Origin of the sequence: Persephonella marina EX-H1 (genome assembly GCF_000021565.1) — a bacterium.
In the GTDB taxonomy this organism is placed as follows: Bacteria; Aquificota; Aquificia; order Aquificales; family Hydrogenothermaceae; genus Persephonella; species Persephonella marina.
On the sequence record NC_012440.1, the window covers coordinates 341,475 to 572,160 of the forward strand.

Consider the following 230,686-nt stretch of genomic DNA (forward strand, 5'->3'; position numbering starts at 1 on the left):
GAGTGTTGTTCCACCCCACTGGACAAGCTCCTCTATCTTTCTGTATATCTGATCAAAATCAAGTGTGTATGCATCTGGACTTCCTTTCTTTGTCTGGAATGCACAGAACTTACACCCTGCAACACAGACATTTGTGTAGTTAACATTTCTGTCAACAACAAATGTAACAATATTCTCGGGATGTTTTTTCCTTCTTACATAATCAGCCAGTCTCCCTAATGTAAGCAGGTCTGCCTCTTTAAAAAGTTTAAGCCCTTCCTCTTCAGTTATCCTATCTCCTTTTATGATCTTATCTATAACAGTATTCAGATCCAGATCGGTCTTATATATTTCCAATGTAAACTCCAGAAGTATTTTTGAAATAATTATTAAATATATTTCTGATTTTGTAAATGTCCTGTATCATTGGATATCTGAGCATCTATCATCATCAACTTTTGACAGGAAAAATTTACCACTGCACCCGATAGAACCCCACTCACCTGATATTTTGTTTCTGTCTATCTTACCTTCAAGCGTGGACGATATACCAAATGTGGAAGGTATATCTATTGATAGATCTTTGTACGAAAGAATTCCAGATATTGAGCTATCTCCAAGATTGCCTTTTATAAGTCCGTCACTGTAAATAAGAATTTTTATTGATGAGTTATTTACATTACAGAAAGTTTCTAATGTTTTTTCCGTTACGGTGAGATTTCCTTCATAACAGCCTGAGAGTTTGTCCATTATTGATTTGTAGCTATTTTGAAAGTGGGATCCAGCTAAGTTTATATTCTTGGAGATTATATCTTTTATATCTTGAGGACATTCATCCTTAAATATACACTCAGTTAACATTCCGTTAAATGTTACATTTTTAAGTTTATCCTCGTCAACAGTAATAACAAAGTCTGTGACATCTGGATCAAGGTAGAGAAAGAATGAAACCAGATTTAAAATTAAAGGATCGTCAGGACGTATGTCATTTTTATAACCTTTGAAAAGATCGATAGGGGAGATAATAAAATCTCCCGTAACCTCACCTATGAGAATGTTCCCTGCGTAAAACTTTATAATATCTCCTTTTCTGTAAAAGAACTTACCTGAGCTGTCCGTTTTACCTTCAACACCTGATGATGTTTTGTATCTGAGATTTTCAACAGGAGAGTCATAAAAATACCCGACCAAAAGCTCACCCTCTGATGATCCTCCGCCTCCACCACATGAAAAGATAAAAACAGCTGTTAGAAGAAGGATTAATTTTCTCATTTTTTAATTCCTTAATAATTATTTATTAAATATAATTTTTTGTGTTCTCAAATTCAATACAATACTGTATTATTTTTAGAAAAAGGGGGATTTTTATGCTTTCAGTTGTAAAAAGTGGAGGGGTTATAGGTGTTGACGGTTATTCCGTTCATGTTGAGGTAAATATATCACAGGGATTACCACAGTTTATAACTGTTGGTCTTCCTGATGCTGCTGTAAAGGAAAGCAAGGAGAGGGTAAAATCCGCTATAAATAATATTGGGATCTCATTTCCTCTCAGAAAGATCGTTGTCAATCTTGCCCCTGCAGATATACTTAAGCAGGGAACCCTTTATGACCTTCCCATAGCTGTAGGGATACTTACAGCCTCTGGACAGATCTCACAGAAAATTCTTAAAGACTTTGCTTTTGTAGGGGAGCTCGCCCTTGACGGGAGTCTAAGAAAGATAAAAGGAACTCTTCCCATTGTCTTGAAGCTAAAGGAAGATGGGATAAGGAATGTTATACTCCCTGAGGAGAATGGAAAGGAAGGGGCTCTTGTTGAAGGTGTTAATATTTACGGTTTCGGATCCTTAAAGGAGATTGTTGAATTTCTCAATGGAGATATAAAAACTGAGCCTGTAAAGGTTAACAGGGAAGATATATTCAGCTCACACTCTGTTTATCCGGATTTTTCAGAGATAAAAGGACAGTACACAGTAAAAAGGGCCCTTGAGATAGCTGCTGCTGGTTTTCATAACATTCTTATGATAGGATCTCCAGGCTCTGGAAAATCAATGATGGCAAAGGCTTTTCCATCAATAATGCCCCCTTTAACATTTCAGGAGGCTATTGAGACAACAAAGATACACAGTGTTGCAGGTGTTCTTGACGATTTTGTTATCAGAGAGAGGCCTTTTGTTGTTGCACACCACACAACTTCTGATGTGGCTGTTGTTGGAGGTGGAAATATACCAAAGCCCGGTCTTGTAAGTCTCGCTCACAACGGAACATTTTTTATGGATGAGCTTCCTGAGTTTAAAAGAAATGTTCTTGAGTCTTTAAGACAGCCTATTGAGGATAAGGTTGTAACAGTATCAAGAGCATCCGGAAGTTACACATTCCCTGCAAAATTTCAGCTGATAGCTGCTGCAAACCCCTGTCCCTGTGGATACAGAAATGATCCTAACAGGGAGTGTAAATGCTCTCCAAGAGATATTAAGAGATATATGGGGAAGTTATCAGGTCCTGTTGTTGACAGGATAGATATGATCTGCTGGGTAAGTTCTGTTGATCCTGAGGATCTTTCAAAGATGTCAACAGGAGAAAGTTCGTCAGTAATAAGGGAGAGGGTTATGAAAGCTGTTGATATACAGAGGGAGAGATTCAAGGAGACAGGTATTAACTTTAACAGTGAGATGAGCCCATCAATGCTTGAGAAGTTTGTAAAGCTTGATAGCTCAGCTGAAAACGCTCTTTTAACAGCCACAAAGAAGTACAGATTTACAGCGAGAAGCTATCACAGAATACTTAAGCTATCAAGAACTATTGCTGATCTTGAAGGATCTGATATAGTAATGTTAAAACATATAGTAGAGGCTGTAAATTTTAAGCTTTCCGAGGATATTTACAGCTGATAAATAAAAAAGAGGTTATCTGATTGGGTATTATTGAAAGTATTATCTTAGGTATTGTTGAAGGTCTAACAGAGTTTCTCCCTGTCTCTTCAACTGGTCATCTTATCCTTGTTTCAAAGCTTTTAGGACTGGAGCAGACAGATGCCCATAAGGCTTTTGAGGTTGCTATTCAGTCCGGAGCTATTCTTGCTGTTGTTTTTCTTTACAGGGAAAAACTTACACACAGTATCGATCTGTGGAAAAGACTTATTATAGCCTTCATACCTACAGGTATTCTTGGTTTCCTGCTTTATAAGATAATAAAAGGTCTATTCAGCCCATACATTGTAAGTATCATGCTTATAGTCGGTGGTCTGGTGTTTATAGCTGTTGAGTTTTTTTATAAAAAGAGTGAACACCAGATAGATGATATTCTGAAGATACCGTATTATAAAGCTTTTTTTATTGGTGTATTTCAGTCAATAGCCATGATCCCTGGGACATCAAGATCAGGGGCCACGATAATAGGCGGTCTTCTTCTCGGTCTTGATAGAAAGACAGCGGCCGAGTTCTCTTTCCTTCTTGCTGTTCCAACGATGTTTGCCGCAACATCTTATGACATAATGAAGAACTATCATCACTTTCATATTGAAAACTGGATAGCTCTACTGACAGGATTTGTAACAGCTTTTGTGTTTGCTGTCTTGGCTATTAAGCTTTTTATAGGTTTTGTTTCAAGGTATAACTTTGTACCTTTCGGGATATACAGGATAATACTTGGATTTATATTCCTGCTTTTTGTACTCTGATAATTTGAAAATTAGATTAATTAGGATATAATATACTCTGCTCTTTGGAGAGGTGGCCGAGCGGTCGAAGGCGGCTCCCTGCTAAGGAGTTGAAGCGGTATCCCCGCTTCCGAGGGTTCGAATCCCTCCCTCTCCGCTTAAAGATTTGCAGTCTCTTTAACAAATAAAATCTTTACTGATGAGATCTCTGTAGATCCGTATAACTTCGCTATCTCAAGAAAGTTTTTTATAGCCTCTTTCTTTGTTTTTCCTATCCCCTGAAGATTTTTCTCATCAGGAGATGTTGCCCTGTATATACCACCAGACCTGTAAATCTCTATGGTTAATATCTTTTCCATAATATCTGCCTTCTGGAAGGTTTGATTACATTTTCGTTGATTTCTGGGAAAAGTTTACTGTTTTAATGAGAGTTTTTTATTTGATTGTCTTCTTTTTATGGCTTCATCTATAGCGTTTAAAACTTCCATCTTTCTTTTTGAGGTACACCAGTCTGGGGAGATAAGTTCCTCTTCTGTTGCCTCTCCTGTAAGCCTGTGGACGATAATATCGTCAGGAAGTATATCTAAAAGGTGGGCTACTATATCAGCGTACTCCTCAAGTGTTAATGTTTTTATCTGTCCTCTGTAGAACTGTTTTTCCATTATTGTGTGTTTAACTATATGTAATGGGTGTATCTTTATACCTTCTATCCCTAAGGCCGCTATAAGTTTTGCTGTTTCTACATAATCTTCAAATGTATCACCGGGAAGACCGACGATCATATGGGCACAGACCTTAATACCTGCCCTTTTTTTTGTTCTGAGAACAGCATCTACAAACTCAGAAACACCGTGACCTCTGTTTATCTCCCTTAATGTTTTTATATTTGCTGTCTGAAGACCGTACTCAATCCATATCTCAGGTTTGTAGGCTGTGTATGTTGCTATAAGATCAAGGGCCTCATCAGGTGCAACATCAGGTCTTGTTCCTATGGACATTCCTATTATCTCATCATACTCCATAGCCCTGTCATAAATCTCTTTAAGTTTGCTTACAGGTGCGTATGTGTTTGAAAATGCCTGGAAGTAAGCTATAAAGCCCTTTATATTTTTGAATCTTTTTTTGTAAAAATCTATGGATTTTTCTATCTGATCCTCAACTGTCTGTTTTGACATTGCATATGGACTGAATGAGGCGTTATTACAGAATGTACAGCCTCCATGTCCTTTAAAACCATCCCTGTTTGGACATGTAAATCCTGCATCTATAGATATTTTCTGAATTCTTCCACCGTATTTTTCCTTTAAGTACTGATTAAATCTTATGTAATTTCCCAAGTCAGCTACTCCAAGGCTTTTTAGTTATTTAATTATACTGTAATATAGACATTTATGGTAATTTGTCTATAGGCTTACCTATATAGTACCCCTGCACATAATCAACACCGAGATCCTTCACAATCTCATATATGCTGTCATTGTGAACAAACTCCGCTATCGTTTTTATCCCAAGTTTTGACGCAAATGTTATTATTGTTGATACAACTACCTGTGAGTATATGTCCTTGTCTATATTTTTTATAAGGGACGCATCTATCTTTATATAATCAGGTTCAAGATTCAGAACATGTGAGAAGTTTGAGTACCCGCTTCCAAAATCATCAATAGCTATCTGGACGCCACACATTTTTACCTTTTTTACAAACTCATGACTGTCCTCATAATTCCCTGCACTTTCACTCTCAAGTATCTCCAGTGTAAGTCTTTCTGCAAGCTCCCTTTTTGTTATTATCTTCTCGTATATAAAATCCCTTGTGTCAGGGTCCATAATATCTTCAATTGATAGATTTATTGAAAATCTGTAAGGGTACTCCTCTATCAATTTTAAGGTTTTTTCTAGGACGGTCCTTGTTATATATCCGTAATATCCACTTTCCTTTGCAATAGGTATAAATACGTTAGGTTCTATTATGTTACCTTCCCTGTCTTTTATCCTTACAAGGACCTCATACTTGTCAATCTTTTCATCCTTAACAGATTTTATAGGCTGGAACACAAAGAATATTCTTTCACTTTCAATAGCATCCTTTATGATTGAAAGTATTTTCAGGTTGTTTCCGATATCCTTGGCAAGATCAAGTTCCTCGTTGTAAACGAGATATTTTTTCTTCAGCTCTTTTATACGCTTTAATGCCATGTCAGCCTTTTCAAAAAGAGGTCTTTCTGTTGATATACCGGCTGAAACATTTATAAAAAGATCAATATCTGCAAGTTTAAATCTATGTTTTTCTATTCTTGTTAAAAGCTGTTTCGTTATATGTTCAACATTATCCGTATTGTCCTCAACGAGTATCCCAAAATCGTCTGCTCCTATCCTGTAAACTGTCCCTTTTATATTCTTCTCCTTTATAAATCTTGATATTATCTCCCCCACCTTCACAAGAACAAAATCCCCTGTATCTGTTCCGTAAAAATCGTTTATCTGCTTGAAGTTGTCTATATTGATAAGTATAAATGCTGGATTCTTTGATATTTTTTTGTCTATATTAAATGCAAGCCTGTTTGGAAGTCCTGTAAGTTCATCTGTTGTTAACGCCTTTTCCAGGTTCTTCTTCAGTTTTAAAAGTGTTATATTCTTCCTGTCAAGTGAGATCATAAGGTAGGCAACTATAGCAAGACCTACGAGAAATACTATACTGAGTAATGTTGAAAAAACTGTGATAAACTTTGTCTCTTCCTTTGAACTGTTTATGAATGTTTTCTTTGTTTCTGAGAGGAAGTATATATCCTTTTTCTTATTTAGTATGTAATCAAGTATGTACTGGTACTTTGTGAAATTTTCTATAAAAACCCTTATATGTGATAGGTAAACCTCATTGAACTCGTTAAGTTTTGGGTCTTTAAATCTGAAACTTTCAAGTTTTTTTATCTTTTCCTCCAGATCATCAATAAAATCCTCATCAAGACTGTTTTTTGCAAGGTATATAGATGAGGCTATACTTGATATAAGGTAGAAGTATTCGTTGTTCTCATGTTGAGCTATCTCAATGTATCTTAAAACGAGTGAAGGTATAAATGTCTGTGTATTTTTTATGATGGAGTTTATGGTCTCAAAGTCGTGAATATACTCCTCTTTCTCCTTAAAAGCATTTTCAAAGGCGAGAAGATATTTGTATGTCTCACTGTACTGATCCTTTGTCAGATAACCATTTTTAAGCTTTTCTATCTTTTTGTATATATCCTCAATCAGCTCATAGATAATATCATGGTTGTAGTAAAGCATAAAGCTGTTTTTGAGTATCTCGTTGTTTAGCTGGTACTCAAGAGATTCAATATCCTTTATAAGACTCAATGTAAAGGCTGTTTTTTCTACGTATCTTCTTGTGAAGTTATTGAAAAAAACGATACTCAGACTGAATACAATGGCGAACAGTATTGTGATATAGACCTTTCTCATCTTCTGTCCTTGAGATCTTTTTTGAGAATCTCAGGAAGTTCGCCTGTTAGTGTTTTGAGAAATGCTACTATCTTTCTTACCTCCTCTTCCGATAGTTTAAAACCGAGATTATGGTATGCCATTGTTCTGATAGCATCCTCAAGGGTCTGGACACTACCATCATGGAAGTAAGGGTATGTACACTCTATATTTCTCAGTGAAGGAACCTTATACCTGTTTTTATCAAACTCTCTTTTTGTTAGCTGATATCTGTCTGGGTTTTCTGGACTCCACGGGAAAGGTTTTATAGCTCCTATCTTCTGAAAGGAGTTCCCACCAACATTTATACCGTTATGACATGTTATACATCCAAACTTTTTAAAAAGCATGTACCCTTCTTTTTCCTCTTTTGAAAGTTTTACCTCACCTCTGAGATATCTATCAAACTTGCTGTTCGGTGTTATCAAAGCCTTCTCAAACTCAACTATCGCATCAATAACTATATCGTAAGTTATTCTGTCTGCATTATAAATCTTTTTAAACATTTTTCTGTAAAAGGGAATACTGTTCAGTCTTTTCTCTATCTCCCTTTTGCTCATTCCCATCTCAATGGGATTATGTATAGGGCCTTCAACCTGCTCTTTTAGATTCTTTGCCCTTCCGTTCCAGAACTGTCTGAAATTGAAAAATGTGTTGAAAACTGTTGGAGCGTTAACGTTACCAACCTTCCCCCCAACCCCAACAGAGGCTTTTCTATGATCGGTTCCCCATTTTTCGTAAACATCATGGCATGATGCACAGGATACAGACCTGTCCCTTGATAGTATAGGGTCGTGGAACAGTATCTTACCGAGCTCGGCTTTCTCTCTATTGTACTCAATACGTATTGGTATAGGCTGTATAGGTTCAATCCCATACGACAGTTTTATTAAGACCAATACTAACCCTATCCAGAAAATATTCAGCACCCCTCTCCGGTTATATTTTTTAAAAATTTTACCACACATATTATAAAATCATGTTAAATTAACATATATTAATGTTTAAATATGTTCAATTATAGCCTCTGTCATCTCCTTTGTATTTACTTTTTTTGTTCCCGGTGACCATATATCCCCTGTTCTGTAACCTTCATTGAGAACCTTCTCAACAGCATTTTCTATATCCCTTGCTGCCTGTGGAACTTTACATGTTATATCAAGCATCATAGCTGCTGAAAGTATCATGGCTATCGGGTTTGCGATACCCTGACCCGCTATATCAGGTGCTGAACCGTGAACAGGTTCGTAAAGTGCATACCTCTCACCTATACTTGCTGATGGAAGCATTCCGAGACTTCCTGTTAAAGCTCCTGCTTCATCTGAGAGGATATCACCGAAAAGGTTTCCTGTAACGATAACATCAAAATCCTTAGGTCTTCTAACAAGCTGCATAGCACAGTTATCCACATACATATGTTCAAGCTCAACATCCTGATAATCAGAGTGTGTTTCTGTTACTATCTCCCTCCACAGGGCAGAAACCTCTAAAACATTTGCCTTATCAACGCTTGTTACTTTCTTCTTTCTTCCCCTTGCTATCTCAAAGGCAAGTTTTGCTATCCTTTTTACCTCATGTTCATAGTAGATCATCGTATTGAATCCTACTTTCTCACCTTTCCTTTCCTCTATTCCCCTTGGTTCTCCAAAGTATATCCCTCCAGTCAGCTCTCTTATAACAACAAGATCAACACCTTTTATAAGTGTTTCCTTGAGAGGTGAAGAGTCCAGAAGTGCTGTGTAAGCCTTTCCAGGTCTGAGGTTTGCAAAAAGCTCAAGCTCCTTTCTTATCCTGAGCAGTCCCTTCTCAGGTCTTTTATCTGTAGGAAGATTATCCCATTTCTCACCACCTACAGCAGCAAGTAGAACAGCGTCACTCTCTTTCGCTATCTTTAATGTTTCATCAGGCAGTGGATCACCTGTTGCATCAATCGCAGCACCACCTATCAGGCCTTCCTTATACTCAAACTGTAAATCATACTTTTTAGAAACAGCGTTCAGAACCTCAATAGCTGCTTCCATAATCTCAGGTCCAATTCCATCTCCTGGTAAAACCGCGATCTTGAAAGTTCTTTTCATTTAGTTTCCTCCTGTTATGTATTTTATATTTTCATACTCAGATCAAGCCATCTGCTTGAGTGTATTATTGATCCTGATGATATAAAATCCACACCTGTAAGGGCAACATCTCTTACATTTTCAACAGTTATATTTCCGGATGCTTCCAGTAAAACCTTTCCGTTAACAATATTGACGGCCTCTTTAAGCATCTCTAAACTCATATTGTCAAGCATTATGATATCTACATTAAGTGAAAGAGCTTCCTTTAACTGATTCAAATCGGACACCTCAACCTCTATCTTAACCATAGGTGAGACATTTTCCCTTATCCTGTTCACAGCTTTTGTTATCCCCCCACAGACGGCGATATGGTTGTCCTTTATCATAACCATATCGTACAGAGCGAATCTGTGGTTTGAACCTCCACCAACTTTAACAGCATACTTCTCAAAGGCTCTAAATCCTGGGGTTGTCTTCCTTGTGTCAAGTATCCTGGTTTTAAGATCCTTGATCTTCTCTGCGTATCTTGACGCTGTTGTTGCTATGCCTGAAAGTCTCTGAAGAATATTGAGGGCTACCCTTTCACCTTTCAGAACAGAAACGGCAGAACCTTCAACACTCAATACAGTGTCACCTTTTTTTACCTCTGATCCATCCTTTAAAGAAAATGGAAATCTGATATCTCTGTCCAGTATCAGAAAAACCTCTTTTGCGAAATCAATCCCAGCTATTATTCCATCTTCCTTTGCAATAACTGAGGCTTTTATATCTTTACTGATACCAAGATTATCACTGGTTAAATCAGAATAACCGATATCCTCCATTAAAAACTGTTCAATCTTTTTCCTAACGTAAAGTCTGTCTAACATATCCTTCCTTTAGAATGGTTTTACAACTGCAAGTGATACTATAATTATCATCAGTATTGTGGGTATCTCATTGTACATTCTGAAAAACTTTCCGGATCTGTCACACTGATCAGCCTCAAGCTTCCTTCTAAGAACAGCTGTGTATATGTAGTAGCCTATTAAGAGTGAAACGAAAAGTAGTTTTGCGTGAAGCCATCCCCCTGATTTGAAAAGATCAGGGTTCATAACTATAAGTAAACTCCCTGTTATAACCGTTCCCCAGAATGCCGGAATACCTATATATTTGTGAAGTTTGTACTCCATTATCTTTACAACAGATACAAACTCCTTTTTATCCCTGTTCTCAGCGTGGTAAACGAAAAGTCTTGGAAGATAGAAAAGAACAGCAAACCATGATATCACAGACATTATATGTAAAGCTTTTATCCAAAGGTACATTACATTCCTCCGTCCTTTTATATTATTTTATCAGGAAATCTGATCAAATCTGATTTTTGTTATACAAAATCTGGAAAAAAGTATTAATTTAAGATTAAAAAAGATGGTGATGAGATGAGTGTAGCTGATATAGTGATACTTTCCTTACTCGTTGGTGGTTCTGTGTTTTACCTTTATAAGAAATTCAGAAAGGATATACAGAAGGGTAAGTGTGCAAGCTGTCCTGTTTACGGTGAGTGTGAAAGTGAGAAAAAGGTTTAAAGGGGCTTTTAAGCCCCTTTTTATTTAACAGGAAAAAGAGTTTCCACATCCACAGGAGTTTGCTGCGTTTGGATTCTTTATTGTGAATCCACCTCCCATAAAGTCCTGAACGTAATCTAAAACAGCACCACCTATATACGGAGCGCTGAACTCATCAATAGCGATCTTAACGCCATTTTCAAGCTCAACAACCTTATCATTTTCTGTTATCTCCTCATCAAATCCCATAGCATACTGAAAACCTGAACATCCACCAGGAACGACCCTAACCCTTAAGATAGGATTTTCTATTCCCTGTTCGTCAGCTATCTTTTTGATCTCATTGGCAGCGGTTTCAGTTACTGTAAAATTAACTGTTGATTGCATTTTTAAAACCTCCAATTAATGTTTTTTTTATTTTATACAACAGCACCCTTATCAGTTATGATTATTATCAGAATGAGAGCATATAGTAAATCCCCGAAGGTGTTATTATACTGTTCATATCGGAGTTTAAAAGTTTTTCAAGAATATTTTTTCTCTTTCCTAACTTTATGATCACAACATGTCTGTCTTCTAAACCTGCAAGTTTCCTCGCCTCATTTACAGCATCCTGTATATTCCCAAGTTTATCAACAAGCTTTATCTTCTTTGCCTGTCTTCCGCTGAATATTCTTCCATCTGCATAAGGTCTCAGCTGATCCTTTGTGATAGGTCTGTATCTGACAATCGCCTCAAGGAACTGATCGTAAACATCTTTTATTGTATCTTCTATAAGCTTTTTCTGTTCAGGTGAGAGGCTTTTGTTTGGATAGAGAATGTCCTTGTTTTTACCGCTTTTGATATTCTCAACCTTTATACCTAACTTATCCAATACCCTTGATAGATCCATATGCTGTATGATAACACCTATACTTCCTGTTATTGTTCCCGGGTTTGCGTATATCACCGATGCAGGGGCACTTATATAGTATCCTCCCGATGCTGCAACATTACCCATTGACACAACAACAGGTTTCTTTGTTCTCAATCTCTCAATAGCCCTGTATATCTCCTGTGCAGCCCCTACAGTTCCTCCAGGACTGTCAACAGAAATAACAACAGCTTTTATTGAATCATCAGACTCTGCAGACTCAATATTCTGTATATGGGAGTAAAAATCTGAGATAACCCCGTGTATCTCAATAATCGCTATCTTTGGTGTTGCTCTGTAAGAGAAGAAAGATATAAGGTATATTATTATCAGAAATAGAACTACCCCTATGGCTATCTTTTTCTTCAAAATGACCCTCCTGTTTAGACAAGTATAGGTAGATCTTCCGCAAGAATAAACTTAAACTTTGGAACCTTTCTTATCTTTATCCTGTTCCCAACAAGATGTCTTATATAACCGCTTTTCTGGTTCAGCTGTTCAACAACATCCTGTCCATTCTTTAAAGCTGATACATAAACCTTTGCCTCGTTAAGGTCTGATGTTGCCTCAACCCTGAGAACTGTAACTATGTTGTCCTGCTGGACAGGAATCTCCGTTAGAAATATCTCACTTAAAACCCTCTTCAGCTCGTTGTTCACCTTTTCCATTCTGTGTGATCTTTTCATATCAGCTCCTTGTAAACGTTTATATGTATATCCGGGTAGTTGTTCTCAACAAAGTTTATAACATTCTGAACTACCTTTTCAGCCTGTTTTCTGTCAGGTGCTACAGTGACTACAGCCACCTGGGCAGACTGCCATTTATCAAGATCTCCAATCTCTGAGACAGATACGTTAAACTTGGATTTAAGCTTTTCTTTAACCGATCTTACAACCATCCTTTTCTCTTTTAATGATCCAGCATAGGGTATATGAATCTCAAAAACAACACTGCCTATAATCATCTTTCCCCGTGAAAAATTTTTTGTAAGATTTTATATCATTCTAATATTTTATCAACAATTATATTCTCATATTCTTCTATTTTAAAAAGCCTTTTTGCATTCCTGTCAGTTATCTTCTCAAGCTCTTCACTGCTTATTCCAAGAAGTGATGAGACATAATCAAGTGTGTAGTATATATATGAAGGCCTGTTAGGCTTTCCCCTTTTCTTCTGTGGTGATAAAAATGGGCTGTCTGTCTCTAGTAAAAGTCTGTCAAGAGGTGTATTTTTCAGAACCTCTCTAAGACTGTCAGCTTTAGGGTATGTTACATTTCCTGCAAATGATATATAAAAACCCATATCAACCGATGCTCTCATCATATCAATGCTTCCGCCGAAGCAGTGCATAACTCCCGATGCCGGATAAGGGTAATACTTTTCCAATATCTCAACTGTCTCTTTATCAGCTGACCTTGAGTGGACAACTAATGGTAGTTCAAGTTCCTTTGAGATCTGTATCTGCTTTTCAAAAAAGTATATCTGTCTATCTTTAGGTGTTATATCTCTGTAAAAATCAAGTCCTGTCTCTCCTATAGCAACGACCTTTCTTTTTTCAACCGCTAAGCTCCTGAGATTATCAAGATCTTTATCATCTATACCGTTAACGTCGTAAGGATGAAAACCTATAGAAGCATAAACATTCTCAAATTTTTCAGCTAACTCTATAGCCCTGTATATCTCTTCTTTATCACAGCCTATAGTGATTATATAGTCCAGTTTCTCTACACTTTCTAAAAGATCTTCCTCAGATTTCAGCATATCAAGATGAGCGTGTGTGTCTATCATATCAGTCAACCTGTCCTGCTGGAACTTCAGGTGCTGATGAGTCAGATATTACTTCAACCACAGACTTTCTACATCTGTTTACAACAGGAACACCGTACTTCTCAAGTATAGAGAGCATCTCCTCACATGTTATCGTTTCCTTGTCTATAAGAAGCTCAACAACAGCTGTGACAGCGTCTTTATAGTTCTCTATTATCTGTTTTGCCCTTTCGTAAGACTCCCTTAAAAGCCTGCTTACCTGCTCATCTATCTTTCTTGCTGTCTCCTCACTTATCTCAGGACCCTGTGAAGGTGTAAATGGGTTGTTTCTTGAAGTTGATACATGTATAGGTCCAAGCTCATCTGTCATTCCCCAGGATGCAACTATTCTGTATGCAAGCTCCGTTGCCCTCATAAGATCATTTTCAGCTCCTGTTGTTATGCCATCTTTTCCGTAGAAAACCTCCTCAGCAGCTCTTCCACCAAAAAGCTGATGAAGTCTCGCCATAAGATCCTTTTTAGAGTAAAGATGTCTGTCTTCCTCAGGGAGATTTACAGTAACGCCAAGGGCCATTCCCCTTGGTATGATTGAGACTTTATGTAATGGATCAGACTCTTTAAACATCATACCTACAATAGCATGTCCAACCTCATGGTAGGCTATCTTCTCTTTTTCAGCAGGTGTTATTGCCATTCCCTTTCTCTCAAGACCCATCATTATCCTGTCCATAGCGTCCTCAAACTCTCTCATACCAACCTTCTCTTTTCTTCTCCTTGCAGCAAGCAGTGCAGCTTCATTTACAACATTCGCAAGATCAGCCCCTGAAAATCCTGGTGTTCCCCTTGCTATAACCATAAGATCAACATCATCACCTAACGGTATATTTTTCTTTTTAACGTGAACCTTAAGTATCTCGTATCTTCCCTTAACATCAGGTTTTGGAACTGATATCTGTCTGTCAAATCTGCCAGGTCTTAAAAGTGCTGGATCAAGTATGTCAGGTCTGTTTGTTGCTGCTATAACTATAATACCTTCACTTGAATCAAAACCATCAAGCTCAACAAGAAGCTGGTTAAGCGTCTGCTCCCTCTCGTCATGTCCTCCACCAAATCCAACACCACTTCTTGCTCTACCTACGGCGTCAATCTCATCTATGAAAACAAGACATGGTGCATGTTTTTTTGCTGTCTCAAAAAGATCCCTTACCCTTGCTGCACCTACACCAACAAACATCTCAACAAAATCTGATCCTGATATGGATATAAAAGGAACATTTGCCTCACCTGCTATAGCCTTTGCAAGTAATGTTTTACCTACACCAGGATCACCGTAAAGAAGGATACCTTTTGGTGCTCTTCCACCTAACTTCTGGAATCTCTGAGGCTCTTTAAGGTAATCTATAAGCTCTTTGACCTCTTCCTTTACCTCGTCCATGCCGGCAACATCATCAAGTTTCACATTAGGTTTTTCCTCTAAATATACCTTTGCCTTTGATTTTGCGAATGAGAAAGCCCTGTTACTTCCACCTGACATCTGTCTCATCATGAAGATCCACAGACCTATAAACAGGAGAATAGGAAGCCATGATATCAGAAGTGTTGCAAGCCATCCGCTTTTCTCCTGAGGAACAACGGTTATCTGGACGTTATTCTCAGAAAGTATGTCGTATATCTTATCGTAACCTTCAGGTATAACTGTCTCTATCTTTTTCCCATTTTCTGAGATGGCAACGATCTCCTCACCTTTAACTGTGGCCTCTTTAATCTTTCCTTCATTTACCATCTCAACAAACTCAGTAAAGGACACTTTATGTTCAAATGAAGGTTTTGCACTGAACATATTAAAGGCAAATATCATTAAAGCCCCTATTAGAAACCATATTAAAAGGCTTTTTGAAAACTGCATCTATACCTCCTCTAATTCAAAACATATTAACTTTTTACCTTTTTCCGTTACAGGAAAATATGCCGATCTCTTATATCCTGCAATCCACAATATTTTATTTCCATAAACAACAAGCGGTATGTTCTCTCTCATATCTGAGGGTATTTTTAAGTCTATCATAACATCCTTCAGTTTTTTCTCCTTTTTTCTACCAAAAGGTATAAACCTATCACCTTTTCTTCTGTTTCTCACAACAAACTCAGCATCTTCCATACTTTCAATCTGGAAGCATACCTTTTTCCTTTCATCTTTTAATTTATCTAATGTGTAGTCTGTTTCAATATAGGATTTTATATACAGATTAGCCTCTTTTACAAAGATCTTTTCCCCTGGTTTTATCCTGTACTGGTAAGGCTCTGTTTTTTCCTTTACCTTCTCTATATATAATGTGCTGTATCTCCTTATAAGGTTGTACTCTGGACTTAATCTTATACTCTTTGTTCCCTCTTTTTTTTCTATAATCTCCATAATATCCATAATCTGCCTGTATGAAGGGTATACTCCAGTTTTTCTGTAGATCCAGTTCTGAATAGCTCTGTAAACCAGGGCTTTATCGTAAACTAAAAGCTCCTCTAATTCTATCTTACCGTTGAGAAATTTCTGTGAAATCTTTTCAGACTCTTCCTCAAGATACTGATCATCTAATGATAGGAAGTATGAGAGTGTAAGCAGAGATCCTTCAAGTGATGGGTTTATCCCTTTTATATGTGGGATAATATTGTGCCTTATCCTGTTTCTCAGAAAGTCTGTCTCAAAGTTTGTGATATCTATCCTGTACTCAATTCCTTTTTCCCTGGCGTAGTTCTCTATCTGATCCTTGTTTATCAGGTATAAAGGTCTGATTATATCCCTCTCTTTAGGTCTGAACCCTTTTATTCCTTTCCTGTTCCCCTGTATGAACCACATTATCATGGTCTCCACAAGATCGGAAAGATGGTGTCCTGTAGCGAGTCTGTTAATTGATCTTTCTTCCATAACCTTCCTGAAAAAGCTGTACCTTTCCTCCCTTGCCTTCTGCTCTATGGATTTTTTCTCCTTTTCGGCAAGTGATTTTATATCAACCTTTTTTGTGAATATCTCCAGTCCATACTTTTTTGCGAAATCTTCACAGAATCTCTGATCCTCGTCAGACTCTTTTCTTAAGGAGTGGTTTAGATGGGCTAGATAGATATCAGATATTTTAAGATGATCCCTGAATTTTATTAGAAGATATGTGAGAACAGTGGAATCTATACCTCCAGAGAATGCAACGAGTATTCTATCCCCTTCAGAGATGAGACTGTATTTTTTTACAGCTTCTAAGAACTTTTTCTCAACCAAGGCAACAGGCGGGAAACCGCCATCTGATTTTATTAAAATGGCGGTGGCAGGACTCGAACCTGCGACTCCGCGGATATGAGCCGCGTGCTCTAACCAGCTGAGCTACACCGCCATACTTCTTTACTGTGATAAAGATGCTTTAGCAGCGTTAACTTTTCTGTATATTCTTGAGACCCTTCTTGCTGCCTCGTTTTTGTGTATGGCCCCTTTAGCAGCAGCTCTGTATGCCAGCTTCTGAGCGAGAGGTAAAAGTTTTTCAGCTGTTTCTATATCTTTATTTTTAAGAGCTTCTGTTATTCTCTTTATAGCTGTTTTCATTCTTGATATATGGTACCTGTTAAGCAGTCTTCTCTTTTCTGCCTGTCTTATTCTTTTCTTAGCTGAACGTGTATGAGCCATGAAAACCTCCTTTTTTTCTTAAGCGGTTAAATAATTTATCCCAAATACAGTTAAAAATCAAGAATCAAGACTAATATTATAGAACATTCATAACAAGTTGTAAACATTAAAAAAATATATTATTCTAATATCTTCTCTTAAAAATTAATCTGGAGGTTTTAAATTGGCAAAGATCGCTGTTGGAACCCTTGAATTTCCAAAAGTTTCAGATCTGCCTGTTGAGATTGTTGAAAGAAAAGGTATTGGACATCCTGACACTATATGTGATGCTCTTGCTGAGGAGCTTTCCATAGCTTTATCCGAGCTTTACAGAAAAGAGTGCGGTGCTATTATGCACCATAATGTTGATAAAGCACTTTTAATAGGTGGTATAGCGGATCCCAGGTTTGGCGGCGGTCATATGGTTGCTCCTATTGAGGTTTATCTTACAGGAAGGGCTATAAACGAGCTTAACGGGAAGAGGCTTCCTGTTGAGGAGCTTGCTATAGAAACTGCTCACAGATGGTTAAAGGAGAATATACCAAATATAGATATATCAAACCATATAATCATCCATCCCAAGCTAAAACCTGGAAGTAAGGATCTTGTAGAACTTTTTGAGAGATTTCAGATAAAGGGAGAGATACCGCTGGCAAATGATACATCATTCGGTGTTGGTTATGCACCTTTCAATGATATAGAAACTATCGTTTACGAGCTTGAGAAGGCTTTAAACAGCAAGGAGTTTAAAAAGGAACACCCGTATGTTGGTGAGGACATCAAGATTATGGGTGTTAGAAATGACGATTATATAAGGATAACTATAGCTATGGCTTTCGTTGACAGGTATGTTAAGGATGTTAACGATTATATGGAAAAGAAGGAGATAGTTACAAACTATGCTTATTCCCTTGCTAAAAAGCTTACAGACAGAACTGTTGATATATTCATAAACACTGCAGATGATCCGGATAATGAGTCTGTATACATCACAGTTACAGGAACATCAGCTGAGGCTGGTGATGACGGACAGGTCGGAAGAGGTAACAGGGTTAATGGTCTTATAACACCTTACAGACCTATGAGCCTTGAAGCTGCTGCTGGTAAAAATCCGGTTTCCCATATAGGAAAGATATACAACACAGCAGCTATGGATATGGCAGAGAGGATAGTTTCAGAGATAGAGGAGATTGAGGAGGCTTACTGTTATCTTGTTAGCCAGATAGGAAAACCTATTACAGAACCTCAGGTATGTGATGTTAAATTAAGAATAAACAAGGATATAAAAGGTATTGAGGAAGAGGTAAGAAGGATAGCCCAGGAAGAGATAGATAAACTCCCAGAGACATGGAACAAATTCCTTAAAAGACATTTCAGACTCTATTAAAACTCTGAGGGCTTATGCCCTCTTTTTATCTAAAGTTATTTCTCTTCTTAGACGATAATTTATATCAAAATTCCCTTTATATCTGCCACTGTTTTAAGGAGGTCTATATGTATTTTTTCTCTAATCTCTCAATAAAGACAAAACTACTTATACTTTCATTAGTTCCTGTTCTGGTCATACTTTTTTACTCAGGATTAATATTCAATGGAAACTACAATAAATACAGAGAGACCCAATCTTTAGAACATGCTGTTAATCTTTCTGTTAAGCTATCTGCTGTTGTTCACGAAGTCCAGAAAGAGAGAGGAAGAACCGCTGGTTTTCTTGGTAGTGAGGGAAAGGAGTTCAGATCTGAGCTTTCAGCCCAGAGAAAATTAACTGATAAAAAGGTAGATGAGTTAAAAAGTTATATAAGAAAGATAGACCTTTCCCATCTTCCCGAAGGCTTGAAGATGGAGATAAATGTTATCCTTGAGAAGGTAGATACGATCCCGCAGATAAGAAGAGAGGTTGATGATTTTAGCATAACATTGAGAGAAGCTATAAAGTTATACACCGATATAAACACAAAATTACTACATGCCATCGGTTCAATAGCAAAGTACAGCTCTGATGCGAAGATAACAAGGGAACTTGCAGCATACGTGAACTTCTTATTAGCAAAGGAAAGAATGGGTATTGAAAGAGCTGTTCTTTCAGCTGTTTTTGCAAGGGATTCTTTTAATGAACATCTCTACCAGAGGTTTCTTTCTTTACTTTCGGAACAGAGAGCCTTTCTTACAGGCTTTAAGATGCTTGCAACAGACAAATTCCTTAATTTCTACAAAAAAACGATGGTTGGAAAAGCTATAAAAGAAGTAGAAAGGATGGAAAATATAGCCCTTGAAAAGGCGTCTGTAGGCGCGTTTGGAATAGATCCGTCATACTGGTTTGATACGATAACTGAAAAGATAAACCTTATGAAGAAGGTTGAAGATTATATGTCCGACAGCCTGATAAATGATATATCTGCTGCAAAGGAGAGTGTTTTTAGAAGTCTGATTTTAGAGACAGCCTTTTCAGCGGTTATTATATCAGCTATTTTACTCCTTGGATTCGTTATACAGAGATCAATTAACAGGTCTATACAAGTTATAAAGGAAAGTGTTGATTATATAGCCCAGACAAAAGATTTCACGAAAAAGATTTACCTTGACTCAAAGGATGAGATGCATGATATAGCTGATGCTGTAAATAACTTCCTTGAGGCGTCAAAGAAGGCTATAGAGCAGGCTAAGATCTCTGCAGAAGAGAATGCTTCTATAGCATCAGAGCTTTCAGCAACAGCTGTTGAGATAGGAAAAAGGGCGGAAGAAGAATCAAAAATAGTGATGGAAACAACTGAAAAAGCCCTTGGAACACAGGAACCTTTAAGAAATCTCGTAAGTAAACTTGATGAGACAAAAGAAGAGATAAAGAAGGCAAACGGGATACTTAACAGGGCAAGTAACCAGATAAATGAGCTTATAGTTACAGTTAAAAGAAGTGCTGAAGAGGAGATGGATATTGTCAGGGAGCTTGAAACACTTAAAAGAAGCACAGATAAGACACAGGAGGTTCTTAAACTTATAGAGGATATAGCTGACCAGACGAACCTTCTCGCTTTAAATGCTGCGATTGAGGCTGCAAGGGCAGGTGAGGTTGGAAGGGGTTTTGCTGTTGTTGCAGATGAGGTAAGATCACTTGCTGAGAAATCAAGGGAGTATGTTGACAGTATAACCGAGACAATATCCGAACTTATAAATGAGATAAACCTTATAACAGAAAAAATATCCTTTAATGCAGAGAATATAACAAGACTGACGGAATCGTCATCACATGTTGAAAGGGATGTGGATGAGGTCACATCCGTTATGGATCAGACTGTCAGGATGGCTGAGGACGCCTCTGTAAGTGTGAGATCTATAGTTTCTGAGATAGAGGAGATAATAAAAGATATAGAAAGGATTAATGAGATATCTGGAGCTAATGCGAGAAGTGTTGAGGAGATAGCAACAGCCACGGAACATCTGTACAAACTTATAGAGAATCTGAACAAGATACTTGAGGAGTTTAAAACATGATCACTCCTCATAACTGTACTTACCTATCTCTACTTTGAAGAAAAGCTTTTTCTCCTCAAGCTCCTTAAACAGTTTTTCCAACTCTTTTTCATAGTCTGCCTTACCCTGCTCAATCCTGTCCATTAAGCTTTCAAGCTCTTTAGTAAAGCTCTCATTTACAAATCTATAGATATCTTCCCTTCTCTTTATAAGCTCCATAACCTGTCTTCCAAGTTTTGTTGGAAAGAGATATCCTCTTCTCTCAATTATGTAATGTCTGTCCAGAAGTTTCTGAACAGTTATTGCGTATGTTGATGGTCTTCCTATTCCTTTTTCTTTCATCTCCTTAATTATCTCACCAAATGTGTAGTATGAAACCTTAGGCTTGAGATGGTAGCTTTTTTTCTTAATATCTACCTTTCCTTCTGGAAGTTTATCTGTGCGGATTGGGAGGATAAGATCATAACCATGCTGGATTATATCTGTTATAAGATCAGTCTCAACCTCTTCATCAAAAGCTCTCACACTGTATACCACCTTTTCAACAACAGCCTCTCTCATCTGCGAAGCTATAAACTGCCTGAATATAAGATCATAAAGCCTTATATGTTTCCTTGTTATTCCCTGAAGGTTCATTGTGTATACCATTGATCTAAGTTCATCTGCATCAACAGCCCTTGTTGGTCTTATACATTCATGAGCTCCTTCGTATGTTGAGTATGTTCTTATCTTTATATACTCACTGCCAAAATTCTCCTGTATATACTCTTTGGCAACAAAAACACCTGCATCAGAGACCCTTATACTGTCAGTTCTGTGGTATGTTATAAGACCAGCCTCAAACAGATCCTGTGCAAGGCTCATTGTCTCCTGTGGTGAAAAACCAAGCTCCCTTGCTGAAGCTGTGAGCATTGTGTCAGTTGAGAAAGGTCTTACAAATAACTTTTCTTCCTTTTTTTCTTTAACTGAGACGATAACAAACTGTATATTCTGGTAGAACCATTTTGCCCTGTTTCTGTCTTCAAAACTGAACTCAACAGGAATGTTATCTATAAAGACTCTCACAACAGCTATCTTCTGCTTTGCCTGGTCTGTTCTTTCTATTATCCATTCCAGAACAGGTGTCTGTACTCTACCTGCTGATAGATAATGTCTGTGAAGCTTCTCCTGAACATACTGTGATATTGTAAAACCTATCCATCTGTCTGAGATTCTCCTTAAAAGCTGTGCTTTTACAAGGTTTTTGTCAATATCTCTGTAGTTCTCAACAGCCTCTAAAAATGCTTTCTTAGTAACCTCGTGGAACTCTGCTCTTTTTACATTAAAGTTGTAAGGCTTACTTAATAGGTATAGATCGTAGCTTATCTTCTCACCTTCAGTATCAGGGTCTGTTGCTATAAAAACCTCCTGAACCTCAAGATCAAGCTCCCTTATACCTTCTATAATATGTTTTCTGCCTTCATCAATAGGTTCAAATACAGGTATGAAATGACTGTTCTTCCTGACGCCAAAGTACTCCTCTTCTTTGTTAAGATCAAATATATGACCTTTACTGGCTATGATCGTTAAGAATTTATCTCCTATAGCTATCTCGTAGGCGTCTATACCTTTGAGCTTTCTTCTTAATGGCTTACCAAAGAAGTTTGCTATTGTTCTTGCCTTATTAGGTGATTCCACGATAACAACAGTTGTTTTAAAGGACTGCCTCTCCTCAACGATTATCTCACCTGAAAGAACCTTCCTGACATTCTCCCTGTCCTGATCTATCTCTTTCAATATCTTTTCAAGATCAACCTGATCTGCAGGTTTAAACTGGATGTCCTCACTGAACCATCTTACTTTTTTCTGGAGTGAGTAGAAGGCTTTATCATCATCAACAAGAAGATATGCAAGACCTTTTGTTAGACCTCCAGCATAAAGCCTTGATGTTCTCCCTGAAGCCTGTATATAACCTGTTACATCCGCTGTTATAAGTATGAATCCCTCATCAGTTTTTTTAAGTGTTATTTCCGGTGAATCTTTTATCTGGTCAAAAACCTCGGGTTTCTCAACAATACTTTTTACATATACCTGTATCTCCCTCAATCTTTCAGCCTTTTCTCTGTCTAACTTCTCTTCAGGTATGAAGGCGTATACCTTCAAAAAGTTTATATACTCGTAAAGCTGTCTGACTTCCTGTGGATCTATAAGTTTTTTCTTTATAAGAAATGGGGTTAGAGTCAGCATAAAGTAGTAAAGATGTATAAACTCCTCCTCAAATCTTATGTTGAACTGTAGTTTTGGAACACCTACAAATAACGCATATCTTATAACATCAGGAAGATCAAGACCTCTTGCTATCGGGTTTCTGTAGCTTGCAAAACCAACAACTACAGGTATCTCACCTGATCTGAACTTCTCTAAACTGTCCATAAGGTCTTCATACGAGATAGCATTTATACCTTTCTCATTTAAGAACTTAACATACCTTTCTAATGTCTCTCTTGTTTCAGATGATGAGAGGAAAACAAGCCCTCCAGATCCAAGTTTTTTTATCCTCTCAACGGAAGTTTCCCATACATCATCAGGCTTCTCATAAAGATCTTCAATATTTCTGAGTGTCAGGGAAGGTCTTCCAACCTCAAATCCAAGAAGCTCTCTGAAAAGGTTTACCCTTTTTGATCTTGGGTTTGATGTGGCTGAGGATACTATAAGAACACCTTTTCTCTTCTGACTTATCCTGTTTATCTTTTCCTGCCATCTGTTGAATATCTCAAGATCTTTCTCTTCTGGCTGACCCTGTCTGAAAATTTTCTGTTTAAATGTTATGAACTTTAATGTATCCTGTATATCCTCTTCTGAAAAACCAAGTAGCATAAGTATCTTGTCTATATTCTTTGCACTTTTTAACACGCTATCAACATCATCAACAAAGACAAGTGAGAACTCACCTTTTGGAATTATGTCTATATTTTTGTACAGGAACATAGTTGTTGTTATCAGAATATCAAACTGGTTATTTTTTATCTTCTCTTTAAGCTCCTCCTGTTTTTTCTTTGTTTTTGCAAATTTTGTGCTGTAAGCCAGAAGTTTTTCAGGATCCATACCAAATGATACAAGCCTGTCATAAGCCTGATTAACGAGAACCTGCGTTGGGAATATAAGGTATGTTTTTTTACCTTCCTTTTCTGAAAGATATTTTGAAAGAACAAGACCAAATGTTGTTTTCCCTATCCCTGTGGGTGCTAAAAGTGCGTATGATATATTCAGAAAAAACCTTTTGGTCCATGTTTCCTGTATTGACCAAAGATCGTTATTTATTATCCCTTTAAAATAACTTTTAAAATCATTTACCTTATCCCATAGCTCACATATTGAAACAAACCTGCCGTAACCTAATATACCGCATATATCTTCCCTTGGTATCTCCTCAGGCAGACAGCTTTCACATAGAAGACCTTTTTCTAATCTTTCAGCTGTTATCTCCCCTCCGCAGTTTGGACAGATATCCTTATAAACAATAGGAATTGCAGACAATATGATCCCTCCTTTACCTTGATCTCTTAATATTAAGATATACTCAGGCTTTCAGATTTTCACTTTCTGAGGTCTATATATTCTGTTTTCCCTCTTCAAGTTTTATATCTTTAAGCCATTCTCTGTTCTCAATATACCACTGGACAGTTCTTTTTAACCCTTCATCAATACTTATCTCAGGACGCCATCCAAGTATTTTTTCAGCTTTCTCAATATCAGCCCATGTCTCCTTCATATCAGCTTTATGAAAAGGTCTGTACTCTATTACAGCCTTCTTTCCAAGTAGATCTTCTATCTTCTGGATGATACTTTTTAAAGAGATTGGGTTTTTACCCCCACCGAGATTTATGATCTCATACCCGAGATTTTTCATTGCCAGAACTGTCCCCTTGGCTATATCATCAACATATGTAAAATCCCTTGCCTGTGATCCGTCCCCGAAAAGCTTTATAGGTTTTCCCTCGTCTATCCATTTTATAAACCTGAATATACTCATATCAGGTCTTCCTGCGGGACCGTAAACTGTGAAGTATCTTACAACTGTTATATCGAGACCGTAAAGATAATGGTAAGTGTAGGCCATAACTTCGGCAGCCTTTTTTGAAGCAGCGTAAGGTGATATAGGTGTATTTACAGGTAGGTCTTCCTTGAAAGGCATAGGCTGTCCGGCGTAAAGAGATGATGTTGAAGCTAAAACCATCTTTTTTATACCGTGATCTTTCATCATCTCAAGTAGATTTAATGTTCCCTGTGCGTTTGTCTGGAGGTAAACATGTGGATTCTCCATTGAGTATCTAACACCTGCCCTTGCTGCGAGGTTCAAAACAGCATCAAACTGGAAGCTATCAAAAAGAACCCTCAAAGCTCCTAAATTTTCTATATCAATATGGAAAAACCTGAAGTTTTCATACCTTTCAAGATCTTTCTTTCTCCACTCTTTAAGGCGGACATCATAGTAGCTGTTCATATTGTCAATCCCAACAACATTAAAACCGCCTTCAAGGAGTAGTTTTGATGTTTTCCATCCAATAAATCCCGCTGCTCCTGTTACAAGAACTGTCTGACCTTTTGCTTGCATCTGTTAGCTCCTGATATAATTTGAAACAAACAAATTATAGCACCGGGAGAAGATATTTGAAAAAGGATATAAGGATACTTGAGATAATAGACAGCCACGGCTGGTGTGGAACAAAGGAGCAGACATATCTCATAACAAGGGAGCTGTCAGGATATTTCCATGTTGATCTTGCACTTGCTTTTGATCATAAAGAGATGATAGAGAGGCTTGATAAAAAAGTCCCTCTGAAATTTTACGAGATAGACAACGGGAGCAAAAGAAGGTTTAATATAAAAAACTACAGAAGGCTTTACAGAATAATAACCGAAGGAAATTACGATGTTGTAATTCCAAACTCCTCGTGGTCTTTTAACTACCTCAGGATCATTTACCCTTTTCTGAAGAAAAAACCAAAAGTTATAGCAATGAGAAGATCGGGATATATCCCTTCATTTGTCTCGAAGTATCTCAAGTACTCAATAGCTGACAGAATTGTTGTTGTTTCAAAGGATGTTGCAAAGCAGCTTGCTGAAAATGGTTTCTTCCCCGAAAAACTTGTGACTATAGAAAGCGGAATAGACCTTTCAAGGTTTAAACCTTATGATGAGTTCAGAGATGCTGTAAGGGAAGAACTTGGGATATCTGATAGGGAAAAAGTTTTCATAAATGTTGCAAACTGGCAGCCGTGGAGAAAAGGCCAGGACATACTTTTAAAAGCTTTCAAGGATCTTAACTGTGAAAACTGCAGGCTGATACTTGTAGGAAACGATACAGATGGTGAGGAAGCAAAGAGTATGATAGATCAGCTTGGACTTAAAGATAAGGTTATTACACTTGGTTTCAGACCTGATGTTGACAGGCTTCTTCAGGGAGCTGACTTTTTTGTTCTATCATCAAACTCTGAAGGGATAGCAGGTGCTCTCCTTCAGGCTATGGCTTCTGGAAAGGTGGTCTTATCTACACTTGCTGGAGGTATAGCTGAATATCTAAAGGATGGGTACAACGGTTTTTCTGTTCCTGTTGGCGACACAAAAGGTCTTGAGGAAAAGATGAGACAGATGCTCAGCCTATCGGATGATCAGTACAGAGCCATATCAAAAAATGCTGTTGAGACAGCAAAAAGATACTCTATAGAAGAGACAACGAAAAAATGGGTTAAACTGATAGAAGAAGTTGTGAACAGCTGATACTTTTTCTGATATTATTGATTAAAAAATAGAGGTAGAGGATTGGAAGGTAAAGCTGTTCCACTTAAAGACCCACTTTCTTATGAACTTTTTGGTATAAAGTTTAAAAACCCTGTATGGACTGCTTCAGGCTGTTTTTCCTACGGTCTTGAGGTTGCCCAGAACCTTTACGATATATCAGAGCTTGGTGCTGTTGTTGTAAAGGGCCTTTCCTACAGGCCAAGGGAAGGAAATCCACCTCAGAGAATAGTTGAGACACCATGTGGTATGCTTAACTCAATAGGTCTCCAGAATCCCGGGGTTGAGTACTTCATCAAAAATATACTTCCTCAGTTAAGGGAGTACGACACGGTTATAGTTGCAAATGTTTTTGGTGAGGACGAGGATGAGTATCTGAAAGTAGCAGAAGTTTTAAATAAAGCTGATGGGGTTGATCTACTTGAGCTTAACGTCTCATGTCCAAACGTGAAAAAAGGTGGAATAGCCTTTGGTTCTGATCCAGAAACACTTTTCAATCTCGTTTATAGACTGAAGCAGGTAATGGAAAAGCCTCTTCTTGTTAAGCTGAGTCCAAATATCACAGATATTTTAGACACAGCGACAGCCTCAGTTGAGGCAGGTGCTGACGGCCTTGTTCTTATAAACACACTTCTCGGTATGGCTATAGATATTGATAAAGAAGAGCCTATTATCGGTATGAGGACAGGTGGTCTTTCAGGGCCTGCTATACTTCCTGTTGCTGTCAGAATGATATACCAGGTCTATGAAAAGTACGGCTCATCTGTTCCTATTATTGGGGTAGGTGGAATAACTACAGCTCAGGATGCTCTCCAGCATATACTTGCAGGAGCTGTTTCTGTTCAGATAGGAACAGCAAACTTTTATGATCCTTACTCACCATTAAAGGTTATAAAGGGCTTAAAGGAACATCTTGACAAAAAAGGTTATGACCATTTCCTCCAGCTTGTTGGTAAAGCCCATAAAATAAAGATAAAGGAGGTATGAATGTTTCCTGAGTTTACAGTATCGGACGAAAATATAGATCAGCAGAAAGAGGCTGTTTTAAAACAGATAGAGGAAAATAAAAAAGAGATAGAGAAGTTATTGGAGATTAAGGATAAAACCTATAAAAACTTTGTGAGACCATACCAGTTACTTCAGGAGAAGTTAGGCTGGCTTTTCAGCCCTATATCACATCTGAATTACGTAAAGAACTCAGAAAAGACACAGGAAGCTTATACATCTGTACTTCCCGCTCTTACAGAGTACCATACATCTATTTCTCAGGATGAGAGGCTTTACAGAGCTTTTAAACAGATATATGAGAATGAGAAGGACACACTCAATCAGGAACAGAAAAAGGTTCTTCAGGATCTTATAAGGGATTTTGAGCTTTCAGGTGTGGGTCTTCCTGAAGATGAGAGGAAAAAGATAAAAGATATAAATATTAAGCTATCACAGCTCCAGAACAGCTTTGCCCAGAATATACTCAACGCAACCGACAGTTACGAGATGATAATTGAAGATCCTGATGATGTAAAGGAGCTCCCAGAGATAGAAAAGGATAACGCAAAAATAGAAAGAGATGGCAGAGAGGTCTACAGATTTACACTTCACCAGCCAAGTTATATAGCCTATATGACCTATGGATCAAACAGGGAGAAAAGGGAGCAGCTCTACAGAGCCTATGTTACTAGAGCACCTGAAAATGAGAAGATACTTGAGGAGATACTGAGCCTTAGGTATGAAAAGGCAAGAATTTTAGGTTTTAAAAACTATGCTGAGCTTTCACTGGCAACAAAGATGGCAAAATCACCACAGCAGGTTATAGATTTTCTCAGAGAGCTTGCAAGAAAGAGCAGACCCCAAGCAGAAAGAGAGTATGAGGAACTTAATGAGTTTGTAAAAGATCTTGGTCTTAAAGACGATGTTCAGGCTTACGATTTTGCATACTACAGCGAAAAACTGAAGAAAGAAAAGTTTAACGTTGATGATGAAGAGTACAAGCCTTACTTTGAGAAAAACAGTGTGGTTGAAGGACTTTTTAAATTCCTGAACAGATTTTTAAAGCTTGATTTTGAAAAGGTAGATGTTCCTGTTTGGGATGAGACAGTTGATGTTTACCATATTTACAGAAAAGGATCGTTAATAGGAAGGCTCTATCTTGATCTTGAGGCGAGAGAAGGAAAGAGAGATGGTGCATGGATGGATGAGTGGGTATCCCACCATGAAGACGAAAAAGGTAATATAATCCCACCTGTTGCATTTATTGTTGCCAACTTCTCACCATCTACAGACAAAAATCCATCACTTCTCAGACCTTACGATGTTGAGACCTTATTCCATGAGATGGGACACGCTCTACACCATCTTTTGAGTGAAGTAAAGGAACCATTTGTAAGCGGGATAGCAGGTGTTGAGTGGGACGCTGTTGAGTTTCCTTCACAGTTCTTTGAGAAGTTTGCCTATGACAGGGAAGTTTTAAAGCTTTTTGCAAAACATTACAGAACCGGAGAGCCCATGCCTGAAGAGATGATGGACAGGCTGAAAAATGCTAAAAACTTCCAGTCTGCACTTGCTATGGTAAGACAGCTTGAGTTTGCACTTTTTGATATGCTTATACATCTTGACAGGTATACAGCAGAGGATGTTCAGAAGATACTGGATCAGGTCAGGGAAGAGGTTTCTGTTATTAAACCTCCTTCTTACAATAAGTTCCAGTGGTCTTTCAGCCATATATTTGCCGGTGGGTATGCTGCAGGATACTACAGCTACAAATGGGCTGAGGTTCTTTCAGCTGACGCTTACTTTATGTTCATAGATAACGGTATATACAACGATGAGCTATCAGAGAGTTTTTATACAGAAATACTCTCAAAAGGTGGAAGCAGACCTGCAGATCAGCTTTTTAGAAATTTTGCAGGAAGAGAGCCTGATATAGATGCATTACTAAGACTTAGTGGAATAAAAAACGGACAGGAGGTTTCGTAAATGATAGTAATTATGACAAAGTTCTTCGTTAATCCAAAACACAGGGAGGATTTCAAGAAAAGAGCTATAGAAGGCTTTGGAGAAAAAGGGATAAAGGGACAGAAAGGCTTTATAAAGATGAATGTTCTTGAACCTAAAAATTTTGAGGGTATGCCTCCTAATGATGTTTTTATTATAGAAACATACTGGGAAAGTGAGGAGGATTTTATAAGATTTACAGAAAGCGAAGCATTCAAAAAGGCACATGAGGAACCACCACCAAAAGAGTGGTTTACAACATTTCCTGTTGTTGAAGTTTACGAGGTTATAAAAGAGGTTAAGGAGTAAGTAGATTAATTTAAAACAGGACATTAAATTTAATAAATAAAAACTGTGGTGCCTGTTATGAATTTTATTGAGGCGACTTATATTCTCAGATCAAAAAAGGATAAAGGTCCAGATTATATAAACAGATTTCTGGAGAGTATATCAATCTTCAACGGAAAAAATTTAACGGATAAAAAATATCTTCCTCAATTAGTGGAGACAGACATTTTTTATGATGAGAGTAGAAAAATATATGAGTATATATTCAAGATAGGATTTCCGATTGTACTTTTTGAACACAACATCTCTTCCATAATCAGTATTCTTAGAAAGGTTACTGCACATTCAGGTGAGGATGAGATCGTTATAGTAAACATAGATATTCCATCATGCTATACAGATCATTTCTCCGGTCCAAAGTATGGAACTGACAGGATCAAAAGGATTTTAGAGATTGAACATGAACCTGTTATTGCAGGACATATTTTTCCTTTCGTAGGTGTTGGTCCTGAAGTATATGTAGATCTATTTGAAAAGTTAGCTGTAAACGGTGTTGATATTGTTATAGAGGATACATCCTTTATAGATGACAGACTTATTCCATTTGATAAAAGGGTTGAGCTTTGCCTGAAAAAAGCTGAACAGATAGAGAAAGATACAGGGAGAAAGATAATCTATATTCCTGTTCTAACAGGAAGTGTTGGAGAGGTATTTGAAAAAGCAAGATTTGCTGAAAGTATTGGTATACACGGCTTTCATATAGATATAGATCCGTATGGTATGGAATTTTTAAGATCACTTTCAGATGGAACTGAAGGAATACTTGCGGTTTCAGGTAGCGTTTTCAGCAATAGATATCTTGAAGGACAGGTTTTTGTGAAGCTTTTAAGACTGTCAGGTGCTGATATTCTTAATATACCATCACCGTTTAACGAAAATAGATACACACTGAGCAGGGTGTATGAGCTTATAAGAGAGGCTACAGATAGATGGGAAAATATAAAACCAGTGTTTCCCATGCTTTCAGGTTATACAAAACCCTCAGATATCCCGGATATATACAGGGAGTTTGGAAATCAGGTGATAATCAATATAGAGGAAAGTTATTACAATCATCCAGAGGGACTTCAAGCTGGAGTAAGGGCATTTAGGGAGGCTTTAGATTGCGTAATTAAAGGTATATCACTTGATGAGTGCAGAAAAAAGAGTAGAGATCTTGATCTGGCTCTGTCAAAATGGGGGAGTCATTGAAAGATCCCGCTGTATTTTCTGATTTTGATGGAACAATCACGCAGAGAGATGTGATCATCTCTATTATGGAACAGTTTGCCCCTGAAGAATGGAAAAAGATCCACTCAGACCTTATGACAGGTGTGATAGATGTTGATCTAGGAATAAAAAAGATGTTCAATCTTATACCATCTGAGAAAAAGGACGAGATAGTCCAGTGGTGCAAAGAAAATGTAAAGTTAAGAGATGGTTTTGAGGATTTTCTTTTATTTCTGAAGAAAAGGAATATACCTTTCATTATCCTCAGTGGTGGTGTTGATTTTTACATATATCCTATTATGGAACCTTATATGGATCTGATCACGAAGATATACTCCAACAGGGGTATCTTCTCAGGTAATTATATAGATGTTGATTTCATATATAAATGTAACTCACTCTGCAAAAGACACTGCGGCATATGTAAGCCCTATATACTAAAGAATTATAAAGATAAAAACAGCCTGATTTATATAGGAGACGGTATAACGGACTTGGATGGAGCCCTTTATAGTGATATAATTTTTGCAACTGGCTATCTTGTCGATTATTTACAGAAATTGCATATTAAATATAATGAATATTATAATTTTTACGATATAAAGATAAAGCTGCAGAGATTGCTATAACACAAAGGCAGGAATATGGAGAGGGGAAATCATGTTAATTTTCTGTGAAAATCCCGAAAAATTAAAATCTTGCCTTTGGAGTAATCTGTTTATAGAATGATGATTTAAATCATAAATTTTTGACTTAAATCAATTTTAGGAGGTAACCTTATGGGAGAAAACACAGCCGTTAAATGGGTGCTGTTCTTCTTCTTCCCGGCGCTGTTTATCTATGGTCTGTTGCATGTTTACTCCTCAAAGCCAGCACAGGCTAAGAGAACAGCAGAGCTGACGGCAGAAGAAGAAGCAGGGAGAAAGGTTTACAACAAATTCTGTGTGGGATGTCATGGTGTTAATGGAGATGGAAATAGTGAAGCAGCAAAATTCTTCAAAAACAAACCACCAAACTTCCACACAGCTGTATTCAGATGGAAATCTACACCTGAGGGTACACTTCCAACTGATGACGATCTAATGCATGTATTAAACTGGGGTATTCCTCAAACTCCAATGCCATCTTTCAAGCTCGTACCTGAAGTTCAGAAAAGAGCTGTTATAGCTTATATCAAAACTTTTTCTGACAGATGGGAGAAGGAAAAACCTGGAAAATCTGTTTATGGAAGCATTCACAGACCAGACTGGTTCGGTTCTCCAGAATCTATACAGAAAGGTAAAGAACTTTACGCTACAAACTGTACATCATGTCACGGCGAAAAAGGAGAAGGTGATGGTCCTTTAGCATCAACACTGCCAGTTCCTCCTACAGATCTTACATACCCTGTTAGAGCTGCTGGTCCAAAACCTGAGGACACATTCAGAGTTCTTACTGTAGGACTTGAAGGATCTCCAATGCCAGCGTTCAACTATCTCTCAGAAGAAGACAGATGGCATCTTGTTTCTTACATCGCTTACCTGATGAACAAAGGTAAATAATAAGGAGGGTTAAAAATGGCAGAGAACAATACACAACTGCAAAACCTGGTCAACTATGGGTTAGTCAAAGCCCATGTTGCGATGGGTCTTATATTCTTTATCATCGTTGCTTTAATGGGATTCTTATACTCACTCCAGCTTGATGGTATATATCCATTTCCAGGAATTGAGTTCTTATCTCCTGGAAGGGTTAGAATGATACACACAGCCGGGGCTGCTTATGGATTCCTTGTTAACATGTTCACAGGTCTGCTCTACTGGGCTGTTCCAAGATTTACAGGTTACAGAGTTCTCAGTGATGCACTTGGATGGTTTATGTTCATAGCACTTCAGGCTGCTGTTTTAATAACAGTTGTTGCTATCCTCTTCCTCGGAATGGCTGACAACGTTGAATGGGGTGAAACTCCATGGTGGCTTGACCCAATAATCGTGTTCTGGCTTTTACTGCACCTCTTACAGTTCGGTGCTCCACTGTTTAAAGCTTCTCAGAGAGGACCTCTCTACGTTACAGGATGGTACTTAGCTGCTATGTTAATCTGGACTCCACTTGTTGTTTTCATGGGTAACCTCATCCCAAGATTCTGGGCTGTAGGTTCTGGTGCAGGTGCTGTTCAGTCAACATTTATTCATGACCTTATTGGACTTTACGTTACACCTGTTGCATGGGGTCTTATGTACTACTTCGTACCTGTTATAATGAAAAAACCTATGTGGTCTCACGGATTATCACTCCTCGGATTCTGGGGACTTGCGTTCTTCTATCCAATGAACGGTGTTCACCACTTCCTCTGGTCACCAATACCTATGTTCGCTCAGTACTCAGCTGTATTCGCTACGGTTGCTGTTGAGTTCGCTGTTACATCAGTTCTCATCAACTTCATGATGACACTTAGAGGATCTGCAGAACAGCTAAAATACAACGTTCCATTAAGATATATGTACACAGGTGCTATATTCTACTGGATCACATGCTTCCAGTGTGCTTTCCACGTTACTCTTACATTCCAGAAGGTAATCCACTTCACTGACTGGGTAACAGGTCACGCTCACCTTATAATGTTCGGTACTTTCGGTTTATGGGTTCTTGGTATGGCGGAGTACGTCTGGCCAAGACTGTTCGGTAAAGAGACTATGTACTCAAAAGGACTCTCTGAAGGTGTTTACTGGCTCCTCATGATAGGTGTATTCGCAATGTTCGTAGATCTCACAGCTTCAGGTCTTGTTGTAGGTTTTGACTGGATAGGACTCAATCCATGGATTGATTCTGTAAACTTCTCTAAACCATTCTGGTACTTCAGATCTGTAACAGGTATTATGATGCTCACAGGACTGTTCATGTACGCTGTAAACTTCTATAAAACTGCAACCGCTAAATCTGGACTTACTGCAGAGCTCAGAGAAGCATAAGGAGGTAATGAGATATGGGTAAGATGGAACGTTTTTCTTTTATAGCTCTGGTAGCAGGGATAATCTTCTTCCTTTTTGCTGACTTTATTTCATGGGCTCTGCCTATGTTTGTGCTGAAGGATATCCCTAAAAAATCCGTACAGGATCTGGCTGCCGAAGCTATAGCTAAAAATACATCAGCATGGTCAGACTTTAAGAAGATAGCAAGATACTATCCTGAGCAGTTCAAGAAATACTACGGTGAGCCAAATGAGGAGTCTTTCGCAAAGGCTCTGAAAGTTGGACATAGATGGTATGTAGCAGAGGGATGCTGGAACTGTCACTCACAGATGGTAAGACCTGTTTCTAACGAAACACTCAGATTTGGTATACCAGGTGTTTCTAACACAGTTTCTTATCCTTCTGAGTACCAGAACGAACTTCAGGCACCTGTTCTCTGGGGAACTAAGAGAATCGGACAGGATCTTATAAGGGAAGCTGCAGTTCACAACATTGACTGGCATGTTGCTCACCTTTACGATCCTAAGACAACATCACCAGGAACTGTTATGCCTGGATATCCATGGTTCTTTGAGAAGGATGAAAACGGAAATATCGTTCCAAACGAAAGAGGTATAGGAATACTCACATACATCATGTGGCTTGGAAGCTGGGAAGTTAAGCCTCCAAAAGATTTCAGAATAACTGGAACTGCAACTGCTAAAAACAGCTCTGGTGCTGAAGAGTTTGCAAAAGCAACCGAGTAATTTTAAAGGGGGGCTTTGCCCCCTAATAATTTCTCCATAATGGAGGTGTTTGTTAGATGAGAGTTTCTCAAAAAACGGTAGCCCTACTTATACTCTTTATATTCCTTTTCGTGGTAGGGACTATTATCGCTACAAGAACTGTAGCTTACCTTGAAGCTGGAATGTCAGGTTCTGAGCTAAAAGGGTTCCTTGTTGAGGTTATAGCTTATGTTGTTGCTCTAACTGGATGGCTCTTTCTGTTCATCTACTCATTTATGAAAGGGGACTTTAAAGATATTGAAGGGCCAAAATACGAGATTTTAGAGATGGAAGAAAAAATTATAAAAGCAGAAAAAGAAGGAGGTAGATACTGATGGCGTCACATCTTGAAAATACAAAGGCTGTAGATAAGATCACATATATGACAGATGCCGTTCCAACATGGTGGATGTTGTTCTGGATTGGTTACATCCTGTTTATGGTGGCTTATATCGTTTTTGACTGGATTCCTGATTTCCTCGGATGGATGAATGTTGTAGGTCAGGGTCCAACTGCAGCTGATCAGTACATATGGTTAAGAGAACTTATGAGAAATTAATCATCTTTTGGGGCTTTTAGCCCCTCTTCATTAAAACATTAATAACACTTGACAACTTATATTAATTTCGTTATATTAAATGTCCCTCCCCCCWCCCTCCCCCAAATTTCTGGGGCTTCGCAATGAAGCCCCCTTTTTATGTTTTATGTTGTAAATCCTTTTGCATAAGGTTATATTTAAATAATAACTTTTTAAGGACTACAGATGATACCTATAAAAGACAATATTCCAACGAATAAACCGCCTGTTCTTACAGTCTCATTTATTCTGATCAACGTCCTTATATTCTTTTATGAGGTTTCTCTTCCCGAGCTGGAGCTAATAAGGTTTATCCATCAATTTGGTCTTTTACCTGTGGACATCATATACCTGAACTGGGAGAAAATACTTACATCAATGTTTCTTCACGGTAGTTTCGCCCATCTTTTTGGGAATATGCTGTTTTTATGGATATTCGGTAACAATGTTGAGGATGCACTTGGAAGATTTAAGTTTGTGATATTTTATATCCTCTCAGGTGTTGGAGCAGCGGTTACACAGTCATTTATAAGCCTTGCATTTGGGAATATATCTACTCCAATGATAGGTGCTTCAGGGGCTATAAGCGGAATAATGGCTGCATATGTAAAACTTTACCCTGAGGCGAGAATTCTGACCATAATACCACCTTTTTTCTTCTTTGGATTTATACTTCCAGCCTGGTTTTTTGTAGGATACTGGTTCTTGATACAGGTACTCTTTGCTGTTGCAACTCCACCAACCGTTGGAGGTGTTGCATGGTACGCCCATATAGGTGGTTTTATTACAGGATGGATACTTATCAATATTATGTATACGCCTAAGAAGGCTAAAATAGTCCATTACTCTGTTATAAGATAAACAGGTTTACTTCTGTTTCCTGCTTTATCAACAGCGATTATCTCGTATTTATCCCCTTTTTTAAAGGATTTATCGATGAAAAAGTATGTTTTTACAGGGGTTTTTAACAGAGGTTTGCCGTTTTTATAGATCAGATATCCTGCCACATCTTTTGAAGAACTTTCAGTCCATATAATTATGTAGTCCTCCCCTTTTTTTATTATTTCAGGATTTTTCGGTGGATCAGGCGGAAATATATCCCTGTAAAGCATACATACAGTTTCAGAAGGATTGCCCTCTACCTTACCGTTGTAGGCCGTTACGTAATAACAGTACTTCTTTCCATATATAAGCTTTGTATCTGTAAAACTGTTTTTGTTTTTAAGTTCCGCATACTCTACAGGAGGTATTATCTCAGAGTTTGATCTGTAAATCTTAAATCTATTCTCCTCAGAAAACCATGTAAGGGTTAAACTGCCTTCTTTCATCTGAATTTTAAGATCGTATATTCTATCGGGAAATATCTTTTCGGGATATTTACATACATATCTGGAAAACTTACTGTATTTTTTACCATTAAAAACCCTTATCTTAAAACAGTACTCCCTATCGAAACTCTTTATTCTGTAGTATGTCCAGTATATCTTTCCGTATCTTTCAACCTTTCTGTTGATCTTTCCATCCAGTGTAAATACATCAAAATGAAACTTACCCATTTTCCTCCCATCTTCATAGACGCCATCATACCTCCAGTATATGACAAACCTGTCACCCTGTTGTTTTACATTTAATCCATAAACAGGGGTTGGCCTGTCAGAAAGAGGAGGCAGAGGACTGCTTTTCAGTCCACAGGATAAAATCAATGATACCAGGGGTAAGGTAAGATAATTAAATATCCTTCTCAAGTAAAAACTCCCTCAGTGAAATAAGTTTCTCTATAACTTCAGGGAATTCAGAAAGAGGTATCTGGTTTGGTCCGTCAGAAAGGGCTTTATCGGGATCTGGATGTGTCTCAAAGAAAAGCCCATCAACACCAACAGAAACAGCTGCCTTTGCAAGCGGATATATAAACTCCCTCTGTCCACCTGACGATTTTCCTTTTCCACCGGGAAGCTGAACGCTGTGTGTCGCGTCGTATATAACAGGAGCAAACTGTCTCATAACAGGCAGGCTTCTAAAATCAACAACAAGATTGTTGTAACCGAATGTAACACCCCTTTCAGTCAGGTAAAATTTTTTCGCTCCACCGAATTTCAGCTTTTCAACTATATTTTTTGTATCCCATGGGGATAGAAACTGTCCTTTCTTAACATTTATCTCTCTTCCTGTTTTTGCTGCAGACAGCAACAGATCTGTCTGTCTACACAGAAATGCGGGTATCTGTATAATATCTACAACTTCAGATACAGGCTCAGCCTGGTAGCTCTCATGTATATCCGTCAGTACAGGAAGTCCAAACTCTGATTTTACCTCTTCCAGAACTTTAAGCCCGTAGTCCATTCCCCTTCCTCTGAAAGATTCATGACTGCTTCTGTTTGCTTTATCAAATGATGATTTGAAGACAAACCTTATATCAGGATATCTTTTCTGTAGCTCTGAAAGGGTTTCAGCAACCTTAAAGCATACTTCCTCATTTTCAATAACGCAGGGACCTGCTATAACTGTAAATCTATCCATAACTACCTCTTCAGATTTTTTAGGTAATAAATAATAGGTGATATTTATTTTACACACAAGAGATTCTTGATACAGAGTAAAAATTTATCTAAATTTTTATTGATGATAGGATTTGGTGGTTTAGATTCAGCTTTCAAACAGGAAGACCTGAAAAACAGTATAGAAAGATTAAAAAAACAGCAGATAATAAACCAGTTAAAGATAACAGAACAGAAAGTTAAAGCCCACGAAACAGCACACAAGGTTGCTGGGGGAGATCTGACAGGCCCTGTAAGGTATAAATATACAAAAGGTCCAGACGGGAAGCTTTATATAACAGGAGGAGAAGTTCCTATAAGGATAAAGGAGGGAAAAACACCTGAAGAAACAATACAGATAGCAAGAAAGATAAGAAAAGCCGCCCTTGCCCCTTCAGACCCTTCAGCCCAGGACAGGGCTGTAGCATCAAAGGCATCTATTCTTGAGATGAAGGCAAGGATAGAACTCAGTAAGTATCAGGATGAAAGCTCCTATAAAAAAGGGAGCTATCTGAGTATTTTTGTGTAATCCTCAGTTTCCGTATTGAAAATCATACCTTTATGTGTTAATTTTATGTTGAATTAACACAAAAATTTACATCTCTTTAAAGAGAGGGGTTTTATGAGAAAAATTCTGCCTGTTTTTTTTATTATTTTAATGTTCAGTTATGCTTCAGATCTTCATGGATCTTTAAAGGGATTTCCGAAAAAACTTCCTGATTTGAAAGATCTTATCTCGGATGATGGAAATTCTTTTGATTTCAGTCATTTTAAAGGAAAGGTTTTACTGATAACCTATGGATATACCTCCTGTCCCCATGTATGTCCGACCATACTTTCGTATCTTAAGGAGGTGGAGACAGTTTTAAATAATAGGGGATATAAAGGGATGTTCAGTATAATTTTTGTGTCCGTTGATCCTTTAGAGGATGATACAGAAAGACTTAAATCTTATAAGAGATTTTCGGGCCTTGAAGATTTTGTATTTGTTACCGGAGATAGAAAAAGTCTTGAAAGGGTGTGGAGATCTTTAAATGTTTATGTAAATGATAAAGGTTATACAGAGATGAAACATGGAGATCAGACTGTAAAGCACAGGATGATAGACCATACAGCAAAACTGACGATCGTTGACAAGAAAGGTTATATAAGGGAAGAGTTCTTAGGGATGTATATACCTGTTGAAAAGGTTGTTGAAGATGTAATAACTCTTATTGAGGAGTGATATAATTTAAGAAAAAGAGGTAGATATGAACATAACGGAGACCATTTTAAAGATAGCACTTATAGGGGGAGACCCTGTTCTATACATTCTTATTCTTATGAGTGTTATAACCATCGCTGTTGTTATTGAGAGATACCTCAGTATAAAAAAGATTCAGGAAAATATGCTTGATTATGAGCCATTAGAACTGAAGTTAGCCCTTGAAAAAAGGCTTGGTATTCTTGCAACATTTGGGAATAACGCCCCGTTTATAGGACTTTTTGGAACTGTTTTAGGTATCATAAAAGCCTTCCACGATCTTGGGACCTCAACTGAGTTCGGTGTGAGGGTTGTTATGCAGGGTATATCAGAAGCACTTGTTGCGACTGCTATGGGCCTTTTTGTGGCGATCCCTGCTGTTATCGCCTATAACTACTTTGTGAGAAAGGTAAAAACGATACTTCTCACCTATGAACAGAAAAAAAATCTACCTCTGGAGCTTGAAGAGTAATGAGACTTATAGATGAGGATGACAAAGAGATATCAGAAATAAATATGACGCCTTTTGTTGATATTATTCTAGTTGTCCTGATTATATTCATGGCAACAGCAACATTCATAGTAGAAGGAAAGATACCTTTAAACCTTCCAAAAGCTGAGACTGGAGAGCCAAAAGAGATAAAGGTAAAAAGAATTGAGATCACCATTCTTAAAACAGGTGAGCTCTTCATAAACGATAAAAAGATAAACCCTGATCTTTTAGAGGAAAAACTTAAACAGCTTAAAGGAAAAGATACTGTTGTTGTTCTCAGGGCAGATCAGAGTATTGAATTTCAGAAAGTAGTGTCTATTATAGATACCTGTCGTAAGGTAGGACTTGAGAAATATATGATTGAAACAAAAAGAATGGATTAAGGTGATAAAAACGGAAAAGATTAATAAGTATTTTCTCATAGGTTTGGTAGTTTCTGTTCTTCTCCATATGTCCGTTTTTGCGGTTCTCATATCAATTGAGAGAAAAAAGGAAAAAGAAGAGGAAAAACCTATTTACGTTTATCTGTCAGAATTTAAGGAAGAAAAGAAGAAAGCCCCCCAGTCAGAAAAGAAAATACCAAAAAAATCAGAAAAGCCAAAACCTAAACCAAAAGTAAAGAAAAAGGTTGTTAAAAAACCTGTAAAAAAACCTGAGAAAAAGGTAGTAAAAAAGAAGATCAGAAAGGAAGTGATAAAACCTGTAAAAAAGCCTGAAAAGATTGTTGAAAAAGAGCCTGAAAAGATTGAGAAAAAAGCTTTACCTGACATAGTTTACCAGGAAGATGAGCTTTTAGAGGAGATTGACCAGATCGTTTTTGAGGAGGATATTCCTGAGTTTTCCCCTAAGGAAGAGGAAGTTCTTGATCTGTCAAAGCTTGAAGGAAAGGAAGAGATATTCCAGCCCGGAAAAGAGGAAAAGGTTGAGGAAGAAGTATCCGATGAGGATATACTTGCTTACATAAAAGAGCTTGAGATGTATCTTAACAATCTTGCAAGAAAAAGAGATCTTTATCCACCGCTTGCTAAAAGGTTGAGGATAGAAGGAAGTCTTATAATAAGGTTTACCATACTATCAGATGGATCTGTTGATAATGATAGCATCAAAATAATATCCAGTAGCGGGTATAACGTACTTGATAAAGGGGCGAGGAAGCTTATAGAGAAGTATGTACCTGAGTTTGCAAGAAAGTATGGGAAAAAACCGCCGAAAGGAGATTTAACGATAGAACTACCTGTAACTTTTGAGATAATAGGCTGGTGATATGAAAAAGGTTGAGATATTTACGGACGGCTCATCACTTGGTAATCCAGGAGCTGGAGGGTGGTGTGCCATCCTCAGATACAACAAACACGAGAAGATGATAAAGGGTGGGAAAGAGAACACAACAAATAATGAGATGGAGATAAAAGCTGTTCTTGAAGCATTAAAAATACTTAAAGAGCCTTGTGAGATTGATCTTTACTCAGATTCGGAATATGTTGTTAAAGCTATGAAGGAATGGATACACAACTGGGCGAAGAACAACTGGAAAACATCAAAGAAAAAGGATGTTGCCCATAAGGATATGTGGCAGGAGATATACAGACTCATGCAGATACACAGGATAAACCCCATATGGGTTAAAGCCCACGCAGGTCACAGAGAGAATGAGATCTGTGACAGGATAGCAAAGAAAGAGGCAGAAAAATTCAGAAGGTAGCGACATTGGGAAGAAATAAAACCGTTTATGTATGTTCAGAGTGTGGGGCTTCCTTTCCTACATGGTCAGGAAGATGCTCATCCTGCGGAAGCTGGAATACTCTCATTGAGGAAAGTGTAAGCAGAAAGAAAATACAGAAATCAGACAGAAAAGCTTTAACCCACAGACCGAAACCCATTAAACAGGCAAGGGAGGAGGTACATTACAGAAGGATATCAACAGGAATAAAAACGCTTGATGAAGCCCTTGGTGGTGGTATAGTAACAGGTCAGGTCATACTTGTATCAGGTGAGCCCGGAATAGGAAAATCAACACTTCTTCTACAGATCTCTTCAAATATATCTAAGGAAAGAAAGGTTCTTTACATAACTGGTGAGGAGTCTGCACACCAGGTTTATCTCAGAGCGGAGAGAATTGGAGCTTTAAGCGATAATCTCCTTGTACTTGCTGAGACAGATCTTGAGCTTATTATTGATGCTATAAACCAGGAAAAACCAGACTTTATCGTTCTTGACTCTGTCCAGACTGTTTACTCATCACAGCTTGAGTCTGCTGCTGGTTCTGTATCACAGGTTAGAGAGGTCAGTGGCAGGATAACAGAGATAGCTAAATCTTTTAATATATCAACGATAATTGTTGGGCAGGTAACAAAAGAGGGAAGTATAGCAGGTCCAAAGGTTCTTGAGCATATTGTTGATACTGTAGCCCAGTTTGAAGGTGAGAGAGGCCACGCATACAGGGTTTTAAAGATCATAAAAAACAGATTCGGTGCTGCCGGAGAGATGGCTGTTTTCTCAATGGGGGATAGAGGACTTCAGGAGGTTATGAACCCTTCATCACTGTTTCTTTCAGAGAGACCTGTTGGTGAGTCTGGAAGTGTTATCTTCCCATATACGGAAGGATCAAAACCTGTTCTTATTGAGATACAGGCTCTTGTATCAAAGACCGTTTATGCTGTTCCCCAGAGAAAAGCCCAGGGTATTGATATAAATAGACTTTCCATAATCACAGCCATTCTTGAGAAGGAAGCTAACATCTTCCTTAAGGACAGGGATATATTTGTAAATGTTGTAGGTGGTATGTATATTAAAGAGCCTGCCCTTGATCTTCCTCTCGCCCTTGCTGTCGTCTCATCTTACAGGGATATACCTGTTTTTGAAAAGCTTGCAGCATTCGGTGAGGTAGGTCTGACAGGTGAGATAAGATCTGTCCATTACACAGAACACAGAATAAAAGAAGCAAAAAGGTTCGGTTTTGAAAGGATACTTGTCCCGGCATCCTCTGATATTGATGAAGAAGGAGTTATAAAGGTCAGAAATATAAAAGAAGCGATAAAAATGATAGAATAACTCTATGGATCAGTTAAAAAAACATATAAAGATCTTAATGGAGCTTGGTTTTGAAAATATTTTCACAGAAGAAGGATCGGCAGGTATGGATATAAAAGAAAAAGAGAAGCTGATGTCACAGATCAATGAACAGATCCAGAACTGTACAAACTGTGATCTTTATAAAAGCAGAACGCAGGCTGTTTTAGGTGAAGGAAATCTTAATGCAAAACTTATGTTTATAGGTGAAGCACCTGGAGGGGAAGAAGATAAGCAGGGAAGACCTTTTGTTGGAAGAGCAGGAAAACTTCTGACAAAACTTATTGAGGCTGCAGGATACAGAAGGGAGGATTTCTATATAGCAAATATATGTAAATGCAGACCACCAGGGAACAGAACGCCAACACCGTGGGAGATGGAGAGATGTTTCCCATATCTAAAAAAACAGATTGAGATAATAGATCCTAAAGTTCTCTGTCTCCTTGGAGCAACTGCAGGAAGGGCATTTCTGAACAGGAATGTTGCGATAACAAAGGAGAGAGGATCAATAATAAACTGGGAAGGGAGGATCCTTTATCTAACCTTCCATCCAGCGTATGTTCTCAGAAATCCTGATGCAGAGATAACACTTTTTGAGGACATAAAGAAGGCCATACAGATAGCATACCAGGAATAAATTGAAATAATCCTGCCCTTGACTTATATTTCTATTAAATCTAATATAAATTGGCATGAAAATTGATATAAAGGAGAGAGTTTGACAGAAAAAAGAATAGCGGTAGCTCTTGATGTAAGAGATATAAAGGAAGCTGAAAGGATTCTGGAAGATATATCAGGTTACGATCTTATAGTAAAAATAGGTTATGCGCTTTTTATAAAATACGGAAGAGAGATAACAGACCTTGTAAAATCAATGGGTTTTGATATATTCCTTGATCTAAAACTACATGACATACCTAACACAGTTTATAACGGTGTATCATCTGCTGTGGATCTTGGTGTGAATTACCTTACCGTTCATACACTTGGTGGAAGACAGATGTTACAGAAAGCTGTTGAGGCCAGGGAAGGTTCAGATCTTAAAATTTTAGGTGTTACTGTTCTCACAAGCCATTCAGAGGATTATATGGATTATATAGGCTCACATTATACTATAGACCAGCTTGCCCTGAAACTTGCTAAGGAAGCTGTTGATACAGGGGTGGATGGTATCGTCTCCTCTGCTCATGAGGTTGAAAGACTAAAAAAAGAAATAAAAAAAGATTTTATATCCGTTGTTCCTGGAATAAGATTTTCTGAAGACAGCACAGATGACCAGAAAAGATCAGCAACACCTGAAACGGCATTGAGATCAGGTGCTGATATACTTGTTATTGGAAGACCTATAATAAAAGCTCAGAACAGGAAAGAGGCATTAAATAAGTTTTATGAAGTGTTAAACAGATGCTGAAGCAGACATTAAATCTAAAACTTCAGAATAAGCTTGTACTTACATTAAGCCTGAAGCAGCAGCTTTCTCTTTTACTGCTCCCTACAGTTGAGCTTAAAGAGACAATAAAGCAGGAGCTTGAGGAAAACCCTTTCCTTGAAGAGATAATAAATTTAGAGCCTGATTATGAGCCTATAAAGGATCTATCAAAGTACTATGATGAGGAAGAAACGCCTCTTTTAAGCAGGATAGCATACAGACCTACACTGTACGACACACTTGATTTCCAGATAGACCTTGAGTTTGAAGGTATTGAAAAGGATATAGCCCATGAGATCGCCGGAAATCTGGATGAGAAAGGGTTACTCGCAGTTTCTATTGATGAGATAGCATCAAAACTGAATGTAAAACAGGAGATTGTAGAGGAAGTAAGAAAAAGATTCATAAGACTTGAACCTACAGGGATAGGCGCCCTTACACTTGAGGAGGCCTTAATAATCCAGTACGAGGAGAGGTTTGGAAAGGATCCCCTTGTAGAGAGAATACTCAGGGAAGATGTCTGGAATCTTAATGATATGGATTATCTATCTGAAAAGTATGGGGTTGACAGGAAGGAGATTGAGGAGAAGGTATTTTACATAAAGATGCTGAGACCATACCCGACATTTAATTACGATCTTGAGACAACAGAGTATGTTGAGCCTGATGTTTATGTTTACGATAGAGGGGACAGCTTTGAGATAAAGGTGAATGAGTCAGGTATTCCAAAACTGAAGCTTACATCCCAGTACAGAAGACTTATATCTGATAAATCCCTTTCTCCGGAAGTTAGGAAGTTCCTTGAGGATAAACTCCAGAAGGCTATGGGTATAATGAAAGGTATAGAGCTGAGAAGGGAAAACCTTTACAGAATAACAGAGCTTCTTGTGAACTATCAGGCAGACTTTTTGAGAAAAGGGAAGGAGTACCTTAAACCTTTAACACTTAAAGATATAGCATCAAAACTTGATCTTCATGAATCAACTGTGAGCAGGATTGTATCAAGTAAATATATGCAGACAGACAAGGGACTTATACCTTTAAAGGCATTTTTCGCATCAAAACTCCAAACTTCAGGTGGAGATATTTCCACAGAAAAAGTAAAATATATGATCTGTGAGCTTATAGAAAATGAGGACAAGAAAAAGCCGTTAAGTGATCAGGCTATAGCGAATATATTAAAGGATAGATACGGAATAAAGATAGCAAGAAGAACTGTAACAAAATATAGAGAAGAATTAAATATACCGGATTCAAGAACAAGGAGGACGAAGCCATGAAGGTAGAGCATGTTGGAAAGAATATTGACGTGACGGAGTTTATCAAGAGCTATACAGAACACAAACTTGAAAGACTTAAACCTTACATCAAAGATATTGATGTTGCTGATGATTCTGTAGAGGTAAGGGTAACATATGCTTTTGAGAAACACAGACATAGAAACAGGGTTGATATAGACATCTACTTCAAGACACCAGGTGGTGGGGTTATACACGCCTGGGAAGAAAGTAATGATCTTTACTCTGCTATAGACTTTGTTATAGATGAGGTTGAAAGACAGCTTGTAAGACTTAAGGCAAGAAGAAAAGAAGAGAGAAGAAGACTTGCAAAACTCAAGGAGATGGAAAAGAGAACCGTCACTGTTGAGGAAAGCATAGAGAGACCTTTAATCGTTCAGGAACCTATGCCTCTTGAAAAACCTCTCACAGTTGAGGATGCAAGAATGCTTCTTGAGGAGATGGGAGCTTTCTTCCTTCCGTTCAGAAATGCAGAGACAGGAGAGGTTAATGTTATATACAGGAAGAAAGCCGGGAATTACGGACTGATAATTCCGGGAACATAACTTTTCTTGACAGTTAAAAGCCAGTATGTAATAATTATTGTCTTGTTGATAGAATTAATTGTGCGAGGAGGAGTATGAAAACTATAGATGCTCGTAAGCTTGATATTAAAAGAGAATGGTATGTTATTGATGCTACAGGAAAAAATCTTGGAAGACTTGCTACACTTATAGCAAACATTCTCAGAGGAAAACATAAACCTTACTTCCAGCCTGATGTTGATGTTGGAGATTTTGTTATCGTTTTAAACGCTGACAAGATAACTGTTACAGGGAAGAAGCTTACAGATAAAGAGTACAAATGGCACACAAACAGACCTGGTGGTCTTAATGTGAGAACTCTCCAGTGGATGCTTGAACACAAACCTGAAGAGGTTATAAGATTAGCTGTTGAGAGAATGCTTCCAAAGAACAAGCTCCAGAAAAGATTTATGAAAAGGCTTAAGGTTTACACAGGATCAGAGCATAAGCATCAGGCTCAAAATCCAAAAAACCTGGAAGAGCTTAAAGCTCTCTGGAAAAATTTTTAGTGTGGAGGTATTAAGTCTTGGCTGAGATAGTTAAGATAGATCCTAAGGTTGCAAAATACGGAACAGGAAGAAGAAAAGAGGCTGTAGCAAGGGTGTGGATATTCCCAGGTGAAGGGAAGATATATGTTAGAAGCTCATCAGGTAAAGAGTGGGAAGCTCCTGTTTACTTTGAGAGAGAGATACTTATGGAAAGGATAAACAGACCTTTTGCGGTTACAGAGACACTTGGAAAGTTTGATGTTTACGCAACTGTAAAAGGTAGTGGAAAGCCTGCACAGGCAGAAGCTGTTATGTATGGAATTGCAAAGGCGCTTCTTCAGTACAACCCTGACTTCAGACCTGTTTTAAAATCTGCTGGTCTTCTTACAAGGGACGCAAGGGTCAAAGAGCGTAAGAAGTACGCACAGATGGGTGCGAGAGCAAAATACAGATGGTCCAAGCGTTAATATAAACCTTACGGGAGCTTCTGCTCCCTTTATCAGATTGACTTTTTCATCCCACTGTCATAATCTAACTTAAAATCATAAACAGGGAAATTTTTTATGAAAATAGCTATAGCAGGAGCCTCAGGTTATACAGGAATTGAACTTCTGAGAATTCTCTCATCATATGAAGATATAGAGATAAACCAGATCAGCTCAAGAAGATACTCAGGTAAGAGATTAAAGGATGTGTTTCCATTTTTCTCAGGAAGGTTCTCCGATCTCGTATTTCAGGAAGATATAGATATCCAGTCCTCTGACTTTTTCTTTCTCTGTCTTCCACATGAGCCTTCAGTTGAGCTTGTTAAAAGGGTTTATGAGAGCGGAAAAAAGGTTGTAGATCTTTCTGCAGCTTACAGAATAAAGGACACAAAAGCTTACACAGAATTTTACGGTTTTGAACATAAATACCCAGAACTGCTATTTAAGGCTGTTTACGGTCTCCCAGAACTTTTCAGGGATGATATCAAAAATGCCTCTGTTGTGGCAAATCCAGGATGTTACCCAACAGCATCCATCTTAGGTTTATACCCTGCTGTTAAGGAAGGTGTTATTAAGGGAGAGATAGTTATAAATGCACTTTCAGGAATATCAGGGGCTGGAAGGGAACCAAAACAGCAGTTTCATTATCCTGAGGCTTTTGGGGATTCTTACCCATATAAACCTTTAATGCACAGACATATACCTGAGATGGAAAATGTTTTAAAAAATGTATCAGGTTCTGACATAAAGGTGAGATTTACACCCCATATAATACCAGTATCAAGGGGTATGATAGCGACTATAACATTCAGGACGGATCTTTCAAAGGATCAGATTGTTGAGCTTTACAGACTTGAGTACAGGTATGAGCCATTTATAAGATTTTTAACTGAGCCACCACATACAAAGTATGTTTCAGGCTCTAACTTCTGTGACATATTTGTTGATAAAGATGAGAGAACAGGTCTTGCTGTTGTTATAACAGCCATTGATAATCTTGGAAAAGGGGCTTCATCACAGGCGATCCAGAACTTTAATATAATGACAGGAAGAGAAGAGACCTACAATCTTTTAACAGGGATAGTATATCCATGATAGACAGAGATAGAGCATCTGAGATAGTTAAAAGATTTCCTGAGAAAAAGATACTTGTAGTTGGGGATCTTATACTTGATAGATATCTCTGGGGAGAGGTTGAAAGAATTTCACCTGAAGCTCCCGTCCCTGTAGTTGATGTAAAAAGGGAGAGTCTGAATCTTGGAGGGGCCTGTAATGTTGCCTGGAATATATCTGAGCTTGAAGGTGAGGTATACATAGCAGGTGTCGTTGGTGATGATATAAATGGTGAGATACTTGTTAATATGCTTTCAGAAAGCGGGATAAACCCTGTTGTTATCAGGGACAGAAACAGACCTACAACAGAAAAAACAAGGATAATAGCTGTAAGCCAGCAGCTGATGAGAATAGACAGGGAGAAGAAGGACAGACTTTCACAGACTGTTCAGAAAAGGCTTATATCAGCCATACAGGATATTATTGAAAGGATAGATGCTGTTATTGTTTCAGACTACGGTAAAGGTGTGATAACAAGAAGACTGATGGACTTTTTAAGGAAGACTGGAAAACCCATCTTTGTTGATCCTAAACCTTCAAACTTCAGTCTTTACAGGAATATAACAATAATGACACCTAACAGGAAAGAGGCTTACGAGTGTGTTAAGAAGGACAGATCACTTCCTATTGAAAGGATAGGATCTGAGATAAAAAGAAAGTTGGGTATAGATCAGCTTCTTATAACGCTTGGTTCTGAGGGTATGGCACTTTTTGAAGGCGAGAGTATCACTAAAATACCTGCAAAGGCAAAAAAGGTTTTTGATGTAACAGGTGCAGGAGATACTGTGATATCTGTTCTCACACTGTCAAAGGTATCGGGAGCAAGCTGGCTTGAGGCATCATCTCTTGCGAACTACGCAGCCGGTTATGTTGTTGGTGAGATAGGGACGGCAGCTATAGACAGGGATACACTTTTATCAATCCTGCCCTGAGATGTTATAATAATTTCAAAAAGTGAGGAGTGATTTATGCTTGTAAAGTTTTATATAAAACCGAGAAAAGGTGTTCTTGATCCTCAGGGAAGAGCTGTAGCTGAAAATCTCAGATCGCTTGGATTTTCAGATGTAAAGGATGTGAAAGTTGGAAAGTATATTGAGGTTTACATAGAAGAGAATGACAGGGAAAAGGCTATTGAAAAGGCGAAGGAGATGGCGAGAAAAGCCCTTGTAAATGAGATAATAGAAGATTACGAGTTTGAAGTTGTAGAATAGGAGGCTTAGATTGAGATTTGGCGTTGCTGTATATCCAGGATCAAACTGCGATTACGATACATACACCGTAATAAGGGATATCCTTAAGAAGGATGTTGAGTTCATAGATTACAGAAGAACAGATATAGATGGTTTTGACTGTATAGTACTTCCAGGTGGATTTTCATTCGGAGATTACTTAAGGCCTGGAACGTTAGCATCTCACACACCATTAACTTACGCTCTTAAAGAGTTTGCAGATAGGGGAAGGTATGTTATAGGGATCTGTAACGGATTCCAGATACTCACTGAGTCACACCTTCTCCCTGGAGCTTTGATGCCAAATGCACACGGGAAGTTTGTGTGTAAACCACAGTATCTGAGGGTTGAAAACAGCAACACACCTTTTACAAACCAGTGTGAGGAAGGACAGATACTCAAGATACCTATAGCACACCACGACGGTAACTACTTCGTTGATCAGGACACACTTAAAGAGATGGAAGATAACGACCAGATAATACTCAGATACTGTGATGAGTTTGGAAATATAACTGATGAGGCGAACCCTAACGGCTCTTTAAAAAATATAGCAGGTATATGCAATAAGAATAAAAATGTTTTCGGTCTTATGCCTCATCCTGAGAGAGCATCAGAGAGCATACTTGGATCTGAGGACGGCCTTTATATACTTAAATCTATAATAAACTCTTTATAATCCCTTCTATCTTTTCCTCAGACTGTGGGCCTATAAGCCTTCTGAATATTTCTGTATTCCTGTCAAGAACTATGATCATAGGCGTTCCTATAATCTTGTATTTATACATCATATCACCGTTTCCTATAAGGACAGGAATCTCAAAGTTCCACTCTTTTTTAACCTTTTTTATTTTTTGTAAATCCTTTGTCCCGAGAACAACGGCGTAAAAGTTTATATCTCTTCCATACTTTTTATAAAGTCTATCCAGAACAGGCATCTCTTCTCTGCAGCTGTGGCAGAGAACTCCCCAGAATATAAGCAGAGTTGGTTTACCCTTCAGATCATCCCTGTTTACGATTTTTCCGTTCTCATCTTTTACTGAAAAATCAGGTGCTGTTTTTCCAAATGATAGGGTTAATACAACAGAAAATATGATAAGAATACTTACAGCTTTCCCTTTCAATCTGAACCTCCGAAAAATAGATATACATTATAAATATAAACCTGACAGGAAGTAAAATGAATGTTAGAGAGCAGTTAGAGAGTTTTGAGTATAAGTTTTTACATGAGAGAGCCTCAAAAAGCAGAGATGCAAAGAGGAAGAGGGAGGAGAGAGAGTGTGATCTGAGAACTAAGTTCCAGAGAGACAGGGACAGGATACTCCACTCTAAGGCTTTCAGAAGGCTTAAACATAAAACACAGGTATTCCTATCCCCTGAAGGTGATCACTACAGAACAAGAATGACTCATACACTTGAGGTTGCACAGATAGGTAGAACTATAGCAAAGGCTTTAAGACTGAATGAGGATCTTGTTGAGGCTGTATCACTTGGTCACGATCTTGGGCATACGCCTTTTGGTCATGCTGGGGAGTTTATACTGAAGGAAGGAGCTTCTTATCACCACGCAAGGCAGAGCCTCAGGGTTGTTGATCTTCTTGAGAATGAAGGTATGGGTCTTAATCTTACAGATCAGGTAAGGGATGGAATACTTAAACACAGCAAAGGAAAGTCACCTTTAATATCTGAAGGTAATATGCCCTCAACACTTGAAGGAGAGATAGTAAGAATTGCAGATAAGATAGCTTACATAAACCACGATATAGAAGACGCGATAAGGGCAGGACTTATACAGGAAAGAGATATCCCCTCTGAGATAAGGTCTGTTCTCGGAGAGACAAAATCTGAAAGGATAACAACAATAATAAAAAGCATAATAAACTCAACTATTGATAATGATTACAGGCATATAGTTATGGAAGATAAAGTTTATAAGGCTATGTACACATTAAGGGAGTGGCTTTTTGAGAATGTTTACCATGCAAAACCTGTTGTTGAGGAGCTTGAGAAGGGAAAAGGGATAGTAAAGGCTCTTTACGAGTACTATCTTGAGCATTACTACGAGATACCCTACTATGAAAAGTATCTCCAGCTCTGGGGTGAGTACGATCCAAAGCAGGCATCTGTGGATTATGTTGCAGGAATGACAGACAGATTCGCACTTAAAACCTACGAGAAGATATTTATACCAAAAGGCTGGCATATACTCTAATATTCTATCTGAATGATAAGAGCATCCCTGTAATCATTTGCAGCTTTTACATTCTGCATCGGTGGGATAACACCAATAACTGTATGTTTAACCTCCTGAACGCCCCCATGGTGTTTAGGCTGAACAGTTCCGGATATTACGCATGTTCCTCCTGTACCGTCTCCGAAGACACATCCCCCGTTAATAAATATGTTGTAATATAGTTTTTCATCTGTTGATGGAGAGTATAGATATCTCTTTGTTGGGTCTGGACTGTTACCACCTAAGAGTTTTACTGTGTAGGTTACAGGCCTGTGACCTGAGCATCTGACAGTCAGAAGAGCTGGAACTCTCTTTACACTTACCTCAAATGGATCATAATTGCCAAAAGGCAGATCCTCTATATCTGCTGTGCAAGTTGAGTGACCGCCCTTTACAACAGCAAAAGATATATTGAAAGAAAAGATTATGAATAGCACTGTGATTACGTATCTCATCATTCCCTCACCACCCTTATTTTCCCGTTTAGTTTAAATATGTTTTTGAACTTTTCCGCATCCTCTCTGGTTTTGAACTTTCCTATATAGACTCTGTATATCTCTCCATCTTTAACGATCTCAGTCTGGAACTCTTCATACTCTTCAACAGCTTTTTTGATCTCTTTTTCACTGAACTTTCCAACCTCAATGGTATACGTTCTGTTTTTATTATTTTTGTTTTCTGCTTTTTCTGATTTTTTGTCAGGTTTATTGATTTTGTTTTCTGGGGATTTTTTGAATGATACTTTTCTGAATTTCTTGAGTTTTTCTTTCTCTTTTATGTCTTTCTTGAGTTTCGCAGGTTTTACCTTTATCTTTTTCTTTTCTTTTACTATTATCGTTCCTGTCTGTGGAACGCATGTGTATTCTCCGATATATGGAACAACCTTCTCAAGCCATTTCTCTTTTATATTAAGTTCAAAAGAACATATACCATAGCCGTAATCAACGGTTACTATATGTTTTCCTGCTGTTATATTCTCTATGAATGCCTTTCCGTTGTACCCGATAATACCTGCGTTTGTTCTGTCGTCAATATCAAACCTCAGACCTGCCTCAGGAAAACTTCCATCGGGAAACTGTATCTTAAGCCTTACCGAGTTTACCTTTTTAGATCTGAACCTAAGTAGATAACCATGTTTTCTCAGAGGGACAAAAGTGTAAACAGTTTTATCAATATGTGTTTTCATATCAAGTGAGGAAGGATCTATCCTTATTTCGTTTCTGTAGTAGGGAGCAATATTATCTATAAACACTATACCGTTTTTGTCTGTCGTCCCAACATTTCTGTTGTTTGCTAAAACTTTAGCACCTTCAACAGGAGGCTCTATTTTTACAAGGGCAAAACCGTTGTTAGCATATTGTTTGAAAAATACATTTCCATCCATATATATAACGCTACCCTTAAGTCCTAATCTGTACCCTAGAGAGTCTGATCCTTCCGAATTAATATATGAGAGTTCAGAAAATAGGATAGTGTATGGAGATTTGAAATATAGATTTCCTAAAAAGTTAGTATCACCATTTGCCTTTGTTCCTCTGACTGAGTATGTAACACCTGTTGAAGAAGTCATATTTTTGGCTAAGTATAGAGTATAAGACTGATCTTTCTTATTGTCCTGCATTGAAAGAGAGGTTGAGTAGTTAGACCCTAATGGCATATTTAATGACACCCTGTAAACTTCATTATCATTATTCCCGGAAATATTTTTGTTATATGCAGCAGATAGAGAAAGTCTATTAAAGATTATCTTGCTATATGAAATATTAATGTTTGTCATATTATCTCTGTCTATGAATTTCCTGTCCATATATGTTAAAGATAAAGAACCAATATACGGAAACCTAAAAGTTGTAAATGCAGATAACTCTTCCTTAGGCAGTCCTAAAACTGTTCCAGGTTGAACAAAGTCTTTGCTGTTTTTCTTGTATCTAAAGGAAAAGGTTAAATATTTGAATGTTTTGTCGTAGTTTATTCCGTACAGAAATGCGGACTTACCTTCTGAATAGGATGCAGCAAATAAGGGGGTTACTGTTCCAAACTTTGGTATTAGTATAAGAGGTGCTAGTCCTACATTTCCTTCTTTATATCCATTTAAAAAGCCCTCGAATTCTAGTGTTAATCTGTTTGTAAACCCATATCTATATATCCCCATAGTTATTAAATTGTGATATTTAAAGCTTTCATTTATATAGTTTTTTCTTACAAATCCTGTAGAGAAAGAGAATTCACTAAGGCCGGGTTTTAATAGGTTTTTGTGGGTATAATAAGGAATTTCAATAATCCTTGTTCTTCCTAAAATGTCTTTTACAATAACTCTTAGGTTCCCTTCCGGAGAAATAACAGGTATATCTCTTATCTCAAACTCACCTGGTTTTATATCTTTAGAAAAAACTTTTGCGTTCTCGGAAAATATATCTATTGAAGAAGGAAGAACAGTTTCACCAGAAAATTCAGGAAGAGGATATGTAATAATATCAGGTCTGAGAGAAAAATCTGTTGCTATAGATATACCACCTATTCTGACGGCACTGTTCCACTGATTGCTCTGAGTAAAAATATCTCCGATCTTTATTTTCCTTATATTATCAATATCCTGAATAAGAAGGTAACTTTCTAACCTAACTATTTTTGAACTAAGGTCAGAGTAGTTCATCAAGAAAGAGGATGTAAAAACATTTTTTCCAAAAAATAGATTGAAATCTGTTGCTCCTCTGAAATAGTTAAAGTTCGAGCTGTCTGAGTACATAAAATCGTAATCAATATAAAGCCCAAGACTTTCAGCTGGAACTTCTTGCTGTCTTTTGATTACAATTTCTTCCTTTCTGAAAAATTCAGGAGGGAAATTTATATCCGCTGTTAAAAGGGAGTAATTTAAGTTGTAATCTACACCTTCTAAACAAGAAACACAGACATATTCCTGATGTTTTATAGTTTGCACATATCTCTCAGGGAAATTTTCTATTCCTATTTTTTGTAGTAGACTTTTTCTTATAAATAACTTTTTTTTTCCGTGTAAACTATATCTTCACCAGCTTTTATTTTGTTAATATTCAAATCAAGTATTAAAAGACTATACTTCTTCTCTTTACTTATTGAGAAAGTTGTTAGCATCAAGATTATACTAAAGCTCAATAGTAATTTCTTTATCATCTTCAAGCACTATCACCATTTTATCAGGAATATCTTCAAAAGGTTCTGTAGTAATCTTTCCGTTAACACCTACTTTTGTTTTTTTCAGTTCAAATAAGATTTCTTTCTTAGGAAGAACATACTTAACCATATTCTTTGAAAATATCTCCTTCTCACCTTTAAAAAGGCTTACATGAACTATCTTGGCGAAAGCATTTCCATCGTTTTTTATGGTTAAAGATACTTTTTCTTTTGATTTTTCTTTAGGTTCAAAGTTTAGGCTGTAATTTATGTCTGATTTTGAATTAACAAAAACCGGAATGCTTAAATTCAGTAATATCTGAATGTATGGTTTTACTTTTTTGGGATTTTTTTCAGGTTTTATTTTCCGTGGAACCTGTCTTAGCAGTAATCTATAAAACTCCTGAGGCCTACTGAAATTTCCAAGATATGCCAATCTAACCAACTGTTTTTGCCTGCCTTCAAGTTCTATATATGGTGGAACTACCACCACGTCTTCTGTAGGAACTAATATATCGTTACCTTCAGGATCCTGATCCCACTTCCTTACCTCTGCTTCTACAGCTATTTTTTTATCGGTTAAACTCTGTATTTCAAAAACCGCTGTAGTTTTTTGAGGGAAAACATAAATTCTGATAGGTTTCACAACAAAATCTAAGGCATACGTTATAGAATAAGTTAGTAATATTACCGATAGGATGACAAATACTGTTGCTCTGAAAATCAATGTTTTCCCTCCTTCAGATGTAATTAAAAAAGGGGAGATAAAACTCTCCCCTTTTACCATGTAAGAGTTAGGTTTACTGTGTCTTCATAAGTTCCTACAGATACATTCTGCCCTGTTCCTATTCTTACTGTGAGAGTTAGAATTTCTACAAAATCTGATCCGTCTACATCCGTTCCATTGCTGATTTGGGGAATTACCTGTGCGTTAAGATATTCTGTAGGATCACCTACTTTTTCAAGTTTTCCGTCAAAGGATACTGTCCATGTGTATTCAGTTCCTTTTGAACAGTTGAACTCAATTTCTGTTTTTGCTTTTGTTATACCGTCAACATAGCCTGTCTCAAATGGATCGTAATTTAGTGTAACGTCATGAGCACCAGTTACAATATTACATACTTTTATAACATTTGCTTGGATTTTAAAGTCATCATTGGAAATGGGCAAAGGAACTGAATCTGCAAAGACTATGCCAGAAATCCCCAATATCGTAAATCCTGTTATTATTTTTTTCTTTAACATAGCTATTACCTCTGAGATTTAATATAGCAGGGGTGAGGGGATACACCCCCGCTTTATCTTTAGTATACGATGTTTACTGTAACTGTATCTTCATATGTCCCCACATTTACGTTTTGCTGAGCAGGTATTGTAATATCAAAGGATAAAATTTCCTCATTTCCTGAACCTATACCGTTAGAGTCTGTGAAAGCATCACCGCTATTTATTGAAGAGCCATTAAGTGTTGCACTTAAGCTATAGCTGAGAGTATCACTAATAGCGGGATCTGTACTGGAAAGTACACCGGAAGCTGTCCATGAGATAGTTCCGCTTGTTCCTTTAACACAGTTGAAAACTATGTTTGTAGAGTCTGTGTAATCACTTGTGATGAAAGGATCATAGTTAACTGAGATGTCTGCTGCATTCGTGTTGATAACACATTTTTCTGCAACAGTTGCTGTGATTTTAAAGTCATCACTTAAAGCGAAAGCTGCCGTTGATGTAACTGCTCCTGCGAGAGCAAGTGCTACTAACTTCTTCATCTTACTGACCTCCTTTAAAGTAGTGTTATTAATTTATTTTTTTATATTATTAATTTGTCTAATAATTTGATATTTAATCTAATATTCAGTTTTGTATAATTCAATATTTTTTCAAAATTTGATGAACTTAAATCTTTTTTATTCCCTTCAAATCCTTGTATTTCTTAACCCAGTGGTGTATAGTCTGAACTTTTATATTTAACTTTTTTGATATCTCTGTAAGTGTATAGCCTTCCTTATAGAGGTTTACAGCTTCTCTTCTGATCTTGAAAGGATACTTCCTCTTTGATGCATTAATAGTAAATCTGTAATAGCATTCCTTACAGAGATATGTCTGCTTACCGTTTGCCTTGCCGTTCTTAACACACCTCTCTGATTCACAGTGAGGGCAACTTATCTTTTTTCCTCCCATGGCTCCCCCTATTCAGAGCATTTATTAATTATTATTAATTTTTTATTATCTTTTTAGTAATGATTGTAAACAGATTTTACATTAGGATATCAGTAATGGCAACTATTTTTAAGAAATGATGATAGTTATCCTTTACAGTTTGAAGTTTATATATCTGAAGGTTTATAATAGCTTTAAAAATAATTTTCCGGGGTTTTATATTGAGGATAAGAATAGGAACAAGAAAAAGTAAACTTGCCCTCTGGCAGGCAAATTATATTGCAGATCAGCTGAAGAAACATTTTCCTGATCTGGAAGTTGAACTTGTAAAGATAGTTACTAAAGGTGACAAGATCCTTGATGTCCCACTTGCTAAGGTGGGAGGGAAAGGTCTTTTTGTTAAAGAGATAGAGGAAGCTATGCTCAGAAATGAGATAGATATAGCTGTTCATTCTTTAAAGGATGTTCCAACATACTTTCCTGAAGGTCTTGGGCTTGTTGCTATCACCGAGAGGGAAGATCCAAGGGATGCTTTCCTGTCTGTTAAATACAACTCCATTGAGGATATGCCTGAAGGGGCTGTTCTTGGTACGAGCTCTCTTAGAAGAAAAGCCCAGATAATGATGAAAAGAAAAGATATCCGTATAGAAGACCTTAGAGGGAATGTTGATACGAGAATAAGAAAGCTTGAAGAAGGCCAGTATGACGGGATTATCCTCGCCTATGCAGGTCTTAAAAGACTTGGACTTGAGGGTAAGGTCAGACAGATACTCCAGCCTGATTATATGATACCTGCTGTTGCACAGGGATTTCTTGGAATTGAGGCAAGGCTTGATGATGAAAAAACAAGGGAGATAGTATCGGTTCTTAATCATAGAGAAAGTGAGATAAGGGCAAAAGCTGAGAGGGCATTCTTAAAAACACTTGAAGGTGGCTGTCAGGTTCCACTTGCAGGATACTCTGAGATAGTAAATGGAAAGCTGAAGATAACTGGGTTTGTTTCTGATCTTACAGGAGATAGAGTTTTCAGGGATAGTATGGAAGGAAGTCTTGAAGATGCTGAGAGTTTAGGTGTTAAGCTTGCAGAAAAACTGCTTTCAGATGGAGCAAAGGAAGTTCTTGAAGAAATATACTCCGGATCAGAATAAAAACAGATGTTTAAAATTAATCTATTAAGTGATAAGTACATTTTATCGCTTATTATACTGGGTGTCCTTTCTTTATTCCCTAATATAAATGTTTATGAGTTTAGAGGAGAGGAATCTCTTAGGGTGATCGTTTCCTATGAGATGGTTAAATCTGGAAATTTTCTTCAGCCAACATTCCTTGGTGATCTTTACTTTAATAAGCCACCTTTGTTTAACTGGTTCATAGCTATTTCATCCTTTCTTATACCATGGTCAGAACTGACAGCAAGGATTGTTACAATTATTTTCTTATCTTTGACTCTCCTGCTTATTTACAGATTTTCTTACAAAATATTCAGTGATAAAATTACAGCCCTTTTTTCTTCCCTTATATATCTGACCTTTACTGATATTCTGTTCTGGTATGGATATTTAGCCGAGATTGATGTAACACTCGCCTTTTTTATCTTCCTGATGATCTATTTCCAGTATTTTGGATTTATTGAGAACAGAAAGGATTATATATTACTGTCAGGAGTTGTTGCTGGGCTTTCCTTTCTGTTAAAAGGTTTTCCTGCACTGGTGTTTTTCGGTATCACTTATTTCGCACTCATTATTTTTACAAGGAGATTTAAAGAGTTTTTAAATCCTTTTTTATATATATCTGCGGGAATTTCAATCCTTATACCTGCCTTGTGGATACTGAACACTGCTGACCCAGAAAGGTATATTCAAAAACTGTTTCTTGAGAGTATAGTGAGAACAAGGGGTGGGTCGGATATACTGAAATTCTTAACACATCTTGTTGAGTATCCTCTTCTGAATATAAAACAGCTTATTCCAGGTGTTATTTTTGCTTTTATTGTTATATTTCTACATTTCAGGAAGAAGCTTTCCATCGTTCTGCCGGAAAATATAAAACTTCTTCTTTTTATTGTTGCTCTGAACTATATTCCTTATATACTTGCTGTAGAGAGTAGAGGAAGGTATGTTATTCCTCTCTTTCCTGTTCTCGCTGTTGTCTTTGGATACATTTTGGTTAAAGCTCAAAAGGAAAAACTTCTCAGGGCATTTGTTTATACAGCTTTATTTTTTATAACTGTCAGATTCCTTCTGGGGTTTATTGGTTTCCCAATTTTAATGGAAAAGAAAGCATCAAGGAAAAAAGTAGCCTACGATATTATCCAAGAAGTTGATATCTCTAAAAATATTGCCTGTGACTGCTCTCCTGAAAAGTCTGTATGTCTTTATATAGATTTTGAGAAGGGAGAGCCTTTAAAAAAATCTAAATATATGAAGAACTGGGATTATCTGATAGACTGTTCTGGTAATAAAAAGGGAAACCTGCTTAAAGTTTATGATCTGAAAGGTAAAAAGATATATCTGTATGAAAAAAGATGAAGAAAGACATTAGTTTTTTACTTTCACTTTTTAAAAAGTACTGGGTTCTGCTTTTCCTGGCAATCGCTGGAAGTCTCCTTGAGTCAGGAGCTTTAGCCGGACTTGCATATATAGTTAAGAATATTGTTGATGATGTTTTTGTATCAAAAAGCTATGAAAGTCTCGTTTTTGTTACAGCTGTTCTTATTATACTTGCGTCAGCAAAACAGATAGGATTTTTCCTCAAAAACTATGTTTACCCTCTGATAGTTTACAAAGGGATTAAAAATATAAGGGAAAATATATACGGTAAACTTCTTAATACACAGCCTTCATTTCTATTTAAACACTCATACGGTGATATACTGAGCAGACTCACAAATGATCTTGAGAGATTTTCCCAGATTGTTACATCATTTGGAACAAATGTGATAACTGAAACATTTACGGTTATGGCCATAATCGTTCTTCTTATATACAGAGACTGGAAGATGTTTTTAATATTCCTTGTAGCTGTTCCTTTTCTCACAGTTGCTCTCGGATTCTTTGGAGAGAAAAGAAAGAAATACTCAAAAAAACTTCAGGAGAGTTACGGGGATTACACTCAGCATCTAAACCAGCTTTTAACGGGTTTTGAGGTTGTTAAGCTTTTCAGCCAGAAGGTATTTTTCAAGATATTCAGGATTATAAATGAAAATCTTTACCACAGGGAGAAGAAAAACAAGTTTTATGAGACTGTATATCTTTCTTCGGTTGAGATAATAGCCTACACAGCAACAGCAGGAATAATATTTTACGGCGGATACAGAATAATAAATGAAGAGATAACAGCAGGGGATTTTTTCTCATTTTTAGGTGGTGTTCTGATACTTGTAAACTCAATGCAGGTTCTTCAAAGGGGTCTTGTTCAGCTTAAAGCCCTATCTCCCGTTATTGAAAGAATAAAATTCCTTTTAGATATGCCTGAGGAAAAAGATGAAGGAATAGAGTTTGAGGGTTTGAAGGACAGGATCGTTTATAAAAATGTATCCCTTAAGATTGATAACAACCAGATACTTAAAGATGTAAACCTTAAGATAAATAAAGGAGAAAAACTTGGTATTGTCGGACTTACAGGATCTGGAAAATCAACCGTTGTAAAGATACTTCCAGGATTAATAAAAGATTATGAGGGAAATGTTTTTATTGATGATCATGAGCTCAGAGAGTATTCAGTCTCCTCTTTGAGAAAACATATAGGCGTGATATCTCAGGATGTTTTTATCTTTAATGATACTTTGAGAAACAATCTGCTTATAGCAAAACCAGATGCAACAGATGAGGAGTTATATCAGGCCTTAAAAAAGGCAAAGGCGGATTTTGTTTTCAGTATGGAGAATGGCCTTGATACTGTTCTTGGTGAGAAAGGATCAAGACTCTCGGGAGGGGAGAGACAGAGAATATCTATAGCGAGGATATTCCTTAAAGATCCGGACATACTTATTATTGATGAGGGAACATCTGCCCTTGATGTTGAGACTGAAGAGTATGTGATGGAGGAGATTAAGGAACATTTCTCAGACAGAACAGTAATAATGATAACCCACAGACTTAAGATACTTGATATATGCGATAGGATAGCCGTTATGGATAAAGGGACTGTTGTTGAGGAAGGGACAAAAAAAGAGCTTCTTGAGAAAAAAGGTATCTTTTACAGATTTTTCTCACTATCACAAACTGATGATAAAATATAATCTAAAACTGTCCTGAGGGTAAGTTGGTATACTTGGTACTTTTTTTTATAATCATCTTATTTCTGACTTTTTTATTTTATGTAGAGTTCAGACCGATTAAGAAGATAAAAATAGACGAGAAAAGTATATCTTCACTGTCAGAAAGTTTTCCTGAAGAGATATACAGATATAATGTTATATCCCATATACATACTCAGTTTTCATTTGATTCCCTTGGTAAACCTTCAGATATAAGAAGGGCTATGGAAGTTAATGAGATTGATTTTGTCTTTGTTACGGATCATGATAACGATAACTACAGATTTTTTGAGGATGGTAAGGTTTTCGCAGGTATAGAAAAGAACACACCAGATGGAAGACTGCTTCTTCTGGGAAATGAGGTTCCTGTCATATCACATCCTAATAACTTTGAGTTTGAACATTATAGATGGAAGGGAGAGTTCAAGGAAGATCATCTTTATGAGATCATAGACATAAAGGACGGTATTGTATGGAACAAGCTTATTACAGGACTTACACTTATCAAAAATATTCTCCTCTACCCTTTTACCAGGAATATTCTCCATAAATGGAATGCACTTATACCCCTTGATAAATGGGTTGATCTTTATTTTGAGAGAGCAAAGGGGCTAAAACTTATAGGTGGTCTTGATCTTCATATTAAGCTTGTTTATCAGGAACATACACACGGTATTCTGATACCTTCATACCAGGAAGGGTTTAAATGGCTTGTGAACAAAGTTTTTTCAAAAAGTGAGATAAAAGATAAGAAGGATATACTTGAGGCTTTAAGGAAAGGACTGCTTTATATATCTCTTAAAAGGAAGGAAGGTTACTTCTGGGGAAGTAACGGTTTTAATATCTACCTTTTCTGGGAGAAGATGCCCGTTGGGTCATCAATTAACTGTGATTTCAGAGAGTTAAAAACAGTAAAGATACTGAAATGTAATAACAGTCCTGTTCTTGTAACTGAGGAAAACAGATTTTCCTACGTTGCCTACAGGGCAGGCTATTACCATTTTGAGGTTTATGAGTACGATTTTAAGATAGGGAATCTTTATTTTGGCGTGAGACCTGTTGCTGTTACAAATATATTTGAGGTTGTAAATGTCTGAAAAAAGAAGAATACCAAATGACTGGCAGTTAAAGATAAAATGGAATGTGAAACTTTTCTATCTTATAAACTCAAGAAGATCCAGGTTTTTAGATAGATTTTACAGGTACTACTTCAGACTTGGAAAGAGCTACACACTTCCTGTCTTTCTTCCTTTCTTTTACTACTCTGGAGGCCTGGAAAGCCTTATACATCTTGCTATAGCCCTTTTAATAACCGGTATACTGATGCCTTCTATAAAATACACATTCAGACATAAAAGACCCTACGTTCTTCTTGAGAATGTAAACCTCCTTGAGCCTGTAACATTAAAGAGCTTCCCTTCAGCCGATACAGCTTACGCCTTTACCATTTTTGGTGTTATGCTCTTTTATGGTAGTCTCCCCATTATTCTGCTCTTCTTTGTTTATGCGGTTTTAATAGCCTACGGGAGAGTATATATGGGTGCTCATTTTCCCATCGATGTGTTGACAGGCGGAGTTATTGGTTTTCTTTCAGCAGTTTTTGGTTATGCTATACTCGGATATCTTTCCTTCTGACCTCATTTATCAGCTTTTTCATCTTTCTTACAGCCTCATCAAGCCCGAGGAATATAGCATTTGCTATTATTGAGTGCCCTATATTCAGCTCCTCAATCTCTTCTATCTCAGCAACAGGCTGGACATTTGTGTATGTCAGTCCGTGTCCTGCAAAAACTTTCAGGCCGAGACTTCTTCCGTAAACGGCAGCTTTTTTAATTCTGAAGATCTCATTATCCCTTTCTTTATCTGACCTTGCGTTTGCATACTCTCCTGTATGAATCTCAACAGCGTCTGCTCCCACTTCCATAGATGCCTTTATCTGCTCTTCCACAGGATCAACAAATGTTGCAACATTTATCCCGTTATCCTTTAACTCTTTTATAAATTCTCTCAGGTAGTCAGTCATTGATACAACGTCAAGGCCTCCCTCTGTTGTTATCTCTTCCCTTTTTTCAGGAACAATTGTGACCCTGTCGGGTTTTATTCTTATAGCTATCTGTTTCATCTCCTCTGTGGCTGCCATCTCCATATTTAGAGGTATTTCTGTTATAACAGCCCTGAGTTTTTCAACATCAGAGTCCTGTATATGCCTTCTGTCTTCCCTCAGATGGAATGTTATCTGGTCTGCTCCTGCGTCTCTTGCTATGATAGCACCTTTAACAGGATCAGGCTCATATGTTTTCCTTGCCTCTCTTACTGTTGCTATATGATCTATATTTACACCTAATCTCATCGTTCTCTCCTTTAAGAATATTATTTTTAAGCCGATAATAATAAAACATTATAGCATCAGGTTTTTTACGGGGGTTATGCTTTATAATGGTAAGAATTTTTATAGTATTCTTTATGCTATTTAATCTTGCCTACGCTTTTCAGGTAAGGACAGGGGAGCATAAACAGTTTTACAGATTTGTATTTGAAACAGGCAAAAAGGTTCATTTTGAGGAGATACCTTTTCTTGACCAGAAGGTTGTTGTTCTTAGTATAGAGGGTAAACCCGAAAATCTGATCATGCTTAAAGATAAAGATCTAAAAAAGTATATTAAAGCTGTAGATATCATAAAAAGCGGGGATACTACAAAGTTTGTTTTTGAGCTTTCAGATGATGTCTCCGAGTATAAGATATTCACACTAAAAAAGCCATTCAGGATTGTTATAGATTTTATAAAGGGAGCTAAAGTAAAAGGAATACAAAGAATAGAAAAGAGATATGATATAGATATAGTTAAATCTGACAGGATAAAAACAAAAAAAGTAAAACTTATAGATGATCCTATCTTTAGTATTCTGACAAAAAGAGATCTGGAGATTGAAATACCTGAAAGTTTTGTAGGTGATAAAAAGATAGTTGTTATAGATCCGGGACATGGAGGAAGAGATCCGGGAGCTATTCATAACGGTCTTGTTGAGAAAGATGTAAACCTTAAGATAGCAAAGAGATTAAAAAAAATTATTGAAAAGGATCCAAGATTTAAGGTGTATCTCACACGTGAAGATGACAGGTTTGTTTCCCTTTACAAAAGAACAGTCTTTGCTGTTAAAAAAAGAGCAGATATATTCATAAGTATTCACTGCAACTCCTCTCCTACACTTAAAGAGTCCGGAACATACATATACACGCTGAATTTGAGAGGAGCAAGGTCAAAACTGGCAAAGCTTGTTGAGATGAGGGAGAACAAGGCTGTTGTTGATTATGTAAGGGTAAGCACAAATCCTGTAGTTAACAGGATAGTTGCTGATCTTGCGATAAGCAGTACAATGACAGAGGGTCTGAATTTTGCAAAATACCTGAAAAGGTATCTGAAGGATGTTACAGATTTCAGAGATATTGATTCGGCAAACTTTGCTGTTCTGAAAACACCCGGGATACCATCTGTTCTCATAGAGACACTTTATCTTACAGATCCTTTAGATGCATACCTTTTAAAAAATGATCTTTTTATAGAAAACTTCAGCCTGTCCGTTTATAATGCTATTGTTGATTACTTTTTTGAGAAGAAGTAATGATACTCGGGATAGATATAGGAAACACAACATCTGAGTTCGGTTTTATCTACAACGGAAAAAGGATAAACAGTTACAAACTAAGGTCTGATCACACAAAGACTGTTGACGACTGGCTTATTGATATATCTGCCATTTTCAGTATTGAAGGAATGAAAAAGGAATCTGTCAAAGATTGTGTTATCTCATCAGTTGTTCCACCACTTGAAGACAGGATATATTCAGCATGTAAGAAATTTTTAGGGAAGAAGCCTCTCAGAATAGGGAAAGAGCTTAAGGTTCCTATAAAAATTAACTATAAAAATCCTGAAGAGGTGGGAATCGACAGGGTTGTTAATGCTTTTGCAGGTGTGAAAAGATACGGAAAACCTTTAATTCTTGTTGATCTTGGAACTGCCATAACATTTGATGTTGTTAATCAGAAAGGGGAGTATGAAGGCGGGGCTATATTTCCAGGAATAGACAGCAGTATAGAAGCCCTGTTTTCAAAAACAGCAAAACTTCCAAAGGTAAGTATAGAAAATGTTAAAAAGGTTGTCGGTAAAACAACAGTAGAGAGTATCCAGTCAGGTATATTTTTCGGTTATATATCACTTATAGAGGGGATGATAAAAAGGATTATAAGGGAAAAGGGTTTCAGTCCAAAAGTTATTCTTACAGGTGGGAGCGGTGAGATAATAACAAAAGGTCTTGAGATTGACCATATTTTTGATATGTATCTATCACTTGAGGGGATATACGATATATACAGCTATCACGGAAATTAGTTGCTTTTTGAACTATTTGCGTTTAGTATAAATATATCAGAACATAATTATTAAATTAAGGAGGTTAGCGCCATGGAGATGACCTACGGAGGAGTACCAACAGCAGAGGTAATCCTTTTTGTACTTATGCTTGCTATGCTTTTAGTGTTATGGGGAAGAATTATGTACCAGATGGGAACTAAAGACAAATAGGAGTAATTAATGGCAAATGAAGAGACTAAGGCCTACCCGTTTGCGCTGGTAGGTTTTTTTGTTACAGATAAGGATGTAAATGAGGCTTTCAGGCAGAATGTAACACCTGAGGAGCTTGAGAAGCTTCAGGAGCTTCTCAAAAAAACAATATTTGCTGAGGATGTTGATATTGCTATAGCACCTTTTGTTGTTCCACCGGATCAGGTTAATGATGCTTTACAACAGCTTGCAGAAGCTATCTTTTCTCAGGAGGAAGAGCAGGGATAATGGTAAAGGTTGTTATATCTGGTATTATGGGAAGGATGGGAAGAACTATTGCCAGACTTGCCTATGAAGATCCTGAAGTCCAGATAGCAGGTGGTGTTGAAAGTCCTGACTGTGTCCATTTTCATGAGAATGTAAAGGACATACTGAATAAAGAGGATGTTGATGCACCTATAACTGCTGATCTTTCAAAGATAATAGAAAGGGCAGATGTTATTATTGATTTTGCAGGCAGTACAGAGGCTGTTCTGGGACATGTACGTCTTGCTGCCGCAGACCAGAACAGGAAATGTATGGTCATAGGAACAACTGGGTTTTCTGATGAGGAGCTTGAAGAGATAAGACAGCTCTCAAAGGATATCCCAATAGTTCTTGCACCTAATATGAGTATAGGTGTGAATCTTCTTTTCAAGCTTGTGGAGGATGCTGCAAAGGCTTTGAAGGACAAGGGTTTTGATATAGAAGTTGTTGAGATGCACCACAGGTATAAAAAAGACTCACCTTCAGGTACAGCTGTCAAGATCGTTGATATTCTAAAAGAGGCTACAGGGATTCAGAAGGTTATTTACGGCAGAGAAGGTATCTATGAAAACGGAAGACCTTCAGATGAGATAGCCGTTTTTGCTTTACGTGGTGGTGATGTTGTTGGAGAACACACTGTTATATTTGCAGGACTTGGAGAGAGAATAGAGCTCACCCACAGGGCTGGTTCAAGGGATATATTTGCGAAAGGTGCTGTTGAGGCTGCTAAATGGATAAAGGATAAGCCTCCTGGACTTTACGATATGATGGATGTCCTTGGACTTAAATAATTTATGAAAGAAAAGAGAAAAGGTTTTACAGAGTATCTTTCTATAGGTGCTATAGGATTACATCTTGTTTCTGGAATAATAGTAGGTGTCCTTATAGGATACCTACTTGATCAATATTTTGATACATCTCCCTATCTAACGATAATATTCTTTTTCTTTGGCATAGCGGCAGGCTTCTGGAATATGTACAAGGATGTTCAGAGATACATAATCTCTGAAGAAGAAAAAGAGAAGGAGAAAGATTAGGCAACCTTAACAGGTTTTAGAGATTTCTGTATCTCTGTCTTTATAGCATCTACAAGCATTTTTCTGACATTTTCTTCTGAGCCTATAATCCTGCATCCAGCAGCATCCTTATGTCCTCCACCACCAAACATTCTGGCTATATTCTGGACATTCACCTTTCCTTTTCCCCTTAATGATACCCTCCATGTTTTAAGGTCAGGTTTCTGTATCATAATAAATGCAACATCCACATCCTCTATACTTTTTGCAAAGTTCACAAAACCTTCCGTTTCCTCCTCTAAAGCTCCAACCTCATCTATAAATGATCTTCTTACTACGAGTGATGCTATATGTCCTTCGTAATCCATCTTCAGTGTTGATAAAACCCTGTGAAGCAGGTGTATAACATTAGGTCTGTTTCTCTCATAAACCATAGTTGATATGTATGACGGATCTGCTCCTTTCTCAACAAGGAATTCGGCCATCTCAAAAGCTCTTTCATCAACGTTGTTGTACCTGAATGAGCCTGTGTCTGTCATAAGTCCTGTGTAAAGACATTCAGCTATCTCTTTATCTATCTGTTTCTCATCCCATCTTTTGAGTATCAGTCCTACCATATATGTTGTTGATGGTGCTGAAGGATCAACATAGTCGTAATCACTTTCCTTTATTCCGCCAACGTGATGGTCTATCCTTATAACCTCTCTTCCTTTAATATCAACACCTGTTCTGTATAGTCCGGCTGCATCAACAAGGATGATAAGATTGTATGTATTCTCAGGGAGAAGTTTCTCTATCTTGTCAGAATCCGGCAGGAAGTTGTATATGTAGGGTAGATCATCTTTCATTGCCATCCTTACATTTTTGCCCTCTTTTATTAAAAATCTGTAGAGGGCTATCATACTTCCTATACCGTCACCATCAGGGTTTTCATGGGTTACTATAAGTATCTCACCTTCTTCCCTTTTAATTCTCTCAATAACAGCTACTTCCCCTTCCATTTTTCCTTCCTCTTTAAAGATTTTTTTTGTCATAGGGACATATATCTAAAAGGGCACACTCTTTACATTTAGGATTTTTAGCTTTACATATATATCTTCCAAAAAGAACCATCGCTTTTGAAATAAAAATCCAGTTTTCCTTTGAAAAGAACTCTGCAAGATCCTTCTCTATTCTATCAGGGTTGTTGGATTCTGTAATGCCAAGTCTCTGGCTCACCCTTTTTACATGTGTATCAACGACAATAGCAGGTTTATTAAAAGCGTTTACAAGTATGACAGATGCTGTTTTCCTTCCAACACCTGGAAGTTTTGTCAGGTCGTCTATATTATCAGGTATCTTCCCGTTAAACTCTTTTACTATTGCTTCACAGCACTCCTTGAGAAGTTTTGCCTTTCTTCTGTAGAAGTTTATCTGTTTTATATCATTCTCTATCTGTTCCAGTGGAGCTTTTGCTATAGATTCTGGATCAGGATACTTTTTGAAAAAGACAGCTGTAACCTCGTTGACCTTTTTATCTGTAGCCTGAGCGGCGAGGATTGTTGCAACGAGAAGCTGGAATGGATTACTGAATTTAAGATCAATCCAGGGTTCTGGGAAATGTTTTTTCAGCCCCTCTATAACAGCCTGTTCTGTAAGATTTCCTTTTTTATCTTTTTTCATCTCAGAATAAGGTTCTCTGCTCCACCTTTTTTTCTATAACCTTTTTCTTCTCAATATCCTTCAGCAGTGATTTGAAACCAAGCTCCTTAAATATATCTCTAAGCTTTAATAGATCTGCTTTCTCTTTTTTCAGATCCTCAGGCTGTATATCAATATCTATATTTTTCTCAAGTGAAACAAGGAATATATTCTCTTTTAATCTTTCTTCAGCTTCCTCAAAAGCCTCTTTAAGTTTTGGCTTTAACTGATCTTTATGTTCAAGAATATTTTTTAAATTTCCGTACTGATTTAAAAGCTTCTCAGCTGTTTTAGGTCCCACTCCTCTCACACCGATAATGTTGTCAACTGTATCTCCTATCATTGATAGATAGTCCACAAACTGCTCAGGGTATATACCGTATTTCTCTTTTACCTTTTCCCTGTTAAATATCTCTCCTGTTACAGGATTAAGTATAAATACTTTTTCATCAATGAGCTGCATCATATCCTTGTCCGGCGTTACTATAATAACCTCAAACCCTTTATCTACAGCCTTTTTAGCTATGGTTGCTATTATATCATCAGCCTCGTAACCAGGTATCTCAAGTATCTTTATTCCCCATAGTTTTATGATCTCTTTTATTTTTGGTATCTGGACCTTAAGCTCATCAGGTGTTTCCTTTCTTGTTGCCTTGTATTCTTTGTATTTCTCATGTCTGAATGTCTTTCCGGGAAGATCAAAAACAACAGCCATATACTCGGGGTTCAGCTCTTTTATGAGGGTTGATATCATTCTTATGAATCCGTATATAGCTCCTGTAGGTTCACCTTTTGGACTTGTAAGTGGAGGGAGTGCGTAAAAGGCTCTGTACAGGTAAGAAGACCCGTCAACAAGTACCAGCTTTTTATCCATTTATTACCTCAGAAAGCATTATACCTGTTTAAATATAAATACTTAAGTGGATTAAGCAACCTTCCGTATCTTCTTATCTCATAATGTAGATGAACACCTGTTGATCTGCCTGTACTCCCTGCATATCCTATAACCGTTCCTGCCTTTACCCTCTGACCTTTTTTAACTCTGATCTTGAAAAGATGTCCGTAGTATGTCTCATACCCATACTTGTGCTTTATTATGACAAGTTTTCCGTAACCGCCTGACCAGCCTGCAAACTTTACAATACCGTTTGCTGTTGCAAAAACAGGCTGTCTCGGCTGAGCTCTCAGGTCTATACCAGCATGGAAGGCAAGTTTCCCATTAAATGGGTCCTTTCTGTATCCAAAACGGGATGTGAGTCTTCCATAAAGCGGGACACCAACAGGTATCTCAGCCATAACCTTTAAAAGTTTTTCCATACTGTTCTCAAGTGTTGATGCGTAAAACTCGAGATTTTCCTTTCTGTCTGCAGGTATAAAAAGACCACCCTGTGGTAGTTTTATCTTTATGCCCTTTCTACGTAATGTTTTGTTTGCCTTTTTTATCTTTTCTTCTATGCTTTTCAGCTTTCTTGCGAGCTTTTCTTTCTCTTCAACAGCTTTTTTAAGCTGTTCCTCTTTTTTAGTTAACTCTTCCCTTAAGAGATTTACCTCTTTTCTCAGTTTTTCAATCTCTTCTCTATTTCCTGATGATTTTAATGCTATAAAAAGCGAGATCACAGATATTAAACCCAGAACTGTCAGATATACCTTTGTGTAATTTTTTCCCATCTTTTTATCCGGTTTTCAGTATTTTGGCTGCTTCTTTTGCGTGGTATGTGATTATTATATCTGCTCCAGCCCTTTTTATTGAAGTGAGAGTTTCCATCATAACCTTTTCCTCATCTATCCATCCAAGCTTTCCTGCTGCCTTAACCATTGAGTACTCACCGCTAACATTGTAAGCAGCAACAGGAAGGTTAAAGTTCTCCCTCAGATCACTGATTATATCAAGATATGCTAATGCAGGCTTTACCATAATAATGTCTGCACCTTCCTCAACATCAAGCTGGACTTCCTTCAGAGCTTCCCTTCTGTTTGCAGGATCCATCTGGTAGCTTCTCCTGTCTCCAAAAGCTGGTGATGACTCAGCAGCATCTCTGAAAGGACCATAATATGCTGAGGCATATTTTGCTGAGTAGGACATTATAGGAATATCTGTGTATCCTGCCTGGTCAAGAGCTTCTCTAATAGCTTTAACAACACCATCCATCATTCCTGAAGGGGCAACCATATCTGCTCCAGCTCTGGCGTGTGAGACAACCTGTTTTTTTGTGTTCTCAAGTGTTGGATCGTTTGCAACCTCATGATCATGTAAAACCCCACAGTGACCGTGCTCTGTGTACTCACAGAAGCAGACATCTGTGATAACGTAAAGATCAGGGCATCTTTCTTTTATATACCTTATGGTTCTCTGTATTATCCCTTCATCATTCCATGTTTCTGAACCAACAGCATCTTTATGCTTTGGTATTCCAAAAAGTAAGACAGCGGGTATTCCCAGATCAACAACCTGTTCAAGCTCCTCATCAATTCTGTCAAGAGAGTATCTGTAGATCCCCGGCATTGAAGGTATCTCTATCTTTATATTCTCCCCTTCCTCTATAAATAAAGGGTATATGAAATCATTAACTGAGAGCTCAGTCTCCCTTACAAGCCTTCTTATGTTCTCATTCTTTCTTAATCTTCTCGGTCTTACAGAAGGAAACCCCATCTAATTCCTCCATTAATTTTAAATTTTTATTATGTTATCAGAAATTTAATCAAATAAAAATCTTATCTGACATATTCCTGTTATAACAGCTGTTTCCATCCTCAGTATATTCTTTCCCATTGTTAAAGGTATAAACCCTTTATCCTGTAGTATCTTTATCTCACCTTCTGTAAAACCACCTTCAGGACCTATAACAACGGAAACGTTTTTTAATTTTTTATCCAGAAACTCCTTTACTGTCCTCTTCTCTTCCTTTTCGTAAAAAACGAACTTACCTTCATCGTCCGATTTTATATCCTCAAGTTTAACAGGATTTTCAATAATAACAGGATAGAGCCTTTTACACTGTTTAATTGAGTTTAAAGCTTTTTTTTCCCATTTTTTTATCTTTTTCAGAACATCTTTTGTCTTTACGGCGGAACGTTCTGATATTACAGGGACAAATCTGTAAACACCTAACTGGGATACACCTTCTATAATATCGTCTATCTTTGACAGCTGGTTCGGCATACACTGGTAAAGTGTTATTCTGAAATCCTCCTCTTCCACTTTTATTTTCTCTATTATTCTGCATTTTATATACCTTTTTGTTATCTCCAAAACCTCTGTAAGGTATACATTACCTTTCAGATCGTTTATCTCAATCCTGTCTCCGGTCTTCACCCTTTTTACTTTTGCGTGTTTAAGCTCATCCTCAGTAAGATATGCATAACCATCTTCAACCTGACCTATAAATCTTTCGTAACCCATCACACACTTTTCAGCCCTGTTATCTTCTTAATGAGTATAACAAAGGCGAATGTCATTGAGTATATGAAAACTATAGTGGCTCCAGCAGGTAGATTGTAATAAAAGGAGATAAATATACCTGTTAAAACCATAAATATACTGATAATAACCGATGATATAAGTATCTTTTTGTAATGCCAGAAAACCTGTCTTGATAAGGCTGCTGGAAGTATCATCATAGCAGATGAGAGTATAACACCAACAAGCTTAACAGCCAGTATGGTTGCTATTGATATTATCAGTATTATCCCGTAGTAAAGAAAACCTGTATTTATCCCACTGACGTATGCAACATCCTCATTGTAACAGCAGAACATTATCTTCTGAAAGAAGAAAGCTATAAATGCGAGTGATAAAAAACTGAAAAGTAACAGCATGTATATCTCTTCACCTGTTATGGTCAGTATATTACCAAAAAGGAAGGTGAACATATCTGAGCTGTAGTTTGGTGTAAATGTGAGAACTATCACACCAAGAGCCATTGAAAGTGAGAAGAGGATACCTATTGATATATCCTCATGTATATCTCCTTTTCTGCTTATATAACCTATAAATAATCCAATTAAAGCTGCGAACACCATACCTGTTAGAGGTGGTGAGATACCGAGGAAAAGGCCTATAGCGAGACCACCAAATGCTGCATGTGATATACCTACAGTTATAAAGGACCAGTTTTTCAGATTTATAAATAAAGAGAGAACAGATAGTAAAACAGCAAGAATTATTCCACCTATCAAAGCCTTCTGCATAAATGGTATCTGTAAGATCTCAAGCATCATCCTGAACCTACTTAAAGTCTATATGAAAATGTTCACATGCTACACACTCAGGTGAATGAATTATAAGCTCAACCTCTGCACCGTATATATTCTCAAGAACCTCTTTTTTGAAGAACTCCTTTGGATGACCGTAAAAATGTAAAAATCTGTTAAGACCTGCAACCTTATCAACAAATCTTCCTACAACGCCGATATCATGTGATACCATAACTATTGTCATATTTTTCTCTTTTTTAAGTCTCTGGAGGAAATCGTAAAAGCTTTCCTGTGCAACAACATCTATTCCTGTTGAAGGTTCATCAAGAAATATTATCTCAGGATCTGAAACGAGAACCCTTGCTATAGAGACCCTCTGTTGCTGACCTCCAGATAGACTGCTGTATGGTTTGTTTTCAAACCTTTCCATCCCTACATACTTAAGATACTCCCTCGCTTTTTTAAGCTTTTTTTCCTTAGGTATCTTTTTGTTTATAAGCCCGAGCATAACTACATCAAGAACTGAAAATGGGAAATCCTTTGGAACGCTTGATTTTTGGGGGAGATATCCTATCTTCCCTGTTTTTACAGCCTCTCCTGGCGGTTTTCCTAAAAGCTTTATATACCCTTTATAAGGTTGAATAAAGCCGAGGATGGATTTTATAAGTGTTGTTTTTCCACCACCGTTTGGTCCAACAATGGCTATTATCTCTCCCTTCTCAACGGAGAATGTTATATTCTCAATTATCGTTCTCTCGTTTATCCTTACAGAAAGATCATTTACCTCAAGAATCTTCATAATCTTACCACTATCTTCCCGAAGAACTGTCTGCTCAGAAGTTTTTCATAGGCTTTCTTTACGTCCTCAAAAGAGAAAACAGAGTCTATAACAGGTCTTAGCTTTTCTGGAAAGAATTTTAGATAGTGTGAAACCTCTCCTTTTGTCCCCATATAAACACCATGTATATCTATATTTTTACCGAAAACAGCCCTCAGGTTTATCTTTGGCTCACCACCTGTTGTTGCCCCAAATGTAACTACTGAACCACCTTTTTTACAGCAGGCTATTGATCCTGAAAATGTAGCCTCTCCAATATGATCCACAACTATATCACACATCTCCCCATCTGTTATCTGTTTTACCCTTTCTACAAAGTCCTCATCTTTATAATTTATAACATGGTCAGCTCCCAGTCCAAGAGCTTTCTCAATCTTCCAGTTATCTCCAACTGTTGTTATAACCTTCGCACCAAGCATCTTTGCTATCTGTATTCCTGCAGTTCCTACACCGCTGCCCCCACCGTGTATAAGAACGGTATCTCCAGCCTTTATTCCGCTTCTTGTGACAAGAGAATGCCACATTGTTGTGTATGTTATTCCTATAGCTGAGGCCTCCTCAAAGGAAAGACCTTCTGGGATTTTAAAAAGATTTAAAGCCGGAACCTTCACATACTCTGCTGATACGCCGTCTGTTAGAACACCTAATATAGAGTAGCTTTTACACTCGTTATCCCTGCCTGATAGGCATCTTTCACATATCCCACATGAGAGACCCGGATATACTATTACACTGTCCCCTTCTTTCACATTTTTTACAGCTGATCCTTTTTTTACCACAACACCTGAAGCATCTGATCCAAATATGTGGGGCATAGGTATTTTAGCTGGATACTTACCTTCCATGATCCATATATCAAGATGGTTAAGGGAGAAAGCCTTTACCTTAACAAGAACCTCATCTTCTTTTATTTCAGGCTGGGGAAGTTCACCTATCTTTATATTTTCATAACTTCCGTGTTCCTCATAGTATGCAGCTCTCATCCTAACCTCCAGCTATGATTTTTCCAGCATTATAAACGATAAATGCCATAATCCACGCAGATGTAAAACTTATAAGGATTGAAACACCTGTCCATCTCCAGCTGTTAAGTTCCTGTTTTATAGCAAAAACTGTTGCCATACATGGTGTGTATAGCAAGAGAAAAACAAGGAAAGATATCGCTGTCAGAGGTGTAAAGGAGTCCCTTACAGCTTTTATGAGAGAGCTGTCCTCTTCCTCCTCTTCAGCTTCCATCTTGTAAAGTCCAAAGATTGAGAGGAAGTTTTTACCCATATCTATGTTTGCGTTTATAAAACCTTTCCCTATCTCTAAAAGACCTTCTGATAGTTTAACCTCTTCAGGTTTTTCCTCAACGATCTCACCTGAGTATATATTTCCCATTGTGGAAAGGACGACCTCTTTTGCCACAAAACCTGATATTAAAGAGCCTGCCGCTTCCCAGTTCCCAAATCCAAGAGGGTAAAATACAGGCGCTATTGTATGACTTATCTTTCCAAACAGGCTGTCTTCTGGCTTTTTTACTCCTATTGGGAAATGTAGTAAAAACCATATGACGATAGATGTTGCAAGTATGAAAGTTCCGGCTTCATAAAGGAATGCTTTTGTTTTTATCCATGCATTTCTGATTATAAATCTGACTGTTGAGAATCTGTAAGGTGGGAGTTCAAGAATGAATGGAATAGCCTCAGCTTTAAAAACAAATCTCTGTAAAAGGATAGCAACTACTGCCGCAACGATTATACCAAGTATATAAAGGAAAAGAATAACAGCTGTCTGGTACTCTGTAAAAAATATCGTAACAAAAAATGCGTACACTGTAAGTCTTGCACCACAGGACATAAACGGGATCATAAGTGTGGTCAGTATCTTTTCTTTAGGATTTTCAAGAGTTCTAGTAGCATAGACCGCAGGGACGTTACAGCCAAATCCTATAAGCATAGGTATAAATGATTTTCCGCTGAGACCAAAAACGGCCATAACCCTGTCCATAAGGAAAGCAGCCCTCGCCATATAGCCGCTTCCCTCTAAAATAGCCATAAAGATGTATAGGAAGAACAGAACAGGAACAAAAACAAGAACGAAACCAACTCCTCCTATAATACCTTCGGTTATAAGTGATCTCAGCCATGGGGATGTTCCTATATCTGTAAGAAAGTGATAGACGATAGGAGCGATAACATCACTCAGTGAGCTGTCAAGCCAGTCAACATACGGAGCTGAAAGCTCAAATGTGAATTTAAATAAAAGCCACATAAAAAAGAAGAATATAGGAAATCCAAGTACTTTGTGGAGAAATATCTTGTCTAAAAATAATGTGAGATCAAACTTCTCTTCAGATGTTTTTCTTACACACTGTTCATATATACTGATTATTATTGAGTATCTCTCCTCAACTAGAAGTGTCGATATATCCCTGTGGTAAAGCTTTTCCAGTTTTTCCCTTATAAGCTTTGCCTGATTGAGTATTCTGCTGTCAACAGCAAGATCTATAAAAAATGTGTTTCCCTCAACAAGTGAGAGGAGTAAAAATCTCTCAGGGTATATATCAAGTAAAAGGGGCTGTATATTTTTTATGCACTCCTTAAGTTTTCTGAGTTCATCCTCAAGCTGATCCTCAAGATGAAGTGAGCAGTGGAATCTCTCCTTATTTTTGTATATCTGGATAACAGCGTCAAGTATCTCAGATACACCTTCACCCTTTATTGCTGTCGTCGGTATAACCTTACAGCAGAGAAGTTTTTCGAGTTTATTAACATCTATGCGGATACCCTTTTCCTGAGCCTCATCCCACATATTCAGGGCTATAACAAGTGGAAGATCTATCTCAAGAAGCTGGATAGTCAGGTATAGATTTCTTTCAAGGTTTGTTGCATCTACAACGTCTATAACAAGATCCGGTTTTTCCTTCACAAGGAAATCTATCGCTATCTTTTCCTCAGCAACATCATTGCTCAGGCTGTATGTTCCTGGAAGGTCAACAAGATGAATCTTGTATCCTTTATACTCTATGATGGCCTCTTTTTTCTCAACTGTAACACCTGGCCAGTTTCCAACGTGAAGGTTTGTTCCTGCGAGAGCGTTTATGAGTGTTGTTTTTCCTGTGTTTGGATTACCTGCGACAGCTACCTTTATAACCTTATCTGCCATTACATTCCTCAACTATAATCTTGTCAGCATCAGCCTTTCTTACAGCAAGGCAGTAATCCTTTATCTTTATTTTAACAGGTCCTCCGAAAGGTGAGACCTGTATAACCTCAACTGTCTGTCCCGGAATAAGACCCATCTCAAGAAGTTTTCTCTTAAGTGCAGGATCAAATCTCAGCTCCTTTATTTTACAAAAGCTGCCAGCAGGTAATTCAGATAGCCTCATAATCTTTCCTCTTGATTTATATTCAATCTCAATTATATACTTTTTTCAAAACAATTCCATGACTTTAATCAATTTAAATCACCTTTTAAAACCCCAGTAAAATTCTGGTCAGATACATATAAGGGGGTATTATGATAATATTCAATACCCCAATAAATAATAATATTATAACTATTATAAATCCATACTGTTCAACAGGTTCAAGTTTGTGTTCAAGTTCAGGTGGGAGAATGCTCATAAGAACCCTTCCACCGTCTAAAGGTGGTATCGGAAGAAGGTTAAATATGGCGAGGATAACATTTATACTCACAGAATACTGGAAAAATATCAGGAGAGGTGTGACGACTGATTTTATAATCCCTGGACCAAAAACCGAGACGAGGGTTCCTAAAACAGCATCTGATGATAGTATCTGGTAAGAGATACCAAAGAATACAGCAGCTATAAAATTAACTGATGGTCCTGCAGCAGCTGTTACAGCCATACCCTTTCTGTAACCTAACTTCCTGAAGTTTGCAGGATTTATAGGAACAGGTTTTGCCCATCCAAAGAGTATAGGAGATTTAGCAAGTATGAGAATGATCGGAACTAAAAGTGTTCCGACAGGATCAACATGTGGTAAAGGATTGAATGTGAGTCTTCCTGATATTTTTGCCGTTGGATCTCCAAGCCTGTAGGCTATCACTCCATGTCCAAGTTCGTGTATAATAACTGCAAACATCAGAGCAGGAATCATAAAAATGAGCTTAGTTATATCAAATTCCATCTTGCCCTCTTTGTTTATTTTTTTATCAGCCTATTTTATATTATTTAACCTATCGTTTTAAGTGGTGCAATGATTAAAGATGAAGATTAAAGAGATATTAGAGATTGTAAAGGGCAGACCTTTAAAACTGAGGGATGCTGATAAAGAGATAAAAAGGTTCATCATTGACAGCAGGAAGGCTCAGAAAGATAGCTTTTTTGTTCCGCTTAAAGGATCAAAAGCTGATGGTCATGATTTTATAGATGATGCTCTAAAGAAAGGTTCATCCGGTTATCTCACATCTATTGAGACAGATTACAAAAACGGTATCCTCGTTGATGACACCCTTAAAGCCCTTACTGAGATAGGGATATTTAAAAGGAAAAAACTGAAGAAAGCTGTTGGTATTACAGGAACTTCAGGAAAAACAACAACAAAGGAGATTCTGAGATTTCTCCTCTCAGATATATTCAGGGTTTACGCAACAGAAGGAAATTACAACAATGAGATAGGTCTTCCTCTAACCCTTTCAAATATTCCGGAGAATACTGAGGTGGGGGTGTTTGAGCTTGGGGCAAGTAAGAGAGGTGATATAAGTAAGCTTGTTAGTATTTCAAAACCTGAGGTTAGGGTTCTCACATCTGTAGGACACGGTCATATTGAGGGTTTTGGATCTTTTGAAGGTGTTGTTCAGGGTAAAGGTGAGATATTTGATGGTGGTGAGATATCTGTTCTTCCAGAGGATCTGAAGATCTATTATATGGACAGATTAAAAAAATACGTAACTTTTGGAATCTCTGATTACGCTGATATAAAGATATCTGAGATAAACATAACTCCAGAAGGAACTGCAGGTACTGTAAGCTATAAGAATGATAAGATCCGTATAACCGTTCCAGTTTACAGCAGGGCTTTGTTTAACAATATAGCCGCTGCCCTCTCTGTTCTTTATGCACTTGATATAAACCCTGTAAGATCAGCTGAGAAACTGAGAGATTTCAGTCTGCCTGAAGGGAGGGGTAAAGTTTTAAGAAAAGGATCATTAACAGTGATAGATGACAGCTACAACGCAAACCCTCTATCTGTTAAAAATGCTATTGAAACCCTGAGCGGTATCCCTTCTTTCAGGGTTCTTATCCTTGGAGATATGCTTGAGCTTGGTGACCTGTCAGAGCAGATGCATATAAAAGTGGGTAAAGAAATACTCAGCTCAGATATAGATCTTATACTTCTTTACGGCAGGGAAACATACCATACATACACTGTAATAAAGGACAAAAAGAATTCGTACCATTTTGATGATAAAGAAAAACTTTACAGAAAACTTATGGACAGCATAAAGGATAAAGAGTGTGTTCTTCTTGTTAAAGGCTCAAGGGGTATGAGAATGGAGGATATTATTGAGAAAGTTCTTCAATCTTAGCTTTTATCCATCTCTTCATAACATTTGAGCTTATATTAACACTGTGTTCCCTTAATGTTCTGTCTATACTGAATCTGTCTTTCTCCATAACCTCTAATAGCTTTTTTAAGCTTTCAACAACTGAATCACTTTTTATTCCTGTGTTTTTACTGAATATCTCAATAAAGTCTATCAGGTGGTACTCATCATCTATATAGGCGATATCAACTGCATAAAGTATGTTTTCAGGACAGTTAATAAGATCAAGAAGAATCCTGTGGTATATCCCTTCAAGATCTTCCAGGTATAGCCCTATCTCAAGCTTTGTTTTTTCAAACATATCTTGAAATATATCTTTTATCAGGTTGATTTTTAGATTTATCCCATCTTTAACAGTACTTACAGATACCTGTGGTACCTTTTCAGGTATCTGCCATCTTTCAGATATGGATACCTCCCTGATATCTATAACATCTTTTAACTTCTCCGATACGTTTTCAGGGTTTTCTGTATATATCTGAATTGTGTCTGTTATTCTGTGCTGGGAGTAAGCTCTTACAAAACCGAAAGATCCGGATATTATAAGTTCTTCATCAAGATTTCCAAGTTCAGTAAGTATCTTATCCTGTGCATCTAAAAGTTTTCCTACATCTGTTATAAACATTTTCCATTCCTTAATCTGTTGTAATGTTAAAATATAATGGTAAAGAAATAAATGGAGGATGTAAATGGCTATCAAAGTTGGAATTAACGGATTTGGAAGGATCGGTAGAAACTTTTTCAGAGCCTGTGTTGATAATCCTGAGATAGAGATTGTAGGCATTAACGACCTTACAGATGCTTACACACTTTCACATCTTCTAAAATACGACTCTGTTCACGGTAGATTTTCAAAGCCTGTTGAGGCGAAGGGTAACTCTATTGTTGTTGATGGGAAGGAGATTGAGGTTACAGCTATAAAAGATCCTGCCCAGCTTCCGTGGAAGGATCTTGGGGTTGATATTGTGATAGAGTCAACAGGTGTTTTCAGAGACAGGGAAGGTGCTGGAAAACATCTTCAGGCAGGAGCTAAAAAGGTTATAATCTCAGCTCCGGGGAAAAACCCTGATCTGACTGTAGTTCTTGGGGTTAATGAGGATCAGTACGATCCTGAAAACCACCATATAATATCAAACGCGTCATGTACAACAAACTGTCTCGCTCCTGTAGCTAAAGTATTAAATGATGAGTTCGGTATTGTTAAAGGTTATATGGTTACAGTCCACGCATACACGAATGATCAGAGAATATTAGATCTTCCTCACAAGGATCTAAGAAGGGCGAGAGCTGCTGCAACAAATATAATCCCTACAACAACGGGAGCAGCCAAAGCTGTAGGAGAGGTTCTCCCTGAACTTAAAGGTAAGTTAGACGGAACAGCAAGAAGGGTTCCTGTTGCTGACGGATCACTTGTTGATCTTACTGTTATACTTGAGAGAGAGGTTACTGAGGAAGAGATAAACTCAAAGATGAAAGAGTATGCTGAAGGTAAGATGAAAGGCATACTTGAGTATACTGAAGATCCTATAGTTTCACAGGATATTGTAGGAAATCCTCACTCATCAATATTTGATGCTCTCTCAACAAAAGTAATAGGTGGAAATTTTGTTCATGTAGCTTCATGGTATGACAATGAGTGGGGTTACTCAAACAGACTGAAAGATCTTGTTCTTTTCATGGCTGAAAAGGGACTTTAAAATAAGGGGCTTTCGCCCCATTTACAAATTGTAGTATTATCTCTTTGATAACTCAGTTGAAGGATAACTGGTTTCCGCTAAGGGTTAGAATTTCTTAAAAGGGTAAAACTTGAAAAAGAAAGCGAAGCAGTCAAAAAATATAACGGTGAATTTTGCGATACAATACACAAAGAAGAACTAAGGTCAAAAGGTTTCCTCAGCTGTTACTGGCTCTCATGTCATGAATTTTTATTTTTTGATATATTCCTTGAAAATTCAGACAACAAATTTTCCTCTGGATAATGTTTTACGTTATGTGTGATTATCTTTAACCCATACTTTTTTGCAGTTGCCATAATAAGGCAATCAACAGTGGATAAGGTTATACCTTTTTTTCTATATTCTCTATAAAACTTTGCTCCTATGTTTACTATATCGCTATCTATATTTATTATCTCAAAGCCTCTCACCAGATCTTTAACTGCCTTTTCCTGTTTTTGAATAAGCACCCCTTAAAAGCTCGTAATCAGGTAAGCATAACCGTTAATTAGTAAATCTTTTACAATTGATACTGCAAACTCCTGCCCTTTCAAAAAATCTATACAGATATCGGTATCAACGATGAACTTATCTGTTAATTCTTTCCTCCTCTATGGATAAATCTTCTTGCCTCATTTTATCTACATATTCCACACCTGTTTCCTTCAAGTCCTTAAAAGCACCTGCAGTTGATATCGTCTTTTCTATTTTTTTTCTCTTTATATACTCTGATAAAGCTTCTTTAACTATTTCACTGAAGTTATGAGAAATACCTTCTGCTTCTCTATACAACTCTTCAGGTAAAGATATTGTTTTTTTATTGTTGCCATAGTTATACCTCTCGGTATGAATTTTATTCCATACTATAATATCTTTGATATGCCTGTCATAAACTTTCAAGAAAGAAGATCTCAACAACCTAAAAGGCAAAGGGTAAGATAACAAAAAATTCAAAGAGATAAAAATAGATTATTTACCCATATGACCGTATAAATTTTACCGTAGTTGTATTTCAGAACTCCCACAGCTTCATAGCCTTTCTCACCTCAACCATTGTTTCAGAGGCTACAGCCCTTGCTTTTTCAGTTCCTTCCTGTAAAACCTTCTCATACTTTGGGATATCTTTTTCTATCTCTTTTCTTCTCTCCCTGATAGGATCAAGAAAGCTGTTCAGGTTTTCTGCAAGTATCTTTTTACAGTCAACACAGCCTATCTCTGCTTTTCTACATTTTTTATCAATATCAGAAACTGTCTCGCTATCTGTGAATATGTTGTGATACTCAAAAACTATGCATACATCAGGATTTCCAGGGTCTGTTCTTCTTACTCTCTGGGGATCAGTTTTCATCTCAAGAACTTTTCTGTTTACAGTTTCTCTGTCGTCTGAGAGGTATATGGCGTTGTTGTAAGATTTTGACATCTTTCTGCCGTCAATACCGGGAAGTTTTGATTCTTCTGTCAGTAAAGCTTCAGGTTCAGGGAATATCTGATCGTAAAGATTGTTAAACCTTCTTGCTATCTCCCTTGTAAGTTCTATATGTGGTAGCTGATCCTCACCTACAGGAACGGCATCAGCCTTATAAATCAGAATGTCTGCAGCCTGAAGAACAGGATATGCGAGAAATCCAAGTGTGTCTATATCTTTTCCAACATCTCCTTCCTCAAGATTTCTGACTACCTCTTCAACGATCTTTTTCTGAATTCCGAATCTCATTAATGTCTCTTTAAGCCATTTAAAATCAATCCCTTTCTGGTTATAAAATGCCCTGTGGAAAGCTTCCCTTAAATACTCTTCAAATATCTTGTTTTTCTGCTTTCCTGTAGCCTTTTCTAAGGCCTGATCAAAACTCTCAGGAGGTGGTGTGAGAATTATCTTTATCTGTTTTCCTGCTAAGAAATCCCTCATATACTGGTAGTAAAGGTTGAATTTCAGATCCTTGTAAGAAGGGTTTAACTCAAGCCAGCTTTTTGGTGTTATCATTGAGAATAAAAGTGCAAGTTCCGCATGCTCCTTTACACCTGACTGGACAAAAAGTGTTGCTTTTTCTGGATCTATCCCACATGACAGCCAGTCAATTATCATCTGTCTCACATTCTCTTTTAACTGGTCTGTCTCTTTGTACTTGTTTGTCAGGGCGTGCCAGTCTGCTATAAAAAACTTACATTCGTATTTTTCCTGAAGCTGTAGCCAGTTTTTTATAACACCAAGGTAATGTCCAAGATGAAGTCTTCCAGTTGGTCTCATTCCACTGAGAACTTTTTTCATCAACTTCCTCCTGTTTGGTACTAATTTCAATTATATAACAGATAGAAATTTCAGGTTTATGTGATATATTCTTATCTTATGGAAACTTTAAGATACTACAGGAACAGAATAGCTTACTCAAGGATAATCCCACCTGTTTTTCCTGAATACGGTCAGTTTGATTTTAAGAACGAGAAGCTAAAAAGTTTTTTAGAGAGAAAAGATATAAAGCTCTACTCACATCAGGTAGAAGGACTTAACGCCGTAAAAGAAGGGAAAAATATTGTTGTAACAACACCTACAGCATCAGGTAAATCTTTTATATACATACTTTCAATACTTGAAAGGCTGAAAGAGAATCCTGAGACAAAGGGAATTATAATCTTTCCCCTCAAAGCTTTAGCCCGGGATCAGTATGGAAAGATAATGGATCTTATACTTGAGACCGGTATAGATGCAAGAGTTGATGTTTATGATGGGGATACAGACAGAGAAAAAAGACAGGAGATAAAAAAAGATCCACCAACATTTCTTATAACAACACCTGATATGCTGAATGCAGGGATACTTCCTTATCATACAGGCTGGTCTTCATTTTTTGAGAATCTTGATTTTATAGTACTTGATGAGATTCATGCTTATAGAGGAATACTTGGATCCCATATAGCAAATATAGTGAGAAGGCTGAAGAGAATAACAGGATACTACAGAACAAAAAAGCCTGTTTTTATAATGAATTCTGCAACAGTTCACAATCCATCTTCTTTTGCATCTAAGCTTATTGGAGAGGAGGTTGTTGAGATATCAAGATCAGGTGCACCATCACCTGAGAGGGAGATACAGATCTTCAGGAATTTAAGATCCTCTGAGACAGCAGAGCTTATAGCAAATACAGTTATTGAGGATATATCAAGTATCGTTTTTGTTGACAGTAGAAAGGAGGCCGAGATACTGTCACTCAGGGTTAAGGATATTCTTGTAAAGAAAGGGAGAGATGATCTGGTAGATAAGGTAAGTCCTTACAGATCTGGTTACACACCTGCAGAAAGAAGAGAGATAGAGTTTAAACTTCTTACAAAAAATATACTTGCTGTGATCTCAACAAGTGCCCTTGAGATGGGTATTGATATTGGAGACCTTGATAACTGTATTCTTGTTGGATATCCTGGAACCCTAGCACAGCTCTGGCAAAGATTTGGAAGAGCTGGAAGAAGGGATAGGAAGGCATACAACATTCTAATACCAAAAAGGAATGCGTTAGACCAGTACTTTGTTAAAAATCCCGAGGAGCTTTTTTACAGAAAGATGGAAGAACCTGTTATAAATCCGGAAAACAGATACATACTTAAAAAGCACCTTCCTGTGATGGCAAGTGAGATACCTATAAAGCTTGATGAACTTTCTGAAAATGAGAAAGAGGTTGCAAGGGAGCTGTATAAGGAAGGCATTATCAGATTTTCAAATAACAAGCTTTACGCTTCAAGACAGAAGCCTTTCAGCATTAGATCAGCGGGAGAGAGTTTCAGGATTGTTGAGACAGTTTCAGGAAGAGTTATAGGAGATATATCTGAGGATATCGTCCTTTACGAGGCACATCCTGGAGCTGTTTATTTACATAACGGAGAGAAGTATATAGTTGAGCATCTTGATATGGAAGGTAAGGTTGTTTATGTGGTTCATTCTAATATCTCCTATATAACAGAGCCTTTGAAAGAGTCTTTCATAGAGATAATAAAGGTTGAGGATTTCAGGAAAGCGGGAAGTATAGAGATTTTCAGAGGGAAGGTAAAGGTAAAAACGACTGTTGTAGGATACTCAATGAGGGACATTGAGTTTGACGAGAAGATGAACGAGGAGTTGTTTGATCCTGATAAGTATCTATCAAGGGAGTTTGAGACTGTTGCTTTCTGGTGGACAATGCCTCAGGAATGGGAAGAGGAGATCATACACAGAAATTTAAAACATAACGCAAGAATGCTTTACAGCTTTATCATCCAGAAGGGAAAACTTTACACAGGGAAGTTTGTATACTCTGATCTTGTTTTTGAGAATCTACTGAAGTTCAGAAAAAGTGGGGATATTACAGCTTTTGAGTTTGCATTAAAGGCAACAGAGAGTTTTGTAAGCAGACTCAGCCAGAAGGAGAAAGAGCAGTTTAATGAGTATAAAAGAAGGATAAAAGAGAGAAAAAACGGATTTTTAGGTGGGTTACACGGTGTTGAACACGGTCTTATAGGTATTTATCCACTTTTTGCTATGAACGACAGATGGGATATAGGAGGTTTATCAACACCTTTCTTCCCTGAAACAGGAAGACCTACAGTTTTTATTTACGACGGTTATGAGGGTGGTGTTGGGTATTCAGAGGTTGGGTTTAACAGACTTAAGGAGATGATGGAAAGTACATATAAAACGATCTCAAAATGTGGCTGTATATCAGGCTGTCCATCCTGTATTTACTCGCCAAAATGTGGAAACTCAAATGATTATCTTGATAAAACAGCTTCTATAATTCTTTCCCACAGAATACTGAAAGAGCTTTCTAAATGATCCCTTCTGTTATAGCTTTTATACCTTCAAGTCCACCAAGTGGTATTGATATATCTCTTCCTGAAGGAATATCATAATCTCTCGGGTTTATTCTTATTAATGTTCCAAATATCCTTTCTTTTACCCTTTCAGAGAACATTCTAACGGTAGGAACAGCCTTTCCGGCACCTATCTCTATTATGGCTACCTCATAGCCTTTATCATCTACATCAAAAAGCCATCTATCAAGTCTGAACTCCTGTCCTGACGTTCTGTGGGGTATCCATTCCCAGTCTCCAAACATAAGAATATTAGGTCTTGCAAGTCCACCGCAGTATGGACAGGATGGGAGAGGATCCTTTGCCTCAAAACTTTCCATATCAATATCAATCTCAACACCGTCAGCAGACCAGATCTGATCACAGCAGGGCTGAACACACTGGAGGTGGTGTATTGATCCGTGAATCTCTACGATCTTTTTTTCGTCAAAACCTGCCTTCTGAAACTGACCGTCAACATTTGATGTGAAAACGAAATAGCCACCTTTTTTTGACTCACCTAATCTTCTGAGTATGTTAAATCCTTCGTGTGGCTGGGTGTTCCTGTAAAGGTGGAGTCTGTGTCCATAAAAAGCCCACGCAAGCCTTGGATTTTCTCTAAACCATCTTGGATTGGCAAGCTCTTCAAATCTAAGACCAAGTTTTTTTGCTATAGGATACGCCCTCCAGAAACCCTCTGTTCCCCGAAAGTCAGGCAGTCCGCTGTCAACACCCATTCCAGCACCGGCTGTTATAAGGATCGCATCCGCCTTTTTTATAACTTCCTTTGCCCTATTTATTTCCTCTGATGTTTTGTCTAACATCGGTTTTTACCAAACTATTCTAAATTTTTTGTAAAGTATATCCTCTTTGTTCACTTGAATTCAACAAATTATGTCAAAAATCCCTTTTCAAATTTCTTGATAAATAAAAGACTATAAAGGAGTTTGAAGGATGGAAACTGAAAAGCAAGATAGAGAGCTTTTGAAGATACTTATAAACACTTTAGACCAATTAGATTTTCTTGTCAAGATAAACTCCAAATATTTATCTGAGAATAAAGATTTACAGTTAATATATCTGCAAAAATTGAAAAATATTAAAAGACTTATTGTTTCTCAGAAAACATTAATTTGTCAAAAAAACTTAGAATTACTTCTTATAGACATAGAAAGAATTAAATCTACCCTGGAGGTTCCAAGATGAAAATAAAAAAACTTTTATTATTGCCAATTATTTTTATTCTTCTTGCAAAAAATGTTTTTGCCGAGCAATTATATCACCTCGCCAATCAGGATATTCATAATAACTTTATAAAAATCGCTCTTAATTTTGAGAAGGGCAATTTCGCTATCATACCAAAACTTATTTCCCGAGAATCTATGGCATGTATTGATAGATTTAAAATTAGCATAGCTGCCTCCAGAAATGACCCTTGTAATTGTATTAGAGAAATTAATGAAAACTTAAAAGGAGATAAACTTATTTTCAGTTTGGCGTTTTGCAATTACATCTTATACCTTAGAAAAAATAAGGATATAGACCTTCTCAATATAAATACCTTCTTATTTACAAAATATAAAACGGAGGAACTAAAATGAGAACAATAAAAAATGTATCTAGCGTAGTTTTTTTACTCTTAGCTATTGTTTTTCAGATTTTATGTATATCCGCTTACGCGAATGATGCATATTCCAGTGAAGAGGTTTTAATAAGAAAAAAATTACGTGAGAATGGGAAAAAACTACAGGAGAATAGCAAAGAAATTAAGTCTTTGTTGAATGAATTGCAGGAAAATCTGAAGAAAATTGAAAAGGAGTGCGGTACACCCGTCAAGAATAAAGCAAAAGAGGAATATTGCCGTAAATCAAAAGTATACGAAACTTGGAACTATTACATTAAGCTTTTTGATGCTTTAAAAAAACAAGAAAAAACACTGATGCAAAGATATAACTTACTAAAAGATTATAGAAGCTCTGGAGTTACAGATCATCAACAAGAGTTTAAAGCTTTTCTCAGAGAATCTAAAGATACAGGAAGGAAAATTGTTGCTGTATATACATCAATGAAGGATTTTCTTCCAGAAAGAGAAGCAAAATTATTGGAGAAAAAAATCAGAAACTTAAAGAAATACTTAAAGAGGCAAAAAAAGATAGAAGAATTTAGTAATCAGTTAGGTGATTCTGTGGATATTGAAATAATACGTTCACATACAAGGGATGCTATATATGAAATAAACCAACAACGAGAGGCAATCAGAATAGTACTTTTAGGTTTTTACAATACATACTCTGGTTTGAAAAATAACTTAAGTAATATTTCTCTTGAGGAAATATTTGAAGTTGCAAAACCACTGTTAAAAAAGCAAAAAGAAGAAATAGAAATTGGAGGAGAAGAAAATGAAGAGATCACAGAGTATTTCTTTGAAGACCTTTAAGTATTCGTACTTATTCTCTTTGTTAATACTGATTGTTGGGTTTATGATGTTTAGAGAAAATATAATACTAACAACAAAGTGGTTATTAAATAAAGGTGGGATTATAACTATATTCATTATTATAATTTCCGTATTATCCTTAGGTTCTTTAATATGGGACATAATAGACAAGGGAAAACCAAGTGAAAAAGTTCTATTTGTCCTCTCTTTTTTAGAAGTTCACGCAACTACATTGGGTTTGCTTGGTAGCATTATAGCTTTAGCCTTTAAGAGCCCCAGCATATTCGAAAATGACCGTATAAATAATGCTGCTCTAATGAACGTTCTGTCAGAAGCATGGCTTTCAACTATCGCGGGATTAGTAGTTACACTGATCGTAAGCCTGATTCTAAGCTATGAAAAATCTAAAGGAGGTGATTAGATGAAATTCCGTCAGGGTGGGGGAAAGGTATCTGTAGCTTTTATAGATGTTTTCTTTAACCTGATGTTTTTGTTCTTGATACTTGCAATTATCCATAATTCATCAAACGAAGCAACAGAACTTGATGCAAAAGATAGAGAAAAAAACACAGGAAATATGCAAATACTTGATGATTCTTATTATATAGGATTGAAAAATAATAAATGGGTTGTATCTAAAGATAACCGCGAAGTTTTGATTTCTGACTTTGAAGAAATAATCAAATGGATAAAACAAAATAAGCCAACTTCAGTTGTCATATTAGCAGACTCTAAGAAAAGAATTAGAATGAACCAGGTTTTTAAGATTATAGAAGCAATACAGAATTCTGGAGGAAACATTTACTATGCATTCCAATAGAAAAAAAATAATATTTTTTAGCATGGTTGTAATGATATTATTAATGTTTAAACATATTAATCAGAAACATCCTATTTCTCTGAACAAAAGCGATATTCAAAAAAAACAACATCCTTCATATAGAAATCTAATTAAAGTAGACTCTCACCAAATACATAGCTATAAAAAAACCAAAGAAGCAAGGAATAACTACAAACATAATACGCTACCCGTAAAAATAAAGCTCCACTTGTCAAAAGATGTAATTTTTCTTTTATTAAACAAAAATTCTAAGGTTTTCGTCTTTACTGGTAGAGGTAAAAATTCTTCCATTTTAGGCTACCTCGACTCAGATCTAAGAATTAAAGAACTGAGTAACATACCTGATACTATAATTGGCTATCAAATAAAGCTATTATCTGCTGAAAGAAGGTTGATTTATGAGAAAAACTATATATGTAACAAGTTAAATTGTAAGTTGTTTTTACAACTTGATCCAAGATTAAAAATAATTATACAAAACTTAGTAAAAAAAGAAATCAAAAATAGGAATATATCTAAAATAGTATCTGTAAATGTTTCCCTCTTTGCACAAAAAGGGTATCTTTATCTAACAATTGATAGCATTCAATTAGAAGGAAAGAAAATACCCATAAAGAAAGTCTATCCAATATAGGAGGGAGCAATGATATTGAGGATTTTTCTTATGGTACTATTAAACCTATCAATGGTACCAAATCTTTTCGCAGAAACTATTGATAAGAATGAGTGTATATTCAAATACTCAAGGACTTATTCCTTAGAAGAACTTTTTAAAGAAATGTATAAACTTTCAAAAAAATTTGATTTAGACCCGGATTTGATTTATTCCATCATTTATGTAGAAAGTAAATGGGACCCATGTGCAGTTTCCCATAAAGGTGCTATTGGACTTATGCAAATAATGCCTACAACGGCTTTGATATTCGATAAAAACCTTAAAACTGAGGAATTATTTGACCCAATAATAAATATGGAAATAGGAATTCTTTATTTTAAAGCACTTTTATCATATTACGAACAGTTTCATCCAAAAGCAATTGCTATTAAAAAGGCCTTAATTGCCTATAATGCAGGTCCTTACGCAAAGAGTATTCCTTCAGAGAGTAAAAATTACGTCAAAAAAGTCTTTAAAATTTTCTATAAATTAAAAAGTAAGGAGGCAAAAAGATGAAAAAGTCAGGATTTATCATAATGACATTTATAGCCTTGTTTTTATTCTCCTGCACCCCAAAAGGAGTAAATACTACATTACAGAAAACCAACTATAAAAAAACACCCTTATTAAGAATTTCCAGTAAAAAAGCCCAAATATTAGAGGCAATTGAATTAAATCTCAAACAGGGCAAGTTTGATGAAGCAGTTAAACAATGTGAGGACATTGTTTATGGCGATTATGAAAACATGGGAGTGAAGTGTATAGCCTCAACCTATTACTCCTTAGCTTATTTACTACAGGGAGATATAGAAACCTTTCTTTCTGTTGGAAATTATATGGAAGAGTTTTGTAGTGGCTTCAAAACCATACCAAAACAAACAGAGGTACTCATCAACTTATATAACAATTGGAATAGAAAATCTTAAGGAGGATAGCTATGCAGATATTAACAGGAATTTTAATACTTGTCATTCTGCTTATAGCTGGTTCGTTCTTTTTGCAGGGAAAAAAAGAAAATTTACTCAATCTACCGACTCAAACAGACGTAAAAACAAGCAAACAACACACAAAAGATGTTAAAACCCAACAAAATAGTTATTCTCAGAAAGAAGAGTTAAAAGATGAGTTGGAAGATAACCAGGAATACACTTCTAAAGATAACTCTGAAAAACACGAAACTATTGATGAAAAGATTGAACATTACTCTTCTTTTTATGATAATGAAATTTACAAAGATAAAGTTGAAGAGTTAGATAAAAATTTAGAGGACTTGGCTGATAAAACTGCTGAAAGAATATTTAATTGATATATTGATATACTATGGTCAGGGAGGTTTATAAATATGGGGAACATATATACAACACATACAGATGAACTTAACAAAATAAATCCTTCCTTGAATGCGAAACCCCTAAATGAATTTAATATAGATGAACTTACTAGTGAGGATATTGTAATATTCTTTGATAGTATTTACAGTGACTTTATTTCAAACAGGATTATTAACAAGGAAGTTCAAAAAATAGAAGAGCCCGAAGATATAGTAACCGTAGAACTACCATTTATGATTAACTTTGGAGATGAAAATAATCCGATGTTTTTCTTCAGCACAGAAAATTTAGAGGATTTAAAGGAAGAAAGACTTTTTTTACTAAATGATGTTTTTCATATAATTTTAGACTTTGTATTATACGATTTATTAGAAGAAATAGAAAGAATAAAAATGTCCCAGGAACTCAGTGAACTTGCTGAAGCCGAGCTTACATTAAGGTCTGCAATTCAAAAAAAAGACATTATCCGTATTATAGATAGACATCATTTCGGAACAATATTTTTAGCAACTTTCAATATAGATATGGGTAATAAAATTTACATGTTCCTTTTCAGGGGAAAAATTTCATGGAACAGAAAGGACAACAATGGTTTCAAACCCTTCATAATACGATACGAGGAAACAATAATTGAAAAAATAAAAGAAGCTATAAATACAGGAAAATTAAACTTAAAAGAGCAAAATATTAATGATGCAAAACCTGATGGAACAACCATTGATTTCAATGTGGAAGATACAAAGCTAAGTATTTATGAAGTGAAAGACCTTTCCAAAAAAACTGCAATTATACTGCTTGATATTAACAATAATGTAAAGAAAATTATTTTTCCTAAAGAACTGAAAATTAATAACGAGGTTTTATATGGTTTTGAGTTAGATGTTGAGGATTTTAATAACGAAAATAAATTTTTCGTTGAATTGAATAAAAAAGACAAAAACATCTTATTAGATATATATAAAAACCTAAAAAACAAGTACATTGAAATAAAAAATGATGACGGAAATACAATTAAAGAAATAAACTTAGGTAGTATGTTTTTAGAAAACTTACAGAAATCTTTGCTTTATGAGTTTAATAAAGAGCATAGGCTTTTTAATAAGCTAATCAAGCTGAATGGAAAAATAAATTACTCCTTTTATGAAAAAATTATGGAAATTATAAAAAACTCTTTAACAAAAAATTATATTAATCAAAATCCTGAGCTTTTAAGCAAATTGTTTGATATTTTATTACAAAGAGGAAATAAACTTCCACATATCGAAATTATATTTACAACACGAGATATTCTGAAGAAGTACAATAGAAATGAAGAGAATATACCAGGCTTTTTGAAAAGATTAGGTAATTACTATGTAATAAAAATAATACAGAAGTTATTTGAAGAAAAAAAGAAAACAAATAAAGGAACGAATAAAAAAAGTCAACCATATGACGCAAATCGTCATTATAATATTTCTGAAAATACTGATGAAGAATATGAAGATATTGACGAAGACAAGAAATATCTCTCGCGAGAGGCCATTAACACATTAATAAAGCAGCCAACTCTTATTGATAATAAGAGAGGGCGTAAAGAAAACAAATTAAACAAACTTTTATTGCTTACATTTTATCTCGCCGATGGATTAATATATTATCGTAATAAACATGCACCCAAATGTAAACTTAGTGCAGTTTACGGATATATAATGGAACATAACTCCGAAGGAAAAAAATATAGATATAATTCGGCAAAAGAGATTAAGGGAACTTATAACTGGGACGCAGGTATTTTCTCCATCATTGAGTTTGTGGGTAAAAATGACAATGAATACTGTGTATATAGGGAACTCATTGATTTTCTAAACAAATCTTATTCGAATGAAGAAAAAGAAATTTCGGGTATTATTTTCAAAGCAGCTGAAACTTTAGATAAGTTAACAAAAGAAGTGGTTGCTGAACTGGTTAGTAAAAAGAAAAGAGAGGATTGTACAGATGAATTAAAAAACAGAATCCTAAAAGAACTCTATCCACAAATCTTAATCTTCCTCAATGATAATCTAAATCTCTATATACTAAGTAAAGAATGCCATAATCATGAAATAAAAGAATACTTTGAAAATCCATTTGTACCAGCAACAAAAATAAATGGACTATATAACCGATATAAACAAGGAATAAAAAGATTGTTTGAAGAAGCTCGAAATGTAGCCATATCAAACAAGTAATTTGTCAAATTTTACCTCCAGAATTTCTTAATAAGTAAAACAATCTGGAGGTAATTAAGATGAATACTAATCCCGAATTTGAAAGAAATATGAATAATTTATTCAATGAAATTGAAAAAGATTTTAAACTCAGGGAAATTGCAAAAAAAATAGCTCATATTAAACCGCAAAAAGAGTTTGATGAAATTTCCAATGGTCATGTCTATATGATTTCCCAAGAGGAATTTGAAAAACTTGATAATCTCATTTATGAAATAATGGCAATGAGTACTTCTTTACCTGACCATTTAAACAATATCATTAAACTCTGGGAACTTAACAATGTAGATGTAAAAGCCTTGATTTATCTATCTTTTTTTAGTGGGAAATATATGGGAATAACTATAGGAAAGGATATAGGGAAATTAGAATCTATGAATCTATTAAAGACGGAATTTCCTAATTTCTTAAAAGAAGTTTTATATAAAAACTCAAAGGATTATAGGAAGTAATAAACTTTTGCTTGATACAGGTAAAAGCTTTAAAAGGGAATAATATCCTAATAAGGTTTAGTTGGACTACAGAAGCAATATAAACGGCGGTAGGGTAGAGGTTTCATGATATGTTAACTGTTAGTAAAGCACTGAATTTGAGATTTATAGAATAAATAATTAGGTAAAATTGAGGTTTTAGGCATAGCTCCGATAATTATTTAATTATAAGGAGATATTATTCAAGTTATAAATTGAATAAGTTAAAGTTTTCCAGATGGTTGTAAAAGGTTTAAGATTTTAGGACGAGGTGATTTAAAATGAACCCAAAAATTGAAGCCTTAATCAACCAGCTTGAAGAATTAAAAAACAAATCAGATTCAGAAGCATGTAAAAATCTATTTGGTACTGTAATTGAGGTATTAAAAAATGAACCCACTAATGATGAAATATTAGAGGAATTGTTATCTTATTTTTGGAAAGAAGGAGATAAAATCAATCAAATTTGTCCAGATTATTATACCTCTTTCCTAAAAATTTTAGGAAATCTCTCTGAATTATTTTCAGACGATAAATTAAAATATTTTCACCTTGGCGTTTCATGGTATAGATCAGGAAAAATCCACAAAGAAAAAGGAAATCTTGATGATGCTATGAACTGTTTTAAAAATGCTATCAGATACTATGAAAATACTGTCAATATTGACTCTAACCTTGCAAATGCATGGTACAACCTTGGCCTTTCATGGGCTAAATCAGGAAAAATTCATAAAGAAAAAGGAAATCTTGATGATGCTATGAACTGTTTTAAAAATGCTATCAGATACTATGAAAATACTGTCAAAATTAACCCTAACTTTGCAGATGCATGGTACAACCTTGGCCTTTCATGGGCTAGATCAGGAGAAATTCATAAAGAAAAAGGAAATCTTGATGATGCTATGAACTGTTTTAAAAATGCTATCAGATACTGTAAAAATGCTGTCAAAATTAACCCTAACCTTGCAAATGCATGGAGTAACCTTGGCTTTTCATGGGCTAAATCAGGAGAGATTCGCAAAGAAAAAGGAAATCTTGATGATGCTATGAACTGTTTTAAAAATGCTATCAGATACTGTGAAAATGCTGTCAAAATTAACCCTAACCTTGCAAATGCATGGTACAACCTTGGCGTTTCATGGCAAAAATTAGGAGAAATTCACAAAGAAAAAGGAAATATATTTGATAACTCTATCAGATGTCTTGAAAATGCTGTCAAAATTAACCCTAACTTTGCAGATGCATGGTACAACCTTGGCGTTTCATGGGCTAGATCAGGAGAAATTCATAAAGAAAAAGGAAATCTTGATGATGCTATGAACTGTTTTAAAAATGCTATCAGATACTGTGAAAATGCTGTCAATATTGACCCTAACCTCGCAAATGCATGGAGCGACCTTGGTATTTTATGGAGAATGTTGATAAAAATTATTCCAATAAAGCCATTATTAAATACAGCAATTTCTTATGAGCTAACTATTTTATTTAATTTAAAAAGGATTATTGATGGTCTTAATTCTAAACTTTTAATTGAAAGTTATATTAACAAATTTGTTTTTTCTTCGTTGGATAGATTACTTTTTTATTCTTCACTTCACAAAAATAGTCTGACAGAAAAAAAGGAAATATTAGAAGCTGTGGAACAGTTTAAAGGTTATTTCTTCTTCAAGGAGTTCGTGGGAAAACAGCAGATTACGGACAATACTAATTTAAACAAATTACTAAAACTGCATGAAAAATTTAATGTTAACAAAACAATAGAAAATGCGCTACATAGCCTTAAAAACGCAATGCAAAAAGATAATTCCATTGATACTAACCTTTTAAGATATATAATTCTTGAGTCAGAAGCTGAAAATTCCACAAATAATAAAGAAAAAACCAGAGAGATTGAACAAATATTTTATGACACTCTTAAAAATATATCTGTTAACTTTAATTTTGATAATCTCAATTTAAAAACTAATGAAACTATTGTGTACCTATTGTTTAGAGAAATTGCTATTTATAGAGATATCAAAAGAGTACTTACCATAATATTAGTTTATAAAAATGGTGGCGAAATAAAAGTAAATACAAAAAATTATGATATAGGAGGAACTAATATTGACGATTATGCAGAGATATCCTATTTACTAAACGCAAAACTTATCCTTCCATTAGCATCAAATAAAAACTTAGATGATAATCTATTAAAAGATATAAAAAATAAAATAGAAAGAAGTCTAATAAGAGATGAAACAAAAAATTATATTTTAGATTTTATTGAAAGTAATTCATTAAAAGAATTTTTACTGATTCGTAGAAAGTTATTTGCTGATGTTATAGATATACTCAAGAGACATGTACTCCCTTTAATTCCAAAAGACAAAACCAGAGTTTATATATCCCCTATAGGTGAACTAAATAGACTTCCTGTACATATTGCCCTGATTGACGAAAAAGAAGTTTCTTATCTGCCAACTGCAAAACTGTTAGAAAAAAGAATACAGCTAACATTTTCTAAGAAAGCTTTAATTGTATTTACAGAAGAAAAACAGCTAAAAGATGAAGCTGTAGAAGTGGAAAAAATCTTGAAAGAAGATGGATATTTTGTAGAAATGCTTAATCTGAGCCAATATTCCAACAGGAAAGAAATTCTCAAAAAGAAATTAGAAGAAAAAGATTGGAATATCGTCCATTTTGTTCTGCATGGAAAGTACGATGAAGACACAAATATGTCTTATCTTATACTTTCTCCTACAGAAAATTTAACCCGTGAAGATATCTACCTTATGAATTTAAATATAAATTTAGTTTCCCTTAGCTCCTGCGAAACATATACAAACAAGAAAGTTGAAGGATTTGATGAAATAAACGCTATTGAGAAGGCATTTCTGGTCAATAATGTACAGAGAGTTATATCTACATATTATGCTGTATTTTCTAAAGGGGCTAAAGAGTTCAGCACTTCATATTTTAAACAGTTAATAAAAGAAAATCACAACTTTGAAAAAGCGTTCAGGAATACAGTCCTTGAGCTTAAACAAAAAGGAGAAGATGAATATATGTTCTTCAGATATACGTCTAAAGGACAAGATACTATAGTTATCTAAGAACAAGAGAAATTTGGAAGGGGGAAATTTTAAGTTTCCCCCATTATAATTGGAGTTAAACTCTTAGAATCAACCTGTTCTAACAGCTCTACGAATTTTGTATTTCCCAAAGGCAGGAACTGCCCCGACACCACCACAAACCGAACATTTTCCCCAACCTGCTGAACCACCTCCTCCACAGTAACCACATTTAACTATTGGAGTTTCTGGTTCTTCACATACCAAAGTAATCACCCCGACTCCTCCGCAAACCGAACATTTTCCCCAACCTGCTGAACCACCTCCTCTACAGTAACCACATTTAACTATTGTAACTTTTCCTTGTTTTTCAATAACAACAACTTTTAGATTCATTTTTCTCACCTCCTAATCATAAAATGCCATGATAAAATATCTTCAATTGCTATACTTTCACCAACGTAACTTTTTGTACTTTCTTTACACCGGTTTTTTCGCAAATTATCTTTCATCCTCAAACTGAGTTGAGATTTCCATTCCAGTATTCCTTCCAGTAAAGCTAAACCTGTTTGCTTCTTTGCAGGTTTACTTTCCTTCATCATCTTTAGCACCTCCAAAGTTATTTAGTTAAAAACAAGTCTCTGTTTCTTACTACATGGAAAACAAACGGAAGAATTTCTTCTGTATAAGGGGTGAGTTTTAGGTTTGATAAATCTTCAATAGAGAACCATTGAGCATTCTTGTTTTTTATCTGTATTTTATCCTTCTGAATCTCACATATAAAAAGATTTAATATATAGTGCCTATTTAATTTAGTGTCCTTAAAACAGAAACTACAGAATTGATTTACTTTGTTAATATTGTTTATTCCTGTTTCCTCATTTATCTCCCTAATTAAACATTCTTCGAGAGATTCATATTCTCTTTTTTTTCCTCCGGGTAACTCTAAATATCCGTTGTATCTGTTCGAATCTTCCCTCCTAACTAGTACAATATCGCTATTGTTTAAAATTATTCCTTTACATATATTTACTAATTCCATTATCGTATCCTCCTGAATTATCTTTCAATAAATAAGAAAAATCTCTCGGAAAATTTGACTTAATTACCTTGTTTATAATGATTTTTTGAGATAATATGACGAAAATTACATAACATAGCTTCAAAGTTTTTCCTAAATATGAATATAAAATTCTGACCAAAAAGGATTTTGAGAATAGAACTGAAAATTTGTAGAATAAAAAAAATTAAAAATAAGATACTTGTTTAAAACTCTCAAAGAAACAAATTACAATACCGGCTAATTGCAAGAAAAAAAGTTAGGGACAGATGTTATAGAAATGCATGACGAACACGGAAAAATTACGATAGAATCTTTGAGAAGTTTTTATGGAGTATGCATAAATACGCAATAAAGATCAAATGAATAGAAGAAATTAACTGGACAGAAAAGGAATGTGTTGAAAAAAATAATATAATTATTCATCCCCCTGGTCAGATCAATCAGGTACAGGTTAAACTCAGAATGTTAGACCAAACTCAACGTTTACTACTGTTCCACCAAAATCGAAAGTTTCTTCGTACTTAGTAACATTACCGTATGAATCAATTTCATAAAACTGAAAATCCTGATTGTTAGTAAAAAACTTGATAAATGTACCTATAAAAGCTTTTGGTGATATAGAGTATCTCATTCCTGCTTTTAAAACACCACCTGTTCCTCTACCGGCATCTTCATAGGTGTATTCATAGTATCCATCTGTAGCTGTTAAAGAGAGTTTATTCATATAAATGCCCAGTCCAATCCCAGCATAAAGCTCCAGTTTGTTGTTCTGATGGGAGAATATTCCGATAACTTCTATTCCTCTGGTCTGTATTTCACCTGATCCTGTTAGTCCAGTATCGTAAAGTTCAGCCTGTGTAGAATGCCCTGATAGGTCAAAGTGGAGATAAAAAGACTGTGAGACCCTTTTTGAAAGAGATACTGTAATGTCTGTTCCTTCATCCCAGCCGTCAAGATCTTCAGAATTTGGATAAAAAATGCCTGCACTTAGAGAAACTCGGCTCTCGTAGGCATAGGGTTGAGAAAAGATTAGAAAAAACATAACAGGAACAAGAAAAAAGTTTTTGAATTTAAACATTAAAAGAACCTCCAGCGTTTTAATAATTAAGAACGCTGAAGATAGAAGATACCTGACAGATCCTGATATTTTTTAAAGATTTGATGAAGAAAAGCTGGCTTTAAAAGCCAGCTAGATAAATTTTTTAAAAATGTATTCCAAGCTCTAATCCGTATGAAGTTCCTCCAAAGTTTGCTTTATAGTATCTCCCATTTATATAATCATAAACTTCCTGATCGTTTGTGTTGTATTTTACAAATAAACCAAAAAACCCTCCCTTACTGTCTGATCTTACGCCAAACTTGGCAACATATCCTAAGGCTGAACCCGTGCTTGAGTTAGATATTGATAAAAATTTAACTTCTTCATCTAAGCTGTTCACATAATATCCAACTCCCCCAGCTGCGTAGACATATACACTACTTCCAAAAGTAACTGTAAAAAGAGCTTCAAGAGCTGTAGTATCAATTTTTCCATAATAGGAGGAAGAGTCATATTCTACACTGTACCCAGAAGCATCAATCATAATTCCATAACTATCTGTAATCTTTCTGAGAATTGAAATACCAAAAACTCCCGATCCATCCCAATCTTTCAGATCACCAGTAGGTTTGAAGGTACCTCCAAATAAAGAAACTGCATATTTTTTTTCAGCAGCAGCTGATACACCGTATATTAGGGTTAATCCCATAATGAATGTCATAAAAAAGATGAATTTTCTCATGGCACTCCCTCCTATATCAAATTAAAAAAGCTTCTTTTTTGCTATCTCCTTCACCCTTTCTATTATTATCCTTACAGCCTCTTCCATGATCAGTTTTCCGTACTTCTCTTTTGCGAGCCACGGGGCAGATTCCATTCTGCCGTCAGGGTAAAGCTTTTTGAACTCCTCCCCTGACAGTGGAAAGTAACCGTCAGGCTTTTCAATCTTTTTCTTTTCCTTAGGTTTTGTCTCAAAAGCTTCCGGTCTTAAGAACTTTGTTACTGATACCTCTGAAGGTGTTGCATGAAAGCCGTTTTTGTCCTCAAAGATATCCCTTTCCATCTCCTGTATCTCAGGAAGTAAAAACCATGAGATTATCTCATATATACCTGGTTTGTTTTCATACTTTAGCTGTTCAAAAGCTGTTTTTACAGCATTTATATTCCCGCCGTGTCCGTTTATAAATATTATTCTCCTGAAACCCTGGTTTAACAGAGAGTTTATTATGTCCTTTACAAGGTTTATCAGTGTTACCGGGGATAATGTTACTGTTCCTTTAAAGGCTGAGTGATGCTGTGACATACCGTATGTTATTGTTGGAGCTACAAGTATGTCCATCCTTCTTCCAACTTCCCTCGCTATAGCCTCTGCTGTTATAAAGTCTGTTCCTATAAGACCGTAAGGGCTGTGCTGTTCTACAGATCCTATAGGTATAAGAATGATATCCTTCTCAACCAGATATGCTTCAACCTCAACGTAAGACAGATTTTCAAGTAACATCCTCTATTCCACCTTTAAGTAATTTTTAAATCTTCTGTAGTTCCTTAAACTCTTAAGCTCTGATACAGATTTAAAGTATCCCTTTTCCTCTCTTAATTTTAATATTTTTTCAGCTGTTTTTTCACCTATATAAGGGACTTTAATAAGCTCTTCCATTGTTGCTGTATTTATATCTATCTGAAAATCCTCTTTCTTTATTTTCGGTTCGGTGTAAATGTTATTTTCTATAAATTTAAAAAGTAAAACTGAGAAAACTATCAGTGTTATTGATACCATCTGGACATTTAAAACTTTAAGATTTATCTTCATTTCAGACCTTCTCTGCCGTGTATCTCTCTTTTCAGATCAAGAAGATTCTCTATAAGATCCATATCTTTATTTGTTATTCTGACCTCGTTGTCAGCTTTTTTAAGGAGAAATGGATAGCCAATAACAGAGTAGTAGTTAAGAATATCAAGTATTCTCTCAGGTGTTACATCCTCTGTTAACTGGGGATTTTCATAAACCTCTATAAGTGATATCGTTCTTCCCCTGTCGTACTTTCCGTAAAAGTATTTTATGCTTATATCTTTAAGCTCAACGGCTATATCCTTCTCAAGATACTCAAAAACCTCAGAGAACTCCCATTTTTTCTGTTCAAGGTCAACATAAACAGGCTCACTGTATCCTGTCTCTTTTATGAACTGGTGAAATATTCTTATATCAGGCATTGATCTGTTGAATATCTCGGTAAGGTGTGATGTTTTTGCGACACCTATAACAACAGGATTCCAGTCAAGACCGTAAAACAGCCTGTGAAGGAGCAGAAGATACTCAAAGTAGGCAAGTTTTGAAAATGCAGCCTCTAAAACATCCCTTCTTCTTCCTTTCTCTCCTAAGATTTCTTCCAGCCTTTCTGAAACTTTCTGTTTTATCTGTTCAGAGAATGATGTTATATCCTCTTTCATAAGGTTATCTTTTATTTCTGGTATAAACTCACCTGATATCTGTGCTATCTTCCCTTCAAAGTCCTCGTTTGAGAACCAGTCTGTTTTTGGGAAGAATGTAATAAATCTACTGCTTAATGTTCCGTCCAGTATTATCACTGAAGGTTTTTCCTTTTCTGAAAGTCTCAGAACAGCCTTTAACTCTGATAAGAACATAAGCATTCTGAAGTAGTCATCAACAAGGTCAGATCTTTTTATAACAGAGAGGTTTATATCACCTGTTACCTCTTCAACAAACTCTCCATCTTCTCTGTATCCTACAGCATATCCACACACAGAGTACAGGTAAAAACCAAGGTAATGTCTTTTGTTAAAAGATCCATCCTCAGCAACTGTGTATCTGTAAGTAGGTTTTGGGGTGTAAGTATTCCATTTTGATCTGACCTCTTTTTCTGTAACCTCACTGTTTAACGATAATGCAAGTGATGATATCTCGTTTTTCAGCCTGTATGTCTTACCAAGAAGTTCTGCTCTCAATTAAACACACCTTTTTTCAATTATTTTATCAGCTCTTTTTCAGAGATTTTCTCATAAACCTCAGCTATAAGTTTTATTAGCTGATCAAGACCTTCCTTTGTAACAAGTGATACCGCTACAAATGGATAACCTCTTTTTGAAAACTCTTTTTTCAGCTTTTCTATCAATGATCTGTCTGAGAGCATATCTATCTTATTTCCTACAACTATCTGCGGTTTTTTTACAAGTTCAGGGGAGTATTTCTCAAGCTCTTTATTTATTATCTCAAATGCTTCTATAGGATCCCTCTCCCTCTGATCAGAGATATCTATCATATGTATTAACGCCTTTGTTCTCTCTATATGTCTTAAAAACTCATGTCCAAGTCCTGCACCTTTTGAGGCACCTTCTATAAGACCAGGTATATCTGCTATAACTACTGATTTTCCATAATCAAGCTGTAAAACCCCCAAGACAGGTGTGAGCGTTGTGAATGGGTAGTCTGCTATCTTAGGCTTTGCCTTTGAAAGAACGGATATAAGAGTTGATTTACCTGCATTTGGGAATCCTATTATACCTATATCTGCTATAAGTTTTAGCTCAAGCTCAATCCATCTTTCCTCTCCAGGCTGTCCCTCTTCAGCATAGTCAGGTGCCTGATTTGTTGAGGTTTTAAAAGCCGCATTTCCCCTTCCACCTCTTCCACCTTTCGCAACAACAACCTTCTGACCGTCATAGATAAGATCAGCAAGTATCTCTCCCGTTTCTGCATCTTTTACAACAGTTCCTACCGGGACTTTTATGATAAGATCCTTCCCGTTCCTGCCGTGTCTGTTATTTCCTGATCCGTGCTGTCCGTTCTCAGCTTTAAAATGTTTTTTATATCTAAAATCCATAAGTGTTTTCAGACTTTTGTCCGCCATTATGATAACATCTCCCCCTTTTCCACCATTTCCTCCTGACGGTCCACCCATACGGACATACTTCTCCCTTCTGAATGCAACACATCCATTCCCACCATCTCCAGCCTTTACATGGATCTTCGCTTTATCTATAAATCTCATCTCTATCACCTTCCTTAATGTCTGAATAATTTATTCTGTGAAGGATTTTATTCAATCATCCAAGTCTTATCTCTGTAACTATACCAAAAGGTACCCCAAGACCGGTTATAAATCCAGTTCCCGGTTTTAAGAATGGGAGAAGGCTGAATATATCCTCTTTTGAGTACTCAAAGAATACAGAAACAGCCTCAAGATCGTTTCTGTTTATAAGTTTAAATACAGCCTGTGTGTTGAGCTGTGATAGAACATACTTACTTATGTTTGCTGGTCTCTGTGTTATAGCTATAAGACCGAGGTTAAACTTTCTTCCCTCCGTGGCTATCTTCCTTGTCATCAGATATGACAGGTTTGTCATGCCTGCCTGTATCTCACCATACCCTTTCTCAGGTGCAAAGTTCTGTGCCTCTTCAAGTATAACAAGACTTTTATCTCTGGTATTTCTGGCATTTTTGTATATATACTTAAGTGTTATACCTGCTATATTTGTTCTTGATCTTGGATCTTCTATATTCTGGAAGTTATAAACTGTAAAATTCTTTTTGCTGTGAACTGAGTTTTTTATATCTGTTATGATCTCTGGCTGTAAGGATAATGCATCCATACCGTAATCATCCTTTAGCATATCAATAACGGTAAGTATCTCTTCTCTCAGAGGTGATCCAGGTGATAACACCTCTGATGATTCTAAAAGTAGATCCTCAAGGGATTTCTCCCTGTAACCTATAAAATCAATATCAGGTTTCAGATAAACTCTGAAAAATGATGAGACTCTCCTTTCATCAAGTGATCTTTCCTGAAGTGGAATTCCGTATTCCCTCAGTATATCCCTAATATTCTCAACATTTATGGGGAATAGTATATTTGGAAGTGTTATAACTTCAGTTTTATCAGATGGTAAAAAATCTGTGTACTCGCCGTAAAGATCAAATATAAATATCTTCTTTCCTTCAGGATCTATATTCTCCAATATCCTTTTTACAAATGTTGTTTTTCCCGATCCTGTTGTTCCAAGAACTGCCATATGCATTGTGTATATCTTTTCAAGGTCTATGTAAGCCTTCAGCTGAGTGTTGTAAAGCTTTCCAAAATTAACAGGCTCGCTCATCCTGTAGCCTGCGTGATTTATCATTAAAATATCTTCTATCTCCTTTTCATCTTTAAGCCTGAATACAGGACATCCGGATTCTGGTGGTTTTAAAGGAGTTTTCAGTATACTCTCTCCTTTTTCTATCCTTTTGGGGTTGAACTCTGTCAGTATCTCAACGGTTGCAACGGTTATCTCAGGATTTCTCTCATTCAGGTATGAAAGTAATGCAGCATTTCTCCATTCTCTATCTTTTTCCGAAAGTATCAGTCTTAGCTTGTCTCTATCTGACAGGAGAGATGGGGACAAAAAGTTTAGGAATGTGTTAAATACGGTGCTGCTCAGATTTTTAACTGTTGCTATTCTACCGAGGAGAAAACCGCTGTCTGAAGGTATCTTTATGTATGTCTGCTGGGGTAAAGATTCAAAAAGAAGGATCTCACAGTTTATGGAGTTTACAGAATTTAGAACAACCCCAGCTATCTCACCAAATATGTTTACAGATTTTTTTACAATCTGATCAAACTGTTCCTCAAGCTTTCTTATCTGCTCTTTATCAGATAGGAAGACAGCTGTCTCTATATTACCATCTTCAAGAAGACCTGAAACTGTAAGGTTAGAAGAACCTATTACAGCCTTTTCTCCATCTACAACAACAAACTTACTGTGAAGTTTATCATTAAGGTAAAGCTGACCGCCTGTCTTTTTTAACAGATCAAAAACCCTTCTGTCTGTGATAACAAGATCTTCAAGCTCTGAATTTCTTATAACAGCCTTAATCTTTATATCTTTTCTGTTTAAAAGCTTCTCTAATATCTCGTATTTTATCCATGGGGATGATATAAGGATGTAATCTTTTGCTTCTGAAACCAGCTTTATCAGTAGAGGAAGTATCTCCTCTTTTTGAAGTATTCTCATTTTCAAACCTTTTATTTTTTAAGATAGAAAAAGAAGAGGAGAAGAACAAGGAGGGTGTGTGTCAGATGAAGGGAGAGGTCTCCCTATCTGACAGCTTTTCTGACCTTTCCTGCCTTAAGGCATTTGGCGCATACATAGATCTTTTTTGTTGTTCCGTCAGGAAGAACAGCCTTTACCTTCTGGAGATTAGGCTTCCATGTTCTCTTTGTTGTTGTAGCAGAGTGAGCTACCCTATTTCCGTGAGCTGTCTTTTTACCACATATCTGACAAACTGCCATCACTTTCCTCCAATCTTTTATAACGAAATAAATATTATACAAAAATTCAGATCAAAAAACATCACTATTTTCAAGATTTAAGATAAAAAGGTATGATAAAATAAGTGTTTGTAAATAAACAATTTACAGGTGGAAAATGTTATTTAAAGTAAAGGATTATATGAGTAAAGATCCCGTAACAGTTTCACCGGAATGCTCTTTTAAGGAAATTGTAGACATAATGAAAACAAAAAAGATAGGAAGTGTTCTTGTTGTTGATGCTGATAGAAGACTTAAGGATATAGTTACACAGAGTGATCTTATAATGCATCTTCTACACGGTAATCTTGAAGCCAAGGTTAAAAACTTTATAAGAGATAAAAAGCTTATAACAATTGATGAGAACTCCCATGTCTTTGATGCTGTTTCCTACTTTGAGAAATACAGGATAAAACATCTTCCTGTTCTGGATGGTGATAGTAGACTTGTGGGTATAATAACGGCAACAGATATACTTAAGAAGGTGGCCGGAATTGGTCTGATGGATCCTCTAACAGGACTGAACAACAGAAACTATTATGAGCTTTTAAAACAGAAATACTACTGCAAGCTTCTCAGTATATCTGTCATTATGGCGGACCTGGATGATTTTAAAAAGATAAATGATAGATACGGTCATCTTGTTGGGGATGAGGTCCTTAAAAAGGTTGGAAGTATTTTTAAGACCAACCTCAGAATTTATGATGAGATAATAAGGTGGGGTGGTGAAGAGTTTTTAATACTCCTTCCAAGGACAAATATTAAAAGAGCTGTGATGATAGCTGGGAGATTGAAAGAGAAGATCTCAGCTATAAGATTTAAAGATTATCTAGATTTAAAGATAAGTATAAGTATGGGTATAAGCCACTACGAAGGGGAAGGAAGATTCCTTGATACAGCTGTCAGGGAAGCTGATAAAGCCCTTTTGACAGCTAAAAAAGAAGGTAAAAACAGAATCGTTACAGGAAAAAATATACTTAATGTTATGGAAAAATCAGAAAAATTAGCCATTGAAAGATAAAACCAATATAATATTTTGTCTTTATTAAAAATTCAGGGATATTCTATGAAGATTGGTGTAATAAGTTTAGGCTGTCCAAAAAATCTTGTTGATACTGAGCTTATACTCGGTAGGCTAAAAACAGATAAGGTTCAGATAGTGAGCGATCTGAATGATGCTGAGGTTATACTGGTAAACACCTGTGGTTTTATAGATGAAGCGAAGGAGGAGTCTGTAAATACTATACTTGAGGTGGCACGTCTGAAAGAGAATGGAAACAAAAAGATTGTAGTTACAGGATGTCTTGTTGAGAGATATAAAAAAGAGCTTGAAAAAGAGATACCTGAAGTTGATATGTTTATAGATCTGAAGGAAGAGCTTTTGATCCCTGAGAAGCTGGGAATAAAAGTAGATAACTTCTCCTCACCGTACCAGAAAAGATTACTGACAACACCGAAACATACAGCCTACCTTAAGATATCTGAGGGATGCGACCACACCTGTGGATTCTGTGCTATCCCATCAATAAGGGGAAAACACAGAAGCAGAACTATTGAGGATATTGTTGAAGAGGCAAAAAGGCTGGCAGATCTGGGAGTAAAAGAGCTGAATATTGTCTCACAGGATACAAGCTATTACGGGACTGATATCTATGGAAAACCTATGCTCTGGGAGCTAATAAGCAGGTTAGAAAAGATAGAAGGTGTAAGATGGATAAGACTTTACTACCTTTATCCTACTACGGTGACAGAGGATTTTATAAAAAGGATGGCTGACAGTGAGAAGGTTGTTAAGTATTTTGAGATGCCTATTCAACATACAGAGGACAGGATTCTGAAAGATATGATGAGGGGATACAGAAAAAGCAGAATTGAGAAAATACTTGAATGGAAGGATAGGTATATTCCTGAAGCTGCTGTCAGGTCTGCTGTGATTGTAGGTTTTCCTACAGAGACAGAGAGAGATTTTGAGAGTATGAAAGATTTTATAAAACAGGCTAAATTTGACTGGCTTGGTGTTTTTAAGTACTCACATGAGGAAGGAACACCTGCATATACAAAATATAGGGACTCTATCCCAGAGGAAGAGAAGATAAGAAGAAAAAATGAGATAACACAGCTGCAGGAAGGTATAACAGAAGAGAAAAATAGAGATCTTATTGGAAAGGAGATAGAGGTAATTGTAGATGGTTTTTCTGAGGAGTGGGAAACACTCCCTGTAGGCAGAACATACAGGAGTGCTTTTGAGATAGACGGTATCGTTTATATAGAAACGGAAAGACCTGTTAAGGTTGGTGATTTTGCAAAACTGAAAATAAAGGATCTTGCAGACAGTTATGATCTTGTTGGAGAGATATGTGAATAGTACCTTAAAGATTTAAGACATTAAGGTATAATTTTTGCATAATCCTTTATCAGAAACATTCAGGAGGGTTTCTTGAGGAAGATAAAAGATATAAGACCTATACAGTTAAAGGATCATAAACTTTATGTTATAAACCAGTTAAAACTTCCAAAAGAAAAAGAGTGGCTTGAGCTCTCAACTTATCAGCAGGTTGCTGAAGCTATTGAGAAGATGATAATAAGGGGGGCTCCTCTTATAGGTATAGTTGGAGCTTACGGATTTGCTATAGGTGTTAAACAGATACTGGATGAGGGAAGGTCTCTTGATGATGTCAGGGATGTTTTTGACAGACTGAAAAATACAAGACCAACAGCTGTTAATCTTTTCTGGGCACTTGAGAGGGTATGGAAAAAGTTTGAGAGGTGGACAGAAGAGGGAAGGTCAGGAGAGGAACTTGTGAACCTTCTTTTTAAAGAGGCGGAAAGGATAGACCTTGAGGATTATCACGCAAATAAGGCTATTGGAGGATACGGTCAGGTTTTACTCCCTGAGAGATGTAATGTTCTTACACACTGTAATACAGGAGCTCTTGCAACATCAGGATGGGGGACAGCCCTTGGTGTTATAAGAAGTGCATTTGAGAATGGAAAAGATATAACAGTTTATGTAGATGAGACAAGACCGTATCTTCAGGGATCAAGGCTTACAGCATGGGAGCTTGTTGAGGAAGGTATACCACATTACCTTATAACGGATAACTCAGCCGGTTTTTTGATGTCTAAAGGTATTATAGATGCGATCATAGTCGGTGCAGACAGAATAACAGCAAATGGGGATGTTGCAAACAAGATAGGAACTTACACCCTTGCAGTTCTTGCAGAAGCTCACGGTATTCCTTTTTATGTTGCTGCTCCGACATCAACATTTGATCTTGATACTGATAGCGGAAAGGATATCCCGATAGAGGAAAGATCCCAGTTAGAGGTAAAAAAATGTGGTGGGTGTGATATAGCACCTGAGGAAACGGAAGCTTTAAACTACTCATTTGATGTTACACCTGCATCTAAAATAACGGCTATTATCACCGAAAAAGGTATAATATCTCACGTTGATAAGGAGCATATAACTAAATTTTTAAGATATAGAGGAGTTTGATATGAGGGTTGTGGCAGTTGGTGGAGGAACAGGACTTTCTTCATTACTTAGAGGTATAAAACATCTTGTTCCTGACACCATAAGGGACCTTTCAGCTATTGTAACGGTTGCTGATAACGGTGGAAGTTCAGGGAGACTTAGAGAGGAGATGCAGGTACCTGCTCCTGGAGATATAAGAAACTGTATCGTTGCTCTTGCTGAAGATGAGGATATTCTTACTCAGGTTTTCCAGTACAGATTTTCAAACGGAAACGGTCTTAAAGGACACAGTTTTGGAAATCTTTTTCTCTCAGTTCTGACGAAGATAACAGGGGATTTTTTAGATGCTGTTGAAATAACATCAAATATCTTGAAGATAAAAGGTGAGATAATCCCTTCAACAGATAAACTTGTTGATATAGTTGCCCAGTTCAGTGACGGTGCGATCATAAAGGGAGAAACACAGATAACAGAGTATGGGAAGCAGCTTAAAGGAAAGATTGTCAGAATATGGATGGAACCGTCTGATGTAGAAGCACCACAGAAGGCTTTAGAGAAAATAAGAGATGCAGATTTTATAATACTTGGTCCTGGAAGTCTTTACACAAGTATTATCCCGAATCTTCTCGTTAAAGATATTAAGGAAGCTATACTAAACAGCAAAGCCTACAAAATATATATCTGCAATGTGATGACCCAGTACGGGGAAACGTACAAATTCTCAGCATCCCAGCATATTAAGGCTATACATGAAACAGTTGGTGAGGAGTTTATAGATGCTGCTATAATAAATACAACATTACCACCACATGAGCTTATAGAGAAATATATGAGAGAAAATTCCCAGCCTGTTACAGCTGATGTTCCGGAGATAGTTGATATGGGAATAACAGTTTATGCAAAGGATCTTATTGAAGCAGGAGATTATGTAAGACACAACCCTGAGAAGCTTACAGCGGTCCTGCTTGAAGTAATGGAAAAAGCAAGAGTGTAGATGAGAAGGTATATCTCAAATTTTAATACAGCAGATTTATCTGATGAGTATGTGGATACTATCATCATAGGTGCAGGTCTCGCCGGTCTTACAACAGCCCTTCAGCTTAAAAACCTTGGTATAGATCCTCTTATAATAACAAGAAAAGAGACCGGCATCTCAAACTCATTCCTTGCCCAGGGTGGTATCGCAGCAGCTATAGGAAAGGATGATGATCCACAGATACACTATGAGGACACAATAAAAGCTGGGAAAGGTCTCTGTATAGAGAGGAATGTTAGTGTTCTTGTTGAGGAAGGACTTGAAAGGGTTATAGATCTTATCAGATACGGTGTTCCATTTGATAGGGATGAGAAAGGATACCTCAGGCTAACACAGGAAGGTGCCCACTCAAGAAAAAGGGTTCTTCATGTAAAGGATATGACAGGAAAAGAGATAGGAAAGACCGTTTACAGTATTCTATCAGAGAAAGGTATAAAAATAGAGACAGGCTATTTCCTTGAAGAGATACTGACGGATGATAACAGATTTGTAGGTATAATCGTTTCAGACAGAAAAAATAAAAAACTTATAAGAGGTAAATCGCTTGTAATAGCAACAGGTGGTTACAGTGCCCTTTACTACAGAAACACATCAGCTTACAACATTTCAGGAGACACACTTGGAACAGCTTACAGGGCAGGATGTATCCTGAAGGATCTTGAGTTTGTTCAGTTTCATCCAACAGCGATATATATAGAAGGTGAACCAGCCTATCTCATATCTGAGGCTGTAAGGGGAGAAGGAGCTCTCCTTGTTGATGATAGAGAGGAGAGATTTATAGATGAGCTGAAACCGAGGGATGAGGTAGCAAGGGCTATATTTAAAAAGTATACAGAAGGAAGAAGGGTTTTCCTTGACATATCTCCACTGAAGAAGAGAGGTATAGATATAAAGGAGAGATTTCCAACAATATTCAGTATGCTGAAATATTACGGGTATGGCGATAAAACTCTTATACCTGTAAGTCCAGCGGCACATTACACTATTGGTGGGATAGAGGCAACATCAAACGGTAAAACATCCGTTGAAGGTATATTTGCTGTTGGGGAGTCCTCATGTACAGGCGTTCACGGCGCAAACAGACTGGCAAGTAATTCATTACTTGAGTGTGTTGTTTTTGGATATAAAACAGCTTACAGTGTTTTCAGTTACAATATGTATGCAGACGTAAATAAGAATATAAAAATAAAAAACAAAATGAGAGGAGAAAAAATATTAACAAAGGAGAGAAAAAGATTTATATTAAATAAAATAAAAAAGGTTATGTGGGAAAAGGTAGGTTTGATCAGAAATAAAGAGGTTTTGAAAGAAGCTCTCTCTCAGATAAATTCTATAGAGGAAGAGATATCAGATTACTCAAACACAAGGTATCTTACAGATCTTATATACCTTTCAAAAGCTGTTATTCTTTCCGCATTGAATAGAGAAGAAAGCAGGGGAACACATTACAGGTCTGATTATCCGGATGAAAATCCAGAATTTAAGAAGCATACAAAGGTTTACGATGATTTTAAAATAAAACTGGAGGTAAATTAGTCATTCAGGAGTTAAGAGTTAACGAACAGATAAGGGTCAGGGAAGTCAGGCTTATTGATGAGAAAGGCCAGAACCTAGGTATAGTCCCTATTGATGAAGCATTAAGAATTGCTGAGGAGAAGGGGCTTGATCTTGTTGAGGTTTCACCAAACGCAAAACCTCCTGTGTGCAAGATAATGGACTACGGAAAGTACAAGTTTGAGCAGAAGAAGAAGGAGAAGGAGGCGAAGAAGAAGCAGAGAGCAAAGATGCAGAATGTGAAAGAGATAAAATTCAGAGTGAAGATTGAGGATCACGATTACAGGACTAAGGTAAAGCATATCAGGGAGTTTATTGAGGATGGAGACAAGGTTAAGGTCTGGATATGGTTTAGAGGGAGAGAGAATGTACATCCTGAGATAGGTGAGAGACTTGCACACAGGATTATAGAGGATCTTTCAGACATAGCAAAGGTTGAAAAACCACCAAAAAAAGAAGGAAGAAATATGATATTCACACTTGTTCCAAAACAGTAGCCTCCAATATTATAATATTAGCATATTGACAATTTTGTATATCCTGATATATTAAGATAAACTACAGATCTCTGGAGGCTACTGTGAAGAAGGTTCTTGTTTTAGGTGGTGGAACTGCCGGTGTTGAGACAGCTATATTTCTAAAAAAAGAAGGATTTGATGTTGAGCTTGTTTCTGACAGAGATTTTTTCTATATATATCCTATATCCATATGGATCCCAACAGGTGAGGTTGGTTTAGATAGTATCTCCATTCCTTTGAAGGATCTATCAGAATCACACGGTTTTAAAGTTACAGTTGATGAGGTTGAAAGGATATCAGCCTCCGATATGAAGGTCTACCTTAAAAACTCAGGTGAGAGATCAGATTTTGATTATCTTGTTATAGCTCTAGGTCAATCTAAGATAAAACATGAAGGTATAGAACATACACTATCAATTTGTGGCTCTCCTCAGGAAGCTTTGAAAATAAGAGAAAGAATAGAGGACCTTATAAAAATAGGAAAAGGTAAGATAGCCTTTGGATTCGGTGGAAATCCAAGGGCAAAAGAGGCTGTTAGGGGTGGACCTGTTTTTGAGATTCTTTTTAACACACATAACTATCTTAAAAAACTTGGGATAAGGGATAATTTTGAGCTTATATTCTTTGCACCTATGGAAAAGCCCGGAGCTAGACTTGGGGAAAAAGCTTTAAAGATGCTTGATAGAATGTTTAATAAGATGGGAATAAAAAGATTCACAGGAAAAAAGATAAAAAGATTTACCCAGAACAGTGTTGTATTTGAAGATGGAAGCTCTGTTGAGGCTGATCTTATACTTTTCACACCTGGAGGAACAGGGCATCCTGTGATTAAAAACTCAGATCTTCCTCAAACTGAAGCAGGCTTTATAAAGATAGAGGATAGCTGTCAGGTTGTTGGTTTTGAGAATATATACGCAGCAGGTGATGTTGTTTCAATAGAAGGACCTGAATGGAAGGCTAAGCAGGGTCATTTAGCAGAGGTAATGGGGAGAAATATAGCTCACAATATAGCTGTTAAAGAAGGAATTAAAAGTGGTGAACCGAAAGGCTATAAGGAGCATATAAATATTTTCTGTCTTATGGATATGGGAAATGGCGGAGGACTTGCTTACAGATCGGAAAATAAGGCCTTATTAATTCCTCTGCCTGTTATTGGTCATTATCTGAAAAAAGGATGGGGTGTTTATTACAAGCTTTCAAAACTTGGTAAGATACCGAGAATACCGGGTATGTGATCATAAAGATTTTTTATAAAAACAGATAACTCTCTGAAGAGCTGTTACAGCAGATCCAACAGCTATAATAGATACAGCGATCTCAAGATAACCTGTAAATACAGCTATTATCAGGACGATTGATCTCTCAGCCCTCTCAAAAATACCAACCTTACAGTCTATTCCGAGACCCTCTGCCCTTGCCCTTGTGTAGCTGACCATATATGAGAACATTATTGCTAAAAGTGTGACTGAAAGAAAGAGAGTATTTTCACTGAATATAAGTGCTATAGCCATAAGGGGAAAAAAGTCTGAAAGTCTGTCAACGACAGAGTCTATAAAAGCCCCAAACCTTGTTATTTTTTTATGCTTTCTTGCCAGAGCTCCATCAAGGGCATCGCAAAGATTGCCTGCAAGTATTAAAAAGCCTGCCGTTATATACTCCTGAAGAAATAGAAAGTAAGATCCTGCAATAATAAATAAAAGACCTGAGAATGTTACAACATTTGGAGAGATATTTATCCTGTGAAGAAGGTCTACAACTGGAGATATCTTTTCCTCAAAGACAGGTTTTATCTGTTTTATTATCTGGCTCAAGCTAACTCTCCATTCTGGCTATTTTTATAAATCTTTCCACTTTTTCAAGATCTTTAATACCTGGTTTTATCTCGAGCTTTGAGGATGCATCAACGCCGTAAGGTTTTATATGATCAATCAGTCTCTTCAGGTTTTCAGGTGATAAACCACCTGATAGTATAATCCGATCGTAAATCTGTGTTACTTTTCTTGCTAGGTCTGGATCTATCTGTTTTCCTGTTCCTCCGTACTCACCTTCCTTATATGTGTCTATAAGAACAGGATAATTTTTCTCAAAGAAAGGGAACATCATGTTTATATCTTTTTCAGATTTTATTCTGAATGCTTTTATAACCCTGTCCTCAGGAAATTTTGATAAAAACTCTACAGTCTCATTACCGTGAAACTGTACAATATCAACAGTTTTGAGAAGCTCCTCCACAATTTTTTCAGAAGGGTTCACTGTTACGGCGACGAGTCTCGTTTTTCCCTGAATGGATTTTCTGATCTCTCTTATCCTTTTAATATCTATATGTCTGGGACTTTTTTCAAAAAAAATCACCCCTATATGTGTGGCTCCAAGCTCTGACACTATTAAAGCCTGCTCAACCTGTGTAATTCCGCATATCTTTATAAACTCTACAGCCATCTCACACTTTTTATGTATATTTTTATTATCTCTTCATCATCCTTTAAAATAAATATAGACCGTATTTTACCGGATTCATACCTGTAACGGGCAGAAAAATTCTTGTAAAACACCTCTTCCGGTTTTAAACCTTTGAATTTTATAGTATATCTTCCTGTATTAACTATTATATGATCTTTCTTACATCTGTATCTGCTGTCTTCCGGGATGTAAAATCTGCCTGTAAGTAAGTCCTCTAAGCTGAATGGTATATCTGTCTTTATATACTCTGAGAGTATGTCAGTGTCAATACCGCAGTTTTCCTTGTCCTTAAGCAGTACACATACCTCTCTGTTCGTTCTGTATTTTACAGAAACAACCTTCTGTCCAAGAGGTGTAAATATACTGATTTTTTTATCTTTTTCAAACTTTCCTGTAAAAAGGAAAAATACACCACCTGTAAATATTGTTCCTGAGATCTTAAAAGGTCTCACTTCCTCGCTGTTTTTCTTTAGTATGTGATAAAACTTTTCCTCACAGGTGATCTGCTTTTTTAACGGTGCACATGATGATAAAATGAGAATAACAAGAAGAAAAATGTATCTCATCTCTCAAGTTCTTTTATCTTTTCTAATATTCTTTTTTTCAGTCCAGGTTCCCCTTCATCCCCTGTTTTCTCAATTATCTCAAGGGCTTTTCTGTAAAGTTTTAAAGCCTCTTCTTTATTTCCTAAAGCCTCTTCAACCTCTGCGAGATGTTCGGTAACCACAGGGTCGTCAGGGGCTTTCTGGTATGCCTGTTTAATATATTTTAATGCCTTCAGATACTCACCCTTTTTAAAGTATCCCCATCCGAGACTGTCAAGATAGGCTGCACTGTCAGGAACAAGCTCAAGAGCCTTTCTTATCATATCCATAGCTCTGTCTATATCTCTGTTTCTTATTATTAGTGAGTAGCCGTAATAGTTAAGAGCATCTGGAAAGTCAGGTCTCAGTTCAAGGGCTTTTTTGAATGCTTCCTCCGCTTTGTCCCACTGGTCTAACTTCTCATAGTATATACCTTCAAAGAAGTATATTGTTGGATCTTTATCGTTTATACTTTTAGCTTCCTGTATGTAAGACAGAGCTGCATCAAGATTTCCCCTTTTATTCTCAATATCAGCCATTATAAGCAAAACTCTGTAATCCCTTGGATCAAGGGAGTACAATCTGTTGAGAACATCAAGGGCTTTCTCATACTGTCCTGTTCTTGTGTAAACCTCAGCGAGCCTTTCCAGTATCTCTGAGTTTTCAGGTTCAAGCTTTAAAACCTTCAGATAGATCTCTTCAGCCTTTTTGTATCTCTGTGCACTCTCATAAGCCATACCGAGTATTGATAGAACTGTGGGGTTATCTGGCTCTTCTTTTGCAAGTTCTTCAAGCTCTCTTATTATCTCCTCACCTTTATTCTCTCTCAGATAAAGTAAAAATTTCTTCAGAAGAGCGTCCTTGTTTGAAGGATCTATCTTTACTATCCTGTTTATTATCTCTTCAGCCTTTTTAAACTGGTCAGCCTGAACATAAACCTGAAAGAGTCTGTTTAAAGCTTCAAGATCGTTTGGATCTTTCTCAAGAACTTTCAGGTATACCTTTTCTGCCTCTTTAAACTTCCTGTCCTGAAGATAGAGCTCACCTAATAGAACATAGGCAGGCTGGTAAAGGGGTTCTATCTCAAGGGCTTTTTTTAGATGTTTGATGGCCTCTTCCTTGTTGTTCTGGAAGAGATATATCCTTGCAAGTGTGTAGTAAACCCTTGGCTTTTTCGGAGATATCTTTGCTATCTTAAAGAGAACCTCTTTTGCTTTTTCAGCGTCATTCTTCTTAAGATAGACATCAACAAGCTGGCTTAAGATCGCTTCATTATCAGGAAATCTCTCTATACCTTTGAGTGCAACCTCTTCAGCTTTATCAAGATTGCCTAAATTTTTGTAAATCTTTGTTGCGAAAGAGTAGGTTTCAGGTTTATCAGGAAATCTTTTCACAAAATCCTCAAGTATCTTTACAGCCTCATCCTTCTTTTTAGCATGTAGGGCAAGGAGTATTGTTTCCTCGTATATGCTGTAAGCTTCGGGGGCGAGCTGAATAGTTTTTTTACAAAGCTGGAAAGCTGAAAGGGCATCTCCTGATTTTGAGGCATACTTACAGGCTGCATAGAAAAAATAAGGATTGTCATACTCTTTCTGTGCCTGTGTAGCAGAACATGAGGCTGTAATTATAAGAATCATAAAAAATATTAATTTCTTCAAAATCATCTCCTTCTAACTATTAAGACAGGAACAGGTGAGTTTTCAACCATACGCATAGCTGTTGTTCCAAGGAAAAATCTTTTTATATCCTTTCCTTTTCTTTTTCCTACTACAACAAGATCAGGTTTTATCTGTTCAACAGATTTTAGAAGTACATCCTCAGGTTTTCCCTTCTCAATCTTTATATCAACAGGAACGGAAAGCTCACTGCTTATCTCTTCCTTTATCTTTTCAAGAAGTCTGAGCTTCTTCTCAAAAACCTTTTCGTAAATATGTCTGAGATGTGCAAACCATTCATCGCTGTCAGCATGAACGATATAAACTTCACTTTTTGTGATTTTTGCTATCTCCTTTACCACCTCAAGGGCTTCAATGGAGTTTGGGAGAAAGTCGTAACCACACAGTATCTTATTTATTTCTGTAAGTGATGCCCCCTTTACAACAAGGGTTGATATCTTTGATTTGTTAACTATCTTCTCAGCCACGCTTCCAAGGAGAACTCTCTCAAGAAGACCTTTTTTATGGCTGCCGATAGCTATAAGATCAAACTCCTTCTCATCTGATATTTCAAGTATAGTTTCAGCTATATTACCAATCTCAACAGAAGAGGTGATATTCAGTCCTTCAGCCTTTCCTTTAAGTATGTACCTTTCCAGCTTTTCTTTCGCTTCCTCTTTCAGTATGGACTCTACCTCAAAAACTACCTGAAACTCTTCAGTCTGTATTAGAGGTTCAAATCCCTCTTCCTGAAAAAGTGGGGATATAGGTTCTATAACATGTATAAGATGTATATCTGCATTGTAAAGCTTTCCTAAGAACAGTGCAGAATCAAATATACTGTCGGATATCTCTGAAAAATCAATACCTACAAGTATTTTCTTGAAAGGCATATTTTTTATTCTCCTTTCAGTTTGTCTTTTGCATATTCCATAAGGCCGCCGGCCTCAAATACCTTCCTTAAACTTTCTGGTAAAGGTTTGAATGTGTACTCTTTTCCTTTTGTAACATTTCTTATGATACCCTTATCCATGTCTATCTGGATTATATCTCCCTCTTCAGCATCTCTGGCAGCTTCTGGAGATTCTATAATGGGTAATCCTAAGTTTATGGCGTTTCTGTAAAATATCCTTGCGAAAGATTCCGCTATTATTGCTCCAATCTCTGCACCTTTAAGGGCTAAAGGGGCGTGTTCCCTTGATGATCCACATCCAAAATTCTTTCCTGCAACAATGATATCTCCAGGTTTTACCTTGTTTGGAAATTCAGGATCAGCATCCTCCATAACATGTTTTGCAAGCTCCTTGGGATCTGTAGTGATAAGGTATCTTGCAGGGATTATCTCATCAGTGTTGATATCATCTCCAAACTTCCATACTTTACCTTCGATAACCAAAAGTACAACCTCCTTGATATCGTTAGATTTTAATTCACATAATACCATAAAAGCCAGTACTGGTAAATTGGTGTAAGATATATATAGATTAAGATACAAAGGGGTGTGAGAATGAAGATATACTTTTTCGGTATTGAGGACTGGGAAAAGCTTCATATAGAAAGGAAGCTTAAGGAAGCAGGTATTGAAGGGGATATAAAATTTACAAAAGAGCCTCTGAGCATAGACAATGTTGATCTTTATAAGGATGCTGACATCATAAGTGTTTTTATCTACTCAAAGGTAACAAAAGAAGTTATAGACAGGATGGAAAATCTCAGACTTATAGTAACAAGATCAGCCGGATACGATCATATAGATGTTTCTTACGCAAAGGAAAAAGGCATATATGTTGCTTATATTCCCGGATACGGAAATAACACCGTTGCGGAGTACACATTTGCTTTAATACTTGCCCTCTCAAGAAAGTTCAAACCTATGATTGACAGAACTGCAAGGGGTGTTTTCTCAAGGGAAGGTCTTATGGGTATAGATCTTCTTGGTAAAACGATAGGTATTATAGGAACAGGAAGGATAGGCTGTTATGTTGCGAGACTGGCACACGGTTTTGGTATGAAGATACTTGCTTATGACAGGACAAAAAAGAAGGAGATTATTGAGAAATACGGTGTAGAGTATGTTGGCCTTGAGGAGCTTTTAATGAGGTCTGATATAGTTACGATACATCTACCGTACACAAAATCAACACATTACCTGATAAACAGGTTCAATATAAAACTTATGAAGCTTAACGCTATGCTTATAAACACATCAAGGGGAGCTGTTGTTGAGATTGATGCAGTGGTTGAGGCACTTAAAGAGGGAAGGCTCGCTGGTGGTGTTGCTTTAGACACATTTGAGGCAGAAGAGGTACTGATTGAGGAGGAGTTCTTAAGGAGGGATGATATACCTGCTATAAAGCTAAAAAAAGCTATGGAAGCATACTACGTCCTCCATGAGGATAATGTTATAGTTTCTCCACACCTTGCTTACTACACGAAGGATGCATCAGAGAGGATACTTGATATAGCTGTTGATGAGATAAAACATTTTCTTACAGAGGGAAAGCCTGTAAATATAGCACAGTAGGGAATTAAGGAAATTAATATGGATTTATGATATAATATCTGATGTTTTAAATTTTTAGAGGGGTAAATCTTTGGATTTTAAAGGTAAATTAGTTCTCGTTACTGGATCAACAAGGGGAATAGGTAAGGCCATAGCTACAGCTTTCGCCCAGAAAGGGGCTGACGTTATAGTAACAGGAAGGAATAAGGCAAACGCAGAGCTTGTAGCCCAGAATATATCAAATGAGTTTGGTGTTAATGCCTACGGTGTTGAGCTTGATTTTTCTAAGGATATAAAAGAGCAGTGGAAGGAGATAGATAAGATAGGTCATGTTGATATACTTGTTAACAACGCAGGTCTTACAAGGGATACACTTTTTATTAGAATGAAAGATGAGGACTGGAACGAGGTTATAAACGCAAATCTGACAGGTACATTTAAGGTTACACAGCTTGCTGTAAAAGGTATGATGAAAAAGAGATGGGGAAGGATAATAAATATATCTTCAATTATTGGATTTATAGGGAATCCAGGTCAGGTTAACTACTCAACAACAAAAGCGGGACTTATAGGATTTACAAAATCACTTGCAAAAGAGCTTGCCTCAAGGAATATAACTGTAAATGCTGTTGCACCAGGTTTTATAGAGACGGATATGACAGCTGAGTTACCTGCCGAGCTAAAAGAAAAGTATCTTGAGCAGATACCTCTTGGAAGATTTGGAAAAGCAGAAGATGTTGCAAATACTGTCCTTTTCTTAGCGTCAGATTACGCATCATACATAACAGGTGAGACCATTCATGTAAACGGTGGAATGTATTAATTCTGAAATAAATAAAATCATTTGGAGGTTGTAAAGGAATGGAAGAAAGAATTAAGGAGATTATTGCTGATCAGCTCGGAATTGATGTTGAGCAGATAAAGCCTGAATCAAAATTTGTTGATGATTTAGGTGCTGACTCCCTTGATGTTGTTGAGCTGATTATGGCATTTGAAGAGGAGTTTGATGTTGAAATTCCTGATGAGGATGCTGAAAAGATACAGACTGTTGGTGATGTGATCAACTACATCAAAGAAAAGAAAGGAGAATAATAAAGAATGAGAAGGGTCGTCGTTACCGGTATAGGAGCAATAACACCTGTTGGGCATAATGTAAAAGATACATGGGAAGCCCTTATAAACGGGAAAAGCGGTATAGACGTTATAAAACGTTTTGATCCTTTTTCCTATAATCTGCCTGTTGTTATTGCCGGAGAGATAAAGGATTTTGACCCTAAAAAGTATATAAACCCTAAAGATGCAAAAAGGATGAGCGACTTTGTTAAGTTTGCTATGGTTGCAGCTAAGGAAGCTGTAGCCGACTCCGGCCTTGATCTGAACAGTATTGATCTTACAAGAGCAGGGGTTATAGTGGGAACCGGTATCGGCGGCTTAAGGGATATAGAAGATCAGCAAACTCTTTTACTTGAGAAAGGAGCCAGAAGGGTATCTCCATTTTTCATCCCTTCTGGCATATCCAATATGGCTTCAGGCTATATCTCAATAGAGTTCGGGTTTAAAGGGCCTAACACATGTGTTGTTACAGCCTGTGCCACTGGAACACATGCCATAGGTGATGCCTTCAAGATAATACAGAGAGGTGACGCTGATATTATGATAGCTGGCGGAACAGAGTCAGCTGTTACACCTCTTGGTATTGCTGGATTTGCAAATATGAAAGCTTTATCAACAAGGAATGACGAACCACAGAAGGCATCAAGACCTTTTGATGCTGAGAGAGATGGTTTTGTTATGGGAGAAGGAGCAGGAGTCCTTATACTTGAGGAGCTTGAACACGCCCTTAAGAGAGGGGCAAAGATATACGCTGAGGTTGTTGGATACGGTATGACAGGTGATGCATACCATATAACAGCTCCGTGTGCTGATGCTGATGGGGCTATAAGGGTTATGGAGATGGCCCTTAATGATGCGAGGGTTAACCCGGACGAGGTTGATTATATAAACGCCCACGGAACATCCACACCATTAAACGATAAAGTGGAAACACTTGCTGTAAAGCATGTTTTTAAGGATCATGCTTATAAGCTCAAACTCAGCTCTATAAAATCAATGATAGGTCATCTTCTTGGAGCAGCTGGTGCTGTTGAGGCTGTTGCCACAGTAAAGACAATAGAGACAGGGATAATTCCACCTACTATAAATCTTGAGAATCCTGATCCTGACTGTGATCTTGATTACGTTCCTAATAAGGCTGTTGAGTACCCTGTTAAGATCGCTGTTTCCAACTCATTTGGTTTTGGTGGAACAAACGCATCATTAGTATTCAAAGCTTATGAGCAGTAATTTAGACAGAGAGTTTTTAGAGAGAATAAAAAAGCTTGAACAGAAGTTAGGGTATGTATTTAAAGACAAAAATCTCCCTTTAACAGCCCTCACACACAGCTCATTTGCAGCGGAGTATCATAAAGAGATAAAGGATTATGAGGTTCTTGAGTTTTTAGGTGATGCTGTTCTTTCACTTATAGTAAGTGAGATACTGATAAAAACATTCCCTGAAGCCTCTGAAGGCGAACTTTCACAGACAAGATCAGCTGTTATAAGTGAGGCTTATCTCTCAAGACTTGCAAGGATTCTCGGTCTTAATGAGCTTGTTTTACTCAGCAGAGGTGAGATAGCACAGAAAGGTATGGAAAGGGAGTCTCTCCTCTGTGATGTTTTTGAGTCTGTATTTGGTGCTGTTTATGTTGATTGTGATTATGATATTAAGATCCCGAGGGAGATATTCAACAGATTTTTTAAGGACTACCTTATAGAAAGTATAAAAAAAGGTAATATCCCGAGAGACTACAAATCTATACTCCAGATAATGACACAGAGACTTTTTGGGGTTGTACCGAAGTACAGTATGGTTTCTGCTGAAGGTCCTGAACACGAGAAGATTTTTACAATGGAATGTTCAGTGGACAATGTTGTAAGAACGTTTGGAACAGGTAAATCAAAAAAAGAAGCGGAAACGGAAGCGGCAAAAAAGGCTTACTTTTACCTTAAGGAAAGGTATAAGGATAAAAAGAAGAGGATCTAATCCTTTCTGTTCGTTATAAGAACGGATATCTTTCTCTCAAAAAGATCCTTTACCTGCTTTAAAATAACAAGATCTTTTATACCCTTTAACTCATTTAGATATCTTTTCCTTGTCAGTATGTATACCTTCTCATCCGAGTGTAAAAATCCCTGTATCTCATCTTTTTTAAGAGGTTTTATCTCTTTTTTCAGATAAAAAACAAACGCCGGATTGAAATTTTTGTAGTATCTGATATCCCTATCTTTTTCTATCAGGGGCATCATCTGGTAAACAGGGTTTCTTTTATCAATCTTTGGAAACAGGTAGTAGAAGAAGAGAAATCCGAGGAATACAGAAAAGGCAGAGACTGTTAAAACCGGGATTATCCTGCTTTTTCTCAGCATAAAAATAGCCAGAATACCGCTTAAAGGAAGCAGGAGAAAATATAAAGAGAGATAGGACAGATCAGATATCTCAGGCTCATTTCTTATCCCGATAAAAAGACCTGCTGTCAGGATCAGTCCTATAATCGTATAAAAAGACAGACTTATATATAAAGATCTGTTAGAAAATCTGAAGATATTATCAAGGAAATACCCTGTCAGAATAGCAAGGGCAGGATAAAGTGGGACTGTGTAGTTAGGCAGTTTTGTTCCTGATATTGAGAAAAAAATCGTATAAACACCGACAATGATGAGTGATAACAGGATTATACTCTCTTTCCTGTTTTTCCATGCAAGCTTTAATGTTTGAGGTATAAAAACTGAGAATGGGAGCATACCAAAAAATATAAAGAGAAGCGTAACTATAAATATCCCACCGTGACCTTCCATAGGCTCAGAGAATCTGTGTATGTTATGTTTAAAGATAAAATCATAAACCCATTTTCCATCTGTTTTTATATAAACAGCTATATACCATGGTAGAGATACTAAGGCTGTGACAATAAGACCTGAGGGTATACGCAACTTCTTCAATGTTTTTATACTGGTATTTCCGGTGAATAAAAGATATAAAAGTATTATCCCAGAAGGAAGAACAACAGCTACAGGACCTTTTGTGAGAACACCTAATCCCATAAATATGTAAAAAAGGTAGATGAAAAGCTTTTTATCCTCTTTGAATCCTATAAGGAATGAAAAGAGGGCAGCATTTATCCAGAATATAAGAAAAGGGTCTGGAACAGCCATATGGAACTGAATTGAGAAATGCAGTGAAGATATAAGGGCTATAAATGAAAAGAACGCAACACGGTAACCTAAATATCTGTGTGATATTAAAAATGTTATCAGAACGGTAAAAGCACCAAAAAGAGAAGAGAAGAACCTTGCGGAGAACTCATTAACACCGAAAATACTGTATGAGATCATCATAAAGTAGTAATGTAATGGTGGTTTGTCAGTTCTCAGCTGGTAGTTAAATGTGGGAACTATGAGATCAGCTCTTTCAAGCATCTCCCTTGCACACTCAGCATTTTTAGCCTCATCAAGCGAGTAAATTGACAGACCGCCTATGTTTGCTGAGAAGATTATAAACGAACTGATAAAAACAAACAGTGCTGCTGCCAGATCCCTGTTCAACAACTAACCTCTCATATTTTGTAGATGCCGGAGGCGGGATTCGAACCCGCACGCCCTTTCGGACAGGAGATTTTGAGTCTCCCGCGTCTTCCAGTTCCGCCACTCCGGCACAGAAGGTACAGATTTCAGGTATTAAATTTTATCACTTTAAGAATCTGTTACAAAGACTGATATTAAAGACCGTACTTCTGAATCTTCTTTCTGAGTGTAGCTCTGTTTATGCCGAGAAGCTGAGATGCTTTTACCTGATTGTGTTTTGTGTACTCAAGGGCTGTCTGTACTATTATTTTATCAATCTTTTCTTTAATCTCTTCTATACTTCCCTCTTCAAGTGATGCCAGAACTCTGTTCTTTAGAATCTCCTCAAAGTTGTCCTCAATCTGAGGTTTTACCCTCTTTTCCCTTAAAAATGTAAGATCGTTTACTGTAAGTATGTTGTCCCTGCAGAGGATCATTGATCTCACAACTGTGTTTTCAAGCTCCCTTATATTTCCTTCCCATCTCTGATCTTTAAGAACCTCCATATATTCCTTTGAAGCTCCGGCAATACTTTTACTTAGTTTCTGGTTGTACTTGTTCACTATACATTCAACGATGTAAGGTATATCTTCCTTCCTTTCCCTTAAAGGTGGAAGATGGAGATGTATCAGGTTCAGCCTGTAGTATAGATCCTCCCTGAACTTCCCCTTTGCTACCATATCTTCTAGATCCCTGTTTGTTGCTGCCATAACCCTCACATCAACTTTTATCTCTTTATTTCCACCTACCCTGTAGAATGTTCCTTCCTGTAAAACTCTGAGAAGTTTAGACTGGGCGGACAATGGCAGCTCTCCTATCTCATCAAGGAATATTGTTCCTCCATCTGCAAGCTCAAACTTACCTTCCTTTGTTTTTTCGGCACCTGTGAATGCCCCTTTTTCATAGCCGAAAAGCTCAGACTCTAAAAGGTTTTCAGGAATCGCAGCACAGTTTATAGCTATAAAAGGTTTATTACTTCTCTTACTGAGCTTCCATATTCCCCTTGCAAGTAGTTCCTTCCCTGTTCCTGTTTCTCCGGTTATCAAAACAGGAAGGTCTGTAGGAGCAACCTCACCTGCTAATTTACATATTTCTCTGAGCTGAGGTGATGAACCTATTATTGAACATAGATACTGGCATAAAACACCGTCCTGTGCAGATCTGTTTCTGAAATAAATGAGCTTTTTCTCATTTTCTTCTTTCTGGTTTATCTTCTCAAGGATTGAGTTTAACTGTTTTTCTGAAAAAGGGAACTCTATATAATCAAAGTAGTTTTTACTCATTATTCTCATAATAAATGCGGCAAGATTTGTTTTGGATATACTTTTGTCTAAAATCGCTATAGGAAAGAGACCTTTCTTTACATCAACAGGAACAATACCAAAATCTGATATATTGACAAAAACAACGCCTGATATCTTGCTTATCTTTTTAGGATCTTCCAGATAGACTATACCGTTCAGATACCTGCTAAAAATATCCCTGACCTTTTTATCTTTTGCCAGTATATAAACCTTTTTCGTCAAATTCTACCTCTTTTTTTCTTAATCTTAGCTAAATTTATGGAAAAAGGGAAGATTTTCCACCTTCCCTTTAGAAAAGATAGTTATCTTCCACTTTTACTTTGTATGCCCCTATCTTTTCAGCTTTTATCAGATACTCATCAGGATCAATTCCCTTTTTATGGAGATTTCTTGAGAAGTAGTTTATCAGATTTGCACATCTGCAGGGTTGTGAAAGATCAGTCACCGCGTAAAGAAGGCTTCCAGATTCAGGATTTATAAAGTAAACACCCTCTTTCTTCTCAATACCGTACCTGTTTACAAAATTATCAACCTGCGGGTCTTTAAGTGATATCTCTCTAAAATCAAAGCTTTTCTTAATTCTTTTTGAGAGATACTTGTCCTTCAGTATCTTGTTATGAATCTTTTGATATGCAGGGCTTCCATCACTATAGATGAATACCACAAGGAGCTTATCCTTAGCAAAGGATGGAATGATAAGCAGTAAAGCCGCAGTCAAAATTAATGTTAATTTTTTCATCATAATACCTCCTGAAATTGATTTTCAGGAAGTATTAAGCAAGGAGTGTGCCATTATTGTAAGTTATTGATTTTAATAAAATAAACCAGTACCGGTCTGTTTTTGTATCAATTTTCTGTATATTTTTTAACCAGTACTGGTTAATTTTTAGCCACTACAGCTGTTCACTCTCTAACTTGTCTATTATAACTTTAAGGCTGACTCTCATCCTTTCAAAAGATTCCTGAAGGTTTCCTATCTCATCTTCCCTGTCAATCTTCATCTCTTCATCAAGCTCACCTACAGATATCTTTTCCATCCTGTCAGCGATATCGTTCAGCGGATTGATTATCTCTGTTTTAACCAGAAAATAAGTCATAACTATAGGGATCAATGTTGCCTGAAATGTTATAAAACCAAGTAACATTGCAAAGTTAAGAGGGTGAGCTTTTGCGTATGCTATAAGCTGTTCAACAAGCTGGTAGGTCTGCTCGTTTGAAAAGATTATGAGGTAAACGATAACTGAGGCTATGGAAAAAACTACAGCACCTGAAAGGGTAATAAAGAGGATTTTGTGAATTACAGACTTTTTTAGAAAGTTTTGCAGACTCATATCTACCCCCTACTCTTTTATTCGTCTAATAATATAACTTCTCGGCATGCTTTATCCTTTCCGAAAAATAGATTTATCTTTTCCTTCTTTCCTTCAGAGTTTTCATAGATGATCTCAAAGTATCCTCTCTTTATATCAATGTTAAGTATTTTTTTAACATCAAATTTAACGTCAAGTATGCTTTTTGCTTCGTAGGGGGTGATTGAGTGGCAGGCTGCACAGTCACCTATACAGCCCTCTACAACTACATCTGAGCTTCCGCTTCCCTCAACATTTAAAGGAACTGTTATATCTTCCTTCTGGTGTTGAAAAGGGAAGGAAAAGGCAACAGAAAATATAAGAAGAGAGCCTATTATAGCTTTTTTACTTTTTATATTCATACTACACCGTAATTTTTCCCAGGTAATAATAATCTATAATATACAAAAATTACTGATTTGTATAGTTATCTTTTTCTTACCACCACGGTGTAGTAGCCGTTCTCCTCCTGAATATCAATTATCTCATGACCGTCATCCCTTATACTCTGTGGAACGCTTCTTATAGACTCTTCACCATCTATTGTAAGAACAAGTATTGATCCTGTATCCATCTCTTTCAACTTCATTTTTGCCTTTACGTAGTTAAACGGACACTCAACACCTCTAAGATCAAGAAACTCCTTCCTTGCTGTTTCCTCTTTCTTCTCTTCCTTTTTCTTCTCTGTGTCCCTTCTCAGTTTAAGGTATGTTCTCTTTGCGTCCTGATAGAACTTTTTAGATTCTTCCAGAAGCTTATCAATATCTTTTATCTCCCCTGTTAAAAGGGATATGTATCTCTCATCTATAAGTTTTCTTCCTATAATATGTTCTATGAATCTGTCTATAGCATCTTTCCCTTCAGCTTTTACTCCAAAAGGAATTAAAAGTCCTGATGCTATAATCTGTACAGCCTTTTCAATATGTGGATAAGCATCATCTTTAAATCCTTTACTAATATGGCTTTCAGCCTGCTTTATAAGTCTCTCACCTTCTTTTAAAGCTGTCTCAACCTTATCAGCTATTATACCTGCACACTCCCCAGTACCGAGATCTTCAAGAGAGAACTCCTTATCAGAACCCCAGTCCTTGTTGTACTCTATACCTTCCTTCAGTTCCTGATATACAGAAAGCTCTTCCTTTATCCTGTCTATCCCGTACTCTTCAACAAACCTTTCAAAAGGTCTTCCCTCACCATAGTTCAGGTAAAGATCTATAAGATGTTTTACAACATCAGGAACATTTTTAGCCGGGATCTTAAGGACAGTATGTCCTATTTTTGCCCCATCTATATCACCTGAACCTCCAAGATGAAGTACGTAAGCTGGTATAAGTGTTTCTCCTATTTTCATAGCTATACCGTGGAAACCTATTGATGCAACATGATGATGGGCACAGGAGTTAGGACATCCGCTCACCTTTATCGTTATATCTTTTATCTTTTCAAATGTCTCCCTGTCCTTTGGAAGTATGTCGTAAATAGCCCTTGAAAGTTCCCTCGCAGCTGTTATACCGAGACTGCATGTCTCTGAGCCTGGGCATGATGTTATATCCAGGTATGATGATGCTCCTACAGCATCGAGAGCTGAGAGTTTAAGCTGTGTATACACACTCTCAAGATCTTCCTCAGGTATATTTAGTAGAGCTACATTTTGATCGTGTGTTGCTTTTACCGTTAGAGAATACTCTTCAGCTATATCGGCAAGAGATCTCAGTTTTCCTGTTGTTATATTTCCAAGACTTAATTTTACCAGAGCTGTGTATAACCCTTCCTGTCTCTGTGGTAGGATGTTGCTCTCAAGCCAGAAATTAAACTGCGGCTCTTCAGAGTATGGAAGTTTTCTTTCAACAGTTTTTGTCCCGTTTATTGTAATATCACAGCTGAAACTTTCCTCTACGGATCTTGCCCTCTCTATACTATCCTGTAAAAGCTCTAAGAATCTTTCAAAACCAAGTTTTTCTATAAGAAATTTAAGTCTGTTATGTCTCTTGTTTTTTCTGTCCCCATACCTGTCAAATAGATCCATAACGGCGGAGATTATGATAGTCAGGTCTTCTATAGGGAGGAAATCTGTGTACTTATGGGCGTATTTTGGTCTGTCTCCAAGACCACCGCCTATATAAACCTCAAAACCTGCTTTTCCGTCCTTTACAACGGGTATAAACCCGAGATCATTAAACGGTATAAGGAATGAATGTTTTCTACAGCAGGCAAATGCTATCTTAAACTTCCTGGGAAGATCCTCATACCTTCCTATCAGGAGTTCTGTGATTTTCAGGGCTATTCTTTCAACTTCAAAGGGCTCGTAAGGACATACACCTGAAAGGTAGCTTGCTGTTATATTTCTGAGTGTGTTTCCACAGGCATCCTTTGTTGTGAGACCTGCCTCATTTATCCTCTGTATGATAACAGGAACGTCATCAAGCTTTATCCAGTGGTACTGTATATCCTGTCTTGTTGTTACATGTGCAACGCCGTTTGAAAATTGATCACCTATATCTGCTATCTCTCTAATCTGATCAGGTGTTAGAACACCTGCAGGTATCTTTATTCTTACCATATGAAATTCCTGCTGTCTCTGTCCATATATACCGTTGTTAAGCCTGAAAGCCTTAAAATCACTCTCAAAAGCCTCGCCTTTTTTATACTGATCGTACAGCTGATTAAATCTTTCTATATCCTTAAGGTAATCTCTGTAAATCCCGTTTTTGATCATACTTTCTCCTCCTTACATTTACTCAGTAATGATAAAGCAATGAATGTGCCAATAGGGTAAGTTCCTGTAATTAAAGGCTTTTAATATTTTCAGCTTTGTTGTGATGTTCAAAATTTCGCCAGATTGATCAATTTTTTTCCATAAAAAGAGACGGTTATATACAAAAATCTTTTATTTTCAAAGACTTATCATTATGGCATGCCGTTTGCAATAATGGATGGTGAAAGGAGGTTGTTGAGATGAACGGAAGATTTTTTAGAACATTTTTTGGAAGTTATAAGGAAGAAAGTTTAACGGGAAGTACAAAGGATATACTGCATAAAATACTTGAAGGTAAGCTTTCTGATGTAAAGACAGCTTCTTTCCTTGTTTTTTTGAAGTATAACGGATCTCCTTACATTTTTGGTAAGGCTGTTGATGTTTTAAGGGAAAAGATTGAGAAGATAGACCTGTTTCTTCCAGACAGTATAGAGATTGGTTATCCTTATAAACTGAAAAAAAATTCACCATACTTCCTTATCCCTGCTTCTGTTGTTCTCTCCCTTCTTCCAAAAAGTGAGATAAAGGCTGTTTTCCATGGTGATAATCTTGGGAAAGGTTCAACAAAGGATATCTTTGATCATCTTGGTATAACAGTTCTCACAAATGAGGACAGTGAGAGCATGCTTAAAAATCTGAATATAGGCTTTTTCAACAGATCGCTTTTTCTGCCTTCACTTTCTGATCTGAATGGTCTGAGGGAAGAGCTGAATATAGATGATCTTTTTAACTATACGGAAAAGTTTGTAAATCCTGTAGGTTCTATGTATCACATAACAGGAGCTAAAGAGTCAGAGATAGATTTTTATATAGATCTGTTGAAAGAAAGATACAGAAGATTTGGCGTGGTTACAGGTGTAGATGGATACCCGGATATTACAGGGAGATCAAAGCTGTATATCTATTCTGATGGAAAACTTGAAAGATATGATCTGGATATAGATAACTTTGAACTTAAAGGGAGATTCAGTCCGAGGGATCACTCCGAGTTCATAACAGAGCTTCTCTCAAAGAGATTAAAGGATTATGAAAGGTATCTTTTTATAAATGGGGCTGTTTTACTACTGGTTAGAGGAACTGTCAGATCTATAGAAGAAGGCTATAAGATAACGGAGGATCTTTTCCACAGATACGATTACAGCCAGATATTGAGAAACATACAGAGATACTCAGACTATCTAAACTACAAAAATATTTATGAGTTATAAAGGAGGTGTTGTATGTTTACAAAAGAGTTTGTTAAAGAGAGAAGTGATCATTTTGAGAACCTGCCAGCCCAGGATCTTTTGAAGTGGGTTTACCAGAACTTTAAAAATGTTGGTTTCACATCATCTTTCAGTGCGGATGATGTCTCTATTATCCATATGATAAAGGAGATAAAACCGGATGCTCTGATCATATTCATTGATACGGATTATCACTTTCCTGAGACGTATGAGCTTGTTAAGAAGATAAAAGAAGAATGGGATATAAATCTGAAGATAATAAAACCTCTTATAACTGTTGAGGAACAGGATAGACTCTATGGGGAAAAACTTTACGAGAAAGATCCTGACAAATGCTGTCAGATAAGGAAGGTTGAACCTCTAAAAAGGGTTCTTGAGGAGCTTGATGTATGGATAACAGGTATGAGAAGGGATCAGTCCCCTACAAGGGCAAATATTGGAAAGGTTGAGACACACAGGCTCCCTTCAGGAAAGACAATACTGAAGGTAAATCCTATAGCAGACTGGACAAGGAAGGATGTATGGAAGTACGTTCATGAAAACAACCTCCCTTATAATCCCCTTTACGATCAGAACTACCTCAGTATAGGATGTGCACCATGTACGAGACCTGTCCTTGAAGGTGAGGATGAGAGAGCTGGAAGATGGGCAGGTAAAGGAAAGCTTGAGTGTGGATTACATACATTCACAGAGAAGGAATAGATGGAGTTAGTAATAGCCGGTGTTATTCTTGGCTTGATCATAGGGCTTACAGGGATCGGAGGTGGGATGCTGACAACTCCTGTCCTTACGATTTTTATGGGGGTTCCTATCAGCACAGCTGTGGGAACCAGCCTTCTTTTTTCTGCTATAACAAAGATATTTGCCTCAGGTATATACATAAAAAGAGGTCTTGTTTGCAGAAAGCTCACACTTCTACTTGCCTCTGGAAGTATCCCTGGAGCTTTTCTTGGAAGTTATGCTTTCCACTGCTTTTTTGACAGATATCCTGCTATTGCTGGAAAGGTTATCCCTGCCTTCATAATCTTTATGATACTTGTATCATGCACATTCTCTTACTACAGGATGTTCTCAAAATCTGAGAAGATAGCTAACTTTGATATAAGAAACAGACCTTTCCTTATTCCTGTTATAGGACTGGTTGTTGGTTTTGATATAGGTTTTACATCTGTTGGAGCAGGTGTTATAGTCGCCTCAATACTCCTTGCCCTCTGTCCTATGAATCCATCAAGGATAATAGGGACGGATATTGTCCACGGTTTTATTCTCAGTGTTTTTGCAGGTGGACTCCATTACTCATTTGGAGGGGTTGATACTGATGTTCTGTTCAAACTCCTTCAGGGTGGTATATTCGGTGTTATATTAGGCTCTCTTGTATCCCCTTATTTACCTCAAAAACCTTTCAGGTTTGCTCTGAACTCAGCTGTTCTCGTTTTTGCCATCATGTTTATAAAGAAGGTGTTCTGAGAAAAGTCTTATAAAATCATCAACTGAAAGCTCCTCAGCCCTTGCTTTTGGATCTATCCCCGCTCTTTCAAGAATATCTTTATCTATCTTTGATCTGAGCATCTTTCTTCTGTTTGAAAAAAGCATTGAGACGAAGTTTTTATACTTTTTCATATGATCTAAGGATACAGGTAATTTCTCCTTAGGGATCATCCTTATAACAGCTGATGTAACCTTAGGAGGTGGGCTGAAAAATCTTGCAGGAACGCTCATTACATAATCAATATCAAAGAATGTCTGGAGAAAAACAGACATGAATGTGTAATCCTTTGTTTTTGGTTTTCCTACTAACTTCTGTGCAACCTCTTTCTGTATCATGAATACAGCAAGCTGAAGAATATCTATATAAAAAGCTGTATTTACAAGTATGTGAGAGGCAACATTGTATGGAAGATTTCCTGTAAGCTTTATCTTCCCGTCTGTCAGTTTTCTAAGATCAACATCAAAGAAGTCTTCCTTTATAAGAACAAAGTTTTTAAAATCTTTAAATCTCTCTTCTATTATGGGATAAACTGTCTTATCTATCTCTATGCCGTAAACTATCTTTGGATTTCTCCTCAGTATCTCCTCTGTGAGCTGTCCTGTTCCTACACCTATCTCAACAACCGTATCATCTTCTTTTATATCAAGGCATTCAACAATTTTTTGTATAACACCTTTTGAGATCAGAAGGTGCTGACCGAACCTCTTTTTTGGTCTGAAATTTCCCATTACTGGAGTTCTTTAGCTTTTGAGATGATAAGCTGTTTTATAAAATCTTTTGTGTCTTCCCTTTCAAGGGCAAAGTCTATTATAGCTTTTATATAACCTAACTTATTTCCTGTATCATGCCTTATCCCTTCTATATCCTTTGCATAAACAGCCTCTTCCTTTCTTAAAGTCATAAGAGCGTCAGTAAGCTGGAGCTCTCCTCCTTTACCAAATGGTGTTCTTTTGAGAGCATCAAATATGTTTGGTGTCAGTATGTATCTCCCTATGATAGCTGATGTGGATGGTGCCTCTTCAGGTTCAGGTTTCTCAACAAGGTAGTTAACCAGCTTAATTCCATCCTCTATCTCCGTTCCTTCAACGATCCCGTACTTGTATGTCTCTTCCTTTGGAACCTCTGTTGTTCCAAGGACAGATTTACCAAATTTCTGGTAAACCTCTATGAGCTGTTTTATTCCAGGCTGTTCTTCATTTATTATAAGCTCATCTCCGAGAAGAACGGCGAAAGGTTCATTTCCTATAACATGCTGTGCTGTCAGGATAGCATGTCCAAGTCCAAGCTGTTCTTTCTGTCTTATATAAACGAAGTTTGCCATATCACTTATCTCTCTGATAATATTCACATACTCATCCTTTCCTGATTTCTCAAGTGTGTACTCAAGTTCAGGGGCGTAATCAAAATGATCCTCAATAGCCCTTTTGTGCCTTCCTGTAACAAAGATTATTGTGTCTATCCCTGATTTTACAGCCTCTTCAACGATATACTGTATGATAGGCTTATCAACGATTGGCATCATTTCTTTAGGTGTTGCCTTGGTTGCAGGGAGAAACCTTGTTCCAAATCCTGCAACAGGTATTACAGCTTTTTTAACCTGGAGCATATCTTACTCTCCTTCTTTCTTCTGTATCTTTTCAAGGATCTTTGTATATCCTTCTATAAGATCTCCAAGATCAAACCTGAATCTGTCTTTGTCTAATTTCTCACCTGTTTTTGCATCCCAGAATCTGCATGTGTCAGGTGATATCTCATCTGCAAGAATTATCTGTCCGTCTTTTCTTCCAAACTCAAGTTTGAAATCTACAAGAATAATCCCCTGTTCTCTCATAAACTCTCTTAGAACATCATTTACCTTGAGAGCAAGCTCCTTCATCTTCTGAACTTCCTCAGGCTTTGCAAGATCCATAGCGTAAATATGCTGTTCACATATTATAGGGTCGTGGAGCTCATCATTTTTAAGATAAAACTCAACAAGTGGGGGATCAAACTCCTTTTTCTCGGGTATGCCCAGTCTTTTAACAATACTTCCAGCAGCGATATTTCTTACAACAACCTCAACAGGTATTATATCAACCTTATAAATGAGCATCTCCCTGTCTGAGATCTGTTTTATGAAATGTGTAGGAATACCTTTCTCATTGAGAAGCTGAAAGAAGAAAGATGCTATTTTGTTGTTGAGAACACCCTTTCCTTCAATCGTTGCCTTTTTTATAGCATCAAAAGCTGTTGCTGAATCTTTATAGTAAGCTATAACCTTATCAGGCTCATCAGTTGCGTATATGATCTTAGCTTTTCCTTCGTAAAGCTTTTCTCTTTTTTCCATACTTCCTCCTTTTTAAAGATTTTCTTCAGCTATCTTTTTAAAGTAGTTGTACTTTGAAAGTTCTGTTATCTGTCTGAATATATCCTCCGGGTTTTTACCTTCTTTTTTAAGTATGAATCCCTTTAGAAGTAAAGCTGATATATAGTTGTAATACTTCTGGTCTATCTGATCTAAAACAGTCAGAGCCTCTTTGTTCTTACCTTTTGAATGTAAAGTATATGCATAAAACTCTTTAAGGCCAGATCTGATCTGTTCTGAGTTTATATGTTTTTCTACTTCTTTTATCTTATCTTCCGATACGTTATTTTTCTCTTTCTGAATCAGAAGTTCGTATGCAAGGACTAACTTGAGATATGGAGTGTCTGAGTATCTCTCCTTGAACTTTTTAATAAGATTATCTGCTTTATCATACTTTTTATCAATATAGGAAGCCCTTATGTCATAAACAACGCCTGAAGCCTCATTTAACAGTTTTTCCCTTTCTGATTTTAGATAAACAAAACCTATTATAAGGAGTATAAAGGCTACAAAACCGGCAATTATAAACAGTTTGTACTTTTTCAGTTTGTCAAAAAGCATATATATCTTGTATTCAAACTCAAGGTCAACATCTTCTTTTATAGGTACCTCTTTTACAGGAATATCTTTTTTCTGTTCAGGAGTGAGGGATACTTTTCTCTTCTTCATAAAAAAACCTCACGGTATGTTTGTAAATAATTATACCAGAAAGGCTATTTTACAGTTGAGAGACTTTTCTCAACAATTAGCTCAGGAGGGATATCAAGACATTCTGTGTTTCCTTTTTTACATTCCTTTTTTCCGTGGAGATCACATGGCTGACATGGAATACCTTTAATTATATAAACTCCCTCATCTGGAAGAGGGGCAAATCCAAAGTATGGATGTGTTGCACCGTACACTACAGATACAGGTGTACCTACAGCCCTTGACATATGGGCTACTGCAGAGTCATTGCTTATTGTAAGAAAAGCAATGGATATCACTGAAAGACTCTCCCGTATTGATAGCTTTCCCCTCAGATCTATAACTTTTTCTGGATATACATTTTTATCATTTTTCCTGTCTTCAGAAGATCCTACAAGAACAACATTAAAACCTTTTTTTATCAGTATCTCAGAAACCCTGTCATAATTTTTGTATATCTTATTTTTGTACCTTGCTCCTGTTCCGATAACGATAAATTTATCTGGCAGGTATTCTTTAACCTTGTTCTTCTCCTCCTCAGTCAGTATAACCTCAGGTCTGCAGTCTGAGCATCTTATCCCTAACCTTTCTAAAGTCTCAGTGTACGCTGTTACTACATTAAACTTATCTTTTATAAATTTTCTGAATATGGGATATATGTAAAGCCTTCTTTTTATGCTGTTTTTTCTGTATCTGACCGTTCTCTTTGAGTATGTAAGAACTGAAGATCTTAGATTTCTGTGAAGATCAATTATGATATCGTAATCACTTATTTTTTCTCTGAATTTTAAGATAGAAAGTCCTTTAAGCTCCCTTTTTTCAGGGGAAAGAACATCTTTCACTCTGTAGTCTTTTTTAAATATCTGATCAAATGGTTTAAATGTTAAAAAGTCCACAGTATACCCGGCTTCGTACAGTGGCCTCAATACAGAGGTAGACAGGATAACATCACCAAGTGAAGAAAATCTGATTAAAAGAACCTTTTTCAATTTTTTCCTATCTTACCTTTAAGTATCTCTATCTCCTGACTGAACTCTTTTTCCATTGAGGCATGTTTGTATTTTTTTGCCTGTTCTATACCTCTCTCATAAGCCTCAATGGCTTTTTCTATATCTCCAAGCTTTACATAGCACTGGGCAAGTGCTCTGTAACCTGCCCCCTGATCATCATAAACGGAAAGATACTTTTTCAGATAGACTATAGCATCCTCAAAATTTCCCATTTTCATATACTCCATACCAAGTCCGTAAAGTCCAAGTGGATTTTCAGGATCTTTTTCTAAAGCTTTTTTCAGCATATCTATTCTATCTGACATCTTTATCCTCCATATATTATTGGAAAATATATTATATGCCATAAATGGTTATTTTTGAGTGTAGACTGTCGTTCAATAGGTCGTATTATTAAAAATATATAAAATATATTTCTGTCAGGAGGAGTCGGTATGAAATATATATCAGCATATTTGACAGTTCTGTTTTTATTTTTTACAGCTTTCAGTTATGAGGATTTTGTCCAGTATGAAAGGGGTTACTACTACGTTATCATTAAACAGGGCTCATTTAAAGCTATTAATGGTGAGCTCAAATCTCAGATAATGGATCACGGATGGGATATAGTTCACACGATAAATGTTGACAAAACTGTAAAATCTAAAAAACCGTACAAAACACACCTACTGTGTAAGGCTTCCTACCTTAAAAAAGGGGTAAAGCTGTTTGATCCTATAGGTGTTATCATACCCTGTAAGATGGCTATAAAGGTTGAAGGATCATATGTAAAAATAATGGTTGAGGATGTATCTGAATACTCAAAGATATACGCTCCAGGAAATGAGCAGTTCAGTAAGTTTCTTGATAAGGTCAGAAAAGAGATGATAGATATTCTGAATAAGACAGCGTCAAAATTTATGAAAAGTAAATACACACCTTATGAGTAAAAAGGGGCTGTATAGCCCCTTTTATTAATCTTCAGGAACTTTGAAAAGCTCCTCGTAATCTATACCTTCATCTTCAGCTAACTTTTTGGACATCTCCTCAAGGTGGAGAAGTAGGTTCCACTTTTCATCTATCTCTTTCTGTATTCTTTCCAGTACTTCAGGATACTTGAGAACATGCTTCCATCTAGGCTGTGCAGCTATATACTCCTCTATAGGCTTAGGTCTTTTTGGTTTTATATTAACTTTCCAGTACTTTCCATGGATAACCTCGTAAACAGGCCAGTATCTTGTTTCAACAGCAAGCTTGGCCAGCCTCATTGTATCATCTGGAGAGAATCTCCATGAAAGTGTACACGGCTCAAGTACATTTATAAATTTAGGTCCTTTGAATGTCATAGCTTTTTTTGTTTTTCTTGTAAGATCTCTGAATATATGAGGGGAAGCCTGGGCAACGTAAGGGATTCCGTGAGCCGCCATGATCATGGTAAGATCCTTTCTTGGCTCCTGTTTTCCAACCCTTTCTTTACCTACAGGTGTTGTTTTTGTGTATGCACCTATAGGTGTTGCTGAGGACTTCTGGTAACCTGTGTTCTGGTAACCTTCGTTGTTGTAGCATACATAGAGGAAGTTGTGACCTCTTTCCACAGATGCAGATAGAGACTGAAATCCTATGTCGTATGTTCCTCCGTCTCCACCAAATGCTACAAACTCAATATCTAGATCTTCCGGTAGTACTCCTTTTTTCTTTAGAACCTTGTATGCTGATTCAACCCCTGTTATAACAGTTGCAGCAGACTGGAAGTTAACATGAATCCACGGAACGTTCCATGCAGTAACAGGGTAAACACCTGTTGTAACCTCAAGACAGCCAGTTGCGTTTGAAACGATAACAGGTTTGTTTATCGCAAGTAGTATCTCATTTACAATAGGTGGGATACCGCAACCGATACACATTCTGTGTCCCGGTGCTATTGGCATATCACCGCCAAAAGTCTCTTTATGTGATGCAAGTTCTGAAAGTAGTGCTATAGGTCTCTTTTTTGCCATGGTTACTCCCTCACTTGTAAGTATTCAACAAAGTTTTCTCTCGTTTCTATGCCTTTCTCAAGGCGTTCAAGCCTGTTAAATGCCTTTATAAAGTCCTCTTCAAGAACCTCTCTTCCACCTAAGCCGTATATAAAGTTGTGAACAAAAGGTCTATTTGTTGTTCCAAGTAATGCAGATGCAACATCCTTGAATAAAGGACCGCCAATACCATCAAATGAGTCGGCTCTATCTAAAACAGCAACACCTTTTGCATTGGAGAGAGCCTTTGCGATCTCTTTTACAGGGAAAGGTCTGTAGAGTCTGATTTTTATTGCTCCAACCTTTTTACCCTGTTCTCTTAATGTATCTACAGTATCTTTAAGTGTTCCAAATGAAGATCCCATTGAAATTCCTATATACTCAGCATCCTCAGTTTTATACTCCTCTATAAAGTCATACTTCCTTCCTACTATCTGTCCAAACTCCTCAAAAACCTCTCTAACAACATCGTAAACCTTTAGAAAGTCAACATGCTGCTGGTATTTACACTCTGTGTAGTAGTCAGGTTGTGCTGTGGCTCCGTATGTTACAGGATTTTTGATATCTAAAAGTGGGTGAGGAATTCTGTGTATATCAGAAGGTCCAACAAAGTTTCTTACAGTCTCATCATCAAGTATCTCAACATCCTCAATAGAGTGTGAAACTATATATCCATCATAGTTAACTATTATCGGGAACATAGCCTTTTCAGATATCTTAACTGACATGATGATTGAGTGGTACGCTTCCTGTGCGTTTTCACAGAATATTGAGATCCAGCCTGTATCCCTTGTAAGCATTGAGTCTGCATGGTCACAGTGGATTGAGAGAGGTGCAGAAAGAGCTCTGTTAACATCAAGTAATACTATAGGGACCCTCATTCCAGATGCGACATAAAGGTTTTCAACCATATAGGCTATACCCGGTCCAGCTGATGCTGTTATCGTTCTTGCACCTGCAGCAGCTGCCCCTATACATGTGGCCATAGCTGAGTGCTCACCATCAACAGCTATCATCTCTGTGTCAACTTCACCGTTTGCAACGTACTCTGCAAAAAATCCCATAAGTTCTGTCTGTGGTGATATAGGATAAACTGCTGCAATATCAAAGTTTATCTGTCTCATAGCCTCTGCAGCAGCCTGGTTACCTGTTAAAGCAACAACTTTTGTTTGAGCCATATTTGAAACCTCCCTGTTTTTAGCCTAATTCTTCAAGTTCTTTTAGTTTGATTTCCATTTCTGGAACCATCTCAAGAGCATCGTAAGGACATTCTGTAGCACATATTCCACATCCTTTACAGTACTCAAAATCCGTCTCAAATCTCTCCTGAGGTGTTACAGGAATTGAGTCGTCAGGACAGAAGATCCAGCAGATAAGGCAGTGTGTACATTTATCTGTATGTAAAACAGGTCTGAGCATTCTCCATGATCCTGTGTGATTTATCTTACTGGATCCTGCTTCTGTAACTATTGAACCTATAGGTATCTCATGCCATGGTTTAAGTTCGTAACTCATTTATATAAACCTCCTTTTTTATTGAGTAGATCTTCAAATTATGTGGGATTTAGCCCCATTAAAATATGAGGAAAAGCATTAATCTGCCTTGTAAACCTCGTTGTATCCTCTCTCAAGCGCTTTCAGGTTCTGTGGAATAAGTGCTCTCAGTTTTGAGCTTGCTGAGAATGCCTCTTCAATCTCCTGTTTTAGGGCGTCTAGATCAACGATTCCTGTTGCCTTTGCAACAGCACCTAAAACAGCTGTGTTTGGTATGTTTCTTCCGAACTCCTCAAGGGCGATCTTTGAAGCGTCAACTATCCACAGTTCATTTTTTGGTATATCAAGTATCTTTCTCACTTTGTCTGGTGGGAAGTTTGTATTTACGATAAAAACTGTGTTCTCATCAGTTCCAGCTTTTATTATATCCTTTATAGTAAACATAAGAGAAGGATCTGTTATTATAACGATCTCAGGATGTTCAACAGGAGCCCTTGTATTGATTATATGATCACTTATTCTTGTGGATACCTTAACAGGTGTTCCTGATCTTTCCAGACCAAACTCTGGCATAGCCTGACCGTGTTTACCTCTTATAATAGCTGCAGATGCAAGCATTTTTGCAGCTGTAACAGTTCCCTGCCCACCTCTTCCATGCCATCTGATCTCTCTCATAGCTTTGTCTGTAGCGGTTGCCATTATATAAACCTCCTTATTTTATAACGCTGTTATATAAATGATAGCATAAAGGCAATGAAAAACAAAGGAAATCAGATGATAGTTTTGTGTTCCAGGGCTTTTGAAAGTGTGAAATCGTCTGCATTTTCTAAGACAGCACCAAAAGGAAGACCATAGGCTATACGGGAGATGATAACATCCCTGTCCTTTAGCAGATTGTGTATATATGATGCTGTTGCTTCTCCCTCAACTGTTGGGTTTGTTGCAAGGATGATCTCCTTTACACCGTTTTTGTCTACCCTTTCAACAAGCTTTTCAATATTCAGATCTTCAGCTGTAATACCTTCAAGGGGTGATAATCTGCCGCCTATAACATGGTAGACCCCTTTAAACTTCCCTGTTTTTTCTATAGCAAATGCATCAAATGTCTCCTCAACAACACATATAACTGATCTGTCCCTTTCCTCAGATGAGCATATACTGCAGATCTCCTCTTCTGTGTAAAGGCCGCACTCAGAACATGGATGTATCTTCTCAAGCATATCAAACAGTGTTTTAATTATCTGGATAGCCTCACCACGGGGCATATCAAGAAGGTTTACGGCAAACCTTTTTGCCGATTTCTCACCATAACCTGGAAGCTCAGATATCTTCTCTACAGCCTCTTTTAAAGTTGACGGTATGATATCTATATCTTTCAAAACAGATTACCCAGCCCTGGAATGTTTGATGGAAGCCCCGCAGCCTGTGTCATCTTCTCTCCCATAACCTCTTTAGTCCTTCTGTTTGCCTCATTAAATGCAGCAACTAAAAGATCCTGTAGTATCTCATGGTTATCTTCTGTCAGGAGTGTTTTATCTATGAGAACATCCTTTATCTCACCAAGACCGTTAAGTATAACCTTAACCATTCCACCTCCAACCTCTACAACTATCTCCTCTTTTCTCAGCTCCTCCTTAGCCTTTTCTATGTTCTCCTGCATTGATTTCATCATCTTCATCATCTCGCCTAAATTTCCAAGGTTAAACATCTACTCCTCCTTGTAAGTTATTATTTTTCCTTTAAACAGCTCAAGTACTTTGTCCACAGCTTCATCCCTTTTCTTTGATCTTCTTTCCTGTTTTACCTCTTTGCCCTCAATTTTTACAGGTTTACCGAAATATTTTTCAATGATCTTTATCTTTTCCTGAAGTGTGTCTTTCAGACTTTTTTCTACAGTTATAGTTATATGCTGATCTTCATCTTTTATTGAGGCTTTTTTCAGTATCGCAGATACAATACCACCTGCTTCTTTACCTATCTTCAAGATCGCTGTCTGTATATCTAACTGCTCTTTGCTCTCCTCTTTTTTTTCAGGTTGAGCTTTTAACTGCTCCTTTGAGATCTTTAATCCCTTCTCGTATATCTCCCTTAAAGATACTAAGTTTTTAATGTACTTCAGCTTAAGTATGGCAAGCTGGTATATATGTTTAGGGTTTGGAAAGTTTCTCCCTTCAACAACAGCTTTACTGAATACAGTCTGGATATATATAAGATCCTCAAGATCTTTCTCTTCAAAAAATGAGGAACTTCCATCAATAGAAAGGTTTACAAGCTCTCTATGTATGAGATCATTTATCTGTTTCCAGAAAACATTTAGATCATACCCTTCAGACTCCAACTTTTCTGTTATAAGGATCATCTCCTTTATATTTTTTTCCTTAAGATGATTGACAAAATCTTTAATAACAGTTTCAGGTATAAGACCTAAAAGCTGTTCAACAGACTTGATATCAACCTTACCTTTTCCAAATGTTACAGCCTGATCAAGAAGGCTTGCGGAATCTCTTATCCCACCTTCACTTGCCTCCGCTAAAAGATCAAGGGCTCTCTCTTCATATTCTATCTTCTCCTCATTAAGTATCCTTTTGAGATACTCCTTTATCTGTGATGATGTTGGTGGTCTGAATATAAATGTCTGACATCTTGATCTTATGGTATCAGGTATCTTGTGAAGTTCTGTTGTTGCAAGTATGAATATGTTATGAGGTGGTGGTTCCTCAAGTGTTTTTAAAAGTGCGTTAAACGCTTCCCTTGTAAGCATGTGGGCTTCATCTATTATGTATACCTTGTATCTTCCCTTTATAGGTGCGTAGTTCACATTGTCCCTTAGTGATCTTATATCGTCAATTCCTCTATTGGATGCTGCATCTATCTCGTACATATCTGGAAATGAGCCTTTCTCTATCTCTACACAGTTCTCACATTTTCCACACGGCTGCGGTGTTACACCTTTCTCACAGTTAAGTGATTTTGTGAGAATTCTTGATACTGTTGTTTTTCCAAGACCTCTTGAGCCTGCAAATATGTACGCATGTGATATTCTTTCAAGCTCTATGGCGTTTTTTAATGTTTTTACAACAGATTCTTGCCCTATGACCTGCTCAAAGTTTTTAGGTCTGTACTTTCTTGCAAATGCTTCGTAAGCCAAAATTTATCTCCTGACAAATATATTTATATTATTTTAAGCTAATTTATATTTTTTTCTATATCCAGTAAGCCTTTATATTTCCTTTAATCCAGTCCCACAGAACTTTCTTTGCTGTCCTGTCAATATCAACCTCACCACCTGAAACTCTGTAGTTCAGTCTCTCTCCTATCCTTTTAAGAGTTTCGTAAGGATCCTGAGAAGGTTCAACGCCGTAACTTTCCTTTATCGCCTCAGGTCTCTTCTCCTGAATTTTCTTTATGAGCTTCTGTGCTATCTCAACAGGCTGTTCCAGTTTCTCAGGTATCCATGAGCCTTTTAATGCAAGATCTTCCTGAAACTCAAGTGTTATTATCCCTGGTGTGTCTATAAGAAAAACGTTTGGTGCAAGTTTAACAAGCTGTTCTCCTCTTGTCATGCCGGGTTTTGGTGATGTTGTTGCCACCTTTTTTCCTTTAAGCTTATTTATAACTGATGATTTGCCAACATTTGGATATCCAAGAACACCTATCTTTATCAGTCTGTTCTCTTTAGAAAGCTTCCTTATAAGATTTTCTATCTCCCTTTTACCTGTGCTTTTATGTGCTGAGAAAAGTATAACAGGTACTTCCTTTTCTATCTCCTTTTTAACCTTTTTTGCAAAACTTTCCGGAACGAGATCAACCTTGTTCATTATAATAAACAGTCTCTTGTTTCTTTCTTTAGCTAATTTCTCAACAACACTGTTCCTTGTCTCAAAAGGTATCCTCGCATCAATAACCTCAAATATAACATCTGACTTTGAGAGTATCTTTTTTGCGATACTTTTTTCCCTGAGCCATTCCCTTGGTTTTTCCATCCCTATCTCCGAAATGTTTTATAATATTAAACCTGCTAAATACAGGCTAAGGAGCATCTTTGAAAAAAAAGTTAACAACTATTTTAACACTCATATATATATGCTTTTTTTCAGTTTATGGGCAGTCCCAGAATATTCCCGTTTCAATAGAGGCTGACAGGATAGAGAGGGATCTGTCAGGAAGACTTATAGCAGAAGGTAATGTTGTTGTCCATTACAGGGATTACACACTTTATGCTGACAGGATCATATACGACCAGGAGAAGGACATCATAAATCTTGAGAGAAATATAAGAATTAAAGCGAAAAACTTTGATCTGATGGGTGAGAAGGGATGGTGGAATGTAAAGGATGAGACAGGTGAGATATACAGGATCCACGGTATTATGTATGGTAAGTACTATGTCAAAGCAAGATCTTTAAAAAAGAAGGGAGACCGTTTTTATTTTAAAAAAGGTGAGTTCTCACTCTGTCCTTTTGATCAGTACGACTGGTATTTTAAATCCTCAAGTGGAAGTATAAAGGAGAATGATAAACTCCTTGCTTACAATCTCACATTCAGGTTCTGTAAGATACCACTTCTTTACACACCTATATTTTACTACCCTACAGGTTCAAGACAGTCTGGATTTCTGATCCCTATCATAGGTCAGGATACATACAACGATTTTACGCTGAAGATCCCTTTTTACCTTGTTACAGGAAGAAGCTCAGATCTCACATTCACATTTGATTACAGGAACAATCAGGGACAGGGACTTGATGTTGAGTACAGGTATAGATTCAGCAGATACAGTATGTTCAGAGGTGATATCTTTTACTTTAAGGAGAAGGGAAAGGGCTTCTGGTGGGAAGGGAGAGATATATCCCCTTTAAAAAATAGATGGAGATTATACGGAAATACAAGGTTTAAATGGGAAGATTTTAAGGTTTTCTTCAATATTGAGATACCAAGCGATCCTTACTTTTATGAGGATTTTTACAACACATCAACACTTTACAAAAGGTACAGATCTTATACAAAATCACAGCTTCTTGCTATATATGAGGATAAGGATTACTCAGTAGAGCTAAACTTTGATTTTCTTTATGATCTTAGTAAGCCTACAAATGAGGAGACACTTCAAAGACTTCCAGAACTTAGATTCTATCTGAAGAAAAGAAATCTGTGGGAAAAAGTTCCACTTTACTTTGATTTCCTGTCTGTGAACACAAACTTTTACAGAGAGAAGGGAGATACAGGCATAAGGAGTGACAACCTTTTTAATCTCTCTCTTTACACAAACTTTATGAAGGTCTCAAACATACTTGAACTTCACCAGAGAACAACAGTTTATGTTGGCCTTAAGGATATGAACAAAGGTAATGCTATAAGAAATCTTTTCCATATAAGAAATATAACAAGAATGGTTGAGTACAGGAAGTATAATAGATTCACACACAGCATCATCCCACAGATAACATTCAACTATATATCAAAGGTGAAACAGGATGATCTTCCATACTTTGACAGGGATGACAGGATACCATCAGTAAAGGATGTTGATATATCACTGTTTAATATTCTGAATTTCAACAGTAACGATTTTTTAAGATGGGAGATAGGAACAGGGTATACATTTCTGGATCAGTATTATGTAGGAGATAAGCAGTATAAGGGAAATGTTAAACCTGCAAAGAACAGTCTTTACTTTAAAATTGATGGTATCACAGGTGAGAACACTCTCTTTTATGATTTTGACAGAAACCAGATAACAAGATCAATCTCTTCCCTTGTAATACCTTTTTATGGGCTTTTTACCTATTCTGTAGCACACACTTTTGATAAAGGTTCAGATACAAGATCATTACACCAGATCAGTAATACGGTCTCTTTCAGTATAAGAAATATCAGTTTCAGAGGGACTATCCTTAATAACCTTAAAGACGGTTATGTCCAGCAGAAAAGGGTCGGGATAGTTTTAAACAGAAAATGCTGGAGTCTAACATTTACATACATTGAGGATTACAAAAAAACAACAGGAAAAACATACCAGACATACTACCTGACGCTGAATATACTTGATATAAGGTACAATCTTCCTTTCCTGATGTCTAAGCCTCAGTAGCTGAGAGCTTTTCAGTTATCTTTTTTGCTGCTTTTACAAGTTTTACTTTGTAAAACTCAAGCTGTGTCTGGTTTAATCTGTAAGAAGGTGCCACTATAGAGATTGCAGCAACAGGTGAGCCTGTTTCATCCCTTATTACAGTTGCAAGCTCACTAACCTCAGGTTCGCTTTTTTCCATATCGTAATCAACAACAAAACCTTTTTCCTTTTTTGATCTTATAAGCGTTCTTCCTGCTGCCGTATCTTCAGCTTTATACCTTTTTGCTATTCTTGATGTTACGATAACTGGTTTTTTACTCTCTTCAGCATAAAGGTATATAACACTGTTCTCATGAAGTATTGATATATAAACCGTCTCACCTATCTCGTTTCTGAGCTCCCTTAAAGTTCCTCTCGCTTTTTTGAGAAATGATAGATGTTTTATGTATGAGTGTTCTAAATGCAGGAATTTCATACCAAGTCTGTAATGTCCCGTTTCCTGATCCTGCTCTATAAGCCCTTTAACCTCAAGTGTGGCAAGTAGTCTGAACACATTGTTCTTGTTCAAGCCCAATATATTACTCAGCTCTGTAACACCAAGATTGTCATTCTCCTTTAACGCCTCTATTAGATCAAGTGCTTTTTCTATAGATGTTTTTGTTCCTTTTTTTTTCATTATCCTGCCCTTTGTTTTATTCTTATTCCTGAATATTTTATATTAAATATTCAATAAAAGTGTGAAAAAGTAGAGTATGGAAAAAATTTTAGTGATAACAGGTGTCACAGCAACAGGTAAGACAGATCTATCTATTGAGCTTGCGAAGAGACTTGATGGTGAGATCGTTAGTGCTGACTCTATGATGGTTTACAGGTATATGGACATCGGGACAGCAAAGCCTTCTAAAGAGGAGATGGAGGAAGTCCCGCACCATCTTATAGATGTTGTGGATCCATCTTACGATTTCTCAGTTAAGGATTTTATAGAGCTTTCTCAAGAAAGCATTAAAGATATTGTTGGAAGAGGAAAACTTCCTATAGTTGTTGGTGGGACATGGCTTTATATCCAGTCATTACTTTACGGACTGACGGATGCACCAGAAGGAGACTGGAAGATAAGGGAACAGCTTTACAGAAGGGACACGGAAGATCTTTACAACGAACTACAGAATGTTGATAGGGAGTATGCTGAGAAGATACACCCAAATGACAAGAGAAGAATAGTCAGAGCCCTTGAGGTTTACTATATCTCAAAAAAGCCTTTCTCCTACTTTATAAACAGACATAAGTTCAGAGAGAACAGATATGATTTTGTAGGTTTTGTACTTGAAAGGGAAAGGGAAGAACTTATGGAGAGGATAGAAAAGAGGGTTGACAGGATGTTTGAACAGGGTCTTGTTGATGAGGTGAGAAAGCTTTTAGATATGGGATATGAGAATGCCATAACATCAAAACAGGCTATAGGCTACAAAGAGGTTTTGCCGTATCTTGAGGGAGAGATATCTCTTGAACAGGCAAGGGAAGAAATTATCAGGAATACAAAGGATTTTGCCAAAAGACAGATCAGAACGTTCAGATCAAAATTCAGGGATGGTGAAAAGTGGGAAAGGTTAAATATATCTAACTATACAAACGGTGAACTTTTATATAAAATTATAGAAAAATATAAAAGTTAAGAGGAGGAATATAAGAAATGAACATACAGGATGAACTTCTTGAAGAACTGAAAGAAGAAGGAAAAGAAGTTACAATCTATCTTATCAGAGGAACAAGAATAACAGGAAAGATCGTCGGTGCTGATCAGTTTACAATCTTACTTGATGTAAATGGTGAGAAACAGCTTATCTACAAACACGCTATAAGCACAATAGTTGCAGAAACCTGATTTAAGATTATATTTCCCAGTATGAGATGCATTTTAGTAGGTATAAAAACCAAGGAAAAGAAAGATAAAGAGTTAAAACAGTCTTTATCAGAACTTGAAGGGCTTGTAGAGGCTGTAGAGGGCGTAACCTTAGGAAAACTATACCAGAAAAAGGATATTCCGGATCCTTCTACCTTTATAGGAAAGGGGAAGGTAAAACAGCTTAAAGAGCTTATAGAGGGTACAAAGGCTGATACCGTTGTATTTGATGCCGATCTGACTCCTGTCCAGATAACAAATATTGAGAAGATAACACAGGCAAATGTTCTTGACAGAACTGATCTTATTCTCCAGATATTCTCACAGAGGGCAAAAACAAGACAGGCTAAACTTCAGGTTGAGCTTGCCACACTCCAGCATGAGCTTCCACGTGTTTACGGTCAGAAAGGAAAAGCTCTCTCCCGTATAGGTGGAGGTATGAAAACAAAGGGGGCAGGTGAAAAGATAGGTGAGATAAAGGTAAGAACGATAAAGGATAGAATATCAAAGATAAAGAAAGAGCTTGAAAAGATTAAAAAACAGCGTTACCAGCAGAGAAAATGGAGAAATAAGGATCCTAACATCCTGAAAGTCTCTCTCGTTGGTTACACAAACGCTGGAAAATCAACTCTTCTTAAAAAACTCACAAAAAGGGATACCTTTGTATCTGATCAGCTTTTCGCAACACTTGATACGAAAACATCATACATAGCATTTCCTGATATAGGTAAAAAGGTTCTCATCACAGATACAGTCGGTTTTGTAAAAAATATGCCTAAGGAACTGATGGACGCATTTATGGCGACACTTGAAGAGCTTGAGGATGCAGACCTTATTCTCCACGTTATAGATATATCTGATGAAAACTGGGTTGAAAAGATGGAAGCCGTTGAGGATATATTGAAAAAGATCAATGTGTCTGATAAACCTTTGGTGGTAGTATTAAACAAGATAGATAAGCTTGTTCCTTCTCCTGAGTATATAGAAGAGGCAGATCACACAATGCTTACAGGAGATAGGGAAACTGTGGTAATATCAACAGAAAAGGGCTGGAATATTGATAAACTGCATAATATACTAAGAAAGTATGCATTGAGAAAAGATACCGTTTCTGTAGGAGGTTGAGATGTCAGAATGTGTTTTCTGTAAGATAGTTAATAAAGAGATACCGGCAGATATAGTTTATGAAGATGATCTTATATTGGCATTTAAAGATATCGCTCCTCAGGCAAAGGTTCATGTACTCATTATTCCTAAGGAACATATACCTAACAATCTTTACCTTGAGGGAAGGCATAAACCTGTTGTTGGCCACATCATACTTAAGGTAAATGAGATAGCGAAACAGCTCGGAATAGCTGAAACAGGTTTCAGACTGATTGTTAATTCAGGTAAGGACTCAGGACAGGAAGTTTACCATTTACACTGGCATTTACTTGGTGGAGAACCTTTAGGGAGGCTCATATGCAAGTAAAAGAGAAGGAAAATGTTGAGACAACAGTTGATACAAGGGGTCTTTTCTGTCCACTCCCATTAACTATAGTCTCTAAAAAGCTTAAGGAGATCCCTGAAGGAAAAAGGCTTAAAGTTCTAGCAGATGATAAAGCATTTAAAAAGGATGTAAAGTTCTGGTGTCAGGAGACGGGGAACAAGCTTATAGATTTTAAAGAGGTTGATGGACATTACGAGGCTATTATAGAAAGGGGTAAAGGTTTCCACGGTGAGGGATTGTGGGAGAAGATAAAGTTTATATCACTCGGTATAAAGCTTCATATAATACAGCATATACTTGATCTTCTGCCGTCAAAGAAACCTAAATACCTTATAACTTTCGTTTCTATAGCTGAAGGTCTGAGAGCTGATAAATGGCTGAAGGAAAGGGGAATAGATGATTATGTTCTTCTCCCTGTTCCAGATGAGATATACCCCCACTGTGGACTTGTTTTCGGTCTTAGAAGCAAGGAAAAGGCTGTTGAGATATTCAACACATTAAAAGAGAACAAGTTTGCAGTTGAGGATATACATATAGTTGACAGGGATAAAAAGTACCCTGTTCTACAGATATAGGTTATTTTAGGTCGTCAAGTTTAAATGTTACATTCTGCTGGGGAGCACAGCAGCTTTTTATATTTATATTCATCTTGTTTGTTATCTCATTGTATGCCTCAACGAATGTCATAACCTTTCCACCAAATCCTTTCTGGAATTTCTCTGCATCTTCCCTTGATGCGAAGGGTATAACACTTGGACTGCAGCATGGAACAGCAGAGCTACCAACAACAAAGAATGCGTTTAAGGCACTTATAGGGTTTTCTGTTATGAAGTCGTAGGTTATTGCTGAGACCTCTTTATCTGCGTATTTCTGGTGTAAGAGAAGTCCGCAGTGTTCACAGCATGCCTCTATAACTTTTGTGTTTTCTACTATTATCTTGTAAGGATGAGATCTTGTAATAGGCTTTTCACATATTGGACATGTGTCAACCGTGAGTGTTTCCCTGTTTTCTTTAGTGTTCAGTAAAACAGAGCCATGTTTTCTCTTTATCTCTCCTTCCTTTTCAAGCTCCTTTATATCCCTGTATATCGTCATCTCGGAAACTTTAAATATATTGCTCAGCTCCTTTACGGTAACCTCTTTTTTCTCCCTTAATATTTCAAGAATCTTTTCTTTTCTGCTCATACTTCCTCCTCTTTATAAACTTCCTTTAGTGGAAGGTGTGTCTTTTCTTCTTGGATCTATCTCTATAGCCTGTCTTAAAGCAACAGCAAGTGATTTTGTAAGACTTTCTGCAATGTGGTGGAGGTTTTTCCCTGAAAGAGCTTTAAGATGAACTGTTATACCTGAGTAAAGGGTGAACCCTTTAAAGAACTCCTCCATAAGCTCAAAATCAAAGTTTGTTATTTTGCCTCTAAGGCCAAGATCATCATAAAAAAGTAGAGGTCTGCCAGATATATCTATAGAGCAAAGGGATAGAGCTTCATCCATAGGTACTATAGCATATCCAAATCTTCTTATACCTTTCTTGTCACCTAAAGCCTCTTTGACAGCCATGCCGAGAACGATCCCAACATCCTCTACGGTATGGTGGTGGCTTACATGAACATCACCTGAAGCTAAAACTTCCAGATCTATAAGTGAATGTTTTGAGAATGTCTCAAGCATATGATTTAAAAATCCAACAGGAGTATCTATACTGTACTTACCAGAACCGTCAAGGTTCAAACTCAGCTCTATCTGTGTTTCCTTAGTTTCCCTTTTTATTGAAGCTTTTCTCATACTTCCTCCTTTCATTTCTTATGCTGGAGCTGTATTAGCTTTGAGGTTCTCATGTCTTGCCCTTTTACCGTTATTATCTGACACATCTCTGACAGTCTTGAGGCTATTGCTCCTCCCATTCTTTCTTCAAGTGTTTCTTTAACATCATTCTCAACTTTTTTTGCCTTTATCTCTATGTTAGAGGTTATTATAACAGGTCTCAGCTCATTATACCTGTTTATTATTATGTAGTGTAGTATGTCTCTAGCCCATTCTGAAAGTCTTTCAGAACCAAGATCATCAAGAACAAGAATAGGTGTTTTCACAACCTCCTCAAGTATCTCCCTTCCTGATGCTGATCCATCAAATGTTGCTTTAAGATCAAAAAGGAGTGAACGTGTATCGTAAAAAAGGCCAACAATCTTTCTCCTTCTGAAAAACTCCTTAAGAATACTTACAGCAAGATGTGTTTTACCTACACCTGGAGGTCCGACGAAAAATATACCTTTTCCTTCTAAATAGTCGTCCGAGTTAATATACTCCTCAACTTTGCTGATTATAAGATCATGTTTATATGCCTTGTTTATAATAAAATTTGATAGTTCCTTGTCCTGATATCTCTTCGGGATATTCATTCTTCTGAATATGTTTTCTGTGAGGAGAGAGTACATACAGGTGCATTTTTTTACACCGTTTTTATCCTGTATCCATCCTAATCCTTTACACAGAGGGCATTCTTTTTCTTCTGATATTTTCATTACAAATCCTGGTTTTTATTTTATACAAATAAGATATATAAAAAAGGTGAATTTAACAATAATTTACTTTTGATTTTCACTGTCCTTTTCTGACAGTTCTTTCAGTTTTTCCTTGAGCTGATCTAACTTCTTCTGAAGAGCCTCTTTCTTTTCATCCCAGTCCTGATTTTTTATTTTTTCTTCAAGCTCTTTTATCTTCTCTTTTAATTTTTTTATCTTCTCCTCAGTTTCCTCTTTACTGAGCTTTTCCTTGATTCCTGAGAATACCTCAGAGATTCCCTCCTTTATTTTCTGGAAACCTTCCTCTATCTTGCTTTTGTCTTCTTCACCGTATGATAAAGCTGTAAGAAATATAAAGAGAAGAAAAGCTATAATCCTTATCATCTTGTCATAATACCGTAGAATACTTCTGATATAAATATATCAGGATTTTCTATTATAGGACCTTCTTTCCCACTCATTATGTAAGCAAAAACCTTTGCCTGAATAAGACCTATAAAAAGCATAGCTGTATCCTCTGGATCAAGCTCGGGCCTTATACATCCTTCCTTCTGACCTTCTCTTACAAGAGCTGAAATCCTTTCTTTATAACTGTTTAAAAACTTTAAGAGGATCTCGTGGAACTTTTTTTCTTCTGTTCTTGAAAACTCAAAGCATAAAACAGGAACAGCACCTCTTGTCTCTTCAAGAACTCTTATATGAGCTCTCAGAACATGTTCTAACTTCTCTTTAACATTTTCACCTTTTTTTGTTGCTTCCTCTGCACTTTTTGAACATTCGGAAACATATCTTTCTATTATCTCAAGTATGATGTCATCCATTGAACCAAAATGTTTGAATATAGCAGCATCCGTAATATTAAGTCTGTCTGCTATATTTTTTGCCGTAAACTTTTTAAGACCTTCCTTGACTATTATATCTGCACTTACCCTAATGATTTTTTCTCTGGTAGGAAGCTTTTCAAAATCTTCTATGTTTATCATTTCTCTCCTCCGTCTTGAAAAATTACCATACTGAAAAACTGTTTTAATGGTATTAAAGCTCCTGCGGCATTTCTATGACCACCGCCACCTAATATCTTTGCAAGCTCAAGAGCTGAAGGTTCCTGTCCCTCACAGCTCCTGAAACTCAATTTCACATTATAACCTGATATATTGAACAATACCACAGCCTCTCCGTATTTTTCTGACAGGATATTTCCTATCTCTGACTGGAACAGTCCAGTATTATAACCTTTTACTTTATAACTTCCTATCTGGAGAAATGTTTCCTCTGATTTTTCTACAAATCTATTTATAAGATAATCTATGAACTGGGATACTATCTTTCCTTTTTCAAGAATATCGTTAATATCTCCGTCTATAAGTTCTTTTACCTCTTCAGGTTTGTTTGTCAGCAGGATCAGATATGCATTTGCATATTTTGTTTCATCTCCGTATCTCCATTTCCATATATCTTTATCCTCAACGAGTTTTATAAGTTTTGGAATATCCTCTCCAAATAAATACATGTAAGTTAAGGAAGCTCCTGAGTGATCGTTGTCAAAATAGAACTCAAACTTAGCATTTTCTTCTGATAACTGTTTTAACTGATCTTTAATACCTATATGATGATCAATATTTATGACCTTTTTAGCTTTTTCTATAAGTTTCAAATTGTCTTCTTTTCTCAGAGAAAAATCAGTTATATAAACGACAGTGTCGCTATCAACCTGGTCAAGGATTTCCTGAAAATCCTCAGGTTTGTATCCATGTTCAAGAGGGAAGGCTTTACATTTCGGATATTTTTTCATTAAGACAGCAGCGGACACAGTTCCATCGGTACAGTTTTTATGGTATATACATACAACCTTTTCTTCCATATCTCACCTCTGGTTAGAATACACTAACCCATTCTTTTTTATCATACAAAATATTTTAAATGATTTCATCTTTTTTTCCGATATGAGTATTCCAAGTCATTGAAATTTTTAATTATATTTTAAGTTGACAAGCACAATATACAGTGTTATCCTTAAATAAAAACACAATATATAGTATACCAACCATAAGGAGGAGATCATGAAAAAGCTTCAGTTCATCGGTAAAACGTCTGTTAAGGATAATATAAGATTAACAGAAAATCCAAGATACCCTGTTTTTAAAGAGATATATACAAAACAGAAAAAGGCTGTATGGTTTCCTGAAGAGCTAAATATACAGCAGGATGTTCTTGATTACAAATCTTTAACACCGACAGAGAAGGATCTTTTTGATACGTCTGTTGGCTATTTTGCATCCTCTGAGCTTCTTGTTCAGAATGTTCTCGGTAACGGATTTTTCCCTGTTTTAACGGATCCTTACGCTAAGATGAGTTTTTCTACACAGATGTTTATGGAGAATATACACTCAGACTTTTTTGAGATCATACTTAACACATTTGAGATGGACAGGAAGAGAATATACAACATAACCCTTGAAGACAAACTGCTTATGGAAAAGCAGGAGCTTATAATAAGAGCTGTTGACAGAATAACATACGGAAAAGCTGATCCAGACACACTTGAAGGTAAGAAGCAGATACTGACAGCTATACTTCTTAACAATATCATTCAGGAAGGAATGTTTTTCTACTCAGCGTTTGCCCATTTCTTTGCTATGAAGGACACAGGGAAGATGAAAAATGTTGTTTCAGGGGTTGAGCTGATACTGATAGATGAGTCTCTCCACCTCCAGAACGGAATTGAAGCAATACTCACAATAGTTGAGGAAAATCCAGAGATTGTAGATGATGAAAAGTTTGTTGAGAACATAAAGGAAACAATAATTGATGCTGTTGAGCTTGAGCTTAACTACCTTAAAACTAAGTTCGGTGGAACAACGATCTTTGGTGTATCTTACAAGGAACTTGAGAAATACATGAAATATATCGCTGACAGAAGACTTGAGGAACTTGGGTTTGATCCACAGTTCAAGATAGATCAGAACCCGCTGAAGTTCTTGCAGAAGGAAGATGTTAAGAAACTAACCAATTTCTTTGAAGTCTCAAGCACTGAGTATACTAATTTCTAGAAACTTCAAAGAAGTTTTTTATCTAAATGAGAGGGGAAAATCTTATAAAGCTTTCAAAAATGTTAACCCCCAGAGGACTGGGGGTGAAAGTTTCTAAAAGCCCTATATTGAAAAAGAAGCTATATGAATTAACATCTTTTCTTCCTGAAGATGTCTCACAATCTCTGAGAATTTGAAATTAGAATAGCAAAGAGGAAGACATTATAAAAATTTAGGAGGTTATTCATGCAGAGGATCGTTGTAAAAAGGGATGGAACTGAAGAAAAGTTCCAGATGAAAAAGCTTATAAATGCTATTTTTGCCCTTCTTGAGGGAATGGATATACCTGATGATTATGAGATAGTTTTCAAAGTGGCAAAGGAGCTGGATCTTAAAATACCTGAAAGAGTCACAACCCAGGAGCTAGATACACTTGTTCTGAAAGCTATAGAACAGCTGATACCAAAACATTACATATACGATACTTTAGCAGCAAAACAGCTTTTAAAGCTTATAAACAGAGAGATAGACAAGAGATTTTCCTCATTTAAGGAAGCTATTGAGTTTGGAGTGAATGAAAATCTTTACAAACCTGAACTTCTTGATTTTGATCTTGACAGGCTTGAAGATGCTTTAGATTACTCAAGGGACGCTTTACTTGATTATTTTGGTATGACGACACTGAAAGACAGGTATTTTACAAGGGACAGGGAAGGGAACATCATAGAAAAGCCTCAATGGTTCTTTATGAGAGTTGCTATGGGAATAGGTAACAACGAGGATGAGGTAATAAAGGTTTATAACAAGATATCAAAACTTGAGTACCTCCACTCAACACCAACACTTTATAACTCAGGAACGATCACCCATCAGTATAGCTCCTGTTATGTAAACGTTATAGATGACTCTCTTGAATCCATAATGGATAAAGCAAAGGAAACAGCATTTTTAGCGAAGTATGCAGGTGGTGTTGGAACAGATGTTACAAGAATAAGAGCCACAGGATCAAAGATACATTCTCTAAATGCAAAATCTTCGGGAGTGATACCTTTTATCAAAATATTTGATACTATTGTCAACGCTATTCAGCAGGGCGGAAGAAGAAGATCCTCACAGGTTATGTATCTCCAGCCGTGGCATCTTGATATAGACGCATTCTTAGACCTTAGAGAAACTACAGGAAACCCATATTTTAGAACACCTTCTCTAAATACTGCAGTATGGATGCCTGATGAGATAATGAGAAGAATAAAAGAGGGAGAGCCTCTATATCTTTTTGATCCTGCTGAATGTCCAGAACTTGTAACAGCATGGGGAGAAGAGTTTACGAAAAAATACTTTGAGTGTATAGAAAAAGCAGAAACAGGACATTTAAAACTGTGGAAAAAGATAGACTCAAGAGAGTGGTTTAACAGATATCTTTTCAAACTTGCAAAAACAGGTCATCCCTGGCTTACCTTTAAAGACAGACACAATGAACATAACCCCTGCCCAGAGTATGGGGTAATAAACTCAAGTAACCTTTGTACAGAGATATCAATCCCTAACTCCCCTGAATCAACCGCTGTCTGTACACTTGCTTCTGTTAATCTTGCAAAGCATCTAAATGAAGATAGGACAGATATAGACTGGGATAAGCTTAAAGACACGATAGAAACAATGGTCTTAGCCCTTGATAATATTCTTGATAAGAACTTCTATCCTTCAGAGGAATCCCGCAAGAATACTATGGATCTGAGACCTCTTGGTATTGGTCTTATGGGATTTGCAGAAACACTTGTTGAACTTGGAATACCTTATGACAGCGATACAGCTGTTGAATTTGCAGAGAAGGTTGCAAAATTCATGAGAGATACAGCTTATAGAAAGTCTGAAGAACTTGCGAAAGAAAGAGGTCCATTCCCACATTATGAAGAGATGAAGGAAAAAGGAAAACCTTACCCATACCCACCGAGAAGAAATGCTGTTTTACTTGCTATAGCTCCGACAGCTTCCATATCAATCATTGCAGGAACTACATCATCAATTGACAGCTACTTCTCTAACGTTTTCTCAAGGGATACACTCTCAGGTAAATTCATCGTTGTAAACAAACAGCTTATGAAAAAACTTGAAGAGCTTGATATGTGGAATGAAGAGATGGCAGAAAAGATAAAAGCACACGGTGGATCTGTTCAGTTTATAGATGAGCTTGAAGGAAAGATAGATAAAAGACTTTTTAAAGGGGCTTATGAGATCCACCCATTCAGACAGATAGATATAGCAGCAGCATTCCAGAAGTATGTGGATCAGGCTGTTTCAAAGTCTATCTACATTGAGGAAGAACTCAGAGGAGATATGTTTGATATATACATGTATGCATGGGAGAAAGGTCTCAAATCAACATACTACTGCTTTATTGATAAAACAGTTAAAGGTGAGAAATACACCCAGAAAGTTAACAAGAGAGGAACAAGAAGAGGTTTTGGTCTTAGAAAAGCTGCATCCGAGGAGAGTGAAACTGTAAAAACACAGACAACAGTAGAAGAGGATATTGAGCAGATAGAAAGAATGGCAAGGGAAAAATACGGAGATGAGGTTGTGGATAAAGTAAAATCAGGAAATATAGATGCCTGTCCAACAGACCCACTTTTAAATAAAATCTGTCCAAGCTGTGAATAATCTGAGCCCCTTTAAGGGGCTTTTATCTTATCTTGAGGAAATAAAATGATAGAGATAAAAGAGAAAAAGGGACATACTGCGTATAACCCTGATGATTATTTTTGCCAGATATGTGTTTATAAATCATGCTTGAGGCAGAATAAGGGGAGAGAGATAATAAGGAACAGGATGAAACAGATAGAAAAGAAAAAAACGGGCTCTGATCTTTAGTTTTTTTGCAAAAACTCAAATACTCTTTTTATTAAAACAGTGAAATATCAGCATATTTATAAATATAAAATTGGCATATTTATTGCTTATAAAACAATACGGCTATAACTAAAGAAGATAAAGCTTGAATACGAAAGATATTTTATGGTAAAAATAGAAACATAAAATAAATATGCGATTGAAAATAAAATTAGAATATAATAAAATTTATGATGGGGTACTTTAAAACTAAATAAAACTATTTTAAGGAGGTTTCAGCATGAAAAAAGTGATGGGTTTAGCAGCAGCAGGATTATTGGCTGCAGGGGTAGCTAATGCAGGATCTTTAACAGTAGCAAACAGTGATATTACACTTTACGGTGGTGTATCAGCTGGATACCAGTATTTAACTACAGAACATTCTGCAGGAAGCCTAACTAACAATGATTACTTCAGCGTAAATAACGTAATCATTGGTCTTAAAAAAGACGCAGATGCAAACAGCCCAATCGGATTTAATGCAGCTTTTGGTAACTTCACAGTTCCTACAGTTATCGCATCTTCAGCGACAGTAAACAGCAATAATCTCATTGCTTACGGTAAAACTTCTTCATTTATGCCTTGGCTTGCTTATGTAACAATTGCTCCTGTTCAGGGATTATCTGTTGATGCTGGTCTTCTCTGGAACAAATTTGGAGAGGCTCCAATCACAATACTCAACTCAAATATCAACAGAGGTATACTCTTCACAGGACACCCAGTTCTCTTCGCAGGTGCAAGAGTTAACTATGATGCAGGAGTTGCAAAAGTTTATGTTGGATACAACCAGGGTGGTGGATTACTTCAGGCAGGAGTTTCTGATGCTATAGAAGCTGGTGCTATGGCAGATCTCGGAGCTGCTAAAGTTGGACTCCACGTTTATGACGAAGCAAGCGGAAGAAATATTTATGTTCTCTGCGTAAAATCAGATTTAGGAGTTGCAAAAGTAGGACTTGAGATAGACTATACAACATTAGATACAGCTCCAGCAGGTGCTGATGATTCAGCTTATGGTGTTGCACTTAACTTAGATCCAGCAGTATCTAACACAGTATCTGTTCCAATAAGAATTGAGTACATTGATAACAAAAACTCTGGAATTTACTTAACAGGAAAAGACAATGCAATGTCTCTCACAGTTACACCAACATACAAGCCAACTGGAAACACATTTGTAAGAGCAGAAATCGCTTACACTTCAACAGATGCGAAAGTATTTGTTGATGACTCAGGATCTGCAAAAGACAACAGAACTTACCTCGGATTTGAGGCTGGATTCTTATTCTAAGATTTTTAACGGTTAAAGATATACAAGCCCTGCCTTTTCAGGCAGGGCTTTTTTATTTTGTATTGACTTTTCTACTAATTCGTGTAGTATATATCTAAAAGCTGTGGAGGGTTAAGATGAGATCTAAGATTTTTTCTATTGTTTTAATGCTTCTTTTAATATCAGGTTTATCCTACGCTATTGATAGCCTTGTAAAGCCTGAAAATGTCTGTATGGTAAACAACAGATACCTTGGGGTTAAACAGATACCTGTTGAGGTTGATGGGAAGGTTTATTACGGTTGCTGTAAGATGTGTGTTGGTAGGATTAAGAATAATGAGAGCATAAGATATGCTATAGACCCTGTGTCTGGGAAAAAAGTTGATAAGGCAACAGCTTTAATACTCGCTCTGAAAGATGGAAGGGTTCTGTATTTTGAGAGTCGTGAAAATGTTGAGAGATTTCTGAAAAGTTTTAAGATCCATTAATTTTTTGCTTATCGTAAATAAACCACCCAACAGGGTGGCTCTTTATTTTAGAAGTTCTTGAAGGATCTTGTTTACAAGTTTTGGATTTGCTTTTCCTCTGGTAGCTTTCATTACCTGTCCTACAAAGAATCCCATTAATTTTTGGTTTCCAGCTTTATACTTTTCAACTTCAGCAGGATGATTGTTCAGGACTTCTTCAACGATCTTTCTGATCTCCCCTTCGTCCGATACCTGCTTTAATCCTTTTTCCTCTACTATAGTTTTTGGTGATTTTCCTGTTTTGAAGACTTCTTCAAAAACCTCTTTACCGATCTTTGATGATATATCTCCTTTATCTATCAGTTGAACAAGTTCTGCTATATGTTCAGGTCTGACAGGACTGTTAGAGATCTCTATTCCTTCCTCATTTAACTTTCCAAGAAGCTCATTTATTATCCAGTTTGCTATGGATTTTGGATTTTCAGAATATACGCTGACAGCTTTTTCAAAGAATAGGGCTCTATCTTTATCTGCAACTAAGACCTCAGCGTCATACTCGGTTAGTTTCAGCTCTTTCACATATCTTTCTGCTTTCTGATCAGGCAGTTCAGGTAAACTCTTTCTGATCTCTTCTATATATTCTTTTGTTATTCTGACAGGTATGAGATCAGGGTCTGGGAAGTATCTGTAATCGTGTGCCTCTTCCTTCGTTCTCATTGTGAATGTTTTTCCGGTTTTCTCATCAAAGAGTCTTGTTTCCTGAACGATCTCACCACCTTTTCTTAAAATTCTTGCCTGCCTTTCTATCTCATACTCAATAGCTTTCTGAACAAACCTGAATGAGTTTATATTTTTTATTTCAACCTTTGTCCCGAACTTTTCTTCTCCTTTCGGTCTGAGGGATATGTTAACATCACACCTGAGCTGTCCCTTCTCCATGTCTGCGTCGGATACACCTATATACCTCATAATATTTCTCAGTTTTTCAAGATAGAGTCTTGCTCCAACCGCTGATCTTATATCAGGTTCTGAGACTATCTCCATTAGAGGTGTTCCGGCTCTGTTAAGGTCAACATAGGAATAACTTCCCTTGTGAATGGTTTTTCCCGCATCTTCTTCCATATGAAGTCTGTGAATTCTAATTCTCTCTGTTTTATCGTTTACTTTTATATCAATGTATCCATTTGTTGCTAAAGGTTTGTCATACTGTGAGATCTGATAGCCTTTTGGGAGATCTGGATAGAAATAATTTTTTCTTGCGAAAACTGAAAGCTCGTGGACTTCGCAGTTTAAAGCCAGTGATGCTTTTATGGCATACTCAAGGGCTTTTTTATTTAAAACTGGTAAGCTTCCCGGCATTCCAAGACACACCGGACAAACATTTGTGTTAGGTTCAGCTCCAAACTCTATCTTGCATGAGCAGAAACATTTTGTATTGGTTGACATCTGAACGTGAACTTCAAGTCCTATAACCGGTTCAAACTCCATTTTTAACCTCATTATTTTTTATTTGTCTGGACTTATAAATTTTAAAACAAGTAGGACAGTATATCAAAATGATTTATCAGCAGTTAGGTGTGAGATTTTTGGAAAACTAATTAAGACTGTTGATAATATAGTACTTACTGTCAATAAATGAGTATAAAAAGCTGTTGAAATTTTCCTAAGAAGTATAAGGGAGTTGTGACGACCAGGAGAGAGCCTTTAGGTTACTCTCTTATAAATCTTTTTAACTTTTTCCCATTCATTCTAATAATATTTCTAAAAATTCTGTTAATAGCTTTTGTTAATTGGTATCAAACTAATGTTATAATTTATTGTAAAAATAATGACCGGAGTTTGATCTATGGACTATCATGTTAAAGATCTATCCTTAGCTGAAAAGGGAGTTCTGAGAATAGAATGGGCTGAAAAGGAGATGCCTGTTCTAAGACAGATAAGGAAAAGATTTGAAAAGGAAAAACCTTTAAAAGGTGTAAAAATAGCTGCGTGTCTTCACGTAACAACAGAAACAGCAAACCTGATGATAACCCTGAAAGCAGGAGGAGCTGACGTTTATCTCACAGCATCAAACCCATTATCCACTCAGGATGATGTTGCAGCAGCACTTGTAAAAGAGTTTGATATCCCTGTTTTTGCGATACATGGAGAAGATAGAGATACATACTACCAGCACCTTTATGCTGTTCTTGATAAAGAGCCTAATATAACTATGGATGATGGTGGTGATCTGATTTCTACTCTCCATAAGGAAAAACAGAATCTGCTTGATAATGTTTTTGGCGGAACTGAGGAAACAACCACAGGAGTTATAAGATTTAAGGCAATGGAAAAGGATGGAGTTCTTAAATTCCCTGTTATAGCTGTTAACGATGCTTATACAAAACATCTTTTTGATAACAGATACGGAACAGGTCAGTCAACTATTGACGGTATTTTAAGAGCTACAAACAGACTGCTTGCAGGTTCAGTTTTTGTTATTGCAGGGTACGGCTGGTGTGGCAGAGGTGTTGCTATGAGGGCTGCAGGTATGGGTGCCGAGGTAATAGTTACAGAGGTAGATCCTTTAAAAGCTCTTGAAGCAAGGATGGATGGTTTTAGAGTTATGCCTATGATTGAGGCTGCTAAAATAGGTGATTTTTTTGTTACTGTTACAGGAAATATAAATGTGATAGATAAACATCATTTTGAGGTTATGAAAGACGGGGCTATTGTAGCAAATTCTGGACATTTTGATGTTGAGATAAATATAAAAGCTCTTGAGGAACTATCTGTATCCCAGAGGGATATCAGGGAGAACGTAAGGGAATATAGACTTCCAGACGGAAGAAATATATACCTCCTTGCAGAGGGAAGACTTGTTAATCTTGCTGCGGCTGAGGGTCATCCCGCTTCTGTCATGGATATGTCATTTGCAAACCAGGCACTTTCAGCAGAATATATATACAAAAATCATGATTCTCTTAAACCTAAAGTATATAAAGTTCCTGACGAACTTGATTTTGAGGTGGCAAGGTTAAAATTAAATGCTATGGGAATACAGATTGATCAGCTTACAGAAGAGCAGAAAGAATATTTATCAAGCTGGGAACATGGAACTTAACTTAATTAAAATATAGGAGAGGTAAACATGACGAGAGAAGAAGCTATTCAAAAACTTCTTGAGATTGATGATGAATTCAAAAGCTGGTATGAAGAACATCAGGAGCTTAAATGGAAGGTTCACAAACTTGACAAACATTATCCACCTGATCCGGAAATTGAAGCTGAAGAAGAAAGACTCAAAAGAAGAAAGTTGTATCTTAAAGATCTTATGGAAACAAGAATAAGAGAATTTATGTCAAAACACCAGTAAAACTGAGGTAACTGATGAGAAGTGATATAGTCAAAAAAGGTTTTGAAAGAGCGCCTCACAGGAGTTTATTAAGAGCCTGTGGGCTTACAGATGAAGATTTTAAAAAGCCATTTATAGGGATTGCTAATTCTTACATTGATATAATTCCCGGACATGTCCATCTAAGGGAGTTTGCACAGATAGTTAAAGAGGCTGTCAGAGAAGCAGGGGGTGTCCCATTTGAGTTTAATGTGATAGGTGTTGATGATGGAATAGCGATGGGACATTCAGGAATGCATTACTCCCTTCCGAGTAGAGAGCTTATAGCTGATTCTATAGAGACTGTCGTTGAGGCACACAAACTTGACGCACTTGTGTGCATTCCTAACTGTGACAAGATTGTTCCCGGAATGATAATGGCTGCTGCGAGACTTAATATCCCAGTTATATTTGTGAGCGGTGGACCTATGGCAGCGGGACATCTGCCTGATGGAAGACCCATAGATCTTGCCACGGCTTTTGAGGCTGTAGGAGCAGTATCAAGAGGACTTATGACAGAAAATGAGCTCAGGGTTATAGAAGAGAATGCTTGCCCTTCCTGCGGTTCCTGTTCAGGAATGTTTACAGCAAACTCAATGAACTGTCTCTCTGAGGTCCTCGGGATAGCACTCCCAGGAAACGGATCAATACTTGCAACAGATCCAAGAAGACAGGAACTTGCAAGAAAAGCAGGAGAGCAGATCGTTAAACTTGTTGAGGCTGATCTTAAGTTCAGGGATATAGTAAACGAGGAGACAATTGAGAACGCTTTTACACTTGATATAGCAATGGGTGGATCTTCAAACACAGTTCTTCACCTTCTTGCGATAGCCAATGAGGCTGGTATAGATTTTCCTGTTGAAAAGATAGATCAGATTTCAAGAAGAACACCTACACTGTGTAAACTTGCTCCAGCTTCACAGTATCATATGGAAGATTTAGATAGAGCAGGTGGTATATCAGCTATACTGAAAGAGCTTTCTAAGAAAGGTCTTCTTCATCTTGATAGACCAACAGTCTCACTAAAAACGCTTGGTGAAGTTATTGAAGATGCAGAGATAAAAGATCCAGATGTTATAAGACCCATCCATAATCCATACAGTGAGACAGGTGGGCTTGCTGTTTTATTCGGAAATATTGCCCCTTATGGTGGTGTTGTTAAGGCTGCTGCTGTAGATCCTAAGATAATGGTTCATAGAGGAAAGGCTGTTTGTTTTGACAGCGAAGAGGAAGCGATAGCAGGAATAACAGGTGGGAAGGTTAAAGCTGGCGATGTTGTTGTTATAAGATATGAAGGACCAAGAGGTGGTCCTGGAATGAGAGAGATGCTCTCACCAACATCAGCTATTATGGGTATGGGTCTTGGAGATAAGGTATCCCTCATTACTGATGGTAGATTTTCAGGTGCTACAAGGGGAGCATGTATTGGGCATATATCACCTGAGGCTGCTGCAGGAGGACCTATAGGAATAATTAAGGATGGAGATGAAATTCTTATTGACATTCCAAACAGAAAGATAGAACTTTTAATATCAGAAGAAGAGTTTAAAAAGAGAATGGAGAATTTTAAACCAAAGAAAAAAGAGATAAAAAGTAGATGGCTTAGAAGATACTCAAGATTTGTTACATCTGCTAATAAAGGGGCGGTTCTTTCTGACAGCTGTGAGTAATATGAGATAGAGGTAGTTAATTGAAAAGATTAAAAAGTTCAGAGTCCGTTTGTCAGGGTCATCCAGATAAAATAGCAGATATTCTGTCTGATGCTATACTTGATGAGCTTATAAGGAAAGACCCCTATACAAAAGCTTCAATAGAAACACTTATAACCACAGGTCTTGTTCATATATCAGGTGAGTTATCTACAGATGCTTATGTTGATATACCGGAGATTGTAAGGGGAACTCTTATTGAGATAGGATATACTAAGCCGGAGTATGGGTTTGATGGATATACAGCAGGTGTTATAACCACAATCAGTGATCAGAGTCCTGAGCTTGCCCTTGGAATACCGTCCGGTGGTGCAGGTGATACATGTATTGTTGTAGGTTATGCTACAGATGAGACCGAAAACTATATGCCTTTAGCATGCAATATTGCAAATGAGATAACTTTTACCTTAGACGAGATGAGAAAAGATGATTTCCTGCCATTTTTAAGACCGGATGGAAAATCCATCGTTGTTGTTGAGTATGAGAATAACAGACCTTTGAGGGTTGATAGCGTTACAGTTCTTATACAGCATGAGCCGTACATCACTGAGTTTGATCTGAGGGATGAGATTGAGAAAAAAATTGTAAAAAAGGTAATCCCTGAGGAACTAATTGACGAAAAGACAAAAATAATAATAAATCCGATAGGTAGATTTGTAATTGGTGGTCCTATGGCTGATACGGGACTTACAGGAAGGAAAACTATAGCTGATGCTTATGGAACAGCGGCACCGTCCGGTGGAAGTGCATTTTCAGGTAAAGATCCTACAAAGATAGACAGATCTGCATCTTATATGGCCAGATGTATAGCAAAACATATAGTTGCCTCAGGTATATCTAAAGAAGCAACTGTTGAGCTGGTTTATATAATAGGAATGGAGTACCCTGTATCTATAGATATAAAGGTGGATACTGATATAGACAGGGAAAAGCTTATAAAGAAGATAAAAGATATTTTTGATCTATCCCCCTCAGGAATTATTGAGAGATTAAATCTGAGAAGGCCTATATACAAAAAGACCTCAATGTACGGCCATTTCGGTAGAAAGGATGAAGATTTTATCTGGGAACAATTGGACAATAAAATATTGAGGGAGTTAAAAGATGTCTGAAGAACATATTTACGATTTTGAGGTTTTCAGAGCACTTGTAGAGCTGGAGATTAACAGGATTAAGAGGTATAAGAAAAGTAATACTTTTTCCATAGCCTTTCTTTATGCACCAAACCTTGCTAAGGAGATTGAGGAGAAAAAACCTAAGGGTCTGGATATCGTATTTAAGATAAAAAGCCATTTAAGATCAACAGATGTGATAACACCTGTTGAAGAGGATTTTGTTTTTCTATTCTTCCCTGAAACAGGTAAAAAGGATGTCGAAAAAGCTATAGAGAGGATAAAAAAAGTTTTTAAAGATAAGGAGATCATTGAAGGTATAGCCTCATATCCTGATGATGGTAAGGATAAGTACCAGCTTTTTAACAAACTTGTTGATATTATGAATAAAAAATTAATTCCTGTTATTGAACTTTCTTCAGAAGAGCATTAAAAAAGTTTACCAGCTACTATATCGTAGGTAGCGTATATAAATATCTCGCTTAAAGATGGGTGGAAGTATATAAAGTTATGAATGTCCTCAGCTGTATACTCTTCTTTTACTGCCATCTGGATTATATGAATAAGCTCTGAAGCACCTGTTCCTACTATAGTTCCACCTATTATCTTCTTGCTCTCTTTTTCAAAAACAAGTCTTACAAAACCTTCAGACTCATGTTCATCCACAGCCTTTTCATTATAGGTATAAGGGTAATAACCTGTTACAACTTCAATTCCTTTTTCTTTTGCCTGTTTCTCATTCAGTCCTACAGTTGCTATCTCAAAACCTGAGAACAGAACATATGGAATGACACTATAGTCAGCTTCAACATCTTTTCCTGTGATATTATCTACAGCAATCTTTGCTTCATAGCTTGCTATATATGCAAGCATAGGGGAGTTAACGACATCTCCACAGGCGTATATATTTTTAAAGTTTGTCTGCATCTTTTTATTTACCTTTATAAAACCTCTTTCATCCTTTTGAATTCCTATTGTGTCTATATCTGTGTTTGGTTTTCTTCCTATTGATAGAAGTATCTTATCTGCTGTTAACTGGGTTCCATCTGATAGTTTTGCAAAAACTCTGTTATCTTTTATCTCGTAACTCTCAAGAGTCGTTTTGAAGTATGTGTTTATTTTCATCTTCTTGAACTTTCTAAGAAGGTATCTTGAGACCTCCTCTGGTATATCAGGCATTGGTAAAAGTCTGTCCATCAGTTCAACTATATGAACTTTACTTCCGTATGCAGAAAGTATATAACCAAGCTCACACCCGGCAACACCACCGCCAACTATGATTATTTCCTCAGGAAGACTGTCTGTTCTTTCAAGGAGATCTTCTGTTGTTATAACAAAATTTCCGTCTGGGATTATATTTCCAACGGATACAGGGATAGATCCTGTGGCTATAAGAATATTTTCCCCTTTTATTACCTCTTTTGACCCATCTTCTTTTATAACCTCTACCTCATTCTGTCCTATAATCCTACCCCTTCCTTTATAAACTGGGACTTTCTTTGTTTTTAGGAGCATATTAAGACTTTTTCTGAGGAATGAGATAGCTTTTTCCTTTCCTTCCCATGCCTTTTTAAAGTTTATTGAGACATTCTGTATTTCTATGCCGTAATTATCCAGAACATTTAGCTTTTCAATCTGGTGGGCACCTGTCCAGAAATACTTTGTAGGAATACAGGCTCTGTTAAGACAGTTTCCACCAACCTTACTTTTTTCAACAATGGCTATATTGAGCTTTTTTCTTAATGCAGTTAAGGTGGCTTCAAAGCCACCTGGACCCATTCCAATGATTATTAGATCATACATATTCATTCCTGCTATGGTGTACATTGATCATCATTATCGCCGATAAACTGGTCAAAAATCACGTATGCACCTACCTCAATCTTTATATCCTTGTCGTAAAGAACCTCGCTTCCCTCAATAATCAGTTTTACATTATAAGCACCTCTTAAGTTGTTAGTATAGAAATACTCTTTTAGATCCTGAGCTGCTACAACAAAGCTACACGTTGTTTCTGTTTCTGGCTGAACTGTACATGCTGTAGGATATAGTCTGGCAGCTATCTGTGGAGAAGTTGTATTTGCAGGGTAATACTCAACTCTATATTTAGTGAATGTAACATCTGATGGGACTATCCCTCCATTTATAGGAACTGATTTAAAAGTTACGTTTACTGTAACATTACTACCTGAAATGATATATTCATCACAGATATTATCTCCATTGTAATCCTTTCTGTCTACAATATCGGCTTGAATGTAACTTGGATCTATACTTAAAGTGTCCATAAATACAGAGTTTCCAACATCTGACCCAGGACCTGTCCCACATGAGTTCAGTATAAGAGCTGAAGCTAATAAGACTCCACTAACCACCATCTTCCTCATATTAAACACCCTCATAGATATTATTGTTAGTATTAACAAAATTCCAAAGAATGAGTAGTCTATATCTGAGCCTAATGAACAACCACCTCCACTTCCTGATGTTTCAGGAGGTGTTGTTGAACCTCCTCCGTTATCGGGAGTACTTGTAGTTGTTGACTCACTTCCTATAACAATAGGATCTTCAATTATACCGGTCTGCGAGTTTAAATCTAGATCACCATTATCAAGAATAGGATATGTAATACTATTTCCTGAAACAATAAAGTTTGATATTTTTATCCAGTTTCCGGAGTTGTTTATCTTGTAAACAGCTAAATTTGAGGGGATTGACTGTAAGACAACAGTTATATTTACCGTCTGAGGGGTTGTGCTTCCAGTATTTACTGTAAACGATACAGCCTTTGAAGGGGTGAAATCTGCTGGCTTACTGTCAAGATACGGTATACTTGACAGCTCAATGAAATCAACAACAGTTCCTATATCTGATAGAACCTTAACCCCTGTTGCTTCAGCAACCATATTAAGTGTAAATGTGTTTCCTATACTGTCCTCCAATGTCAGTGTTGCTGTGTGTGCTTTTATCTCTGAAGGTATGTATGAAACTGTGAATTCATAGAACTCACCAGGGTTTACTGTTAAAGGAGTGGTTAATCCTAATATGTAGAAATTGACATTATCAGATATTGAGTAGCTGTTTATTGTTATACTATTGGCTGTTGAAAGATTTACAATTCTTACTTTTATATCTTTTTTATCATTTATGAAAACCTTATTAAAGTTTAATGTGGTTATACTGTTACCGGATTCATCCTGTAGCTCCCATGAAGCACCTTTTATAACTCCTATTCCCTGAACAAGAATCTCCACCTGCTGGGATGCGTTGTTTGTTATCTGTAGTTTCATATTGTGAGAACCTGCTGTATTTGGATGGAATATCAGGGTAAGATTAAGTGAAGATCCGGGAATTATATCAAAGGTTGTTCCATCACAGGCTGTTATCTCTGAAGGTGGATTTTTAAACTCGTATATATCCGGCATTAAAGATGTACCGGATTCAGTGATACAGTCTATTGACAGAACTCTATCACCTGAGTTTTTGATAGATATACTGTATTCTGAGCTCTCATTTTTTATTCCCACTTCACCAAAATCTATTGATAGAGGGTATAGAACTGTTCCATCAGAGTCAAGCAGTGTTAGCTGTGGCTGACCTATCGTAAACCTCTGACCATAAATGTTTGAACCACATGGTTGTGAGCCTGTTCCACAGGTATAACTGTTAGCCTCTCTGGCATCTTTCCACAGGGCAATATATTCCTGAGTTTCGGTATTGAAGGACACAACAGGATTTCTCTGGTTAAACGGTCTGGTATTTATTATAAAGTTACTGCCTCTAAGACTTCCTTCAGAGTCAACATATTGACCGTATATATCTAAGTTTTCGTTTGATGTTGTGCCGTTTCTACCGTCCTGCCATGCAACGAAAAATCTTTGATTTACTGGATCAAACTCAACAAAAGGATCTGTCTGTTTGCTGTTTTCAACGTTAGGATCCTGATTTCCATCACCGTCAGCGTCCTGATAGGAGATCAGTATATTACGGCTGTAAGTTCCCACCCCTGAGGAAACTAACTGTCCATAAATCTTTTTGTTGTTATTTTCAGGAACATTCTCCCAGACCACAAGAAATCTTTTTGATACAGGATCAAAAGCTACAGAAGGATTATAAGAAGGGGTTGTCAGACTGTAATCTATGAATGTATGCTGAACCGTTCCTAAAGGAATCTGGGAATACCATATGCCGTATATATGTTTTATACCATCTTCAGGATCAGGTTCTATAGATAGGGATGAGTCTATTGTATCTCCAGCGTTACACACCCCATTTGCATCCTGATCCTGACAGGTACAGGTCAGTTTTGCGATATGTCTTCTTCCTTCATATATTATCATCTGCTCATTGGCCGTGGTATCTATTCCTACAACAGGATTGTCAGTTTCTGTAAAGAACTCAAATGTGTATATCTCTTCAAATGTTGATTTTGATACAGATATAAGACGTGATCTGTTTGATGATACCGTTCCTACATTTCTGATAGTATCTACAGACAGGACTGTTAGAGTGCTATCTATAATTGCATAACCTATATATGAGTTATCCCCTACAGAATAGGCGGCTGTTGTCAGTCCAAAACATGTCTCAGCTGTTATATCATTTTCATCTCTGCTCTCAACAAAAACAAGAAAATATCTGTCATTTACCGGATCATATTTGATATACGGTTTCTGTCTGGATAAAAGACTCTCACCACCTATAGATGTGTATCCTAAACTGAAACCTGAAGGGGCAGGTATGTTATACCCGGAGCAGTCGTTTACATTTAATGTAGATACATCTATGAGATTAAAATATATATATCCTCCTGATGTTGTGCCTCTTGAGTCCTGCCACGCAAAAAGAATATTCTGGTTGTTTGGATTATATGTCACAGTTGGGCTTGTCTGATTACCGGCAAAGGATGTTATCTGAATTTCATTTCCACATAATGTTCCATCAGATTTTATAAACTGTCCATAAATGTCTGATCCACAGGCTTCTGTTCCTGTACCGCAGGTGAATTTATTTGAGTTTCTGTCATCTTCCCATAAAACAAACCAGAGATTTTTATCTGGCAGATATACTACAGCTGGTTTTTGCTGGTTAAACTCCTTTATACTGACAGGGATCTCATCTCCCTTCAGATCTGCATAGGAAAAAAAGGAGAGCGATAAAAATAGAAGAATATTTATAACAGAGAAAAATCTATAATTTGCGGTAGAAATCATTATCCCGATCCTCCCATTACTCATATATTATCTTTGGTGTTATAAATATTAACAGTTCTTTGTTTGTTGTATTTATCCCTTTGTTCTTGAAAAGCCATCCGAAGAGCGGAACATTTCTAAGACCTGGAACACCGTTTTCAGTTTCCTGTTCTGTTTTTTCAAGTATTCCACCGATAACTATTGTTGTACCGTCTTTAGCTATAACCTTACTTGTTATACTTTTTGTGTTTATAGGTGGCTGTCCGTTTACAGCTCTTCCAAAATCAGGAACGTCCTGGGTAAGCTCTATGTTCATTATTATATTTCCGTCAAGTGTTGTTCTCGGGATAACATTAAGTTTTAAAAGGGCTTTTTTGAACTGAACCCTTGCTATAGCTGCACCACCTGCAGCACCAAATGTTGAGTAAGGAACCTCAATACCCTGTGATATCTCCGCACCTTCACCATCTATAGTAATAACCTTAGGTCTTGATAAAATCCTTGATTTTCCTATCTGCTCAAGAGCTGAAAGCTGGATATCAAGGCTTGTTGTCAGTCCTCTAACAATACCAATAGACATTGAGGCACCTTTTCCAACATCAACATTTCCAGCAGGAAAGTCAAACATATATCCTGTTGCTGTTCCTGTTGTTACTCCATATCCGATATTTCCTGCACCACCAGATGCTGCAAATCCCCACTGAATACCAAGATCCCTTTTATAACTTGATTCTATCTGGACTATACGGGCTTCAATAGCGATCTGGTATGGTCTTTTTAACAGAACCTCGGAAAAATCTTTATAAATCTTATCTATAACTTCAGGAACATCAGTTATACACACCTTTGGAAGAGATGTAATTATATTCTTTTCCTTTTCTGTTGCATATGATGATATTGTACTTCCACCTGTAGTTCCACCTGTTCCACCTGTTGTCTGCTTTTCAACCCCAAGGGCTTTTGATATCTCTTTTGATTTGTATATGACAGATCCGTACTTTGTGAGATAGCTTTCTTTTATTGTTATAAGAAGTTCTGCAGGTTCGAGGGCTCTAACATAGTAACATTTTGTTTTTATATCTATCTTCTGAGCTTTTGCTATTATTTTGCTTATCTTTGATATATTTGATTTTAACTCTATTACAGTAAGTTTGCCTGTTTTTTTGTTGTATTTGTATCTTCCGTAAGATGAGAGATTTTCAACAAGCTCGTCCTCTATCTCTTTAAAATCTTTGTAAGGTATCTCAACCTCTTTTTTTATCAGAAGCGATTCTATCTCTGCCCTTTTTGTTCTTATTTTTTTAAGTTCTTCTTCTCTTTCTTCTTCAAGCCTTGCTAATTTTTCTGCTTCTCTCTGTAGAGGTTTTTTGTACTCCTCAACCAACTGTTTTATCTTCTGAACATTCTCCTTCGTGTCCCTTACGTATATTGCGTTACTTGTTTTGTATACCTTTATCTCACCTGTAGGTGAGATATTTCCCTCAACAAGTTCAACAAAACTCTCAAATATCTCTTTACCAAGGTACTTTGTTATAACAGGGGATACTGTTATTAGTGCTTCTTCTGCAGGTTTTATTATATAAAGGTTTCCTTCTCTGACATATGTAAGACCGTTTTCTTTTAATGCGAGCCTGAACAGAGTTTCTATAGATGTTGGTTTTCTTATTGAAAGATACACCGCATTGTCTTTATTCTTTAGGGCTTCTTTATCCCATACTATATTTTTATTTGATAGTTTTGAAACAACATCTATAAAAGTGCTCAGTTTCGCACCGTAGAACTCTGCGGTCACCCTCTGCTGAGCGAAGGATTTTAATGTTAAAACCATCATTAAGATCAGTATTGAAAAAGTTATCTTTCTCATCTTCTACTCCCCTGTTATGTTAAGATCATCTTTTGATATACCGAGACTGCTTTCTAAAACCTCTTCAGGATCTTTTTCTGTTCTTATCAGTTTAGCACCTTCAGGTGTTTCAATAACTATATACTTATTTCCCCTTTCGTCTTTTATGTACCCGACTGTGTTTTCCATACCGGTAAATATATCCTCCTGTGAATACGAGGTATAAGCAAATAAAAGACCTGTAATTATCAAAGCTGTTATTTTTCCCATTCTATTTTCCCTCAGGTAAGTAGTAGGTTGAGACCACCATACTTATCTGCAACATATTTGCTGGCTGTTTTTTCTTTCCTGTCTTCTTAGCCCTTTCTATCACAACTTTGTCTATTCTTAAATACCTTTCGCTTTTTGAAAGATTTTTGATAAATCTTATAAGTTCTGAAACCTCACCTACCATATCCAGCGAGATAACTATTCTTTTCATATTTACAGCTGATTTGACCTTTTTCCCTTTTGATGGTGAGAGTATCTCAAGTCTGTCTTCAAGCTTGTTGTATCTGAGGAAAATATCCTCAGTTTTTGAAACCTTAAAGCTGTTTAGAGTCATCTTTGATCTGAATACAGATGTGGATATGAATGAAAGTATGTACTGTATATCCTCCTGTGGTGGAACTATATCTTTCAGCCTTTCAAGCTGTTTATTAAGCTGCTCTATCTCCTTTTGAACCATTACATACTTTTCTTCTAATTTTTTTCTTATCTCAGGTCTTGCAGCCCTTTTAAGTCTTTCTACCTGTAGCTGTAAGGACTGAACCTCATCCTGAAGGTTCTTCTTTTCAGTAAGTTTACTTTCTATCATTACCATATATATTCCATACAGTAATAGGACAGAGAAAAGGACTATCACCAGTATTTTCTGCCATTCTGGAAGCTCAGCCCACTGGGCTTTTAAAGATTCTAAATTCAAAACATGAACCCTCCAGTTATTATTCCTTCTTCTCTTTTTCAGCTACCTGCCATTTCCCCATATTAAAACTAAAGGAGTAGTAACTAACGTTTTTCCCGGCTTCCCGTGCTGTAGATTTAAACTTCAGGTCTGTATAGTATTTAGAAAGATTATTGTAAAACTCAGATATAAACCTTGGGTTGAATGTAAATCCTGACAGGTTAGATCTTGATCTTGTGATCTCCAGTCTGCTCAGCCATATCCCATCAGGCATACTTGTTGCTATTGATGTAATCATAGGAATAAAGTCTGTTTTCTCACTTGAGAGCTTCTCAAAGATCGCCATCTTCAGCTTGGTCTCTTCTTTTAGTTTCTCAGCCTCTGCAACTTTTTTCTTGAGCCTTCTTATCTCCTGCTCTATATCTTTATATCTGGCCCTTTCTTCAGCAAGTCTCTGTTTTTTCTCCTGAAGTTTGCTTACCGTTACGTTGAGATATGTGAGGTATAAAAGCTCACCTGCTATAAGTATTACAGGTATTCCTATGTACAGAACCGTTTTTGTTTTTAAAAACTCTATTCCTATCTTTCTACGTTCAAGCTTCTTTTTAACCTTCTCAGGATTAAGATTTATCTTAATCATCATCAAATCTCCTGTATGCTAATCCAAAGGGAACATTAAAAACACTCATGGATGTGCTTCCTTCAAGTTTTATATCAAGTGCAGTTATAGGCTCAAGCTCTACAAGAGTAAACCTTGTTGTAAATTTAAGCTGCATGTAAGCCTGTATCTCAGGAAATTTTCCTGATAACCCCGATATATAGATAACTTTCGGCTCATTTATAGTGAGGAAGAAGTAGTTTATCTCGTTTATCAGCCTGTCAACAACATTCTCTTTTTCGTCAGGATTCATCTCCTCGTATCTTCTTGCATCAAAATTTAAGGTCTGAACTATGATATTATTGTGGAAAAACATAAGGTATGATTCGTTATAATCAAGGTGAATTATACATATGTTACTTTCTTCCTTGAGTTTTGGATCTTTTTCCTTTCTCAGCTCAGCGAGATTTAAAAGGGCTATCCCCTCTGAATCTATAATATCTGCCTCCATTCCTGCATAGCCCAGTATCTCCTGAACATTCTCTATATCCTCAATTTTTGAGATAACAACTATAACAGTCAGCATATCTTTATCTTCGCTGATTATATCGTAATCGTAGATGGTTTTCCCTTTTAAGCTCTTTATATCTTCCCTTATGTTCCACTCTACAGCTTCTTCTATCTCCTTAGGGGACATTTTTGGAAGTTTTATAGTTTTGAACAGAGTTGAGCTTATTGGAATACTTACAACAACATTTTTGACATGAATGTCTCTCTTTTCTAACTCTTCTTTTAAAAGGTGTCCGGATTCCTCTTTATCTTCAAGAATTGATAGTTCAAAAGGCATTATAGGAATTGAGAAATGTCCTGCGGTTTTTTCAAGGACTGCCACCCGGGCAAAATTTTTATCCAGCTGGATTCCTACGCTTATCTTTTCCCTCTGGAACAGATTCTGAAAGGGTTTTAAAACTGTTTCTGAAATATTCATAAGTCCCCCAACATTCTTAGAATATTCTAAAATATTTTTATTTAATATACAGTATCGGTAAAAAAACGGGAAGGCTTAAGAAGACCTTCCCATTTTATTAATTATCGTGAAGACCGAGTTTTTTCTCTATCTCATAAACAGCTTTAGTAGTTTTAAGTACCGCATCAGGGTTAATTGATATTGTGTCTATTCCCTGTTCAACAAGGAACTGTGCAAAATCCGGATAATCGGAAGGACCCTGTCCACATATTCCGATCTTTCTTCCATGTTGTTTTGCTGTCTTTATAACCTGTGCTATAAGTCTCTTAACAGCCTCATTTCTCTCATCATATATATGGGCTATCAGAGATGAATCCCTGTCAAGTCCGAGTGTTAACTGTGTAAGGTCGTTTGATCCTATTGAGAATCCGTCAAAGTACTCTGAAAACTGATCTGCAAGTACAACGTTAGAAGGAAGCTCACACATAACGTAAACCTCAAGTCCGTTATCACCTCTTCTCAGTCCGTACTCTTCCATAACTTCAAGAACCTTCTTCCCTTCCTCAGGTGTTCTGCAGAAAGGAACCATAACTTTAACGTTTGTAAGACCCATCTTGTTTCTAACCCTTAATATAGCCTTACACTCAAGACCGAATGCTTCTTTGTACTGTGGAGAGTAGTATCTTGATGCTCCTCTCCATCCGAGCATTGGGTTTTCTTCCTTAGGTTCAAAGTACTTTCCACCTATAAGATTCGCATACTCGTTAGATTTAAAGTCTGAGAATCTTACTATAACAGGTTTTGGATAGAAGGCTGCAGCTATCCTTGCTATCCCATAGGACAGTTTTTTTATGAAGTACTCCTCCTTATTATCGTAACCAAAGGTCTTATCTTCTATTATCTGTGCAAGCTCTGGATCTTTTTCTTTTATCTCTTCAAACTTGATAAGTGCAAGTGGATGTATGGCTATATAGTTGTTTATTATAAACTCTTCCCTTGCAAGTCCTACACCTGCATTTGGAAGGAATGAGAAATCAAATGCTCCTTCTGGAGATGCAACGTTCATCATTATTGGTGTTTTTGTTTTTGGAAGTGTGTTTATATCTACCTCCTCAACCTCATACTCTATAACCCCTTTGTAAACATAACCAACATCTCCTTCTGCACATGAGACTGTTACTTCCATACCGTCTTTAAGAACCTCTGTTGCATTTCCAGTTCCAACAACAGCTGGGACACCAAGTTCTCTTGCAACTATAGCTGCGTGACATGTTCTACCACCTCTGTTTGTAACTATAGCAGCTGCCTGTTTCATAATAGGTTCCCAGTCAGGATCTGTCATATCAGTAACAAGAACATCACCAGGTTTGAAATCCTTTGCATCCTCAAGTGAGTACATAAGTTTAACCTTTCCTGTTGCAACCTTATCTCCTACAGCTATTCCCTGAACTAATCTCTTTTTAGCTCTTTCTTCATAAGGTTCTATTATTTTATAAACTGTTATCTTTGAATGATCTTTCCTTGAGTGTATCGTTTCAGGTCTTGCCTGAACTATGAAAAGCTCGTCAAGCTCACCATCCTTTGCCCACTCAACGTCCATAGGTGTCCATTTGTTGTATTTTTCAGAGTAGTACTCCTCTATCTTCATAATCCAGTCGGCAAGTTTTAAAACCTCTTCATCTGTAAGGCAGAACTGCTTCTGTTTCTCCTCTGGAACCTGAACTATCTTTACCCTTTCTTCATCAGTTGTTCCGTAAACCATCTTGTGAGTTTTCTTTCCTAATTTCTTCTCAATAATAGCCTCGTATCCCTGTTTGAATGTAGGCTTAAACACAAGCCATTCGTCTGGTGTTATGGCACCCTGAACAACCATCTCACCAAGACCGTAAGCACCATTTATAAGCACAACATCTCTAAAACCGCTTTCTGTATCAAGTGAGAATCCAACACCTGCTGAGGCAAGGTCGGATCTTACCATTTTCTGTATACCTACAGCCAGTCCTATAGCAAAATGATCAAAACCAAAGGATTCTCTGTATGATATAGCTCTGTCTGTGAATAGGGATGCAAAACAGTTCTTTATGGCTGTAAGTAATGTCTCATCACCTTTTATATTCAGGTATGTTTCCTGCTGTCCAGCAAAAGATGCGTCCGGCAGGTCTTCTGCAGTTGCTGATGAACGAACCGCAACATCAACCCTGTGTCTTTTGTACATCTCACTGAGTTTTTCATAGTACTCTATTATTGTTTTCTTCAGGTCTTCAGGGAACTCACCACCTTTGATCATCTCCCTGACTGTCAGACCTCTTTTCTGGAGATCAAAAACATCATTTGGATCAAGGCCTTTTAAGGCTTCTTTTATCTTTTCAGCAAGATTGTTGTACCTTATGAAATATCTATATGCTTCAGCTGTTACAACAAATCCCATTGGAATTTTTATTCCTTTTGGAGAGAGACCTTTGATCATCTCTCCGAGGGATGCATTCTTTCCTCCGACAAGCTCCACATCCTCTATTCCGACTTCATCAAGCCAGACAACAAGTTTGTTTTTGGACATAGTATATCCTCCTGTCTTATCTATTAAGTTGTTATTTTAGTAAAATCTGCGATTTTTCTAAACATGTTGTTTATAAGCTTCATAAGTGAAAGCCTGTTTTCCCTCAGTTTTTTATCCTCTGTCATCACCATAACATTATCAAAGAATTTGTCAATAAAAGGTTTCATCTTTAAAAGCTCATTAAGTGCTTCTGTGTATCTTCTGTCCTCAACATCCTTTGAAAAGATCTTGTTTACCTCTGTATATTTTCTGTAAAGCTCCTTCTCTTCATCCTGAACAAGTGTGTCAGGGTTGAAATGCTCCTCAAACTCTTCAGGTATTATTCTTCCTACCCTTTTGAATACTGTCATTATATCTGTAAACTCTGGATTCTTTTTAAGCTCCTGTATGCTTTTAATCTTCAGGTAGTTTCTGTACAGATTATAGCTGTCAACAGAAACAACAGAGTTAATAATATCCGTATCAAAACCTTTATCTTTCATGTACGCTATAAATCTTCCCTCTATAAAATCTAATATCTCAGGGATCGTTCTCTCATCAAATATTATTTCCCATTCCTTTTCTATATCAGCAAGTCTGAGTATCTTTACCTTTCTTGCTTCCCTTGATATATCCTGTAGGAGCTTTTTGAGATCAAGGTCAATACCTTTTTCAACAAGGATTCTCACAATACCTATACTGTTTCTTCTTATACCGAAAGGATCTGCTGTGGCCTTTGGTTTTTCACCTATTGATATAAATGATATAACTGTGTCGAGTTTATCTGAAAGTGATAAAAGTGTTCCTATATCTGTTTCAGGGAGCTGGTCATCAGATGTCTTTGGAAGATAGTGTTCGTATATAGCCTTTGCAACCTCTTCTTTTTCTCCCTGTTTTAATGCGTAATGCATTCCCATAATTCCCTGAAGCTCGTCAAACTCTTTAACCATCTCTGTTAAAAGATCACATTTTGACAGCTTGTTTGCCCTAAGAAGATCTTTCAGATTCTCAAAATTAAGCTCTCTGCTCAGTAAAACAGCTATCTCTCCGTTTCTCTTTACCTTATCAAGCATTGAGCCTAGCTTGTGGTGAAACTGTATTCCTTCAAGCTGTGGATAGAAATCTTCAAGATTGTGTTTCAGATCTTCCTCGTAGAAGAATAAAGCATCTTCAAGTCTTGCTTTCAGAACCTTTTCATAGCCAGATTTAACCTTCTCCCTGTCTTTTACAGCTGTATTGGAAAAGGCTAGGAATTTAGGGATCAGCTTCCCATCTTTCTCAAAGTTGAAGTATCTCTGGTGGACTTTACATACAGTGATAATGACTTCCTTAGGAAGTATCAGGTATTCTGGAGAGAAATCACCAAGTATCCCCACAGGAAACTCTGTAAGGTTTGTAACCTCATCTAAGAGATCCTCATCAATAACAGGCTCTGCATTTATAGAGTTTGCAAACCCTGTTAGCTGGGTTTTTACAGCCTCTTTCCTCTCCTCGTATTTAGGTATTATAAATCCAAGCTTCATTATCTGGAAGTATGAATCAACATCTGGTATTTTTTTTCTTTCCCCTCTACCTGTGGGAGTTGTCATAAATCTGTGGAGATGTGTGTATCTATCAGCATCTATTCCTGCTATAGAGAAGGATACGACCTCATTATCAAGGAGAGATACTATCCATCTTACAGGTCTTGAGAATCTGAAACCTGTCTCATTCCATCTCATAAGTTTTGGGAAAGGTATCTTTGTTATAAGATCAGGGATAACTTCCTGAATAAAGGTTCTTATATCCTTTCCTTCTTTTATTAATGTTGCCCCTATATATCTTCCCTTCTCATTCTCAATGATCTTGAGCTGTTCAACAGGAATGTTGTTTTTTGAGGCGAATGCAAGAGCTGCTTTTGTAAAATTCCCTTTTTCATCTATACCTACCTTAGCAGGAGGTCCTAAAATGGTTTTTTCTTCAGAAGGTTCTTTCTCTCTTAGATTACTGAGGATAAATCCTATCCTTCTCGGTGTTCCAAAAACAGATATATTCTCTTCCGTTCTGTACTCAAAAAAATTTTCAAAGAGTCCTTCAAGTCTTTCTTTAAAATAGGATATGGCTGTATCAACAGCTTTAGGAGGAAGTTCCTCACAGCCGATCTCAAGCAGGTATTTTTTCATTTATGCCTCTACCTTCTTCTTTTTTATCATTGGAAATCCAAGCTCTTCCCTGTGTTTTACAAACCCTTTAGCACACTCCCTTGCAAGATCCCTCACCCTACCTATAAATCTTGCCCTTTCATTTACAGAGAGAGCTCCTCTCGCATCTAAAAGGTTGAATATGTGTGAGCATTTAAGAGCGTAATCGTAGGCTGGAATTGGGAGATTTTTCTGTATCAGCTTAAATCCTTCCTTTTCATACATATCAAATGTTTTGAAAAGCATATCTGTATCTGCTTCCTCAAAATTGTATACAGACCACTGTCTCTCTGATTCTCTGTATATATCGCCGTATGTTAGACCTTCAGCCCAGACGATATCATAAACACTATCAACACCCTGAAGGTATGTTGCTATCCTCTCGAGACCGTATGTTATCTCAACACTTATAACGGGAAGATCTAAGCTTCCAACCTGCTGAAAGTATGTGAACTGGGTAATCTCCATACCATCAAGCCATACTTCCCATCCGAGACCCCAGGCTCCAAGTGTGGGACTTTCCCAGTCATCTTCAACAAACCTTATATCATGCTGCGAAAGATCTATACCTAAAGCCTCAAGACTCTGAAGATAAAGCTCCTGAGGGTTTTCAGGTGAAGGCTTCAGTATAACCTGAAACTGGTAGTAATGCTGTAATCTGTTTGGGTTTTCACCGTATCTTCCATCTTTAGGTCTTCTGGACGGCTCTACATAGCACACATTCCATTCCTCAGGTCCAAGTGTTCTGAGGAATGTTGCAGGGTTCATAGTCCCTGCGCCAACCTCTATATCGTAAGGCTGCCATAAAATACATCCCTTATCCGTCCAGAATTTTTGCAGCCTCTGTATAATCTCCTGAAAGGTAAGAAAGTTTTTATTATCAGTCATCTACCTGCTTCCTTTAGTAGTTACAACATAATTATTTTACCTTATATGGATACCCTTTAACAACTTAATACAGTAATGCTCTTAGAAATACTGTTGCGTATGAGCCTGTAGGTAGAAAGAAATTTATTCTGAGACTTTTTTTTGTTTTATCTGTTATCCTTATATCCTGTGGAAAAGTTATAGCAGGTCTCTCACCATCTGTAAGAACTTTTATACCGGCGATCTCCTTTCCGTAATGCTCTTCCCTTATCCCTTTCTCTTCAAGAGTCTTCTCTATTATACCCTTCAGGAGATCGTCCTCTGTTCTGTAATCCCTGTTAAGATAAGGTATTTTAAGATCTTTCATGTATTCCAGATCATATAACTCAATATAGTAAGACAGATACCAGTTATGGATGAATGGAACTCTTTTGTATGGGTACTTTTTTTCAATATACCTTCTCAGATACTCATTCCACAGATAAGACTGGAATGCAAAATTGAACATCAGCCTTATATTTTTTGGGAGAATTCTTACAGCTTTTTCAAAGGAAAGACCTCTTTTCAGTCCCAGTATAAGATCCCTCTCGTAATTTTCAAGAACACCCCTGAGGTCTCTGTAAAGTTTTTCCCAGTTCCCCCAGTTTTTTACACTTCCTTTTATTGAGAAGTAAAGTTTTAATGCCTTTTCCGTTTCACCTTTCAGAAGATACAGAAATATAAAGTCATTTCTTCCTTTTACACTTCCAAACCTCTGTTCTCCAAAGTAGTTTGGGAAGCCGTAAATCTTTGCCCTGTCTAAGTTCTCATAAAACAGCCTTCTCATTTCTCTGTTAAGATTGTGTATTTTTATACTGAAAAGGTTTCCCCTGTTATCACCGAGTTTTATAGGACTGTCCGAGTATCCTATCTTCTCAAGACTGAAAGCTGTTGATCTGCTAAAATCCACATTGTCTGTTTTTTCCCATTTTCCATTTCTTAACTGAAAAACCACTCTTTCAGGGATATTTATATCTGATGGGAAAGATAGATACTGTTTTGTTATAGCAAATCTGTCCTTCAGGCCTGCAAACCCTATATCTGAAGGCTTTAATCTGTAAAATGATGCTAAAAATCTTACAACCTGAATTGTTGACAGGTTTGATTTTGTCAGTATAAAGATCTGGTAATCTCCTTTTTCCTTTATTTCCTTATCAAAAACCTCCTCTACTATAAAGTCTGAAAGTTCCTTCTTTATGTAATACTCAAGGGGCTTCATAAATCTCTATAATATTGCAGTTTTCTTAAAAAGTTCAATATTAATTAGTTTGATATAATCTATTAGTCAGCATAGAAAAAGGTGGTGGTCTTGTTAAAAAAGGTAATAATCTATGGATTTTTAGGGTTTCTCCTGTTTTTCTCCGTCTCTGCCTTTTTTATTGTCTGGGTAAACAGCAGAAATCTCCCCGATGTGAGAAATCTTGAGTACTGGAAACCAAGTCAGGTCACAAAGGTTTACGCATCTGATGGATCTATACTGACGGAGTTTTATATCCAGAGGAGACAGTATGTACCTATAGATAAAATTCCTGATTATGTTAAAAATGCTTTTATAGCTATTGAGGATAGAACATTTTACGACAATATAGGGATTGATCCTATAGGGATAATGAGAGCCGCTGTGATGAATCTTCTTTCAGGGAGGATTGTTGCAGGGGGAAGTACAATATCCCAACAGCTTATTAAAAATCTTTTCCTGACTCCAGAGAGGAGCCTATCACGGAAAGTTAAAGAGATGATCTTAGCCATAAGACTGAACAGGGTGTATCCAAAGGATAAGATACTAGAGATGTATCTTAATCAGATATACCTCGGTCACGGAGCTTACGGTGTTGAGTCTGCATCACAGGTATATTTTGGTAAACATGTGTGGGAGCTTGACGTCTGTGAGGCCGCTGTTTTAGCAGGTCTTCCAAAAGCTCCAAGCAGGTATGATCCGTACAAAAATATTGAAGGTGCAACTGAGAGGAGAGACGCTGTTCTACAGAGTATGCTTGAGGAAGGGTATATAGATATAAATACGGCAAGAAGATGCTTTGAACAGCCTATAACTTTAAGAGAGGTTGATGAGGAGGATATTGATATTAAGGATTACTTTACAGAGATGGTGAGACAGTGGTTTGCTTCAAGGTACGGTGTTGACGAGCTATATAAAGGTGGATACAAGATATACACAACGGTAGATAAAGATCTTCTGAGAAATGCCCATTACGTTATAAAGGATCATCTTGAAAATCTTCAGAGTATGGTAGGTTTTCCCAGACTTAAAGAGGACGAGATAAAAAGACTTATGGAAGAATATGAGGAACAGTCCGCTGATAAGCTCATTAAGAATCATATATATGTTGGAATTATAGATAGGATTGTAAGGAAAAAAGTGTATATAAAAGTTAAGGATCATAAAGGTTATTTTATTTTTCAGGGAAGGCTTAGAAATGCCAAGAAAGGAATTCCTGTATATGTAAGATATATTGACGGGGAAAGGTTTGAGTTCGTTCCATATTTAGAGGGGGCTATAGTAGCTATAGATCATACTACTGGAGCTATAAGGGCTATAGTCGGTGGTTATGATTTTCTGAAAACGAAGTTTAACAGGGCTGTTCAGGCAAAAAGACAGCCAGGTTCAGCATTCAAGCCTATAGTTTATACAGCAGCCATACTGAAAGGATACACGCAGATATCACTATTGAACGATGAACCTGTGGCTATATGGGATCCTGATAGGTTTGAGGAATGGATACCTGAAAATTACGACAGAGAGTATCATGGCGAAGTTACATTAAGGTATGCGCTTTCACACAGTCTGAACGCTGCATCTGTAAATCTATTTCTTGATGTAGGTTATAACCCGGTTATCTCTCTCGCCTACCAGATGGGTATAAAGACAAAACTTCCGAAAGTTCCATCCCTTGTTCTTGGAAGTGCCGATATATCACCACTTGAGCTTGCAACAGTTTACTCGGTTTTTGCAAACGGTGGGATGAGATGTGAGCCTTACTTTATAGAAAGGGTTGAGGATTTTTCAGGAAATGTTCTTTACCAGCATGAAAAGGACTGTGTTTATATAATCCCGGAGGAAGAAAACGCTGTTATGGTTGATCTTCTGAAGGCTGTTGTAAAAGAGGGGACAGGTAGAAAGGCGAAGGTTCTTGGATTTCCTGTTGCGGGAAAAACGGGAACTACGGATGATTATACAGACGCCTGGTTTGCAGGATTCTCCCCAAAGCTTACAACAGTTGTGTGGGTTGGTTATGATACAAAGAAAAAGATAGGATGGAAGATGACAGGAGCTAAAGCTGCACTTCCTATATGGATAGATTTTATGGCAACAGCACACACAGATGAAGAGATATCTGATTTTCAGCTACCTGAAGGTGTAGCCTATGTTCCTATTGATCCTGAGACAAGACTTGTTGCGAATGATCACTGTCCAGGTGAGGAGATACTGTTTATTATTGGTACAGAGCCTGAGGTTGATTGTGACGGTAACCTTGTTGTTGAAAACTCTAAGATAGACCAGATCAAGGAGATATTTGATATACCTGACATGAAAAATAAGATAGATACACCTGAAAAAATGATAGATAATAATGATAATTTTATCTTTGATACAGATTAAGGAGATAACTTATGGAGTATAGATTTCCTGATGAGAGAGGCTACTACGGTCAGTTTGGAGGTAAGTTTTTACCTGAGACATTGATACCAGCTCTAGAGGAGCTTGAGGAGCAGTATGAGAGAATTAAAAATGATGGTGATTTCCAGAGGGAGCTTGTTTACTACCTTCAGGAGTATGCGGGAAGGCCTACTATACTTTACTACGCCCACAGACTTACTGAGGCTGTAGGTGGGGCAAAGATATATCTGAAAAGGGAAGATCTTTTACATACAGGAGCCCACAAGATAAATAACACACTTGGACAGGTCCTTTTAACCAAAAAGCTTGGAAAGAGAAGGATAATAGCCGAGACAGGAGCTGGTCAGCACGGTGTCTCCACAGCAACAGCTGCATCCCTTTTTGGTCTGGAATGTGTAGTTTATATGGGTGAAGAGGATGCAGAGAGACAGGCATTAAATGTTTTCAGAATGAGACTTCTCGGTGCAAAGGTTGAGATTGTAAAGTCTGGAAGTAGAACGCTGAAAGATGCTGTTAATGAGGCATTGAGAGACTGGGTAACAAATGTTAGAACTACACATTATGTTATAGGTTCTGCCCTTGGACCTCATCCATTTCCTGTTATTGTTAGAGATTTCCAGTCTGTTATAGGAAGAGAAACCAGAGAGCAGATAATGGAGATTGAAGGAAGACTTCCTGATGCTGTAGTTGCATGTGTCGGTGGTGGAAGTAACGCAATAGGGATGTTTTATCCGTTTATACAGGATGAGAATGTAAGGCTTGTTGGTGTTGAGGCTGCAGGTTACGGTATAGAGACAGGTCAGCATGCTGCAAGTATAAATGGAGGATCTGTAGGTGTTCTCCACGGTATGAAGACATACTTCCTTCAGGATGAGTGGGGACAGATAGAGCATACGCACTCAATATCAGCTGGACTTGATTACCCTGGCGTTGGACCAGAACATGCATATCTTAAAGAGATCGGAAGGGCAGAGTATATAACAGCAACAGATGAGGAAGCCCTTGAAGGTTTTATGTTACTTTCAAGAACGGAAGGTATCATACCTGCCCTTGAAAGCTCACACGCTGTTATAAAGGCTGTTGAGATAGCGAAGGAGATAGGTAAAGAGGGAATAGTTGTTATAAACCTTTCAGGTAGAGGAGACAAGGATGTTCAGCAGGTTAAAAATATTCTGGATACAAATCCAGACCTGATGAACAGACTTGAGGAAAATCTTAAGAAAAAATACAGAGTATAGAGAAGATAAATGATCAGTATTAAGGATCTTAACTACAATCAGCTTGAGAGATGGGTTAAAGATCAGGGCTGGAAAAAGTTCAGAGCAAAGCAGATAGCTAAATGGATATACAACAAGAAGGTAAACTCCTATGATGAGATGACGGATCTCTCAAAGGAAGTAAGAAATTACCTAAAGGAAAACACAAAGCTTAACGTTTTAGAACTTGTTACATTTGAAAGATCCTCACAGGATGGGAGTATAAAGTTCTTATGGCGGCTTGAGGACGGTCATACAGTAGAGTCTGTTTTTATACCTGAAAGGGGACATAACACACTGTGTGTATCAACCCAGGTAGGTTGTGCTGTTGGATGTAAGTTCTGTTTTACAACAAAGGACGGTCTTATAAGAAATCTGACAACAGCTGAGATCGTTGACCAGTATATTCAGTCACAGATATTTGTAGGTCCTGAAAACAGAATATCAAATGTTGTTTATATGGGAATGGGTGAGCCACTTGCAAACTATGAGAATGTAAAAAGATCAGTCCAGATACTCACTGATGACAGGATGTTAGGTCTTTCAAACAGGAAGATAACGATATCTTCAAGCGGTATAATCCACCAGATCAAAAAGATGTATGATGATCCTTCATTTCCACAGGTAAGACTCGCTGTTTCACTTAACGCCTCAGATCAGAAAACAAGAGAAAGAATAATGCCGATATCTGAGACGAACAGTCTGGAAGATCTTATGAAAACATTGAACAGATTACCTGTGAAAACAGGCTTCAGAATAATGCTTGAGTATGTCCTTATTAAGGATATTAATGACAGACCTGAGGATGCCCACAGACTTGCGAGGCTTATAGGGAAGAACAAGAAGAGATATAAGGTAAACCTCATACCTTTTAATCCATACCCAGGTTCTGATTTTGAAAGACCTGAGAAGGAAAGGGTGGATCAGTTCCATAAGATACTCTGGCAGTACAATATAGGAGCGTTTGTGAGATGGAGTAAAGGTAGCGATATATCAGCTGCATGCGGTCAGCTCAGGAAAAAAGAAGTCCAGAATCTTATAAAGATATCCTGAAATTCCATAATTTATATCACTGAAAATCTATTCCATTGTGAGATAATATTTCTGAAATCACGAATTTTGGAGAAAGTATGATTATTGATACTGTCTGTACATACTGTGGTGTTGGCTGTGATATATCATTTGAGATTGAGAATGGAAGGATTAAGAAAGCTTTTGCAAAAAAAGAGGGTCTGGTAAGTCAGGGAAAGCTCTGTATAAAGGGAAGAAAAGGATGGGAGTATCTCTACTCTCCAGACAGGATAAAAAAACCCTGGATAAGAAAATCTTTTATTGAGAAAAATATAGACAGGTTTCCGGAGAAGATAAAGAGAAAACTGAACACACTTACAGATCTTGATAGTGATTTTTACGAGTCTGATCTTACTCTTGCCGTTGAGATAACAGCCTGGAAGCTTCAGGATATTAAAAATCTTTACGGCCCCCATTCTATAGCGGGTATAGGTGGTGCAAGAACGAGCTGTGAGAGCAGCTATCTGTTTCAGAAATTTATAAGAAAGTATATAGGCTCACCACATATTGATAACTGTGCAAGGGTCTGTCATTCACCATCTTTAAAGGGAATGAGAGCAACAATTGGGGAAGGTGCAGCAACAAACCCTTTTGATGATATTTATAAAGCTGAGTTTATTATAGTTATAGGATCAAATACAACAGAAGCTCACCCTATAGTTGCAAACAGGATATTTGATGTTGTTAAAAAGGGAACAGATATAGCTGTAATAGATGTTAGGAATATAAAGCTTTCAAGGATAGCAAAGTACAACTGTATAATCCCTTTTGAGACAAACCTGATGGTTTTAAATATGATAGCCCAGGTTATTTTAGAGGAAGAGCTTTATAATTTGGATTTTATAAGGAAAAGAACAAAAGGTTTTGAGGAGTACAGGGATAAAATTCTTAACGACCCTTACGCCGATCCTGACTTCTTCAAAACTGTGAAAGGGTATGAGTATCTTTCTGATATGATAAGGGATATAGCAAGGGAGTATGCGACAAAAAGATCATTGATCCTCTGGGGACTTGGTGTTACCGAGCATACAGATGGAAGTAAGGCTGTTATGGCCATATCAGATCTAGCCCTTTTAACGGGGAATATAGGGAAAGAAGGAGCTGGTCTTATGCCCCTTAGAGGCCAGAACAACGTTCAGGGAACATGCGATATGGGATGCCTCCCATATTTTGATCCTGATTATAAGGAGCCAGATGAGATAGGTCTTATGACCCCTGATATAATTGACGGGATACTTGAGGGAAAGATTAAGGCTTTATACAACATAGGTGAGGATATAGCCCATATACATCCTAACCAGAACAAGATACACAGAGCTTTAAAGGAGCTTGAGTTTCTTGTTGTTCACGAGCTTTTCCCGAATGAGATAACAGGTTTTGCTGATATCGTCTTTGGTGTAAAGTCAGCCTATGAGAAGGAAGGTGTTTATATAAATGCTGAGAGAAGGCTCCACCTCTCACAGCCGGTTGTTGCAAGTGATCTTCCAGATGACTGGGAGATACTGAGAGATATAGCTTTTGAGCTGGGATTTGATGTTTACTACAGATCCTCTGAAGATGTGTGGAATGAGGTAAGAAAGGTTGCAAATGAGAGGTTCTCAGGTGCAACATACAGAAAGCTGAAAGAGAGAAGGCTTGAAGGGATACAGTGGCCTGTTAAAAAGGAAGGGACGGAAATTCTCCACAAAGATAGATTCAGAACACCAGATGGTTACGGTTATTTCCGGTATAACCAGTGGGAGTACAGGGGAATGGTAAAGGATCTGATTGAGGGTAACGATTTTGTCTATCTTACCACTGGAAGGATAGGGATACATTATAACAATGCTGTCCAGACAAAGAGATGCGGATCTCTTATCGGTAAAAACAGTGAGGATGTATTACTTCTGAGCTTAGATGACAGGGATAGATTTAATAATGCTGAAAGGGTTATACTCAGGTCTGATTATGGGGAGTCAGCACCTTTGAAGGTTGTCTATTCTGGAGATATAAAAAAGGGAACAGCCTTTGTATCATTCCACCATCCGGAAAGCAGAATTAACTTTCTTTTTGGTGATGAATCGGACAGTTATGTAAAAACAGCAAGGTTTAAATCTGTAAAGGTAAAGGTCATTCCTGTTTTAAGATCTCTTCCAGAGGAACAGGTCTGCTGAAGTAGTAACCCTGACCGTAATCAATACCCAGACTTTTTACCATCCTGTATATATCTTCATTTTCTACATACTCAGCTATCGTTTTAATATCTGTTTTCTTGCAGAAGTTGTTTATCGTCTCTGTGACGATATAGGATATTCTGTCTTTATGGATTGATTTTATTATGTTTGCATCTATTTTAAGAAAGTCAACATCAAGTGTTATAAGGTATATAAAGTTTGAGTAACCTGAACCAAAGTCATCTATACCTATTTTATAACCGAAAGATTTTAACCTTAAAAGGGCGTTCTGCATCTTTTCGTAAGATGTGATACTTTCGTTCTCTATTATCTCAAGTATAAGCCTGTCTGAAAGCTTGTCCTGCACAGCAACTTCCTCAAGTAGCTTGATTATAGCGTCTGTAAACAGGTCTGAAGGTGAGAGGTTTATACTGATCTTCAGGTCTTTATGTTTCTTGAGAATATTTCTGTTGTACTCAATGACAGATTTTGTCAGTCTTGAGTACAGGAATGTGTTTTCTATCACAGGAATGAACTTATTTGGATAAATAATATTTCCATCTTCATCAATGAATCTGACAAGGGCCTCAAAATGTGATGTTTTGTTTGTATGCAGATCAACTATAGGCTGGTAGTGGCAGATAAACCTTTTCTCTTCAAGAAATCTCTGTATCTCACCTATTGTTATATAACCGCTCTGATCAGCTCTCTTCTCAGAGTATATCTCTATCCTGTTTTTACCATTTGCCTTTGCCTGATAAAGGGCTATATCAGATTTTTTTATCGCATCGTAAATTGAATGGCTCCTCTCAGTGTATATATTAAGCCCTATTGAGGCTGTGACAGATATCTCCTCACCATTTATATCTATCTTTCTGTTTCTTATATCCCTCAGTAATCTCTCCGCAGCGTTTATGGATGCTTTTTTATCCTTCCTGCCTGCTTTTATAAGTACAAGAAACTCCTCGCCACCGTATCTGATAACGATATCCTCATCCTTTCTTACGCTGCTTTTTATTGTTTCAGCTATCTTTTTCAGAACAAGATCTCCAACATCATGTCCGTATGTATCGTTTATCTTCTTAAAATCGTCAAGATCGATAAGTGCTACATGGTAAGACGCTGGATTTAGTAGTGATGCCATATCTTCAAGGTAGTTTCTGTTGTAAGTTTTTGTCAGGTTGTCTATGTAAGCTTTTTTTCTCAGATATATATTTTTGATAGCACCGTAGATGATAATATTTAAGAACACGAAGCTCGTTACAAGTATACCTTCAATAAGTATTTTAGTTGTGTTTATTATCTCCTTTATCTCTTTTATCGTTTTTGCCGAGTAGTCTATAGCCAGTATGGCTTTAACTTTATTGTTCTGGATTATAGGTTTAAGGTATGTGAATCCTATTATATCAATACCGCTCTGCATTATTATTCTAGGCTTACCCGTTTCTAAGACCTCATCCCAGATGTCAGATCTCAGAGGCTCAAATATTTCTCCCGGTATAGCCTTGTCTTCCCTTGATCCGTCAACAAGATATCTGTAGGTCTTTCCTTTTTTGAAAACTATATAGACATACTTGGTATGTTTTGTTATCAGTATGGCGAGGAGCTTTTCCGTTTTCTGAAGGAGTTCCCTATTTTTTACAATACTATCAACGAGATCTTCATTTCCTGTAAAGCTAAGTATATGATCAATAACGTTCTCTGAAAGGTCTTCTATACTTTCAACAGTCAGATTTATCAGTTTTTTCTGAAATGTTTCCTCAAGAGTAGGCATAATGGAGTATATATATCCAAATATTATTATAGATACCATAAGAAAACCGATATAAAACTCTTTTGCCTTTAAATTAAAAATATCCTTAATCATTTTCCCTGTCAGAGAGTTCTATAATAAACTTTTCGTATTCATAAGGAAGGGTTATACCTTTCTCTTCCAGTCTTTCCTTTAAAAAGACTATATGAGGTCTTCCTTTTTTCCAGTAAAAAGCACCTATCGCATCAGGATACTCTAAAAGAAGGTAGTAATTTGTTGTCAGAATGATTTTCCCTTTACATGGGATCTTCTTTTTTTCCTTCGCTATGATAATATCAGCGGAGTAACAGGAGTGAGTTATGAGCAGTCTCCTTCCATATTTTAGAACCTTATCTCTTGGGTATCCGATAAGATAAACTTTTATATAATCTTTACCTACGATATCCGTTGATATCTTTTCAAGTATTTTAACTTCAAGCTCCTTTTCCCTTTCAATTCCTATAGAAAAGTTAAATAAAACAAGAAAAAAAACAGGAAGCAGATTAACAACGTATCTCACAGTCATAACTAATAGCTAACCTCTAAACTTATAAAATATTTTCTATCAAGACTGTCGTAACTGCCTTCATTTCCTATAACAGGGATCACAGGAATTTTTGCTCCTCTGTTCAGAATATTAATTCCTTTTATTTTAAGAGAAAAATTTTCATTTATTAAGTATGAAATACCTGCATTAAGGTTGTAACTGTCAGGAATATCTACTGAAGAAACCTTAAATCCTTTTTTATAGACAAGTTCACTGTAAAAATTAATCTTATCTTTTTCACCTGTTATCCTGAAGTATCCTGTTTCTTCAGAGAGGAGAGATGGTTCAATGGTTGAGAATGTTTTAGAGTACCCTATGGACAGGTTCAGGTTGTTGTTCTGTCTGTAATTGTACTCTAAAGCAACAAGGGAGTACTCATAATCCTTTCCATTTACAAGGTATCCTTTTTTGTAATCCGGAATAACTGGATCTTCAACCTTCTCATAACCTGCAAATACTGATAGTTTGTTTCCATCCTTTTTATACACTAACTCTATAAGTGCTGACTTTGTTCTTGACTGTTTGAGATCCTCCTTTGAAAGCTCAAAATCTAAAAATGTTGGGGGAAAGTATGATCTTCCTATATAAGTTTTAACCATATACCTATCAGATAGAAATGATATGAATCCTAACTTCGCCATATAATCTGAGATATCTTTCTTATTTTTCCTGAAGTATTTATCAGCTCTCAGACTGAATATTACAAGATTTTTATCAGTTATATTGTACTGATCCTCAAGTATTAATGATGTTAACGTTTCCCTGTCAAAATCTATAAATCTGATATTCTCTTTATAAACTGTTAATGTTTTATAACTTCTGTCGTCAACGTTGTAATGTTTATCCTTAACTGTAAATCCTGTTAAGAGTAGGTTGTCTTTGGTTTTGAACTCCTTCGTTACGTTTAGAGTGTACTTGTAGAGTTTTACATTTTCATCATACTCCACAGGTATCGTTGTAGGATCTTTTATATCTATTACTCTTGGTATGAGGATCCCTTCCCTGTTTTTTTCATAGTACTTTCTGTGTTGACCATCAAGTGTGAGATTTACCTTTAAAGATCTGTCATTTAAGAAGTAATGTGTCAGTGAGATGTAATACTCAAGTGATTTTGTTTTCCCTTCCTCAGGTGCAGCATCAAGGGAAAGACCCTGAAATATATTCCTTGTAATTCTTGCAAAACTAAACTCTATAAATGTTTTATAGTAGTTAAAACCGAAATATGCAAAATTTTTCCACAGATTTCTGTAAATAGGCTGGCCGTTTATAAACTGGTTCTCATAGTTCAGATATCCTTTGTTTACCATAACGAGGTAGGATATCTGAGATTTTATCTCCCTCGCATCGATAAATGTATTGTCATAATCCATCTTGTTTGATACGGTTCCCCTGAATGTTGTTGCGTTCTCCCTTTCCGGTTTTTTTGTGTAAAGTTTGATAATAACCGATGCAGGTTCATCCCCTAACCTTATTGCTCCAGATGCATAATAAACCTCAACATGGTCTATATGATCCAATGGATAGTTATCGTAAGTGAGAAAAGGGCTGCCGGTATGAACAGAGCTAACCTCATGGTCGTTTATGTAAAGCCTTACGAATGTACTCACACCTGTTGATGTTCCCTGAAAGGAGAAGTTCTCAACGCCAAATCTGTTTGGAACTACCCATCCAACCTTTAGATACTGAAGGAGATCGGCGAGTGTGAATGCCTGCATTCTCTCTATATCTTCCCTGGTAAATACAAGAACGTGTCCTAAGCTTTCTATTCTTGTTTTCTGAGCATAATCCGAGGCCTGTTTATACTCTTTTAGGAGCTCAGTTAATGTCTGCTGTGAAAAAGCCCCCTCCACCATTAATATAATGCTGAGCAGAAACGTTGTAATACTTTTTTTCATCCCTTATTTTCCTGTTCTTCCACTATTTTGCAAAAATACTTAAAATCCTCCTCTGTATCTATTCCAACTGTATCTTTTTTTGCCGTTATTACTTTTATCCTGTAGCCGTTGTACAGTAGTCGGAGCTGTTCTAATTTTTCTATCTGCTCGATAGGGGATTCTTCCATACTGTAGGCAAATTCCATCAGAACATCCCATTTATACCCATATATCCCTATATGTTTTAATATAATGTTTTTATATGTTCTGGCCATCTGACTGAAATCCGCATCTCTGCAGTATGGAATGGGGCTTCTTGAGAAGTAAAGGGCGTAATTATCTTTGTCTGTAACAACCTTAACTATATTAGGGTTCAGGTAATCACCTTCATCTTTTAAGGGAAATGATAAGGTTGAAACATCCGATCTGTCTAAAGATCTTATAAGTCTGTCTATATCATCAGGATCAATTAATGGTTCATCACCCTGAACATTCACAACTCTTTCTGTTTTTAAGTTCCGGGCAACAAAAGCTACACGGTCAGTTCCGCTTTTAAGGTCTGAAGGGGTTAAAACAACATCTATATCTTTACTCTCCTTAAAAACTTCCATTATCTGTTCGCTGTCTGTTGCTACTATTACCTTCTCGGCGCTTTTCACTCTCAGGCAGTTTTCCGCTGTCCATTTTATTATCGGCTTTCCACCGGCCTTCAGAAGCAGTTTATTCTTAAGTCTTGTTGATCCTAATCTTGCAGGGATTATAATTACTGCCAACTTGACCTCCTGAGTATCTTTTCGTAATAAGGGGGAAAAGATTTTACTTTATGAATATGCCGTTTGAAAAGGCTACAGGTCTGAAACCCAGGAAGATATTAAAAGGTAGTTTAAAACTGTAACTGAACACTATTATGTTGTAGTACCCTGGATTCTCAGGTTTTATATACACATTTCCAGGTGGAAAGTAACCTATCACCTTTCCGTTTTTATAAACAGCTGTTATAAATTTTCCAGGCTTTGTACTTATATATATCTCAGGATTAAGATGTATATCTATAAGATCTCCAACTGTAAAGAATCCTTCATCAGTTCTAACATATATCTCAAGCCCAGGGTCATGGTAAAGAGTTGTTATAACTTTTCCACTATCCATACTCAGATAGAGATCAAGCTTTGCAGAGTATAGCTGATCAATCAGTCTCTCTTCAAGGAAAACATCATTTTTAACAAGCATTATCTGATGTTTAAGATCGGGAAATGTGGTATCAATGGTTCTTATACTGATTTTCCCATGAACGCCGCCTACAAAGCATTTATCCTTTTCTGGATTGAAGTTCTTAAAGAAGATATCCTCAGAGTATAGCTTCCATATGTTGTTGTAAGCTATATCCTTGTTGAATGGATACCAGAGGAGAAATTTTATGTATGTGATAAAGTTTAGAGGTGTGATCTTAAGATTTTCAGGGTTGAGAATCTCTTTACATTCCTCAAGTTTTTTATCAAATATGTAGTATCTTCCATACTTTCCCTCAAATATACTCTCTTTTTTATCTGTCAGAAAAACATAGTTAATTCCTGTATTTTCAAGAGAGTTAAGTATATCCTTCTCTGTGATCAGAGAACTTCCAGATCGGTATGTTTTCAGTCCATAAACGATCTCGTATTTGAAATATGGATTTTTGAATGATCTGTCTGATACAGGTGAGATGGTTATCTTTTTTACAGGAATAAAGTTGTCTATACTGAATAGCGTGACGGTTAAAAATATAAAAATAAATAAAAATCTACCTTTAAATCCTGATCTATTTCTCCCATTCACATCTCACCCTGAAAAAAGGGGCAAAAGCCCCTTATCTATATTTATCTTCCTATCATTCCTTCTATTGGTGAAGAGGCAGAAGCATACATCTTCTTAGGGATTCTTCCTGCGAGATATGCAAGTCTACCAGCTTTTACAGCATACTTCATAGCCACAGCCATCTTTATAGGATCCTTCGCCTGTGCGATGGCTGTGTTCATAAGAACACCGTCAACTCCAAGTTCCATAACTATAGCTGCATCCGATGCTGTTCCTATACCGGCATCAACAATAACAGGAACATTTACAGCTTCCTTTATAAATATTATGTTGTATGGATTTTGAAGCCCAAGACCTGATCCTATAGGTGCAGCGAGGGGCATTACAGCAGCACATCCAATATCCTCAAACTTTTTAGCCATAATCGGATCGTCAGTAATATAAGGAAGAACTGTAAACCCTTCTTTAACGAGTATTTCTGCCGCCTTCAGTGTCTCAACCATATCAGGATATAATGTTTTCTGGTCTCCTATAACCTCAAGTTTTACAAATCCATGACCAAGAGCTTCCCTCGCCAGTTTAGCTGTAAGAACAGCCTCCTCAGCTGTGTAACATCCAGCTGTATTTGGAAGTATCATAACCTTTGATGTATCAATATAATCTAAAAGATTAGGCTTGTCAGGATCTGTTATATTCACTCTTCTCACGGCAACCGTTATTATCTCTGCCCCTGATGCCTCAGTTGCCTTCGCTGTCTCCTCAAAATCTTTGTACTTTCCTGAGCCTACAATAAGTCTTGAGGTAAACTCCCTGTCACCTATAACAAGTTTATCATCTTTAAAAAACTGCTCTTCGTTAAACATTAACAACCTCCTTTATTTATAATTAAACTAATTAATATATATTTTTTCACCAAATTCAACAATATGTGATCTTATCTTAAGCTCCTGATTTATATTCTCTCTGAATATCTCAAGAACCTCAGGTTCACCATGTATCAGAAATATATTTTTTCTGTTTTTAAAGTTTTTCAGCCACTCAATAAGGACAGGTTTATCAGCATGGGATGAAAAGCCGTTTATAGTGTATATTCTTGCCTTAACAGCTATCTCCTCCCCGTATATCTTTACTTTTTCTGCACCATCTATAATTCTTCTTCCAAGTGTTCCCTTTGCCTGATATCCAACGAATATCACACTGCTCTCAGGTCTCCAGAGGTTGTGTTTGAGATGGTGTTTTATCCTTCCGCCTGTACACATCCCGCTTCCTGCAAGGATTATAGCACCGTTATCAATACTGTTTATCATCTTTGATTCCTCAACAGTCTGTGTGAAATGAACATACGGGAATATAAATGGGTTTTCTCCTTTTCTTATCATATCTTTAAGATCGGAGTTGAAGTACTCCGGAAACTGGAGGAATATCTTTGTTGCAGATATGGCAAGGGGACTGTCGAGGAAGATCTTGCATTTAGGGAGTCTGCCCTGGTCATACATCATCCTCAAAACAAAAAGTATCTCCTGAGATCTTTCAAGGGCAAATGTGGGAATAACAATGTTTCCACCATCCTCAAAACTTTCAACTATAGCCTTCTCAAACTCATCAATACTTTCTTCAAGAGATCTGTGTTTTCTGTTTCCATAGGTTGACTCAACGAATATGTACTCACCTCTGTCTGAGAATGTTAAAGGATCTATGATAAGCCTTTCCTTAAGTCCAAGATCTCCTGAAAATATCAGTGTTTTCACCCCTGAGACAGTATCGATATCTATCTGAACGTAAGCTGAACCGAGTATATGTCCTGCATTTTTAAATCTTATTCTTATGCTCTCAGTAAGTTTTAAAGGCTGGTCGTACTCAAGCTGTATCCTGAAATGCTCCATAGCCTCATAAACATCATCTTCATCAAAAAGTGGAGGTTTTACCTTCTCAGGTTCGCCCCTTCTCAACGCCTTCCTGTACTCAACCCTGTACTCCTCTTCCATAACCTTGGCAGCATCAAGTAACATGATCCTTGATATTATCCTTGTTGGTTTTGTTGAGATTATCTTTCCTCTGAAGCCGTTTTTAACAAGAAGAGGTATCCTACCTATATGATCAAGATGGGCATGGGTAACTATCAGGTAGTCTATATCCTTTGGGTCAAAGAGGAAAGGATCGTAGTTTCTTTCCTCATCAATCCCCTGAAAAAGACCACAGTCAACAAGTATCTTTAATTTTCCTGCTGTTATGAGATGACATGAGCCTGTTACCGTTTTGGCCGCACCAAACGACTGGACGGTTATCTTTTCTATCATTTTAAACCTCTTAATGGTGGTGTCCTATACCAAAAGCTCTTAGTATGATCCATATACCAAGTATGATTATAATAAATCCTGCAAAAGATGATACCTTTTTCCTCAATCTTGGTGAGAGTATCTGGAATAACTTGCTGGCAAAAAGCATGGCAGGTATTGTTCCAAGTCCGAAGAATAACATAACCGTTGCACCTTTTAAAGGATCCCTTTCAAAAACAGCCTGCATCAAAAATGCATAAACAAGTGGACAGGGTAGAAAGCCGTTAAACATACCAAGGAAAAAAGGATTTTTCCTGAACTTTGAGAGTATCTCAGCAACAGTTGTAAATATAAGATCAAGACCTATAACACCTTTTTCCTTTATGCTTCCTGCCACCTGAAGGCCAAAAAATATCATCATAACCCCAAGAAAAATTGATAAACCTTTCTGGAAGTACTGGAACTGCATAGAGTGGAAAAACATCCCGAGATAGCCTGCTATAAATCCTAAAAATGAGTAGGTAAACAGTCTTCCTGCGGAGTACAGTATATTCCCAATCAGCCATGATCTGTGTATTATAAGAGGTGGTATAAATCCACACATACCGACACAGTGGTAGGAGCCTAAAAAACCGGCAAGGGATATGAGCAAGTATTTTAAGATCAACCTTCTTTTCCTGATTTTTATTTTAACAGTTAAAATAATTATATTCTAAAAGATGATTTTATGTTAAAAATATATGTAAAAAGCGGAGGGAATATTGAGAGTAGTTTTCTGGGGAACACCTGACTTTGCTGTTGAGAGCTTAAAGGCTTTGATAGAATCAAAGCATCAGGTTGTAGCTGTTGTTACACAGCCTGACAAACCTAAAGGCAGAGGAAAGAAGGTACAACCGCCTCCTGTTAAGGTTTTAGCCGAAAAATACAGTATACCCGTTTTTCAGCCTGAGAAGGTTAAAGGGAATAAAGAGCTTTACCAGAAACTAAAAGAGCTTGAACCTGATATATTTGTTGTTGTTGCGTATGGTAAGATTCTTCCTGAGGAGATAATAAATTTACCAAAGTATAAAACGGTGAATGTTCATGCATCGCTTCTCCCTGAGTATAGAGGAGCTGCACCTATTCACAGGGCTATAATGGAAGGAAAGGAAAAAACAGGTGTCTGTATTATGGAGATAGTGAAGGAGCTGGATGCTGGTGATATCTATCAGTGTGTTGAGATACCTATAACAGATCAGGATGATATTGTGTCTCTGCATGATAAACTTGCGAAGGAAGGGGCTAAGCTTCTACTGGACACTCTTGATAAGATAGAAAAAGGGGAGATAAAAAAGGTTCCACAGGATCATGAAAGGGCAACATACGCAAAACCTATAGAAAAAGAGGAAGGGAGGATAGACTGGAAAAGATCTGCAAGGGAGATCTTTAATCAGGTAAGGGCTTTGAAGGTATGGCCAAAGGCATTTTCAAATTTTAGAGATACACAGATAAAGATACTTGAGTGTGAAATAATTGATGAAAGATCTGAAGGAGAACCTGGAGAGATAGTAAAGATCATGAAAGATGAAGGGTTCGTAGTTCAGACAGGGAAGGGGAAACTTCTCATCAAAAAGGTCCAGTTTCCAAACTCAAAACCTATATCGGCAGCTGATGCTGTGAGAGGATACCGTATAAAAGAGGGTGAAAAATTATTTTGATCTATATCAAGAGATAAAAAGATAAGGAGTGATTAAATATATATGGAAGATAAATTTGTTATATGGGGCAGAAATCCTGTTATAGAGGCTTTAAGATCGGGAAAAGAACTGGAAAAGATTATGGTTGCTCATGATTCTCATCTACCAAAAGAACTGGTGAAGCTTGCTGAGAAGCGGAAGGTAAAGATCCAGAGAGTTCCAAGGAAAAAAATTGAGGAAACAGCTGGAACAAAAAAAACACAGGGAGTAGTAGCCCTTTTAAGTCCTGTTTCTTATTGGGATCCTGACGCCCTCATAGAGCATATAATAGAAAAAAACGGTTTTGGTGTTATTCTGGATCATATAACAGATCCACAGAATGTTGGAAATATCATAAGAACTGCTGAGGTTTTAGGTTCATCAGGTATTATTGTTCCAAGAGAAAGAAGTTCACCTATAAATGAGGTTGTTGTTAAAGCATCAACAGGTGCGGTTTTTTATCTTCCAATAGCAAAAGTTGGAAATATAAGACAGTTTATAGATAAATTTAAGAAAAGAGGTGGATGGGTTATATCCGTTGAGAAGGGAGGTAAACCCATACATAAAGTATCTTTCCCGTTTCCAGCTCTTATTGTTCTTGGATCTGAAGGAAAGGGTGTTTCAAAAACAGTTTTAGAAAACTCTGATATGATTGTTTCTATACCTATGTTCGGAAAGATTACATCTTTGAATGTCTCAGCTGCTGCAGCTATATCTTTGTGGGAGGTTAGTAAACAGAAATTTGAAATTTAGATATTTATAATGGAAAATATAAAGAATATATGTGATATAAAAGTCTAAATTGAATATGAGACGCTTTAAATTTTGATAAAACTGATATAATAATAGGGTTAGAGATCACTTACCGAAGAAAAATATCTGGAGGTTTAGAAATGGCTGAAGAAAAAATGAGCAGGCGTGACTTCCTCCTTTATGCGATGGGAGGTTGGGCTGCTGTCGGAGCTGGGGCTGTTCTATATGCGATGTACAAAACATGGGAGCCCCTTCCTGAAGTTAAGGCACAGGCTACAGTAAAATTTGACCTTTCCACCGTTCAGCCAGGAGAGATAAAGGTTGTATCCTGGAGGGGAAAACCTGTATTTATCCTGAGAAGAACGTCTGATATGGGCGGATGTGACAAAAGAACTGTTGCCGGAGAGTACACTGTAGTATTAGGGATCTGTACGCACCTTGGATGTATTCCTAACTGGATACCTGAAGAAAAGGTATGGCACTGTCCGTGTCACGGTGGTAGATACGATGCCTGCGGTAAAAATATATTTGGACCTCCTCCAAGACCACTTGATATACCACCGTTTAAACTTGAAGGAACAACAATTGTGTTAGGTGAAGAAGGTCCAGAATACAAAAAATTGATCCAAGGTTAGGAGGAGTGAAAGATGGAAAGGAAAGAAGAAGCTAAAAAATCCTGGTTAGACCAGAGGCTTGCTGTAAGTGACCTCTGGAGAGTTATGATGTCTGAATACTATCTTCCTAAAAATATAAACTTCCTATGGAGTTTTGGTGTTCTTACAATGCTCGTTTTCGTTATTCTGATAATAAGCGGTATATTCCTTCTTATGTATTACAAACCTGATTCTCATATGGCGTTTGATAGTGTAAACAAGACAATTATGATGGATGTTGCTTATGGATGGGTTTTCAGACATGTTCATGCTGTTGGTGCAAGTATAATGTTCCTCGTTCTGTTTATTCATATAGCAAGGGGTATTTATTACGGATCATTCAAGCCACCAAGGGAGATAGTATGGATAACAGGTTTCCTCCTCTTCGTTCTTATGGCAGCAACAGCTTTTACAGGTTATCTACTCCCTTGGGGACAGATGTCTTACTGGGCTGCTCAGACAATAACAACCCTTTTTGAAAAGATACCATTTATAGGTCCTGATCTTGTTATATGGATGAGAGGTAACTATATCGTTGAAGATGCTACTCTTACAAGATTCTTCGCACTTCACGTTGTTTTACTCCCACTTCTTATAATCGTTATAACAGCTGTTCATATGTATGCCGTTAGAATTGTTGGTAGTAACAATGAAGATGGAATACCTATGACAAAGGAAGAGAAGAAAGAAAAAGGAATTCCTTTCTGGCCTGTATTTATGGCTAAAGAGTACTTTGTAATGTCAGTATTCTTACTGTTCTTCTTCTACCTTGTGTTCTTTAACTACAAGTTTGCTATGGATCCGATTAACTTTGAGCCTGCAAACTACCTCCAGACACCACTTCATATCTACCCTGAGTGGTACTTCCTTGCTTTCTACGAAGTTTTAAGAGGTTTCTTCTTCAGTCAGAACATGGGTCTGATAGCTTTCGCTATTAGTATGTTTATCATACTCTTCCTTCCATGGCTTGATACATCACCTATCGTTAGTGGAAAACACAGACCTCTGTTTAGAATAATGTTCTGGATTTTTGTCCTTGATTTTATAGCGTTAACTATACTTGGTAAATTACCACCATCAGGACTTTTTGCATGGATGGGACTTATAACAAGTTTAATATACTTTGCATTTTTCCTATCCCTCCCAATTATCTCTAAGATAGAGAGAAAACAGGTTGAATCTGGAGGTAGGCAGTAATGAAAGAATTAAAAATACTGATAGTAATGGTAGTTCTGGTTCTAATAGGATACTGGGGAATAGAACCTCTCGCCCACAGCATAATGCATAAACATATTGAGGAGGCTATTCACAAGTACAACCTTCCTGATTATGAGTATTCAGATCTGGAACCGATGCCCCATTCAATAAAAGGGGATGCAAAGAGAGGAAAAGAAGCTGTACAGATGTTCTGTACATCATGTCACGGCATAAAGGCTGATAACATACCCGCTCCAATGGATCCAAAAACTGCAGCAGAGTCTTACGGTGTTGTTCCTCCTGATCTTTCAAACCTTGGAGCTCTCCTTGATGAGAAATTCCTCTATAACTTCCTTAAGGATCCTGCTAAAGCTACGGAGTTTCCAAAGATAGCCATGCCTGCCATGGGGCTTGATGATCAGCAGATCATGGATATTATCGCCTACATGAAATCTATAGCCAAAAAGGATATGGATGGAAAAGAAGCAACGATTGAAGCCTGTGGAAGATGTCACAGTATCAAATACCAGAAATTCCATACAGAAACACCACCTAACATTCTGAAGTCTTATCTTGGAAAAGTTCCACCTGATTTCTCTGTTATACACAGGGCGAAAGGTGGAGAGTATATTGTTGCATTCGTTAACAGACCTCAGGCTTTACTTCCAGGAACATCAATGCCAAGAATCGGTCTTAACGAAGAGGCAACGGAGAAGATTGAACACTACCTTGGAGAGATAGCTGATCCTAATAAAGAGGCGAGAACAAAGATAGGAATAGGTGTTCTCCTCTACATGCTTGTTATGATCGGGCTGACATACGCATGGAAGAAGAAGATGTGGAAAGGAATTCATTAATATAAGGGGGCTTTTAGCCCCTTTTTTTATTCTGACAGCTCTTTACTTCTCTTTGTTGCACTCTCTACAGCATTTATCACTGTATCCCTTAAAGATCCCTTTTCAAGTTCATGGAGACCGTAAATCGTTGTTCCCCCAGGAGATGTTACCCTGTCCCTCAGAACAGATGGATGTTCACCTGTTTCCTTTATAAGCATAGCTGATCCTAAAACAGTCTGAACTGCAAGATCAAGTGCTTCCCTGTAAGACAGACCGCATTTTACACCGCCCTGTGCAAGGGCATCTATAAATGTGAAAACATATGCCGGTCCACTTCCTGAAAGGCCTGTTACAGCATCCATAAGGGATTCTTCGACAACGATCGCCAGTCCTACAGAGCTGAAAAGATCTTTTATCTCTTTCCTTTTTTCCTGATCTATAACCGGATCAAATGATATACCAACGGCACCTTCACCTATAACTGCAGGTGTGTTGGGCATAACCCTTACAACGGGAATATCCTTCCCCAGGATATTTTTTATCCTTTCTATTTTTACTCCTGCAAGAACTGATACAACTATCTTTCCTTCGTCAAAAAGATCCTTTAAAGGCTCTAATGTATTTTCAATATCCTTTGGTTTTACCGCCAGTATTATTAGCTGGGAGAGATCAACAACCTTTCTGTTACTTTCTGTTCCGGCAACATTGTATCTATTCACTATCTGTTTAACCCTTTCAGGATCTATATCAGACACTATAATATCCGTTGATCTTACACCTCCCTTCTCAATAAAGCCTTTTATTAAAGCCTCACCCATATTTCCACAGCCTATAATACCTATCCTAAACATACCTTCTCCTTTTTTCCCTGTAGTTAACTTTTTTCCCTTCAGACAGTTTTATTATATCCATAACCTTAAAAACATTGTAATCCTCAAGGAAGCGGAGCATCTTTATAAAAATCTCAAGGTTTACCTCAGCATCATACATCGCCCTGTGCTGTCTTGAGAAAGGTATATTGAAATGCTGGGCTATACTTGCAAGGGATTTACTGTCTATGTCTGAGAGTATCTTTCTTGCGAGATGGTCTGTGCATATAAATGGGTTTTTTATCGTCTTATTCAGTATCTCCTTTGCCTTTTTGTTTAAAAATGCAAGATCAAACCTTATATTGTGACCGACTAGTATTGTATTTTCTATAAAGTTTAAAAAATCAGGCAGAACCTTATCAACTGTAGGCTGATCAATAACCATAGCTGTTGTTATCCCTGTAAGCTTTGATATATGTTCAGGTATAAGCTCAATCTCAGGTTTTATAAGACTCCAGAATCTATCCAGGATTATATTTCCCTGATATTTTATTGCTGCGATCTCTATTATATCGTTGCTCTCTGGGTTAAAACCTGTTGTCTCGATATCAATTATGGTGAAAACAGCCTCATCAGTTGTTAGATTATACATTTTTTTTATCCTTTTTAGTTTTATGTTCTATTAATTTTAACCCTTTCCTTTGATTCTTCAATTTTAATTTTCCTAACAATAATTTTAAACAGCCATGGGTATATCAGTCCACTAAGTATAGCACTCAGTATAACAACGGATGCCTGTTTTTTATCCAGCATATTAACCTCAAGACCTATCGTTGCTATAGCAACAAGGAGAGTTAAAGGCATTGAAAGTGAGAAAGGGATCAGAAATATCTCTTTCCATGAGAAGCCTGAGAATACAAATATCATTGCAGCAACAGATCTTATAAAGAATATAACAGCTGTCAGAATTAAAGCACTTATTATTATCTCAGGTTTTATAAGCTGGAATATGTCAAACTGTAGACCGACCTCTATGAAGAATATAGGGATCAGAAATCCGTATCCAAAGGCACTGAACTTCTCCTGTATCTCTTTTCTCTCTTTAAAAACAAGGGCGAAAAGCATACCGCCCATAAATGCACCTATAATCGGCTCCATACTTAAAAGGCTTGCAAGGGCGACAAATATAAACATATTAACAAAGTTTGCCCTTATACCTGTCTCTGTAGGATCACCGGTTTTAAGGAATGTTGATGTCCATTTTGGATTCCACCATATAAAAAGCTGGAATATTCTTATGATAAAGTAAGCTAAGGCGAAGAATATGTATATCTCTATTAGATGTATTAATGCCTTTGTTGAAAGTCCAAACTGGTAGTAAAGTGTGAAGCCTGTGATAAATAAAAGACTTATGATCTCCCCTATACTTCCTATTATTAAAACTGACTGGGCAAAGTTTGTTTTTAGAAGACCTGTATCCTTTAGAACAGGATATAGAAGTCCTATAGCTATTGTCATAAAAACAAGTGCATAGATAAGAGGAAACTCAAATGAAAATGTTATATAGAATGATAGAAAAACTATCATAAATAGGCTGAGTATGTATACAGAAAGATCCTTTTTAGAGGTTGATCTTATCCTGTCAAAGTTTATCTCAAGACCTGCGAGATACATAAGGATTATAAATCCAAGCTCTCCAAGTAGTTTAACTATAGGTGTCTCATGTATGATATCCTTGAAAAATATACCGAGAACAAGACCGTAGAATATCTCACCAACAGCTGAAGGAAGATAAAGCCTTCTGATAATAAAAGGTATAACAAAGGCACCTATAGAGATAACAAGCAGAAGTATAGCTTCATGTTTATCCATACAGCTCCTCTAAAGGAAGAAGAAGAACGGAGTTTTTTATACTCTTTGTTATATGGTACTGGACGTGAGGTTTGAAGATTGAGATCTCCTCATTCTTATCATATGTGGTTATGAACAGATTTTTTCTTTTTGATTCGTCGGACATAAACTTTAATGTCTCTTTAACAGGATTTCCTTCAAGAACCTTGTATTTTATATTTGTTTTGTATATCTGCTCAAAATCAGAAACGATCTCATGTCTCTCCCTCAGTTTTTCTTCCTCTTCGTCACCTCTCAGTTCCTGAGGCATAGTTATATAAAGAACCTCAAATGGAAGTTTCATAAGTCTTGAAAGTTCTATACCTATCTCAAGATTAAATGCAGGATCAGGACAGTTAAGTGATATTGTTATCTCTGAGTAAGGGAAGTTACCCCTTGATATAAGAACAGGTTTCTTAGCAGTTTTAAGTATCTTTTTTAATGTTCTCCCTTTAAAAAATGGCTCTTTAACAAACGGGTAAACTATAACACCTATATTATTTTCGTAGTAAAAAAGATCAATAAAGTTATTTACACTTTCCTTAATCTCAAATTTCTTAACTGTGTTCTTTATATAATCAAAATCCTCCCTGATTCTATAGTTTTTTACAGGAAAGATCAGAAGTTTATGGGCTTTCGTGTTTTTCTTAAGGTATGCAGCTTCCTCAAAGGATATCTTTGTGTTTCCTGAATAGGGAACAGCTATATCCATACCGAACTGTAACGGAAACTGGGGAATCCCTTTAAGAAGAATATTTACAAGATTTTCAAGAACCTTTGGATCACCTATTATTATCACCCTGTCCCCAACTTTTATTCTCTCATCACCTGACGGTAGTATAAGCTCGCTGTCCCTGTATATAGCTGCGATTCTCCATCTTGTAGGTTTTAGATATTTAAGCTTTCTGTCAACGAGATGAGATCTTGCAAGTATCTTTGCCTCTACGATCTCACCTTTACCAAGACCTATATTTGTTGCTATAGAGTAATTCCTCTCTATCTTTGATATAACGATTTTTGTTGTCAGTTCTGCAGGTTTTACAATGTTTATATTGAACTTCTCAAACTCCTCTTCCCTTTCCTCTTCAAAGAGGAGAACAACGATATTTACATTAAGATTAAAAACCTCCCTTCCGATTCTGCAGACCTCAAGAGATACATCTGCATCACTTATCGTTGATATTATGTTTATAACATTCTCAATATCTATCTTCTTCCATGTGAGTATACTGCTCGCATCACCATGTATAAGCTGTAATCTCTCCTCATCCCTGTACTCGTCCTCAAGCTCTTCTATAGTATTTTCATCATAATCTACAGCTATCACGGACCATTTCTTCAGGAGCTCCCTGAGAATTTCCCTTCCAAAGATCCCCACCCCGAACAGAAGAACTTTCTTGTCTATCTGTAACGTCATAAAATCTCCTAAAGTTATATAATAATAGTTGCAAAAATTATACCAGAATAGGTAAGGAGGAAATATGAAACCGAGAGTTGTTTTTATCAAGACACCTGATCCAAGGGGGATTACAGATAGTATTATAGAAGGTCTAAGTAAAACTATAGCAGCAAGAGATTTTGAGGTAAAGGTTATAACACCAACAAAGGATAACATTCAGGATCTTGTCAATGAACTTATGGAGTTCAAGCCTCTTTTCACTTTTGATCTTAACCTTGATGGGCTTATATATGCAGAGCAGGATGGTAAAAAGGTACCTCTCGCAGATATAGTTGGAAATATACATATAACATGGTTTCTTGATGATCCTATGTTACATTACGCGAAGATAAAACCTGTGATATCCTCAAACCAGATACTTTATCTCACTATTGATGTTGAACACAGCCAGTGGCTTGGATCAATGGGGAAGAATGTTGCCTTTTTAGCACCGGGAATATTTCCTACAAACTTTCCACCACCTGTTCAGGAGAAGGAGTTTGATGTAGCGTTTATAGGTCCTGTTACAGACCCGACAATTATTGAGAACGGATGGAAAGAGAGGTTTGATGAACATATTTACGGTTTTGCTGTTGAGCTCGGAAGGATGATATACAGAAACCCTGATATGCCTATAAGGTACGCTTCAGGTTATCTTCTCTCACAGTTCAATCCACAGTTCCAGCAGGCTATAATCAACTTCCAACAGGAGAAGGATCAGGAGTTTATGGCTTTCCTTTCTGAGATAGGTATATACGCTATGAATCTGAGAAGATGGAACATACTTGAGTCTATAGAGGATTTTGATATAAATGTTCTTGGACCTGTAAATGGAGAGGTTAAAGAAAATATTATCGTTTATGAGGATGTTGTTAAAGAGAAGGATGTTATAAGCTTCCTTTCCAAGACAAAGATAACTCTTTTGAGCCAGCCTCCTTTCTTACCTTCGGGACTCGGTTACACAACATTCAACGCTGTTGCCTGCAATACTCTTACAATGATTGAGGAAAAGCTCTCAGCAAAATCCTTTTACCAGGCTGATAAGGAGATAGTGACATACCATCCTATAGACAGTGTGGAGATAGAAGGTAAGATAGCGTACTACCTTGAAGAGAACCCTATGGAAAGGGAGGCTATAGCCAAAGCTGGAAGGGACAGAACATTTAAGGATCACACAATAATAAACAGAGGTGAGTTTCTGGCAAATATAATGAAAGACCTTATTAAGCAGGCCTCAAAACCTGAAGAGAGTGAAGAAAAAGTACCTGATAAGGATCAGATAAATTAGGCTGTAGCGAAAGCTACAGCTTTCTTACAAAACCTTTTATATCCTTTTCTCTCATATATCTGTATGCTTCCTTTCTGCTTTTGAACTTTCCTACCAGAACCTTGTGGAGACCTTTCTCCTCAACAATGAATACATTTTTCAGACCAAGACCTGATATAAACTTTTCTGCCTTTTTTCTTGAACTGAAGGCACCAAGCTGGACGTAGTAAAAACCTTTTTCAGGAGAGAGAGCTGTTTCTTTCTGCTTCTTCTCTGCAACTTTTTTCTCTTTCTTTACCTCGGCCTTCTTTTCTATGTTTACTGTAGTTTTTTTCTGAATATCAGCTTTCTCTGTTTTCTCCTCTTTTTTTACTTTCTCCTCTTTTACCGGTTCAGCCTTTGATTCAGCTCTGTTTTCTTCCTTTTTCTCTACTTTTACCTCTGCCGATTTAGTCTCTGTAATATTTTTGTGTAACGGGATATGCTCGTCTAAATTCTTAGGTGTTCTCTCAGCAACTATATCTATCTCAGGCTCTGATATGGTCTCATTTTTACCTGAATATATATTTATCCCTATAACTGAAAAAATAACTATGATTAAAAGTCCAGAGAGGATTATTATTATCTTTTCAATCTTTTCCTGTTTTGTTTTTGCTTCTTCCAACTTTTTTATCGTATCTTTTAGATCCTGATCCATCTTACATCCTCTCCACCGGCGTTATTCCCATAAGTTTAAACAATGTTCTTAATGCTTCCCTTACAGCTTTTAGTAAATACAGTCTTGCCCTCATCAATTTTTCGTCTTCCTCAACTAAAAACTTAAAGTTGTTGTAGTAGTAATGGAAATCTGAGGCGAGATCGTATGTTATCTGTGTAAGTTTATGAGGTTGCTCCTTTAAGGCAGCTTCCATAATAAGATCAGGTATAAATGATAGATGTTTCATAATGACCCTTTCCTGATCTTCCTTTAAAAGATCAATATCAGCATCAAAATCATTTTCAGGATCAAAACCAAATCTTTCCTTTGCCTCTCTGAAAACACTGCATATTCTTGCATGGGCGTACTGAACATAGTAAACAGGGTTTTCTGAGGATTTTTTAAGGGCAAGATCTATATCAAAATTAAGATGTGTATCAGGATCTTTTGTAAGGAAAAAGTATATTACAGCATCTTTACCTACCTCATCTATAAGCTCTTTAAGTGTTACGAAAGATCCTGATCTTTTTGACATCTTTATCTCTTTACCTTCTTTGAAAAGCTTTACAAGCTGTATGAAAATAACCCTTATCCAGTCCTCCCTTACACCAAATGCCATAACCGCAGATTTTAGTCTCGGGAAGTATCCGTGATGATCAGCACCCCACACATTTATTATGAAGTCGTAACCTCTTTTAAACTTGTCGTAATGGTATGCTATATCACCTGCGAAGTATGTATAACTGCCGTCAGATTTTATGATAACCCTGTCTTTATCGTCCCCAAACAGTGTTGTTTTTACCCAGACGGCTCCCTCTTTTTCATATATAAGACCTTTCTTCCTTAAGAATTCTATAGCCTCATCAACCTTACCTGATGAGTATAAAGATCTCTCGCTGAACCATATATCAAATGTTACGCCAAACTCCTTAAGATCCTCTTTTATCCTTTCAAGGAGCATATCCTTTGCAAACTCTGAGCAGAAATCTATAGCCTGTTTCTCATCAACCATAGAGAGAATCTTTTCCTTTTCATATTTGTACAGATGCTGTGCTATCTCCTTTATATACTCCCCGTGGTATCCATCCTCAGGAAATGGATAATCAGGCTGATCTATCTGTCTGAATCTTGCATAAACTGACTCACCGAGCTTGTATATCTGTCTTCCTGCATCATTTATATAAAACTCCCTCTCAACGGTGTATCCTGCATACTCATATAGATTTGAAACAACATTACCTACGACAGCACCCCTTCCATGTCCAAGATGGAGAGGACCTGTGGGATTCGCGCTGACAAACTCAACATTTATATAACCTTCCTTCTTCTCCGATCTTCCGTAATTTTCCTTCTCCTGAATTATCCTTTTCAGTATATCTGCATAGAACTTTCTTGACAGAAAAATATTTATAAAGCCTGCACCTGCTACCTCAACTTTTGAGAACTCCTCAACATTCTCAAGTATGTTTTTTATTCTCTGGGCAATATTTAAAGGCTTATCTCTCAGTATCTTTGAAAGAAGAAAAGCTGCGTTTATGGATATATCACCGAACCTGTCTTCCTTAGGGATCTCAACCTTTATCTTTTCCTCAACCTCAGATATCTGCGGTATTTCGTCTTTAAGTAATTCAACGATCTTCTTTTTTAGCTCCTCTTTCATCAGTCTTAATACCTCAATTTTTTGTAGATTAAATATTTTATAACAATAGATGCATATTAAAAAAATTAATGGATAATTGAGTTAAAATATAATGCGTTAAAATACGCTGTAGAGGTAGAAAGTTGCAGAAATTCATATTTATTACCGGTGGTGTTCTTTCCTCACTTGGAAAAGGAGTTGCTTCAGCGAGTATAGGAACACTCCTTGAGAAGATGGGATACAGAATAACATTCTTAAAGCTTGATCCCTATCTTAATATTGATCCGGGAACTATGAACCCGTATCAGCACGGAGAGGTTTACGTTACAGAGGATGGAGCTGAGACGGACTTAGATCTTGGGCATTATGAGAGATTTACAAATGTTGTTCTATCAAAACATAACAACACAACATCAGGGAAGCTTTACAACTCTTTACTTGAGAAGGAGAGAAGAGGAGCTTTCCTTGGGGCTACAGTTCAGGTTATACCACATTTTACAAATGAGATAATAAAAAGTATAGAGAGGGCAGCTGCTGGTTCTGATATTGCTCTGATTGAGATAGGCGGAACTGTTGGAGATATTGAGAGTCTTCCTTTCCTTGAAGCTATAAGACAGATGGGTCTTGAGCTTGGAAGAGAAAATGCCCTTTTTATACATCTTACATATGTTCCTTATGTTGCTGCAGCTGGAGAGCTGAAAACAAAACCATCACAGCACTCTGTTAAAGAGCTTAGGGCTATAGGTATACAGCCCGATATTCTCCTCTGTAGAGCTGACAGACCTTTACCTAAGGCTATAAAAAGAAAGCTTGCACTGTTTACAAATGTAAGTGAGGAAGCTGTTATATCTGCCCCTGATGTTGATATCATTTACAGAATTCCGCTTCATATGAAAAAGGAAAAGCTTGATCAGATAGTGGCAAAGCACTTAAATTTAGAGTATAGAGAACCTGATCTTAAGGACTGGCAGAGAATAGTTACAACACTATCAAAGTTAGAGAGGGAAGTTGATATAGCCATAGTTGGAAAGTATGTTGAGCTCAAGGATGCTTACAAGAGTATAATAGAGTCCTTTATACATGCCCAGATACCTAATAGGGTTAGGGTTAACTTCAGATGGGTTAATGCTGATGAGCTAACGGAGGAGAATATAGATCAGTTCCTTGGAGATGTTGACGGTATACTTGTTCCTGGAGGTTTTGGGGAAAGAGGTATAGAGGGAAAGATACTTACAGCAAAATATGCGAGGGAGAACGATATACCTTACTTCGGTATATGTCTTGGTATGCAGGTTGCTGTTATAGAGTTTGCAAGAAATGTGGCAGGGCTCAGAGAGGCAAACTCAACAGAGTTTGAACCTGAAACACCTTATCCTGTTATTGATCTTATGCCTGATCAGAAAGGGATAGAGAGGAAAGGTGGAACAATGAGGCTTGGTGCTTACAAATGTACATTGAAAGAGGGAACAAAGGCATACGAGATTTATGGAGAGAAGGAGATATACGAGAGACACAGGCACAGGTATGAGTTCAATCCTGAGTTCAGACCTATTCTTGAGGAAAAGGGTCTTGTTGTTTCAGGTGAGTATAAGGCAAAAAAACTTGCTGAGATTATAGAACTTCCTGATCACAGATGGTTCATTGCCTGTCAGTTTCATCCAGAGTTTAAGAGTAAGCCTTTTGCACCTCATCCTCTTTTTGTCTCGTTTGTCAGAGCATCTATGGAAAAAAGGAAAGAAAGATCATAAAAATAAAAAGAGGGAGTGTGTAATAGTTTGTTAAATAACTGCGGAGGTTGAAAAGATGTCTAACTATAAGGATGAGGTCCATTTAAAGGTTCAGGAGAAGATATACCCACCTGAGGATATAGTTAAGAGAGCGTGGATAAAGGATTATGACGAGGTCTATAAAAGATCTATTGAGGATAGGGAAGGTTTCTGGGCTGAGGTTGCAGAGGAGTTACACTGGTTCAGAAAATGGGATAAGGTTCTTGAGTGGAACTTCCCGTACGCAAAATGGTTTGTTGGAGGAAAGACCAACATAACTTACAACGCACTTGACAGACATATTAAAAATGGTAAAGGGGACAAGATAGCTTACATATACGTTGATGAGGACGGAAATGAGGAGAAGGTAACATACAGTGAGCTTTTAGAAAAGGTTAATGCCCTTGCAAACGGTCTTAAAAGACTCGGTTTAAAAAAGGGAGATAGGGTTTCCATATATATGCCAAACTCTATAGAGGCTGTTGTATCTATGCTTGCATGTGCAAGGATAGGTGTTATACACAGCGTTGTTTTTGCAGGTTTCAGTGAAGGTGCTCTGCATATGAGGATTGATGATGCAAAAGCATCTGCTGTTATAACAGCAACATACACAAAAAGAAGGGGAAGAAAGATACCCTTACTTCCCACAGTTGAGAAAGCTATAAAGGATCTTGATTATATAAAGAATGTTATTGTATGGGACAGAGATAAAGAAGGTGTTACAGATAAAGATGATAAATATGTAGATCTTAATAGATTGATAGAGGAAAATAAAGGAGAATGTTCACCTGAGGAGATGGACTCTGAAGACCCTCTCTTCATCCTTTACACATCAGGAACTACAGGAAAGCCAAAAGGTGTTTTACACACAACCGGTGGATATATGGTAAACACTTACTACACTGCAAAGATAGTTTTTGATCTGCATGAGGACGATATATACTGGTGTACAGCTGATATAGGATGGATAACAGGACACAGTTATATAGTTTACGCACCTTTAACAAACGGTGTTACATCTGTGATCATGGAAGGTGTTCCCGTTTATCCACATCCCGGTATATGGTGGGAGTATGTTGATAAATACAGGGTTAATATATTTTACACAGCACCTACAGCTATTAGAATGCTTATGAGATTCGGTGATGAGATACCTGCAAAATACGATCTTTCCTCTTTAAGAATTCTTGGATCTGTTGGTGAGCCTATAAATCCTGAGGCATGGCACTGGTATTACGAGCATATAGGAAGGAAGAGATGTGTTATTGTTGATACATGGTGGCAGACAGAGACAGGTTCACATATGATAACGACTATACCTTCCTATCCTATGAAACCGGGAAAAGCTGGAAAACCATTCTTCACGATAGAGGCTGCTGTTGTTGACAAAAATGGAAATGAACTTCCACCAAACACAGTCGGTTACCTTGTTATAAAAAATCCTTGGCCTTCAATGCTCAGAACATGCTGGGGAAATCCTGAGAGATATGAGAAATACTGGAAGGAGATAGATAACGTATACAATGCAGACGACCTTGCATCAATTGATGAAGATGGATACATAATGATCGTTGGAAGGGCTGATGATGTTCTCTCTGTAGCTGGACACAGGATAGGAACGATGGAGGTCGAAAGTGCTATAGTTGAGCATCCTGATGTTGTTGAGGCTGCTGTTATAGGTAAGCCTGATCCTATTAAAGGCCAGAAGATAAAAGCATTTGTAGTTTTAAAGGTAGGTGTTGAACCTTCTGATCAGCTTAAGAAGGAGATCCAGAATACTGTGAGGGAAATACTTGGACCTATAGCTATACCTGAGGAGATAGATTTTGTTGATAAACTTCCAAAAACGAGATCAGGAAAGATTATGAGAAGGGTTTTAAGGGCACAGGAACTAGGTTTAGAGGTTGGCGATCTCTCTACACTGGAAGATTAGTTATATTTTGCAATGATCTTTTATTATCTTATATTTAAAGAAAAGGAATGAGGAGGATGTTGTTGCAGCTTAGAGAAGATCTAACTCCGAAGCAGATTGTTGAGGAGCTTGATAAGTATATAGTAGGTCAGAAAGAGGCTAAGAAGGCTGTTGCTATAGCTTTAAGAAATAGATGGAGAAGGCATAAACTGCCTGAAGATCTGAGGGATGAGGTTATACCAAAAAATATCCTTATGATAGGACCAACAGGTGTTGGTAAAACTGAGATAGCAAGAAGACTTGCGTCACTTGTTGGTGCTCCTTTTATAAAGGTTGAGGCTACAAAATTTACAGAGGTAGGTTATGTAGGAAGGGATGTTGAGTCTATAATAAGGGAGCTTGCGGAAGCCTCATTCAAGATGGTGAAAGCTGAAAAGATGGAGAAGGTTAGGGAGAAGGCTAAAGAGATAGCTGAGGAGAAGATACTTGATTATCTTGTTCCTATGAGAGTTAAAAGATACGGAACACTTGAGACATTTGAGGAGGAAACATCTCCGGCCAGGGAGAAGTTCAGACAGATGTTAAGAAATGGGGAGCTTGATGAGAGAACTGTTGAGATAGATGTTGAGGAGAAAGGAGTTTCGGTTGTAGGTGGTGTTATCGCACCGGGACTTGAGGATATAGAAAACCAGCTTAAAGATCTCTTCTCAAGCCTTGCACCAACAAAAAGGAAGAGAAGAAAGATGACAGTTAGGGAAGCTATGAGAGTTCTTGAACAGCAGGAGGCTGAAAAACTGATAGATATGGATGAGGTTGCATCAGAGGCTGTTTACAGGGCAGAGAACTTTGGCATAGTTTTTATAGATGAGATAGACAAGGTTGCAGGTAAATCAACAGGATCTTCACCTGATGTATCAAGGGAAGGTGTACAGAGGGATCTCCTTCCAATTGTTGAGGGAACAACGGTATCAACAAAGTACGGTCCTGTTAAGACCGATCATATACTTTTTATAGCCGCAGGTGCGTTCCATCTCTCAAAGCCTTCAGATCTTATACCTGAGCTACAGGGAAGATTCCCGATAAGGGTTGAACTACAGCCTTTAACAAAAGATGATTTTGTCAAGATATTAACTCAGCCTAAAAATGCTCTCATAAAACAGTACAAAGCGTTAATGGCTACTGAAGGTGTTGATATAGAGTTTACAGATGATGCTATAGAAGCAATAGCTGAGATAGCTGAGCAGGTTAATGAGAAAACTGAAAATATAGGTGCCAGAAGACTTCACACGATACTTGAAAGAATTATGGAGGACTACTCATTTGAAGCACCTGATCTTAAGGGACAGCATATAATAATTGATGAAAAGGTTATAAGATCAAAACTTGGTGATATTATCCAGAGTGAAGACCTGACTAGATATATTTTATAAAGGAGGGATAGTTATGGCTGGAAAAGAAAGTGCTGAAGAACTAAAAAAAGAGATAGAGTCTCTTAGAAAAGAGATTGAGAATCTGAAGAAGAGAACAGCTGAGGAGTCTGAGGGGAAGATGCTGAGTAAAGAGACTGTCGTTGAGATACTTGATGAGACGGAAAATCTGATTAAAAAAACATTCTCTATTCTGGAGGGAACAATAGTAGGTGCTATCGAAGGAATGAAAAAAAATCTGAAGTAAGGGGTAGAAGATGGAAGAAAAAGTATCAGAAAGTCCTGTGCCTTTTTCTGAACTTTTAAAAGAGATAGATGTAAAGGATAAATCAACAGCTTATGTTTTGATAGAGGCGAATCCGGCGGAGATACCTTTTATTATGGAGGAGCTTTCAAAGATAGAGAATGTAAAATCTGCTGATGTTGTTACAGGGATATACGATATTATCGTCTTTCTGGAAGGAGAAGACCAGAACGAGATAGGAAGAGTGGTAATAAGGGATATAAACTCTATAAGAGGTGTTAAGAAAGCAACTACATGTATGGTTGTTAAGATATAAACTTACTTTTTATACCCGATCCTCTTACAGACCCTGAAGCTTTCTTCCTTCAGTGTGTCTTCCCTTCTCATATATTTAACTTTTACAATTCCACAGTTGTTATTCCACTCTTCAGGAATGGCTATGATTTTAAGGTAGTTATCCTTGCATTTTACACAGTTGTACTGGATCTTCTTGTTCTGGGCGGCAGCCTCTTTTACAGCTATAGAAACTATTTCAGGAAATGTAACTGTGAGGGTTTTACCACTTCCTCCTAAAAGGCCTCCTTTGAATACATTCTCTGTCTTTTCATCATAAAAAACCTCTTCATAAACCTCCATTAAAGGGTTGTACTCTTTAAATTTTGTTTGCTGTTCCTGTTTTGATGCACACCCGCTAAAAATAACAATACCTGCCACTGCTAACGCTGCTTTTTTCATCTTTATTCCCTCTATTAAAAGTTTTTTATTCCGTTTTACTCGGCCCCCTGAACTTTTCTGATTCTTCTTGCAAGCTCCCTTATAGCCTCAATCTCGCTCATACCCTGTTCCATAAGCTCCCTTACAGTCTGGGCTTTTGCAAGGACATTTATAACTTCCAGAGTTTCACCTGTGACATTACAGTAGTTCTCACCTTTTTCTATAGTCTCGGTTATACAGAGCTCTAACTCTTCAACAGAGAATCTTTTTGCAAGCTCCTTTATCTCTTTAATATTCATATTCCTTACCTTTCAGTAATTGTTCTTAATAATAATTTACAGACTGTTTTTCTATTATAGTATGATATCAATCATAAGATTGAGTTTCAATTATAAATTAATAGTACTTAAAATTGATATACTTACAAAATTGGTTTGTTAGTATAAACTGACTATTCAGCCCCCTGAATCTTTCTAATTCTTCTTGCAAGCTCTCTTATAGCCTCAATCTCGCTCATCCCCTGCTCCATAAGCTCCCTTACAGTCTGGGCTTTTGCAAGTGTGTTTATGACCTCCATAACATCCCCTGACACCTCACAACCCTCAAGCTCCGGTTTTCCAAGCTTAAGAGTCTGGTCTATACAGAGCTCAAGCTGCTGTGGTGTGAACTTTTTTGCAAGCTCCTTAATCTCCTTTATGTTCATTTTTTCCCTCCTGCTTTTGCAGGTTTATAGTTTTATCTTTCCTTTGTATTTCTTTGATAGCTCCCTTTTCATATCCCTTTCCTTTATAGCTTCTCTCTTTTCGTATTTAGCTTTACCTTTTGCAAGAGCTATCTCTATTTTGACTTTTCCATTTTTAAGATAAACCTTTGTTGGTATTATTGTCAGACCTTTTTCCTGAACTTTTCCCATAAGCTTGAGTATCTCTCTTTTATGGAGTAGAAGTTTCCTTTTTCTGTAGGGGTCATGCTGAAGTTTTGATGCAGGTTTGTACGGAGCTATATACATGTTGTATATAAAGGCTTCACCATTGTCTATTCTTACAAAACTGTCCCTGAGATTTACACTTCCTTCCCTGATAGATTTTACCTCTGATCCTTTCAATACTATCCCTGCCTCGTACGTCTCTATTATGTTGTAGTTGTGGTAAGCAACTTTGTTTGTTGCCACGACCTTAATTCCCATAAATTTCACTCCCGTTTCATTTTCTTAGGATAGAATATTATAACGCCTAATTACTATACATTAAGTGGGGTACAGTATTATGATAAAGCTAAAATCTTTTTTTTCCATCATATTTATGTTTGTCCCTTTAATATCATACGGTCAGATATATTACAGTCTGGATATAAAATTTGATATTCCTGAAGGAAAGATCTATGGTGAGGTTGAGATAAAGTCTGACAGAGAGGTATCAGTATCAATAGATACAGGGGATCTAGAGATCACCTACTCTGATATTAGATATCTCACATACACAAAGATAGAACCTGATAAACCTGTAAGAATAAAGTATACAGGGACTTTTAAAGGGTTTGACCAGTACAATATGGTCTCAAAACATGGTATATATCTGACAGGTGTATGGTATCCAAAGATAGACAGACCTGCCTTGTATTCCTTTAAAGCCCAGATACCCGAAGATTTTATACCTGTTGGTGAAGCTGAGGAGATAGCCGAAGAAAAAGTGGATGAAGGGATTAAGAATGTTAGATTTATCTTTCCACATCCTCTTGAACATCTCCACTTTATAGCTACAGACAAGTTCAGGGTGAAAAGTAAAAAAATAAGGGATGATCTTACTGTTTACACATACTTCTTTGAGATGGATCACAGATTTTCAGATATATATCTGGAAAAGGCAGAGGGGTATATAAGGTACTACGAGGAAAAGATAGGAAGATTTCCGTATAAAAGGTTCAGTATCGTTGAGAATGTACTTCCAACTGGATACTCTATGCCTACATTCACACTTATAGGTATGCAGATAATAAGATATCCATTCGTTCTTAAAAGCTCCCTTGGTCATGAGATACTACACCAGTGGTTTGGGTGTTCAGTTTATGTTAAGGATGAGGAAGGAAACTGGGCAGAAGGCCTTACAACTTATCTTTCGGATCATGAGTTCTCAGATGACAAAAAACTATACAGAAAAAGACTTATATCAAAATTTATGGCCTATGTTACAGATGATAATGATTTTCCCCTTAAGGATTTTGTGTACAAAAAAGATGAGCTTTCTGAGGCGATTGGATACGGTAAAACAGCGATGGTATTTCATATGTTGAGAAAAGAGGTTGGTGATGAGAAATTCTTCAGATCAATATCAGATTTTTACATGAAAAACAGGTTTAAAAGAGCTTCATGGGATGATCTGAAAAGAAGTTTTGAAAACCAGTCAGGTCAGGATTTAGGTCTTTTTTTCCACCAGTGGATAGAGAAGAAAGGAATACCTGATATAAGTATTGAGAAGATATCGGTAAAGGTTGATGACGGAAGGTTTAAAATCTCAGGAGAGATAAAACAGAGTAGAGATTTTGTATTTAAAGTACCTGTTAAGATACTGACCTACACAGGTTATATTCAGAAAACACTTGAGATACAGGGGAAGAAGACTGTTTTTAGCTATACAGTTGATGATGAGCCTTTAAGCATCGTTATTGATGACAGTTACGATACGTTCAGGAAGCTATCTCCAGAAGAGATGATACCTATGATCTACTTTTTACTTGGTGATAAAAGCCCTGTTGTTTTTGTTGATCCTGAAACAGAGGAAAAATACAGACCTGTTCTTGATTTCTATAAAGAGAAAAAGCTATACAGCCCTGAAGAATTTAGATACAGCCTTATAAAAGACAGAAATGTTGTTATATTTGACAGTAAAAACCCTGTGATTAAAAAGATACTCGGTAAACCTTCATTAGAGAAAGAAGGGCTGTCCATAACATCTGTAAAAAACCCCTTTTCTGAAAACAGATTTATCTTCGTTATACATGCCGATACAAGGGAGTCTGTTGAGAGAGGTTACTCAAGACTGAAACATTACGGAGGATACTCTTTTGTTAAGATAGGTAAGCATTTCAGGGCTGAAAAAGAGGTTTATAAAGCTCAGGATGGGATTCTATACAGGATAAGAACCCCTGCGAAGATAATAACAGAGAACGGTATCACAGATATGAAAAGTATGATAGACCAGATAAAGGATAAAAAGGTTATCTTTATAGGTGAAAAACATACAAGCTTCTCCCATCACGCTGTACAGTACAGCATAATAAAGGCACTTTATGAGAACGGCAGTGATATAGCCATAGGAATGGAGATGTTCCAGAGACCATTCCAGAGATACCTTGATATGTACATAAAAGGGGATATAAGTGAAAAAGAGTTTCTGAAAAAGACAGAGTACTTTAAGAGATGGAAGTACGATTATAACCTTTACAAGCCTATCCTCAGATTTGCCAGAAAACATAAGATCCCTGTTATAGCTCTTAATATGGAGGCTGAGATAATAGATAAGGTGTCTGAGAAAGGTATAGACGGTCTTACACCTGAAGAAAAAAGGAAACTACCTGAAAGTATGGATTTTACCAATGAAGAATACAGAAGTTATCTGAAGATCATATTCCAGATGCATAAGGAGAGGAAAAAGGAAAAAGAGTTTATAAACTTCTACCAGTCCCAGCTTATATGGGATGAGACCATGGCTGAGACAGCTGCTGAATACCTTAGAAAAAATCCAGAGAGAAAGATGGTGATACTTGCAGGAAATGGTCATCTGAGATATGGGTATGGGATACCTGACAGACTTTACAGGAGGATCAATGAACCGTATGTGATAATACTGAATGATGAGGATATAGATAAGGATATAGCAGATTATGTTGTTTACACACAGTTTCTTGCAGGTGTAAAGGCTAAAAAGATAGGTGTTTATATAGACATAACAGATAAAGGTCTGAAGGTTGATGATGTTGTTAAAGGTTCACCTGCTGAAAAGGCCGGGATTAAGAAGGGGGATATTATTGTTGAGTTCAATGGAAAGAAGATAAGAACACTTGAGGATCTTAGAATAGAGCTTGTTTATCCTGAGAAGGAGAATGAGATAGTAGTCCTGAGAGATGGTAAAAGATTAAAACTTAAAATAGTTTTTGAAGAGGAACTGAACCACCACCAGTGAACCTTCTGATATAATTAGTTTTTAAAAAGTTAAAGGAGAGAAGGATGATAAAAAGGTACACTCTTGAAAAGATGGGATCTGTCTGGAGTGAACAGAACAAGTTTCAGAAATGGCTTGATGTTGAGATAGCAATATGTAAGGCATGGAACAGACTTGGGAAGATACCTGATGATGCTATGAAGGAGATAGAGGAGAAAACTTATATAGATGAGAAAGTTGTTGAGAGAATACACGAACTTGATAGAATATACAACCATGATGTTCTCGCATTTGTGACAGCCGTTGCTGAACAGGTTGGAGAGAACGGAAGGTACATACATCTTGGTGTGACATCATCTGATGTTATAGATACAGCCCTTGGTCTTCTGATGAGGGAGGCTATTGATATCCTTATAGAGGATATTGATCAGCTCTTACCTGTGTTAAAGGAGAACGCCTTTAAGTATAAAGACACTGTCATGATGGGAAGGACACACGGTGTTCACGCTGAGCCTATGGTGTTCGGTCTCAAGTTTGCCCTCTGGTACGAGGAGATGAAAAGAAACAGGGAGAGGCTTGTTAAGGCAAGAGATGTTGTCTCTGTAGGGGCTATATCTGGAGCTGTTGGAACTTACTCTAATATCCCTCCTGAGGTTGAAAAGTACGCACTTGAGTATCTTGGTCTTAAAGTTGAACCTGTTTCTAACCAGGTTGTCCAGAGGGACAGGCATGCTGAGTTTATGACAGCCATGGCTATAACAGCCTCATCACTTGAGAAGATAGCTGTTGAGATAAGGCATCTGCAGAGAACAGAGGTATTGGAAGCTCAGGAGCCTTTCAGGAAAGGACAGAGAGGATCATCCGCAATGCCCCATAAGAAGAATCCTATCACATGTGAGAGAATAACGGGGCTTGCAAGGGTTATAAGGGCAAATGCTATACCTGCTATGGAAAATATAGCTCTCTGGCATGAGAGGGATATATCCCACTCATCTGTGGAAAGGGTTGTTATGCCTGATTCTGCAATAGCACTTGATTACATACTTAATCTTACAAAGAATGTTCTCTCCGGACTTGTTGTTTATCCTGAAAGGATGAAAAGAAATATGGATCTCTCAAAGGGCCTTTATTTCTCATCAAAGGTTCTTGTTGCACTTGTTGAAAAGGGACTGTCAAGGGATGAGGCTTATGATATAGTCCAGAGAAATGCTATGAAAGCATGGGATACTGAAGGGCTTATGTTTAAGGATGCCCTCCTCTCGGATGAGGAAGTAACATCAAGACTCTCACCTGAGGAGATAGATAAAATATTTGATGTTAATGAGTTTTTAAAGAACGTTCCTTATATATACAGGAGGGTTTTTGGGGAGTATTGAGCAGAGAGGATTTCATAAAGGTCTTAAATATCCTGAAGAGGGAGTTTCCCAGATGGGATGCTCCCGTTGTATCTCTAATGGCAAAAAGGGATAAAAGAACTCCATACCAGATACTTATATCAACAATAATCAGTCTCAGAACAAAAGATCAGGTAACAGCAGAGGTTTCTGAGAGACTTTTCAGGCTTGCTGACAATCCTTACGATATGCTTAAGATACCTGAAGAGAAGATAGCAGAGGCCATATATCCTGCCGGATTTTACAGAAATAAGGCTAAGGTTATAAAGGAGATATCGGGAAAGATAGTAAAGGATTTTGGAGGAAAGGTTCCTGACAGTATTGATGAGCTTCTGAAATTAAAAGGAGTTGGAAGAAAAACGGCAAACCTTGTTGTTGCCCTTGGATACGGAAAACCGGCGATATGTGTTGATACTCATGTTCATAGAATATCAAACAGATTAGGCTTTGTTAAAACAAAAACAGCTGAAGAGACAGAGATGGCTTTAAGAAAAAAAGTTCCCAGGGAGTACTGGAACGAGATAAACGATCTTTTTGTTGCCTTTGGACAGACCATATGCAAACCTGTCTCACCTAAATGTTCAGAATGTCCAGTATCGTCTTACTGCGAAAAGGTTGGTGTTAAAAAACACAGATGATCATATATCGTTCTTCATCCTGTTAAACTCTCTTATTACGTTTATAAGCTTACCTGTGTTTTCCTTTAAAAAGTCCTGATCATCATCTTTTTGTATATCAATCTCAATGATCCTGTTTGAGAAAAGATAGTAAAATATCCCAAATGATGTCAGAAAAGAAAACAGAAATCTAAACATCTTCCACTCCTTATAATTCTCTGAATTTATTTGTTACAGGCATTCTTCTATCTTTACCAAAGGCTCTGTGTGTTATTCTAATACCAATAGGTGCCTGTCTTCTCTTGTACTCATTCCTGTCTATCATTTTAACCACTTTTTCAACAGAATGTCTATCAAATCCCATTCTTATTATATCCTGAACGGGCATATCCTCCTCAACATAAAGCATTATGATCTCATCAAGTATAGGATAAGGTAGAAGTTCATCCTCATCTCTCTGATCAGGCTTGAGTTCTGCTGAAGGTGGTTTCTCAAGAACTCTCTGTGGAATAACGGGTGAGATACTGTTCCTGTACTGTGCAAGCTCGTAAACTTTTGTTTTAAGAACATCCTTTAAAACAGCGAAACCTCCAACCATATCACCGTATAGGGTTGCGTAACCTACACTCATCTCAGATTTGTTACCGGTTGCCAGAACTATCCAGCCAAATTTGTTTGAGAGAGCCATAAGGAGATTCCCTCTTATCCTTGCCTGAAGGTTCTCCTCAGTTGCATCAGGTTTCAGACCTGCAAATATATCTTTAAGCTCATCCTTATATTTTTCAAATATGTCCGTTATAGGAAGTGTAAATGTTTCAATACCAAGATTTTCTGCAAGCTCAAGGGCATCCTCAACACTCTCTTTTGATGTGAACTGTGAAGGCATCAGAACCCCTTTCACATTATCCTTTCCGAGTGCGTCAGTAGCTATTGTTGCGGTAAGGGAACTGTCTATCCCTCCGCTCAGTCCAATCACAACTTTCTCAAAGCCGTTTTTGTGTATGTAATCTCTCACACCTGTAACAAGAGCCTTGTATATCTCCTCTATCTCAGGTCTGTCAAGAATAGTCTTCTGGGGTATTGTCTCAAGTTTGTCCTTTATTTTGAAATCAAGGTGTATCTCTTTAACCTTCTCTTCCCTTTTATACATGGCTCTGAGATTTCTGAGTCTGTTGTCCTTTAACTGCTGTCTGAATATAGCATCAAGGTTTATATCGCACAGTACGATCTCCTCTTCAAAAGATCTGCCCTTTGTTAAAACGGATCCATCAGGACCTACGATAATACTGTTCCCATCAAAAACAAGCTCATCCTGCCCTCCAACAAGGTTAACGTATGCTATAGATACAAGGTTGTCCCTCGCCCTCACCTTAAGCATATCCTCTCTGAACTTTCCTTTACCAATATGGTAAGGGGAGGCATTAATATTTATAATGAGCTCTGCCCCTTCAATAGCCTGTATATTTATAGGGTTTTCCGGATACCATATATCTTCACAGATTGAGAGACCTATCTTGTAACCTTCAATATTCAGAAGTGTTATCTCATTACCCCTCTGGAAGTATCTAACCTCATCAAATACACCGTAGTTTGGTAGAAAGTTCTTATGGTATACAGCAACTATCTTCCCATTCAGAAGAACGGCAGCTGCGTTGTATATATCCTCAACCTTATCTACAAATCCAACTATAGTGATAATATTCTCACTTGCCTGGGCTATCCTGTTTAGTGCCTGTAGATTTCTGTTTATAAAACTTGGTTTTAGTAAAAGATCCTCAGGGGGATATCCTGTTATAGCGAGCTCTGGAAAGGCTATAATATCGCACTCGTGGAGTTTTGCCTCCTTTATCGCTGATATTATCTTCTCAGTATTTCCCTCTATATCTCCAACGGTCATATTTAGCTGTCCGAGGGCCAGTCTTAACTTTTTCATCTTTTTACCCCATATTAATAATTGTATTAATTATTTTACACCTCTATACGAAAAGAGTTTTAAGTTATAAAGATGAAGGGTTTTTGAATGGGAGAAGTATTTGTAGGAAGACAGCCAATACTTAATGAGAAAAATGAGATCTTTGGATATGAGCTTCTATTCAGGGATAGTGAAAAAAATTATGCGATCATAAAGGACAATATTGAGGCTACAGCAAGGGTCATACTTAACCTTCTTGTTTATATGGATTTTCACAAGATTATAGGATCAAAAAAAGGCTTTATAAATGTTAATCCTGATATGCTTGAAGGGGATTTTATAGAACTTCTCCCTCCAAAATACACAGTATTTGAGATATCCAACATAACAAAGATAGATGAGTATCTGATCTCAACCTGTAAAAACCTCAAGGATAAAGGTTATGAGATAGCCCTTGATGGACTTGTATACTGTGATCTGATATCACCATTTTTTGATTATATAGATTACGTGAAGGTATCAATACAGGGAAGTTACGAGGAGAACGATCTTTCCAAAACTGTAAAATTTCTAAAGAAGTTTGATCTAAAGCTTATAGCACAGAAGGTTGAGACTGAAGAGGATTATGTTGTTGCTAAAGAGTTAGGTTTTGATTACTTTCAGGGCTTTTATTTTGAGGAGCCTGAGATATACAAGGACAGGCAGGTCTCATCATTCAAACTTACACTTATAAAACTCCTGAAATCAGCGATAACACATGAGGATCTATCAAAGATAGAGGATATTTTTAAAGGAAATCCTGATCTAAGTTACAAACTTCTAAAGTTCATAAACTCTCCATTTTTCTACATAAGACAGAATATAAAATCTATAAAGCAGGCACTTTCCCTTTTAGGATACCAGAATCTCCAGAAATGGGTTCTCCTGCAGATATTCAGCCTTGACTGGACAGATATAAAATCAAACCCTATTCTTGAAAGGGCTGTTATAAGGGGAAGGATGCTTGAGGTTCTGATTGAAAAAAGTAAAGCTCCAAAGGAAACACATGAGAAGGCTTTTATAACAGGTATGCTATCACTTATGGATACTGTTTTAGGTAAGCCGATGGATGAGATACTGTCCGAGCTAAAGATAGACCAGGAGATTAAAGATGCTATCCTTTCCTGTAAAGGTATACTTGGGGCTATACTGAAAGCTATAATTCTCTTAGAAAAGAATGAGATAAAAAGGATAAAAGCCGTTATAAAAAACACAGGTATAGGTGTTGAGGACGTACTCACAGCAGAGATAGAAGGGATAATATTCTACGAAAACCTTATAAATTCTTACTGATCTTATCTGTTATAATAATTCATCAATCTTTTATCTGGAGTGCTTATGGTCAGGCTGGTAATATTTTTACTGTTTTTTCTGTACTCTTTTAACTCTAAAGGGGAGAATATAAACCAGATATACCTTAATGAGGGATTAACTGAAAATCAGGTTTACAATATCAGACTGTTTACCACAAGGGCGTTAAACCTTGTTCTTGATGCTTACTCCTCCCTGAATAAAAAGAGAATAATAAGGAAGGAGACATACACCTACCTTGATGCCTCATTATTTTTCCTTAATGAGGCTCACCAGTACTCACCTTCATACATCATTTACAGACAGATTGAGGCTCTTGAGAAAAGAATACAGCTTTATCCTGATGAGGATTATTCTGAGGATCTAAAAACACTTCTGATATACATAGAGGAGATCTCAGGAAATCTTGAGGATTATGATTATGTAAGGAAAAAGCTTGAGGATACGATAAAAAAGGCAGCATTCCTTGAGAACCAGTACGTTCTTGACAGTCTTGAGATAATAAAGGAGAAGGTGAGCATACCGCTTATAGACGATCCTTTAACAGAGGCTAAGAATCTTATAGGGATAGCAAAGGATCATCTTAAGGCAAGGGAGTACAAAAAATCCAAACAGGCCCTTGAACTTGCTTTAAACCCTCTGATTAACATATCATACAGGGAAAACCTTTATATGGCTTTAGTTAAGGAGTACATACACAAGGGAAAGGTGACTTACAATCTGAACAGAAGAATATCTTTAAGGTATCTTGAAGCATCACTTTATGCTGTAAATAAAGCATTTTATGTATCTTCAAGGGAAAACAGGGATCTTATAAAGATGCTGAGGGAGGATATAAGACTTATATTCAAGAATTTTTATGACGAAAAGAACACCGAGAAGATGCTAAATGATATAATAGAGAAGTTAAAAAATATCAGATAGAGAGGTCAGATTATGAAAAGAGTAACTGCTGCAGCTTTAATGTCCGCAGTTATAACCGGGAATGCCCTTGCTGTTGAAGGAGAGATCCTTTTCAGAGATGCGATGTTTGGGGTAGGTATTGGAGCGACTGCAGGACTTGCAGTTTATATGATTGACAGTGAAGATTTAGGAAAGAAGATAGGAGCTGGTGTTTTACTTGGACTTATAGGTGGTGTTGCTGTTGGTTTTTATGAGTCAAGTACCGCACTTGTTGAGATAGATGGCAATCAGATGAGATTTGGCATCCCTGAAATTCAGATAACAAGAATAGGTGATAAGAACGAAAGCTATACATACACAAAGGTAAATCTTTTAGAGGCAAAATTTTAGATGTTAGATGATGATCTTTTAGAGAGGCTTTCACATCCTCCGAGAAAAAGCGTCAACCTTATGGTTAAGGTTGATCCTTCAAAACTTAATTTTATTTCTATGGTTGTTGACGGTCACGGCAGGATAGCACTGCCGAGAACAAGAAGTGGGAAACAGGGTATCCTTGATTTTTTAACATCCCCTGATTTTGTTGATGATCTCTATCTGATACTGGATGATATTAAGAAAAATTATGATCCAACCCTTGAGATAGTTAAGGATTTAGGTGATAACTGGTTAGAGGCCGTAACATAAAGATTGCAAAACTCTGAAAAGGATCTAACTTTATCAGTAATTGATATCATTTAAAGGAAATTATTATGGCTGAAATTGCAGCTGGAGAGCTTGTTGAAGATCTGATTAAAAAGGTTGATTATCTGGAAGACCAGGATATACAGAAGATCAGAGAGGCGGCATACTATATCATTGAAAAACATGAAGGTCAGTTCAGAAAATCAGGTGAGCCTTACTACATTCATCCTATTGAGGCTGCAAAGGTACTTGCAGATCTGAAGCTTGACAGAACAACGATAATAGCCGGGCTTCTCCATGATGTTGTGGAGGATACGGATACAACGATTGATGAGATAAAGGAAAGGTTCGGCGAAACTGTAGCTCTTATCGTTGATGGTGTTACAAAGATAGGTAAGTACAACTTTAACAGTAAGGAGGAGGCGGAGGCTGAAAATTTCAGAAAGATGCTTGTATCAATGGCTAAAGATATAAGAGTCATACTTGTAAAACTTGCAGACAGACTTCACAACATTAGAACACTTGACCCTCTACCTGAGTATAAACAGAAAAGGATAGCAAAGGAGACTCTTGATATATACGCACCGCTTGCCGCAAGACTCGGTCTCTGGAAGATAAAGGCTGAACTTGAGGACACATCTTTCAAATACCTTTATCCAGAGGCTTACAAAAAGATAACCACATACCTTGCAGAATCAAAGACCGTACAGGAAAAATACCTGCAGGAGATAATATCCCAGATAAGGGATGTACTTGATAAACATAACATTAAAGCTGATATTCAGTACAGGGCAAAACATCTTTACAGTATATACGAGAAAACACTGAGAAAGGATCTATCATTATCCGATATTTACGATGTTTACGGGGTAAGGGTTCTTGTTCATACTATCAAGGACTGTTATCTTGCACTCGGTCTGATACACTCCCTCTGGCCTCCAGTCCCAGGAAGGTTTAAGGACTATATCTCTCTCCCAAAATCCAATATGTATCAGGCTCTTCACACAACTGTTGTTGCACCAAAGGGAAAGTTTGTTGAGATACAGATAAAAACCTACAAGATGCACAGAATAGCAGAAGAGGGGATCGCAGCCCACTGGAGATACAAAGGTGGAAAGTATATATCAGAAAAAGATCTTAAATCATTTACATGGCTCAGGAATATACTTGAGTCAATAAAGGAGAACAAGGATACAGAGATCATATCAACTGTTAAAGGGGATCTCTCAAATGAAGAGGTTTATGTTTTTACACCTAAGGGAGATCTTGTAAAGCTTCCTTTAGGTTCTACACCTGTTGATTTCGCTTACCAGATACATACTCAGGTTGGCCACAGAACCGCAGGGGCAAAGGTAAATGGAAAGATGGTTCCACTTGATACAAAGCTGAAAAATGGTGATGTTGTTGAGATAATAACGGCAAAATACCACAAGCCGAGCAGGGACTGGCTCAAGTTTGTTGTTTCATCAAAAGCAAAAACCAGCATAAAACAGTACTTTTCAAAGATAGACAGAAAAAGGGCTATAAAATTTGGTGAAAAGTTATTAGACAAATTTCTGAAGAAGATAAACAAAAAAACATCAACACTGGATGAGAATGATATAAACAAACTCCTTGAAAGGTTCAGCTTTAAAACTTTTGATGATCTCCTTCATGCAGTAGGAGACGGTAAGCTCTCTCCCCAGAAGGTTGTAAGATTTTTAAAGGGAGATATTGAGAAAGCGAAATCCTCATCATCAACAGAATCCGTAAAGGATAAGGATCTTATAGTTGAGGTTGATGGTATATCAAATATTATGTCAACAATAGCTAAATGCTGCTGTCCCATACCTGGAGATGAGATAACAGGTGTTATACTTAAGGGAAGGGGAATATCGATACACGCTAAGAACTGTCCCAATGCTATAAAGGTTCAGGAGACAGAACCTGAGAGGATAATCGTTGCTAAATGGAGTAGCGGTGATCTGAAACCTATATTCCCGTCCTATATAAGGATAATCTCCGAAGACAGACCAGGTCTTCTCGCTGAGATGTCATCTGCTGTTGCAAGTACAAAAACAAACATATCAGGTGCAAATGTTAAAACAAGAAGGGATGGAAAGGCTGTAACAGAGCTCAGGGTGAATGTTAAAGATATAGATCATCTCAACAGGATAATATCCCTTATAAAGAGAGTTAAAGGTGTTGAGAGAGTTGATAGGATCTGTGTTAGAAGGTAGCTATCTGTGAAGAAATCTACTTTCAGTGCCTTTAATAAGCCTGTTTATATTTGATGAGTGTTTTAAAACGATTATGAATGATAAAAAGAGTGCGGCGAATGTGTAAAATACATTATCCTCAACATAAAATATGATAATCCACGACATAAAGGCTGCAAAGATAGATGCGAAGGATACATAACCTGTTGTCAGGAAAGAACCTAGCCAGAGGAGGATTACAATAAACGCAGTTTTCCCGGAAAGGGCGAGGAGAACCCCTAATCCAGTTGCAACACCTTTACCACCTTTGAACTTCATAAATACAGAGAAGCAGTGACCTAAAACAGCTGTTATTGCTATCATTGAAAGAATTCTGTCATCAAAGTACATATAATGTTTACCAAAGTAAACCGGAAAGTAACCTTTCAGCATATCTAAAATAAGTACAAGAGCTCCCGCCTTTTTCCCTATTGTTCTTGTTACATTTGTTGCTCCTATATTCCCAGAACCTTCCTTTGTTACATCTTTACCAAAAAGCTTACCTACAACATAACCAAAAGGTATGGAAGCCAGTATGTATGTTCCTATTAGATACAGTATTACACTCAGCTCCATGCTTTATCCTTTATAAAGATTTTTAGATAATCAAAGGCGGATATATAAGCGATTATTATTGAGATCCATAGAAGTATGCTTCCGTACATCACAATATTTACTGAGAGAAGGAATATTGCCGCAAGCTGGGCTGTTGTTTTCAGCTTTCCAAGGTATGATGCCGGTACAACGATACCTTTGCTTACCATAACGCTTCTGAACCATGTTACCAACATCTCCCTGGCCACTATAAGAAAAACAACAAATGAGGAGATGTAATGTTTCTCAACAAAAGCGACAAGAACTGAAATCGTGAATATCTTGTCAACAGCAGGGTCTAAAAGCTCACCATGTTTCGTAACATCGTTGTACTTTCTCGCTATTACACCGTCAAGCCAGTCTGAAAGAATGGCAAGAAATACTAAAACTCCCGAGATTATATACCTGTCATTAAGTATTGATAGTATTAAAAAAGGGGTAATCACCAACCTTGAAAGTGTAATAAGGTTGGCAAATCCCGTTAAATTCAATTAATCTCACCTTTCCTTTTTCTTATATATGCTGGTATATCAAGGTTATCATAAGATATCTCGTTTATAATTGGTTTTGGTATTATCTCTTCCTTTTCCTCTTTGGACTCTTTTGGGATCTCAGTTATCTTTCTGTGTATCTTTCTGTCAACTGTTCTTTTTATCTTAGGTTCTTCTTTTTCACCTTCAAAATCTGTAGCAACAACCGTTATTCTTATCTCGTCCTCTATATCAGGATTTAATGAAGCCCCAAATATTATATGGGATTCCTCGTGGGCCTGTTCTCTAATCTGGGCGATAGCATCCTCAACATCCGAGTATGAAAGGTCCATACTTACCTCAACATTTATGAGCAGTCTTCTTGAACCCTGAATTGATGTTCCTTCAAGAAGTGGAGATGTTGTTGCTGATATAACAGCCTCTTCAATCTTACTCTCTCCCCTTCCGCTTCCAACACCTATAAGCGCTTTTCCACCATTTTCCATAACAGTTTTTACATCGGCAAAATCAACGTTAACAAGACCTGGAACAAGTATAAGGTCTGTTATTCCTCTTACAGCCTTGTAAAGTATGCCGTCAACAAGTTTGAAAGCCTCACCAAATGTGAATCTTTTTCCGGCTATAGTGGCAAGTTTCTGGTTATGTATAACTATATATGTATCCACAACATCTTTAAGTTTTTTCAGTCCTTCTTCAGCTAAATTTGCTCTTCTTGGTCCTTCAAAATCAAATGGTTTTGTAACTACGGCGACAGTTAAAATACCGAGCTCTTTTGCAGCCTGTGCAATAACAGGTGATGCTCCCGTCCCGGTACCACCTCCAAGTCCTGCGGCTATAAATACCATATCCGCCCCTTCCATAGCCTCTTTAATTGTCTCCAGGTTTTCCTTTGCTGCCTCTTCACCTATTTCAGGTTT

Annotated in this window: 240 protein-coding genes and 3 tRNA genes (2 of these 243 only partly in view); 116 read left to right on the plus strand and 127 right to left on the minus strand. The window is 37.0% G+C overall.

Going from position 1 to position 230,686, the window contains the following annotated elements; genetic code table 11:
* Positions 1–336 carry the 5' end (the start) of a cyclic dehypoxanthinyl futalosine synthase gene (gene mqnC / locus PERMA_RS01880; protein WP_012676431.1) on the minus strand. It extends 777 nt beyond the left edge of the window, so the window shows 336 of its 1,113 coding nt (coding positions 1–336); the start codon lies at positions 334–336; the stop codon falls past the left edge of the window.
* A 66-nt stretch (positions 337–402) separates the two neighbouring features.
* Positions 403–1,251 carry a hypothetical protein gene (locus tag PERMA_RS01885; RefSeq protein WP_012676656.1) on the minus strand — a complete coding sequence of 283 codons (849 nt, stop codon included), beginning with the start codon at positions 1,249–1,251 and terminating at the stop codon, positions 403–405.
* 95 nt (positions 1,252–1,346) lie between these two features.
* Between PERMA_RS01885 and PERMA_RS01890 the strand changes: the two genes are divergently transcribed.
* The 3 genes from PERMA_RS01890 (at position 1,347) to PERMA_RS01900 (ending at position 3,791) form a co-directional block, all read left to right on the plus strand.
* Positions 1,347–2,867, plus strand: coding sequence for a YifB family Mg chelatase-like AAA ATPase (locus tag PERMA_RS01890; RefSeq protein WP_012675286.1), 1,521 nt, complete (start codon positions 1,347–1,349; stop codon positions 2,865–2,867).
* 23 nt (positions 2,868–2,890) lie between these two features.
* Positions 2,891–3,655, plus strand: a complete 765-nt coding sequence (locus tag PERMA_RS01895; RefSeq protein ID WP_012676789.1) for an undecaprenyl-diphosphate phosphatase — start codon at positions 2,891–2,893, stop codon at positions 3,653–3,655.
* A 46-nt stretch (positions 3,656–3,701) separates the two neighbouring features.
* Positions 3,702–3,791: transfer RNA gene (locus tag PERMA_RS01900), tRNA-Ser, on the plus strand.
* A gap of 1 nt (position 3,792) precedes the next feature.
* On the opposite strand, the gene PERMA_RS01905 is transcribed toward PERMA_RS01900, so the two are convergent.
* The 7 genes from PERMA_RS01905 to hemJ form a co-directional block, all read right to left on the minus strand.
* Complete coding sequence (locus PERMA_RS01905; protein WP_012675484.1) at positions 3,793–3,993, minus strand: hypothetical protein; 201 nt, start codon at positions 3,991–3,993, stop codon at positions 3,793–3,795.
* Positions 3,994–4,047: 54 nt separating this feature from the next.
* Positions 4,048–4,971 carry a tRNA modification radical SAM protein MnmL/YtqA gene (gene mnmL / locus PERMA_RS01910; protein ID WP_015898902.1) on the minus strand — a complete coding sequence of 308 codons (924 nt, stop codon included), beginning with the start codon at positions 4,969–4,971 and terminating at the stop codon, positions 4,048–4,050.
* A 52-nt stretch (positions 4,972–5,023) separates the two neighbouring features.
* On the minus strand, positions 5,024–7,090 hold the full coding sequence (locus PERMA_RS10440; protein ID WP_012676181.1) for an EAL domain-containing protein: 2,067 nt from the start codon (positions 7,088–7,090) through the stop codon (positions 5,024–5,026).
* Positions 7,087–8,007, minus strand: a complete 921-nt coding sequence (locus PERMA_RS01920; protein WP_012675405.1) for a cytochrome-c peroxidase — start codon at positions 8,005–8,007, stop codon at positions 7,087–7,089. Before PERMA_RS01920 ends, PERMA_RS10440 begins: the two co-directional genes overlap by 4 nt.
* Before the next feature lie 105 nt (positions 8,008–8,112).
* Positions 8,113–9,186, minus strand: coding sequence for a 3-isopropylmalate dehydrogenase (leuB, locus tag PERMA_RS01925; protein WP_012675887.1), 1,074 nt, complete (start codon positions 9,184–9,186; stop codon positions 8,113–8,115).
* 23 nt (positions 9,187–9,209) lie between these two features.
* Complete coding sequence (gene nadC / locus PERMA_RS01930; RefSeq protein WP_012675656.1) at positions 9,210–10,037, minus strand: carboxylating nicotinate-nucleotide diphosphorylase; 828 nt, start codon at positions 10,035–10,037, stop codon at positions 9,210–9,212.
* A 9-nt stretch (positions 10,038–10,046) separates the two neighbouring features.
* Entirely contained in the window at positions 10,047–10,475 is a 429-nt protein-coding gene (hemJ, locus tag PERMA_RS01935; RefSeq protein ID WP_012676583.1) for a protoporphyrinogen oxidase HemJ, read from the minus strand.
* Positions 10,476–10,589: 114 nt separating this feature from the next.
* Between hemJ and PERMA_RS10685 the strand changes: the two genes are divergently transcribed.
* Positions 10,590–10,736 (plus strand): hypothetical protein, encoded by a 147-nt coding sequence (locus PERMA_RS10685; protein ID WP_012675486.1) that lies wholly within the window; start codon positions 10,590–10,592, stop codon positions 10,734–10,736.
* Positions 10,737–10,760: 24 nt separating this feature from the next.
* Here the strand turns inward: PERMA_RS10685 and PERMA_RS01940 are convergent, their stop codons facing one another.
* The 9 genes from PERMA_RS01940 to rpsT all read right to left on the minus strand — a co-directional run bounded on the left by PERMA_RS01940 (position 10,761) and on the right by rpsT (position 17,059).
* Positions 10,761–11,102, minus strand: a complete 342-nt coding sequence (locus PERMA_RS01940; RefSeq protein ID WP_012676330.1) for a HesB/IscA family protein — start codon at positions 11,100–11,102, stop codon at positions 10,761–10,763.
* A 67-nt stretch (positions 11,103–11,169) separates the two neighbouring features.
* Positions 11,170–11,997, minus strand: coding sequence for a signal peptide peptidase SppA (gene sppA, locus PERMA_RS01945; protein ID WP_012675273.1), 828 nt, complete (start codon positions 11,995–11,997; stop codon positions 11,170–11,172).
* Between the two features lie 14 nt (positions 11,998–12,011).
* Positions 12,012–12,314, minus strand: a complete 303-nt coding sequence (gene rbfA, locus PERMA_RS01950; RefSeq protein ID WP_015898922.1) for a 30S ribosome-binding factor RbfA — start codon at positions 12,312–12,314, stop codon at positions 12,012–12,014.
* Entirely contained in the window at positions 12,311–12,592 is a 282-nt protein-coding gene (locus PERMA_RS01955; protein ID WP_012676092.1) for a DUF503 domain-containing protein, read from the minus strand. Before PERMA_RS01955 ends, rbfA begins: the two co-directional genes overlap by 4 nt.
* Before the next feature lie 35 nt (positions 12,593–12,627).
* Complete coding sequence (locus PERMA_RS01960; RefSeq protein WP_041530991.1) at positions 12,628–13,416, minus strand: TatD family hydrolase; 789 nt, start codon at positions 13,414–13,416, stop codon at positions 12,628–12,630.
* Position 13,417: 1 nt separating this feature from the next.
* Positions 13,418–15,301 carry an ATP-dependent zinc metalloprotease FtsH gene (gene ftsH / locus PERMA_RS01965; protein WP_012675894.1) on the minus strand — a complete coding sequence of 628 codons (1,884 nt, stop codon included), beginning with the start codon at positions 15,299–15,301 and terminating at the stop codon, positions 13,418–13,420.
* The gene (gene tilS / locus PERMA_RS01970; RefSeq protein ID WP_012676683.1) at positions 15,302–16,660 is read right to left on the minus strand and encodes a tRNA lysidine(34) synthetase TilS; all 1,359 of its coding nucleotides are present in this window, start codon (positions 16,658–16,660) and stop codon (positions 15,302–15,304) included.
* A gap of 38 nt (positions 16,661–16,698) precedes the next feature.
* Positions 16,699–16,772, minus strand: a tRNA-Met gene (locus PERMA_RS01975).
* Positions 16,773–16,780: 8 nt separating this feature from the next.
* Positions 16,781–17,059 (minus strand): 30S ribosomal protein S20, encoded by a 279-nt coding sequence (gene rpsT / locus PERMA_RS01980; RefSeq protein WP_012675604.1) that lies wholly within the window; start codon positions 17,057–17,059, stop codon positions 16,781–16,783.
* A gap of 163 nt (positions 17,060–17,222) precedes the next feature.
* Here rpsT and PERMA_RS01985 point away from each other — a divergent pair, with 163 nt between their 5' ends.
* Both PERMA_RS01985 and PERMA_RS01990 read left to right on the plus strand, forming a co-directional pair.
* On the plus strand, positions 17,223–18,425 hold the full coding sequence (locus PERMA_RS01985) for a methionine adenosyltransferase (RefSeq protein ID WP_012676192.1): 1,203 nt from the start codon (positions 17,223–17,225) through the stop codon (positions 18,423–18,425).
* A gap of 107 nt (positions 18,426–18,532) precedes the next feature.
* A complete protein-coding gene (locus tag PERMA_RS01990) occupies positions 18,533–20,527 on the plus strand; it encodes a methyl-accepting chemotaxis protein (protein WP_012676939.1) in 1,995 nt (664 codons plus the stop codon).
* Here PERMA_RS01990 and rgy read toward each other — a convergent pair whose 3' ends face one another.
* Positions 20,528–24,022, minus strand: a complete 3,495-nt coding sequence (gene rgy / locus PERMA_RS01995; protein WP_012676084.1) for a reverse gyrase — start codon at positions 24,020–24,022, stop codon at positions 20,528–20,530. It lies immediately after the preceding gene.
* A 73-nt stretch (positions 24,023–24,095) separates the two neighbouring features.
* The gene (locus PERMA_RS02000; RefSeq protein WP_012676728.1) at positions 24,096–25,100 is read right to left on the minus strand and encodes an SDR family NAD(P)-dependent oxidoreductase; all 1,005 of its coding nucleotides are present in this window, start codon (positions 25,098–25,100) and stop codon (positions 24,096–24,098) included.
* A 56-nt stretch (positions 25,101–25,156) separates the two neighbouring features.
* Between PERMA_RS02000 and PERMA_RS02005 the strand changes: the two genes are divergently transcribed.
* From PERMA_RS02005 to PERMA_RS02060, 12 genes are all read left to right on the plus strand, one after another.
* Complete coding sequence (locus PERMA_RS02005; protein ID WP_012675901.1) at positions 25,157–26,266, plus strand: glycosyltransferase; 1,110 nt, start codon at positions 25,157–25,159, stop codon at positions 26,264–26,266.
* 42 nt (positions 26,267–26,308) lie between these two features.
* On the plus strand, positions 26,309–27,271 hold the full coding sequence (locus tag PERMA_RS02010; protein ID WP_012676527.1) for a dihydroorotate dehydrogenase: 963 nt from the start codon (positions 26,309–26,311) through the stop codon (positions 27,269–27,271).
* Entirely contained in the window at positions 27,272–29,257 is a 1,986-nt protein-coding gene (locus PERMA_RS02015) for a M3 family metallopeptidase (protein ID WP_012675653.1), read from the plus strand.
* Entirely contained in the window at positions 29,258–29,584 is a 327-nt protein-coding gene (locus tag PERMA_RS02020; RefSeq protein ID WP_012676473.1) for an antibiotic biosynthesis monooxygenase family protein, read from the plus strand. It begins immediately after the preceding gene.
* A gap of 57 nt (positions 29,585–29,641) precedes the next feature.
* A complete protein-coding gene (locus tag PERMA_RS02025; protein WP_012676081.1) occupies positions 29,642–30,814 on the plus strand; it encodes a RuBisCO large subunit C-terminal-like domain-containing protein in 1,173 nt (390 codons plus the stop codon).
* Complete coding sequence (locus PERMA_RS02030) at positions 30,811–31,461, plus strand: MtnX-like HAD-IB family phosphatase (protein ID WP_012675534.1); 651 nt, start codon at positions 30,811–30,813, stop codon at positions 31,459–31,461. The genes PERMA_RS02025 and PERMA_RS02030 overlap by 4 nt, the downstream gene beginning before the upstream one ends.
* 150 nt (positions 31,462–31,611) lie before the next feature.
* On the plus strand, positions 31,612–32,373 hold the full coding sequence (locus tag PERMA_RS02035; protein WP_012676023.1) for a c-type cytochrome: 762 nt from the start codon (positions 31,612–31,614) through the stop codon (positions 32,371–32,373).
* Positions 32,374–32,388: 15 nt separating this feature from the next.
* Entirely contained in the window at positions 32,389–33,780 is a 1,392-nt protein-coding gene (locus tag PERMA_RS02040) for a cbb3-type cytochrome c oxidase subunit I (RefSeq protein WP_012676603.1), read from the plus strand.
* A gap of 14 nt (positions 33,781–33,794) precedes the next feature.
* Entirely contained in the window at positions 33,795–34,526 is a 732-nt protein-coding gene (locus PERMA_RS02045; protein ID WP_012675628.1) for a cbb3-type cytochrome c oxidase subunit II, read from the plus strand.
* Positions 34,527–34,582: 56 nt separating this feature from the next.
* Positions 34,583–34,879 carry a hypothetical protein gene (locus tag PERMA_RS02050; protein WP_012676204.1) on the plus strand — a complete coding sequence of 99 codons (297 nt, stop codon included), beginning with the start codon at positions 34,583–34,585 and terminating at the stop codon, positions 34,877–34,879.
* Positions 34,879–35,103, plus strand: coding sequence for a hypothetical protein (locus PERMA_RS02055; protein ID WP_012675391.1), 225 nt, complete (start codon positions 34,879–34,881; stop codon positions 35,101–35,103). Before PERMA_RS02050 ends, PERMA_RS02055 begins: the two co-directional genes overlap by 1 nt.
* Before the next feature lie 204 nt (positions 35,104–35,307).
* Positions 35,308–35,982: a rhomboid family intramembrane serine protease gene (locus PERMA_RS02060; protein ID WP_015898868.1), complete on the plus strand. Its 675-nt coding sequence runs from the start codon at positions 35,308–35,310 to the stop codon at positions 35,980–35,982.
* Here the strand turns inward: PERMA_RS02060 and PERMA_RS02065 are convergent.
* Positions 35,964–36,677 (minus strand): fibronectin type III domain-containing protein, encoded by a 714-nt coding sequence (locus PERMA_RS02065; protein ID WP_148206399.1) that lies wholly within the window; start codon positions 36,675–36,677, stop codon positions 35,964–35,966. The genes PERMA_RS02060 and PERMA_RS02065 overlap by 19 nt on opposite strands.
* A gap of 172 nt (positions 36,678–36,849) precedes the next feature.
* Positions 36,850–37,638 carry a 3-deoxy-8-phosphooctulonate synthase gene (kdsA, locus tag PERMA_RS02070; protein WP_012676505.1) on the minus strand — a complete coding sequence of 263 codons (789 nt, stop codon included), beginning with the start codon at positions 37,636–37,638 and terminating at the stop codon, positions 36,850–36,852.
* A gap of 66 nt (positions 37,639–37,704) precedes the next feature.
* Between kdsA and PERMA_RS02075 the strand changes: the two genes are divergently transcribed.
* The 17 genes from PERMA_RS02075 (at position 37,705) to purQ (ending at position 49,744) form a co-directional block, all read left to right on the plus strand.
* Entirely contained in the window at positions 37,705–38,184 is a 480-nt protein-coding gene (locus PERMA_RS02075; protein WP_238527225.1) for a putative metalloprotease CJM1_0395 family protein, read from the plus strand.
* A 93-nt stretch (positions 38,185–38,277) separates the two neighbouring features.
* On the plus strand, positions 38,278–38,880 hold the full coding sequence (locus tag PERMA_RS02080; RefSeq protein ID WP_012676363.1) for an SCO family protein: 603 nt from the start codon (positions 38,278–38,280) through the stop codon (positions 38,878–38,880).
* 25 nt (positions 38,881–38,905) lie between these two features.
* On the plus strand, positions 38,906–39,370 hold the full coding sequence (locus tag PERMA_RS02085) for a MotA/TolQ/ExbB proton channel family protein (RefSeq protein WP_012675203.1): 465 nt from the start codon (positions 38,906–38,908) through the stop codon (positions 39,368–39,370).
* Positions 39,370–39,774 (plus strand): ExbD/TolR family protein, encoded by a 405-nt coding sequence (locus tag PERMA_RS02090; RefSeq protein ID WP_012676666.1) that lies wholly within the window; start codon positions 39,370–39,372, stop codon positions 39,772–39,774. Before PERMA_RS02085 ends, PERMA_RS02090 begins: the two co-directional genes overlap by 1 nt.
* A complete protein-coding gene (locus PERMA_RS02095) occupies positions 39,752–40,654 on the plus strand; it encodes an energy transducer TonB (RefSeq protein ID WP_049756060.1) in 903 nt (300 codons plus the stop codon). The genes PERMA_RS02090 and PERMA_RS02095 overlap by 23 nt, the downstream gene beginning before the upstream one ends.
* Position 40,655: 1 nt before the next feature.
* Positions 40,656–41,093 (plus strand): ribonuclease HI, encoded by a 438-nt coding sequence (rnhA, locus tag PERMA_RS02100; protein WP_012675910.1) that lies wholly within the window; start codon positions 40,656–40,658, stop codon positions 41,091–41,093.
* Between the two features lie 5 nt (positions 41,094–41,098).
* Entirely contained in the window at positions 41,099–42,442 is a 1,344-nt protein-coding gene (gene radA, locus PERMA_RS02105) for a DNA repair protein RadA (protein ID WP_012675556.1), read from the plus strand.
* Positions 42,443–42,446: 4 nt separating this feature from the next.
* Positions 42,447–43,097 (plus strand): uracil-DNA glycosylase, encoded by a 651-nt coding sequence (locus tag PERMA_RS02110; protein WP_012676004.1) that lies wholly within the window; start codon positions 42,447–42,449, stop codon positions 43,095–43,097.
* An 81-nt stretch (positions 43,098–43,178) separates the two neighbouring features.
* A complete protein-coding gene (pyrF, locus tag PERMA_RS02115; RefSeq protein ID WP_015898980.1) occupies positions 43,179–43,871 on the plus strand; it encodes an orotidine-5'-phosphate decarboxylase in 693 nt (230 codons plus the stop codon).
* Positions 43,865–45,169: an RNA polymerase factor sigma-54 gene (gene rpoN, locus PERMA_RS02120; RefSeq protein WP_012675301.1), complete on the plus strand. Its 1,305-nt coding sequence runs from the start codon at positions 43,865–43,867 to the stop codon at positions 45,167–45,169. Before pyrF ends, rpoN begins: the two co-directional genes overlap by 7 nt.
* Positions 45,166–45,732 (plus strand): ribosome hibernation-promoting factor, HPF/YfiA family, encoded by a 567-nt coding sequence (gene hpf, locus PERMA_RS02125; protein ID WP_012676101.1) that lies wholly within the window; start codon positions 45,166–45,168, stop codon positions 45,730–45,732. Before rpoN ends, hpf begins: the two co-directional genes overlap by 4 nt.
* A gap of 74 nt (positions 45,733–45,806) precedes the next feature.
* Positions 45,807–46,259: a 50S ribosomal protein L13 gene (gene rplM, locus PERMA_RS02130; RefSeq protein ID WP_012676821.1), complete on the plus strand. Its 453-nt coding sequence runs from the start codon at positions 45,807–45,809 to the stop codon at positions 46,257–46,259.
* A 17-nt stretch (positions 46,260–46,276) separates the two neighbouring features.
* Positions 46,277–46,705, plus strand: a complete 429-nt coding sequence (rpsI, locus tag PERMA_RS02135; protein ID WP_012675730.1) for a 30S ribosomal protein S9 — start codon at positions 46,277–46,279, stop codon at positions 46,703–46,705.
* A 96-nt stretch (positions 46,706–46,801) separates the two neighbouring features.
* Positions 46,802–47,818: an N-acetyl-gamma-glutamyl-phosphate reductase gene (argC, locus tag PERMA_RS02140; RefSeq protein WP_012676643.1), complete on the plus strand. Its 1,017-nt coding sequence runs from the start codon at positions 46,802–46,804 to the stop codon at positions 47,816–47,818.
* Entirely contained in the window at positions 47,815–48,768 is a 954-nt protein-coding gene (rfaE1, locus tag PERMA_RS02145) for a D-glycero-beta-D-manno-heptose-7-phosphate kinase (RefSeq protein WP_012675540.1), read from the plus strand. Before argC ends, rfaE1 begins: the two co-directional genes overlap by 4 nt.
* 36 nt (positions 48,769–48,804) lie before the next feature.
* Positions 48,805–49,047 carry a phosphoribosylformylglycinamidine synthase subunit PurS gene (gene purS, locus PERMA_RS02150; RefSeq protein WP_012676384.1) on the plus strand — a complete coding sequence of 81 codons (243 nt, stop codon included), beginning with the start codon at positions 48,805–48,807 and terminating at the stop codon, positions 49,045–49,047.
* Positions 49,048–49,057: 10 nt separating this feature from the next.
* On the plus strand, positions 49,058–49,744 hold the full coding sequence (purQ, locus tag PERMA_RS02155) for a phosphoribosylformylglycinamidine synthase I (protein WP_012676018.1): 687 nt from the start codon (positions 49,058–49,060) through the stop codon (positions 49,742–49,744).
* On the opposite strand, the gene PERMA_RS02160 is transcribed toward purQ, so the two are convergent.
* Positions 49,725–50,189: a TlpA family protein disulfide reductase gene (locus PERMA_RS02160; protein ID WP_012675325.1), complete on the minus strand. Its 465-nt coding sequence runs from the start codon at positions 50,187–50,189 to the stop codon at positions 49,725–49,727. The two genes, purQ and PERMA_RS02160, sit on opposite strands and share 20 nt — an antisense overlap.
* Before the next feature lie 56 nt (positions 50,190–50,245).
* Here PERMA_RS02160 and PERMA_RS02165 point away from each other — a divergent pair, with 56 nt between their 5' ends.
* Positions 50,246–51,277: a deoxyguanosinetriphosphate triphosphohydrolase gene (locus PERMA_RS02165; protein ID WP_012675871.1), complete on the plus strand. Its 1,032-nt coding sequence runs from the start codon at positions 50,246–50,248 to the stop codon at positions 51,275–51,277.
* Here PERMA_RS02165 and PERMA_RS02170 read toward each other — a convergent pair.
* The 6 genes from PERMA_RS02170 to PERMA_RS02195 form a co-directional block, all read right to left on the minus strand.
* Positions 51,274–51,753, minus strand: a complete 480-nt coding sequence (locus tag PERMA_RS02170) for a spore coat protein U domain-containing protein (RefSeq protein ID WP_041530859.1) — start codon at positions 51,751–51,753, stop codon at positions 51,274–51,276. The genes PERMA_RS02165 and PERMA_RS02170 overlap by 4 nt on opposite strands.
* Positions 51,753–54,236 carry an SPOR domain-containing protein gene (locus PERMA_RS02175; protein WP_015899008.1) on the minus strand — a complete coding sequence of 828 codons (2,484 nt, stop codon included), beginning with the start codon at positions 54,234–54,236 and terminating at the stop codon, positions 51,753–51,755. The genes PERMA_RS02170 and PERMA_RS02175 overlap by 1 nt, the downstream gene beginning before the upstream one ends.
* 183 nt (positions 54,237–54,419) lie before the next feature.
* On the minus strand, positions 54,420–55,175 hold the full coding sequence (locus tag PERMA_RS02180) for a fimbrial biogenesis chaperone (RefSeq protein WP_187146669.1): 756 nt from the start codon (positions 55,173–55,175) through the stop codon (positions 54,420–54,422).
* A gap of 53 nt (positions 55,176–55,228) precedes the next feature.
* Entirely contained in the window at positions 55,229–55,693 is a 465-nt protein-coding gene (locus PERMA_RS02185) for a Csu type fimbrial protein (RefSeq protein ID WP_012675867.1), read from the minus strand.
* Positions 55,694–55,752: 59 nt separating this feature from the next.
* On the minus strand, positions 55,753–56,214 hold the full coding sequence (locus tag PERMA_RS10445; RefSeq protein ID WP_012676699.1) for a Csu type fimbrial protein: 462 nt from the start codon (positions 56,212–56,214) through the stop codon (positions 55,753–55,755).
* A gap of 127 nt (positions 56,215–56,341) precedes the next feature.
* On the minus strand, positions 56,342–56,626 hold the full coding sequence (locus PERMA_RS02195) for an IS1/IS1595 family N-terminal zinc-binding domain-containing protein (RefSeq protein WP_012676600.1): 285 nt from the start codon (positions 56,624–56,626) through the stop codon (positions 56,342–56,344).
* A gap of 200 nt (positions 56,627–56,826) precedes the next feature.
* On the opposite strand from PERMA_RS02195, the gene hemC reads away from it, so the two are divergent.
* From hemC to PERMA_RS02220, 5 genes are read left to right on the plus strand one after another with little or no spacing between them, the layout of a single operon-like run.
* Positions 56,827–57,753, plus strand: a complete 927-nt coding sequence (gene hemC / locus PERMA_RS02200) for a hydroxymethylbilane synthase (protein WP_012675459.1) — start codon at positions 56,827–56,829, stop codon at positions 57,751–57,753.
* A gap of 6 nt (positions 57,754–57,759) precedes the next feature.
* Positions 57,760–59,133 (plus strand): ArnT family glycosyltransferase, encoded by a 1,374-nt coding sequence (locus PERMA_RS02205; protein ID WP_012675456.1) that lies wholly within the window; start codon positions 57,760–57,762, stop codon positions 59,131–59,133.
* Entirely contained in the window at positions 59,130–60,845 is a 1,716-nt protein-coding gene (locus PERMA_RS02210) for an ABC transporter ATP-binding protein (protein WP_012676442.1), read from the plus strand. The genes PERMA_RS02205 and PERMA_RS02210 overlap by 4 nt, the downstream gene beginning before the upstream one ends.
* Before the next feature lie 23 nt (positions 60,846–60,868).
* Positions 60,869–61,960 (plus strand): PHP domain-containing protein, encoded by a 1,092-nt coding sequence (locus tag PERMA_RS02215; protein ID WP_238527226.1) that lies wholly within the window; start codon positions 60,869–60,871, stop codon positions 61,958–61,960.
* Positions 61,953–62,498, plus strand: coding sequence for a phosphatase PAP2 family protein (locus PERMA_RS02220; protein ID WP_012676059.1), 546 nt, complete (start codon positions 61,953–61,955; stop codon positions 62,496–62,498). The genes PERMA_RS02215 and PERMA_RS02220 overlap by 8 nt, the downstream gene beginning before the upstream one ends.
* On the opposite strand, the gene PERMA_RS02225 is transcribed toward PERMA_RS02220, so the two are convergent.
* Positions 62,473–63,213 carry a pyridoxine 5'-phosphate synthase gene (locus tag PERMA_RS02225; protein WP_012676614.1) on the minus strand — a complete coding sequence of 247 codons (741 nt, stop codon included), beginning with the start codon at positions 63,211–63,213 and terminating at the stop codon, positions 62,473–62,475. The genes PERMA_RS02220 and PERMA_RS02225 overlap by 26 nt on opposite strands.
* A gap of 86 nt (positions 63,214–63,299) precedes the next feature.
* Here PERMA_RS02225 and PERMA_RS02230 point away from each other — a divergent pair, with 86 nt between their 5' ends.
* The 5 genes from PERMA_RS02230 to PERMA_RS02250 all read left to right on the plus strand — a co-directional run bounded on the left by PERMA_RS02230 (position 63,300) and on the right by PERMA_RS02250 (position 66,765).
* Positions 63,300–64,484, plus strand: a complete 1,185-nt coding sequence (locus PERMA_RS02230) for an N-acetylmuramoyl-L-alanine amidase (protein ID WP_012676286.1) — start codon at positions 63,300–63,302, stop codon at positions 64,482–64,484.
* A complete protein-coding gene (locus tag PERMA_RS02235; protein ID WP_012676422.1) occupies positions 64,484–65,251 on the plus strand; it encodes a type III pantothenate kinase in 768 nt (255 codons plus the stop codon). The genes PERMA_RS02230 and PERMA_RS02235 overlap by 1 nt, the downstream gene beginning before the upstream one ends.
* Before the next feature lie 201 nt (positions 65,252–65,452).
* A complete protein-coding gene (locus tag PERMA_RS02240) occupies positions 65,453–65,710 on the plus strand; it encodes a hypothetical protein (RefSeq protein WP_012676661.1) in 258 nt (85 codons plus the stop codon).
* A complete protein-coding gene (gene dapB / locus PERMA_RS02245; protein ID WP_012675267.1) occupies positions 65,710–66,519 on the plus strand; it encodes a 4-hydroxy-tetrahydrodipicolinate reductase in 810 nt (269 codons plus the stop codon). The genes PERMA_RS02240 and dapB overlap by 1 nt, the downstream gene beginning before the upstream one ends.
* A 3-nt stretch (positions 66,520–66,522) precedes the next feature.
* On the plus strand, positions 66,523–66,765 hold the full coding sequence (locus PERMA_RS02250; RefSeq protein ID WP_012675478.1) for an AtpZ/AtpI family protein: 243 nt from the start codon (positions 66,523–66,525) through the stop codon (positions 66,763–66,765).
* On the opposite strand, the gene PERMA_RS02255 is transcribed toward PERMA_RS02250, so the two are convergent.
* From PERMA_RS02255 to PERMA_RS02310, 12 genes are all read right to left on the minus strand, one after another.
* The gene (locus tag PERMA_RS02255) at positions 66,762–67,745 is read right to left on the minus strand and encodes a DHH family phosphoesterase (RefSeq protein WP_012676782.1); all 984 of its coding nucleotides are present in this window, start codon (positions 67,743–67,745) and stop codon (positions 66,762–66,764) included. The genes PERMA_RS02250 and PERMA_RS02255 overlap by 4 nt on opposite strands.
* Before the next feature lie 13 nt (positions 67,746–67,758).
* A complete protein-coding gene (gene nth / locus PERMA_RS02260) occupies positions 67,759–68,406 on the minus strand; it encodes an endonuclease III (RefSeq protein WP_015898910.1) in 648 nt (215 codons plus the stop codon).
* Between the two features lies 1 nt (position 68,407).
* A complete protein-coding gene (locus PERMA_RS02265) occupies positions 68,408–69,298 on the minus strand; it encodes a 5'-3' exonuclease (RefSeq protein ID WP_012675313.1) in 891 nt (296 codons plus the stop codon).
* A gap of 8 nt (positions 69,299–69,306) precedes the next feature.
* Positions 69,307–70,092, minus strand: a complete 786-nt coding sequence (locus PERMA_RS10825; protein WP_012676761.1) for a M23 family metallopeptidase — start codon at positions 70,090–70,092, stop codon at positions 69,307–69,309.
* Positions 70,093–70,096: 4 nt separating this feature from the next.
* Complete coding sequence (gene hemB / locus PERMA_RS02275) at positions 70,097–71,074, minus strand: porphobilinogen synthase (RefSeq protein WP_012675936.1); 978 nt, start codon at positions 71,072–71,074, stop codon at positions 70,097–70,099.
* 45 nt (positions 71,075–71,119) lie between these two features.
* Positions 71,120–71,824, minus strand: a complete 705-nt coding sequence (locus tag PERMA_RS02280) for an RsmE family RNA methyltransferase (protein ID WP_015899031.1) — start codon at positions 71,822–71,824, stop codon at positions 71,120–71,122.
* Positions 71,824–72,642 (minus strand): metal ABC transporter permease, encoded by an 819-nt coding sequence (locus tag PERMA_RS02285; RefSeq protein WP_012675334.1) that lies wholly within the window; start codon positions 72,640–72,642, stop codon positions 71,824–71,826. Before PERMA_RS02285 ends, PERMA_RS02280 begins: the two co-directional genes overlap by 1 nt.
* A gap of 7 nt (positions 72,643–72,649) precedes the next feature.
* Positions 72,650–73,417, minus strand: a complete 768-nt coding sequence (locus PERMA_RS02290; protein WP_012676900.1) for a metal ABC transporter ATP-binding protein — start codon at positions 73,415–73,417, stop codon at positions 72,650–72,652.
* Complete coding sequence (locus tag PERMA_RS02295; protein WP_012675944.1) at positions 73,414–74,439, minus strand: zinc-binding dehydrogenase; 1,026 nt, start codon at positions 74,437–74,439, stop codon at positions 73,414–73,416. Before PERMA_RS02295 ends, PERMA_RS02290 begins: the two co-directional genes overlap by 4 nt.
* 1 nt (position 74,440) lies before the next feature.
* Positions 74,441–76,606 carry a ferrous iron transport protein B gene (feoB, locus tag PERMA_RS02300; protein WP_012675789.1) on the minus strand — a complete coding sequence of 722 codons (2,166 nt, stop codon included), beginning with the start codon at positions 76,604–76,606 and terminating at the stop codon, positions 74,441–74,443.
* Positions 76,596–76,829 carry a FeoA family protein gene (locus PERMA_RS02305; protein WP_012676877.1) on the minus strand — a complete coding sequence of 78 codons (234 nt, stop codon included), beginning with the start codon at positions 76,827–76,829 and terminating at the stop codon, positions 76,596–76,598. Before PERMA_RS02305 ends, feoB begins: the two co-directional genes overlap by 11 nt.
* Before the next feature lie 85 nt (positions 76,830–76,914).
* Positions 76,915–77,595 (minus strand): site-2 protease family protein, encoded by a 681-nt coding sequence (locus tag PERMA_RS02310; RefSeq protein WP_012676653.1) that lies wholly within the window; start codon positions 77,593–77,595, stop codon positions 76,915–76,917.
* A 79-nt stretch (positions 77,596–77,674) separates the two neighbouring features.
* Here PERMA_RS02310 and PERMA_RS02315 point away from each other — a divergent pair, with 79 nt between their 5' ends.
* Complete coding sequence (locus PERMA_RS02315; protein ID WP_012676952.1) at positions 77,675–78,997, plus strand: UDP-N-acetylmuramoyl-tripeptide--D-alanyl-D-alanine ligase; 1,323 nt, start codon at positions 77,675–77,677, stop codon at positions 78,995–78,997.
* On the opposite strand, the gene PERMA_RS02320 is transcribed toward PERMA_RS02315, so the two are convergent.
* Entirely contained in the window at positions 78,972–79,640 is a 669-nt protein-coding gene (locus PERMA_RS02320; protein WP_012675849.1) for a hypothetical protein, read from the minus strand. The two genes, PERMA_RS02315 and PERMA_RS02320, sit on opposite strands and share 26 nt — an antisense overlap.
* A gap of 64 nt (positions 79,641–79,704) precedes the next feature.
* Between PERMA_RS02320 and gap the strand changes: the two genes are divergently transcribed.
* The gene (gap, locus tag PERMA_RS02325) at positions 79,705–80,712 is read left to right on the plus strand and encodes a type I glyceraldehyde-3-phosphate dehydrogenase (protein ID WP_012676093.1); all 1,008 of its coding nucleotides are present in this window, start codon (positions 79,705–79,707) and stop codon (positions 80,710–80,712) included.
* A gap of 218 nt (positions 80,713–80,930) precedes the next feature.
* On the opposite strand, the gene PERMA_RS02330 is transcribed toward gap, so the two are convergent.
* The 3 genes from PERMA_RS02330 to trpS all read right to left on the minus strand — a co-directional run bounded on the left by PERMA_RS02330 (position 80,931) and on the right by trpS (position 82,996).
* A complete protein-coding gene (locus tag PERMA_RS02330) occupies positions 80,931–81,200 on the minus strand; it encodes a PIN domain-containing protein (RefSeq protein ID WP_012676098.1) in 270 nt (89 codons plus the stop codon).
* Between the two features lie 118 nt (positions 81,201–81,318).
* Positions 81,319–81,630, minus strand: coding sequence for a type II toxin-antitoxin system CcdA family antitoxin (locus PERMA_RS02335; RefSeq protein WP_012675263.1), 312 nt, complete (start codon positions 81,628–81,630; stop codon positions 81,319–81,321).
* Between the two features lie 112 nt (positions 81,631–81,742).
* Complete coding sequence (trpS, locus tag PERMA_RS02340; RefSeq protein ID WP_012676338.1) at positions 81,743–82,996, minus strand: tryptophan--tRNA ligase; 1,254 nt, start codon at positions 82,994–82,996, stop codon at positions 81,743–81,745.
* Positions 82,997–83,074: 78 nt separating this feature from the next.
* Between trpS and PERMA_RS02345 the strand changes: the two genes are divergently transcribed.
* On the plus strand, positions 83,075–85,525 hold the full coding sequence (locus PERMA_RS02345; protein ID WP_012675237.1) for a DEAD/DEAH box helicase: 2,451 nt from the start codon (positions 83,075–83,077) through the stop codon (positions 85,523–85,525).
* On the opposite strand, the gene PERMA_RS02350 is transcribed toward PERMA_RS02345, so the two are convergent.
* Positions 85,518–86,366 carry an SIR2 family NAD-dependent protein deacylase gene (locus tag PERMA_RS02350; RefSeq protein WP_012675549.1) on the minus strand — a complete coding sequence of 283 codons (849 nt, stop codon included), beginning with the start codon at positions 86,364–86,366 and terminating at the stop codon, positions 85,518–85,520. The genes PERMA_RS02345 and PERMA_RS02350 overlap by 8 nt on opposite strands.
* A gap of 130 nt (positions 86,367–86,496) precedes the next feature.
* Here PERMA_RS02350 and PERMA_RS02355 point away from each other — a divergent pair, with 130 nt between their 5' ends.
* From PERMA_RS02355 to PERMA_RS02410, 12 genes are all read left to right on the plus strand, one after another.
* Positions 86,497–86,748, plus strand: a complete 252-nt coding sequence (locus PERMA_RS02355; RefSeq protein WP_041530861.1) for a hypothetical protein — start codon at positions 86,497–86,499, stop codon at positions 86,746–86,748.
* Positions 86,745–87,143 (plus strand): hypothetical protein, encoded by a 399-nt coding sequence (locus tag PERMA_RS02360; protein WP_041530862.1) that lies wholly within the window; start codon positions 86,745–86,747, stop codon positions 87,141–87,143. The genes PERMA_RS02355 and PERMA_RS02360 overlap by 4 nt, the downstream gene beginning before the upstream one ends.
* Positions 87,140–87,979 (plus strand): hypothetical protein, encoded by an 840-nt coding sequence (locus PERMA_RS02365; RefSeq protein ID WP_012676439.1) that lies wholly within the window; start codon positions 87,140–87,142, stop codon positions 87,977–87,979. The genes PERMA_RS02360 and PERMA_RS02365 overlap by 4 nt, the downstream gene beginning before the upstream one ends.
* A complete protein-coding gene (locus tag PERMA_RS02370; protein ID WP_041530863.1) occupies positions 87,942–88,400 on the plus strand; it encodes a MotA/TolQ/ExbB proton channel family protein in 459 nt (152 codons plus the stop codon). The genes PERMA_RS02365 and PERMA_RS02370 overlap by 38 nt, the downstream gene beginning before the upstream one ends.
* Complete coding sequence (locus PERMA_RS02375) at positions 88,401–88,799, plus strand: ExbD/TolR family protein (RefSeq protein ID WP_012675682.1); 399 nt, start codon at positions 88,401–88,403, stop codon at positions 88,797–88,799.
* A complete protein-coding gene (locus PERMA_RS02380; RefSeq protein WP_012676681.1) occupies positions 88,786–89,454 on the plus strand; it encodes a hypothetical protein in 669 nt (222 codons plus the stop codon). The genes PERMA_RS02375 and PERMA_RS02380 overlap by 14 nt, the downstream gene beginning before the upstream one ends.
* Before the next feature lie 9 nt (positions 89,455–89,463).
* Entirely contained in the window at positions 89,464–89,991 is a 528-nt protein-coding gene (locus PERMA_RS02385) for a lytic transglycosylase domain-containing protein (protein ID WP_012675538.1), read from the plus strand.
* Positions 89,988–90,401: a hypothetical protein gene (locus tag PERMA_RS02390; protein ID WP_041530864.1), complete on the plus strand. Its 414-nt coding sequence runs from the start codon at positions 89,988–89,990 to the stop codon at positions 90,399–90,401. Before PERMA_RS02385 ends, PERMA_RS02390 begins: the two co-directional genes overlap by 4 nt.
* 11 nt (positions 90,402–90,412) lie before the next feature.
* Positions 90,413–90,781, plus strand: coding sequence for a hypothetical protein (locus PERMA_RS02395; RefSeq protein WP_041530865.1), 369 nt, complete (start codon positions 90,413–90,415; stop codon positions 90,779–90,781).
* A gap of 36 nt (positions 90,782–90,817) precedes the next feature.
* Positions 90,818–93,016: a hypothetical protein gene (locus PERMA_RS02400; protein ID WP_012676289.1), complete on the plus strand. Its 2,199-nt coding sequence runs from the start codon at positions 90,818–90,820 to the stop codon at positions 93,014–93,016.
* 59 nt (positions 93,017–93,075) lie between these two features.
* On the plus strand, positions 93,076–93,507 hold the full coding sequence (locus tag PERMA_RS02405) for a hypothetical protein (protein ID WP_041530866.1): 432 nt from the start codon (positions 93,076–93,078) through the stop codon (positions 93,505–93,507).
* Between the two features lie 299 nt (positions 93,508–93,806).
* Positions 93,807–96,620 carry a tetratricopeptide repeat protein gene (locus tag PERMA_RS02410; RefSeq protein WP_015898914.1) on the plus strand — a complete coding sequence of 938 codons (2,814 nt, stop codon included), beginning with the start codon at positions 93,807–93,809 and terminating at the stop codon, positions 96,618–96,620.
* Positions 96,621–96,689: 69 nt separating this feature from the next.
* Here the strand turns inward: PERMA_RS02410 and PERMA_RS02415 are convergent, their stop codons facing one another.
* The 11 genes from PERMA_RS02415 to rpmB form a co-directional block, all read right to left on the minus strand.
* Entirely contained in the window at positions 96,690–96,974 is a 285-nt protein-coding gene (locus PERMA_RS02415) for a molecular chaperone DnaJ (RefSeq protein ID WP_012675913.1), read from the minus strand.
* Between the two features lie 5 nt (positions 96,975–96,979).
* Positions 96,980–97,180, minus strand: coding sequence for a hypothetical protein (locus PERMA_RS02420; RefSeq protein WP_041530867.1), 201 nt, complete (start codon positions 97,178–97,180; stop codon positions 96,980–96,982).
* Positions 97,181–97,197: 17 nt separating this feature from the next.
* Positions 97,198–97,620: an NUDIX hydrolase gene (locus PERMA_RS10450; RefSeq protein ID WP_049756061.1), complete on the minus strand. Its 423-nt coding sequence runs from the start codon at positions 97,618–97,620 to the stop codon at positions 97,198–97,200.
* Positions 97,621–98,098: 478 nt separating this feature from the next.
* Positions 98,099–98,719, minus strand: coding sequence for a hypothetical protein (locus PERMA_RS02430; RefSeq protein WP_012676265.1), 621 nt, complete (start codon positions 98,717–98,719; stop codon positions 98,099–98,101).
* A 124-nt stretch (positions 98,720–98,843) separates the two neighbouring features.
* On the minus strand, positions 98,844–99,422 hold the full coding sequence (locus PERMA_RS02435) for a hypothetical protein (RefSeq protein ID WP_012675695.1): 579 nt from the start codon (positions 99,420–99,422) through the stop codon (positions 98,844–98,846).
* 21 nt (positions 99,423–99,443) lie between these two features.
* Positions 99,444–100,181, minus strand: a complete 738-nt coding sequence (locus PERMA_RS02440) for a creatininase family protein (RefSeq protein ID WP_012676560.1) — start codon at positions 100,179–100,181, stop codon at positions 99,444–99,446.
* A 3-nt stretch (positions 100,182–100,184) separates the two neighbouring features.
* Complete coding sequence (locus tag PERMA_RS02445; RefSeq protein ID WP_012676440.1) at positions 100,185–100,490, minus strand: ComEA family DNA-binding protein; 306 nt, start codon at positions 100,488–100,490, stop codon at positions 100,185–100,187.
* Positions 100,487–101,644, minus strand: a complete 1,158-nt coding sequence (locus PERMA_RS02450) for a DNA double-strand break repair nuclease NurA (RefSeq protein ID WP_012675388.1) — start codon at positions 101,642–101,644, stop codon at positions 100,487–100,489. The genes PERMA_RS02445 and PERMA_RS02450 overlap by 4 nt, the downstream gene beginning before the upstream one ends.
* A gap of 20 nt (positions 101,645–101,664) precedes the next feature.
* A complete protein-coding gene (obgE, locus tag PERMA_RS02455; RefSeq protein ID WP_012676423.1) occupies positions 101,665–102,687 on the minus strand; it encodes a GTPase ObgE in 1,023 nt (340 codons plus the stop codon).
* Between the two features lie 55 nt (positions 102,688–102,742).
* Complete coding sequence (locus PERMA_RS02460) at positions 102,743–104,689, minus strand: helicase HerA domain-containing protein (RefSeq protein ID WP_012675686.1); 1,947 nt, start codon at positions 104,687–104,689, stop codon at positions 102,743–102,745.
* Between the two features lie 83 nt (positions 104,690–104,772).
* Complete coding sequence (gene rpmB / locus PERMA_RS02465) at positions 104,773–104,967, minus strand: 50S ribosomal protein L28 (RefSeq protein WP_012676453.1); 195 nt, start codon at positions 104,965–104,967, stop codon at positions 104,773–104,775.
* A gap of 136 nt (positions 104,968–105,103) precedes the next feature.
* Here rpmB and PERMA_RS10455 point away from each other — a divergent pair, with 136 nt between their 5' ends.
* From PERMA_RS10455 to PERMA_RS02500, 7 genes are all read left to right on the plus strand, one after another.
* On the plus strand, positions 105,104–106,006 hold the full coding sequence (locus PERMA_RS10455) for a GGDEF domain-containing protein (RefSeq protein WP_012675406.1): 903 nt from the start codon (positions 105,104–105,106) through the stop codon (positions 106,004–106,006).
* A 45-nt stretch (positions 106,007–106,051) separates the two neighbouring features.
* Positions 106,052–107,350, plus strand: a complete 1,299-nt coding sequence (rimO, locus tag PERMA_RS02475; RefSeq protein ID WP_012676670.1) for a 30S ribosomal protein S12 methylthiotransferase RimO — start codon at positions 106,052–106,054, stop codon at positions 107,348–107,350.
* Positions 107,351–107,422: 72 nt separating this feature from the next.
* Complete coding sequence (mtnA, locus tag PERMA_RS02480) at positions 107,423–108,484, plus strand: S-methyl-5-thioribose-1-phosphate isomerase (protein ID WP_012675965.1); 1,062 nt, start codon at positions 107,423–107,425, stop codon at positions 108,482–108,484.
* 1 nt (position 108,485) lies between these two features.
* Entirely contained in the window at positions 108,486–109,457 is a 972-nt protein-coding gene (locus PERMA_RS02485; RefSeq protein WP_012675401.1) for a gluconeogenesis factor YvcK family protein, read from the plus strand.
* Positions 109,458–111,035, plus strand: coding sequence for an L-aspartate oxidase (gene nadB / locus PERMA_RS02490; RefSeq protein WP_012675729.1), 1,578 nt, complete (start codon positions 109,458–109,460; stop codon positions 111,033–111,035).
* A gap of 2 nt (positions 111,036–111,037) precedes the next feature.
* Positions 111,038–111,550, plus strand: coding sequence for a translation initiation factor IF-3 (gene infC, locus PERMA_RS02495; RefSeq protein WP_041530868.1), 513 nt, complete (start codon positions 111,038–111,040; stop codon positions 111,548–111,550).
* 83 nt (positions 111,551–111,633) lie between these two features.
* The gene (locus PERMA_RS02500) at positions 111,634–112,806 is read left to right on the plus strand and encodes an NAD(P)/FAD-dependent oxidoreductase (protein ID WP_012675888.1); all 1,173 of its coding nucleotides are present in this window, start codon (positions 111,634–111,636) and stop codon (positions 112,804–112,806) included.
* Here the strand turns inward: PERMA_RS02500 and PERMA_RS02505 are convergent, their stop codons facing one another.
* Genes PERMA_RS02505 through leuD form a run of 6 tightly spaced genes read right to left on the minus strand, consistent with a single transcriptional unit; the run spans position 112,807 to position 117,666 of the window.
* A complete protein-coding gene (locus tag PERMA_RS02505) occupies positions 112,807–113,382 on the minus strand; it encodes a CDP-alcohol phosphatidyltransferase family protein (RefSeq protein WP_012675544.1) in 576 nt (191 codons plus the stop codon).
* A 1-nt stretch (position 113,383) separates the two neighbouring features.
* A complete protein-coding gene (locus PERMA_RS02510; RefSeq protein WP_012675426.1) occupies positions 113,384–114,010 on the minus strand; it encodes a phosphoribosylanthranilate isomerase in 627 nt (208 codons plus the stop codon).
* The gene (locus tag PERMA_RS02515) at positions 114,001–114,597 is read right to left on the minus strand and encodes a hypothetical protein (RefSeq protein ID WP_012676267.1); all 597 of its coding nucleotides are present in this window, start codon (positions 114,595–114,597) and stop codon (positions 114,001–114,003) included. The genes PERMA_RS02510 and PERMA_RS02515 overlap by 10 nt, the downstream gene beginning before the upstream one ends.
* Complete coding sequence (locus PERMA_RS02520) at positions 114,594–116,273, minus strand: tetratricopeptide repeat protein (RefSeq protein WP_012676779.1); 1,680 nt, start codon at positions 116,271–116,273, stop codon at positions 114,594–114,596. The genes PERMA_RS02515 and PERMA_RS02520 overlap by 4 nt, the downstream gene beginning before the upstream one ends.
* A 2-nt stretch (positions 116,274–116,275) precedes the next feature.
* Positions 116,276–117,163, minus strand: a complete 888-nt coding sequence (locus PERMA_RS02525) for a universal stress protein (protein WP_012676165.1) — start codon at positions 117,161–117,163, stop codon at positions 116,276–116,278.
* 5 nt (positions 117,164–117,168) lie between these two features.
* A complete protein-coding gene (leuD, locus tag PERMA_RS02530) occupies positions 117,169–117,666 on the minus strand; it encodes a 3-isopropylmalate dehydratase small subunit (RefSeq protein ID WP_012676497.1) in 498 nt (165 codons plus the stop codon).
* A 111-nt stretch (positions 117,667–117,777) separates the two neighbouring features.
* Between leuD and PERMA_RS02535 the strand changes: the two genes are divergently transcribed.
* The 5 genes from PERMA_RS02535 (at position 117,778) to rnc (ending at position 121,855) form a co-directional block, all read left to right on the plus strand.
* Entirely contained in the window at positions 117,778–118,794 is a 1,017-nt protein-coding gene (locus PERMA_RS02535; RefSeq protein WP_012675835.1) for an NAD(P)-dependent oxidoreductase, read from the plus strand.
* A 70-nt stretch (positions 118,795–118,864) separates the two neighbouring features.
* A complete protein-coding gene (gene fabG, locus PERMA_RS02540) occupies positions 118,865–119,596 on the plus strand; it encodes a 3-oxoacyl-[acyl-carrier-protein] reductase (RefSeq protein ID WP_012676229.1) in 732 nt (243 codons plus the stop codon).
* Positions 119,597–119,634: 38 nt separating this feature from the next.
* Entirely contained in the window at positions 119,635–119,865 is a 231-nt protein-coding gene (gene acpP / locus PERMA_RS02545) for an acyl carrier protein (protein WP_012676282.1), read from the plus strand.
* Between the two features lie 6 nt (positions 119,866–119,871).
* Entirely contained in the window at positions 119,872–121,116 is a 1,245-nt protein-coding gene (fabF, locus tag PERMA_RS02550; RefSeq protein ID WP_012675423.1) for a beta-ketoacyl-ACP synthase II, read from the plus strand.
* A complete protein-coding gene (gene rnc, locus PERMA_RS02555; RefSeq protein WP_012675533.1) occupies positions 121,106–121,855 on the plus strand; it encodes a ribonuclease III in 750 nt (249 codons plus the stop codon). The genes fabF and rnc overlap by 11 nt, the downstream gene beginning before the upstream one ends.
* Here rnc and PERMA_RS02560 read toward each other — a convergent pair.
* From PERMA_RS02560 to PERMA_RS10460, 7 genes are all read right to left on the minus strand, one after another.
* Positions 121,852–123,414 (minus strand): ArnT family glycosyltransferase, encoded by a 1,563-nt coding sequence (locus PERMA_RS02560; RefSeq protein ID WP_012676490.1) that lies wholly within the window; start codon positions 123,412–123,414, stop codon positions 121,852–121,854. The genes rnc and PERMA_RS02560 overlap by 4 nt on opposite strands.
* A 25-nt stretch (positions 123,415–123,439) precedes the next feature.
* A tRNA-Leu gene (locus PERMA_RS02565) sits at positions 123,440–123,523 on the minus strand.
* Positions 123,524–123,587: 64 nt separating this feature from the next.
* Positions 123,588–124,958: a sigma-54 interaction domain-containing protein gene (locus PERMA_RS02570; RefSeq protein WP_012676846.1), complete on the minus strand. Its 1,371-nt coding sequence runs from the start codon at positions 124,956–124,958 to the stop codon at positions 123,588–123,590.
* A 67-nt stretch (positions 124,959–125,025) separates the two neighbouring features.
* Entirely contained in the window at positions 125,026–125,475 is a 450-nt protein-coding gene (locus PERMA_RS02575) for a hypothetical protein (RefSeq protein ID WP_012676036.1), read from the minus strand.
* Positions 125,476–125,629: 154 nt separating this feature from the next.
* Positions 125,630–126,067: a HAMP domain-containing protein gene (locus tag PERMA_RS02580; RefSeq protein ID WP_012676961.1), complete on the minus strand. Its 438-nt coding sequence runs from the start codon at positions 126,065–126,067 to the stop codon at positions 125,630–125,632.
* A 17-nt stretch (positions 126,068–126,084) separates the two neighbouring features.
* Entirely contained in the window at positions 126,085–126,447 is a 363-nt protein-coding gene (locus PERMA_RS02585) for a hypothetical protein (RefSeq protein WP_012676010.1), read from the minus strand.
* Positions 126,448–126,512: 65 nt separating this feature from the next.
* Complete coding sequence (locus PERMA_RS10460) at positions 126,513–128,801, minus strand: sulfurtransferase TusA family protein (protein WP_012676704.1); 2,289 nt, start codon at positions 128,799–128,801, stop codon at positions 126,513–126,515.
* A 239-nt stretch (positions 128,802–129,040) separates the two neighbouring features.
* Here PERMA_RS10460 and PERMA_RS02595 point away from each other — a divergent pair, with 239 nt between their 5' ends.
* Genes PERMA_RS02595 through PERMA_RS02605 form a run of 3 tightly spaced genes read left to right on the plus strand, consistent with a single transcriptional unit; the run spans position 129,041 to position 131,533 of the window.
* Positions 129,041–130,048, plus strand: coding sequence for a hypothetical protein (locus PERMA_RS02595; RefSeq protein ID WP_012676263.1), 1,008 nt, complete (start codon positions 129,041–129,043; stop codon positions 130,046–130,048).
* A gap of 12 nt (positions 130,049–130,060) precedes the next feature.
* On the plus strand, positions 130,061–130,768 hold the full coding sequence (locus PERMA_RS02600) for a phosphoadenylyl-sulfate reductase (RefSeq protein WP_012675563.1): 708 nt from the start codon (positions 130,061–130,063) through the stop codon (positions 130,766–130,768).
* The gene (locus tag PERMA_RS02605; RefSeq protein WP_012676858.1) at positions 130,769–131,533 is read left to right on the plus strand and encodes a sulfite exporter TauE/SafE family protein; all 765 of its coding nucleotides are present in this window, start codon (positions 130,769–130,771) and stop codon (positions 131,531–131,533) included.
* On the opposite strand, the gene rsmA is transcribed toward PERMA_RS02605, so the two are convergent.
* From rsmA to PERMA_RS02635, 6 genes are read right to left on the minus strand one after another with little or no spacing between them, the layout of a single operon-like run.
* Complete coding sequence (gene rsmA, locus PERMA_RS02610; protein ID WP_012675737.1) at positions 131,486–132,283, minus strand: 16S rRNA (adenine(1518)-N(6)/adenine(1519)-N(6))-dimethyltransferase RsmA; 798 nt, start codon at positions 132,281–132,283, stop codon at positions 131,486–131,488. The two genes, PERMA_RS02605 and rsmA, sit on opposite strands and share 48 nt — an antisense overlap.
* Positions 132,283–133,161: a UTP--glucose-1-phosphate uridylyltransferase GalU gene (gene galU, locus PERMA_RS02615; RefSeq protein WP_012676895.1), complete on the minus strand. Its 879-nt coding sequence runs from the start codon at positions 133,159–133,161 to the stop codon at positions 132,283–132,285. The genes rsmA and galU overlap by 1 nt, the downstream gene beginning before the upstream one ends.
* A 3-nt stretch (positions 133,162–133,164) precedes the next feature.
* The gene (gene purC, locus PERMA_RS02620) at positions 133,165–133,881 is read right to left on the minus strand and encodes a phosphoribosylaminoimidazolesuccinocarboxamide synthase (protein ID WP_012675760.1); all 717 of its coding nucleotides are present in this window, start codon (positions 133,879–133,881) and stop codon (positions 133,165–133,167) included.
* Positions 133,882–133,893: 12 nt separating this feature from the next.
* Positions 133,894–134,568: a tetratricopeptide repeat protein gene (locus PERMA_RS02625; protein WP_012675634.1), complete on the minus strand. Its 675-nt coding sequence runs from the start codon at positions 134,566–134,568 to the stop codon at positions 133,894–133,896.
* A gap of 44 nt (positions 134,569–134,612) precedes the next feature.
* Complete coding sequence (locus tag PERMA_RS02630; protein ID WP_012676466.1) at positions 134,613–135,575, minus strand: glycosyltransferase family 9 protein; 963 nt, start codon at positions 135,573–135,575, stop codon at positions 134,613–134,615.
* A complete protein-coding gene (locus PERMA_RS02635; RefSeq protein WP_012676470.1) occupies positions 135,572–135,901 on the minus strand; it encodes a tetratricopeptide repeat protein in 330 nt (109 codons plus the stop codon). Before PERMA_RS02635 ends, PERMA_RS02630 begins: the two co-directional genes overlap by 4 nt.
* 129 nt (positions 135,902–136,030) lie before the next feature.
* On the opposite strand from PERMA_RS02635, the gene PERMA_RS02640 reads away from it, so the two are divergent.
* Positions 136,031–136,525: a DUF302 domain-containing protein gene (locus PERMA_RS02640; protein ID WP_012675626.1), complete on the plus strand. Its 495-nt coding sequence runs from the start codon at positions 136,031–136,033 to the stop codon at positions 136,523–136,525.
* A 24-nt stretch (positions 136,526–136,549) separates the two neighbouring features.
* On the opposite strand, the gene PERMA_RS02645 is transcribed toward PERMA_RS02640, so the two are convergent.
* The 8 genes from PERMA_RS02645 to PERMA_RS02680 all read right to left on the minus strand — a co-directional run bounded on the left by PERMA_RS02645 (position 136,550) and on the right by PERMA_RS02680 (position 143,067).
* Positions 136,550–137,572: a thiamine pyrophosphate-dependent enzyme gene (locus PERMA_RS02645; protein ID WP_012675753.1), complete on the minus strand. Its 1,023-nt coding sequence runs from the start codon at positions 137,570–137,572 to the stop codon at positions 136,550–136,552.
* A gap of 2 nt (positions 137,573–137,574) precedes the next feature.
* Entirely contained in the window at positions 137,575–138,768 is a 1,194-nt protein-coding gene (gene porA / locus PERMA_RS02650; RefSeq protein WP_012675469.1) for a 2-ketoisovalerate ferredoxin oxidoreductase subunit alpha, read from the minus strand.
* A 19-nt stretch (positions 138,769–138,787) separates the two neighbouring features.
* Positions 138,788–139,105, minus strand: a complete 318-nt coding sequence (locus tag PERMA_RS02655; protein ID WP_012676028.1) for a 4Fe-4S binding protein — start codon at positions 139,103–139,105, stop codon at positions 138,788–138,790.
* Between the two features lie 78 nt (positions 139,106–139,183).
* Entirely contained in the window at positions 139,184–139,783 is a 600-nt protein-coding gene (locus tag PERMA_RS02660) for a 2-oxoacid:acceptor oxidoreductase family protein (protein WP_012675292.1), read from the minus strand.
* Positions 139,784–139,854: 71 nt separating this feature from the next.
* On the minus strand, positions 139,855–140,463 hold the full coding sequence (gene recR / locus PERMA_RS02665; RefSeq protein WP_012676800.1) for a recombination mediator RecR: 609 nt from the start codon (positions 140,461–140,463) through the stop codon (positions 139,855–139,857).
* Positions 140,460–140,792: a YbaB/EbfC family nucleoid-associated protein gene (locus PERMA_RS02670; RefSeq protein WP_012675659.1), complete on the minus strand. Its 333-nt coding sequence runs from the start codon at positions 140,790–140,792 to the stop codon at positions 140,460–140,462. Before PERMA_RS02670 ends, recR begins: the two co-directional genes overlap by 4 nt.
* Positions 140,793–142,232: a DNA polymerase III subunit gamma/tau gene (gene dnaX / locus PERMA_RS02675; RefSeq protein WP_012676549.1), complete on the minus strand. Its 1,440-nt coding sequence runs from the start codon at positions 142,230–142,232 to the stop codon at positions 140,793–140,795. It lies immediately after the preceding gene.
* A 55-nt stretch (positions 142,233–142,287) separates the two neighbouring features.
* The gene (locus PERMA_RS02680) at positions 142,288–143,067 is read right to left on the minus strand and encodes a YlqF/YawG family GTPase (protein WP_012675217.1); all 780 of its coding nucleotides are present in this window, start codon (positions 143,065–143,067) and stop codon (positions 142,288–142,290) included.
* Positions 143,068–143,126: 59 nt separating this feature from the next.
* Here PERMA_RS02680 and PERMA_RS02685 point away from each other — a divergent pair, with 59 nt between their 5' ends.
* Positions 143,127–145,175, plus strand: a complete 2,049-nt coding sequence (locus PERMA_RS02685; protein WP_012676159.1) for an LPS-assembly protein LptD — start codon at positions 143,127–143,129, stop codon at positions 145,173–145,175.
* Here PERMA_RS02685 and PERMA_RS02690 read toward each other — a convergent pair.
* Positions 145,162–145,830, minus strand: coding sequence for an IclR family transcriptional regulator (locus PERMA_RS02690; protein WP_012675247.1), 669 nt, complete (start codon positions 145,828–145,830; stop codon positions 145,162–145,164). The genes PERMA_RS02685 and PERMA_RS02690 overlap by 14 nt on opposite strands.
* A 76-nt stretch (positions 145,831–145,906) precedes the next feature.
* Between PERMA_RS02690 and miaA the strand changes: the two genes are divergently transcribed.
* Genes miaA through PERMA_RS02715 form a run of 5 tightly spaced genes read left to right on the plus strand, consistent with a single transcriptional unit; the run spans position 145,907 to position 149,121 of the window.
* Positions 145,907–146,827: a tRNA (adenosine(37)-N6)-dimethylallyltransferase MiaA gene (gene miaA / locus PERMA_RS02695; RefSeq protein WP_015898907.1), complete on the plus strand. Its 921-nt coding sequence runs from the start codon at positions 145,907–145,909 to the stop codon at positions 146,825–146,827.
* A 17-nt stretch (positions 146,828–146,844) separates the two neighbouring features.
* The gene (hfq, locus tag PERMA_RS02700) at positions 146,845–147,036 is read left to right on the plus strand and encodes an RNA chaperone Hfq (protein ID WP_012676213.1); all 192 of its coding nucleotides are present in this window, start codon (positions 146,845–146,847) and stop codon (positions 147,034–147,036) included.
* Between the two features lie 21 nt (positions 147,037–147,057).
* On the plus strand, positions 147,058–148,179 hold the full coding sequence (gene hflX, locus PERMA_RS02705; protein WP_012675345.1) for a GTPase HflX: 1,122 nt from the start codon (positions 147,058–147,060) through the stop codon (positions 148,177–148,179).
* 1 nt (position 148,180) lies between these two features.
* On the plus strand, positions 148,181–148,528 hold the full coding sequence (locus tag PERMA_RS02710) for a histidine triad nucleotide-binding protein (RefSeq protein ID WP_012675502.1): 348 nt from the start codon (positions 148,181–148,183) through the stop codon (positions 148,526–148,528).
* Entirely contained in the window at positions 148,519–149,121 is a 603-nt protein-coding gene (locus PERMA_RS02715; protein ID WP_012676621.1) for a sulfurtransferase TusA family protein, read from the plus strand. The genes PERMA_RS02710 and PERMA_RS02715 overlap by 10 nt, the downstream gene beginning before the upstream one ends.
* Position 149,122: 1 nt before the next feature.
* On the opposite strand, the gene PERMA_RS02720 is transcribed toward PERMA_RS02715, so the two are convergent.
* From PERMA_RS02720 to PERMA_RS02745, 6 genes are all read right to left on the minus strand, one after another.
* Entirely contained in the window at positions 149,123–149,731 is a 609-nt protein-coding gene (locus tag PERMA_RS02720) for a DeoR family transcriptional regulator (protein ID WP_012676917.1), read from the minus strand.
* 12 nt (positions 149,732–149,743) lie between these two features.
* Positions 149,744–150,328, minus strand: a complete 585-nt coding sequence (gene hisB / locus PERMA_RS02725; RefSeq protein ID WP_012676033.1) for an imidazoleglycerol-phosphate dehydratase HisB — start codon at positions 150,326–150,328, stop codon at positions 149,744–149,746.
* A gap of 11 nt (positions 150,329–150,339) precedes the next feature.
* A complete protein-coding gene (locus PERMA_RS02730; protein WP_012676020.1) occupies positions 150,340–151,065 on the minus strand; it encodes an ATP-binding protein in 726 nt (241 codons plus the stop codon).
* A gap of 63 nt (positions 151,066–151,128) precedes the next feature.
* Positions 151,129–151,449: a hypothetical protein gene (locus PERMA_RS02735; protein WP_015899022.1), complete on the minus strand. Its 321-nt coding sequence runs from the start codon at positions 151,447–151,449 to the stop codon at positions 151,129–151,131.
* Positions 151,446–152,048 carry a TetR/AcrR family transcriptional regulator gene (locus PERMA_RS02740; protein ID WP_012675270.1) on the minus strand — a complete coding sequence of 201 codons (603 nt, stop codon included), beginning with the start codon at positions 152,046–152,048 and terminating at the stop codon, positions 151,446–151,448. Before PERMA_RS02740 ends, PERMA_RS02735 begins: the two co-directional genes overlap by 4 nt.
* Positions 152,045–152,926, minus strand: coding sequence for a DHH family phosphoesterase (locus PERMA_RS02745; protein ID WP_012676360.1), 882 nt, complete (start codon positions 152,924–152,926; stop codon positions 152,045–152,047). Before PERMA_RS02745 ends, PERMA_RS02740 begins: the two co-directional genes overlap by 4 nt.
* A 199-nt stretch (positions 152,927–153,125) precedes the next feature.
* On the opposite strand from PERMA_RS02745, the gene PERMA_RS02750 reads away from it, so the two are divergent.
* From PERMA_RS02750 to PERMA_RS02765, 5 genes are all read left to right on the plus strand, one after another.
* Positions 153,126–154,115 (plus strand): ribonucleotide-diphosphate reductase subunit beta, encoded by a 990-nt coding sequence (locus tag PERMA_RS02750; protein WP_012676212.1) that lies wholly within the window; start codon positions 153,126–153,128, stop codon positions 154,113–154,115.
* A 225-nt stretch (positions 154,116–154,340) separates the two neighbouring features.
* Positions 154,341–156,755, plus strand: a complete 2,415-nt coding sequence (locus PERMA_RS02755) for a ribonucleoside-diphosphate reductase subunit alpha (RefSeq protein ID WP_012676370.1) — start codon at positions 154,341–154,343, stop codon at positions 156,753–156,755.
* A 45-nt stretch (positions 156,756–156,800) separates the two neighbouring features.
* On the plus strand, positions 156,801–156,965 hold the full coding sequence (locus PERMA_RS10735) for a hypothetical protein (RefSeq protein ID WP_012675338.1): 165 nt from the start codon (positions 156,801–156,803) through the stop codon (positions 156,963–156,965).
* 295 nt (positions 156,966–157,260) lie between these two features.
* Positions 157,261–158,271: an outer membrane beta-barrel protein gene (locus PERMA_RS02760; RefSeq protein ID WP_238527227.1), complete on the plus strand. Its 1,011-nt coding sequence runs from the start codon at positions 157,261–157,263 to the stop codon at positions 158,269–158,271.
* A 116-nt stretch (positions 158,272–158,387) separates the two neighbouring features.
* Positions 158,388–158,738, plus strand: coding sequence for an MlpB (locus tag PERMA_RS02765; RefSeq protein WP_012675580.1), 351 nt, complete (start codon positions 158,388–158,390; stop codon positions 158,736–158,738).
* A gap of 42 nt (positions 158,739–158,780) precedes the next feature.
* Here the strand turns inward: PERMA_RS02765 and gatB are convergent, their stop codons facing one another.
* A complete protein-coding gene (gatB, locus tag PERMA_RS02770; RefSeq protein WP_012675967.1) occupies positions 158,781–160,205 on the minus strand; it encodes an Asp-tRNA(Asn)/Glu-tRNA(Gln) amidotransferase subunit GatB in 1,425 nt (474 codons plus the stop codon).
* A gap of 358 nt (positions 160,206–160,563) precedes the next feature.
* Here gatB and ahcY point away from each other — a divergent pair, with 358 nt between their 5' ends.
* The 5 genes from ahcY to PERMA_RS02795 are packed head-to-tail and all read left to right on the plus strand — an operon-like array spanning position 160,564 to position 165,344.
* Positions 160,564–161,820: an adenosylhomocysteinase gene (gene ahcY / locus PERMA_RS02775; RefSeq protein ID WP_012676899.1), complete on the plus strand. Its 1,257-nt coding sequence runs from the start codon at positions 160,564–160,566 to the stop codon at positions 161,818–161,820.
* A 27-nt stretch (positions 161,821–161,847) separates the two neighbouring features.
* Positions 161,848–162,072, plus strand: coding sequence for a DUF465 domain-containing protein (locus tag PERMA_RS02780; RefSeq protein ID WP_012675269.1), 225 nt, complete (start codon positions 161,848–161,850; stop codon positions 162,070–162,072).
* Between the two features lie 14 nt (positions 162,073–162,086).
* The gene (gene ilvD, locus PERMA_RS02785; protein WP_012676391.1) at positions 162,087–163,760 is read left to right on the plus strand and encodes a dihydroxy-acid dehydratase; all 1,674 of its coding nucleotides are present in this window, start codon (positions 162,087–162,089) and stop codon (positions 163,758–163,760) included.
* Positions 163,761–163,780: 20 nt separating this feature from the next.
* Complete coding sequence (gene metK, locus PERMA_RS02790; protein ID WP_012676885.1) at positions 163,781–164,911, plus strand: methionine adenosyltransferase; 1,131 nt, start codon at positions 163,781–163,783, stop codon at positions 164,909–164,911.
* Positions 164,904–165,344, plus strand: coding sequence for a nucleotidyl cyclase domain-containing protein (locus PERMA_RS02795; protein ID WP_012675762.1), 441 nt, complete (start codon positions 164,904–164,906; stop codon positions 165,342–165,344). Before metK ends, PERMA_RS02795 begins: the two co-directional genes overlap by 8 nt.
* Here PERMA_RS02795 and lpdA read toward each other — a convergent pair.
* The 11 genes from lpdA to truD all read right to left on the minus strand — a co-directional run bounded on the left by lpdA (position 165,341) and on the right by truD (position 181,295).
* On the minus strand, positions 165,341–166,714 hold the full coding sequence (lpdA, locus tag PERMA_RS02800; RefSeq protein WP_012676035.1) for a dihydrolipoyl dehydrogenase: 1,374 nt from the start codon (positions 166,712–166,714) through the stop codon (positions 165,341–165,343). The genes PERMA_RS02795 and lpdA overlap by 4 nt on opposite strands.
* A gap of 11 nt (positions 166,715–166,725) precedes the next feature.
* On the minus strand, positions 166,726–170,124 hold the full coding sequence (locus PERMA_RS02805; RefSeq protein ID WP_012676896.1) for a choice-of-anchor D domain-containing protein: 3,399 nt from the start codon (positions 170,122–170,124) through the stop codon (positions 166,726–166,728).
* A 16-nt stretch (positions 170,125–170,140) separates the two neighbouring features.
* On the minus strand, positions 170,141–171,967 hold the full coding sequence (locus tag PERMA_RS02810; RefSeq protein ID WP_012676869.1) for a fimbrial assembly protein PilQ: 1,827 nt from the start codon (positions 171,965–171,967) through the stop codon (positions 170,141–170,143).
* Positions 171,968–171,970: 3 nt separating this feature from the next.
* Positions 171,971–172,216, minus strand: coding sequence for a hypothetical protein (locus tag PERMA_RS02815; RefSeq protein ID WP_012675752.1), 246 nt, complete (start codon positions 172,214–172,216; stop codon positions 171,971–171,973).
* 1 nt (position 172,217) lies between these two features.
* Positions 172,218–172,910 carry a GspMb/PilO family protein gene (locus PERMA_RS02820; protein ID WP_012676325.1) on the minus strand — a complete coding sequence of 231 codons (693 nt, stop codon included), beginning with the start codon at positions 172,908–172,910 and terminating at the stop codon, positions 172,218–172,220.
* Positions 172,911–172,929: 19 nt separating this feature from the next.
* A complete protein-coding gene (locus PERMA_RS02825) occupies positions 172,930–173,529 on the minus strand; it encodes a PilN domain-containing protein (RefSeq protein WP_012675463.1) in 600 nt (199 codons plus the stop codon).
* Positions 173,522–174,475 carry a type IV pilus biogenesis protein PilM gene (gene pilM / locus PERMA_RS02830; protein ID WP_012675985.1) on the minus strand — a complete coding sequence of 318 codons (954 nt, stop codon included), beginning with the start codon at positions 174,473–174,475 and terminating at the stop codon, positions 173,522–173,524. The genes PERMA_RS02825 and pilM overlap by 8 nt, the downstream gene beginning before the upstream one ends.
* A 97-nt stretch (positions 174,476–174,572) precedes the next feature.
* Entirely contained in the window at positions 174,573–177,011 is a 2,439-nt protein-coding gene (gene ppsA / locus PERMA_RS02835; protein WP_015898947.1) for a phosphoenolpyruvate synthase, read from the minus strand.
* Positions 177,012–177,034: 23 nt separating this feature from the next.
* Positions 177,035–179,152, minus strand: coding sequence for a glycine--tRNA ligase subunit beta (glyS, locus tag PERMA_RS02840; RefSeq protein ID WP_012675285.1), 2,118 nt, complete (start codon positions 179,150–179,152; stop codon positions 177,035–177,037).
* The gene (locus PERMA_RS02845; RefSeq protein WP_012676368.1) at positions 179,153–180,058 is read right to left on the minus strand and encodes a glycine--tRNA ligase subunit alpha; all 906 of its coding nucleotides are present in this window, start codon (positions 180,056–180,058) and stop codon (positions 179,153–179,155) included.
* Between the two features lie 64 nt (positions 180,059–180,122).
* Positions 180,123–181,295 carry a tRNA pseudouridine(13) synthase TruD gene (gene truD / locus PERMA_RS02850; RefSeq protein ID WP_012675799.1) on the minus strand — a complete coding sequence of 391 codons (1,173 nt, stop codon included), beginning with the start codon at positions 181,293–181,295 and terminating at the stop codon, positions 180,123–180,125.
* An 84-nt stretch (positions 181,296–181,379) separates the two neighbouring features.
* Here truD and PERMA_RS02855 point away from each other — a divergent pair, with 84 nt between their 5' ends.
* The 4 genes from PERMA_RS02855 (at position 181,380) to PERMA_RS02870 (ending at position 188,193) form a co-directional block, all read left to right on the plus strand.
* Positions 181,380–183,695, plus strand: coding sequence for a penicillin-binding protein 1A (locus PERMA_RS02855; protein ID WP_425480267.1), 2,316 nt, complete (start codon positions 181,380–181,382; stop codon positions 183,693–183,695).
* A gap of 11 nt (positions 183,696–183,706) precedes the next feature.
* Positions 183,707–184,951, plus strand: coding sequence for a tryptophan synthase subunit beta (gene trpB / locus PERMA_RS02860; RefSeq protein WP_012676076.1), 1,245 nt, complete (start codon positions 183,707–183,709; stop codon positions 184,949–184,951).
* 9 nt (positions 184,952–184,960) lie between these two features.
* Positions 184,961–186,022 carry a dual-specificity RNA methyltransferase RlmN gene (gene rlmN / locus PERMA_RS02865; protein ID WP_012675246.1) on the plus strand — a complete coding sequence of 354 codons (1,062 nt, stop codon included), beginning with the start codon at positions 184,961–184,963 and terminating at the stop codon, positions 186,020–186,022.
* Between the two features lie 77 nt (positions 186,023–186,099).
* Positions 186,100–188,193: a molybdopterin oxidoreductase family protein gene (locus PERMA_RS02870; RefSeq protein WP_012675452.1), complete on the plus strand. Its 2,094-nt coding sequence runs from the start codon at positions 186,100–186,102 to the stop codon at positions 188,191–188,193.
* On the opposite strand, the gene PERMA_RS02875 is transcribed toward PERMA_RS02870, so the two are convergent.
* From PERMA_RS02875 to PERMA_RS02910, 8 genes are read right to left on the minus strand one after another with little or no spacing between them, the layout of a single operon-like run.
* Positions 188,150–190,060: a putative bifunctional diguanylate cyclase/phosphodiesterase gene (locus PERMA_RS02875; RefSeq protein ID WP_012676409.1), complete on the minus strand. Its 1,911-nt coding sequence runs from the start codon at positions 190,058–190,060 to the stop codon at positions 188,150–188,152. The two genes, PERMA_RS02870 and PERMA_RS02875, sit on opposite strands and share 44 nt — an antisense overlap.
* Positions 190,053–190,511 (minus strand): hypothetical protein, encoded by a 459-nt coding sequence (locus PERMA_RS10465; RefSeq protein WP_012676565.1) that lies wholly within the window; start codon positions 190,509–190,511, stop codon positions 190,053–190,055. The genes PERMA_RS02875 and PERMA_RS10465 overlap by 8 nt, the downstream gene beginning before the upstream one ends.
* 2 nt (positions 190,512–190,513) lie before the next feature.
* Positions 190,514–192,427, minus strand: a complete 1,914-nt coding sequence (locus PERMA_RS02885) for a TonB-dependent receptor plug domain-containing protein (RefSeq protein ID WP_041530869.1) — start codon at positions 192,425–192,427, stop codon at positions 190,514–190,516.
* Positions 192,424–193,179, minus strand: a complete 756-nt coding sequence (gene kdsB, locus PERMA_RS02890) for a 3-deoxy-manno-octulosonate cytidylyltransferase (protein ID WP_012676102.1) — start codon at positions 193,177–193,179, stop codon at positions 192,424–192,426. The genes PERMA_RS02885 and kdsB overlap by 4 nt, the downstream gene beginning before the upstream one ends.
* Positions 193,180–193,222: 43 nt before the next feature.
* Entirely contained in the window at positions 193,223–194,221 is a 999-nt protein-coding gene (locus PERMA_RS02895) for a hypothetical protein (protein WP_012676963.1), read from the minus strand.
* A 41-nt stretch (positions 194,222–194,262) separates the two neighbouring features.
* Entirely contained in the window at positions 194,263–195,063 is an 801-nt protein-coding gene (locus PERMA_RS02900; protein ID WP_012676507.1) for a thiazole synthase, read from the minus strand.
* A gap of 27 nt (positions 195,064–195,090) precedes the next feature.
* Positions 195,091–196,497, minus strand: a complete 1,407-nt coding sequence (locus tag PERMA_RS02905) for an MBL fold metallo-hydrolase RNA specificity domain-containing protein (RefSeq protein WP_012675751.1) — start codon at positions 196,495–196,497, stop codon at positions 195,091–195,093.
* A 10-nt stretch (positions 196,498–196,507) separates the two neighbouring features.
* Positions 196,508–197,143 (minus strand): sulfite exporter TauE/SafE family protein, encoded by a 636-nt coding sequence (locus tag PERMA_RS02910; protein ID WP_041530870.1) that lies wholly within the window; start codon positions 197,141–197,143, stop codon positions 196,508–196,510.
* A 94-nt stretch (positions 197,144–197,237) separates the two neighbouring features.
* On the opposite strand from PERMA_RS02910, the gene fmt reads away from it, so the two are divergent.
* The 5 genes from fmt (at position 197,238) to PERMA_RS02935 (ending at position 201,651) form a co-directional block, all read left to right on the plus strand.
* Positions 197,238–198,173 carry a methionyl-tRNA formyltransferase gene (gene fmt, locus PERMA_RS02915; protein ID WP_012675963.1) on the plus strand — a complete coding sequence of 312 codons (936 nt, stop codon included), beginning with the start codon at positions 197,238–197,240 and terminating at the stop codon, positions 198,171–198,173.
* 42 nt (positions 198,174–198,215) lie between these two features.
* The gene (gene rlmB / locus PERMA_RS02920) at positions 198,216–198,944 is read left to right on the plus strand and encodes a 23S rRNA (guanosine(2251)-2'-O)-methyltransferase RlmB (protein ID WP_015898912.1); all 729 of its coding nucleotides are present in this window, start codon (positions 198,216–198,218) and stop codon (positions 198,942–198,944) included.
* 140 nt (positions 198,945–199,084) lie between these two features.
* A complete protein-coding gene (locus PERMA_RS02925; RefSeq protein ID WP_012676118.1) occupies positions 199,085–199,579 on the plus strand; it encodes a Rieske 2Fe-2S domain-containing protein in 495 nt (164 codons plus the stop codon).
* A 12-nt stretch (positions 199,580–199,591) separates the two neighbouring features.
* Complete coding sequence (locus PERMA_RS02930) at positions 199,592–200,794, plus strand: cytochrome b (RefSeq protein ID WP_012675311.1); 1,203 nt, start codon at positions 199,592–199,594, stop codon at positions 200,792–200,794.
* On the plus strand, positions 200,794–201,651 hold the full coding sequence (locus tag PERMA_RS02935) for a c-type cytochrome (protein ID WP_012676448.1): 858 nt from the start codon (positions 200,794–200,796) through the stop codon (positions 201,649–201,651). Before PERMA_RS02930 ends, PERMA_RS02935 begins: the two co-directional genes overlap by 1 nt.
* Positions 201,652–201,677: 26 nt before the next feature.
* On the opposite strand, the gene proC is transcribed toward PERMA_RS02935, so the two are convergent.
* The 4 genes from proC to PERMA_RS02955 are packed head-to-tail and all read right to left on the minus strand — an operon-like array spanning position 201,678 to position 205,746.
* On the minus strand, positions 201,678–202,481 hold the full coding sequence (gene proC, locus PERMA_RS02940) for a pyrroline-5-carboxylate reductase (protein WP_012676287.1): 804 nt from the start codon (positions 202,479–202,481) through the stop codon (positions 201,678–201,680).
* Positions 202,474–203,091, minus strand: coding sequence for a 3'-5' exonuclease (locus PERMA_RS02945; RefSeq protein WP_012675449.1), 618 nt, complete (start codon positions 203,089–203,091; stop codon positions 202,474–202,476). Before PERMA_RS02945 ends, proC begins: the two co-directional genes overlap by 8 nt.
* Before the next feature lie 20 nt (positions 203,092–203,111).
* Positions 203,112–204,311, minus strand: a complete 1,200-nt coding sequence (locus PERMA_RS02950; RefSeq protein ID WP_015899009.1) for a cation:proton antiporter — start codon at positions 204,309–204,311, stop codon at positions 203,112–203,114.
* Positions 204,304–205,746: an NAD-binding protein gene (locus PERMA_RS02955; protein WP_012676264.1), complete on the minus strand. Its 1,443-nt coding sequence runs from the start codon at positions 205,744–205,746 to the stop codon at positions 204,304–204,306. Before PERMA_RS02955 ends, PERMA_RS02950 begins: the two co-directional genes overlap by 8 nt.
* 64 nt (positions 205,747–205,810) lie before the next feature.
* Here PERMA_RS02955 and PERMA_RS02960 point away from each other — a divergent pair, with 64 nt between their 5' ends.
* Positions 205,811–207,055, plus strand: a complete 1,245-nt coding sequence (locus PERMA_RS02960) for a glycosyltransferase (RefSeq protein ID WP_012676883.1) — start codon at positions 205,811–205,813, stop codon at positions 207,053–207,055.
* 13 nt (positions 207,056–207,068) lie between these two features.
* Here PERMA_RS02960 and PERMA_RS02965 read toward each other — a convergent pair whose 3' ends face one another.
* Both PERMA_RS02965 and argS read right to left on the minus strand, forming a co-directional pair.
* Complete coding sequence (locus PERMA_RS02965; protein WP_012675885.1) at positions 207,069–207,731, minus strand: SPOR domain-containing protein; 663 nt, start codon at positions 207,729–207,731, stop codon at positions 207,069–207,071.
* A 1-nt stretch (position 207,732) separates the two neighbouring features.
* A complete protein-coding gene (gene argS, locus PERMA_RS02970) occupies positions 207,733–209,391 on the minus strand; it encodes an arginine--tRNA ligase (protein WP_012676752.1) in 1,659 nt (552 codons plus the stop codon).
* 122 nt (positions 209,392–209,513) lie between these two features.
* Here argS and pyrG point away from each other — a divergent pair, with 122 nt between their 5' ends.
* The 5 genes from pyrG to PERMA_RS02995 are packed head-to-tail and all read left to right on the plus strand — an operon-like array spanning position 209,514 to position 215,035.
* The gene (gene pyrG / locus PERMA_RS02975; RefSeq protein WP_012675619.1) at positions 209,514–211,118 is read left to right on the plus strand and encodes a CTP synthase; all 1,605 of its coding nucleotides are present in this window, start codon (positions 209,514–209,516) and stop codon (positions 211,116–211,118) included.
* Positions 211,119–211,173: 55 nt separating this feature from the next.
* A complete protein-coding gene (gene acs, locus PERMA_RS02980; RefSeq protein WP_015898930.1) occupies positions 211,174–213,069 on the plus strand; it encodes an acetate--CoA ligase in 1,896 nt (631 codons plus the stop codon).
* A 56-nt stretch (positions 213,070–213,125) separates the two neighbouring features.
* Positions 213,126–214,478 (plus strand): ATP-dependent protease ATPase subunit HslU, encoded by a 1,353-nt coding sequence (gene hslU / locus PERMA_RS02985; protein ID WP_425480265.1) that lies wholly within the window; start codon positions 213,126–213,128, stop codon positions 214,476–214,478.
* Positions 214,479–214,491: 13 nt separating this feature from the next.
* The gene (locus PERMA_RS02990; RefSeq protein WP_012676676.1) at positions 214,492–214,722 is read left to right on the plus strand and encodes an ATP-dependent protease; all 231 of its coding nucleotides are present in this window, start codon (positions 214,492–214,494) and stop codon (positions 214,720–214,722) included.
* 10 nt (positions 214,723–214,732) lie between these two features.
* On the plus strand, positions 214,733–215,035 hold the full coding sequence (locus PERMA_RS02995; protein ID WP_012676798.1) for an Lrp/AsnC ligand binding domain-containing protein: 303 nt from the start codon (positions 214,733–214,735) through the stop codon (positions 215,033–215,035).
* A gap of 2 nt (positions 215,036–215,037) precedes the next feature.
* On the opposite strand, the gene PERMA_RS03000 is transcribed toward PERMA_RS02995, so the two are convergent.
* The 4 genes from PERMA_RS03000 to smpB form a co-directional block, all read right to left on the minus strand.
* Positions 215,038–215,454, minus strand: a complete 417-nt coding sequence (locus tag PERMA_RS03000) for a hypothetical protein (RefSeq protein WP_012675864.1) — start codon at positions 215,452–215,454, stop codon at positions 215,038–215,040.
* Positions 215,455–215,489: 35 nt separating this feature from the next.
* The gene (locus PERMA_RS03005; RefSeq protein WP_015899000.1) at positions 215,490–215,732 is read right to left on the minus strand and encodes a DUF6952 family protein; all 243 of its coding nucleotides are present in this window, start codon (positions 215,730–215,732) and stop codon (positions 215,490–215,492) included.
* Positions 215,733–215,884: 152 nt separating this feature from the next.
* Complete coding sequence (locus tag PERMA_RS03010; RefSeq protein ID WP_012675349.1) at positions 215,885–216,136, minus strand: DUF6952 family protein; 252 nt, start codon at positions 216,134–216,136, stop codon at positions 215,885–215,887.
* A gap of 24 nt (positions 216,137–216,160) precedes the next feature.
* On the minus strand, positions 216,161–216,619 hold the full coding sequence (smpB, locus tag PERMA_RS03015; protein WP_012676296.1) for an SsrA-binding protein SmpB: 459 nt from the start codon (positions 216,617–216,619) through the stop codon (positions 216,161–216,163).
* A gap of 79 nt (positions 216,620–216,698) precedes the next feature.
* Between smpB and PERMA_RS10470 the strand changes: the two genes are divergently transcribed.
* The 3 genes from PERMA_RS10470 to PERMA_RS03030 are packed head-to-tail and all read left to right on the plus strand — an operon-like array spanning position 216,699 to position 221,622.
* Entirely contained in the window at positions 216,699–219,611 is a 2,913-nt protein-coding gene (locus tag PERMA_RS10470; protein WP_012675699.1) for a ChaN family lipoprotein, read from the plus strand.
* A 44-nt stretch (positions 219,612–219,655) separates the two neighbouring features.
* The gene (gene purB / locus PERMA_RS03025; protein WP_012676571.1) at positions 219,656–220,966 is read left to right on the plus strand and encodes an adenylosuccinate lyase; all 1,311 of its coding nucleotides are present in this window, start codon (positions 219,656–219,658) and stop codon (positions 220,964–220,966) included.
* Positions 220,963–221,622 carry an endonuclease III domain-containing protein gene (locus tag PERMA_RS03030; RefSeq protein WP_012676959.1) on the plus strand — a complete coding sequence of 220 codons (660 nt, stop codon included), beginning with the start codon at positions 220,963–220,965 and terminating at the stop codon, positions 221,620–221,622. Before purB ends, PERMA_RS03030 begins: the two co-directional genes overlap by 4 nt.
* On the opposite strand, the gene PERMA_RS10740 is transcribed toward PERMA_RS03030, so the two are convergent.
* Both PERMA_RS10740 and PERMA_RS03035 read right to left on the minus strand, forming a co-directional pair.
* Positions 221,623–221,799 (minus strand): hypothetical protein, encoded by a 177-nt coding sequence (locus tag PERMA_RS10740; protein ID WP_012675841.1) that lies wholly within the window; start codon positions 221,797–221,799, stop codon positions 221,623–221,625.
* A 10-nt stretch (positions 221,800–221,809) separates the two neighbouring features.
* Positions 221,810–223,534, minus strand: coding sequence for an NAD+ synthase (locus PERMA_RS03035; RefSeq protein WP_012676203.1), 1,725 nt, complete (start codon positions 223,532–223,534; stop codon positions 221,810–221,812).
* Between the two features lie 87 nt (positions 223,535–223,621).
* On the opposite strand from PERMA_RS03035, the gene PERMA_RS03040 reads away from it, so the two are divergent.
* The 5 genes from PERMA_RS03040 to PERMA_RS03060 all read left to right on the plus strand — a co-directional run bounded on the left by PERMA_RS03040 (position 223,622) and on the right by PERMA_RS03060 (position 228,666).
* A complete protein-coding gene (locus PERMA_RS03040) occupies positions 223,622–224,845 on the plus strand; it encodes an EAL and HDOD domain-containing protein (RefSeq protein ID WP_012675383.1) in 1,224 nt (407 codons plus the stop codon).
* Between the two features lie 45 nt (positions 224,846–224,890).
* Complete coding sequence (locus tag PERMA_RS03045) at positions 224,891–225,787, plus strand: hypothetical protein (protein WP_012675908.1); 897 nt, start codon at positions 224,891–224,893, stop codon at positions 225,785–225,787.
* A gap of 12 nt (positions 225,788–225,799) precedes the next feature.
* Entirely contained in the window at positions 225,800–226,156 is a 357-nt protein-coding gene (locus PERMA_RS03050; protein WP_012676768.1) for a hypothetical protein, read from the plus strand.
* The gene (locus PERMA_RS03055) at positions 226,157–226,450 is read left to right on the plus strand and encodes a DUF4911 domain-containing protein (RefSeq protein ID WP_012676157.1); all 294 of its coding nucleotides are present in this window, start codon (positions 226,157–226,159) and stop codon (positions 226,448–226,450) included.
* 65 nt (positions 226,451–226,515) lie between these two features.
* The gene (locus tag PERMA_RS03060; RefSeq protein WP_015898872.1) at positions 226,516–228,666 is read left to right on the plus strand and encodes a RelA/SpoT family protein; all 2,151 of its coding nucleotides are present in this window, start codon (positions 226,516–226,518) and stop codon (positions 228,664–228,666) included.
* Here PERMA_RS03060 and plsY read toward each other — a convergent pair whose 3' ends face one another.
* The 3 genes in view from plsY to ftsZ are tightly spaced (each overlapping or abutting the next) and all read right to left on the minus strand, a layout consistent with a single transcriptional unit that may run on beyond the window.
* Positions 228,667–229,260 carry a glycerol-3-phosphate 1-O-acyltransferase PlsY gene (gene plsY / locus PERMA_RS03065; RefSeq protein ID WP_012675357.1) on the minus strand — a complete coding sequence of 198 codons (594 nt, stop codon included), beginning with the start codon at positions 229,258–229,260 and terminating at the stop codon, positions 228,667–228,669. It abuts the gene before it with no gap.
* A complete protein-coding gene (pgsA, locus tag PERMA_RS03070) occupies positions 229,251–229,769 on the minus strand; it encodes a CDP-diacylglycerol--glycerol-3-phosphate 3-phosphatidyltransferase (RefSeq protein ID WP_012676285.1) in 519 nt (172 codons plus the stop codon). Before pgsA ends, plsY begins: the two co-directional genes overlap by 10 nt.
* Positions 229,766–230,686, minus strand: the 3' portion of a protein-coding gene (ftsZ, locus tag PERMA_RS03075; protein ID WP_012675587.1) for a cell division protein FtsZ. 219 nt of this gene lie beyond the right edge of the window; the window shows 921 of its 1,140 coding nt (coding positions 220–1,140); its start codon lies off the right edge, out of view; its stop codon occupies positions 229,766–229,768. Before ftsZ ends, pgsA begins: the two co-directional genes overlap by 4 nt.

Coding starts and splice junctions, on each gene's coding strand:
- PERMA_RS01885 (WP_012676656.1), bottom strand. CDS start 1,251: ATGAGAAAATTAATCCTTCTTCTAACAGCTGTTTTTATCTTTTCATGT.
- PERMA_RS01890 (WP_012675286.1), top strand. CDS start 1,347: ATGCTTTCAGTTGTAAAAAGTGGAGGGGTTATAGGTGTTGACGGTTAT.
- PERMA_RS01905 (WP_012675484.1), bottom strand. CDS start 3,993: ATGGAAAAGATATTAACCATAGAGATTTACAGGTCTGGTGGTATATAC.
- PERMA_RS10440 (WP_012676181.1), bottom strand. CDS start 7,090: ATGAGAAAGGTCTATATCACAATACTGTTCGCCATTGTATTCAGTCTG.
- leuB (WP_012675887.1), bottom strand. CDS start 9,186: ATGAAAAGAACTTTCAAGATCGCGGTTTTACCAGGAGATGGAATTGGA.
- nadC (WP_012675656.1), bottom strand. CDS start 10,037: ATGTTAGACAGACTTTACGTTAGGAAAAAGATTGAACAGTTTTTAATG.
- hemJ (WP_012676583.1), bottom strand. CDS start 10,475: ATGTACCTTTGGATAAAAGCTTTACATATAATGTCTGTGATATCATGG.
- PERMA_RS10685 (WP_012675486.1), top strand. CDS start 10,590: ATGAGTGTAGCTGATATAGTGATACTTTCCTTACTCGTTGGTGGTTCT.
- PERMA_RS01940 (WP_012676330.1), bottom strand. CDS start 11,102: ATGCAATCAACAGTTAATTTTACAGTAACTGAAACCGCTGCCAATGAG.
- rbfA (WP_015898922.1), bottom strand. CDS start 12,314: ATGAAAAGATCACACAGAATGGAAAAGGTGAACAACGAGCTGAAGAGG.
- PERMA_RS01955 (WP_012676092.1), bottom strand. CDS start 12,592: ATGATTATAGGCAGTGTTGTTTTTGAGATTCATATACCCTATGCTGGA.
- PERMA_RS01960 (WP_041530991.1), bottom strand. CDS start 13,416: ATGATAGACACACACGCTCATCTTGATATGCTGAAATCTGAGGAAGAT.
- ftsH (WP_012675894.1), bottom strand. CDS start 15,301: ATGCAGTTTTCAAAAAGCCTTTTAATATGGTTTCTAATAGGGGCTTTA.
- rpsT (WP_012675604.1), bottom strand. CDS start 17,059: ATGGCTCATACACGTTCAGCTAAGAAAAGAATAAGACAGGCAGAAAAG.
- PERMA_RS01990 (WP_012676939.1), top strand. CDS start 18,533: ATGTATTTTTTCTCTAATCTCTCAATAAAGACAAAACTACTTATACTT.
- PERMA_RS02000 (WP_012676728.1), bottom strand. CDS start 25,100: ATGCAAGCAAAAGGTCAGACAGTTCTTGTAACAGGAGCAGCGGGATTT.
- PERMA_RS02015 (WP_012675653.1), top strand. CDS start 27,272: ATGTTTCCTGAGTTTACAGTATCGGACGAAAATATAGATCAGCAGAAA.
- PERMA_RS02020 (WP_012676473.1), top strand. CDS start 29,258: ATGATAGTAATTATGACAAAGTTCTTCGTTAATCCAAAACACAGGGAG.
- PERMA_RS02025 (WP_012676081.1), top strand. CDS start 29,642: ATGAATTTTATTGAGGCGACTTATATTCTCAGATCAAAAAAGGATAAA.
- PERMA_RS02035 (WP_012676023.1), top strand. CDS start 31,612: ATGGGAGAAAACACAGCCGTTAAATGGGTGCTGTTCTTCTTCTTCCCG.
- PERMA_RS02040 (WP_012676603.1), top strand. CDS start 32,389: ATGGCAGAGAACAATACACAACTGCAAAACCTGGTCAACTATGGGTTA.
- PERMA_RS02045 (WP_012675628.1), top strand. CDS start 33,795: ATGGGTAAGATGGAACGTTTTTCTTTTATAGCTCTGGTAGCAGGGATA.
- PERMA_RS02050 (WP_012676204.1), top strand. CDS start 34,583: ATGAGAGTTTCTCAAAAAACGGTAGCCCTACTTATACTCTTTATATTC.
- PERMA_RS02055 (WP_012675391.1), top strand. CDS start 34,879: ATGGCGTCACATCTTGAAAATACAAAGGCTGTAGATAAGATCACATAT.
- PERMA_RS02060 (WP_015898868.1), top strand. CDS start 35,308: ATGATACCTATAAAAGACAATATTCCAACGAATAAACCGCCTGTTCTT.
- PERMA_RS02065 (WP_148206399.1), bottom strand. CDS start 36,677: ATGGGTAAGTTTCATTTTGATGTATTTACACTGGATGGAAAGATCAAC.
- kdsA (WP_012676505.1), bottom strand. CDS start 37,638: ATGGATAGATTTACAGTTATAGCAGGTCCCTGCGTTATTGAAAATGAG.
- PERMA_RS02080 (WP_012676363.1), top strand. CDS start 38,278: ATGAGAAAAATTCTGCCTGTTTTTTTTATTATTTTAATGTTCAGTTAT.
- PERMA_RS02085 (WP_012675203.1), top strand. CDS start 38,906: ATGAACATAACGGAGACCATTTTAAAGATAGCACTTATAGGGGGAGAC.
- PERMA_RS02090 (WP_012676666.1), top strand. CDS start 39,370: ATGAGACTTATAGATGAGGATGACAAAGAGATATCAGAAATAAATATG.
- rnhA (WP_012675910.1), top strand. CDS start 40,656: ATGAAAAAGGTTGAGATATTTACGGACGGCTCATCACTTGGTAATCCA.
- PERMA_RS02110 (WP_012676004.1), top strand. CDS start 42,447: ATGGATCAGTTAAAAAAACATATAAAGATCTTAATGGAGCTTGGTTTT.
- rpoN (WP_012675301.1), top strand. CDS start 43,865: ATGCTGAAGCAGACATTAAATCTAAAACTTCAGAATAAGCTTGTACTT.
- hpf (WP_012676101.1), top strand. CDS start 45,166: ATGAAGGTAGAGCATGTTGGAAAGAATATTGACGTGACGGAGTTTATC.
- rplM (WP_012676821.1), top strand. CDS start 45,807: ATGAAAACTATAGATGCTCGTAAGCTTGATATTAAAAGAGAATGGTAT.
- argC (WP_012676643.1), top strand. CDS start 46,802: ATGAAAATAGCTATAGCAGGAGCCTCAGGTTATACAGGAATTGAACTT.
- rfaE1 (WP_012675540.1), top strand. CDS start 47,815: ATGATAGACAGAGATAGAGCATCTGAGATAGTTAAAAGATTTCCTGAG.
- purS (WP_012676384.1), top strand. CDS start 48,805: ATGCTTGTAAAGTTTTATATAAAACCGAGAAAAGGTGTTCTTGATCCT.
- PERMA_RS02165 (WP_012675871.1), top strand. CDS start 50,246: ATGAATGTTAGAGAGCAGTTAGAGAGTTTTGAGTATAAGTTTTTACAT.
- PERMA_RS02170 (WP_041530859.1), bottom strand. CDS start 51,753: ATGAGATACGTAATCACAGTGCTATTCATAATCTTTTCTTTCAATATA.
- PERMA_RS02185 (WP_012675867.1), bottom strand. CDS start 55,693: ATGTTAAAGAAAAAAATAATAACAGGATTTACGATATTGGGGATTTCT.
- PERMA_RS10445 (WP_012676699.1), bottom strand. CDS start 56,214: ATGAAGAAGTTAGTAGCACTTGCTCTCGCAGGAGCAGTTACATCAACG.
- PERMA_RS02195 (WP_012676600.1), bottom strand. CDS start 56,626: ATGGGAGGAAAAAAGATAAGTTGCCCTCACTGTGAATCAGAGAGGTGT.
- PERMA_RS02205 (WP_012675456.1), top strand. CDS start 57,760: ATGTTTAAAATTAATCTATTAAGTGATAAGTACATTTTATCGCTTATT.
- PERMA_RS02210 (WP_012676442.1), top strand. CDS start 59,130: ATGAAGAAAGACATTAGTTTTTTACTTTCACTTTTTAAAAAGTACTGG.
- PERMA_RS02220 (WP_012676059.1), top strand. CDS start 61,953: ATGTCTGAAAAAAGAAGAATACCAAATGACTGGCAGTTAAAGATAAAA.
- PERMA_RS02225 (WP_012676614.1), bottom strand. CDS start 63,213: ATGAGATTAGGTGTAAATATAGATCATATAGCAACAGTAAGAGAGGCA.
- PERMA_RS02230 (WP_012676286.1), top strand. CDS start 63,300: ATGGTAAGAATTTTTATAGTATTCTTTATGCTATTTAATCTTGCCTAC.
- PERMA_RS02235 (WP_012676422.1), top strand. CDS start 64,484: ATGATACTCGGGATAGATATAGGAAACACAACATCTGAGTTCGGTTTT.
- PERMA_RS02240 (WP_012676661.1), top strand. CDS start 65,453: ATGGCAAATGAAGAGACTAAGGCCTACCCGTTTGCGCTGGTAGGTTTT.
- dapB (WP_012675267.1), top strand. CDS start 65,710: ATGGTAAAGGTTGTTATATCTGGTATTATGGGAAGGATGGGAAGAACT.
- PERMA_RS02250 (WP_012675478.1), top strand. CDS start 66,523: ATGAAAGAAAAGAGAAAAGGTTTTACAGAGTATCTTTCTATAGGTGCT.
- PERMA_RS02255 (WP_012676782.1), bottom strand. CDS start 67,745: ATGGAAGGGGAAGTAGCTGTTATTGAGAGAATTAAAAGGGAAGAAGGT.
- nth (WP_015898910.1), bottom strand. CDS start 68,406: ATGAAAAAAGATAAAAAAGGAAATCTTACAGAACAGGCTGTTATAGAG.
- PERMA_RS02265 (WP_012675313.1), bottom strand. CDS start 69,298: ATGGATAAAAAGCTGGTACTTGTTGACGGGTCTTCTTACCTGTACAGA.
- PERMA_RS10825 (WP_012676761.1), bottom strand. CDS start 70,092: ATGGGAAAAAATTACACAAAGGTATATCTGACAGTTCTGGGTTTAATA.
- hemB (WP_012675936.1), bottom strand. CDS start 71,074: ATGGGGTTTCCTTCTGTAAGACCGAGAAGATTAAGAAAGAATGAGAAC.
- PERMA_RS02280 (WP_015899031.1), bottom strand. CDS start 71,824: ATGGGTTACGAAAGATTTATAGGTCAGGTTGAAGATGGTTATGCATAT.
- PERMA_RS02285 (WP_012675334.1), bottom strand. CDS start 72,642: ATGATGCTTGAGATCTTACAGATACCATTTATGCAGAAGGCTTTGATA.
- PERMA_RS02290 (WP_012676900.1), bottom strand. CDS start 73,417: ATGAAGATTCTTGAGGTAAATGATCTTTCTGTAAGGATAAACGAGAGA.
- PERMA_RS02295 (WP_012675944.1), bottom strand. CDS start 74,439: ATGAGAGCTGCATACTATGAGGAACACGGAAGTTATGAAAATATAAAG.
- feoB (WP_012675789.1), bottom strand. CDS start 76,606: ATGGCAGATAAGGTTATAAAGGTAGCTGTCGCAGGTAATCCAAACACA.
- PERMA_RS02305 (WP_012676877.1), bottom strand. CDS start 76,829: ATGAGGCTATCTGAATTACCTGCTGGCAGCTTTTGTAAAATAAAGGAG.
- PERMA_RS02310 (WP_012676653.1), bottom strand. CDS start 77,595: ATGGAATTTGATATAACTAAGCTCATTTTTATGATTCCTGCTCTGATG.
- PERMA_RS02315 (WP_012676952.1), top strand. CDS start 77,675: ATGAAGATTAAAGAGATATTAGAGATTGTAAAGGGCAGACCTTTAAAA.
- PERMA_RS02320 (WP_012675849.1), bottom strand. CDS start 79,640: ATGTTTATAACAGATGTAGGAAAACTTTTAGATGCACAGGATAAGATA.
- gap (WP_012676093.1), top strand. CDS start 79,705: ATGGCTATCAAAGTTGGAATTAACGGATTTGGAAGGATCGGTAGAAAC.
- trpS (WP_012676338.1), bottom strand. CDS start 82,996: ATGAAAAAAGTTCTCAGTGGAATGAGACCAACTGGAAGACTTCATCTT.
- PERMA_RS02345 (WP_012675237.1), top strand. CDS start 83,075: ATGGAAACTTTAAGATACTACAGGAACAGAATAGCTTACTCAAGGATA.
- PERMA_RS02350 (WP_012675549.1), bottom strand. CDS start 86,366: ATGTTAGACAAAACATCAGAGGAAATAAATAGGGCAAAGGAAGTTATA.
- PERMA_RS02355 (WP_041530861.1), top strand. CDS start 86,497: ATGGAAACTGAAAAGCAAGATAGAGAGCTTTTGAAGATACTTATAAAC.
- PERMA_RS02360 (WP_041530862.1), top strand. CDS start 86,745: ATGAAAATAAAAAAACTTTTATTATTGCCAATTATTTTTATTCTTCTT.
- PERMA_RS02365 (WP_012676439.1), top strand. CDS start 87,140: ATGAGAACAATAAAAAATGTATCTAGCGTAGTTTTTTTACTCTTAGCT.
- PERMA_RS02370 (WP_041530863.1), top strand. CDS start 87,942: ATGAAGAGATCACAGAGTATTTCTTTGAAGACCTTTAAGTATTCGTAC.
- PERMA_RS02375 (WP_012675682.1), top strand. CDS start 88,401: ATGAAATTCCGTCAGGGTGGGGGAAAGGTATCTGTAGCTTTTATAGAT.
- PERMA_RS02380 (WP_012676681.1), top strand. CDS start 88,786: ATGCATTCCAATAGAAAAAAAATAATATTTTTTAGCATGGTTGTAATG.
- PERMA_RS02385 (WP_012675538.1), top strand. CDS start 89,464: ATGATATTGAGGATTTTTCTTATGGTACTATTAAACCTATCAATGGTA.
- PERMA_RS02390 (WP_041530864.1), top strand. CDS start 89,988: ATGAAAAAGTCAGGATTTATCATAATGACATTTATAGCCTTGTTTTTA.
- PERMA_RS02395 (WP_041530865.1), top strand. CDS start 90,413: ATGCAGATATTAACAGGAATTTTAATACTTGTCATTCTGCTTATAGCT.
- PERMA_RS02400 (WP_012676289.1), top strand. CDS start 90,818: ATGGGGAACATATATACAACACATACAGATGAACTTAACAAAATAAAT.
- PERMA_RS02405 (WP_041530866.1), top strand. CDS start 93,076: ATGAATACTAATCCCGAATTTGAAAGAAATATGAATAATTTATTCAAT.
- PERMA_RS02410 (WP_015898914.1), top strand. CDS start 93,807: ATGAACCCAAAAATTGAAGCCTTAATCAACCAGCTTGAAGAATTAAAA.
- PERMA_RS02415 (WP_012675913.1), bottom strand. CDS start 96,974: ATGAATCTAAAAGTTGTTGTTATTGAAAAACAAGGAAAAGTTACAATA.
- PERMA_RS02420 (WP_041530867.1), bottom strand. CDS start 97,180: ATGATGAAGGAAAGTAAACCTGCAAAGAAGCAAACAGGTTTAGCTTTA.
- PERMA_RS10450 (WP_049756061.1), bottom strand. CDS start 97,620: ATGGAATTAGTAAATATATGTAAAGGAATAATTTTAAACAATAGCGAT.
- PERMA_RS02430 (WP_012676265.1), bottom strand. CDS start 98,719: ATGTTTAAATTCAAAAACTTTTTTCTTGTTCCTGTTATGTTTTTTCTA.
- PERMA_RS02435 (WP_012675695.1), bottom strand. CDS start 99,422: ATGAGAAAATTCATCTTTTTTATGACATTCATTATGGGATTAACCCTA.
- PERMA_RS02440 (WP_012676560.1), bottom strand. CDS start 100,181: ATGTTACTTGAAAATCTGTCTTACGTTGAGGTTGAAGCATATCTGGTT.
- PERMA_RS02445 (WP_012676440.1), bottom strand. CDS start 100,490: ATGAAGATAAATCTTAAAGTTTTAAATGTCCAGATGGTATCAATAACA.
- obgE (WP_012676423.1), bottom strand. CDS start 102,687: ATGAGATTTATAGATAAAGCGAAGATCCATGTAAAGGCTGGAGATGGT.
- PERMA_RS02460 (WP_012675686.1), bottom strand. CDS start 104,689: ATGAGAATACTTCAAAAAGAGGAGATACTTCCTCTACTGATAAAGCTG.
- rpmB (WP_012676453.1), bottom strand. CDS start 104,967: ATGGCAGTTTGTCAGATATGTGGTAAAAAGACAGCTCACGGAAATAGG.
- PERMA_RS10455 (WP_012675406.1), top strand. CDS start 105,104: ATGTTATTTAAAGTAAAGGATTATATGAGTAAAGATCCCGTAACAGTT.
- rimO (WP_012676670.1), top strand. CDS start 106,052: ATGAAGATTGGTGTAATAAGTTTAGGCTGTCCAAAAAATCTTGTTGAT.
- PERMA_RS02485 (WP_012675401.1), top strand. CDS start 108,486: ATGAGGGTTGTGGCAGTTGGTGGAGGAACAGGACTTTCTTCATTACTT.
- nadB (WP_012675729.1), top strand. CDS start 109,458: ATGAGAAGGTATATCTCAAATTTTAATACAGCAGATTTATCTGATGAG.
- PERMA_RS02510 (WP_012675426.1), bottom strand. CDS start 114,010: ATGGCTGTAGAGTTTATAAAGATATGCGGAATTACACAGGTTGAGCAG.
- PERMA_RS02515 (WP_012676267.1), bottom strand. CDS start 114,597: ATGAGATACATTTTTCTTCTTGTTATTCTCATTTTATCATCATGTGCA.
- PERMA_RS02525 (WP_012676165.1), bottom strand. CDS start 117,163: ATGCCTTTCAAGAAAATACTTGTAGGTATTGATTTTTCAGAGATATCC.
- PERMA_RS02535 (WP_012675835.1), top strand. CDS start 117,778: ATGAAGATATACTTTTTCGGTATTGAGGACTGGGAAAAGCTTCATATA.
- acpP (WP_012676282.1), top strand. CDS start 119,635: ATGGAAGAAAGAATTAAGGAGATTATTGCTGATCAGCTCGGAATTGAT.
- fabF (WP_012675423.1), top strand. CDS start 119,872: ATGAGAAGGGTCGTCGTTACCGGTATAGGAGCAATAACACCTGTTGGG.
- rnc (WP_012675533.1), top strand. CDS start 121,106: ATGAGCAGTAATTTAGACAGAGAGTTTTTAGAGAGAATAAAAAAGCTT.
- PERMA_RS02575 (WP_012676036.1), bottom strand. CDS start 125,475: ATGAAAAAATTAACATTAATTTTGACTGCGGCTTTACTGCTTATCATT.
- PERMA_RS02580 (WP_012676961.1), bottom strand. CDS start 126,067: ATGAGTCTGCAAAACTTTCTAAAAAAGTCTGTAATTCACAAAATCCTC.
- PERMA_RS02585 (WP_012676010.1), bottom strand. CDS start 126,447: ATGAATATAAAAAGTAAAAAAGCTATAATAGGCTCTCTTCTTATATTT.
- PERMA_RS10460 (WP_012676704.1), bottom strand. CDS start 128,801: ATGATCAAAAACGGGATTTACAGAGATTACCTTAAGGATATAGAAAGA.
- PERMA_RS02595 (WP_012676263.1), top strand. CDS start 129,041: ATGAACGGAAGATTTTTTAGAACATTTTTTGGAAGTTATAAGGAAGAA.
- PERMA_RS02600 (WP_012675563.1), top strand. CDS start 130,061: ATGTTTACAAAAGAGTTTGTTAAAGAGAGAAGTGATCATTTTGAGAAC.
- PERMA_RS02605 (WP_012676858.1), top strand. CDS start 130,769: ATGGAGTTAGTAATAGCCGGTGTTATTCTTGGCTTGATCATAGGGCTT.
- rsmA (WP_012675737.1), bottom strand. CDS start 132,283: ATGGGAAATTTCAGACCAAAAAAGAGGTTCGGTCAGCACCTTCTGATC.
- galU (WP_012676895.1), bottom strand. CDS start 133,161: ATGCTCCAGGTTAAAAAAGCTGTAATACCTGTTGCAGGATTTGGAACA.
- purC (WP_012675760.1), bottom strand. CDS start 133,881: ATGGAAAAAAGAGAAAAGCTTTACGAAGGAAAAGCTAAGATCATATAC.
- PERMA_RS02625 (WP_012675634.1), bottom strand. CDS start 134,568: ATGAAGAAGAGAAAAGTATCCCTCACTCCTGAACAGAAAAAAGATATT.
- PERMA_RS02635 (WP_012676470.1), bottom strand. CDS start 135,901: ATGTCAGATAGAATAGATATGCTGAAAAAAGCTTTAGAAAAAGATCCT.
- PERMA_RS02640 (WP_012675626.1), top strand. CDS start 136,031: ATGAAATATATATCAGCATATTTGACAGTTCTGTTTTTATTTTTTACA.
- PERMA_RS02645 (WP_012675753.1), bottom strand. CDS start 137,572: ATGGCAAAAAAGAGACCTATAGCACTACTTTCAGAACTTGCATCACAT.
- porA (WP_012675469.1), bottom strand. CDS start 138,768: ATGGCTCAAACAAAAGTTGTTGCTTTAACAGGTAACCAGGCTGCTGCA.
- PERMA_RS02655 (WP_012676028.1), bottom strand. CDS start 139,105: ATGAGTTACGAACTTAAACCATGGCATGAGATACCTATAGGTTCAATA.
- PERMA_RS02660 (WP_012675292.1), bottom strand. CDS start 139,783: ATGGCAACCGCTACAGACAAAGCTATGAGAGAGATCAGATGGCATGGA.
- PERMA_RS02670 (WP_012675659.1), bottom strand. CDS start 140,792: ATGTTTAACCTTGGAAATTTAGGCGAGATGATGAAGATGATGAAATCA.
- PERMA_RS02680 (WP_012675217.1), bottom strand. CDS start 143,067: ATGGAAAAACCAAGGGAATGGCTCAGGGAAAAAAGTATCGCAAAAAAG.
- PERMA_RS02690 (WP_012675247.1), bottom strand. CDS start 145,830: ATGAAAAAAAAAGGAACAAAAACATCTATAGAAAAAGCACTTGATCTA.
- miaA (WP_015898907.1), top strand. CDS start 145,907: ATGGAAAAAATTTTAGTGATAACAGGTGTCACAGCAACAGGTAAGACA.
- hfq (WP_012676213.1), top strand. CDS start 146,845: ATGAACATACAGGATGAACTTCTTGAAGAACTGAAAGAAGAAGGAAAA.
- hflX (WP_012675345.1), top strand. CDS start 147,058: ATGAGATGCATTTTAGTAGGTATAAAAACCAAGGAAAAGAAAGATAAA.
- PERMA_RS02710 (WP_012675502.1), top strand. CDS start 148,181: ATGTCAGAATGTGTTTTCTGTAAGATAGTTAATAAAGAGATACCGGCA.
- PERMA_RS02715 (WP_012676621.1), top strand. CDS start 148,519: ATGCAAGTAAAAGAGAAGGAAAATGTTGAGACAACAGTTGATACAAGG.
- PERMA_RS02720 (WP_012676917.1), bottom strand. CDS start 149,731: ATGAGCAGAAAAGAAAAGATTCTTGAAATATTAAGGGAGAAAAAAGAG.
- hisB (WP_012676033.1), bottom strand. CDS start 150,328: ATGAGAAAAGCTTCAATAAAAAGGGAAACTAAGGAAACACAGATAGAG.
- PERMA_RS02730 (WP_012676020.1), bottom strand. CDS start 151,065: ATGAAAATATCAGAAGAAAAAGAATGCCCTCTGTGTAAAGGATTAGGA.
- PERMA_RS02735 (WP_015899022.1), bottom strand. CDS start 151,449: ATGATAAGGATTATAGCTTTTCTTCTCTTTATATTTCTTACAGCTTTA.
- PERMA_RS02740 (WP_012675270.1), bottom strand. CDS start 152,048: ATGATAAACATAGAAGATTTTGAAAAGCTTCCTACCAGAGAAAAAATC.
- PERMA_RS02745 (WP_012676360.1), bottom strand. CDS start 152,926: ATGGAAGAAAAGGTTGTATGTATATACCATAAAAACTGTACCGATGGA.
- PERMA_RS02750 (WP_012676212.1), top strand. CDS start 153,126: ATGAAAAAGCTTCAGTTCATCGGTAAAACGTCTGTTAAGGATAATATA.
- PERMA_RS02755 (WP_012676370.1), top strand. CDS start 154,341: ATGCAGAGGATCGTTGTAAAAAGGGATGGAACTGAAGAAAAGTTCCAG.
- PERMA_RS10735 (WP_012675338.1), top strand. CDS start 156,801: ATGATAGAGATAAAAGAGAAAAAGGGACATACTGCGTATAACCCTGAT.
- PERMA_RS02765 (WP_012675580.1), top strand. CDS start 158,388: ATGAGATCTAAGATTTTTTCTATTGTTTTAATGCTTCTTTTAATATCA.
- gatB (WP_012675967.1), bottom strand. CDS start 160,205: ATGGAGTTTGAACCGGTTATAGGACTTGAAGTTCACGTTCAGATGTCA.
- ahcY (WP_012676899.1), top strand. CDS start 160,564: ATGGACTATCATGTTAAAGATCTATCCTTAGCTGAAAAGGGAGTTCTG.
- PERMA_RS02780 (WP_012675269.1), top strand. CDS start 161,848: ATGACGAGAGAAGAAGCTATTCAAAAACTTCTTGAGATTGATGATGAA.
- ilvD (WP_012676391.1), top strand. CDS start 162,087: ATGAGAAGTGATATAGTCAAAAAAGGTTTTGAAAGAGCGCCTCACAGG.
- PERMA_RS02795 (WP_012675762.1), top strand. CDS start 164,904: ATGTCTGAAGAACATATTTACGATTTTGAGGTTTTCAGAGCACTTGTA.
- lpdA (WP_012676035.1), bottom strand. CDS start 166,714: ATGTATGATCTAATAATCATTGGAATGGGTCCAGGTGGCTTTGAAGCC.
- PERMA_RS02805 (WP_012676896.1), bottom strand. CDS start 170,124: ATGATTTCTACCGCAAATTATAGATTTTTCTCTGTTATAAATATTCTT.
- PERMA_RS02810 (WP_012676869.1), bottom strand. CDS start 171,967: ATGAGAAAGATAACTTTTTCAATACTGATCTTAATGATGGTTTTAACA.
- PERMA_RS02815 (WP_012675752.1), bottom strand. CDS start 172,216: ATGGGAAAAATAACAGCTTTGATAATTACAGGTCTTTTATTTGCTTAT.
- PERMA_RS02825 (WP_012675463.1), bottom strand. CDS start 173,529: ATGATTAAGATAAATCTTAATCCTGAGAAGGTTAAAAAGAAGCTTGAA.
- pilM (WP_012675985.1), bottom strand. CDS start 174,475: ATGAATATTTCAGAAACAGTTTTAAAACCCTTTCAGAATCTGTTCCAG.
- ppsA (WP_015898947.1), bottom strand. CDS start 177,011: ATGTCCAAAAACAAACTTGTTGTCTGGCTTGATGAAGTCGGAATAGAG.
- glyS (WP_012675285.1), bottom strand. CDS start 179,152: ATGAAAAAATACCTGCTTGAGATCGGCTGTGAGGAACTTCCTCCTAAA.
- PERMA_RS02845 (WP_012676368.1), bottom strand. CDS start 180,058: ATGACTGATAATAAAAACTTTCTTACCTTTCAGGAGATTATACAGAGG.
- truD (WP_012675799.1), bottom strand. CDS start 181,295: ATGAAGCCCCTTGAGTATTACATAAAGAAGGAACTTTCAGACTTTATA.
- trpB (WP_012676076.1), top strand. CDS start 183,707: ATGGAGTATAGATTTCCTGATGAGAGAGGCTACTACGGTCAGTTTGGA.
- rlmN (WP_012675246.1), top strand. CDS start 184,961: ATGATCAGTATTAAGGATCTTAACTACAATCAGCTTGAGAGATGGGTT.
- PERMA_RS02870 (WP_012675452.1), top strand. CDS start 186,100: ATGATTATTGATACTGTCTGTACATACTGTGGTGTTGGCTGTGATATA.
- PERMA_RS02875 (WP_012676409.1), bottom strand. CDS start 190,060: ATGATTAAGGATATTTTTAATTTAAAGGCAAAAGAGTTTTATATCGGT.
- PERMA_RS10465 (WP_012676565.1), bottom strand. CDS start 190,511: ATGACTGTGAGATACGTTGTTAATCTGCTTCCTGTTTTTTTTCTTGTT.
- PERMA_RS02885 (WP_041530869.1), bottom strand. CDS start 192,427: ATGAAAAAAAGTATTACAACGTTTCTGCTCAGCATTATATTAATGGTG.
- PERMA_RS02900 (WP_012676507.1), bottom strand. CDS start 195,063: ATGTTTAACGAAGAGCAGTTTTTTAAAGATGATAAACTTGTTATAGGT.
- PERMA_RS02905 (WP_012675751.1), bottom strand. CDS start 196,497: ATGATAGAAAAGATAACCGTCCAGTCGTTTGGTGCGGCCAAAACGGTA.
- rlmB (WP_015898912.1), top strand. CDS start 198,216: ATGGAAGATAAATTTGTTATATGGGGCAGAAATCCTGTTATAGAGGCT.
- PERMA_RS02925 (WP_012676118.1), top strand. CDS start 199,085: ATGGCTGAAGAAAAAATGAGCAGGCGTGACTTCCTCCTTTATGCGATG.
- PERMA_RS02930 (WP_012675311.1), top strand. CDS start 199,592: ATGGAAAGGAAAGAAGAAGCTAAAAAATCCTGGTTAGACCAGAGGCTT.
- PERMA_RS02935 (WP_012676448.1), top strand. CDS start 200,794: ATGAAAGAATTAAAAATACTGATAGTAATGGTAGTTCTGGTTCTAATA.
- proC (WP_012676287.1), bottom strand. CDS start 202,481: ATGTTTAGGATAGGTATTATAGGCTGTGGAAATATGGGTGAGGCTTTA.
- PERMA_RS02945 (WP_012675449.1), bottom strand. CDS start 203,091: ATGTATAATCTAACAACTGATGAGGCTGTTTTCACCATAATTGATATC.
- PERMA_RS02950 (WP_015899009.1), bottom strand. CDS start 204,311: ATGGATAAACATGAAGCTATACTTCTGCTTGTTATCTCTATAGGTGCC.
- PERMA_RS02955 (WP_012676264.1), bottom strand. CDS start 205,746: ATGACGTTACAGATAGACAAGAAAGTTCTTCTGTTCGGGGTGGGGATC.
- PERMA_RS02960 (WP_012676883.1), top strand. CDS start 205,811: ATGAAACCGAGAGTTGTTTTTATCAAGACACCTGATCCAAGGGGGATT.
- PERMA_RS02965 (WP_012675885.1), bottom strand. CDS start 207,731: ATGGATCAGGATCTAAAAGATACGATAAAAAAGTTGGAAGAAGCAAAA.
- argS (WP_012676752.1), bottom strand. CDS start 209,391: ATGAAAGAGGAGCTAAAAAAGAAGATCGTTGAATTACTTAAAGACGAA.
- acs (WP_015898930.1), top strand. CDS start 211,174: ATGTCTAACTATAAGGATGAGGTCCATTTAAAGGTTCAGGAGAAGATA.
- hslU (WP_425480265.1), top strand. CDS start 213,126: ATGTTGTTGCAGCTTAGAGAAGATCTAACTCCGAAGCAGATTGTTGAG.
- PERMA_RS02990 (WP_012676676.1), top strand. CDS start 214,492: ATGGCTGGAAAAGAAAGTGCTGAAGAACTAAAAAAAGAGATAGAGTCT.
- PERMA_RS02995 (WP_012676798.1), top strand. CDS start 214,733: ATGGAAGAAAAAGTATCAGAAAGTCCTGTGCCTTTTTCTGAACTTTTA.
- PERMA_RS03000 (WP_012675864.1), bottom strand. CDS start 215,454: ATGAAAAAAGCAGCGTTAGCAGTGGCAGGTATTGTTATTTTTAGCGGG.
- PERMA_RS03005 (WP_015899000.1), bottom strand. CDS start 215,732: ATGAATATTAAAGAGATAAAGGAGCTTGCAAAAAGATTCTCTGTTGAA.
- PERMA_RS03010 (WP_012675349.1), bottom strand. CDS start 216,136: ATGAACATAAAGGAGATTAAGGAGCTTGCAAAAAAGTTCACACCACAG.
- smpB (WP_012676296.1), bottom strand. CDS start 216,619: ATGGGAATTAAGGTCGTGGCAACAAACAAAGTTGCTTACCACAACTAC.
- PERMA_RS10470 (WP_012675699.1), top strand. CDS start 216,699: ATGATAAAGCTAAAATCTTTTTTTTCCATCATATTTATGTTTGTCCCT.
- purB (WP_012676571.1), top strand. CDS start 219,656: ATGATAAAAAGGTACACTCTTGAAAAGATGGGATCTGTCTGGAGTGAA.
- PERMA_RS10740 (WP_012675841.1), bottom strand. CDS start 221,799: ATGTTTAGATTTCTGTTTTCTTTTCTGACATCATTTGGGATATTTTAC.
- PERMA_RS03035 (WP_012676203.1), bottom strand. CDS start 223,534: ATGAAAAAGTTAAGACTGGCCCTCGGACAGCTAAATATGACCGTTGGA.
- PERMA_RS03040 (WP_012675383.1), top strand. CDS start 223,622: ATGGGAGAAGTATTTGTAGGAAGACAGCCAATACTTAATGAGAAAAAT.
- PERMA_RS03045 (WP_012675908.1), top strand. CDS start 224,891: ATGGTCAGGCTGGTAATATTTTTACTGTTTTTTCTGTACTCTTTTAAC.
- PERMA_RS03050 (WP_012676768.1), top strand. CDS start 225,800: ATGAAAAGAGTAACTGCTGCAGCTTTAATGTCCGCAGTTATAACCGGG.
- PERMA_RS03055 (WP_012676157.1), top strand. CDS start 226,157: ATGTTAGATGATGATCTTTTAGAGAGGCTTTCACATCCTCCGAGAAAA.
- PERMA_RS03060 (WP_015898872.1), top strand. CDS start 226,516: ATGGCTGAAATTGCAGCTGGAGAGCTTGTTGAAGATCTGATTAAAAAG.
- plsY (WP_012675357.1), bottom strand. CDS start 229,260: ATGGAGCTGAGTGTAATACTGTATCTAATAGGAACATACATACTGGCT.